Genomic DNA, 226,518 nt, shown 5'->3' on the forward strand with positions numbered 1-226,518 from the left:
CCGTTCTAGCTTAGTCAATGGTGGCTTCCTGCTGATTGGCCAGCCAGTTGACCAGCTGCTCAGTAAGTTCGTCGCTAGCAGCACCAAATGCATCAACCACATCAGGAATATCGGTGCTTATAGATTGCGCGCTGGTGGTAAAGCTCTGAGTAGCGATTGAAGCGCGGTTTTGAGTGCTGACGAGCTGAACATCGAGCTGAACCTTCACCGTGGGCGGACGGGTAGCGTAGTCGCTCTGAAAGTGACGTAGTTCACTCAGTAGCAATAGCTCGGAAGGCAGGCTATCGCTACCCACGCTGGCAAATAGGCGGCTCTGCTGTAACCCAGTGATCAAGCGCGATTGGAGTAAAGCAGGGGCATTCTCTTGCCAGCGGGCAGCTTCGTACACATTAACCACATTATCCTCTGGGTAAACCACAATGCGGTTGCTACTCAGTAAATGCCCCGCCTGTGGGGCCGCCACTGCCAGGCGTTGGCGGGTGGTCATAGAATCTGATGTGACGGGCTGTATATCGCTACTGGGCAGACGATACAGGGTCGCTGGCTCACTTTCGGGCAATATTGAGCAGCCACTGCTGAGTAGCAGCGCAGCGCTAACTAAAGCGATGGCGGTGGGGCGTAATGTCATGGGCGGAACTCCTCTACCTGATCACGGCCCAGGAAAAAGTCTGTTGGGCTCTCCTCTAGCTGGCGGGTGATACGATCCAGTGTATCGAGTGTTGAGCGTAGCGAAGAGAGCGCCGGGGCAATATCTTGCGCGCCCTGCAGGCTGCCTTCGATGGCACCAGCGTTAGTCTCCACTAATTGCTCAATGCGTTGAGCCGCCCGGGCCACATCGTGGCTCGCATCAGCGGCACTCTCCATTACCAGCCGGCCATCTTGACGCAGTAGCTGTGTCGCTTCCTGGCTAAGTTCGTCGATGCTGCTAAGCGTGTTAGTTGCCTGGCGAGTGGCTTCGCCGAAAAGCGCCATATTCTGGTCTAGGGCGTTCTGCTGGGCGGCAATCATTTCGGTGATCTGAGCAATGTTGGTTAAAATACTGCCTGCCTGGTCACGGTTATTATCGTCAAACAGTTCGTTGACGTTTTGCAGGATTGAATTGATGTTTTCGATCATATCTTCGCCCTCATCAAACAGCGTAGCGATGGGCGAAGGGTCTGCGTTTATAAACGGTGCTTCGATATCGGTTTGGTCAATTAGCAGTGGGGCTTTAGGGGTGCCGCCGTGAAGTTGCACGGACATGCTGCCGGTGATGCTGGCAAAGGCAAGTTTTGCCCGGGTGTCTGTCTTAATCGGTGCGTCATCGTAGACGCGGATATGGGCAATCACTTGCCGAGGGTCATCAGGATTAAGGTTAAGCTCGGTGACGTCCCCCACCTCAATACCGTTATATTGCACTCGGCTGCCGACTGATAAGCCGCTCACGCTGCGCTCAAATAGAATGCGGTAAGGCTGGTAGCTACGTTCGCCTGCTGCATAGCTCATCCATAGTGCAAACAGCAGCGCGCCAGCGGCAGTGGCCAGCGTGAAGAGACCGATTAAAACGTGATGCGCCCGTGTTTCCATGTGCAGTCACTCCTGGACGTTAGCGTTATTTGAAGAGCCGGTATGAGCACGCTGAGCGGCTCGACCTCGCGGGCCGTGAAAGTAGTCTTGAACCCATTCATCGTCGGTATCCGCCACTTTATCGATGGTATCCACCACCAGCACACGTTTCTGTGAAAGTACCGCGACCTGATCGCAGGCAGCGTAGAGCGTATCCAGGTCATGGGTGACCAGGAAAACGCTGAAACCCAGCGCATCGCGAAGGGTGACCAGCAACTGATCGAAGGCCGCCGCGCCAATAGGGTCAAGCCCCGCCGTGGGCTCATCAAGAAACAGAATGTCAGGATCAAGCGCTAAGGCACGGGCAAGGGCGGCGCGCTTGACCATGCCGCCAGACAGCGACTCAGGAAACTGCAGCGCGGCCTGTGGCGGCAGCCCGACCAACGCTAGCTTTACCCTGGCAAGATGCTCGGCGTCTTCACGGGGTAGCCTGGCGTGTTCAATTAGCGGTAGGGCAATATTTTCTTGCAGGTTCAACGAGCTGAACAGCGCACCGCGTTGAAACAGTACACCAAAGCGCCGCTCTATTTGACTGCGCTGTGCCTCGTTAAGCTCGTTAAGGGTTGTGCCTAGGACTTCAACCGTGCCGTCATTGGGGCGCTTCAAACCAACGATGCTGCGTAACAGCACTGATTTACCGGTACCAGAACCGCCTACAATGCCGAGGATTTCTCCACGTTCAAGGGTTAGGTCTAAGTTTTCGTGAACCACATGAGCGCCAAAGTGGTTCACCAAGCCTCGAACCTTAATGACCGGTAGGTCGTTTTGCTCTGTCGGTTTATCTGAATTGATCACCAGCCCATCTCCATAAAGAATAGCGCGGCGACGGCATCAATCAGAATCACCATAAAAATCGACTGAACGACGCTTGACGTAGTGTGTTCTCCCACCGACTGCGCACTGCCGCTGACCTTAAAGCCTTCAAGGCAGCCGATAACGGCGATCACAAAGGCAAACACCGGTGCTTTGCTAAGCCCTACCAAAAAGTGTGTCACCGATACGTCTTTTTGCAGCGTGGCCATGAACTGGGTAAGTGAAATATCCAGTGACAAAGAGGTGACCATGGCACCACCCGCTAAGCCGCTGAGCATGCCCACAAACGCTAGCATGGGCAGGCTAATTAACATCGCCATTACCCGTGGCAGCACCAAAAGTTCGATAGGATCTAGCCCTTGGGCCTGCAGGGCATCAATCTCTTCATTGGATTTCATGGCGCCGATCTGGGCAGTAAAGGCGCTGGCGGTTCGTCCCGCTAATAAAATTGCAGCAAGCAGAACGCCGAACTCTCGCAAGAATGAGAACGCAACAAGATCGATGGTATAAATCGTGGCGCCAAAATCCTGCAAAACGGTAGCGCCAAGGAAAGCCACAACGGCACCCACCATAAAGGTGAGTAGCGCGACGATGGGTACGGCATTAAGACCGCTCTGCTGAATATGGGCAACGGTGGCCGTTAGGCGCCAGTGGCGTGGCCGCAATGCCAGATGGAATAGGGTAGCCACGACGAGACCAATAAAGGCCAGCAGCTGGCGCTGCTGAGACCAAAGCCCCGCCATGTGTTGGCCCACGCTGGCAAGCGCTTGGCTAATACGCGAATAGGAGGGGGGATCAACGTCAAGCGGCGCTTCCATGGCTTCGGCAATACGCACCAGCAGCGCCTGCTGCTCTTTCGGCAGTTCTGCTGCCCAATCCGCTACCGCCTGTGCTTTCTCAACGCCAATCAGCTCTACAATGAGTATGGCACCGGCGGTATCAAGGCGAGTTATTGCGTCTAACGAAACCGTCGCACCCGTTGGCTTGCCAAGTTCGGTTCGAGTTTCACTGTGATTAAGCGCCGCTTTGATATAGCGGTAATTGGCAAGTGTCCACTCGCCTTTAAGGGTGACTGTTTGATCATGACGCGCTATCCACTCGCTTGGCATCCCCACTCCTCGGCGCTCTTGGTATCGCTGCGCTTGTTTAGAAGTCTATGATGCATTCAAACGGGCGTTAGTTAAAGTCTCCCTAGCTTGAATTTACCTTGCCGAGCGGTTTCTTGGCGCTAGTTCCTGCTTAATCTGATTAGCGACTTCTTTGAGACGTGGGCCTAAGTTATTAACCAAGCGGTCGTGATCCAAGCGCAGGCTGGAGCCGCCGCAGTTAATCGCCATGACCTCGGCGCCATCTTCTAAAATTAGCGGCATCGCCACCGCGCTAATATCGCGCTGCCAATCCTGCTCAGAGAGACAAAAACCGTACTGTGCATAGTCTTTGAAACTCTGTTGTATACCCGCTTCATAACGCGGCCAGTCGCTACCATACTCGCTGGCCAACTCTTGGAGCACCTGCTGGCGCCGTTCGTCAGACAAACCGCATAGCCAGGCACGACCAATGGCGGAAGTGGCAATGGGCAGGCGGGAGCCCGTGTCCAGGCGAATGATTAGCGGGCCATGGCCGTGGCAGGTTTCCAAATAAACCATGTCACTGCGGTCGGCCCCGCCCAGGCTAACGTTACAGTCGGTGGCATCAGCAAATTTCTGCAGATGCGGGCGAGCAATTTCGCGAATGCCCATATTGGCGAGAAAGCGATATCCCAAGGCTAAGACACCTGGCCCAAGGCGGTACTTTTCCAGGTGGGTATTGTGTTGGAGATAGCCCAACTGCGTCAGGGTATAGGTTAAACGTGACACCGTCGGGCGAGGGATACTTGTACGGTTGGAGAGCTCAGCATTGCCTAAATACTCTTCACCTGCGCCAAAGGCGCGCAGCAACTCTAGACCGCGCGCAAGCGCTGTCACAAAGTTACGATCTTTTCCTGGCAACTGCGAGTCGTCAGCATCAGTGTCGGTGGGGTGCATTCAATATCCCAACAATAGGTGGCTTATGGCGCCCAGTATCGCATATCTACTTAGACGCAGCGTTCATGCCTATCAACGAAATAGCGGCTGTTTGACGCTAAATCAGCCGTCCAGACGCTCGATAATCGTGGCAATGCCCTGACCGACGCCGATGCACATGGTGACCAACGCATAGCGCCCACCGGTCGCTTCAAGCTGTCGGAGAGCCGTAAGCGCCAAGCGTGCTCCTGATGCCCCCAGAGGATGACCAATGGCGATAGCGCCGCCGTTGGCGTTCAAGCGTGGATCATCAACGGAGAGACCCAACTGCTGCACGCAGCCAAGCACCTGAACGGCAAACGCTTCGTTGATTTCAATCACATCCATCTGCTCAAGGGTAAGCCCTGCACGCGCCAACGCCTTTTGTGAAGCGGGTACTGGCCCTAACCCCATAACCCGCGGAGCCACACCGGCAACGGCGCTGGCGACAATGCGCGCGCGCGGCGCTAGGCCCACACGTTCACCGGCGGCCTTGGTGCCGACAATCATGGCAGCGGCGCCGTCATTCAGGCCCGAGGCATTGCCGGCGGTGACCACGCCACCCTCGAATAGCGAGCCCAGTCGGGCCAGTTTGTCTTCGCTGCTTTGTGGGCGGGGGTGTTCGTCTTTTTCCACCAACAGTGGCGGCTGTTTACGCCCTTGGGGCACCTCTACGCCAAACATCTCGCCGTCGTAGAAACCTGAGGCCAGCGCTTGGGCGTAGCGGGCCTGAGAGCGGGCGGCAAAGGTGTCGCTTTCATCGCGGCTAATATTCAGGTCGTGGGCAATGTTATCAGCAGTTTCCGGCATGCTGTGGCTGCCGTACTCCTTAGCAATCCAGGGGTTGGGAAAGCGTGAGCCAATCACCGTGTCGTACAGCGGCTGGTTGCGGGCATAGGGGGAGTCCGCTTTACCCAACACATAAGGTGCACGGGACATGGACTCAACGCCGCCTGCTAAAAACAGCTCGCCTTCACCTAGCCGTGCCGCCCGGGCCGCATCCATCATCGCTGCCAAGCCACTGCCGCAAAGCCGGTTAACGGTTTGCCCTGCCACTTCGATGGGCAGACCTGCCAACAGTGCGCCGTGACGGGCTACGTTTCGGGAGTCTTCCCCCGCTTGGTTGGTGCAGCCTGCCAGCACCTCTTCATAGCTTGCTGGCGCGAATGGGTTGCGGGCTACCAGTGTTTTAAGCGTCAGCCCCAACAGCTCATCTGGGCGAATAGCCGCTAAGCTGCCACCGTGGCGACCAAAAGGGGTACGTAAACCGTCGTAAATATAGGCGTCTTGCATGGTGATGCTCCTTGTTATTGGTAGGGTTAAGCGGCGGTTAACGACATTTGCAGCGCGGCGCGGCGGCGCAGCCAGGGGCTAGGCCGATAGCGTGGGTCGCCGGTGGCCTCAAGCAGGTTGGTCAATATCGTCATGATGCGCGTGGCTCCGTAATGGTCGCCCATGCGTAGCGGGCCGAAAGGGTAGCCCAAACCCAGCTCAACCGCTCGGTCGATCGTCGTGGGTTCTGCCACGCCTTGCTGGGCAATGTCGGCACCGACGTTGACGATGCAGGCAATAATGCGCTGAAGAACGAAGCCGTTGCTGTCCTGCAGAGTGCTTACCGGCGTACCGTTATGATTGAGCAGGTTTTGCGCTGCTTGAATGAAAGTGGAGTGGGTAATAGGCGTAGCCATGAGGCTACGGCGTTTATCGAGTCCTGCGAGCATATCCACCGCCACACACTGCTTGGCATCTAACCCCTGGCGCAGCGAACAGCTGGTGGCATCTTCGCCGAAAGGGGTAAGCAGACAGAGCGCCTGTTCAGTGGGCTGCGTGCCGGTTTCTAACGGCCAGCCCGCCGCATTCACCAGCCCGGTGAGTGCTTTGGCGCTCTCGGGGTCATCCTGGCTAATCCATACCGGGCAAGGTGAGGTAGGCTTGATGACAGGCTCATCCGGCATCTGCTGCTTGCCTTCCTCGTAGCGGTAAAAACCTTCGCCAGTTTTACGCCCCAGCAAGCCCGCGGCCAAGCGCTGTCGGGTTAACGGTGAAGGGCGAAAACGTGCTTCTTCATAATACTGGTGATACACCGACTCCATCACGGCGTGGGAAACGTCCAGCCCGGTAAGGTCAAGCAGGGTAAAGGGCCCCATCCGGAATCCGCCCTGATCAACCATAATACGGTCAATGGTGGCCGGGTCAGCGACGCTTTCGCCTAGCAGTCGCAGCGCTTCAGTACCGAAGGCACGCCCGGCATGGTTAACCAGAAACCCAGGTGTATCGGTGGTTTGGGCCGTAAAGTGGCCCATGGCTTGTCCTAGAGCATTGACCTGCTGAGTCACCTCATCGGTGGTACGCAAGCCCGGGATGACCTCGGCAATCTTCATCAGCGGCACGGGATTAAAGAAGTGAAAGCCAATAACCCGCTCAGGGTGCTGGCAGGCGGCGGCAATGGCCGTGACGGAGAGTGAAGAGGTATTGGTCGCCAACACAGCCTGCTGGCTGAGGATTGCTTCTAAATCGCTAAACAGCCCCTGCTTGGCCTCCAGCTTCTCGACAATGGCTTCCACCACAATATCGCAGGGAGCGAGCGCGGCAAGCTCGCTGGCTTCAATCAACCGTTCACTATAGTGCTGCGCCTGTTCTGCGTTAATGCGCTGCTTTTCGACACTTCTCTGCCATAAGCCATTAATAAAGGCTTTCGCTTCTTGTGCGGCATCCTCTTTAACGTCAAAAAGTATGACGTCTAGACCGGCCTGGGCAGCCAACTGTGCGATGCCACGTCCCATGGCGCCGGTGCCGACGATGCCAAGCGTGGTAAAGGGGGGAGGTGTTGATTCGCTAGCCATACGCTAAGTCCTCTCTGCAAATGGGTACATATTTAGCATTGTGATTCTGCATTGCAAAATAGTGTTTCAATTATTGACTGCCATCCTAGGCTATGCAAAAGTGCCTGACAAGAATAGTGGACAATAGTTTTGCTATGCAAAATGCACGCACTGTCCACGCCCAGCGCTACTTCGAATGATAACTCTAACTATAAAACCCGTTGCCACCAGGAGCCGTCATGATTCGCGATCCCGAATTAATTAATCAGCTTGTCGATACCATTGCCCGTTTTGTCCGTGAGCGCTTAATTCCTAATGAGGCACGCCTAGCCGAAGAGGATGCAGTACCCCCGGAAATTCTTGCGGAAATGAAAGAGATGGGGCTTTTCGGGCTATCGATTCCAGAAGAGTACGGCGGCCTAGGCCTGACGATGGAGGAAGAAGCGCTGGTGGCGATGGAGATTGGTAAAACCTCGCCTGCCTTTCGCTCGGTGTTTGGCACTAATAATGGCATCGGCGCCCAGGGTATTTTGATTGATGGTACTGATGAGCAGAAAGCCAAGTATGTGCCACGCTTGGCCACGGGCGAGATTCTTAGCTCGTTTTGTCTCACCGAGCCCGATTCCGGCTCCGACGCCGCCAGCCTGCGCACGACGGCGGTGCGGGATGGCGATGACTATATCTTGAACGGCACCAAGCGCTATATCACCAACGGCCCAGAAGCCGATCTGTTTACCGTGATGGCGCGTACTGACCCAGAGAATAAAGGTGCGGGCGGGATCTCAGCCTTTATCGTCGAAGGTAACACGCCAGGGCTGGTACGCGGCCCTGCGGATAACAAGATGGGCCAGAAGGGCGCCCATACCTGCGATATTATTTTCGACAACTGCCGGGTGCCCGCTGAAAATATTATTGGCGGGAAAGAGGGACAAGGGTTTAAAACGGCGATGAAGGTGCTGGATCGTGGGCGGCTGCATATTTCGGCGGTCTGTGTAGGCGTGGCCGAGCGCTTAGTGGAAGAGTCGCTGCGCTACACCATGGAGCGTAAGCAGTTTGGCGCGGCGCTTGCCGAGCATCAGCTGATCCAAGCCATGTTGGCGGATAGCAAAACCGAAGCCTATGCAGGCAAAACCATGGTGATGGACGCTGCACGGCGTAAAGACAATGGCGAAAATGTTTCGACACTGGCCTCCTGCTGCAAACTGTTCTGCGCCGAAATGGTGGGCCGTGTCGCAGACCGCGCGGTGCAGGTTCACGGTGGGGCGGGTTACATGTCGGAATACGCGGTTGAGCGTTTCTACCGCGATGTGCGGCTATTCCGTATTTACGAAGGCACCACCCAGATTCAACAAATCGTCATTGCTCGCAACATGGTGCGGGAGGCGTCCTAATGGCTTTATCGGTTTCCTACCAAGCGCCGGACGAGGCTATTTTTGGGCGCCTTGCCAGCGAGCTGGTGGCCGAGCTTCCCGAGCGCCTCAGTACCCGCGTGCTTGAAAATGCCAAGCTGCTTGGCGAGCACCCGGCTATAGTGGATGGCACTGTGCGCTGGAGTTATGCGGAGCTTGGTCAAGAAATACACGCCGCTTATGGCTGGTTAAGCGCATTGGGCATTCGCCCTGGCGACCGGATTATGACGGTGAGTGAAAACTGTCGCGCTCTGGTCGTGCTGCTGCTGGCCGCCAGTGAATTGGATGTCTGGGTAGCGATTGTGAACTCGCGCCTGTCAGCACAGGAAGTTGACCTGATTCAGGGCAACTGCCTGCCCCGGCGAGTCTTCTATACCTGTGAAGCATCCCCAGAGGCGTGCCAGCACGCCGAGCGCCACGCGGCTGACCGCTACCAACACCCTCAGTTGGGTGGGCTGGCCATTTCGCCGCTGTATGACAGTGAGCCCGAGCCGGTCTGCGCGAGCGGGGCCGAGCAGGTGGCGGCGATGATCTACACCTCAGGCACCACTGGCACACCTAAAGGCGTCATGCTGACCCATCGTGGCATTCTGTATATTGCCTCAATCTCTGGGGGCATGCGTCATTTAAGCGAAGGGCAGCGGGTCTACGGCGTGCTGCCCATGTCTCATGTGTTTGGCCTCTCTTCGGTATGTATGGGGTCGCTCTATAACGGCGCCTGCCTGTATACCGTGCCGCGCTTCGATGCCGCCCATATGTTGGCGACGCTAAAGCAGGAGCACATTACCGTTCTCCAGGGAGTGCCGGCGATGTATGCCCGGGCGTTAGAGTTTTTAAAACGTGAACAGCGCCCGTTAGAAGCGCCTGATCTAATTTATATGTCAGCAGGAGGTTCACCGTTAGATAGCGACACCAAAGTGCGGGTAGAGGCAGCCTTTGGGCTGACGCTGCATAACGGCTACGGTTTAACCGAGGCCAGCCCTACCATCAGCCAGACCCGCATCGATGACCACCATGCAACTAGCACCGTTGGCCGGGTATTGCCTTTACTTGAGTACCGCCTGGAACCGCTTAGCGACAGCGGAACTGCCGAGCAGCCTGGAGATGAAGTGGGTGAACTATGGGTGCGCGGGCCTAATATTATGAAGGGTTACTTCCGCCAGCCGGAAGCTACCCGCGCCACCCTAACCGAAGATGGTTGGCTCAATACCGGTGATATCGCCAAACTCGATCACCATGACCAACTCTATATTGTAGGGCGTAGCAAAGAGCTGATTATCCGCTCTGGCTTCAATATCTACCCGCCGGATGTGGAAGCGGTGATTAACGAGCACCCTGCGGTAACGCTTACCGCCGTAGTGGGGCGTCAAATCGCCGGTAATGAAGAAGTCGTGGCGTTTGTGCAGTGTGAGCCAGGCGTTGACGTTGATGTGGCGGAGCTAAAGGCGTTTATCGCCGAACGGTTGGCGCCTTACAAACGACCTACTCAAATTGTATTGATGGATACGCTACCTTCCACTGCCAGCGGCAAAATTCTTAAAGGGCGGCTGCGGGATTTAGCCCAGCAGGAGAGCGCCTCATGAGTTCTTCGCAAATACACAGGCCAGATACGCCTCAACAAGCACTTATGGGCTATCACGAGTTGCTAGGTATGCAGGTGGTTGAGTGGCAGCAAGATCGTGCCGTGGTGGAGCTCACTATCGAGCCCAAACATCTAAACCGCAGCGGTAATGTTCACGGCGGCGTATTGGCTTCAATGCTGGATAGCGCTTTAAGCCTTGCCGGTCTGCACTGCGACGTACCGGGCAATATACGCCGGGGAATGACGCTCTCATTAACCACGACTTTTGTGGGCCCCGCCCGGCAAGGTGTGTTGAAGGCAATAGGCACGGTGCGCGGCGGCGGACAGAAAATCTATATGAGCAGCGGTGAGATCGTTGATGAGAAAGGCAATTTAGTGGCCATGGGTGAAGGTTCATTTCGGCGCCGCAGTGGCAGTGAATCGTCTGAAGGCTTCCCGGAAAAAACACCCAGGGAGAAGGCTGAGTGAAACCAGCCCGCCTGCGGGTTTCTCTGTTACTGCTGGTCACCTTGGCAACGCTGTTTCATCTGGTGGTCGGCAGCCTGTTTTGGCAAGCCGTCGGGATTGCCGCGCTGGCGCTCTATCTATTAACGCTTGCTGGCAAGCTAACGCGGATGGCCAAAGGGTTACTGCTAGTCGCGGGGATAGTGTCGCTGTTAGCGCTCTGGCGTTCACCAAACCCAAGCCAACTGCTGTTTGAAGCCAGTGGACGTTTTGCGTTTTTTGCTACCTTTGTGGTGGCGTTGAGCATGCTACGTTTGCCGGCCTACCGTTCACGCCTGGTGCGTCGCTGTGGGCAAAGTATGCTGCTTCAACCGCCTAGCCGCCGCTACCCGATTTTATCGCTCGGCTCTGCGCTGTTTGGGATTATTCTCAATATCGGCGTGCTTAACTTATTTGCCGCCATGATTGAGAAGAGTAACACCCTAGGCGCAGCCCAAGGGCGTGCCTGGGTGCGAGAAGCTCGCCAGCGGCGCATGATGTTGGCGTTGCTACGCGGGTTTTCCCTGGCGCCACTGATCTCCCCTATGGGTATTGGGGTGGCGGTGGTGCTGTCTAGCCTTCCTCAGGTTACCTGGCTGGCGCTTGCGCCGTATATTTTGGGTGCCGCAGTGCTAATTTTTCTGGCGGGTTGGGCCGTGGATTTTCTCACCGGGCCACATCCCCCTGCCAATAAAGCCTTGGTAGCTGCCCCTTCATTGCGCCCGTTGGCCCAGTTCAGTGTGTTGCTGCTAGGGATTGTGGCGCTGGTGTTTAGCCTTGCCTGGCTATTAGAACTGCGCTTACCCATTGCCGCGCTTTTAGGTGCGCCCACGGGGGCGCTGGTTTGGCTTGCCTGGCAGCGGCGTAGGCTTGGCTTCGGTGGGCTGCCTGCCGCGGTTAGCGCGGTGCATCGTCAGTTGCCGTGGCTGCTTTCGCCCAGTGCCAATGAGATCGTGGTGCTAGGGGCGGCGGGCTATTTGGGGCACTTATGCGTTGGACTGGTGGACACTCAACAGTTGGCGCCGCTACTAACCGTGTTGAACCAGTGGGGCGCCTTCAATGCCGTACTGGCAATGCTGATGGTGGTAGGGCTGGCCCAGGTAGGCGTTAATCCTATCGTGACGGTAACGCTGCTGGTGGGGCTGCTACCGCAGTTAGCTATTGAGGGACTAACACCCGCACTGATAGGTGCATCGCTGATGGTGGGTTGGGCGCTGGCGCTAATGTCGTCGCCGATGACGGCATCAATGCTGATTTTATCCCGATTTACCGGTGTGCCCGCCACGCGTATCGGCTACCGCTGGAACGGCAAATTTCTGGTCGCCTCGATTCCGCTATTGGCAGCGTGGTTTGTATGGGCACCCTTTTAAAGGGGGGTAAGAATGCGGAAGCGCTTGACCTTTGTGCGGTGTTTTTTTAATGTCCTTGTTATAAAGTGAAACAGAATTCTGCTATGCAAAATTGAAACATGATTAAAGCAAGATTAAATATTATTAATCGCCAGGAGCACCCCTTATGAAAGTACTCGTCGCGGTGAAACGCGTCATCGACTACAACGTCAAAATCCGCGTTAAGGCGGATCATTCGGACGTGGATCTTACCAACGTCAAAATGGCCATGAACCCCTTCTGCGAAATTGCCGTGGAAGAGGCGGTACGCTTGAAAGAAAAGGGCGTGGCGACAGAAGTCGTCGCCGTCACGGTAGGGCCCAAAGCCGCCCAAGAGCAGCTGCGTACGGCATTGGCGCTGGGGGCAGACCGCGCCCTGCATATCGAAACCGACGAGCGCGCCGAATCCCTGGCCGTGGCCAAGCTGCTGGCCAAAGTGGTCGAAGAGGAGCAGCCGGGGTTGGTGGTGCTGGGCAAGCAGGCCATCGACACCGACAACAACCAGACCGGCCAAATGCTCGCCGCGCTGACCGGCCTGCCGCAAGGCACCTTTGTCTCGGAAGTGGAAATTAGCGGGGACGGAAGTGATAAAAAGCTTAATGTGACGCGTGAAATCGACGGGGGGCTGCAAACCATCGCGCTGACGCTGCCGGCGATTGTCACCACCGACCTGCGTTTGAATGAGCCGCGCTACGCCAAGCTGCCTGACATCATGAAGGCCAAGAAAAAACCGCTGGATGTGAAAACCCCCGCCGACTACGGCATCGAGGTCGCCTCCAAGGTCAGTCTGCTCAAAGTAGAGTCGCCCGCCGAGCGCAAAGGCGGCGTCAAAGTCGCCTCGGTAGACGAGCTGATCGACAAACTGAAAAACGAAGCCAAAGTTCTTTGATACAAGTACTTTGCTACAAGCGCTTTGAAAGGAGTTGATGCCATGAGCATTCTGGTACTTGCGGATCTACACGAAGGCCAACTGGCCGGCGCCACCGCCCACGTCGTGGCGGCCGCCCAAGCCATCGGTGGCGATATTGACGTTCTGGTGGCCGGTGAAGGCGTTCAAGCCGCCGCCGAGGCCGCCGCCAAGCTCGACGGTGTAAGCAAAGTGCGCGTTGCGGATAACGCCGTTTACGCCCACCAGCTGGCCGAGCCCATGGGCGCGCTGCTGGTCGAACTGGCCGATGGCTACACCCACGTACTGGCCAGCGCCTCCACCACCGGCAAAAACGTGCTGCCGCGTTTAGCCGCGCTAAAAGACGTCAGCCAGCTGTCGGACGTTATCGCCGTGGACAGCGCCGATACCTTTAAGCGTCCGATCTACGCCGGTAACGCCATTGCGACGGTGAAAAGTGACGATGCCCTCAAGGTCATCACCGTGCGCTCCACCGGTTTTGATGCGGTTGGCACCAGCGGCAGCGCGACGGTGGAAGCCGTCGACGTAGTGGTGGACAACAGCCAGTCCAGCTTTGTCAAAGAGGAGCTGGCGCAGTCAGATCGCCCCGAATTGGGCGGAGCCAAGGTGGTGATCTCCGGCGGCCGCGGCATGGGCAACGGCGAAAACTTCAAGCTGCTCGACGGCATTGCCGACAAGCTGGGTGCCGCCATTGGTGCTTCCCGGGCCGCGGTAGACGCAGGCTTTGTGCCCAACGATATGCAGGTTGGCCAGACCGGCAAGATCGTTGCCCCAGATCTGTATATCGCCGTGGGTATTTCCGGTGCCATTCAGCACCTGGCGGGCATGAAAGACTCCAAGGTGATCGTCGCGATCAATAAAGACGACGAAGCACCGATTTTCCAGGTGGCGGATTACGGCCTGGTGGGGGATCTGTTTGAGATCCTGCCCGAGCTTGAGAGCAAGCTGTAAATGCTTCTGGCATCCACGTATTGGTCGGAACAACCCGTAGCGGGGGTCTTTCGCCATGGCCGGAAAAAGTTCCCGACGTTTCTGGCATTTCCGCCATCCATGGCGGTCAGATGGCGAAAGTAGCGCCCATGGATGGGTTCACAGCGCCCCCGCGTAGGGTTGTTCCGACCATGCCATTGTAGTGTGACATCTTCTTGAAAGGCTCAGTGGAGCCTTTTGCAGTATTGCCTCACAATAACAACCAGCGAGTTTCCCATGCTAACGCGTCTAACCGCTTCATTAAACCTGCCGGTGATCGGTTCACCCATGTTTATCGTCTCCGGGCCAGAACTGGTGATTGCCCAGTGCCAAGCGGGCATTCTGGGTGCTTTCCCCGCGCTCAACGCCCGACCTGCTGACGTATTACGTGAGTGGTTACAGCAGATCACTCAAACCCTGGCCGACTATGACGCGCAGCACCCCGAACAACCCTCAGCGCCCTTTGCGGTGAACCAAATTGTGCACCCCACCAATGATCGTCTAGAGCACGATGTCGCGTTATGCGCCGAGTTCAAGGTGCCGCTGGTCATCACTAGTCTGCACGCGCCTAATCAAGTGGTGGAAAAGGTGCATGCCTATGGCGGGCTGGTGTTTCACGATGTGACCACGTTGAGGCACGCCAAGAAAGCGATCGATGCGGGAGTTGATGGGCTGATACTGGTCTGCCACGGCGCGGGCGGCCATGCCGGGCGGTTAAACCCCTTTGCGTTTGTGGCGGAGGTGCGCCGCTTTTACGATGGCCCGTTAGTGCTGGCGGGGGCGATTAGCAAAGGTGAACAGATCGTTGCCGCCCAGGCGCTAGGCGTGGACTTGGTGTATATGGGCACGCGCTTTATCGCCACCCAAGAGGCAAACGCTCAAGCGGCCTATAAACGGATGGTGCTGGACGCAGCGGCAGGCGACATTGTCTATACCAACCTGTTTACCGGCGTGCACGGTAACTATCTGCGGCAAAGTATCGAGCAGGCGGGATTGGATCCTGATGCGCTGCCTGAAGGTGATAAAACCGCTATGCGTTATGGCTCAGGGGGGAGCAGTAAGGCAAAAGCGTGGCGGGATATCTGGGGCGCGGGGCAGGGCGTAGGCGCTATTGCCTCTATGCACAGCGTGGCCGAAGAAGTGGCCACGCTGCGCCAGGATTACCAGAAAGCGTTAGATCATTTACGGCGGCTTTGACGAAACGCCGCCACCCGGGTGTGAAAATCTTCCGACGCCTTGCACTGATCTTGAAGCTCGCCCTCTAATTGCATCGTGTTATTTAGCTGGCGCTGGGCAGCTTCCCGTAAGGCGCGTTTGGTAGCGCTTAACGCCTGGGACGATTGACTCACCAGTGCTTGCGCCAACGACCAAGCTTCGTCTAGCACTTGGTTATCTTCGACGACGCGGTTAGCCAATCCGAGTTCGACGCAGCGCTCACCCGAAATGGGGGTTGCCAAGGCGGCCATTTCAAACGCCTGAGCATGGCCAAGCTGGCGCACCAGATGCCAGCAGGCACCGCCGTCAGGGATGAGCCCAATATTGATAAAGGCAAGCTTCAGGTAGGCGGAGTGGCCCATCACCACCATATCGCTGGCGAGCACATAGGAAACACCGATGCCCGCAGCCGCACCGCTAACCGCTGCAATCACCGGCTTATTCATTGCCATTAGGCTACGCAGGGCAGGCAGAAAGAGCGTTTCCAGCCGTTCGCTCGCAGGCTGAGACGTTGCCTTCTCAAACTCTGCCAGGTCAGCGCCGGCGCAAAATGCACTACCTTCACCGCGTAGAATCACACAGCGAACTTGCTCATTGTCCGCCACCGCCGCCAGCGCTTCATTGAGTGCCAGAGCGGTGGCTTCATTCAGAGCGTTGCGTACTTCTGGACGTGCAATGGCGACTTCGACGATACCGTTTTCAATAGCGCTGACAGTCACTAACTTGCCGACGTAATCTGACATGTATCGCTCCCTAATTAACTTTTCTGGCAACGTTCTCAGGCAACCTTTAACAGCTCGCTGACCGTTTCGAGATGGTAGTCGCTGTCGCCCAGGTAGTGATCGAACATCACCAGATGCTTGGCGTAGCTAGCGACATAGCACTCTTCGGTCATACCCATCGCCCCATGCAGCTGGATCGCCTGTTCGGCAATAAAGCGAGCTGATTCACCACAGTAGGCTTTGGCCGCGGCAATTTTGTAATCCCGTTCGCTTGCAGGGAGCGCGAGGCTAGTGGCGGCTAAAATCGCCATGGAGCGGGACTGCTCCAGGTGCAAGTGCATATCCACCATGCGGTGCTGCAGGGCCTGAAAGGTCGAAAGCGGTACGCCAAACTGCTTGCGCTCTTTTAAATAAGCGAGCGTTTGGTCGCAGGCCTCCTCCATTGCGCCGATGGCTTGGGCGCAGAGCGCTGCGCGACCAACAGCCAGTACCTCCGCTAGCACATCGCTAACATCTTCACTCAGGCAGTTGGTTAACGGCAGCGTGACGCTGTCCAGGGTCAGATCGCCGGCGGGCTGGTCGTCGATAGTGCGATATAGGTGCGTAGATGTGCCCGGTGCATCCGCTGGCACAATAAATAACCCTAGCTTGCCGCTGGCTAATTGAGCGCTGACCAGCGTAGCCGCAGCGGCTTCAAGGTTAAGTACCACGTGTTTTTTACCATTTAACTGCCATTGGTCGCCTTGCTGGGTAGCTTGGGTAGCTACCGTAAAGGCGTCGTAGCGGGCGCCAATCTCCTGCCAAGCAAGCGCCAACTGATGCTCACCTTCAAGCAGTGGGGCTAGCCACCGGGTTTGCTGTTCGCTGTTGGCGGTAAGCGCCAGTAATTGTCCGGGCAGCACTAGGCCAGCCAGATAGGGTTCGGGCACTAAGCCTCGTCCCAGTGCCTGCATAATAATCATCAGGTCGGTGCCATCGCCCCCTAGCCCGCCAACGTCTTCGCTGAAGGGCATATGCAGCAGTCCCAGCTCGGCAAAGGTGCGCCATAGTGCAGAAGAGCCGTTTGGGGCAGCGGCCAGCATAGTGCGGCGCTGCTCGGGAGAAATCTGGTCGGCCACCAAGCGGGTGAGCGTCTCTTCAAGCATGCGCTGCTCGTCGGTTAAAGCAAAATCCATGGTGACCTCACATGTTTAAAATGGTTTTGGCGACGATACTTTTTTGTATTTCATTGGCGCCGCCATAAATCGACAGCTTGCGACGATTGAAATACTGGGCGCTGGCGGCCGCGCTTTGGGCGCGCTCGTCATCCAGGCTGCCTTCGCCATGCAGGAAGTCGGGGAAGAATGGCAGCGCAGCAGGGCCCAGGGCGCGCCGGGTAAGCTCACTTAGCTCCTGGCGAAGCTCGGAGCCGCGCACTTTTAGCAGCGAGCTCTCTGCGCCGGGCACACCGCCATCTTGGGCAGCGGCAATCACGCGCAGGTTGGTCACTTCCAGCGCCATTAGTTCGAGTTCCGCTTTCACCACCCGCTGACGGAAGCTGGGTAGCTCCAGCAGCGGTTTGTCGCGATGCTGAATCCGGCTCGCCAGCGACTTCAAGTGGCGCAGCGCCTGCTTGGCGTGACCAAGCCCCGCAATCCCCGTACGTTCGTGGGTGAGCAGGAACTTAGCGCAGGTCCAGCCCTGGCCCTCTTCACCGACGCGGTTGTCGACGGGTACGCGCACGTTATCTAAAAAGATTTCGTTAACTTCGTGGGCACCATCAAGGGTAATAATTGGCCGCACGGTGATACCCGGTGTCTGCATATCAATCAACAGAAAGCTGATGCCCGCCTGCTTCTTGGCGTCTGGGTCGGTGCGTACCAGGCAGAACAGCATGTTGGCGTGCTGGCCCAGGGTGGTCCAGGTCTTCTGACCATTGACGATATAGTGGTCGCCATCACGCACGGCGCGGGTATTTAGGCCCGCTAAATCAGAGCCAGCGCCGGGCTCTGAGTAGCCTTGGCACCACCAATCCTGATTGCTCAAAATGCGCGGCAGGTAGTGCTGTTGCTGCTCGACAGTGCCGAATTTCATGATGACGGGAGCCACCATGTTAACGCCGAAGGGTACGACTGTAGGTGCATGGGCAGCAGCACACTCTTCGTCGAAAATATGCCGCTGTACCGGCCCCCAGCCTGGGCCGCCGAACTCTTTTGGCCAGTTAGACGCCAACCAACCCTGTTCGCTAAGAATATTCTGCCAGCGCAGGTAGTCATCAGCGCGCAGATGGCGGCCCAAGCGCACGCGCTGGCTGATATCGCTGGGCAGTGCATCGGCTAGAAAACGGCGAACCTGTTCGCGAAATGCCTGCTCTTCGGGGCTAAAGGTGAGGTTCATAGGGGGGTGTCCTTAAGGGTTGATTGACGGTGAGGCCCACCTAAGTGACGCGGGTATCCCAGTACTTCCACCGCCAACAAATCGATATCGCTCTCGCGGTAGCAGAAGCCGTTCTTTGCGATGCCGACGCTCGCCTGTTCAAGGGCAGTTTGTTTGTCGCTCGCTGTAGCCTGCTGGCTAGCAAGTTGCAGCGTATTCAGAAGGCTTTGCTGTCGGCTGACCACAACGTTTAACCGCAATGCTTTAAGAGTGAGTGCCGCTCGCTGTTGGGTAAGTGGCTCTGCGCTTAAGTTGACCAGCTCTACCATGCTGCCGTTTTCAGCAACGATAAGGCTTAGCGCGCTATCGCTGCCGCGGCTGATGCCAATGTTTTCTAGTGCGATGGTAGGGAGCGCTGTGCCTGATTCCCTCGCTGCATTTGGCGCCAACAGGTAAAGCTCAGTAGCGTTGTCTGGTGCACTGGTTAGGGTAATACCCGCCTTTTGTGCGGCTTTTTGCAGGCGCTCAAACAGTGGATCTTCGCCGATTAGCGCAACGTGTTTAAACGCGTCGGCTTTCTCAACCTCAGGCACCACATGGGGGCTACGCGCAGCGAAAAAGAGATGAATAAGTCCGGCGCGTTGAGGGGAGTCCATACAGGCCAAAAACAGCTCCCGCTCACGGCGCAGGCCGTCTTGGAGTGATTCAGCCGTCACAGAGGCCTCCACAGCTTCCACAATGCGAAACGGTGAGAAGAGTTCGGCAGCGTCTTGATTCAGCCGTTCCAACATAGCGGAGATTGCCTGGGGATTAGCCGCTGGCGCTGGCAGTTGGCCCGTAACACGTGCCATTGGGTTGTCTGCAAGCACTGCTTGGGCCACAGCTAAACCCGCTTCAAGCGGTGTTTCAGCACTGCTAATGGCGTCGATAATGCCTGCCTCAAGTGCTTCTTCTGCTTCCACAAAACGCCCGCTGGTGATCATCTCTAAGGCGCGCTCAACGCCTACTAAACGCGGCAAACGCTGGGTGCCACCAGCGCCAGGCAGTAGACCCAGCTTAACCTCCGGAAGACCCACCCGGGTTCCCGCCAGTGCCACTCGATAGTGGCAGCCCAAAGCCACTTCCAATCCACCGCCCAGGGCTGTGCCGTGCAGGGCGGCAATCAGCGGTTTTGGGCAGGCTTCCAGTTGGTTAATCACATCGGGCAGCAGAGGGGCTTGAGGCGGCTTACCAAACTCACGAATATCTGCCCCGGCAATAAAGGTGCGGCCATCGGCGAGCACGACCAGCGCTTTAGCATCTGCGTCAGCAACACCCTCTTTAAGCGCATCGACTAAGCCACTGCGTACCGCGTGACTTAAGGCATTGACCGGCGGGTTGGCTATTTGAATAACGCCTATATCGCCGTGACGCTGATAATGAACGGACATAGTTAGGCTCTCGTATTTCGCATGATAGTGAATTGAAAAGAGTACGCTTGGCGCCCCATCTGTTACGCAGCAGAGGCGCTTTGCGAACGCCGATTGTGGCGCTGGCTTAAGCGTGCCATCAAAACACCGGGTACCAGCGCGGCTGCGGCCAGACCGATCAATTCCCACTGGCTAAGCGGCACCATCCCACCACCCGGTAGCGCCAGGAGCAGGCCAGCGATCAGTATCAGGGCACGAATCACGATCTCTTGCAGCGCGCCATAGCCCAGTCGACCAACCCCCATCAGGTAGCCTTGCATGGCGGAGGCAAACAGAATGATGCCGAGCACGGCCTGGATAAACACGGCCACGATCACCAGCGGTGCGCCCTGCATAATCAACGCCGGATTAAGCACAAAGAGGAAGGGGATAAAATAGATCACGCTACCCAGGCGCATGGCCTGCAGGCCCGTTTCCATGGGCCGGGCACCGGCCACGGTGGCGGCGGCAAAGGCACCGAGTGCGACCGGCGGAGTAATAAAACTCAGCATGCCCCAGTAAAGGATGAACATATGTACGGCCATGGGATCCAGCCCTCCGCCTTGAATCAGCGCGGGGGCTAGCGCAACGGCAAGGAAAATATAGGCGGCAGTCACGGTCATGCCAATGCCGAGTACGAAACTGGTCACGGCGCCCATAATCAGTAGCAGCGGCACGCTGCCACCGGCAATATTGATAAAGTCGTTAGCGATGGTGCCGGAAAGGCCGGTCATCGAAAGTGCACCCACCAGCATGCCCACGCCAGCCAAAATAGCGATTAACTCGGCAAACAGCTTGGCCGCAGACGACAGCGTATCGGCTACATCCTTCCAGCCCCAGCGGTTATGTTTGGAAAGCTGGTTCAGCACTAACAGCAGCGCGGTGGCGTAAAAAGGCGCTACGGCTTCGCGCTGCATAATCAGCAGCATCCAGACTAATAACGCAAAGACAAAAATAAAGTACCACCCCTCTTTGAGAGTTTGCCAAAGCGAAGGCAGCTCAACGGCGGGTAAGCCTTTAATGTCGTGGCGGGCAGCGTAGGCATCAATCTGAATAAACAGACCCAGGAAATACAGAATTGATGGAATCACGGCGGCCAGCGCCACAGCGGAGTAGGGGATGTCCAGAAACATCGCCATGACAAAGGCGGTGGCGCCCATAACAGGGGGCATCAATACGCCGCCGGTTGAGGCGCAGGCTTCTACACCGCCCGCAAAGGAGCGGCTCATACCGATACGACGCATGGCGGGAATCGACAGCACGCCGGTGGTGAGTACGTTACTGATCACGCTGCCGCTCATGGAGCCCATCAGGCCACTGGAGAAAATCGACACCTTAGCAGGGCCGCCGCGTACATGACCCAGCAGCGCAAAGGCCAGATTAATAAAAAACTTACCGCCGCCGCTTTTCTGCAGCACGACACCAAACACCAAAAAGCCAATCACCAGGCCCGCGAATGCCTGCAGCGGCACCCCCATGATGCTTTCGGTACTCATGGTGTGGTACATGGCGGTTTGTTCAAGGGTGGAAGGAAACGCCTGGATAGGGCCGGGGACGATATCGGCCACCAGCGGATAGAGCGAGAATACCCCGGCAATAATCGCAATGGGTAAACCACCCGCCCGGCGTGCTGCTTCGATAATCAGCAGCCAGTAGGCGTAGCTGGCATAAATGGCGATTTCGGGTGCAGAAAAGGCCCAGCCGCGCTCCAAAATGGGCACTGCGTTGTAAACAAAATAGCCGCCAACGATAAGCGTGATGGCGCTCAGCGTGTAGTCATACCAGGGAATGGGCTGCTCTTGTTGGCGACTGCGCATGGGCCAAAGCAAAAACACCAGCGGTAGCAGCAGCGCCACAACGGCGTAGTAGAACTGCGTCTCCAGACCCGTAACGAAAGTCAGTAAGCCAACGTTAAACAGATAATCCAGGGTCATCGCCATCAAAATGACGGTGACCGTGGCGGGAATCCAGCGTAGCGCAGGAGGAAGCTGACGAATTTGGCTGATCTTTTCTTTAACCTGCTGATTATTGGCAGGCGAGGTATCTGTGGTCATGGGGGACATCCGTCAATCAGCAGGGGGCGGCAAGTGCCGCCCCGTGGTGTATCACTCGAAGATCGGTTCGAAACCGGCATCGCTCAGCGCGGTGGCACGGGCTTCCATCCAGCCGGTAGTAAATGCCTCGTCCTCACTGGGTGCGTCCTGCATAAAGCTTTCCCAGGCGGTTAAAAGCACGTTCTGACGCTCAACGAGCTTGTCCTGATGAGCCTGCATTTCATCAGTCCATACATCGATTTCTTTGTAGTACTCCACGACCGCATCGTGGAACGGCACTACCCATTGAAGATCTTGTTGCTCTAGTGCATAGCCAAGTGCGCCTGGAGCGTTGTCTTTATAGTCATCAAAGTTTTCCTGCATGGCCTTGATCAGGCCATAAGCCACGTTGTCGTCCAGGTCTTGGTTGGCGACAACAATAGGGTAAGGGTAGCTAGCGCTAGGCACCGGGTTTTCGGCGCTGATGCCGCCTGCCCCGGAAGTGACTTCGTGAGGGCGGAAGTAGGGCGCCACCGCAGCCATACGCTCCCAGCCTTCGTCGTCGTTGGGGTCTAGCACCGGCCAGCTAATGCCGCGAGGGCTACTGGCCAACTGCTGGGCGGGCGGGGTGACCGTTGTGGTAAAGGAGGCATCCACATCGCCAGCGATAATGCCGTCGAACGAGCGGCCGTAGCCGGGGTAATCAACCCGCTCTACGTCATCCCAGGTTAAACCGCCAAAGGCGAGGTACGCCTCTGTGCCTTTATTGAGCGCATCGTCGCCACGGATATAGGCGATGCGTTTGCCCGCCAGGTCAGCGGGCGTTTCAACGTCCAGGTCGCCCGCGACCGCAAGAGAGAGGCCAAAAGAGGCGGTGGAAGTGGTAATCACGCGTAGCGGCTGAGGGCCCCAGTCACGGTCGGCAAACATCATTACACCTTCCGCGCCGTAGTAGCTGGCGATCCCGCAGGCACAAAGGTCAACGCGGCCCTGCTTGAGCGGCGTCATGCGTGATACATCGTTATCACCCGGCAGAATACGTACAGACGAATCGTATTTGTTCTGCAGCATATTGCCGATGGCGACGGCCTGAGCATAGCCACTTGAGTTGGTGCCATAGGCTGTCCAGGCCATGGTGCCGGGCAGTTCAATTTCACTAGCGTGGCTGACTGCTGCGCCGAGTAACGATAGAGGTAAGGCGGCAACAAGTAGGCGGTGAGCGAAGGGGCGCATTGGGATGCTCCTTTATTGTGGTTGTAGTGACGTTGATGGTTATGGCTGGTTGCTATTTAACTTAGAGTGTTTTGCTATGCGGTATTGTATTTTGCTAAATGGTCGAGTGATAGTAGAGAAGCCGCTGGGTGGCTGTCAATGCCGTTGTTAGCAGCGGCGTCCGTTAGTAAACAACCGGCATAAAAAAACCAGGCAATTGCCTGGTTTTCAGAGTAATGGTGAGTGCTATCCAGCTACGAGAATTCTCGCCAAGCGGCGTAGGTGCTTAGAAATACCCGTCCGGTAAGCGCCTCTAGGAAGTCACTTTTCTTCAACTGATCCATCACCGGGCCTTTTACCTCGGATAAATGCAGTTTTACATCGGAGTCTTTTAAGCGCGCATTGATAGCATCCAGGCTCTCTAGGGCCGAGGCATCGATCAGGTTGACCGCCGAACAGATCAGCACAACGTGCTCAAGCTCGGGTTGGCTCGCCACCAGGTTATAAACGGTGTCCTCCAAATAGCGTGCGTTGGCAAAGTAGAGGCTCTCATCGATGCGCAAGAGGGCAACGGTATTGACCGTTTCGACATCGTGGCGGGTAGTGTTTCTAAAATGTTCGGTACCGGGCACACGACCTACCAAGGCGCTATGGGGGCGGCTGGTGCGGTACAAAAATAGCGCAATAGAAAGTGTCACACCGCTAATGATGCCGGCTTCAACGCCTTCGCACAGCGTGAGTAGAATCGTCACCGCCATGGCGGCAAAGTCGCTGCGGGAGTAGCGCCAGGTTTGGCGCAGCATGGGGATGTCTACCAGTGTCAAAATCGAGACGGTGATTGTTGCGGCCAGGGTCGCGATGGGCAGATAGTAGAGCCAACCGGTAAACGACATGGTGACCAGCGCAATACCTAGCGCCGCAAAGGCACCGGCGGCAGGTGTTTGCGCACCCGCATCGTAGTTAATAACGGTGCGGGACAGACCACCGGTTACCGGCATACCACTGGAAAACCCGGCGGCTAAATTGCTGGCGCCCAGGCCCACTAGTTCCTGATTGGGAGAGATGCGCTGGCGCCGTTTAGCGGCCAACATCTGGCCCATGGAGACCGACTCCACAAAGCCGACCAGGCTAATCAGCAGCGCTGGGATTAGCAGTGCCCGCCATAGCGAGTAGTCCGCCCAAGGAAAGCTTAACGAGGGTAAACCACCGGGAATTTGCCCTACTACGGAGACGCCTTTATCGGCCAACTGCCAATGCCAGGTCACCAGGGTGGTAATCACGACCGCAAAGACTGGCCCCGCTTTGGCGATCAAGTCCGCCAGAGTGCGTGGCAGGCCCAGCGTGAGCAGGGCGGCTTTACCGTGGCGCCGCATGGCAATCAAAAACAGCAGGGTTCCACTGCCAATCAGTAGGGTGGGTAAGTTAAAGGTGGTTAAGTTTGGTACCAGGGTGATAAGACGTTCCACCAGGGTAAAGCCACTGCTCTCAACCCCCAGTAGGCTGCCAAGCTGGCTGGCCGCAATCAAAATACCCGACGCCGTTAAGAAGCCGGAGATAACCGGGTGGCTTAAAAAGTTGCTGAAAAAGCCCATTTTCAGCAGCCCCATCACGACCAGCATGCCACCGGAAAGCAGTGACAGGATCAGCGCTGCCTGTAAGTAGGTCTCCGTACCCGCGGCTGCTACTGAGGAGAGCGCGGCACCGGTCATCAGCGCGATGATTGCCACCGGCCCGACCGCGAGGGTCTTACTGGTGCCAAACAGGGTATAGATCAGTTGAGGCAGGATGCTGGCGTAGAGCCCCACTACCGCGGGTAGCCCGGCTAGCAGCGCATAGGCCAGCGATTGGGGAATGACCATCACGGTGACGATCAAGCCCGCCAAAAGGTCTGCCCCCAATAGGCGTTTATGGTAGTGGGGGAGCCATGTCAGGATCGGCAAGTAGCGCTTTAGCATGGGGTCCTGGTGTTGTAGAAGTGGCAGAACCAAGAGAGTAAGGGATATTCCATTTCATTGCAGTGCTTATATTCATTTTTACTGCGGTAACCCAATGATGACCAAGCGCTTATAGGATTTGTGTCTTCTCCAAAAGTGCTACTTCCTTCCCCCAAAGTGCTACTTCTTTCATAAGCGTTACACGCTAAGCTTAGTCGCAAAGGGGGTTGAACCCCTCAGAAGTAGTATTTTCGATACTCAATAACATCAATAAAAGAGTACAGCTCATGCGCTTACTGCGATTGTGTGTTCCGGTGCTGTTTGTAGTGCTGTCGATAGGGCTTGCCATACAAGGAGGGCTCTGGCGTTATCTGGCACTTCTATTCGCCGCGCTAGGCGGTGGCGCTATGCTACTCAGCGTACTGGAAGGCGTCTACCGAGCCGACCAACGTCGCCTGGAACAGCATCGGCTTGGCTTTAAGCCGCTGCGTGATTACCGTTCGCTTCGCGCCATGGCCTACAGGTTAATGAACCGCGCTAGCAGCACAGCGATTGCCTCGGCAGAAGTGTCGCACTATGCCGATCTGATGGATCAGCGCCTCTCAAAGCAAGAAACCATGGCTCGTGAAGCTTCATCGAGCATGACGGCCATTAATGCAGCCATTATGCAGGTGAGTGCCAGCGCCAGCCAAGTGGCAGCGCTGGCAGAGAGCGCCCGGGAGGCCAGTCATCACAACCATGCTGAACTGGACGATATTATTCAGGACATGAGCGATGTTGCCGACCGCTCAAACCAAGCGCTGGAAATGCTGACCGCGCTGAACGATAAAATTGAGCGTGTACGTAACGTTACTTCCATGATTGAGGATATCGCCGAACAAACCCATCTGCTGTCGCTCAATGCGTCAATTGAAGCGGCCCGAGCGGGTGAACACGGGCGAGGGTTTGCAGTCGTCGCCGGCGAAGTGCGCAACCTGGCACTCAAGACCTCTACCGCAACGCAAAGTGTCGATGAGCTGGTTAAGGATATGCATCAGAGCGGCCAGTCGGTCGTCGCCACTATGGGCCAGTTAATGACCCGTATCAGCAAGCGCTCCAAGGGGCTACAAGTGGTCGGCAACAGTCTGGGTACGATGACTCAAGAATTCGACCAAGTGCAGAGGGAAATTACCCGTGTTGCCGATGCCATGGAAAACACTCGCCAACATAGTCAAACCGTGGCGGACAGCCTGAGCCAGTTGGAAGATGATGTCGATGAAGGCAATCGTAATATGCATGATTTGGCCGAGCAGGCCCGGGCATTGATGGAGGCTGCCGAAGGGGTCGATGGTGAACTGGCTCAACAGCATTTGGAGGGTCGCCACCAGCAGGTATTCCACGCTGCACGATTAACCGCCGATAAGTTGGGTAAGCTGCTGGAAAAAGCGATTGCCCGCGGGGAGCTTTCAGACACCCACCTATTCCAGCCCCATTATGAACAGATTCCGGGTACGCAGCCGCCGCAATATAAAACCGGCTTTGATAGTTTCACTGATAGGTACCTGCCCGATTTGCAAGAGCCTTTGCTCACGCAGCTAAGCTTAAGCTATGCCATTGCCTGTGACCGTAAAGGCTATGTGCCGACCCATAACAAAGCGGTCAGTCTTGCACCAACCGGTGACTACGCGCACGATTTAAAGTTCTGCCGCAACAAACGCATTTTCGATGACCCGACGGGCAGCCGATGTGGGGCTCATGAAAAGCCGCTGCTACTGCAAACTTACAAGCGCGATACCGGCGAAATCATGCACGACCTCTCTGTGCCGGTGTATGTGCAGGGTAAGCACTGGGGCGGATTCCGGGTTGGCTACCAGCCTGAGCGTGATATAGCGACTCCCCCTGCGTTGCAGTCAGAGGCCGCCCCAGTACCACCGCTTGCACTAACCAGCCGTAGCGTAGCGCGGGCGTGATTGCCATGCCGACCAGGAGTAGAGCGCGAGCCCGATCCAAATAAGCACAAACGTTGCCAACTGAATAAGGCCCAGGGGCTCGCCGAACACGGTTAAGGCAATCAGAAACTGAATGCTGGGGTTGATGTACATCAAAAAGCCCAGGGTTGCCAAACGCAACCGGCGTGCCGCGCCGGCAAAGGCCATTAACGGCAGCGCGGTCAAAGCCCCACTGGCGATCAGCAGGCCAGTCGATGACGTATCTTGAAGAAAATGCGAGCTGCCGTTCCAGCTTAACCAGGTCAAGGCGATCAGGGCGAGGGGGAATAGCAACAGGGTTTCCACAAACAGTCCCGATAATCCGTCCAGTGGCACCTGCTTACGAAACAGGCCGTAACTGCCGAAGCTTAACGCCAGTAGTAGACTAAGCCAGGGCAGTTCACCCAGCATCACAAATTGCGTGGCAATGGCCACGCTGGCCAAGCCCAAGGCGACCAGCTGCAGCTTGGCCATCACTTCCCGAAGTACCAGCATGCCTAGCGCGACGTTCACTAATGGCGTTAAGAAGTAGCCCAGGCTCGCCTGCAATACCTGCTTCGACTCCACTGCATAAATATAGATACCCCAGTTAAACGCAATCAATAGCGCACAGGCCAACACCCGACCAAGCCGCTTGGGTTCCCCCAATGCGGTGACAACGGGCGGCCAGCGGCGCAGAAGGGTAATCAAGCCGACCAGAAATAGACACGCCCAAATGATACGGTGAATCAATATTTCAAAGGCGGGAATGCCGTCAAACAGGGCAAAAAATAGCGGAAAGCAGCCCCACATGGTGTAGGCGGTTAGCCCATACATAACGCCTTTGACGGCATCTGGGTCGCGTGTTGGAGTAGGAAGCATAGCAGCCTCATTATTTAAAGATGCTAATCTAGCATAAACGTTGTCTTGAGACTGACGAATTGGAGGTGTTAAGTGAGTCAACTTAGGAACACGCTAGTGCAGTGTGATCTGCGCTGGGAAGATCCCCAGGCCAACCACGCTCATCTTGAGAAGTTGCTGGGCGAGCTGGATAGCCGCGACACGGATCTTATTGTATTGCCTGAGATGTTTGCCACTGGCTTTACCATGAATTCCCGCGAAATGGCCCAGCCGATGGCGGAAAGTCAAAGCGTTGCCTGGCTACAGGCCCAGGCGAAGGCGCGCAACTGCGTGATGACCGGCAGCGTGGCGATCGAAGAGGACGGTGAGTTTTATAACCGCTTGATTTGGGCAACGCCGGAGGGGGTGTTAACCCACTACGATAAGCGTCACCTATTCCGTATGGCCGGTGAGCATGAGCGCTACGGTATGGGCAGTGAGCGTAAAGTGGTAGAGCTCAATGGCTTTAAGCTGCTGCTGAGCGTTTGCTACGACCTGCGTTTTCCGGTGTGGATGCGTCAGCAGCCAGCAGAAGGGAAGCATTTCGAGTATGATGCGCTGCTGTGTATCGCCAACTGGCCAGCACCGCGCCGTCATCCATGGCGTACGCTGCTACAAGCCCGTGCGGTAGAGAACTTAAGCTATGTGATTGGCGTTAATCGCGTTGGAGAAGATGCCAAAGGGCTTGCCTACAGCGGCGACTCCCTGTTGGTCGACTTCAAAGGTGAAGCGTTAATTGATAAACCTGCCCATACCCCGTTTATAGAGACGGGCACGCTGGATAAAACTGCCCTTGATGCTTTTCGTGAAAAATTTCCTGCCTGGCAAGATGCCGACCACTTTCAACTGCTGCCAGGAGTGGGTTAATGATGCGCCTTGATCGCTTTTTGAGTGAAACCACGCCATTAACCCGTAGCCTGGCTAAGCGGGCACTCAAAAATGGTGAGGTAACCCTCAACGGCGAGCCGATCAAGCAGTCGGCGACCCAGATCGATACCGATAACGATGTGGTGGTGCTCAACGGCGAGCGGTTGGCGCTGGTAGGGTTGCGCTACATTATGCTGCACAAGCCCGTTGACGTTGAGTGTAACGCCCGTCGCGGGCTCTATCAAAGAGCAATCGACCTGATTGATCTACCCAAAGCTGATCGATTACAGCCGGTAGGGCGGTTGGATGTGGATACCACGGGACTGCTGCTATTAACCGATGATGGCCAGTGGTCGCACCGTGTCACGTCACCGCGCCATCGCTGCGCCAAGGTGTATATCGCCGAGCTAGCGGAACCGATGGAAGGCGCGACGGCGGAGTGGGCGATTGGTCAAGTCACCGATGGCCTGATGCTGGATGGAGAGGAGACCCCGACGCAGCCCGCAACACTTAGGCTGCTTTCGCCCACCCAGGCAGAACTCACCATTACCGAAGGGCGCTATCACCAGGTGAAGCGTATGTTTGCCGCCTTGGGCAATCACGTGAATTCACTGCACCGCAGCTCTATCGGTGATTTGGCTTTGGATGCCAACCTGGCGCCCGGCGAGTGGCGAGAATTAACCGCCGACGAAATCGCGCTTTTCTGAGTCCTTGCTTAAGGTCTCTATTAGCCGCTTCCCAAAAGGGTAAGCGGCTTTATTTTATCTGGATATTTATACCGTTATCTTAGTTCTGCCACCAACAATAGCAAGTATCGTGACTCGATAAAGTTAGTAAGTCAGAACTAGTGAGTCAGATGCGCAGCGGCAATCAACGCTTGAGTATAAGCGTGCTGTGGCGCTGAAAGCACCTCTAGGCAGGGGCCTTGTTCGACCACTTCGCCATCCTTGAGCACCATAATACGGTGTGCCATGGCACGCACAACGGCTAAGTCATGGCTTATGAATAAATAACTTAGCTGACGGCGTGCCTGCAAATCGCGCAACAGGGCGACTAGCTGCTTCTGCACGGTACGGTCTAACGCCGAGGTTGGCTCATCCAGCACCAATAGTTCCGGTTCTAAGATAATCGCTCTTGCCACGGCAATGCGCTGGCGCTGACCGCCGGAGAACTCGTGGGGGTAGCGCGCGGCACAGCTCTCGGGCAAACCTACCTCGTGCAGCGTTTGATTAACCCGCTGGGTGACTTCTTCAGTGGTGAGATGGGGGTAGTGAAAGCGCAGCCCCTCGCTGACGATATCAAACACTGGCATACGCGGTGAAAGCGCGCCATAGGGGTCTTGAAACACCATTTGCAGGCGATGGCGGTGGCGGCGTAACGCATCGCCGGTTAGGGCGCTTAGTTTATCCTTGCCAAGGGTAACATCGCCTTGGCTAGTGACCAGCCGCATGACCGCTGACGCCAGCGTGGTTTTACCTGAGCCGGATTCACCGACAATGCCCAGGGTTTCCCCTGGCGCGATTTGGAAATCTATTGGATGCACCGCCACAAAAGCAGGGGGCTGGCGCTTAAATAAGCCGGTCTTAGGGCGCTTAAAGCTCACGCTTAATTGACGAGCGGTCAGTAGCGGCGCTGTATGCTCTATAGCTTGGGGCCTACCTTCCGGCTCAGCGGCCAGTAGCGCTTTAGTGTAATCGCTTTGAGGGTGCTGAAAGACCTGCTCCACCGGGCCGATTTCTTGAATACGTCCCTGGTACATCACGCAAATGCGATCGGCATGGCGGCGCACCAGGTTTAAGTCGTGGCTGATAAACAGCATGCCCATGCCATGATGATCGCGTAGTTCACGCAGCAGGGCGAGAATCTCCTGCTGTACCGTGACGTCCAGCGCGGTGGTGGGCTCATCGGCAATCAGCAGTGAGGGATTGTTGGCAATCGCCATGGCAATCATCACCCGCTGGCGCTGCCCACCCGAGAGCTGGTGGGGCCAGGCATCCAACAATTCGTCCGGGCGCGGTAGTTTCACTTGTTCCAACAGTTCTTTGCAGCGTTCCCGGGCCGCCTGGCCCCGCAGTCCTTGATGCAGTCGCAAGGCCTCACCAATCTGCTTGCCCACCCGATGCAGGGGGTTGAGCGAGGTCATCGGCTCCTGGAAGATAAAACCGACGCGATTGCCACGCACCGTGTTCCACTCAGTTTCCGTTAAAGTGGCCAGATTGGTATCACCTAGCCAGCGTTCGCCTTGAACGCTGGCATTACTGGGCAGCAAATTCACCATGCCCAGCGCCGATACCGATTTACCCGAGCCGGACTCACCGACAATGGCCAGGGTTTCACCCGCATGGAGGGTTAGCGAGAGTGCATGCACTACTGGGGTGTTATCAAAAGTGACATCAAGGTGTTCAATGCGCAGCAGGGGATTAGGCATGCTGGGACTCCTGGGCTGGGCCTGCTTGGCGCTGTTGTACGTGGCGGGGATCAAAGGCGTCGCGCAAGCCCTCGCCGATAAATACCAGCAGTGACAGCATGATGGCCAGTGTCATAAACGCCGTGATGCCCAGCCAAGGGGCGTGTAGATTATTTTTTCCTTGGGCAGCAAGCTCACCCAGCGAGGGAGCACCCGGCGGCAGGCCGAAGCCGAGAAAATCCAGAGCGGTCAAGGTGCCAATGGCGCCGGTAAACAGAAACGGAATAAACGTCAGCGTGGCGACCATGGCATTGGGTAGCACGTGACGCCACATGATCAAACGTGACGGCAAGCCCATGGCTTTGGCCGCGCGCACATACTCCAAATTGCGTGCACGCAGGAACTCGGCACGCACGATATCGACCAGGCCCAGCCACGAAAAGAGCAGCATAATCCCCAGCAGCCACCAAAATCCCGGCTGAACAAAGCTGGCTAAAATAATCAGCAGGAAGAGCACCGGTAAGCCGGACCAAATTTCAGTGACTCGCTGACCGATCAAATCAATTTTGCCGCCAAAGTAGCCCTGTACTCCGCCGACTACGACACCGACGACTAGCGATCCTGCGGTGAGTACCAGCGCAAAGGCTACCGAGAGTCGAAAGCCATAAATCACCCGTGCGGTCACATCCCGGCCCTGGTCATCGGTGCCTAGCCAGTGGCGGCTATCCGGCGGGGCCGGAGAAGGGCGGGTCATATTCATGTCCAGGGTCTGATATGAAAACGGAATAATGGGCCATAGCGCCCAGCCATGATCATCAATTTGTTGCTGAACAAAGGGATCCAGATAGTCCGTTCGGGTCGGTAGAAAGCCGTCAAACTCGGTTTCTGGGTAGTCCACCAGCATGGGAAAGTACCACTGGCCGTCGTACTGCATGATGATCGGTTTGTCGTTGGCAATTAGCTCGGCAAACAGGCTAAGAATAAACAGCGTGGCAAATAACCAAAGTGACACCCGGGCACGGCGATTGGCTTTAAAAGCGGACAGTCGACGGCGAGTGATAGGCGATAAACGTGATGATAAAGAGGCCATTATCACGACTCCCGAGTCGAAAAATCGATACGCGGGTCTACCCACACGTAGGTCAAATCGGAAATCAGCTTGAGGATTAAGCCGATCACGGTATACAGGAATAGGGTGCCGAAAATCACCGGGTAATCCCGCTGCATGACCGCTTCGAAACCGAGCAGGCCCAGCCCATCCAGGGAGAAGATCACTTCGATAAGCAGCGCCCCGGTGAAGAAAATACCGATCATGGCGGCGGGTAGACCCGCGATAATAATCAGCATGGCATTGCGAAACACATGGCCGTAAAGCACGCGCCGCTCGTCGGCCCCCTTGGCGCGGGCGGTAATGACATACTGCTTGTGAATCTCATCGAGAAAGCTGTTTTTGGTTAGCATCGTCAGCGTGGCAAAGCTGCCAATCGAGGCGGCGATAACCGGCAGTGTGATATGCCAGAAGTAGTCTTTGACCTTGCCCCAGGCTGAAAGCTGGTCGAAGTCGGGTGAGGTCAAACCGCGTAAAGGGAATAAGTCCCAGTAGGTGCCCCCGGCAAACAGGACAATGAGCAGGATGGCAAACAGGAAGCCCGGAATGGCATAGCCGACAATCACTAACCCCGACGACCAGACGTCAAACCGGGAGCCGTGGCGTAGCGCCTTTTTAATGCCTAACGGGATAGAGATTAAATAGACCAGCAGTGTCGTCCAGAGCCCCAGTGATATGGAAACCGGCAGCCGCTCAATCATCAGCTCTGTGACCGGGCGGTCACGGAAGAAACTGGTGCCAAAATCGAGGGTGAGGTAATCCGCCATCATGCCGATAAAGCGTTCGTGGGCGGGTTTGTCAAAACCAAACTGCTGCTCCAGCTGCTCGATAAAGCGCGGATCAATGCCCCGGGCACCTCGGGAGTCATCGCTGACCTGGACATCGGCGCCCCCCATATCCAAGCGAGTGCTGGCCATGGCGTCGGCGCCTTCAAAACGCGCCAGCATCTGATCAATTGGCCCACCCGGCGCCGCCTGAACAATAATAAAATTGAGTAGCATGATCCCGAAAAGGGTCGGAATCATTAGCAGCAGTCGGCGTAGGGTATAACGGGCCACAGAGCACTCCGAGGTTTATGACGATGAAACCGTTGAGGACAAGCCGTTGCACTTAAGAAGTTGTAATCGGGCCAAAGTTAACGGCCGCGCTGGCGGCGCTGCAGTTCTGCTTCACGGTCAGTGTCTACCCACCACGCATCCAGATCCATGGCGTATTTGGGGAAGGGTTCGGGGTAACCAAACTTATCCCAAATGGCGATGCGGGTCTCCCCAGAGTGGTAGTGGGGAATCACATAGAACCCCCAGCGCAGCACCCGATCCAACGCGCGCGTGGCGGTATCCAACTCTTCACGGCCCTCAGCACTAATGATCTCCTCCACCAGTGCATCGACCGCCGGATGTGCCAGCGCCATCCGGTTACGGCTTTGCGGTGCTTCGGCGGCGGCGCTGGTCCAGAAGTCGCGCTGTTCATTGCCCGGGTTGTTCGACTGAGGGAAATGACTGATCACTATGTCATAGTCATAATTACGCTGTCGGTTTAAATACTGATTAATATCAACGATACGCAGCGACGTCTGTACCCCTAAACGGGCCATGTTGCGGAGCATTGGCTGCACCACCCGTTCAAGCCCTGAGTCGTAGAGCAGCACTTCCAGGCTTAAAGGCCGCCCGGTTTGTTGGTTAACCAGTATGCCGTCTTCAACGCTATAACCTGCCTCGCGGAGGAGATCGAGCGCTTTACGAAGCCGCTCACGCAGCTCGATGGGCTGATCGATAGGCAGGGGCTGAGTGAACAAACGGTCAGAACCATGAGAGGCAATCAACTCCTCCCGAAAGGGCTCCAACAGCGCCAGTTCCTCCTCAGAGGGTAAGCCGGTGGCTTCCATCTCTGAATTTTGGAAAAAGCTCTCGGTGCGCTGATAGGTACCGTAAAAAATATTGGTGTTGAGCCACGGGAAGTCGAAGGTCAGGCTCAACGCTTCCCGCACCCTGGGGTCTTGGAACTTCTCTTTACGCAGGTTGAAAACAAACGCCTGCATCATCGAAGGGTTAACGTCCGGTACCGTTAGCCGCTTAACCAAGCCCTCTTCATAGGCTGGAAAATTATAGCCAATCGCCCAGGTGGCGGCGCGTGCATCGGTACGGAAGTCCGTCAGTCCCGCTTTAAAAGCTTCCCAGGCAATATCCCGATCACGGTAGTAGTCGTAAATGATGCGATCAATATTGTATCGGCCAACGTTGACCGGCAAATCTTTACCCCAATAATCTTCATCGCGCTGATAAACAATTCGCCTACCTGGGTCTACTTCGCTAATGCGATAGGGCCCGGAGCCTGGGTGTGCCGCAAGGGTGGGGGAGGTGAATTCGCGGGGCTCCCAGTAGTGGCGGGGGAGTATGGGTAACTGGGCGACTATTAACGGCAGCTCTCGGGATTGAGTGTCGTTGAAGGTGAACCGTACCTGATGCTCATTGAGGGCGATGGCTTCTTCCACTCCCGCGTAGTAACTGGCGTAAAACGGATTTCCCTCTTCGCGGAGCAGGTTAAGCGAGAACACCACATCGTAGGCCGTGACAGGTTCCCCATCTTGAAAACGCGCTTCAGGGCGCAGGTCGAACTCAATCCACTCCCTGTCAGGGTCAAGGCGCACGCCTTCGGCCAGCAAGCCGTAGAGGCTAAAGGGCTCATTGGGGTTGCTGACCATAAGGGTGTCATAAATTTGTGAAATGCCGGTAACTGGCGTGCCGCGAATAATAAACGGATTGGTCGAGTCAAAGCTGCTCCCCACGGCGGTATGGGTAATGGTGCCGCCTTTGGGGGCCTGTGGGTTTACGTGAGGGAAGTAGGGGAAGTCGGCTGGCAGCTCGGGGCTATCGTAAAGCGATAACCCATGAACTGTTTCAATAGGAACCACGTTGTTTGCGTCGGTGTTCAAATCACCCACCACATTAGTGTTGGTGGCGGTGATAGACGTCGACTCTGACGCTATTGTTTCGGCGTCTGAAGCCAGTATTGAAACGTTGGACAGCAGGCCACTGATGAGTAGAAGCGTTTTCGCAAAAAACAAACCACGCGGCATTTGAGACATCCCATGTGAACAAAGCCAACTAGTTAACCCGGTTTAACGCCCTGAAAGTGTCAGCAGTTGGCCTGGTTGCAGAGTGCTGGGGCGGTCAATCGCATTCCAGCGTATAAGGTCTTGCTGGTCAATATTATACCGGGCCGCAATCGCAGAGAGACTGTCGCCTCTTTCAACGCGGTGGGTATTGCCACGGCTGTTTTGCGCAAGCGCTTGGTTGCTGTCTTGTGTTTGACTGCCGCCTTGAGAAAGCTGCGCTAGCATCTGGGTATCCACTTCTTCAGGTACCAGCAGTGTCTGAGCACTACGGGGGTCAATGCTGCCATTGAGCAAGCCAGGGTTTAATTCGGCTAACGCGGTTTGGCTGACACCCAGCAGTTGAGAGGCTTCTGAAAGCGTCACTGCTTGGGCCAACTTAACTTTAGCGAAGGCCGGATCAACATGTATTTCCGGCAAGCTGACACCGTACTGCTCAGGGTCGTTAATGATGGTCACGATGGCTTTCAGTTTGGGCACATACTGCATGGTTTCATAGGGCAGCGAGAGATCCCAGTAATCACCGTTTAGGCCTTGGCTTTGGGCCTGGCGTCGAGCGCGGTTAACGGTGCCTGCGCCGGCGTTATAAGCCGCTAATGAAAGCATCAGATCGCCTTCATACCACTGATCGGCCTGCATTTCCAAGTAGTCCAGCGCCGCTTCGGTGGAGGTTAAAACGTCTAACCGGCCATCGTAGTTTCCGTTGCGTACCAAACCCAATGCATCACCAGTGCCGGGCATAAACTGCCATAGCCCAGCAGCGCCGCGATGACTTCGCGCGCCTGGGTCAAAGGAGCTCTCGACGAAGGGGATTAACGCGACTTCACCAGGCAGGCCACGCTCGCTAACTTGCTGGGTAATCCAGGCAAGCCAGGGAGAGGCGCGTTCGGTGATAGTAGCAATGTTTTCGGGGCTGGAACGGTAGTGCTCAATCCATTCGTCTACCCGTGCTTGGGCCTCGTCTGGCAGTGACTTCTCTTGCCACTGAAAGCTTTTACGCAGCGTTGTCCAAGCGTCCTGAGGTTCCAGCTCCAGCGCCTCCCAAAAATGGATTCGGAACGGCGTGGGGCGTGGTTTTGTAGCGTCTACTGATTTACTGGTTGATGCCGTAGATCCTTCATAGGCTGTCGCAGAGGCTTGTGAGCTTGCCGCAGCGGCTAACATTAGGCCCATTATTACGGTACTGCCAGCGCTCAGCATCAAGCGCTGGCGAATCGTTCGATAGGTCATAGTTGCATTCGTTTGGTTTCGATAGCGTTCTTAAAAACGGTTCTTCCACTCGCGTAGAGTGGTGAACGTAGCGAGATCATCATTATTAACACCCTGGGTGCCTGCCGCTTGGCGCACGCTATCAGTGCCCACACGGAGGTAGGGATTAATTTTCAGCTCGCGTCCTATCGTGCTGGGTAAGGTGGGGCGATCCAATGCCCGCGCCTTTTCACACTCCTGCAAGGCGTGTTTGACGTCTTCGTTTTCAGGATCCGCAGCACGGGCAAACGTTAGGTTTGCCTGAGTGTACTCATGGGCTGCAAAGACCAGTGTATCTTCAGGGAGTTCCGCAAATTTTTTCAGCGCGGTGTACATTTGCTCCGGGGTACCCTCGAATAAACGACCGCAACCCGCGCAAAAAAGGGTATCACCGCAGAACAGTAGTGCAGGGATACCCGCTGTGAAGTAGCTGATATGATCCAGCGTATGGCCGGGGGTCGCCATGACGTCAAACAAGCGACCCATAATGCGGACTTCGTCGCCATCACCCACGGTTTCATCGATGCCTTCAATCTTGGGATTGTCGGGGCCGATAACGTGCGGAGAGTAGCGTTTAATTAATTCTGCTAAACCACCGGTATGATCATGATGATGGTGAGTAATCAGAATGCAGCTTAGGGTGAGCGACTCACGCTCAAGAAACTCGATCACCGGGGCAGCTTCACCGGGATCCACCACACAAACGCTTTGACTGGTATCTTGTCTTAATAGCCAAATATAGTTGTCGCTAAGGGCGGGGATCGGTGTCACGCTCATCATCGGCGAGATCCTTTAAGTTACGAAAAAACACATCAAACATTGCGCTTATTAGCGCTAAATCGGTGCGTAAAAGGCGTTAAAAAGCCGTTACTGTGGAGGGAAGCGCTGTTCATGTCAAATTCGACGATGGCCACGACACTGGCTAAGCGCTTACAAAGTAGCCAGCCTTATTGGCAAACAGAGGCGGGGCGTTCGCTGTGGGAAACACAGCGTGCCTGCTTAGGGCCCGTGGTGGAATCGCGTGTGGGCGGCCACAGCTTGGAAATGAGCATGGGGCCGGCACTGATGACCATGTCGGCCATTGCGCACCCCATACGCTGGTTGCCTACGCGTCAGTTAGCCGAAAACGATAGCACCTTGGTATGCCCACCGGATCAGCTTGCGCTGCCGGATCGCTGTTTAGATGTGATGGTCATCCACCACTGGCTTGAGCACTTAACCGATGCCCACTTTACGCTTCAGGAGGCTGCGCGTGTCACTGCTGACAACGGCATTATGGTGCTGTTTGGTTTTAACCCTGTCGGTGTGAGTGGTCTTACCCGGCAGTTGCGAAAGCGCCAACAGACGTTTCCCTTGAGCGGTACCTGGCGCTCGGCTAGCCGCCTGCGGGACTGGTTGGCGTTTGTCGACTTTGAGGTGGAGCGGGTAGACTATTGCTGTTTCAGGGGGCGGATGAACGCCAAGTGCGGTGAGTATTGGGAGTCGTTAGGGCGGCGGCATAACCTGCCGCTGGGCGAAAGTTATATGATTCAAGCACGCCGACAGCAGCGCCAAGCGCCAGTGCAGCGTTTGAAATTTGGTTTGAAGGCGCCAGTGTCCCCGGCGTCGTTGGGTGTTACCCGCTCAGGCTCATCCGCCCACTATCAAACGCCTCCCGCTAGAACATCGCAAGCCAAAACACGGCAAACGGATAGGCACACAGCTGATTCAAATAAAGTTGATCCACAGAAGCCTGTTTTACATAAATCTGTTCTACATAGACCGGGGGATCAGGAGATTGACTAAAGAGGCGGCGGGAGATCTACCTCGGGTAACGGTGTATACCGATGGGGCTTGTAGGGGTAACCCAGGGCCCGGCGGATGGGGTGTTGTACTGGCGAGTGGCGAGCATGAGAAAACCTTGAAAGGCTATGAAGCAGATACCACTAATAATCGCATGGAGTTAATGGCTGCGATTATGGCGCTACGCACCCTCAATACCCCTTGTGAAGTGGCGCTTTGGACTGACTCCCAATATGTACGCCAGGGGATTACCCAGTGGATTCATAACTGGATCAAGCGCGGCTGGAAAACCGCTGCCAAGCAGCCGGTCAAAAATGCCGAACTGTGGAAGACCCTGCACGAAGAGACCCAGCGCCACCAAGTCGAGTGGCACTGGGTAAAAGGGCATAGCGGCCACCCTGGCAACGAGCGCGCCGATGCGCTGGCCAATGAAGCGATTGATGAGCACCAAAAGAGGAGAGCATGATGCGTCAGGTGATCTTGGATACTGAAACCACGGGTATTGACCCCAAAGATGGCCATCGCCTAGTCGAAATTGGTGCTATTGAGATGGTCAATCGACGCTTCACTGGTCGCACTTATCACCAATACATCAATCCTGAGCGGCATATCGATGCTGAAGTAGTCGCCGTTCACGGGATTGATGATGCCAGAGTCGCTAACGAGCCGGTATTCGCGGCAATTGCCGATGAGTTTTGGGCATTTATCGAAGGCGCGGAGCTGGTGATTCATAACGCCCCCTTCGATGTGGGCTTTATTGACCACGAGCTGGGCATGTTGAATCGGCAGCGTAAATCCCCTGTGTTGGGGCCGGTAAGCGATCATTGCGGCGTATTAGATACGCTGACCATGGCGCGGAAGATGCACCCCGGTCAGCGCAACAGTCTTGATGCATTGTGCAAACGCTACGATATCGACAATGGCCACCGGGTACTGCACGGCGCACTGTTAGACTCTGAAATCCTCGCCGAAGTCTACCTGGCGATGACCGGTGGGCAGACCGCGCTGACCTTAGACGCGGCCTCCGCAGCGGAACAGGAACAGGCGGATACCTCCAATGAGGGGATGTCGATTCAGCGGCTTTCTTTAACGCCGGGCCAGTTGCGCGTGGTGCGGCCAACCGATGAAGAGCGAGCGGCCCATCAGGCCAAGTGCGAGGCGCATCAATTGAACTGGTTTGAGGGTGCGGCCAGCGATGCTTAGGCGAGAAATCCCCCATCACGAACAAGCTGGTCGGGTTATTCGGCTGTCGCGTAGCCTATTGGCGCCCGCACCGTTAAACGGTAGTGAAGAGTTGACCCCGCTGCAGCCCTATCAACCCTGGACAGAGCAGATGCAGCCGCTGTGTTACTGGGATGATGAGCCGGTGGCGCTGCTTGTGGAATCCCAAGCTGGAAACGATTGGATTGATGGTCGTCAATGGATGAGCGAGCTTTCAACCGTTTGGTTTAGCCTGCTTTCCACGGCGCTGCAGGTAGGTGCTTGGTTAGAGAATCACCGTTTCTGCGGTCGCTGTGGTGCACCGGCCACCAAGCTAACTGCGGAATTTGCTATGCACTGCCACGCCTGTGGGCACCGCAACTATCCGCGTATCTCACCGTGTATTATCACGCTGGTGACCAGCGGGGAGGCGATGCTGCTTGCCCGCAGTCCGCGCTTTCCACCCGGGCGCTACTCCACCTTGGCGGGTTTTATCGAGCCTGGGGAGTCAGCGGAAGAGGCGGTGCATCGTGAAGTGTTTGAGGAAGTGGGCGTGCATATCGATCAACTGCGTTATCACCAAAGTCAGGCGTGGCCATTCCCGCACTCGTTGATGTTTGGTTACTTCGCCGAAGCCACCACCCGGCGCATTCGCATCGATGGGGTGGAAATTAGCGATGCGGCGTGGTTTTCACCTCGTCAGTTGCCCTCTCTGCCGCCGCCTTACTCGATATCCCGCGAACTAATCGAAACCCATTTGGCACGCTGGCGCGAAGAGTAAGCGGCGCCGCGTGCCGATATGACGATTACTCGCTAGGGAATAAGCTAGTCAGCTTAGTGGCCAGCATGACATTACCAGTCGCTTTTAGCTTACCGGTCATAAAGGCCGTCATACCATTGATCTCACCGCTCATAATGCCTTTTAGCGTGTCAGTGGTTAGGCTTAAGCTGACAGAAGGATCGTCGTGCTCACCTTCTTGTACGTCCAGCGTGCCATCCTGGATATTTAAGTAGTAGCTGCCCGCATCGGTAAAGTGAAACTGGAAAACTTCATCCATGCCCTTTGCCGCTTCCGGATTAAAACGCGCTTTTAACTTCTCAAGGGTGTTGTTTGACATAACATATCTCTCGGTTAAGTAGATCAGGCTAAGGCTAGCGACCAGAGCCAAAAGAAACAATCGTAAAGGCAAGCGAGGTTATTTCATACGGGCGTTCCAATCAAGCGCGCTAGTCACTATCAGCATACGCATATACAACGTACGAGCTATAAAGGAATTAATCCTCTAATGGAGAACGTCAATGAGTGAATGGGTAGCAGAGATAGGCACCTTTGTTGTGCAAACCACCATCGTGATGGCGCTGATAGGCTTTGGCCTGCTGCTGATTGCACGAACCAAGCAGGACAAAGAGAGCGAGCTGAAACTCACGATCGAGCCACTTAACGATCAACGACGCCGCCGTGTCCGGCGTTTGCGGCTGGCTGCCACGCTCCCTGGTGCGCGCAAAAAACTGCTGAAACTATTTCGCAGTGAAGATAAAAAGCGTCACAAGGAGCACAAAACGGAGCAAGACGGCGCCTCAGCGCCAAGGGTTTGGGTGCTCGACTTCCATGGCGATCTGAAAGCCTCGCAAACCGAGCATTTTGCTCAAGAGGTATCGGCCATCATCGGTGTCGCCGCTAAGGAAGACGAGGTAGTGGTGCGTCTTGAGTCCGCGGGTGGCCTGGTGCATGCCTATGGGTTGGCAGCGGCGCAGTTAGACCGGCTGCGTACGGCGGGGTTAAACACAACCGTCTGTATCGACAAGGTGGCGGCAAGCGGTGGTTACCTGATGGCCTGTACTGCACAGCACATCAAGGCCGCGCCTTTCGCAGTGATTGGTTCCATCGGCGTGGTGGCACAAGTTCCCAATATTCATCGCCTGCTTAAGCGCCATGATGTTGACGTCGAACTGCTTACCGCCGGTAAATACAAACGTACCTTAACCGTGCTGGGTGAAAATACCGAAGAGGGTAAAGCGAAGTTCTTGGAGGATTTAGAGAATACGCACCGCTTGTTTAAAGGCTACGTGGCAGAACGGCGTCCCAGCATGGATATTGACACCCTCGCCACAGGCGAGATTTGGTACGGTAGCGAGGCGCTATCTTTACAGCTTGTCGACAGCGTAGGGACTAGCGAAGCCTATCTGGTAGAACGTATGACCGAGGCGCAAGTATTCACAGTGAAGCTAGAAGCCCCTAAAACCGTCAGTCGTAAACTGGGGTTGGCCATTTCAGAAGGTGTTGAAAAAGCAGCGCTGAAAGCGCTTGGTCTAATCGACGCCGCTGGGTGGCAGCGGCGCTGAGATTAAACCCTGAAGCGTTATGCAGCGTAATGGTGTGCCAAGGTGTCAATCACGGCCTTGGCGCTTTCGCTGCTTAACGAATAATAGATGGTTTGTGACTCCCGTCGGGTATCGACGAGCTCATCACGCCGCAAAATAGCCAGATGTTGCGAAAGTGCCGACTGACTTAACGCAAGCTGTTGATTAATTTGCGTCACTGACAGCTCTTTCTCGGCAAGAAGGCAGAGGATTTGCAGCCGTTTTTCATTGGCCAACGCTTTTAGCAGGTTGGTTCCCGCCTCAATAGCGCGACAGTTATGTTCAAGCAGGCGTGTAGCGGCGCTTGTAGAAGCAGACATAATGATCTCCTTGCCTACACTGTTACATCAGCGTTTTATAAGCATTGTTTTAAAGGCGTCGTTTTAAAGGCATTGCTGTACGTTGTCGAGGCATCGTCGCGTCGCGAGGACCATGTTCTTTAATGATCAGTAATTTAGCGAGTTTTGTCCAAACTTCTGTTTAACGGTTAATCAATGGTAGTCATTCGACACCTTGTCGACAATGCTGGTGCCTGTCTACCGCTTTGGTCGCTATTTAGCCCATAGTATGAGGGCGAAATATCGGTTTCCTTTATAAAGTGTCAACAATCCTTTTTGATCGCTACTACAAAAAAGATAGGGACACCATGAGCCGCTACCAACACACCTTCCAACGCTCCATCGAACACCCTGAATCGTTCTGGGCCGAGCAGGCCAAACGTATTCCCTGGTATACGCCGCCTAAAACCATTCTCAGCTACGATAAGCAGAGCCCTGGGAAAGAGCATGCTCGTTGGTTCAGCGACGGTGAAATGAATCTTAGCTACGCTGCACTGGATTATCATGTCGAAAATGGGCGCGGTGATCAGGCGGCGATTTTCTGGGATTCACCTGCCGCACAAGCCAAACTCACCCTTAGCTACCGAGAAATGCGCGATAAAGTGGCGTATTTTGCGGGGGCGCTAACGCAACTAGGCGTCACTAAGGGGGATCGTGTGGTGATTTATATGCCAATGATCCCCGAAGCGCTGGTGGCCATGTACGCCTGCGCGCGGCTTGGCGCTATTCACTCGGTGGTATTTGGTGGCTTCGCCCCCCATGAGCTGGCGGCGCGGATTGAAGACGCCGAGCCTAAAGTGGTGGTTGCCGCTTCCTGCGGTATCGAGCTGGGCAAGGTGTTGCCCTATAAGCCAATGGTAGACCAAGCCGTTGAATTAAGCGCCCATAAGCCGGATGCCTGCGTCGTTTATCAGCGTGAAGCGCACCGGGCTGAACTGGAGGAGGGCGATTACGACTGGGAAGAGTTGGTTGCGAAGGCGCCGTTTGCTGAATGCGTGCCGGTGAAGGGAACCGACCCGCTGTATATCCTGTATACCTCAGGCACCACCGGAAAACCCAAAGGTGTTATGCGCGATACGGGTGGCTACGCGGTAGCGCTGGCCTATTCGATGCAGGCGATCTACGCCATGGAGCCCGGTGAAGTGTTCTTTACCGCCTCGGATGTGGGCTGGGTCGTTGGGCATTCCTACATTGTTTACGCCCCCTTGCTACTTGGTTGCACCACGGTGGTATACGAAGGGAAGCCGGTAAAAACCCCCGATGCGGGCAGCTTCTGGCGCTTGATCGAGGAGTACCGGGTGAAGAGTTTCTTCACTGCGCCCACGGCCTTCCGTGCGATTAAGAAAGAGGATCCTGATGCTAAACTGTTACTGAACTACGATATCAGCAGCCTAAAGCACCTCTATGTGGCCGGAGAACGCCTCGATCCACCCACGTTTCACTGGCTGGATGACCTTTTGGACGTGCCGGTGATTGATCACTGGTGGCAAACTGAAACCGGCTGGCCCATCGCCGCCAACTTGCCCGGCATAGAGGCCGTGCCCACCAAAGCGGGATCCGCAACGTTCCCCGTTCCTGGCTTCAATGTGCAGGTGCTCAACCGTGATGGTGAACAGGCCAAACCCATGGAGCAGGGCAGTGTAGTGATCAAACAGCCCATGCCGCCAGGTTGTTTGACCGGCGTTTGGCGCGACGAGAAGCGTTTTCATAGCGCTTATATGGCGGCGTTCCCCGGTTATTATTTGACCGGCGATGGCGGTTATTTTGATGAGCAGGGTTATCTGTTCATTATGGGCCGTACCGATGACGTTATTAACGTGGCAGGGCACAGACTCTCGACCGGTGAAATGGAAGAGGTGGTTGGCGCCCATCCCGCGGTGGCCGAGTGCGCGGTGATTGGGATTCATGACGATCTTAAAGGGCAATTGCCGATTGGCTTGGTGATTCCTAAAGATGGTTTTAATGGCGATGAAGCGACACTGGAGGCCGAGCTCATTGCGCGGGTTCGCGAGCATATTGGCCCAATTGCCTGCTTCAAGCAGGTGTTAGTGGTCGACCGCTTACCCAAAACCCGTTCGGGTAAAATTCTGCGCAAGCTACTGCGCACGATTGCCGATGGCAAAGAGTTTGGTATTCCCTCCACCATTGATGACCCCACCAGCCTGACCGATGTTCACGCCGCCATGCGTGAACGCTCGGTAGGTGCCGCTGATAAAGCCACACCGCTGGATTGATGCGGCTACTTTTTATTAGCCAAGTGCGAGGGCATGCAGATTGCCAAGGGGTGGCGGCTTCCATCCCTTGGCTTTTAATATCATGTATAAGCCGTATAATGCGCTCCCCAGAACAGCGCCAGTTTTATCAACGTTGATTTGGCGATGCGCATACTACCCCGAGGGTTCCCTAACCCCTCTTATCTATTAAAAAAAGGTCTACCCGCATGTTTGCATTGAGTGAGACTCAACACCGCCGTTGCCTAATGGTGATGGTGGCTTTCCATATCGGCATTATTGCCGCCAGTAACTATCTCGTTCAGTTGCCGTTTACGCTGTTTGGCTTTCATACCACCTGGGGCGCGTTTAGCTTCCCGTTTATTTTTCTAGCCACCGACCTAACGGTACGTCTGTTTGGCAAAGGGCCGGCGCGATCGATTATTCTGCGCGTTATGCTTCCCGCACTGCTGGTCTCCTATGTGGTATCCGTGGTATTTCCCCGCGGCAGCTTTGCCGGGATTGAGGCACTTTCGGAGTGGAACCTGTTTGTCGCCCGTATCGCCCTCGCCAGCTTCCTGGCCTATGTGATTGGCCAGTTGCTGGATGTACAAGTGTTTGACCGCTTGCGCCAGTGGGCATGGTGGGTAGCACCCGTTTGCTCAACGGTGTTGGGTAACCTGGCTGACACCTTTGCATTCTTCTCGGCGGCGTTCTATAACAGCCCAGACCCCTTTATGGCCGCCAATTGGATAGAAATCGCCGCCGTTGACTATGCCATTAAGCTCGCTATCAGCCTGCTGTTTTTCCTTCCGCTGTATGGCTTGCTGCTTGCCTGGCTAACGCGCCGCTTGGTGGTTTGGACAGGCCAGGTGGATGCCGAGCCCCGTACGGCGTAATCGCGTAAACACACAGAGTCCGCAAGGCTGAGGAGCTAGCATGACTGACGTTGCCACCGTTGATCTCCACTTTATCGATATGCCCGCCGACGAAGCCGCCGCAGATACACCTCCGCTGGTGGTGATTCATGGTTTGCTGGGGAGTGCCGATAATTGGCGTTCGCACTTAAAAGTGTGGCAGGGCAGCCGCCGGGTGATTGCGCTGGATCTGCGTAACCATGGCCGCTCACCCCATGCAGAGGGAATGCGTTACGCCACCATGGCGGATGACGTGATAGCGCTATTGGACAAGCTCTCGATCGAGCGCGCTCATGTGCTGGGCCACTCCATGGGTGGCAAAGTGGCGATCAGTTTGGCGCGCTTGGCGCCTGAGCGGGTGGCGTCGTTGATTGTGGCGGATATTGCCCCGGTGGCTTATGAGCATGGCCACGATGATGTGTTTGCCGCGCTCGATAATGTGCGGGAAGGTCAACCCAAAAGTCGTCGTGAAGCCGATGATCTGCTGGGCGAGCATGTTGAGTCGCGACCCACACGGCTGTTCTTGGCCACTAATCTGGTGCGCAATGACGATAACGTGATGGCGATACGGGTGGGCTTAGATCAGATCAAGCGCGGTTATAGCGACATTATCGGCGTGCCCGATGGCGAGCAGCCTTTTGAAGGCCCGGCGTTGGTGCTACGCGGCGGCGATTCTCACTATGTGGCTGACGATATGATCCCCGCGCTGCGTGAAGTGTTACCCCGCGCTCGTGTGGTAACGCTCAAAAATGCCGGCCACTGGCTACACGCCGACCAGCCGGAAGCCTTCCAGCAGGCAGTGACGGCGTTTCTAGACGCGCAGTAGATGCGTGTTCAAATACTTAAGAAGCGCTGTTTTATCAGAGTGGCGTGACCGTTAAGCCGTGCTGCTCTGGGTAATGCAGGGAACGATTCAAAATTCGGTAGCTATCCACATCAAAGCTTGCGGGCGCTGCTGTAGCGCCCGCTGACTGCCCCTCAATAGCAATGCTGCCCGGCCACGGCCAAACATTGACCTGAAGCTGGGTGAGCGCTTCCTGCGCCCCCTGGGTATGCGCTGCTATCGACTCCTGACCATTGCACGCGCCACGGCACTTGCCCACCTGATTGGCAAAACAACGCCCCTTACCTTTTGCAAAAATTAAAGCTGTTTCGCTCATGGGCCGCCATGGTAGTGGATGGAGAGCTATTAATACTTGGTTATAAAGTGTGTGGATCTACTGCTAAACGCGATACGGGCAGCGTCTCGTCAGTAAGGCCCATTTTGTGTAGAAAGGTTTCAAAGTCAGCGTAACGGCGGCTATCTAACGCCGCGGGGCTCAGCGCCATGCGGCGCAGGATGTCCTCCCAGGCGTTGGCGTTAATGTCATTATCGAGCACAGGGTGCGCGCTAATCAGCAGCTCCCAGGCGGCGTCAGGGTTGTCGATAATCCAGTGGCTCGCTTGCTCAACGGCAAGCACAAACCGAGACCAGGTATCAGCGCGGCGCGCAAGCGTATCGCTATTGGCCAATACCACCAGGCCGTCATTACGGGGGATATCTAACTCATCGAAGCGAATGACGTGGGTGTTAATGCCTTCAGTCGCCAACTGCTGAGGAAGGTAGTGGTAAAAGCCATCGGCGACCGCGTCAATCTGACCCTCCCGCATTGCTCGAATGGGGTCGAAGTGCAGGTTGATGGGCGAGGTGAAATCATCGGTTTGCTGTACCGAGCGGGGGAGTAAACGCGGGATGCTCAGGTCGCGACCTTCTCCGGTGGTATAACCATAGTGTAACCCTGCCAAGGTATTTTCGGTTTCCGCCTGCTCCTCGCCCGCCACAATGACCGCCGTCAGCGAGGTTTCGATCAGTGTCGCGATGCGGACGATTGGCGCGCCGTTATGAGCCTGCATATGAAGCAGCGGCTGGCGGGTCAGCGCCAAATCGACTTCACCTGCGGTTAGCAGCTTGATAGCGATGGAGGGGTCGGCCGGTGACTGAATCTCCACTTCAAGTCCTTGGGCAGCGTACAGCCCTCGCTCTTTAGCAATCACCAAGGCTGCGTGCTGCGGGCTCAAGTACCAATCCAGCATTAGCGTGATGTGTTTAACCGGCGGTGGTTCGAGCGGCGGTGCCGGGGTTTGCGCCGTGGTGGGCACTTCCTCGACGCTTTCGCTGTCAATGTTTCGCCAAAATGCTTCCGGCACCTCAACATCTGTATCTAGCGTCAGCGGGGCCGTTTCTGAAGGGCTTTCTTCGCGCTCTTCATTTGCGTAAATAACTGAATTAGAAAACAATAAGGTGACGATAAGACTCAACAGGATAGGGTGCCAACAGCGTAAGAGGCAACGCAACATAGTCAGTAACTCCAGGGGTTGTAACGGCGAAGTGTAGCCGCCTGGGAAAGCTTCTGACCAGCCCCTTGAGCATAAGGGGGCGCTGAGAAGAGACAGTAAATTCAACGGTTACATGCAATAATAGCGCTGTATTGATGTAGAGACGGAGAGTCATGGACACAATTTATACGTTCTTTTTGGTAGGCGGTTCTCTTATGGCCCTCAGCATTTTGGCCAGCCGCTTATCGTCGATGATGGGTGTGCCGCTGCTGCTGATCTTCCTTGGGCTAGGCATGCTAGCAGGTGAAGAGGGCGTACTGGGCGTAGTGTTTGACGATTACTCCATGGCCTTTGCCATCGGCCACCTCGCGCTGGCCATGATTTTGTTAGACGGTGGCTTACGTACTCGCCTCAAAACCTTCCGAGTGGGTTTTAAACCCGCGCTTTCCCTCGCGACCTTTGGCGTCTTTATCACCAGCGCCATTGTTGGCGTTATCGCGATGTGGATTTTTGACCTAACGATAGTACAGGGCCTGCTGGTTGGCGCCATCGTAGGTTCAACCGATGCCGCTGCGGTTTTCTCCATGCTTAGCGGTCGCGGCGTTAATCTCAACGAACGGGTAGGGGCGACGCTGGAGATCGAGTCGGGTACCAACGACCCGATGGCAATTTTCCTGACCCTGATGCTGGTTGAGCTGCTTGTTGGTGATATTGGCGGCCCCGTTGAAACCCTGCTGTTTTTCCTTTCCCAGTTTGGTATTGGTTTGATTGTCGGCCTAGGGGGCGGTTGGCTGAGTGCCAAGCTGCTTCGCTGGCTCGATTTAGCCCCAGGCCTTTATGCCATGCTGGCGCTGGCGCTGGGGTTCAGCGTATTCGGTTTAACCAGTGTGCTGGGCGGTAGCGGATTTTTGGCCATCTACCTTGCTGGTTTGATGATTGGTAACCAGCCTGGGCGCCACCTTAACTTTATTCTGCCGGTGCACGACGGCTTGGCGTGGCTAAGCCAAATCGGCCTGTTCCTGGTACTTGGCCTGCTGGTTACACCCAGTGAGTTATGGGACGTGGCACTGCCCGCGGGTTTGGTGGCACTGGCGCTCATCTTTATTGCCCGCCCGTTGGCGGTGCTGATCACCATCAAACCGTTCTTTAAATTCCGCTGGCGGGAAACCTTCTTCATTGCCTGGGTGGGCTTGAGAGGGGCGGTGCCTATCGTGCTGGCTATTTTCCCGGTTATCGGTGGGGTAGAAAACGCCTCGCTCTACTTTAATGTGGCCTTCGCCGTGGTATTGATGTCGCTACTGATTCAGGGCGGCTCACTGACGCTGATGGCCAAGTGGTTGAAGGTGGAAGTGCCGGTAGGCACCGTGCCTAACCGGCGCGGCCCGCTGGGCATCCTGCCGGAAAACGACTTTGAGCTGTTTGTGTACGGAGTCGAGAACCAGGATTTAGAGGACGTGCCTATTCGGCTGCTGCGTTTTCCATCAGGTGCTTTGATTTCTGCACTGTTCCGCGACCACGCCATGTTGCACCCCAAGGGCAGCACACGCTTGAAGCTGGGTGATGTGATTTGTGTGATCGGCCGCTCAGAGGACTTGTACGCGCTTAACCGACTATTCAATGGCGATGCCAAGCTCAAGCAGGAGCGCGCCTTCTTCGGTACCTTTACCCTGGATGGCAGCGCGCAAATGCATGATATCGCCCAAGCCTATGGCCTAACGCTCAGCCCCGGTGAGCAGGACATGACACTGGCGGAATTTATCGCCCTGCGCGTGGGTGGCCACCCGGTTATCGGGGACGACGTCGATTGGCACGGCATTCATTGGGTGGTCAGCGATATGGAAGGCGGAAAGATTACCCGCGTCGGGTTACGTTTGTACTAAAAGGCGTTGACTTCCAAGGAAAAGCTGTTAGTATACGCACCCATAAGCCGGAGGGATGGCAGAGCGGTTGAATGCACCGGTCTTGAAAACCGGCATAGGTTAATAGCCTATCCAGGGTTCGAATCCCTGTCCCTCCGCCAAGCATTACGAATAAGCCGCTGATTTCAGCGGCTTTTTTGTGTCCGTAATTTAGTCAGCCCATACCCCAGCCCATACTTTGGTTTTGGTTCTCCCTAGGCAGAGCTGAACATAGTTGGACGATTCCTCCCTCTCTAATAGTTTTTTTCCTTTATTTATACCTAGCCTGACTCAGACTATACCCATGTTTCTTCTTTGTGCTTGCCCACTCGCTAAGGAGTAGAGGTTTCGCTCGAATCTAAGAGTAATGAGTGCTTACAACTGGCTGACATCATCCTTAATATCTACTTGGTTCGGAAGGCTCTTAAGCAACTCTATTCAATGAACTAGAGACTATGAACGAAAATAGGTATCACTACGATGCCACTTAGCCGCGCTTTTGTATGAAGAATGGATTGGAGATAATTTAGCATGCAGGCTGAGGCTTTTTGTCAAGCTTGTTCTCTGGAAACGTCGCTTGGCCAAAATTTAGGCAATAAGCACATGACTTGGAGCAGCAGCCACCAATAATTTTTAAAATGCGCTTCTTTGAGAATTTTTGGTCAAATGACCTATTTACATGATTGTTAGAGCTGGGGCCTCTTTTATGTGAGTTTATGGTTATTTTGTAAAATTTCTACCACAAAGCGCCAACATTTCTTACTAATACATGATAAAAATGAATTAAATACGTGAGCAAAGGCGCATCTAATGGATCAATCTGACAGCCCGAAAGTTATCGATCTGGCGAATATGAATGCGAATGTTTTCGATAATGCAGATACAGATCATTTTCTACAATCGAACGGGCTTGAGCGCCTGAAATATCTGGTCCGGCAACAGCTCGACAATATTCCCGAAGATCCTGTCAAAGAGGATAAAGGTGCGATCTACTACCCAAGGTCGCACAGAGCGATTCTCGTCGAAGGAGGACGTGGAAGCGGCAAGACAACCTTTGTGCTTAATACGCTAGAAGAGCTTAGGCAGCGAGATCAGGCTCTTTCGAGGAAACTTCTTGTTATGCGTATGATTGACCCCACTCTGGTTGAAACAAAAGAAAATATTGTTATCCTCATCCTTCAGCTAATAGAAGAGGCTATAGAAGACGCTAACTTACGCATGACGCTAGACGAGCGTAAGTTCGAAGAGCTTGATTTAGCATTAGAAGCCCTTGCCGAAGGACTTCGCTTGTTGGACGGAATTGGCCCGGCTTCGGCCTATGGGGCTGAATGGGAAGACGCTCAATGGGTCATGAGCCGCGGACTACAAAAGGCTCGTAAGGGCTTTAATTTTGAACTTAAGTTGAATCGCTATATAGCGCTTGCGCTCGAAATCTTGGGCAAAGAAGCATTTGTGCTCGCTTTTGATGATGTGGACACAAATTTCCAGCATGGTCACACGATTCTTGAAACAATTCGGAAGTACTTGACCTCACCGCAATTAGTATTGATCCTTTCTGGGGACCTAGAACTTTACGGTCGTTTACAGCGCAAACACATCTACGCGACCTTTGGTAATGACGTCATTAAGCATGACCTCGAAATAATGGGCAGCGATAAGAAGGGCTTGTCGAATGCAGTACTGGAACTTGAGGAACAATACCTCCTGAAGATTCTACCGCCGCAAAATAGGATACCGATGCTTCCACTCGGTGTGCTAGCTGGCAGTATAAACGTCCGGCCAAGCTATGGTGGTGCTACTGAAGAGCTATACAGTTGGGCAGGCAAGCGTGTCCGAAAATATCTTCGTGAAGGCCAAGGAGATGATCACCCCTTTTTAAAAGTGATGAGCAAAGAGCATCTTCGCCTTGTGTTAGGTTACCTTCAAGCACTGGATCACCCGACCAATCCCAATGAAAGCGATGTTAGCTATGGGCGCAGAGCTGTCCTTCGAGTATTTGAGACCCGTTTGCGCACTTTGCACATACCGACAGATCTGCTCGACACTAACTCATTTGACTATGAACTTCGAGTCGCTTTCGAATGGATTATCGGGCAGGAGGAGCCTGCTTCACTTATCCGTTTCGGTAATCTTGGAGAAAAGGAAAGGGCAATCGCTCTCCATTGCATTGCTCTTGCCGTTGCGAATGGCATGAAAGATAGTGGCACAGTACTTAAGGCTCTGCTGGTATTTGCATTGCCAATCACAATGACCCAGTTACCTCAGCTTGACAGCCCAGAGAAGCGCCTGAAGGTATTTGAGTTTCTATGGCGTCTGGATGCTCCGCACATGCCAGATATCGCTGCGCGGCTTAATGCAATCCGTCGTGGAAGAGATATGAACGATCGGCAACGCCCAATTGCCTTCGGCTCGGTAGCATTGGCAGAGGATGAAAACAAAGTACTTGAACGTGTTTACGGTCTGGCATCAAGTGATAGCAAAGACTTTAATGTGTTGAATAAAAACGCTAAGAACAATGCTGCGCGTCAATGGATCAATTTGCTCAAAAATAAAGGCAGTAGCGACCATACTTTGCTTCTAGCGCGTCAAAACGTGGCATGGTTTGCTATGGAGGCATTCCTTGAGGATGATCGAGCTGGTGTGTTCAACCCAATTCTGAACATGATTTATTCGCGGCGCTTCAACGAATCCGGTGAAACCCAGCGTTCGATTTCTGCTCTATCGCTGTTTGCAGCGATAAGTGAAATTCTTCAGTCGAAAAATCTCGAAATAAGCGGCCTTGTCGCGCTTGCTGTTGAACATACCATTCCATTTTTTGGAAGTGGGCAAGCAGGGGCAGAAAGCAGCGTTGAAGAACTGCTCTATGGAGTAGACAGCATCAGTAATGACGAAGAACCACCAGAAAAATCTAAAAAAGTTACCGATGAAATAGGCGTATTTCAGACATTTTTTGATCATCTGAAAGACTGGCATAAATTTGCCCGCAAGCTCGGAACGAGTGCCTCAATATCTCCTGCGCTTCTAGGAACACTTGCTTCAAGGCTTTTTGACGACTTGCACAGCCTTGATCAGTTTAGAGATCCGGGCTTGCCAACAAACAGCGGTGAAATATTCCATCGTCAAGTCACCATCGTCCTCAATGCTGCAGTGGCTATGACAGCTGGCGAAACCGTACGAAAACGGGAAAGTCCAAAGACATCGGACGCTCCTCTTGGGCGTGTTCTGGCCCGGGCCAGGTCCGACAGTGAGCAAGCTAGCCTTCATCCATTGGCTGCGGTTTTATTGTCCTGTCCTCTAGTCTGGGCTTTTCTTAATCCCAAGGCCGAATATAGGAGTGGTTCCAATACAGAGAATTTGCGTAACGTTGTTCGTGAAACTCTCAAATATTGGAACGATACCAATGACTTTGAAAAAGTTAACGAATCGAATTTTGATGATTGGACGACTGCCCCAGAGGTAACCATTAAGATAGGTAACATTCAGAAAACGGATGGTGGCAGCCAGCGAACTATTACGGTTGAAGGATTCTATGACCTGCTGAATGTCATGCCGAGATACGCCGAGACAAAGCGCAAATAATCGAGGACTAGCTAATGCTGAGCCATACTGGGGCAGATGCAGCTTTCGACGCGAGCGAGCTAGTTGCGTATGCGAAGGCCCTTCTAACAAACGTCGAATTCCTGCGTGCGCTGGAGGCTAGGCCTAGGGTAAAGGTTGGCGTTATGTTGAGAGGAGTCACCCTGCCTCGCTCACGAGACATGATGGAAGAAGTTCGAAAGGCTTACGAACTTGGGCGCTTCGCACGACTAAGGTACTTGAGACCCCAGCTTTCGGATGAGGCAATCGAAAACCGCTTGCATCGAATGAACAGGCAGCTAGAGCGTTCAAGTAATGACGGTTCGGAAGGGCATAGTTGGCGAGCAACCAACACCCGTATTAGCGGCTCATTCGTTAACCTCTTGCCTAACCTGCTTTCTATGCTGGCCGAAACATTTCTTCGTGAGGGGCATGATGGTTCGTTACGCGTCCGTAGCGAATTGCTCAAACAATGGCAGGATCTCGTACTCGTTGTCCCTCCAATGCTTATAACCTCGGCCTGGATGACGCCGCGGTTATTTTCTTCCGAGTCGAAAAATCATGAGACACGAAGTCGGCGCAGTGCTGTCGAACGCATGGCGCTTTGGCTATGCGACTCTACTCTTCCTGTTGATGATGAACCGGCTCTCGATTATTTGTGTCGAACGCAGGGCCTTGATGAGATTCACATGCATCTAAACGGCACAACTGAGGCCGAGAAGGTTTGGTGCGATGCGCTCAAGCGCCCGGATCACGTGGTTGGCGCTCTATTGAAGCGTAAAGCGAGAGACTCGGGGATTCGCATCAATATTGGTAACGGGGTAGAACATCTACTCAGACAGGAAGATGATGCTCTAACCGGCGAATTATTAAGGCGTCGCGTAAACGATGCTATTGCGCTCAAAACCGCGCTGCTTAATAAAAACTATGAGGAGAACCAGGGAACAGACCCGACTACTTGCTATCGCAAGGCAATTCATAATGCGCTTCCTTCGAAAAAGCACACTAGGCTCCCTAAAGTGGTGCATGAGGCTTGGCTCCTTTGTACCATATTCGCAGACTTTACCTCCCCGAACGACCCAAGTATCAAAAGAGGGCTTATGTTGTGGCACTATGCGCTGCTGCGTGCTCAATTTTGCCGGCTGCTCGTGCAGCAGGTTGCTCAAGTTGGCTTCGATCAGTTTCAGTACATAACACTTAACGAGTTAAGAGAAGATACAGAAAAAGATTTTGCCGAGCGTTTCCGGCAAATCGAACGAGTTCAGCAGAAAGGTGTAGATTATCTTGAGGGCAGGTTCGCACCGAAAATAACACCGGATCGGACTGCTGCCCTGCTCGGACAGGTTCTGCGCGGCTATCTTCGCTTTCTGGGTGAAGAAGAACTCGGTGAAGCCGGTACGGCCTCAGTGTCGCTGGAATATGGTTCTCTTGGTGATTTGCTCGAACGAGTACGCGAACTTGAACTTGGTAAAAAAATTGGCCGTTGTGATCATGAGGCATTGAAAGCTTCGGCTGTGAGGAAGAATATTTCACTATCTCCGAGACGTCTTCGGCTAGGGTTGGTAGCGCATTTCATCAAGATGACTGATGTTGAGGAACGTCAAGCTTTTTATAGGGGCGGCAAAGCTCGGTCCAGATGCCGTGATTCTATAGCTCGGCAACAAACAGACCAGTCAGCACGAGCCCTGATTTCCGTCATTAAGCGCACGCCTGGGCTCGATACCTTGATTCGAGGTGTTGATGCTGCAAGCAACGAACGCCACGCTGGCCCTGAAGTCTTTGCCCCGGCCTTTCGCCGGATGCGGGACGCAGGCATGCAACGTTTCACTTACCATGCAGGTGAAGATTTTGCTCACATTGTTTCGGGGCTTAGAGCAATCTGCGAAGCCGTCCACTTTCTTGACCTTGATGCAGGTTGTCGGATAGGACACGCAACTGCATCGGGACTGAATGCCGAAACATGGTGGCGTGCGGTAGATGGTCACGTCATTCTTCCTCTGGAAGATCGCCTCGATGACTTGGTCTTTGCACGCGCTACTCTTCTTAGTAATCGCGCTTGTACTAGCTGGCTGCCTGTGATCGACGCGGAAATTCAGAGCCTATCGATGCGACTCTGGGAAGACCCAAGTGTTTCTGTTGAACATCTTGTCGATGCTTGGCAATTGCGTAGACTTGATCCACTCGCGAGGAAAGCCAGTCTGCGTGATGTTGAACCAAGGCTACGTGCCGAAGCGCTTCTGCATGAGGTGTCCAAACAGTCTAAGAAGACTGCTTACGAGCTTTTCTTGCGAAGACACGGTATCAAAACCAAGTCTGATGAGCTTTGCCGTATGCAAGAGGACGTCGTCGTATTTCGTGAGACTGATGTTCTGTCATTAAATATTATTAAGACTTTACAGCACTGTGTGCTGAAGCTATTGCATGAGCGACGCATTGCTATCGAGACGCTACCGAGCAGCAATGTTCGGATCAGTATTCACGAATGCTATGAAGACCACCACGCTCAGAACTGGCTCGGCCAAGAAACCAACAATGCCCTGGTGCCTGTCACAGTTTCAGTCGGATCGGACGATCCAGGAATTTTCGCGACCTCTCTGCGGATAGAGTACGCACATCTAATGCGTAATTTTCGTAATGCGACGTCAACCTGTAACGGCCCAGATCGCTCGGAGGAGATGATTACAAAGCTTTGTAACGATAGCAAAAAATACCGTTTTTGAATAAGTGTAGGACTCGGTATAGTAGCGTTAATCATCTGAATTCTTACGGCCTTATACATAGCCTATGGTCGTTCTGCAGCCTCAAGCCACTCATTCATGCCATTGACACCCAGTGCTAACAGCTCGTCTTGTATGGCTACTACTCGCTTGAGCATGGCTCCGTCGTCTGCCTCTTCCAATTCTTCGGCCTGAGCGAATAAGCGAGTTAGTAATTGAGTTAGATTGTCTTCGTGATCATATACTTGGATTGCTGAGCGTCGAATATAACCAAAGTAAACTTCAGTAACTTCTAATGCATACATTGGTTCTCGAAGCGAAGTAGCATTTAACCAAGCATCGAAGCCAAATAAGTCTCTTCGCGAAGAATCAGCTTCGGTTTCAAGTAAAGAGAGGCAACGCTGTATCAATTCAAGAGGGACAACGATCAGCGGCGTTATTTCCCGAAACAGACTGCGGAGTTTGCGTGCGACTGCAAGTGCATATGGGGCTTCTTCATTCAAGCCAGCCTCTAAGCCAGCGAGGCACTCTTTTCTATGTTTATGCATATTGCCCACATGGCTCCATACGCTCGCTGCACCAAGCCATGCTTCTACGGATTTCACTCTTTTGATATCTTCGAGAAAGATAGCAAAGTCTAGTTGTTTTGTGAAAGCTGCCAACGCAGAAATTCGGCCCCATACCTTTAGATCCTTACCGCGGCCTTCACAATAAATGAATTCTAGCCACGAGGTGACGATCTCAAATTTTTTACGGTAGGCATAATACAAACATGGCTCAGCAACTGCCCATAGTCCAGTGCCTCCTTCTCGCATGGCTATATCAAACATCTCCCAGCCTAGTTCAGGATGATTGCTCTGCAAGTAGGGCATTCGCATTAGAATCAGAGCGCGAATTGCAGAATTCTCATCTCTTACAAATAGGTGTAGCGTATTCGCGAGTAGCTCTGGCCATGGTAGGGCCTCCGTATCAAGCTGGTTAGCCACGATAATTAGGGCTTCAGCTACTTTACCTCGGGCCATATTGAGGCCGATTGTAAGCAAATCATCTGAATCTCCAGATACAGAGCTCTCCTCCTGTAATGTTGAGAAACCAACAGCTAAAGATACAAGCCTCTCAACATCCCGAGCCTGTTTAACTACATATGAGCAGCTTTTTATCGCTTCAGAAGCGGCGCGGTTGTGATGCCAATGATTCGGGTGACTTATCAACTCATCAAGCACTTGCTGTGCCAGTGTTGGGGCATCAGGCTCTTCTTTGGGTGACCAATTATTATTTGTATTTAAGTTGCCATGGCGGTACGCCAAATAAGTGGCAACTCCTTCCATGAGGTTATCGCGAAAATGTTCCTCGACCCTTTCCCAATTCGCTGACAGAAGATTAATGAACCGAGAAGGTTGGCGCGAAGCTGCTTCGCGCAGTTGCTCACCTACTTCTCGTTCACCGCCCGTCAGGACGTCATCATAAGAGTCTTTTTTATGTCCACTGTAGTGATCCAGGAGACATATTACTCCATCATCACTTGTCTCAAGAAAAACTTCGAAAGAAAAGGGGGCATGAACTATACCGCTATAGTGACCAATATGCGGTTGGCGGACTATCGGCCCTAGCTCCTTTTCGCACTCATCCAAAACGGCTTGCGCATTAGGAGAACGATAGTGGCATGGAATGGTTAAAATCAGTTGCGCTTGCTTACTCAGTATCCAAACACGATGACTTGGCTCATCAGTAGTTTGCTCATGAAGTGTTAAAATTGTAGATAGTATTAAGTTTTGTGTTGTTGCCTCCAGCTGCAAAAAAGTTTTTTGTATCAATGTGCCAACTTCATAAGACAGGTCAGACTCAAGCAATGTTTTTTCACACAATATGCTGCTAATAATGTCTATGTTTGCGGTTGGTGTTGTTATACACGCGAGAATTGCGAAATAGCGCAGCGAACCTTCTTCACTGAAGCACAGGCGTTTTCTATTGTTTTGCCACCAGGTTGATTGAGTGGCTGCGTGATGCACAATGGCAGTTTCAACTGCGTCCAGCAAAACCCTTTTGCTATCTATGTGATGAATCTCGTTCTGTGAATGCACGTCGGCATATGAGGTATCTTGAAGAAAAAAACTCCTATAGGATAACGGGGCATAACCATAACGTGACCTTTTAATTTCACTCCATTTTTCAATAGTTGTAAGAGCTAAATCGAGTAATCTCGTCGATTCCTTCATTCGTGTTGCGAGAAACTTGTCATTACGACTGCCAAATTCATGCGGCTGACAATGTAGTTTGTTTTCTAAATTGTAGGAAAGCACATCCTCATCGCTAATTTCATCTACGATATACTGCCATAAGATAGCATCGTCCAAGCCACCTTTTTTTACGCCATAAGCTAAGGCATGTCCGAGAAAACTGTACTGCGGTCTAGGTAACTTAATAAGTTCAACAAGCAGTGGCACATACAAACCCAAATGGTATTCATCAACTTGCGCGATGCCACGTGCCATAGAACTAATCAACTGGCTTTTATCGACACTTTCTAGTGACAGTACCTCAGCCCAGTAGGCGGAAACTCCAGCGGGGTCATCATTCTTCCATTGTGACACTCTGTGCGCATGTATCATTAGTCCATCAGCATCGCAATCATCTCTTAATATAGGCACTAGATGCTTCATCCAGAAGAAATGCCATTCCGTATGCTTCCCCTGAGTATAAATCACCTGAAATATTTCATGGTTTTGAGTGCGTAGATCTCGTATTAACGGCCAGTCGTCATCGCATGGAGGGAGTTCAGCAAAGGTTTCTACCACCAAGCGGCGAAGATGGAAGGCATGCTTGCCAGTCAAAACAGTACGCAGTTGCTTGCGGTATTCGCGACGATCGCCGGATACCAACTGCATGACATAGCTTCGAATGCTTGGACGCACAAAAGGGACTGGCGATAAACGTTGAATGAACTCACTCAAAGTCTCAGCTTGGCGAACTGCACCGCTCGTTACTAAGACATCCAGTAGGGTTTGATGTCCGAAAGTAAGTTGTCCATTTTCAGCCTGATGTAAAACCTTATTACTGAGGAGCGTGCGTCTGATATCTTGAGATGCAGTAAACCGTTGGGATGGCACCGTAAGGCTGCGTAATTTAAGCATTTCAGCAGCAATGTTTTCAATGGCTCGCATAGCTTCATCGCCTAATGCGCTATTACCCTGGACTATAATCGCAAGATAACGCTGCGCCAACTCTTGGCTAGTCACTATGTTGAAGGAACCTCTTTGCTGTGCCAATTCCGCGAACAGCGCCAATTCTCTCGGGTTACAAATTAAATCGCGTGTGGTTGCATCAGTTGTTGATACGTCAATTCCAAGTTTGCCAAGCAGCGGAGCTATCTCAGTGCACCAATCTAATGGCTGGCAAGTGACTTCTTTGTCCCAATCGCGCTGGGCAATTCGCCGATCGTAATGCCTATCAAAATCGCGACAAGCAGTAACTACAGTGATATTGGGAAGTAGCAGAAGACGATCAATCTGCGCCAAAAAGTATGTAATTGCACTGTGCTCACGGGCGATGGAGAGTACATCAAGAGAGTCGATCATCACTACTACATGTGCATCTTCCGACATGCGTGCCGCTTTTTCTACCCAATGCTCTGGTAAGCCATGTGCTTGGCGGTCCTGCTCAGTAGCTGTGTCAGCAAATTCACGCGCTTGAATGAACAGTGGCAGCAAGTCAGAGCGAGTTTGTGCAATTTGCTCTAGTGCATCCTGCACAGCTAGCATCACGCAGGTCTTACCTGATCCAGGCGAACCGGTCAGCAGTATAGAACAATATTTGTCTTCTATTGCCTTGATGAGTTCGTTGACCGATGGGCTAGACACATACTCATTGCCAATGTCTCTGCGCCATGAACGACCAATGGCAGAAGTACTTTGGAATAAAGCACGTATTTCAACTACATCCATAGGGGAGCTCAATATAGAGCCTGTATTTGTTAATAGTACCTTCAGATCTTCTTTTGTTAGTTGATGTAGTGGAGCGCCACTTTGGTCGTAGTTATTCTCGCGCATGCCGAGGTTATCAAGACTTACCCATAATGAATCGTAGGCCACTGAATGGTTGCTTACCAATTGGCGTAAGCGTTCGATCAGTAATAACTTCATTTGGTCCAGCTCTGGACTAACCTCGAATTTCGTACGTTGAAGGAATTGATAGGTTGACAAGCTTGACAACTGCTCGGAAAGCAGCTGATCAAGCTGTGAATCTATCTTTCTATGCGCCTCTCCTAGGTTTGTGTGATAGGTTGGTTCATCGGCAAAGTTGGTGCTTTGTTCGCGTAATGCCGCGAGCTCACCAAAATTACTACGCGAATAGAAACGTACGAAAGCTTTCGAGTTATTGGACAGCAAGTCAATTGCCTTACGCAACTCGCTGGTGAGATCAGCGAAGGACCAGGCTCTATGTAACGTTTGGTTTTTTTTACACTGACAACAAATTATGGTGCCATCGGCTTTGCCAACTACAATGTCGTCCACAGACCACGAAACTGAATCGACTTCAAGCCATTGATAATCAGGATCTTTTAAAACGAACAAAGCCCAATTGAAAGCAACTAAAGTTTGGTAACCATCACCTCGATTGGACTGTATCCCTGCTTTACTCAATTATTTACACCTTCTGTAATGTTACTTACCCACGTGCTGAAGGGTAGCTAGCGACATGCTTGTCTTATCGTTCGGATTGTATACTAAAGTGGTAATATATTGTTCTAGTGAAATTCAAACGACACAAGTGCCCTTGTTACACTGTAATAAGATGATCATCAAGACCTACTTCTAATTGGTCGGTAACTGTTTTTACCATAAAAATGCCCCTTCCATTAAAGTTGACAACGACGGAAGCTCCTACTCGTTAGTTACATATGTATAAATATCCCATCTCTGCACATGACTTATATCCATTGCTCCCAACCACCACCTGATCTACCTCTCGAATAACCATTAGATCCAGGGTTCAATGGCCGCTGAGTGACAGGGTTATCTGAATCACTTGGCTCGGGATCACCGCTTGAATGGTTATGCACCAAGATGACGGCAGCAGCGTCGTAGATGAGAGCTGATTTGAAGACTCCAGGGTTGAACGCTGGCTTTGGCAATGGTCCCATTGAAGAAACCTTCGAAATGAATGACGCGGTACTGGCTGTGGAGAAAAGTAAGCTAAACAATTTATACTCATAATTTTGTAGCAATAACTGCAATTGCTTCAGCGTCTGGAAGTGCTATGTGATCTTTCGGACCTTAACGAGCATACGTTGTGCGAATGGCTTGACTATGGTGATGATATTGGTTTCTGTAAATGAAAGAGTGACTTGATAAGTATTAGCTTCTTCCACACCTTTCGATTGCTATATGTGAACGTTGCCAAAAAATAAAGGTGCCGGAGTGGGGACCCCGGCATCTATGTTGTTAGATAGCTTTTTTGAATTTTGAGGTATGAGTTGCGTTACGCTGCCATCACTTGATTCATACGCTGATCCATTTCTTCATGAAAGGCCTCGACCCGCTCAGCAATGCTGCGAATCATAATCTCGTCGCGGTAGGCACGTTTGATAAACAGCGGCATGCCCGGCCAGTAGCTCACAAAGTCGATCCATTCCCGTTCGCTGACCCACAGCCCGCCTTGGCACTGCGGTATGTGCTCTTCGGGTATCTGACCACTGAGCAGCACTTCTATCTGATATTTGGGCAACTTGGTTTTGATTTCTAGCAAGCCATTAGCGCCTACTAGGCTGTCGGGTGAGTACCCCACGCTGTGGTTAAGGATGATACCCACTTCGTGTGGCTTGGGTTCACCAGTGGTATCGCAGTAGAGCGCACGGGCAATGCCTTCCAGCGTATGCCCACGACGGGTATGGGCATTGCCTAGAAATGGCTCGGCCAGCTCGCCGGTTATCCGCTCACCGATCAACTGGTGCATATAGGTAATGGCTCCGATACCCAACCCACCGGGGCCTTTGCCGTTTACCAGCAATGTCTTGAGTTCTGACATGGTGATGCGCCCAAGACGCGCCGCCAGCCACTCCGGAGAGCCTTGTGGCATGGAGAGTATCTGCATACACGCCTCTTTTAGACGATGAGTAGTCAGATTGAGCCGTTATTTCACGGCTCGCTTGGTGAGTGAGGCACGTAGCTTGTCGAAATCGGCCTGGGGCACTTTTACGGCTGCCCCGTATTTGCCGCTGAACCACTCCTGGGTTGTCGCTGGGCATTGACTGATTAGCCGCTGGATCTGTCCCGCCTGAAAGGGCGTGACTAGCTTGATGCTCGCTTTGGTACTGGTCTTGCCGTTATCGTCCTGGCCCCGTGTAGTGATATTGAGTAGGGCGCAGAGCACGTAGCGTTTCCCATAGCTGGTAGAAGAGCCAAACGCCTGTACGGCGTTTTTATTACCGCTTATATCAGCGGGGAGCAGCATGCTAGTCTCTTCGCGATGGCCATCCTTGTGCATCAGAACACCGGTGATCTGAATACCGCGTTCCTGGGTCTGAATACGAAAGCTCACCGCAAAGCCGTGTTTCTGCATAATGGGGCGAACGGTATCGACGATATCCTCCAAGGTGGCGTAACAGCCGTTGTTAGCCTGCCCGCGCTCCTCAATGCTAGGGAGTTCGGTCTGCATCGCTGCCATGGCCGCGCTATAAGCCATCATGGACTGGCGATCCATCACCCGTTCCTGCATCTGTAGCAAGCGCTCCATTTTGTCGATATCGACGTCCGGGTTGAGTGCCGCGCGCTCAATCACTTGGATAATGGCCGTGCTCTCAGCGAGATGCGGGGTGGGTGCTGCAGGAACTGCTTGTAAAGAGGATGCAGACGTCTCGTGATTTACCACATTAGTTTTGGTGGCCATGACAAGGCTCCTTCAATAGGGGTTAAAGGTCGGCGGGAAGCTCGCTGGGAGGGACGAGGCATAGGTGCAGCTCGGTGCGATATAGCTGGCCCTTTGCCATCACGTAGGTCTCGGCATAGGTTTGATCCTGGGTAAGCAGTCGTTCCGTCAGTTGGGTTAATGCGATATCTAAATCGGGGCTAAGAGAGGCCATGGTGTTCTCCACGTAAAAAGCGATAAGCCCAGCCTGGTAGGGGCTGGGCTTATCGCGCTATCCAATGAGGGGTAAGACAAAAACTAAGAAAATTAGCAGTAAAATGATGAGAAACAGCATGTCAGCTCACCATCGCAAGGGCCGTTTTTAGCGCCTCTTGCTTCAGCTGCGCCCCTTGACCAAACCACGCGGAATCCAGGCGGGTATCGTTGCTACGCGCACGCTTGTCGTGATCCACGTACTCGGTAACGGCATTGAGCAAGCCCCACGCAGTGTCTTTGGCCGTGTCGAGGTGGGAACCGCGGCCTTCGCCGTGGTAGAGCTTCTGCACCTTATTGAGGGCCCGGTAATTGGGCAGCTTGGAGGGGTCGTCTATCGGCTTATCGATACCGCAGAGCACCGACTGAAAATACTGTTGCGCCTCGCGGTGATCGATCTTACGTTCCGCTAACGCCTTCATGCGGTACATGAAGTCATTCCACTGGGAAACAGAAATACCCAGCTGGCTTTTTACCGCACGGGGGTCGAACTCTGACCGATGGGGTACCTTCACCGCCTGCGACGTTCCATCGACGGCGATCTGCAGCGTATTGTTGCACACCACTCGCACCGTGGTGGGTGTCGCCATGGTGGCTAGCGTGCCATCACAGGACGTTGCCAATAGCAGGTAGTCGTTGACCTCATCCTGGCCTTTCAGTGAGGTGCTTAAGCCGCTGCGCGCCAAGGCCCAGAACTTACGACCGCCTTTCAGGACGCCAGCGGTTTCCAGTTCATACCCGGCGTATTCCGTCAGATCGCGGTAAAACTCCAGAATTTCTTCGGGCTGCACCACCTTATAACGCTGGGATACGACCGATAGTGGCGCTTTGGTATCCGAGCGGTAGAGCACTTTTTGCTCGGGAAACGAGTGAATACTGCCCAAGTGGCTGGCACCCTCCGCAATAAAACGCACCGGGGCTTCTTCAATGTGCCAGTTCATACCGGCCTGTTGCTGCCAGACCTCTAGCGGTTGTTGACGGGATAGCTGTTGCCCCAGGCCGTGCCAGGGGGTAGCGCCAACGTAGGCCATTTGTTCAACGAGATGGGCCATGATGAAAACTCCTAGCAATAAAAAAAGCGCTGACGTTAATCGCCAGCGCTTCATGGTTGGAAAGTAAGGGGTATGTCGCTTTGTGGATACGCATTAGTGCGATGTGCTGAAGGGAGGGGTTAATTGCCGGAAGCTATGACCGCACGATACGCACAGCCAGGGCGTTCCTTCACCGAGCGGTAGCTTCTGCGTGAAAAACAATTCTGCGGCACGCGAGCCTGCTTGACTGCCGGAAAAAGCCCCCATCACGGCAGCGGTCAGTTTGGCTAACGGAAAGCGGGAGGAGGCATCCGATAAAGGGGACGTTGGGGTATAGGATGCCCGCCACGCACCAATGGCTCCGCCCACTAGGCGGCTGCACACCGTGCCGATGCGTTGGGCGGTTTCAAGGTTAAGCGTGCAAGCGGCTGCACAGTAGAGGCAAGGCGGGGACATAAACAACACTCCTATAGGCGTCAAAGTGATCCCGTGTGCAGGATTCATAGGGGTGATATAGATCTGTAATTTTTTGGCTTTGACCTTTGAGTGGTTGCTTCGATAAGACTCTTTACTGATACTGTTCATAAGTACAGTAAAAGAGGGAGTCTATTATGTCATTGAACGTTTCACTGTTGGGCCGGGCAGATGCCGCGGCCTCATCATTACCGTTACCGCTTTACTCCAGTGCCGTACGCGCTGGGTTTCCGTCACCGGCGGATGACCACCTGGATGCCGACCTGGATTTGCACCAGTACGTGGTGAAACGACCGGCAGCAACCTACTTTGTCAGGTCGGAGGGCGATTCCATGCTGGGCGACGGTATTCACCATGGCGACCTACTGGTGGTTGATCGCAGTCTGGAAGCGCTGCCAGGTCGCATCATCGTTATCTGCGTGGACGGTGAGCTTACGGTAAAACGCTTGGAGCGAGTGGGCCAGCGCACCTACCTTCGGGCCAGTAACCCCGCGTATCCCCCCATTCCTATTGATGGTCGCGAATCCCACGTTTGGGGTGTCGTGACCCATGTGCTTCACAGCTTCCCCGGGGCAACGCTGCAATGATGGCGCTGATTGACTGCAATAACTTCTACGTCTCCTGTGAGCGGGTATTTAACCCGTCACTGGAAGGCCGTCCTGTAGGAGTGCTATCCAATAACGATGGTTGTGTCGTCGCACGCTCTAATGAGTTAAAGGCGCTGGGCGTGGAGATGGGGGCTGCTATGCACCTGTTAACGCCAGACGTACGTCGCCAAGCCGTGCTGTTATCCAGCAATTATGCGCTTTATGGCGATATGTCCCAGCGGGTGACCGAGGTGCTGGGCGAATTTTCACCCCATGTGGAGGTGTACTCGATTGATGAGAGCTTTGTAGGGTTTCAGGGCTTTGATGAAGATACGCTGGAACAACGGGGCCAAGCACTGCGAGATACAGTGAAGAAGTGGACGGGCATTCCGGTGTCGGTGGGATTTGCGCCAACGCGAGTGCTCGCCAAGGTCGCGAACCGTGCCGCTAAAAAGCACCCCGCTTATAAAGATCAAGGCGTGTGCAAGTTACTGGCTGAGAGCCCGTCTACCAAGGCGTTGTTGAAGCAGTTGCCGGTGACTGACCTATGGGGCGTTGCACGCCGCACCGGCAAGCGGTTACGCGTCATGGGTATTGAGACTGCCTGGGATCTACGTGAAGCTGACCCGAAACATATCCGGCGGCATTTTAGCGTGGTGCAAGAGCGCATTGTGTGGGAGTTGCGGGGCCAATCCTCCATTCAGCTAGACGACATGAGCCAGCCCAAACAGCAGATTATGGTCTCCCGTTCGTTTGGACGACTCACCAACGACCCCCATCAGCTACGGGAAGCGTTACGACACCATGCCGCCAGGGCGGGTGAAAAGCTGCGCAAGCAGCACAGCGTGACCAGTGCCGTCATGGTATTTATCCGCACCAACCCGTTTCGAACCGATTTACCGCAATACCATCAACGCGTGATGATAACCCTGGAACGGCCTACCGATGACAGCAGGGAGATTATCGCCGCTGGAGTAAAGGGGCTCCGGCGACTCTGGCGCAAGGGATATGCCTATCATAAAGCCGGTCTAATACTGCTTGACCTATCCCCTAAGGCCAACCGGCAGCTCACTCTCACCGAAACCCCGCAAACTGATGAAGAAGCTAAGCGCAGCGAACGCCTGATGGCGACGATGGATAAGCTTAATCGGGAACTCGGAAAAGGGGCGATACAGATGGGCTTACCACGGAAAGATAACGCCTGGGTTTTACGCAGCGAGCGGCGCACACCTCGTTACACCACACAATGGAACGAGCTTCTGGTCGTTAAGTAGTTCTGACACGTTTTAATGGAGCTGGTAATGCTAAGGAAAGTGTCATTTAAGGAAGAAAATACTGACAGGTATGATTATCTGAGCAGATGCCGAGCCTAATAGGCTTTAAGTTTTCTTATTGAAAAAAATGGAATTATTTTTATTTAAGAGAGAGCTTATGAAGAAATCATGGCCTGTCAGCAGCCCGCTTACCACGCGGGTTTGGTCATTTGATACTCATGGCATCTATCCGATTTAAATGACGGTAATAGTATTATGCTCCTTTGAAGGGTTAAAAATAGTACCCATGGAGGAGACCTACAAGCCGACGACCTTTCTTCAAGACAATAGCCGTAAAGTCACGATAAGCCATACTCATATCCTCATGGCAAAGAATCCAAGTGACATTTACCGCTAAGCAAGTCGTGCTTGTAACACACTTAACGGTTAGCCATGTAGAACCCAGCTCTACAACGCTAAAGCGATAAGGTGACGATCGCATGATGCTCACAGGTGCCTGCTAGAGCATTTCCTATTACGCCGAGATAACCGCGTTTGCTAACGGGTTATCACTTCAGCGTTTTTATCAATCCAATGTTTACACTTTTGCTACGGGTAATGACACGGTATCAAAGCCGTGGGTATTTCTGTGCGTGAGTGTTAGGAGTTTGAAGATGAACACTACTTTACCGAACGTAGGCCAACGTAATCGTAAACGCCATCCTGATAATCCAGCTCTAAAGCTATTTTGGGAATGTCGTTACCAAGATATGCGTGTGCTTACTCATGAAGGTCCTTTGATCGAAAACTATCTAGAAATATTGCTTCGAGTAATGAATCAAGCACGACAGGACTGCCCTCGTATATTTGCAGTCCGCATCGATTTACTTTTTCCTGCGGAAGGGTATATGGGCTATTCAGGCTGCGACAATGCATGTGCTACTTCATTTATTAGTCATTTGCTTTGGGAGCTAGATGTTGCAAACACTAAGTATCCCCACAAAATGCGCTACACGTGGTGTCGCGAGCAGGTAAGCAGTATTCATCATCATTACCACGTTTTGCTGCTTTTAAATGGAGAGGCCTATAAAGGTCTTGGCTACTTTGGCAAAAGTCATGGTGGAGGTTTTGATCGTGACAACCTCTACCACCGAATCGTACGAGCTTGGTCAAGCGCGATAGCTTGGCCATTAGAAGACATGGGAGGCCTAGTTAATGTAGCCACCGATAGTGTTACCGAAAAGAAGTACCTGTGGAATTTCTATCAAAATGACCAAGCTGCTTTTGCAGAAGTCTTTTATGGAGCTAGCTACATGTGTAAAGCTTACTCGAAGCCTATCAAGCAAGGGTTTCGTTGTTTTGATGGAAGCCGGCATTAATAAAGCAGGTGAGGTTAGGTAAATAAGGTTCAACTAATAAAAGTTGATGGAGACCGAACGACTTTGAGCTAGGTCGTTCGGTCTCCCCCAATGGGGTGATCGATTTAACGATGTGATGTAGGCTTAACTACTTCATATGCATAGGGCATTATGGGTATGGAAGGAATCTCCTTCAGCTTATATTCTGGACGAAAGTCATAACCGGTTTTTAACTCTTGATCCCGATATAAAGTAAGTTCTTCAATGTAGTAATCAAGACCATTTTTTAACTCAGGTTCATGAGGGTGGATGATTGTTTCCTTGAATAAAATTTTAGAGTCATAAGAGTAGATTAAATGCCCCATTTTCTCTAAAAAATCCAATGCTGCACTCCTTTTAGACTTGCTGCGCAAAGTGTTGTGGCCACGCTGAGCAATAAGAGAGTTTGTAAATGTGTAAGTGTCTCCTTGTAAGTCACTAAGTCTTCGGATGTCTCTGGCAAGCTGATTGGCGAGAATAACTATTTCTGGTGTGCCAGCAATAAATTGCAAGTAGTGGTTAGAGAATTGTTCACAAAGCCGGAAAGCATAGTCAAGGGTGCTAGTTTTGATATCTCCCTCAAGGCCTTCAAATGTATGCAAAATGGCAGCAATACGTGAGACATTATCCATGAGTTTATTAGCGTGATCCAGCGCATTACAGTATTTTCGGTGCTTAAGCATTTCATGCTCGACCTTTAAATTTAACTGCTTCCAGTGGGACTTGGCAGAAGGGCTAAATTTCACGATGTATTTTTTATTGCCTTCCTCAAGCGCATCAAAGGACGATTCTAGTAGTTCTTTGCATCTTTGAGAATAACGAGCTACAGTGGCCCCATCCGGTGGAGTAGTGTCCCTCGTTCTATTTCCAACCGTAGATTCTGCTTGCATAAAGATTAGTCGGGCAAGAAATCCGTTGCTCTTTGCCTCCTTACCACGGTTATTCAAGAAATTTTGCATTCTTTCAGGTTGTAGCATTAAAGATAATGAGCATCGAGGGTGTTCGACATAAACATCCTCTGACGTCTTTCGGTCTACAATAATCGGAGATCCACTCCAAATGCTGTTAAGGTTAGTAATGTCTTGCATAACTTTACCATTAAATACGCCGTCAGCCTCACTTGAGGCCAAGCAGCCAAATGGAACATTCTTATATAAGTTATAAGACAACGCAGAAGGTGTGATGTCTTCATATATAAATCTAGGCTGATTAGGAGGTTTTGGTTTATTTTTGACTAGCTCCAATTGATGCAACTCGATGTCAATCGTTGGTTTTCCTTCTTTAATAGCGAGTCGATAAATTTTTTCTAGTTCCTTATAGGCGATGTCGTAGTTCGATTTTTTAAGATTATAGACCTTAATCGCCTCATAATGCTCTTTCATTTTTAGGGACTGAAACTGTTCTATCGGTTCAAATGCTGCTTTAAGTAGGGGTGTTTTACCACAGCCAGACTCTCCTGTAACGACTACAAAAATGGAGGTGGGCATTAGGTGCTTATTGGGCTTTTCTATATCAACTATATTCTGTACAACTGTTGCCATAGAAGAGAGGAAAATTGCTCGCGCCATTCCATCGTCAATTTCTAAAGAACTAGAAACTTCGTTGACGATAGACTCATAAATTGAGTGCTCTTTAAATTTAGGCCACTCGCCGGTGGTAGTAGCGTTGGTGATATTGTGGTGTGCCTGATGCTCATCAGTATACATGTCGATATTCCTTAATCGTTGCTAAACCTGCGAAGGTTTGCAGTATTAGCAACGATGTAGGCTTTATCAAGACGTTTTTTTAACGACTTTTGCGATTAAACAACATTGGACTTTATTGGACATATTTTTATAGAAAAATATTTATCAACGGTAGTTATTACCTTGAAAAAAATTAGCTATTGGTAACCAAAGCATACTGCCGTCCATCAGTAACTGAGCTTACCCAGCAAAAGAGAACAATAATTTAAGCGATCATTCGTGCTTAAAAAAAACCACTGGGCTAATCTGTTCAATCTCACTGTGCCGACGTTGCTTTTTGTCTTCCAGTTCAACGTATTCAAATATCTGTCTTCGCATCTCATTCGTATCAAAACGTTCAGCATGAATTACTTCAGCCTTGAGGCTATGAAATAAACTTTTGGAACAGGCACTATTATTAAAGTTTTATATGGAGCTCATGCTCAGCTTAAACTTATACTTGGTCTGAAGAAATTGATAATACGTGGAGAAGTACTGACTAAAAATACGAATGCATTATCACATTTTTAAGCATTTTACGGCGCAAAAGGCCATCTTAAGTGCATCGCCCCCTAAACCTGTCCTAATGGATTCGCTTATTACCCGAGGTGATAAAACGGCCCAAGGGGCTGTGTAAACCGAACCTTTCATAGCAGGGGTGTAGCCAAAAGTTTACTTCGCTAGATAGCGACTTATGTGATTTACCACCCCATATGACAAGCGGGATCCTAATTTTGAAGCAATGGAATGCCCCAGATTGAAGGCATATTAACAGTCATTTTTTTTTAAAAAATTTCACAGCTAAAGCCTCAGTATTTTTTTACATAGCTGATTTTATTGTGTTATTTTGCATAAAAGCCAATTATTTCCATAGCGAGACTGGTGGTGGTGGGCGGATCTACACTGTCGATATCAACTCACAAGGAGCAAGATCATGAGTAATATCGAAACACCAATCACTGTTCTACGTATGAAGCAGTTAGCGCCAAAACTTGGTATTAGCCGTTCTGGTATTTACGAAAAAATAAACCCGGATTCACCTTACTACGATCCTACATTCCCAAGGCCTTTCAAACTGGGAAAATCGGCAGTGGGATGGTACGAAAGTGAAGTTAACCAATGGCTTATGCAGCGTCGTGTGTAAGTGGTTATATCTTTGTTGAAGGCTTTTTCTGGCGGTGAGCAAAATATAGCTCTCTACATTGCTTATCATTTTTTAACCAGGTGGTTAGCCAAGTTTCAACATCAGCTTCTGTTGTATCAGGATCAACGTCGGATCCACTGCTTATGTGCCGCTTAAATATGAGCGGCGCTAGTTTGCTGGCGGCATTCTTCATGGCTTGCCAGCCATTCTTAGGCACCTGAGATACTAATAGCTCCTTAAAATAAGGCTTTAGATATTGACGGTCATGATAACTACGCTTTCCGGCAGTACGGTTACTGTTGGACTTAGAAAGCTTTTCCTCCTCATCAAGGTCTAGCTCGATTTTAAGCTCAAATTTTTTGTATTCGATGAGCGCAGCCCATGCATTTTCCTTATATCCACTCTGGAAAAGCAGGTCAGAGCATAGAATCCAGGTCATTGCTTCGGAAAAAGTTTTCTGTAGTTTGCTGCTTTGGAAGTTGGCACCAAGTTGCCTATTTATAAGCTCTTCGCAGGATTCTGCATTTAGACCGCCTTTTAATGCCTGGTAAAATGTTTGGTACTCTTCTAAAAAGGCTGATATCTGTTTCTCTTCAGGCTTGTCTTTATCGTAATAATTGCCGGAGGAGTAGGAAATATGTAGAAAAGTCTTGGCCTCTTCAATGTGATGGTACAATGACATTTTCGACTTCACATAATAAAAGTCATCAACATCCATCATGAAGCCAGGATGTTTTGATTCGGGGATGGAGTTAAAAGTACTCAGTGGGTATTTCATGGGAGATTAGATACTCAGTTGTACAGAATCTTTATATATGGCCATGCAAAAGCCTGAAGATCAATGTGACATTCAGCAATTAGGTGATTACCAACAGCAAAACGCTGCAACCATGATGACGAGGCGATGTAGAACGTGAGTATTGCCAGTGCTGGAGCCGGAGCAAAGCCTTCAATTGTGCCTAGCGTAAAAAGAGGGGCTATTTGAAGTCGCTAGTTTAAAGCTGAGTAGCCTCACATCTGAAAATTCCCACAGCGACTACCCTGCAATACAACCAAGCAGGGTGCCATCATCGTACTGCCAGGTGCGAGTAAACCGAATTGCCGCTCCTGAGTAACTAACCTACGGAGATGATGACCATGTCAAAAAGTAAGACACCCATGACTTCGGCTGCTGCCTCACGAATCCAGAGCCACACAGCGAAATCAAACGGGGGCACTGTACCGAAGGATTCCTTCAGCGCAAGAGCTAGCAGCGCAAGTACACGCAGCGCCCCACGGAATCAGGGGAAGAAGTAAATAGTTCTATGGCTCAGGTTGGTCAGTGGTCAGCTGGGCCATATGCTCCCAGTATTTTGGGTACTCTGAAAATTTATTCACTAACCATTCCATGTCTATTAGCTCAGCGAGGGACGGAGCCTGCTGCATGAGACCTTGCAGTTTGGCACATTCGTACTCAATCCATTTCGTCCATGCGGTTGCTACGCGGGTCATAACAAATGGTAGAAATGCGTCATAAGCCTCACTGCTTAGGGATTCAAGAAAAATTGTAAGGTGCTCAGATTTTGGAATAGCACCTCTCCGCCACTGCTTCCAAAGAGACAGGCGTGAGTCATTGGCTGCGTCTGTAATTTTTTGAAGTGTATCTGCAGAACTCTCAGTGGACGGGGACTGTTTAACACGTGTTTTCGGTATGGCTGGTAAAGGCATGTGAAGGGCCATTGCACTGTTCGTCACTGGCTTTTATCCAGCATCCAAAAAAGCCCTTCGCCAGTAAGCGTACAGCCTTTCAGTAGGAGTGATCAGCTTGCCTTGCCTCATCAGTGGCAACATTCGGCCCATAGCGCCGTGGTTGACCAAGGCATCATCCAGGCTGGCTGACAGTCTCAGTGATTTTCTAAGTGGCAACATATCAGCCATGAAGTTAGTCAGCAGTTGGTGGTAGAAATCCACCCGAAGATTAAAGGAGCATTTGAGTGCTTCTGCTACTTGCTTGAGCGTTCTGGAATGCCCTGTCAGATTGGCGTCAATGATGACAATGCCATAAGCCTGGATTTGTTGTGGGGAGAGGAGGGTGTAGTGTTGGCAGGCTTCGCAGAAGGCTATGTGTAAGAGAGCTAGCCGCTTTTCATTGGGCGCATCATTCTGGAGTGCCAGCATCATTTGGCTCTCTGCTTGGGCTCGCTTCTCCAAAAATGCGAAGGTTCGGGGGAGTTTTAGCTTCTCTGTCTGGTGACGGTTGATACCATTGAGGAAGCCACTAGCTTGAGCACTCCATTTAGCCCCATTGGTGCCATTGACGAGAGGTTCAACTGGAGTGATCCCCTCGATGAGCTCATTAAACCCCATGCCCTCTGCAGCTTCATAAATGTTTGCCTTGATCGTTGCCGCAGAGCGCGGTGTCACACCAACCTGACAGGCCTTTCTAAGGGTTTTTAAGTCTGGTTTGTGCTGCTGATTTTCTTTCTGCATCCAGTAAAGCTGTGTATGTAATTCCTTGGGGCCGCCCAACCACCCTATAAGTTCGGAAACTGGTGGAATGAAGGGAAATAGGGAGCCAAGAATATCGATTTTGACTTTGTCTTTTGTCATGATTTAAACCAAAGTATACCCAGATCCAAAAGACGCGAGCCTTTGCATCGAATCTCTTTGTAACTGTGACTGAGAAAGATAAATCCGAAAAGCCCTTAAAAGGGGGCCATCGCCAACTTTTTGCTCCTTGAAAATTAGCACTAATAAAGATGCCCCATCTATCTGCAACAAAGCTGACAATGAATTGCAACGTTAGATTTTGATGTCGTAGTCGACATATTTATTCATTAGCTTGTCGTAGGTGCCGTCTTCCTTGATTTCACTTAGTGCTTCATTGAACTGTTCGGCTAACGCTTCATTGCGTGGGTGGAAAGCTGCTGCGACACCATGGCCGAAATAGCTTTTGGGGTCACGAATCAAAGCTGAACTGGTAACAACGCCACTGCCTTCCTGGTCAACTTGCAGAGACGACAGTGCTAACGGGTAATACATAAACGCCGCGTCGAGGCGCCCCGACTGAATGTCTACCGCTAGATCTTCGCCAGTCGCATAGCGGCGCACGTCCACCAGGTCACCGTAGGTGTCGGTGATATAAGCATCACGAATAGTGCCGCGCTGTACGCCCACTGATAGCCCTGCAAGAGTGGTACGGTCTTCAGTATCGATTTCCTTGCCTACCTGGGTCACCCACACACTCGGGTTGCTGTAGTAAGGTTCAGAGAAGAGCACCTGTTCACGGCGTGCATCGGTAATCGCCATTGAGGAGACGATAGCGTCATATTTGCGTGCTAGCAGGCCTGGGATAATGCCATCCCAACTTTGCTCGACCCATTCACACTCACGTTCTATACGCCGACATACCTCTTCCCCTAGCTCAACCTCAAACCCCGTTAGAGAACCGTCGGGAAGGCGGTACTGAAAGGGCTCGAAAGGAACATCAACAGCTAGCCGTAAGGCGGAGTCGGAATAGGCGGGAAGCGCGAACATTAATGATGTTAGTGCCGTAGCAACCCCTAGTTTCAATTGAGACATGATGCTTTCCTCTTCTTTTTATATAAGTTTTTTTTAAAGCTACCACGCTGCCTGTGAAGGGTCTACTTAGCATGCAAGTACTCGGTTGGAGGCACAGATGTGTATGATAGTGGCCATTTATTGTCATCAAATATGGGGAAGCATCCGTGAAAACGGAAAATCACTCACAGCTTGCTGCTTTTATCTGGTCGGTCGCTGACCTTCTACGCGGTGATTTCAAGCAGTCCCAGTATGGCCGCATCATTCTGCCGTTCACGCTGCTGCGCCGCCTGGAATGCGTGCTGGGCCTACCAAAGCCGAGGTACTAAAAGCCGCTGAGGACCACCAGAATAAGCCCGAGGCGGTGCGTGAGAAGCTGTTGCTGCGCGCAGCCAATCAGCCATTTTTCAATGCTTCACCCTTTAGCCTGATAAATCGCCCCAGGTTTCGTAGACACCTCCAGGCCTTATACTGGACTACCAAGGATGATTATTTTATGGAGTTGGCGTTGAGGGTACTTATTAGGTGCGCTACCCTAATAAATATAAAATTATTAAGGTTCCAACTCCTGCAATTCCCAATGCGTCTAGCGTATCTGTCAAATCATTTTCAACCATTTTCAATACACTGACAGAAAAATAGCGTTCAAATAACTGTGATATTCCATTTGACGTTACACTTAATACGCCGATGATGATCTCGATGTTTTCAATACCGGTTAGCCACAGCAGAGTCGCTAGTAAAGTAATTAAAACAACGCTGGCTCTAAAGGAAAGCCATTTAGCAAAAAGAATAGAGGTATCGACACCGCCTACCAAGCTTCCTGCTGTTGCCTTTTTTTTGGGTAGCAGCCGTCTCCAAAAACCTTGGTTGGAGTCCAATAGTAGCGATAAAACCATGTGCATACACCAGAATAATTGAGCAGAATGGAGAACAGCTTGACATGCAATACTTAACGATCACTTAAGCATTCATTAATTGGCGAGGCTCCGGCACGTTTGGCTAATATCTTCTGCCTGCTGATATACGTCCGTTGCTACGCCAAGCAATCCCAGCACGCTGTGAAATAAGTTATCGTGGGAAGCGGCTTGATCAGAGACTAGGCGTAAGCACTCCGTATCGAGTCTTCGCTGCTTTGAAAATGAGTTGGAAAGCCACCAAACCATAGGCACATGAGTCTGTTCGTCGGGGGCAATGGCGTAGGGAATGCCGTGCAAATAAAGCCCCTTTTCGCCCAGTGATTCACCATGATCAGAGAGATAGATCATCGCAGTTGCGTAGTCTTCCTGACGCTTTAACATCTCAATCACCTGATCCAACACAGTGTCGGTATACAGAATGGCATTGTCGTAGCTGTTGGTAATGTCGTCTCTTGAGCACTTGGCTAAATCAGCGGTGGTGCAAGCGGGAACAAAACGTTCGTAGTCATCAGGGTAGCGTTGGTAATAGCTGGGGCCGTGGTTGCCTAGCTGATGCAGCACAACAACCTGATCAACTGAGGTACCGCTAATTTGCGTGGTCAAGGCTTGAACCAGTGCTTCATCCAAGCATCGCCCATCTTGACACAAAGAAGCATACTTCTCTGGCGAGAGCGCTTCTGTCGTCACTCCGTCGCAGACACCTTTACAGCCTGACTGGTTATCAAGCCAGGTGACCTCTAACCCGGCGTGGGCTAATACGTCCAGCAAGGATTCATATTGCTGAGCATACGATTTAGCGTAATCGGCACGCCCTGGTAATGAAAACATGCAGGGTAATGAGACCGCTGTGCTTGTACCGCATGAGGAAACATCAGAAAAATTGATAACGTCAGGCTGCTGGGCAAGTTTGGGTGTGGTTTGGCGTTCATAACCATTTAACCCCCAATTCGCCGCCCGTACCGTTTCGCCCACCACGATGACGAGCAGTTTGGGTTTGTCACCCGCTTGTGAACTGATACTGGCGTCCTCACCCACCGGGGAACGCACCGTATTCGCGGAAGCGTGTTGGCTCGAAAGGGCCTGCGCCATCGAAACAATATAATTACCTGGGGTCACCAAGTAGCGTAGCTCTTTATTGTTGCGCATGAGTGACGACACTTCTTGGTAAGATAAGAAAATTGCTAACAGCAATATAGCAGTGCTGGCAAGGCAATAAGCTAAGCGACGCAACACTGCCTTCTTCCAGGTTGACGGTGTGATTTTAACGCGCCAAATCATGACGGTAGGCAAGCCAAAAAAGATTGCCAAATGAATCAGTAAACCAGCGGTGAGAAGTTCCTGTGCTTCGTTAGTGTCCGTTTGAAGCACATTGTCTAGCATGGAGGTGTCAAAATAGGTGCCGTAGTAACTGGTAAAGTAACTGACAAAGGCGGCAATCAGAAACAGCAAGGTTAATAAAGGTTTTACCAGCGTTCGAAAAGCAAGGCTCACGAAGATCAAATAGTTAAGGCAGGTCATCACCAAAAACATATTGGCAAAGGTTAGCCACGTCTGGACGGCAAGAGGGTCATAGCCAGCAAAGGCTTGTTGCCAAAAAGAGACATTGTAAAAAACACTGAATATGACAACACCCCATAAGACAAGCTGCTCCGTACTTAATGTGGGGCGATAATGCCAAGCGGTGCCTACAATTTTTGAAGGCAATGACAGCAAAGGGGGCATTGAAAGGCTCTCTATATGAAAAGATTAATGAACGCTGGGGGGTAATAAGAATCTTGAAAGGACAAAGCTTACGGTCCAACAAATCATGACGGTCCAGAGGTCATGGGAGAGAAAGTGCGCCCCGCGGAACTGTTGAGTGATCCCAAACGTAAGGCCAAGCCCTAAGCCCAGTGCAAGCCCTGCCCATCGCCAGTGGGGCCGTATGGCGGCAAAAAAGAAGTAGAGGGCTATCCAGGTATACCCTGCGCTGGCATGCCCGGCGGGAAAGCAGGCGGACGCTGGCATTGAGGAAGGCCGTATGCTGAGCAAGCCAATAAAGTCGCGTGCCCCACCATAGCGAACTAAATCCCAAGGGCATTCCATGCTCACTAGGTGTTTAATCGTTGCTACAAGTAGCGCTGAAAGAAGCGTTGCGGAAAAAAGATATAAAAGCGGCGTGCGATACGCTTTAAGACGAGTAACCACGGTGCTTAGTATTAATAGGAGGAGTGTGGCTAAACCCATCGCCAAGCTTAGCCATTTACCGCCTTTGTGAAGAATATCTTGGGTAATTAAGGTGTTTTTCCATGCCCAAGCATTACCCTGAAGGCGATATATAAAGTCCGTTATCGTAAAATCTATGTTTAGAGTGCTGAAGGCTGACATGGCGATTATAAATAAAAGCCAGGCGGATGCTACGGGTTTGAAAGAATTTAGTAGAGCAGCACGCATAGCCACACACCCATCATCATAAAAATGGTCATCATGACGGCGGCAGCCCCCATGTCTTTAGCACGCCCGCTAAGTTCGTTATGTTCTAGTCCAATACGGTCAATGGTGCTTTCGATGGCGGAGTTAATGAGCTCCACTATCACTACAAGGGTGAGTGAAGAAAACAGCAATGCTTTTTCCACTGAAGTGGCATTAACAAAAAATAAAAAAGGGTAGAGGACGAGGCATAGCATCACCTCTTGTCTAAAGGCAGACTCATTTATCCAGCAAGCTTTTAAACCCGATACTGCATTCATAGAAGCGCGGAAGATGCGTTTGAAACCCGTGCCATTGGGTTTTGACGTCGTTGAAATAGGCAAGACAGTACTCTCGATAACGTAACAGTAGGGTCACTATAAAGTGCAAAACTTAACGAACAGTTATGCGCTTTAATTCAGTGGCTAGAATGCAAAGGGGCAGCGCTGGGTGGTGGTGTTACCCACTGTGTTGGTTGATTTGTTGCCGAGGCCGATTGAACGGGATCCGTTGCGTTTTGTCCGTTAAGATTAGTGCGTATGGCTTCTATTACCGTGCTGATTTCTGGGTGCCACAGAATAGTGTCATAGGCTTCTCGTGGTACGAAAGCGAGTGATTTTTTTTGGCGTACCAGGGAAATGGTGGCGACATCGAGTGCTGCCGCTAAGTGCATAGGCCCAGAGTCTGGCGTCACGAGTAACCGCGCACGTTCCAAAACCGCGGCAAAGTGGCGGATAGGAAGCGGTGAGCATAAGCTGCCATAAAGTGATGACTTCAAACGCTTCTCAATAGGTGCTAGAAGCCTAAACTCCTCCGGTCCAAGAAATACAATATAGCGTATTTTACGGGCTTCCATGGCATCGATAAGCATTAACCAAAATTCCAACGGCCAACGCTTGTTTTGATGCCCGCCTACGAAGATCGCAATAAAATTTGTATCTGGTGGTTGTTCGCTATGAAGGCTGGCTAGCTGTTGTATTTTCGTTATTGCCTGATAGCGTTCCTGCTCTGTTATCTGGAGCAATGGCCGGTTACGGCAAGCAACACCGAGCGGACGTGTTAAGTTAACGATGGCATCGTAGGCATGTGATGACGTACCTTCCGCCTCAATGCTGTACCAGCGCTGGTGACCTTTACCTGAACCCATGGTGTACCGTGCCCCTATTAACCGGGTCACTATAAAACCGCTCGTTGATCCTCCACTCACTTGTACCGCCAGGTCATAGCGTTGTGCTCGTAGACGTCGTAATAATGTCACACACTGCCAAGGTCGAAGAATGGCGCTTCTCGACAGTAAAAAGAAATAATCAACAGGTCGTTGTTGCAACAGTGGCCATGTTTTATCAGTCGCTAAATAGTCTATGCGCGCGGAAGGAAAACGTTCACGAAAAGCATCGATGACAGGGGTACTAATTAGCGCGTTGCCTAGACGAAAATTGGGGCGAATAATGAGAATTTTTTCTACGCCCACAAGGCTGTCAATGGTTTCTGGTGTAGGTGCTTTGAGGATATACCGTATGCCTCCCAGTAAATATTGCTTCATTCTTTTTTCTAAAAAACGGGCCATTATTTTTAAATAATAGTTTGTTCTAATAAGTGTTAGTAATTGCATGTTATGGCGCTCTCTCAATTAATAAAAAATAGCCTGCCCACGGTTGCGACAGGGCATAATCAAAATAACTGTCACTGAAGGCACTGCTTGGGCTTTGCCCATGGCGAAAGAGGCAGCATGAGCCTAAATAACTTAAAGAAGAGTTAAACTGCGTAAGAAGTTCGAAAAGATAGGGTGGTTGGCTTACTGGTTGCATTCAGATGAGGTTGCTTTTTGAGAAGTAAGTTACCCTATTTAAGAAAAGCTTAAGTTTTGGTAGCCAAGATAGCGGCTTGTCGATTGAGGGAATCAGCATGCGTGCACTACTAATAGAAGATGATCCCTTGCTTGGGGATGGCATCAAGACGGCGCTGGAGCGCGAGGGCTACGCGGTTGATTGGTTTATGCTTGGCCGCGAGGCAATCAGCGCTATCGGCAGCGAGACCTTTAGTGTGATTATTTTGGATCTTGGGCTGCCCGATATGGACGGTATGCAAGTACTGCATTTACTCCGACAGCAATCTACTCTGCCTATTCTTATTTTGACGGCCCGTGATGCGATGGAAGACCGTATTGGGGGTTTAGATGCGGGGGCGGATGATTATGTGCTCAAGCCTTTCAATTTGCAGGAGCTCCTCGCCCGTTTGCGTGTCGTAATGCGGCGCGCTGAGGGGCGGGCCTCGCAAATATTGACGCTGGGTGCACTGAGTATTGATGAGGCTCTCCATGCGGTGAGTTGGCGGGGCAAAGACGTAAAGTTGGGCCGACGCGAGTATGCCTTATTGCTAGAGCTAGCTAGGCACCCTGACAGGGTGCTATCTCGCCCTCGTTTAGAAAATTTGCTTTACGGCTGGGGCGAAGAGGTAGAGTCCAACACGGTGGAAGTTCACATTCATCATCTGCGAAAAAAGCTTGAAAAACATCTAATTATTAACGTGCGGGGGATTGGCTACCGACTGGATAGCCAGGCGCAATGAGATCGATACGGCGTTATCTGCTTCGCACGCTAGCCATTACCATGGTGGTCGCTGGGGGCGTTGCGGTTACCGCGGCTTACTTAATTACGGATCACGAGCTAGAAGAAATTCTCGATACACAACTCAGTCTGCATAGCCGGATTGTGGCTGGCCAACTCGATCCAAACGCTACCATCGACGACTATGCTCGCCTTGCTGCGCGCATGGGCCTTCCCGCGCATCCAACCCAGCTATATCGTGACGGTATCGCCGTGCCCGTGAGCAGCTCTGAATCAGGTCCCAAGCTTTACCACGAGGAAGAGCTTAAATTAGTACTGGGTTTTTGGAATGCCGATGGCTCACCCAGGCTGTTAGGGGGCAAATGGAATGATGCAGGGCCTTTCCCCGCGCCTTTAGAGGAGGGTTTTCGCTGGGAAAGCTACGATGGTCACCGCTGGCGGGTTTTCAGCATGTTCGATGTTGCCAGCGATACCTGGATCAGCATGGGACTACGGGGTTCGTTTCATGATGAAGTGGTGGAGCGCATCACCTGGAACAATTTATTGCCGATGCTCTTGTTGCTGCCACTCCTTCTTTGGCTGATGAGTAGAGTTATCCGGCGGGGTGTTGCACCCATCCAAGCACTTTCCAGCCAGGTACAAGGTCGCTCCGCCCACGACCTGCGTCAAATCAATAATCCGGTTCCTCAAGAGCTTAATGGATTACGCCAATCACTAAACGACTTTATCGCCCGGTTGAAAGCCACGTTAGAGCGCGAGCGGCGCTTCACTGCAGATGCGGCCCATGAATTACGCACGCCCTTGGCAGCGCTGAGAATCCACTTAGATAATGCGCAGGCAGGGGGAGAGCAATCATTACAAAAGGCTTATGTCGGGGTTGAGCGGCTTCAACGGGTGGTAGAACAGCTGCTCATTTTGGCTCGTTTGGATCAAGTTGCCACAACCTCACCGGCCACTATTGACCTCTATCCGATTATTGCTGAATTGATAGCCGAGCTGTGGCCACTCGCTGATGAGCGAGATCAGCACTTGAGGCTAACAGGCTTAACCCGGTTGGAGGTTCGCGCCGACGAAGTCGAGGTGGGAATGCTCTTTCGTAACCTACTGGATAATGCCTTGCGCTATACGCCGGAAGGCGGTCAAGTGGAGGTAGAGTTAGCGCTTTGGGAGGGGTTGCCTCAACTCACGGTGAGTGACACTGGCCCCGGCCTCCCCGAGGCACTGTTGGATAAAGTCACTGAGCGCTTTCGGCGCGCGTCTGGCCAGGGTACCACCGGCAGCGGGTTGGGTTTATCGATTGTCTCGGAGTTGGCTCAGCGCCAGAACGCACGCCTTACGCTTAGTAATCGTACGCCCAATGGCCTGGCGGTCAGTGTGGTGTGGGAGCAAAACCAACATCAGGATCGCTGATTAGCTTACAGTGCTTTTCTTTGGAACAAGTGATTGAATCTAAATGCATTTCAACCGTTATATGCACCAGAGAATCGCACTGTTGCTACAAGCGCTGGCTAAAAATATGCCCTGAAGGCTGTTGCCACACAGCTATCTGCCACTCTCCCTCTGAAAAGAAAGGGGAAATCAATCACGAGGTGAGGCCATGCAACATACAGAGCACCATCGATCTAACCGTTCAGGTTGGCTGCGCGCAGCCGTCATGGGCGCGAATGATGGCCTTGTCTCGACTAGCAGCCTGATACTCGGCGTGGCAGCAGCGAGCACCGCGCATAGCGACATTATGTTGGCCGGTATTGCGGGGCTAGTGGCCGGGGCTATGTCGATGGCCGCCGGTGAATACGTCTCCGTTAGCTCACAGTCTGACACCGAACATGCGGATCTTGCGCTTGAGCGCCAAGCGTTGATAGAACATTTTGATGCTGAACTGGAAGAGCTGGCAGCGATTTATGAAGCGCGTGGGTTAACACCGGCGCTAGCCACGCAAGTCGCTGAACAGCTGATGGCAAGCGATGCGCTAGGCGCTCACGCCAGAGATGAGATTGGCATCACCGAGACAAGCCAAGCGCGCCCACTCCAGGCGGCCTTTTCATCGGCTGTGACCTTCACGGCTGGCGCCATGTGGCCGTTGCTAATCGCCTGGTGGGCGCCGCCGCCATTGCTTATTCTTCTGGTGGCGCTCTTCTCGATACTGTTTTTAGCCTTTCTAGGGGCGGCGGCTGCCCGTGTGGGTGGCGCGCCGATACTCAAAGCCTCGGTGCGCGTAATGTTCTGGGGCGCATTGGCGATGACCTTGACCTTCGGCATAGGCCGCTTGTTCGGTGTCGTGGCATAAATAAGGGATAGTGCAGCCATTGCTCTGTGTCAAACAGGTCTGAAAAGGCCACTCGTGCAAAATTAAGGAGTGGCCATTATCATTGCATTGTCTTAACAACATCTTAATTAAGACTGAACATCATGAGCCTTAGTGTTGGGGGTAGAGGTAGGGCGGCGGCGATAGCCATGCAACATGCTAGCGATCAAATTATCGCCTTGCTTGAGGCTTTCTACCACAGCACCCAATACATGCAGTGGTACTAGAAAAAGAATCGCGTTGGCCATGAGTTCGTGGGTTTCTTCAACCCAGCCAACCCCCCAGAAACGATCCGTTTCTTCCATCATGTAGCCAGTAAGTCCCAGACCGAGGATTAGCCCAAGCAGCACCAGCATCATGATAGCGCCCAGCGGTGTATGGGTAATGCCGGTTTGCTCTATCTTGCTGTCGCGACCGCGCAGCACACATTGAAGTCGGCTCACGGTAGGCCAAAAGCTCCGCCAGCGTGCACTCCAGGGACCGATAAATCCCCAAAGGATGCGTACGACGATTAATGCCACCAAGGCATAACCGACCCATTGGTGTATATCGCCCCCTTCTTCGGTTAGCCATAAGTTGACGGCTACGCCAGCAACCAAAGCCCAATGTACCAACCTGACCAACGGGTCCCAAACACGGATACGGGTATTATCGGCCATGGTAACCTCCTGATCAGTCTTCGACTTCCTGCTTCACGATGCTGGCATCTACTGGGTTGAAATAGATCTCTACCCGGCGCTCCTGCTCGTCCCAGCCGTATATCTCGTAGCAGTTTCCCTCGGTGACCTTAAATTCTTTGATTTTGTAACCCATCTCGCTGATACGTTCTTCCATATCAGCTTGGCTGATCCATTCGTCACTGGGGGCATCAGTACAATGAGTCTCGGCCAGCGCAGCCGTGCTAGCCGTCAGTAACAACGCCGATGTTATAATCTTAGTGATGTGAGTTCGCATAAGTAATACCTCTTTTCGATGATGGGTGGCTGTGCAAGACATATTTGTCGATTGGCACAAGGATCATCCTAAATGAGGTAACTTATGGCAGGCTTAAAAAAAGGTAAGCAGCAAAAAAACTGATTATTGAGCACGTTTTTCTGGCGCCTGTAGTGGTCAAGTAAAACTGGCCACCGGTTTATAGTTAACCCATTTTTTTCCTCTGCCTGATTCAGGCTAACACCCACATTATGCTGATGAGGCCTAAGCTGGCTTTAATACCTGATTAAATAGTTCACGATATGATGCTGGCTCTCCAAGAATGAGCGATAGCCATACGTCGGCACCCATTAAACCTATAAGCTCCAAAAGAACCGCTCCATTGGCGCATTATCACAGTAATTCCCACGCCGACTCAGGCTTTGTTTTATCAGGCATTTTCAGAGCGTCTGACGGAAACTACAGCTCGTAAAATAGCTGCCCTGGTCAGCTGTGGAACATAACGGCTTTGGGTCGCCCTCGGCTTTTATAGACCATTTTTAATACACAACTGGTGAGTTCGCTATCCGGCGATAACGACTTCGCCCAGCCAACCGGTTTTCTAGCTAATATGTCAATGACAACCGTTAGATAGGCCCAGCGATCTCCAGTTTAGATATACGTGACATCGCTATCCCAAACGAGGTTGGGCCCTTAAAAATACCGATAACGGGTGAACCGACCGCTTGCCTAAGACGTAAAAGCCAGTACGGCACTAACACAAAGCCCATCGCGAAGCCGAACAACGAAAGCCGAATAAAACGCGACCACTGTAACCGAGTGATTGGTGGCGGTGGGGGAAGCATTGCCAGGTGTTAAACGAGAATCCAAGGGAATGAAGTACCATGCAGCCTTCACGCCAGCAGCCGTTAGCACAGCAAATACCATACAAGTGAGACGCCATGCATCGTATAGGAACACGGCGGAGGGCACGGCAATGCTAATACCGATGCTGGTACCAGCATTCATGATGGATATTACACGACCGTGCATCGTGCGACTCACCAATGCCGTCATCGCATCGGTAAGTTTTGGCATCATCAAACCGGCGCAGATACCGCAGATAAACCCACCAATACCCATTGATAGTGCGCATACGACTGACTGAGCAGCGCGAGACCTGCAACGCCTAAGCACCCTGATAATGCCGATCAAGTAGGACGTTAGCCAGCTCGGTAATAATTGACAGGACAAATAGGCCAAAAGTGAAGCATCCAAACCCGTAGCTAATCGCGACCAGTGCTGCACCAAGAAGGGAAAATTCGATGTTCGACAAAACCTTCATAAAGCTATTCGTCTTTCGTGTTTTATCTTGAAGGACTTGCAAATATCGCAATTGACACAATGGAATCCGTGTTGAGCAATAAGATATGTTAATCCCCACTTAGCCTACCCAGATCCAAGTCGCGACAGAGCGGGTATACCCATTGGCTAGCTAACCAGCTTTGTAATTTAACGATAGAATTTTTTTAAAAAAATTATTCTGGAATCATATTCGAAATAAATCTAAGCTTATGAGTTATTTTGATATATACTATTTTCATAATCAAAAAATTAAATTACCTATCTTGGTGATCGCGATGCAATGCCCAATCGTTACGCACTTTTTTGATGAGCCCACCAATACCTTTAGCTATGTGGTTCAAGACTCAGACAGCCGTGCCTGTGCGGTCATCGATTCAGTGCTCGACTTTGATTATGCCGCTGGGCAGACGGACGTGCGATCCGCTGACAACATCATCGCCTTTATTCGCGAACACGATCTCGAGGTGGTCTGGATTTTGGAGACCCATGTGCATGCCGACCACCTCTCGGCTGCGCCATACCTGCATGATCAGTTAGGCGGTAAAACCGGCATTGGCGCCAACATAGTGAAGGTGCAGGAGATATTCGGTAAGGCGTTCAATGCGGGCAGCGAGTTTGCCCGGGATGGCAGCCAATTTGATGCGCTGTTCGAAGAAGGGGATACGTTTACCATTGGCCAATTACAGGGCAATGTTCTGCACACTCCTGGGCATACGCCCGCCTGTTTAACCTACGTAGTGGGCGATGCCGCCTTTGTAGGCGATACGCTTTTTATGCCGGATTATGGCACCGCGCGGTGTGACTTTCCCGGCGGCGATGCGCGCACCCTTTATCACTCTATTCAAAAAGTGTTGGCGCTTCCCGAGCAGACGCGGCTGTTCTTATGCCACGACTATAAAGCCCCCGGCCGTGATAACTTTGAGCATGAAAGCAGCGTTGCGGAACAGCGCAGTGAGAATGTCCATGTTCATGAAGGTATCAGCGAAGACGAGTTCGTGAAGATGCGCACTGAGCGCGACGCCACCTTAGGCATGCCGAAGCTCATTATTCCCTCTGTGCAAGTCAATATGCGTGCAGGGGAGCTGCCTCCGGCGGAAGAGAACGGCACCGTCTATCTCAAAGTGCCGATTAATTTTTTCTAACGGTTTGAGTGCGATCTAAGGAGTCACCAGTGGATTGGACAGCAGGCTTACAAGGGCTGGTTGGGGGTGTGTTGATCGGGCTTTCCGCTACCTGGCTGATGGCAACGCTAGGGCGTATTGCGGGTATCAGTGGCATCGTGGGCAATTTGATAACACAACGCCCCAAGGGCGATAGCGCTTGGCGAGTGGCTTTTCTGTTAGGGCTGATTAGCGGCCCGCTTTTGCTTATGGCTTTTGGTGGTGGTTTGGGCAACGTTGCCGGTAGCCCTGGCGAGGTGATCGGCGCATCAGTAGGAGGTGTAGGGTTAATGCTAGTGGCTGGGCTGTTAGTGGGCGTAGGCACGGGGCTGGGCAGTGGCTGTACCAGCGGCCATGGCGTATGCGGACTGGCGCGCTTGGCGCCACGCTCCATGGCGGCCACCGGTATGTTTTTAGTGACGGGGCTAGTGACCGTTTATATCTCGCGCCACTTGCTAGGTTTAGGTGGCGTTCAATGAATAGTTCAATGAGTCAGTCAAACAAGAGCAGTTGGATAAAAACGGCGGCAGGCTATGCGGCGGGGCTACTTTTCGGTATTGGTTTGGCTGTTTCAGGCATGACGGACCCCGCGCGAGTAGTGGGATTTCTAGACGTAGCGGGTGCCTGGGATCCAACGCTGATGTTCGTATTGGGCGGGGCCGTCGTTACCACCTTTATCGGCTATCGGCTGGTATTCAAGCGTACTGCTCCACTGCTGGGTGGCGTCTTTCAGTTACCGACCAAACGAGAGTTAGATGCGAAGTTGTTAGGGGGCGCGGCCCTGTTTGGCATTGGCTGGGGACTTTCCGGCTACTGCCCAGGGCCAGCGATTGCCTCCATCGGCGGTCTTTCCTTACCGCTATTGGCCATGCTGGTGACCATGGTGTTGGGGTGGTTTGCCGCTAAGCGTCTCGCCTAGCCATTCGTCCTTATTCGGCGATTGCCATGCCCACGCCCTTGCCTTCACCGCAAGGGTGTTTTTATTTGTCTAAACACTGGGTTAACGCCCGTCAGGCGGTGCGAGCGGTGACCAGTGATTTGGTCATTCTTGATCGCGGATTACCCGATGCACTCGCCCCGGTCGCTACGTATGGCCTCCCTAAAGAGACTCGTCCGCTAATTGAAACCTCAAATACGCTTCTTGAGTGTGTACAGCAAGCCATTATCCGCGAGCAGCGCTTTACAAACCATGCCTCCGCTGACTGTAATCAAAACCCACCTGCAAATGGCTCGCAGGGTCGAAAGTCAGGCTGCAATAACATCGCTCAACTATGCTCAAGAGTGCGTTGTGCGGTTGAGCTAAACCCTTGACCAGTTACTCACTCTGGCTCGTCTAGAGGTGCGTGTGCGTTTTGATTATGGCCAAGCTAGTCGCGTCGCAGATGTGGCCTAACATGCCCCGGCAAATAGCTTGTACGACAAACAAGTCCGCTTTATAGAGCCATCCCACTGGCCTGATGTTGCTCTTGCGATGCCCACGTTAACGTTGATGCGCAGTGGGAGTCAGGGGAGCGTCGTCTCACTTTTAGCGTTAGCGACCAAGGCTCAGGTGTTGATAGCGCAAATTAACGCATCGATTCTGGCGCGCCAGTAAACAGCAGCGCAGTGGACTGGGGCTAGCCATTGTGGCCGCTAACGCAGCTTGCGGTGTTGGGATCGCTATGTTCATTATATTTTCTAGCCTTATTGGGGGCCGTTGCCGCGCGGGCAGGTGGGACGCCAACGCTCAAGGCTGCTTTGCGAGTCATGTTTTGGGGTGCACTTGCTATGGCCATCACATCCGGCATAGGGCGGGTATTTGGTGTGGTGGCTTAACTACGTGAATTGTTGGGATTGATATCAATAATGGGAGAAAGCACTACGCCCATTCACCAGCAACCATAAGGTGTCATCAATTCAGATGTCGGTTACCGGTTGATAAACGGTATTTATCGTGTCGTTGCAACACTACGAACGCGTAGTGTTCAAAAGTAGTTTAACGATAGGCGTCTCGCTTGCGGACGTGCAATGAGGTATTCGACTACCTTTCAGTCACCAAATGCTTATTACACGGGATAATTGGCGGATCAATGATAAGGCCTAGCTGTTATACCAAAAAAGTGTAATCGGCCCAGTGCTGCATCATAGCTCGGCGCTTTTCAAAAAGGTCTCCTCGACGATAGGCGGCCTCAACTTTATTCTCAATTGCATGAGCCAGTGCCATTTCAGCTACATCCCTTGGATAGCTCGTTACCTCGCCTGTCCAATCCCTAAAGCTTGAGCGGAATCCGTGGGGCACATAATTGCCTTTTTCACCACTAGGCCCGTAACCTAGCCCACGCATAAATTGCAGAAGCGACATATTGGATAGTGGTCGACCCGCTTTCATTCCCGGGAAAATAAAGCTATTGCCTTTCACGCGAGAGAGACTCAGTAAAAGATCAATTGCCTGCTTAGATAGTGGCACTCTGTGTTCTCGATTAGCTTTCATGCGCTCTGCTGGTATTTGCCAAGTAGCTTTTCCAATGTCGATCTCTTTCCACTCAGCGTTGAGCACCTCTGAGGTACGTGTGGCTGTCAGTATCAAAAATAGTAGTGCTTTTGATGACATGCTTTTATAGAGCTGAACGGAACCTATAAATGTCGCTACCTGATCATAAGGCATAGCAGGATGGTGATTCACCTTTTGAACCCTTGACGGCTTAGCTAAGAGTTTATCGAGATGGCCACGCCAGCGGGCAGGGTTGACCTGGTCGCGATACTCATGAGCTGCGGCGAAGTCTAATATGTTTTCAATTCGACCTTGAACACGCTTAGCTGTTTCATTCTTGACTGTCCAGATAGGCGTGAGGATCTTCAATATATCCTGAGTGGTGACCTCTTCTACGGGTAGGTTTCCTATTACCGGGCGCACGTATGTTTTAAGAGTGCTTACCCACTGACGTGCATGCTTGGCATTTCGCCAGCTGCGACGGTGGGATTGAATATATCGTGCTGCGCAGTGGGTAACCGTTACAGTCACGGACTTTTTTTCATTTTTCTGCTCACGAACAGCCAGTGGGTCGATGCCTTGTTTGACGAGCTTTCGATTTTCTGCGGCTGATTCGCGTGCGTTTGATAGTGTTTTGTCAGCATAACTACCAAGACCCATGTCACGTAACCTGCCATTCCATCGAAAACGGTAAATCCAGCTTGCGCCGCCACCTTTGCCAATTTTGAGGTACAAACCATCCCCATCATTGGTCATGCCATGGTTTGACTCCTTGACCAGCTTTTGAACGCCTTTTGTCGTGAGTTTGCCCATAGCCGCTATCCCCGAAGTATGTTTTTAACGTACCACATTTTAGCCCATACATCAGCCCATACTTTAAATCTGTTTTACGTTGTATGTGAGTGGGTGTGGCTGGACTGTATCGACTATTAATTTATTATAAATCAGTGGCTTGTTGTATAATTTTGGATGCTGTTGTACATATAGTATGCGGACTGTCCCTCCGCCACTATTAAAAAAGCCCCGTAAATCAATAGATTGCGGGGTTTTTTGTTTGCCAATTTCACTACTCAATTTCACCACTTTTTTCACTACTCTTCATGTCTATGGGCTAAGCACAGATAGGTGCTTTGACCCAGTGGAATATCTGGCGGGTGAGCATCGGTGCTAAGCCCACCACCATATACCACCCCACCTAGCAGCCTAGTTGCCTAAAATATCGAGCATAGCCCTAGAAGCTCCTGTGAGCGTGTAGGGGCTACGATAAGGGTGTTAGGTAGGCTACCCTACTGGGTAGGGGCTAGAGCGGCTTGTACGGCCTTTCAGCAGGGTGTATAAGCTTCATTACAGCGTGGGGGCACTGTTGCGCCCTTGTTTGGAAAATAGAAGCAGGAAATCCTGCTATTAAAATGGACAAATCTGTCCATTTAAAAGGGACTAATCAGTCCCTTTAACTCTGCGAACCTGTAGAGCTAATAGCGCGGTCTTCGCAGTTTACAGTCTATTATTGCTTATATCTGGGTAATAGCGGGATTTCCCGCCTTTCCCCCATTACTGGAATACCAGTATCGGAGGGTTGGTAGGGGCTGGTGTCAAACCGGTAATAGCCGGTTAGGCTGCTTTGCTCCAAAGGCGCTTCACAGTGGATAGACTGACACCAAGGCTCTGAGCCACCTGACTCTGACTCTGGCCTTCAGCTTTGAGGGCTTGTACCTCTTTAGCTGAGGTGGCAACAGGACGCCCTAGGGCCTTGCCTTGACTCTGTGCACGCTGCAAGCCTGCCTGAGTGCGCTCTATCAGTAAGTCACGCTCAAACTCTGCCACTGAGGATAGAACAGACATAACCATCTTTCCGGCTGGAGAGGTAAGGTCAGCTCCACCAAGAGCTAGGCAGTGAACTCTAATCCCCTTGGTTTCAAGCATCTTTACTGTTGATTGAACATCAATACTATTACGACCCAGCCTATCCAGCTTAGTGACAACCAGAACATCCCCTTGCTCCATGCGCTCTAATAGCTTCTGGAACCCCTTGCGCTCTGAGGCACATGTAGAGCCGCTAACTGTCTCTTCCATCACCCGATACTCTGGAATGTCAAAACCAGCAGCTTGAACTTCTTGAATCTGGTTTGTGGTGGTTTGGTCGTTGGTGCTGACCCTGCTGTATAAAAAAGTGCGTGCCATGTCGTGCCCCTTTCTGGTTGTTACCAAGATGGTTTCAAAAACGTGGTGTCATAATAGCAGTATAGGTTCATAAGTCAAACCCTATTTTATGACACCATTTTGAGACTGGTTTTCAGAGGGGTCACAAACGGTGATTTTTGCATGGCAGACTCCTTCAACGCGTGCTGATATATTTCTTTTGGGAATATACTTATTCAATTATGTGCTTTTTGCGTAAGAAAGCCATAAACATTTTGTCTTACTTAACAGAAATGCCCTTTATAAACAGTCAGAAGTAGATTTTGAAAATGTATCAATGAGCTTCATCACTCATTCGGTAGGAAGCTCTGCAGCAATTCCCACCGAATGATCCATCAGCTCTGAAAAACGATTATCAGCTAAACTCGACTAACCCTTACCGGCAAACCCTGGCGCACGCTGGCCCCGCTGATGGGCTCAAGCCAAGTGCCATCCACATTCCTCGTGGGGTCTTTAAAGCCTAGATCGTTGATATTGATACCCGCGCGCATCCAAGGCATATCCGGTTGAGATTCACCGTCGATAATATGTGGCGTTGCGCCTAAATCCCGGTGGCCATAGCCGTGCTCAATGCCCAAGGCACCAGGTATTACGCTTTCACTGACTAGCGCCAACCCGACCACGCTTCCGCCAGGGCTTTCTATGCGAATGGTATCGCCGTGCTGGATACCAAAGCGCTCTGCGTCTTGGCGGTGCATCTGTATCGGGTTGTAAGGCTTGATCATACGCAGCCGCTCACTGCCGATAGCGTAAGAGTTCATCAGGTTGGATTTGAACGAGAACGCCAACAGCGGCCACTCTTGCTCCGAAAACACCTCGCGCATGGGTTGCATGTTCGCCATCTGAGGTAGCTTATGGCAGGGGACGCCGCTATTGGGCAGGCCATTAGTGGTATCAATGCTGGTGCCGACTGATTCGTTGTAAACACATAGCGTTTGCTTCCACTGGTATTTCAATTTTTCACCTATGAAGTGCTCGCTGGCATCTTCAAAGCGTCCACCCCGGGCATACAGATAGGCTACTCGAGCGCGTTCATCAGTTTTTAGCGTTCGTGCGATTTTAGGCACCAGTGGGGCAATGCCTCCATGGGCAACATCAGCATCGTCGGCTTCTGGCAAGGGTTCTTCTTGAAAAGCGATATTGGCCGCGGCCCGCAGATAATAATCCTCTGCGCGATTGAGCGGGTGCAGATTGCCCTGGGCATCGGGAATTGCGTTGTCGCCAAAGCCGGGCAGGCCAAGCCGTTTGGCCACAGCGATAAAAAAGCTGTCCATAGACACCGGTTCGCCCTCAGCGGTTTTTTGCTGGCGCGGCTCCACCACGGGCCAGCAGGCGGTGGTCAGCTTGCCCAGGGTGCCTTTCCACGCGCCCGTAAAGCCCCACACCTCATACATCACAGAATCAGGGACGATGTAGTCGGCGTAGCGGTTGGTTTCATTGATAAAGCCATCCACGGCAACAAAGAGTCCCAGCCGTTTGGGGTCTTTCAGCTTATCGACAATGACGCCTTTTAGGCCAGCCTGACCATAAATCGGGTTAGCCATACAGCCAATCACCGCTTTGATGGGGTAAGGATAGCCATCTAGTGCCGAGGGTAGGTGCTCTGTGAGCGTCGGCGGCGCCAACGAGCGCCACGGCGCTCTAGCCGGGTAAGGGTTTTCGCCTGCGGCGACTTTGCGCTGATACTCGGAAGACTTTTCGTAGGGGAAGCGCGAGCGGGATAGAAATACCCCCTGCGGCGCGCGCTTACCAGGAAAGTTGGCTAAATCGTAGCGTGGGCCCTCGCCGGTACCGCTGTAAGTGCCGCCGCCCACGGCGCTGCCACCCTTCATGTTGTAGTTGCCCGCCAGTAGGTTCAGCATTTGCACGCTAAACGCGGCGTAGAAACCGTTACCCGACATCATGCCGCCGTGACAGTTAACAGCGGCTTTTCTGCCATGGCTGGCATAGCGGCTGGCCAATTCAATAATCGTCGCCTTTGGAATGCCACAATGTTCTGCGTAGGTATCTAGGTCGTACTCGTGGGCAGATTCGCTTAGCAACGTCAGACTGCTTTTGACGGTCACGGTGGTGCCATCGGCAAGCTCAACCGGACGTTCGGCTAAGAGCTCGGCGGTCATCACCTCTTCGCTTAGCGCGAGTTCGCCATTGGCCACTACCACCGGCGAGTCAGCATCGCTACCCGCTTCCGCTAGGCCCAGGTCGCTGGCGCGAAGAAAATAACCTCTGCGCGGGTGTTCATAAGTGTCAATTACCAAATGAGTGGCGTTGGAGTGGGTGGTTTCGCCCGCTGCATCGGCGGCGGCTTTGCCGGGCAGGGCTAGGAAGTCGCTAGCATAGCCCTGGTTGTCAAGTAGCCACTGAATGATTGCCATGGCAAAAGCGCTGTCTGTCCCAGGACGAATAGGCACCCAGCGGTTGTTGTCAGCTGCGTGGGAGGTGGCAGCATTGAGCGCTGGGTCGACCACCACGTAATCCAATGTACCGGCTGCACGGGCTTGGGCAATCAAGCGGCCTTGGCGCTTAAACGGGTTGCCCGCTTGGCTGGGCGCACAGCCGATATACATGATGAAACGTGCGTTTTGGATATCTGGCTTAACGTGGGCGTTGGTGACGATATTGTTCATCACCGCGCCAGATCCCATGCGGAAAGCCAACCCGCAGTAAGCGCCATGGTGACCATAATTGCGGGTAGCAAAGGCATTGAGGGTAAAGCGCTTGAGTAGATCTGAGCGCCCGTAGTCAGTGGCTTCCATCACCATTAATTGGTTGGCCTTGGGGCCATATTCAGGATTGTCAGGGTCGATCAGTGTGTCGTGATCGCGAATATCGCGCAGTCCATCAACGTGGCCTTCGCTAAACAGGTCGCCGCCTTCGCAGATTTCTTCAATGAGTTTCTCAAAGGAGATTTTCTGCCATTGACGGCTGCCACGTTTGCCTACTCGTTTTAAACAGTGGTCGACACGGAAAGGGTTGGTAATTTGGCTCATCATGGCATTGCCACGGGCGCAGGCGGTGGAGCGGTTTATCTGGCCCTGTTCGCCATAGGCGCTAACACTGCGCAGTGCATCCGCCACCGGTGTACGCATGGGTAAATGGTCGTCGGCGGACAGCGGGTGGTAGGGATTGCCTGATACCCGCAGTACTTCGCCAAGGGTGTCATCGATCCTTACTCTCACGCCGCATCGGGTCGTACAACCGTAGCAAATAGTGAAGGCGACCCGCTGGTCGGGGGTCAAAGTGAGTTCGCCAGTGTCTAAATCGACTCGGTATTCTGGGGTCAGCGAGTTGCCATGAATATTGTGCCTGGGTTTTTCACCCGCGCTACCAGTAATGCCCTTAGCCATTTTTGCCAATGGGTCGGCATAGCCCACGGCAAAGGTGGCTGCACCACCAGCGGCGGCAGCGCCTTTTAGAAAACGGCGGCGTGACGGATCTTGAGTAGACTTAGACATGACTAGACGCTCCTTTTTTCGCGGTGAGAGAATGAGTAGAAGCATCTTGGGTAGCGTGAGTGGGCGTTGCTATAAGGCCGCCCTGTTGGGCCTGCCGCCAGGGAATAAACAGTTCAATCAGTAGAATAGCGGCGAGCCAGAGGCCGAAGGTGCCAACAATGCCTAAAATACCGGAAGAGCCCGCGGGAATGCCGTAGTGATGAAAGCCTGCGCTGTTGCGGGCCACATGCTGAACATCCATCAGCACCACCCAGCGGAACATCCAGCCCATGTGTATGGCTACGAGGCCTAGCAACCATGCCCAGGCAAACAGTGCTGGCTGGCTAGAGGTTAGGACAACGCGCGCGTGCTTCTGGCGCAGGGTAGGGCGAGTCAGTAAAAACAACACGGCGGCAAATAGCGCTAAGCCAGTAATCCCTCCCCATAGGGCGGTATTGCGCCACGAGTCGCTATGGCTCACGGATTCCAATGCGGCGGCAACTGAGCCTACGTGTGCATTCACGCCATCCAAAAACCAGCTAATCGCAATCAAGCCTGCTAGCGCACAGGTCACTAGCAGCACATACAGCATCTGTCGTATAGCGGTTTGCGAGCAAAGCCTACTAACCCGGTTCAGCACTTTTCATATGGGTATTCGTGGGTTTAGCGTTAAATTGCATCAAACGAGCGCGCCACTATCAATAAGTTTCACAACTAGGTCTTATTGTTGTTAGCTAATGGTAAGGTGCCATACTCTTTCACGGGCTGGATAGCAAAGTTACTGCGAATATCACTCACCCCAGGTAGGCGAAGCAGTGTCCCCGTTAGAAACGCCTCATAAGCCGCCAAACTAGGTACCACCACCTGCAGTAAAAAATCAGACTCCCCAGAGACTAAGTGCGCAGTGACGACTTCTGGCAGATTGACTACTGCCTCACGGAAGGCATTAGCCTGCTCTTCATGGTGACGTTCAACCTTGATACCCACAAACACCGTTAGCTCAAGCCCGACCCCTCGCCGATCAAGCTCAGCATGGTAACCACGGATAATACCGCTAGCTTCTAAGCGTCGCACTCGGCGTAAACAGGGAGATGGCGACAAGTTTACTTTCTCCGCGAGCTCCACATTCGTTAAACGGGCATCACCTTGGAGCAATGCAAGAATGCGGCGGTCGATAGCGTCTAACTGACCAATTGGCATGAGTGATTATTTTCCTGTTAAAAATTGACACAAAATACCAATAAATATCATTTTTAAAGTCAAAATGGCAAGAAAACGCTCATCTCTTTAAAGGTACCATAGCGCTTGCGAAGACACTATTTGTGACCTTAAGGAAGCAGCGATGGAAATTGGTCTTTTTATTAGTGCATTAGCCATTGTTTACCTAATTCCTGGTCCCGATATGTTGCTTGTGTTGCATACCAGTAGCTCTCAGGGGCGTGGTCATGGACTAGCCACAGCGCTAGGGCTAGGCATAGCCCGAGGGCTGCATGTGGCATTAGCAGGGTTGGGTCTAGCGGCGCTATTTACCGCCGCCCCGTGGCTATTTGATGTGGTTCGTTACTTGGGCGCAGCTTACCTGGTTTGGGTAGGTGTGCAACTTATCCGTAGTCGGCATAGCTCTGATAGTAATCATCACCAAGCATCACTCAAAGGCAGCTATTATCTAGCTTGGCGTCGAGGGCTTCTAACTAATTTGCTGAACCCGAAATCGCTGCTTTTTTGTTCGGTGTTACTGCCCCAATTTATACATACCCAGCAAGGTGCCGTCGCACTTCAGTTCACTTTACTGGGGGCGGTGCTAGTGGGGGTGGGGCTACTCTATGATGTGCTATATGCTTGCCTGGGAGCGCAGATGCAACGCTGGTTTGCCAGCCAGCAGAAACGGCAAATATTTCAGCGATGGGTGTTTGGAACGCTGCTTATTGGCTTTGCGCTGCGGTTAGCCGCTTAAAATTGCTATCCTAGTGTAATAAAGCCCCGCAAGCAGATGCAGGACTTGGCCGCCAAGATGAATGAGGCTGATTAGGGAGGGAGGTTAGTTATTTTAGTCATTTCCTTAATCGCCTGGGCCACACTCCATACAGTGCTCAGTAATGGCAGGCCCTTGTTGGAGATTTGCCTGTAAATCGCGCAACCCTGACCTTAAACCCTCTTCAAGTACCGGATGGTAAAAGGGCATAGCGAGCATCTGGCTGACGGTTAGCTTTTGCTCCAGTGCCCAGGCAAGCAAATGGGCTATGTGCTCAACCTGGGGCCCGAATAGCTCCGCGCCTAAAAACTGTCCGCTGCCGTGCTCCGCATATAGCTCGAAATAACCTTTATGTTCCCCCATGACCAGTGCACGGCCTTGATCAGCAAAGGAAACTCCGCCTTCAGCTATGCAGCCGCAGCCGCCATAACGAGTGTCTAACGTAGCGCGACTCTCACCCACAATTGCCATCTGGGGTTCGGTAAATACAATCGCCAGGGGGACGTTACGCTGACCCACTTGCACATCATCCAAATGAGCGGCATTTCGTCCTGCGATTTTGCCTTCTGTGATGGCTTCGTGCAGTAGCGGTACCGACTGATTTGCATCACCTGCGATAAAAATATGGCTTGGTGTGTTTTGTGTACTTAGGCATTGCAAAGTAAAGCGATTAAATTCAGGTACGCCGTGTTTATTCAGCTTGAGTCCGGCCTGCTCGATGGCTAGCTGATCCACGTTGGGCCGACGCCCTGTTGCGGCCAGGACATACTCGAATGTTTCGGTGAGTTTTTGCCCCCGGTCACGTTCGAAAAACGTAATGGCAACGGCGTTATCGGTATGTTTAATCTTGTCGAGATTGGCATCAGGATCCAGATACAGCTCGCGATTGAATGTCTCGTCCGCCAGTTGCCGGAGTTTTTCAGATTGAAAAGGCCCAATCGCACCCCCCACGCCAAACGTACGAGTTCTCACACCTAATCGGCTAAGCGCTTGACCAAGCTCCATGCCAATAACGCCAGGACCGATCACAGCGACTGATGCAGGCAACGTTTCCCAGTTGAACACGTCATCATTAATGATTAACCGATCGCCAGCGCCTTCCAGCAGCTTTGGCCATGTGGGCCGCGAACCCGTGGCAATGATGATGGCCTCGGCGGTAAGCCGGGTATGCTCATCTATGACCAATGTATGTGGATCAATAAAACGCGCGTGGCCACTCAGCAGGTTGGATTCAGGAATCGTTTTCATCGATTTCAGTACATTACTGACGAAGCGATCGCGCTCATGTTTGACTCTTGCCATAACAGCTTCGCCATCGATCACTACCTGATTGGCAGTGACACCAAACATCTCCGCTTTGCGCGCATTGTGTGCTGCATTGGCAGCGGCGATGAGTAGCTTAGAGGGCATGCAACCCACTCGGGCGCAGGTCGTGCCATAGGTTCCTGCTTCTATTAGTACTACCTCGTCGGTATGCTTGCGTGCAGCGTGCCACGCGCTAAGGCCAGCGCTACCTGCACCAATAATGGCTATCTTGGCGTGTCGCTGTTGCATGACGTTGTCTCCTCTCGTTGTGTTGGCAAGAGTGGTGAGTTGGCTTCGGCGGGATGGGCCAGTGCCTGCCAAGCATCAAAAGTCGTAAAAAACACCTGCCCGGTTAGCTCGCGACAGAAGTCAGTGTGTTGTAACCGATCCATCACTGGCCCTTTTACTTCCGCTAGGTGCAGCTTGGCACCTGAATCGTTTAGTCGCGCGTTGATCGCCTCTAGGCTTTCGAGCGCAGACGCATCAATCACGTTAACTGCTTGGCAAGTCAGCACAATATGCTTAAGCGAGGGTGAGCGGGCGGCCAAGGCCATGACGGTGTCTTCCAAATAACGGGCATTGGCGAAGTATAGGCTTTCATCGATGCGCAGCATCGCAACGTTCTCATCGGTTTCGACCTGATGGCGCTTGACGTTACGAAAGTGCTCGGTGCCCGGCACGCGGCCAATCACCGCGCTGTGGGGCTGGCTGGTACGGTATAGATGCAGCCCAAGCGAGAGCACTACGCCGCTTATAATGCCTAGCTCCACGCTGTGCAGCAGAGTGAGCAGTAGGGTGGCCACCATGGCCAAGCCATCGCTACGGGAGTATTGCCAAGTACGTTTCACCGCCGGTAGGTCAATCAGCGTGCCGACCGCCACAATAATGGTAGCTGCCAGGGTCGCTGTGGGTAAGAATGCCAGTAGGTCGGTTAGCAGTAGTGTGGAAAGCATAATGCCCAGCGCCGTGAATGCTCCGGCCAGCGGTGTTGCCGCGCCTGCTTCAAAGTTGACTACCGAGCGGGAAAAACCGCCAGACACCGGCGAGCCGCCGCTGATACCAGCGCCCAGATTAGCCATGCCTAGTGCCATTAACTCTTGATTAGGATCTATACGCTGGCGGCGCTTGGCAGCCAGTGTTTGCGCCACCGATACCGATTCCACAAAGCCCACCAGGCTAATCAGCAGTGCTGCGGGTAATAGGCTAAGCCACAGCGATTGATCCAGGTTGGGCAGTGCAAGGGCAGGTAGACCGCTGGGTACCGCACCAACTAGTGCTACTCCACGCTGCTCTAGGTTTAGCCCCCAGGCCAGAAATGTGGTGACAATCACCGCCGAGATCGGAGCGGCTTTCACGATGAGCCCGGCAATGCTGGCAGAAACGCCGATAGCCGTCAGCCACGTATTTAACCGCTTGCGGCACATTAGCAGAAAGCTCCACACTCCTAGTCCGATCAGCAGTGTCGTTATATTGACCTGCTGCCACTGGCTCAGTAGCGCCCCTATAAGGTCAATGACGTTATGGCCAGATGCTTCTACGCCGAGTATATGTCTAAGCTGGCTAATCGCAATCAGTATGCCCGAAGCCGTTATAAATCCCGAAATTACCGGATGGCTCAAGAAATTAACTAAAAAACCCAGCCGCAGCACACCCATGGCGATCAATATCAGACCTGAAAGCGCCGCCAACACCAACGCTGCCCCAATGTATTCCGGGCTGCCAGGGGAAGCAAAATTACTCAGCGCCGAAGCGGTCATTAGTGCCGCTACGGCGACAGGCCCCACCGCTAAGCTAGCGCTGGTACCAAAAATGGCATACAGAACCAGTGGCAGCATGCTGGCATAGAGGCCCATTTCCGGCGGTAGCCCCGCCAAAAGAGCGTAGGCCAGCGCCTGCGGCACCAGCATTAGCGTAACAATTATCGCAGCCAGAGCATCCCGAGAGAGTAGCTTCCGGTTATAGCTGCGTAGCCAGCCGAACAGTGGCACCCAACGCTCAATGCTCATGTGACGTACTCGCCTGCTGATATGGCGTAATCACGACTAATGTCGTCGCACTGTTAGGTTTGTTGATCTTCGAGCCCTTGTCGGTGCTCTTCCAAATCGAAGCCTGCTGCTTTTGCAGCGTCAAATAGTTCAGCCAGGTCGCACTGCTCCGTTTGACGCTTAGCGTAGGCCCATAGATGGGTAGCCCGCTTACCGGTGCGGCAGAAAGCCAAAATAGGCCGGGGAAGTTGCTGTAACGCCTCAGCAAAGGCGGAAATATCCGCTTGGCTATAGTCACCGGGTGTGACAGGAATGTGCACCCACTGAAGGCCAATGTCTGCTGCTTTTCGACGGTAGGCGTCTTCACCCGTAAACTCAGCGCTTTCTCCAGGCTTGCAGTTACAAATAACCGTCTTGAAGCCTTTTGCTTTTACTTGCTCAAGCTCTTCTACCGTGAGCGCCGAGGTAATCTCGACATCGGTCTCTAAAGGCTGCGTTTGCATGGTCATGCTCCTTCTATCGTAGAGGTTCTGAAAATTAGTGGCTTATTAATCCCAAGCGGCGCCTTCAAGGGCATCCAGAGGAATTTTTAGGTAGCGCTTACCATTAGCTTCAGGCTCCGGCAGTCTTCCACCACGCGTGTTGACCTGTAGGGCGTGCAAAATCAGTTTGGGCATGGGCAATTCACTATCGCGCTTGTGGCGTAGAGAGAGGTAACCCGTTTCACTCATGTTGACTAAGTGTGGGTTATGTTTACGCTGCTCAGCGACCGTGCTTTCCCACTGGGGCTCGCGGTCATCGGGCATATAGTCGTGCCCGGTAAACAGCCGGGTGTTAGCGGGCAGCGATAGAATCTGTTGAATGGAGTGCCACAGTTCTTTGGCATCTCCACCGGGGAAATCCGCCCGAGCGGTACCAAAGTCTGGCTGGAATAGAGTGTCGTGCACGAAGGCCGTATCGCCAATCACATAGGTAATCGAGGCCAGCGTATGGCCGGGCGAGTAAAGTACGCGAGCATTAAGTTCACCGATGTTAAAGGTGGCGCCTTCACTAAACAGTGTGTCCCACTGGCTGCCATCGGTAGGCATTTCTGGCCAGTGATAGATCTCCTTCCAAAGTGTCTGCACTTTGGTGACATGCTGCCCAATAGCCGTCGGAGCACCTGTTTTTTCTTTCAAATAGTGTGCTGCAGAGAAGTGGTCGGCGTGTGGGTGGGTATCGAGAATCCACACCACCGACAGCCCCTCTTTTTCGATATAGGTCAGCAGTTCATCGGCGCAGTGGGTCGCGGTTGCGCCGGACTTTTCGTCAAAATCCAATACGGGGTCGATAATCGCACACTGCTTGGTAGCGGGGTCGCTCACCACGTACTGGATGCTAAAGGTACGTGGGTCAAAAAAACCGGCGACATCGGGCTTGCCTGTTCCAGTGTGCTTTGAAAGCTTAAAGGTATTCATGCGTAGTCCTCCTAAGAATTGAGGGATATCAGGGTGAGGAGCTTTCAGCATTCAAGTGTCTTTTTACAGAAGTACCAGTCGGTGTATTCATAGCCTTCTGATTGACGGGCTTCCGCATCTTGCGAGGTGTGGGGCGGTGGAACGATGACTGGCTGGCCGGGCAACCAAGCTTCTGGTGTCGCCACCCCATGCTCATCGCTTGTTTGTAAGGACTTAACCAGGCGAAGCACTTCTTCCACCGAGCGGCCGTTGGTCATCGGGTAGTACAACATGGCACGCAGTACACCCTCTGGGTCAATCACAAAAGTAGCGCGAACCGCAGCGGTGTCGCTGGCACCTGGCTGAATCATTCCGTAGGCATTTGCCACTTTCATGTTGAGATCAGCAATAATCGGGAAGGTAATTTCAACCCCGAAGTTATCTTTAATGCTGCGTGTCCAGGCGATGTGTGAGTGGATGCTATCGATGGAAAGGCCCAGCAACTCCGTGTTGACCTCTTTGAACTGTTCTTCGTAATTCGCAAATGCCGAATATTCCGTGGTGCATACAGGGGTAAAGTCCGACGGGTGGGCGAATAAAACCAGCCATTTACCTAAATAGTCAGTGAGCGACTTTTCACCATGAGTGGTTTTCGCGGTAAAAGCCGGTGCAGGACGGTTAATTTGTGGCATTACTGGTTGGGAAGTTTCGTTGTACATGTCGAGCTCCTGAGAAGTGAGTTTTTATTTCAGGAATAAGAATAGATTATTTTGTTATTAATAGGTAATAGTACAGCATTATGGCGGTGATAGGGTGAGTGGTACTCATATTTACGTTAATCGCCGCTGAGAAAGTGAGTCGCGCCGATTGTCGAAGTCAGTTTGGGGGTACTTGCACGGCTGAACCGCATTTACCGCTGAACCATTCCTGGGCCGTGGTGGGTCGTTGACTTAATGATCCGCCTGATAAGGGCGCTACTAGCTTGATAAACGCTTTGGTATGGATTTTACGATTATCTTCCTACCCCTAGGTGGCGAAATTTAGTATTGCGCGGAGTCTCTCGCGAGGGATATCTAAAGGCAGCCTGAGGCAAAACGCTGACTCAACGAGGACCTAGCCGAACAGGAAGCGGATAGGCGTCGGCATAGCGGGGATAAATCATCAGACGTTAACAGAGGCCATATCTGCCAGTGACTTAGCAACAAGTAGGGCGAGCCTCATTGGGCGTTAGGGTGATTTTTTGGTTTTTTTAACAGCAGCTAAATTTCAACTGTTTATATAGATGAACCAGGCTTAGGTGTAAGGCTTTCCTGCTTCATTAAGGGAGGTCAGTCAGCGCTTCAGGATGTTTTTCAGCTACTTGTAGCAGTGTACGTACATTTCCAGTAGGCACACAGTGGTTCTCAGCCGCGAAGCCTACTGGGGCTTACGTCCAGCGCTTAGCAAATTCTCCTTGAGAGAGCCCCATGCGATGGCGAATTTCTGCGGCCTTGAGTACTTCTACTTGTGTCTCTCGAGCTGGTTTGCCTTGCTTCATTTGGCCGTATGGATGCCAGCAGCGTATTGCCAAGCTCTTCACCGGTCATAAAGTCATCACTCTGCACCTTCAATCTCCTCCTCATTAATCTGTTTTAGGTCGGCAGGGGTGAGAATAGATATTTTGGGAGGCGATTGAGCGCTCCTGAACAGTTGAGCGCGTCACCTCTGCTGACGTGAGTAACAGCACGTTATGTGCCTTTTATGCCATTGAGTCACGTTGCACCAAACGAATAAACATTAAATTATCAGTTGGTTAGATTAAGTAGCAGCATAGCCTCGGTGTGTTGAAAACCGGCATAGGTTAATAGCCTATCCAGGGTTCGGATCCCTGCCGGTAGGTTACATCCATAAATCATCCCCATTTTCGTGAGCAGACCTTGCGTAGTATCCTTACGACGCTGGTGCTACTTCGTTGGGTACAGCGAGGGGTCATATCAAAACGATAAAATTCACAACAGAGTAAAGTATGGTAAGTCGCCACAAGGTTACTATCACCGACATCGCCGAACATGTGGGCATGACCAATATGACGGTGTCGCGTGCCTTGAACAATCCTGACAAGGTGAAAGTAGCGACTCGGGAGAAGATCCTCGCCGCTGCGAAGGAACTGGGGTATGTCCCTAATGCTTTTGCGAGCCATCTTCGGAGTCGTAAGAACCGGCTGATTGGCCTAGTCACAGCAAGCGTGGATAATCCCTTTTATAGCGAGGTGATCAAGGCAGTTTCTCGTGCGGCCGAGGAGCGTGACTACACCATCATTCTGATTGATACAGATGGCTCGCCACAGCGCGAGGAAGTGGCGATCGAAACCCTGCTCAGCTATCAGGTAGCCGGCATCATCCTTTCGCCCGTCTCCGACGCTGCCGCCTATCGCCCCGCTTACCTTGATCGCTTGCGTGCTACCCGCTTACCAGTGGTTATGCTGGATCGTACCTTGAACGTATCCGACTTCAGCCGTGTGGTACTGGACAACCGTCTTGCCGGGAGTCTGCTTGGTGAACTGCTTGTGAAGAAGGACATCCGCCGGGTGCTTACGTTGACGGGGCCGCGTGACTCGCGGATCACCCAAGACCGGCTGATCGGCCTGAAGACAGCCTTTGACGTGGCGGGCGTCTCCTTAGTGTTGGAGCAGCGCCCCGGGGACTACACCTTGCAACCGGCCTATCGCGATATGGCCGATTACCTACGCCAGGGCAAACTCCCCGAAGCCGTGTTTGGGTTCAATCAGCTGATTACTTTGGGCGCCATGCGTGCCCTGCATGATGCACGTGTGTCTCGGGACGATGTGATGGTATTGGGGGTCGACCGTTTGCCTTATGCTGATATCTTCGAGGTGTCAGTGCCTTGTGCTGCGCATGACACCTACCGGTTAGGGCACGAGGCATTTCGCATACTCTTTGAACAGATTGAGGATCCCATGGCCGCCGGCCGTGAGGTCGTGATCTCCGCCACACTTATATCCTCCGGCGGTAACTGATAGTCATCAGCTTTCGTCGTGCATCATACCCTCGGAGAGCACGAAGCGGTGGCGGTTGGCCCATAGCGGGTTGGCCGGACTTGGCGTAAGGATTCCCAATCGGCGGCTAGTTGCAGTTCAGGTTACGAGCTCAGAGAGTCGCCAAACGGTCGGCGATCAGTTCCTCCAGGCGTTCCTGATCATCGGCGAAGCGCCGTATCCCCTCGGCCAGTTTGTCATTGGCCATGGCATCCTTGTTGTGATCCCAACGGAAGGCGGACTCTGAGAGTGGGGTAGGACGAGGGCCACCGTTGCGTGTCATTAACACCTTGGGTTCCACCGCGCCCGTTGCGGTAGCGAGTTCCTCAAGCAGCGTAGGTGAGATGGTTAGTCGGGGACAGCCGGCGAGCGCCAGCACCTGGTCGACAGTGCGAAAGCTCGCGCCCATCACCACGGTGTCGAAGCCGCCCTGGCTGACCCGTTCGCAGACGCCGCGTACGAATTGCACTCCAGGGTCGTTCTCGGGGGGGAAATCCTGGCCAGTCTCCTTTTTGTACCAGTCAGTGACACGGCCGACGAACGGTGAGACGAGGAAAACGCCAGCATCGAAACAAGCTTTGGCCTGGGCGTCGCTGAACAGCAGCGTCAGGTTGCAGTTGATGCCCTCTTTCTCCAGCACCTCGGCGGCGCAGATGCCTTCCCAGGTTGATGCCAGCTTGATCAGCACTCGATCTTTGGACACGCCGCGTTGCTCGTAGAGCTCAATCAGCTCGTGGGCCTTGCGTATGCTGGCCTGGGTGTCGAAGGACAACTTGGCGGCTACCTCGGTGGAAACACGGCCGGGCACCAGCTTGGCGATCTCGCTGCCCATGGCCACAGCAAGGCGATCTACGGCATGCGCTTCTCGCCGGCCGTTGTCCGTGGACTTGACCGCCGCGAGTTCCTGATCGATCAGTGCCTGGTAGCCCGGCAGATCGAAAGCCTTGAGGATTAGCGAAGGATTGGTGGTGGCATCATGGGGTTGATAGCGTTTGATGGCGTCAAGGTCGCCGGTGTCTGCGACCACCATGGAGTGCTGACGAAGGGCGTCGAGTCGTTGGGTCATGAAGTATCTTCCTCGAATAAGTGGTCGGTTATGTAAGGCATAGGGATTGGTGTTCAGCCGTAATGACTGGCCAAGGCCTGACAGTAACGGGCATAGGTCTGGTCATAGGCAGCGATGCGGTCGGGTTCGGAGTTGGTTCGGGATCTCTCGTCAAGAGGCTCTGAGCACCACAGTCCACACCGATATACATGTCAGGTTCCTTTTAACACAAGGGGCTAGTGAGACGTGAAGCCACCATCGACCGGCAGGCAGGCTCCGCTGATCATCGACGCGGCTGGGCTGAGAAGGAAGGCAACCGGAAGGGCGACTTCCCTGGGAGTGGCAAAGCGCCCTAGGGGAATGGCGGCCAGCATCGGGTTGCGCTTGGCGGGATCGGCCCAGGCACGTTCGGCCATGGGGGTCAGGGTCACCGTCGGGTTGACACTGTTGACGCGGATACCTTTGGAACCCAGCTCGAGGCACAGCACGCGAGTCATGGCATCCATGGCTGCTTTAGACGCGCAATAGCCTAAGTGGCCGGGCAGAGCGGCCATGGATGCTTGGCTTGAGACGTTGACGATGCTGCCCTGACGGCCGTGCGCGATCATGTGGCGAGCCGCTTCCCGTGCCACCACGGCACTGGCAGTGACGTTCGTGTTCATAATGTTCTCGATATCTTTCGCCTTGAAATCCAAGACATCGTCGAGGATCGAGATACCGGCACAATTGACCAGGCCATCGAGGACGGGCATCTCGGCGAAGGCCACGACAACCGCGGCCTCATCGGTGATGTCTACGGCCAGGGTGCGTGCCCCCAGCTCTTTCTCGAGTTTGGCTAGCTGATCCCGGTTGCGACCAAACAGCACCAGTTCGGCACCGAGTTCAGCCAGAGACCGCGCGATATCGAGGCCGATGCCGCTGGTCGCTCCCGTAACGAGGATGCGTTGGTTGTGGAGTTCGAAGTTCATGATGTAGCGTCACTCGCTCGATTTGTGGTTGGCATTTAGCCGATGCATGATCGGCATGAGCAGGGTCTCAGGGAGTCCGCTTGCGGCTAATGTAGATCGCCAACAAGATAATCAGGCCCTTGATAACGTTTTGGAGGTAGGGCGATACCCCCATCAGGTTAAGGCCGTTGTTGAGCACGCCAAGCAGCATGGCGCCTACCAGTGTGCCTAGAATCATTCCTCGCCCACCGGTGATAGCGGCACCGCCCAGTACTACGGCGGCGATGGCGTCGAGCTCGAAGCCGATCCCGGCGTTGGGTTGGCCGCTCATCAACCGAGAGGTCAAGATCAACCCGGCAATGGCCGCAGTCGTGCCACTCAGGGTGTAGACCAGCAACTTGTAGCGGGACACTCGGATACCGGATAGCCGAGTCGCTTCCTCATTGCCGCCAATGGCATACAGGTAGCGTCCGGTCGCAGTATGGTGGAGCAGCAAAAAGCCGAGTGCGTAGACGCTGATCATGATCAGTATCGGGGTTTCGATGCCGGCCAAGCTGCCGCGGCCAAAGAAGGCAAATTCCGGGGGGAGGCCAGAAATTGGGTAGCCTCCGGTGTATATCAAGCCAAGCCCGCGGGCAATCCCCATAGTGGCCAAAGTGACGATGATGGGTGGCATGCCGGCAAAAGCAACAAAAAAGCCATTGAAAGCTCCGAAACCTGCACCTACCAATACGCCTAGCAGGATGGCTAGCGACGGAGGAACCCCCGCCACCATCAGCCCAGCCATTACCGTTCCCGACAAGGCCATTACCGGGCCCACAGAAAGGTCGATGCCGCCGGTGAGAATAGCTAGGCTCATCCCCACAGCTATGATGGCGATGATCGAGGTCTGACGCACCAGATTGGCTTGGTTGCTTATGGTTAGAAAGTTGTCGTTGATGGTCGACATGGCAATGAAAACGACGATGAAACCGATCAGCGGGTAGAAGATTGGAGTACGGCGCCAACTGGCCAGCCGCATCTTGAGGGACTGGTGGGTGTTGCTGGGTATTGAGTCGAGCTGGCTCATGAGCTGAGTCCCCCCGTGGCGTGATGCATGATGGATTGTGAATTGAGATCGTTGCCTTGCAGTTCGGCGGCGATCTGTCCCTGGTAGAAGACCGCTGCGCGATCGCATAGACCAAGAATTTCCGGGAGTTCGGACGAAATCATGATGATCGACACGCCTCGGGCAGTGAGCTCTTTCATTAAGGCGTAGATCTCTGACTTGGCGCCGACGTCAATGCCGCGGGTGGGCTCATCGAAGATCAGCACCTTACACTGGTGGCCCAGCCAGCGGGCGATAACAACCTTCTGCTGGTTGCCGCCGCTGAGATTGCCCACTGGGGTTTCGGGGCTGGGAGCCTTGACGCGGACTGCCTTCATCAGATCGGCGGCAGTACTGGACTCTTGGCGGCGCTTGATCAGTGGCAAAGCACTCTGGAATTGTGTCAGATTGTTCAGGGTGATGTTTTCGCGACACGAGAACGGCAGGATTAATCCCTGGATCTTTCGGCTTTCCGGTAGGAGGCCGATCCCCTGCTTCAGGGCGGTGGCGGGGTGTAGGAGTTTAGTTGGCTTGCCCTCTATAAGGATTTTGGCATGCACGGGGCGCGTCGCACCGATCAGCCCCATAGCCAGTTCTGTGCGGCCCGACCCCACTAAGCCAGCAAAGCCCAGGATCTCGCCGCGGTAGAGCTTCAATGAGTGTTCGGGGCCATTGACATCAAGGCGCAGGGATTCAATGTCTAATACCACATCGTTATAATCGGCATCGCTACGCTGTTCGGGATAAAGATTCTCAACACGGCGGCCGACCATTTTCTCGATTAGGTCGTCGGGGGTAGTCGAGACGACGTCGCAGTCGTCGACCTTCTCACCGTCACGCATCACGGTGACACGATCACAGATGGTGAATATCTCTTCCATGTGGTGTGATATGAATACCATGCCGACCTGTTGCTCGCGCAGTTTTCGCATGATGGTGAACAGGTGATCTGCTTCGCTAGGCGTGAGGGTTGCTGTCGGCTCGTCGAGGATCAGGATGCGCGCTTTCAGTGACAGGGCCTTGGCGATCTCGATGAACTGCTGGTCGGCGACACTCAAGTCGGCGATGGGGCGGTCTAAGGGGATCGAGACCTTTAGGCGGTCTAGCAGGTGCTGCGCCTCGGCGATCATGCTGCGCCGGTCTCGCAGCCCGAATCTGTTACGCAATTCACGCCCAAGGAAGATATTATCCACGGCGTCCAGGTCGGGGATCAGGCTGAATTCCTGGAAGATGATACCGATGCCTGCGTTGAGGGCGTCTTGGTAGCCATGGAAATTGCATACCTCGCCATTGATGTTGATCTCACCTTCATCTTGTCGGTAGATGCCGCAGAGAATTTTCATCAGAGTCGACTTGCCGGCCCCGTTTTCGCCAAGCAGAGCATGCACCTCGCCAGCATGGACATCGAGCGATACATCCGTGAGGGCCCTCACCCCGGGAAATGACTTCGAGATGTGTCTCAGGGAAAGTAATGGAGTCATAGGGATACCCTCGTGCGCCGCCCGTAGGGGGCAGCACACGTCATCATCGTCGGTGGGAGGGGTTACCAGCTAAAGTCAGCGGCCTTGTCGCGGTCGATCAGTTGTACGTCGATGGGAATTTCCGCGGGCGCAGTTTCTGCACCCCAGTGCTTAGCCAGCGCCAGGCCGAGCCCTACACGCACCATGTCTGCGGGATATTGCGCTGAGGTGGCGATGAACGGGGAATCAGCCTTCTGGATCTCTGCGACTGCCTCGGGATGACCGTCGACGCTGACCAGTTTGATGTCCTGACCACTGGCCTCAATGGCTATCAGAGCGCCCAGCGCGCCGATGTCGTTGACGCTGAAGAGACCATTTAGATCCGGGTTTGCCTGGATGATGTTCTCGGTGACTGTCATCGCATGGGTACGCTCCTGACGGCCATTCTGTTTGGTTACGATCTCGATGCCATCGTACTCATTAAGCGCGTCGGTGCAGCCTTCAATACGTTGCAGGATCGGCACAACCGGAATGCCATCCAGTAGGGCTACCTGACCTTCACCATCGAGTTGTTGGGCGAGGTATTCGCAGGCTAAGTAGCCTGCGTCATAGTTCTTGGAACCCACGAAGCCATCCACTGGGCCCTCTGCCTGGGCATCGATCGCGACCGTGGTGACGCCTGCTTCTCGGGCAGACAACACCGCCGTTTCAACCCCGACGGAGTCGGCAGGGTTGAGCAGCAGGATATCGATGCCACGTTGGATCATGTCCTCTACGTCGCTGACCTGCTTGGAGACATCGTGGCGTGCATCGGTGACAATCACCTCAGCCCCCAGGCTCTCTGCGGCGGTCTCGAGTGCCTCCTGCATGGTCACAAAATACTCGTTGTTGAGCTCCTGAAAGGACATGCCGATTGTCAGAGTATGCTCATCGGCTGCTGCGGTTCCTGCTACAAAGGCGGCTGCGCAGGCGGCGACAAGAGCCGTTTTGCGAAAATTTGCGGTGATCTTATTAATTTTCATTGTTAACTCCGTGATTGTTATTGTTTCTCTTAAAGGTTTTTCAATGTTGACAAAACTCTTAATGTTAACGTCAACAATTTGAAGACTATGTGCCCTTTAGAGGTTGGTCAACGGTCATACGACCAATGTCTATTCCTCTAGGATTTTACAAATGATCAAAGCGTTCATGCGAAGTGTTTATTCAAAACTGTAAGAGGTTGTAAGGCTGGTTGATCTGATTAAGCTAAAGAAACACCTTAATAGTTGCTGGATTGAATGCTTCTTACATATCAAAGTTGCTAGGCAAAACAACCATATCTCGGATGGTTACATTTCGGGGGCGAGTAAGCATGAACATAATCGCATCAGATACATCCGTTGGTTCGATAATGCTGCCGGATTCTTTTGCCTTGCGCAGATTTTCTTCTGGCCAATCGGCGAGCAACGCACTATTTACAGGTCCAGGAGAGACTGACGCCATGCGAATACCGTGCTTGTTGATCTGACGACGAGTAGTCTGAACGAAACTGTTGATGGCCCACTTGGAGGAAGCATAGACTGGCTCCCAGGGAACCGGGAAGTGCCCCGCAACGGAGCTTGTCACCATAATATCGCCCGTGCGACGTTCGATCATGTAGGGTAAGACGTTATGGACATTTTTAATCACCACATTAACATTGAGGTTCAACATTCTGTCGATGGCGGCAGGGGAGGTGTCGATCAAGTCGCCGCCAATATAACTACCGGCATTAGCATGAAAGATATCTAACTGTCCTGCCTTCTCTAAGATTTGTGAGAGGAGAGTGTCGCAGTCCTGTGGGTCAAGTAGGTCAATAACTAGGGGAAATGCAGCTTCGCCAAGTTCTTCACAGATGGTTTTCAGCGCAGCCTCATCTCTATCAATCATGACCACTTTGGCACCAGCGTCAATCATGGCCTTGGTAGTGGCAAGCCCGATACCTGATGCTGCGCCAGTAACGGCAGCAACTTTTCCAGTGAGTTCATTGGTCATCTTATAATCTCCTATATTCAGGTTCCTCGATTGACGAGGCCGTTTGGTTTCTGGAGTGGCTTGTGAATGATCCCGAGGTGTCTCTGATGAGCAGGATCAACTTTTGTGCTTACTCGTCCCTGATTCATCTCCAAGGCACATGCCTAGTGGACTGAAACTCTTTATGTTGACGTCAACATTTCTAAAGCTATTCTCTATTTGAAAACGAATCAATGGGATTAAGACCAATGTCTAGGCTTTGGTATTTTGAAGAGGTGGAGCTAATCAATGACCCGAGAGTTGCCGTTGATCAGCATATGTCGATGTTTTTCTATGGGTGGGTGGTGCTGCAATTACCACTGTAACGGGCACTGGCGTGGCTTTCTATTCCCGAGCAAGCGTCCGAGGGGCTGATGCAGATCAGCTGTCATTCATGCGGTTGAATGAGTGCTTGGTAATCTGCCTTGGGCAGTGCCTGCAGGTTCATATACGACACGTGAACGGCCATTTCTGTCAGTGTGAACGTCGCCAACTCATCAATGAGAGAAAGGGCAAGGTCGTAGCTGGAGAGGCTGGTGGCAATCCCCGGTGTCCAGTGGTGAGCTTTGATGGCGCGGGCTATCAGTACATCTCGATCAGCGTCGAGGGGGAACGCAGCGCCCTGGTAGGCGTCACGCCAGTGGTCGCAATAACAAGCAACGACAAACTCTCGGAAAGTGTTAACCAGCATTTTGTGCAGTGCTTCGAGGTTTTCGACGCCCGACTCTGGCAGGTTGCTGTATTCCCGCTGCATCTGCTCGAGCTGATCCCAGCGCTTGTGGTAGGCGGCCTTGTCCAACGCTTTCCCCTTATCCCTAGTTTAGAAGCCACCAATATAGCGATATTGGGTGACTTTGCTCAATTCTTCTTTGGCCTGAGGCTGGGCTTTCTATTTCTGGGAATTGCTATGATAAAGGCTCCGCCTATTCACCAATATCACATGGGAAGTAATGCAATGCTCCCCAAGCGATGGAGGGTAATGTTCGTTTTAAATCAAGCTCTAAGTGATCAGCTTCAAGAAGCGTTCCCACTTGTTGAGAACAACCACTCCTTTTGTGCGCCCGAGCTGCACACAGGTATCGTTAAAAGCAGGCCTACGAAGGCCTTCTATATCGGGGAAGTCGATCAAAGCGATCCTGCACGTTTCACATTCGTATTCTTCAAAGCTGTAAGCAGCTTTCTTCATGTACAGCCTCTGAAAGCGTCGCCTTGCCTTGCGACATTGAGCTGCGTGCTTTTTGGGATCTATTACAAAATCCAGCATGGTACTTACTGCAACAATGACACCACTGGTAGCGGTCAAAACCGTGTGCTCAGTGATGACTCCTGCAAAAGCAGCACTACCGCCAAAAAGACTGGTGAACGTGAACACGTTGGCCATCCTGCTAAAAAGTCTTTGCTGCAGTTGCATGTACCTAACCATGTAACAGGTGCCATCAATAGCCTCCTCGAACGACATTGGGTCGTGCCTTTCAGGAATACTGGGAAGGCTTACATCTTTCATGTCATTAAATCCCTACTAGGAGCGTATGCAGACTTCGTCTTCAGGAAAGTCTGGATCATCAGGAAAACGAGGTTCTGGTCTGGGAATCCTGATCGGTGGAACACATGGGATTTGGCCCGGTGGATCCCATTCTCCTGCTGGGCATCTTTTTTGAAATTTCATCGTGTCTCTCCGTTACAGAATGTTAAGGAGGGAGTGATCATTTCTAGTTTAGGACTGGTTTTAAAAAACCGCCTAATGTTTGTGGCCGGAGGTGCTCTATGACCGAGAAAGGTGGGCAGCAAGCGCGCCGTGCCGCGTTATTGTGCCAAAACGTGCGATTCGGTTTGTACCTTGATTGCCGTCGCCGCCAGGCAAAGGCGCTTGAATATCGGCAGCTGCCCGATGGTACCCACAGCCCGGAGGATTGCGCCGATTTCATCCGTCATTCGTGTGGCATCCAAAGCCGCGCCGAGTTGGATCATAACGACACGGCGAGGGCCATGCTGGAGCGGATCGTGGCCGATTACCAACGTTGGGAGCGCCAGCAACGAATGCTCGACCAGATCGCTGGGGGGATGGCGTGACGTTACGAATCCAGAAACCCCGCCGCCCTCGAGCACTGACCAAAAGCGGCGCGCCCCGGGCAAAGCCTGTTGATTGGGAAGGGCAGGAGCAAGCGGTTCTGATCCGTTGGCTGTATGGCGAGAAGATGCGCGGCCACCCGGTAGGCGAATTATTCGATGCCACCTTCCATGTGCCCAACGGCGGTCACCGCAATAAGAAAACCGCGAGCGACTTAAAACGCCAGGGCGTAAAGGCGGGCGTGTCCGATCTCCCCGTTCGTCAGGCCCGCGGCGGTTGGTTTGGCTTATACCTGGAGTTCAAGGCCACCCCGCCCAAGGATGCGCCGTTAGCCGATAGCCAATTCAAGTGGCTGGAAGACAGCGAGTACGAAGGTTATTGCGCGGTGCTGGCGCTAGGGCTTGAGGAGACCAAGGAAGTGCTCAGGGAATACGCCAGTTGGCCCCGAACGCAAATAGCGGGTGAGCGGCTGGCGCTGGAGAGTGGTACCGAGTGGAGGAAGGGGTAATGACACAGCAGAAGGGGAGCAGCATGCAGTTTGATGATTGGAAGCGGGTAGCAAACCCCTGGCGTGTCGTGGAGGCGGCGAAGAGTGATGAACGAGCGCGTGATGCTGCCGTGTCCCGCATCATTGACACCATGCTGGAGCTGCAGCTTGATTGCCGTCACGACAACCCTGGTTACCAGCCGTTCAGTGTGACGGCTCTAGCAGGTGAGGTACCTGGAGGCGGTGGTCGTAGTGACCAGGCCATGCTGGCCGCACTTCGCTACCACCCTCAAAGCGAGTGGCATAAAGCCTGCGGCGTGCTGCTAGATCAACTGCCCAAACGCCAGGCAGCGGCGATGCTGATGCAGGCCGCCCGAATCCGTCCGGAGAAGATGGGTCATAGTATTTGGATGGTGACTGCCAGACAGATGGTGGAGCGGCAGGATGTGCTACTCAGGGCGCTGGGATTGAATGAGGGTGTTAAGCCTTTTGAGAGTGTGGAGGCGTTGCAGGTGGCGGGAAAGCGGGCACGTAAGCGGTTGTGGCAGGTGTTGGCGGTGGGTGAGGTCAAGCAGGCATAGGTTGGATTGCGTTGACCAAGAAGAATGGCCAACGCAATTAATATCTCAATTCCATAGCGAAGTGGGTATTAGGTTCTGCTTTCGGCCACTAGCTCGAAAGATTGATGATGCCATTTAGCTACCGCCGCTGGATGGACAGCATATGATCCTTGAACTGCTTCCAATCGAGCCAGCCCAGAAAGTTGATAATGTCGAACGCGAAGTTGTACCGACTTCTTGGATCCCAAGACACTCCATCGTTGCGAGCACCATCTATTCTTCCAAATAGCTCTACAACTGCATCAGAAATTTCCTTTGGGTTCTCGTAGTGGATACTTTGATTTCTCCCCTCCCAAATTATGTCTTTCACCAGCAACCCAGATATCTCTGCCCCCTTGGGAGTATTTGGAGGCTTACCGTAAACGACAGATAACCCCTGCTTGGCAACCTGAAGCAAAGCACCAGATAGCGCTGCGATAGAAGCGGACTTAGCGTCAATTGAAGCCGATATGGATTTCACCCCTGCATCGACATCCGCCTTGGCTTGATGCGCTCGAGCCATCTGAGCATGGTAATGATTAGCAGCGGTATGAAACTCGTTGGCACTAAAAACCTGATACTGGACATCATATAGCGACATCGCGCCCCGAAGCGCGTCGTTTGCATCCGACAAAGCTTTATGATCAGCAGCGATGAGATCAACCAACGCGCGAGTAGCGTGTTCTGTTTGTACGATATAGTTTTTCATGACCATCTTGGATTATTGGTGATACGAAACGCTTTGTTTTGCGGCGCACCGGAGCGCCATTGAAGGTGCTACCGATAACAGCTATTTGTTAGCCAAAGTCGCTGAAACACTCATTTTCATCCCCAAAAAGTACCTTTCTTTGTGCTTTTTCTTTGGCGAGTCGTTCCCGGAGCTGTCCAAGGAAAATATCTCTAAGGTCTTTCCCATATTTTGACATTTTTGTACCTAACTCTGGCTGGTCTTCTCCAGCATTCGGGGAATCGATGCCAAATTCGAGTATCCCGCATGCTACAGCGATGCCCACGCTGCTAAATATAACCCTTTTATTCGGTGGCACACACAATGCATTTAGATCTGAAAGGGGCGTTCTTTCAATAATATAGGACAGGTCTACAAAGTATTGGAAATCAATATCACGCGTTAAGTAATGGTCAAAACATTTGGCCAGCAGTGAAGTTTTTTCAAATGCATCAATCTTATTAAGAATTACAAGCAAGTGCTCTCCGACTTTACGCCTATAGCCCGTATCACTCTCAACTTTAGCGAGGAACGCTTTGCGCTCACTTTTACTGACTTCTTCAAGCTCTATTAGAAACCTAAGAACTTTATGGTGAAAAATTCTGTCTGAAATTGAACGAGTTACAGAAAAACCTTTAGCTAGCCAACCAACTATAGGAATATCTTTGAGAATGCCTTCATCTACAACTTGATCAATTGTGAACTCTAGAATTTCCGCTGGAAGTTCAACTCCACCAGATCTCGCTACCGTTAACGCAAGATCATTCGACAAGCTTTGGCTTTTTTTACTTTTGTCCATACTCACTCATTCCAATGATGGGCTAAAGCCTGCATATGCGGCTGGTTTGGAACGCAGCGGAAATAAGTCTGACTACATTCGCTTGTTAATTTTATTTATATGGAAATCCATCATCAATATAAAGATCGATATCAGAGCCAACATCAAATTCAACGCTGCTTATATCTGTAAACTCTCCTTGTTCTTCATCAAAAAACAACTCAATAGAAATATCATACACATCATCAAACGACATGTTAGCATTAAAATACTCTAAGAAAATATATTCTTTATCTTCGCTATCCCACATTGCTGTGTCGTAATCTGGCCCACTAATATCTGCTGTGCAAGTGATTTCACACCTAACCCCAATGATAACTCGACCTTCTTCAATTTCAATCACGTCGATTTCATGAGTAGTGATACCAGTAACAATGACATTGTCAACTTCTGCCTCATAATTTGCAGAGAATGTAAAGCCACTATTTAAAAACGCTTCCTTTATATTTTCAGAGATCCAGTCAATTTCGTTATCAACATACTCATGAACAATATTTGTTAGCCTCTCTTCAGCTCTATTGTATAGATCTAGAAATTCAGAGAGTTGGCTTAAATTGATAAAATTGGCTTCTTTTTCACAAAACCCTTTTAAGTCTCCATCATTACTAATTACGTATACGAGATCATCCGGTTGAGACATTTTCGCCTTGAGGCTTAGAGTCGATATAGCATCTGGAAATTCATTTTTTTTCTTTCCATCACTAAAAGGGTATTTTCCATCAAAATACAGCGAAAGAAGTTCAATATTGCAAATATCATTTGGATCAAGAATGATGGCTTTGGAATCTTCAATGAATTTATTCCATTTAGACAGAGCAAGTTCTTGTAAGTCATGTTTTTCAACTAAATTAATAAAGTCGATTACCTCTTTTGGAGTTTCGCTTTCCAGTATCGAAAGCTCTTTAATAAAGTCACTACTTTTTTTCTTAGCTTCTTTTATTTTTTCTGATATCTTGCTACTGACTTCCCTTTTAACTACTTCTGATAGATATATTTCGATAAGATTTGAGCGACCTAGCTTTTTTATTCTATTGAGTACGCTTCCCTCAAACTTGAATCCTTGCTGCATAAAGGCTTGGGTGTCAATGAATATCTTTCTTGTTTTCATATTCAACTCGGAGCTTAAATTCTCTCAAATTTAACGTTAGCCATAAGAGGTGCCCTGACAAGGGCGCCCGGGGGAGGGCCATCGTCTCGGAACAAACTTAATACCTTGTTATGATTGATTTTATTTACCATACATCTTCGAAAGAAGGCGACCGAAAATGTATGAGACATCGGTTTGTCCAGCTGGGCCTAGATACCGCCATAGAGATCCGCAGGCTTCTTCAGCCGCCTCATTGTTGCCCAGTGCCAATAAAGTGATTCCTAAGGCATAGTGGTAGGAGGGTAATTTCGATATCTCAGAGGCACTCTGTTTGAGGTGATACTTTCCCTCCCGCTCTTCGATATGCTCTAGAATACTATCGTAGCCTTCATCTTCAAGCACTTCCCGAACTTCATCGACACTAAGCGTTCGTACCGTATAACTCATACTCAATCCCCTGAAATATATCACTATAGCACAGCGGCGGCCTTAGAGTGGCGACAAAGGAGCCATGTAAAGGGCGTCCGGTGGTCATCGGCCGCAGACTGCTGCCCTTGTTAGATGCCAAGCTCATTTGAGACTAGCCATTTCTGACTTGGCTCGTGACCTGCTTCAACTGCCACGTTATAGTAGTGCGTAATAGCGGTAACCGCTTGGCGAAGGGCATATGCTTCATAATCCCCCCCTAGTCGGCTAGGACGATATACTCCTATTTGCGATGGGGTGTTGATGTAGTGGCTGAGGTGAAAATTAAACCCGCCACTAGCCGGATTTACTGAAAGTGCTACCCGAACTTCCACCGGGATTTCCTTTAGCCAGAACGAATAACCTGCTTCGGTTTTCTCGGTACGTTCAATGGCCACATCTTCAAGTGCAGATTCGATAGTCAACGGCATGTCATTCTCCTATTTTTTGGCATTTAACTCTGCGTTCACCGGCAAATTGCGCCAGCAGCGAACAATTTATCCGTGTGCAACGCCTTGTTAGTAGTTGATGAGATTATGTTCCATGGTTGCTTCCTATTCAATTTTCTCTATTGCAGTTTTGACTTCTTTTACTTTATAAAATTTGACTTTGCAATCACTATCTATTGACACATGATATTCTTTGGCGTTTTCAGCTTCAGAATAATCACCAAACAGAACATAATTTAAACCTCCTGCCCTCTGTGATGATTTGAATATAATTCCATCGAACATGCCATCATTATAATTGCGAATGGTTTCAGAAAAAATTTGAAGATTTATATAAGTAGTATCCGAAGGCCTGACTGCTTTCGAAACAAGTCCATGCAGTTCATTTAACAAGTATCTATCTTTAAAGGACTTGCTTTTTTTAGGGTTTTCCAAAATATTGGCTTTTTTTGCCGCACGTTGTCTAAAAGTGTGAAGTCAAAAAAATTGAGATCTTTAGTCGATATAAATTCTCCAATTGCAATGATATCACTGACATAGGGACGAAGTTCTGCGATTGCAGTTTCATGATCTCCGGATGTATACATAAAAGATATCCCCGAAGGGCTCATGCGGTTACTCGTTGCCAAACTCTCTGGAGGGGCGCCTAACTCTTTTTTTAAATTTGATTTTATAGTGTTTTTATGAGTTTCACCTTTTACAATTCGTCCTCTAAATAAACTCGTTCCTTTATCTATTTTTGTTAATGCTGCGTTAAAATCAGCACTATTTTTTTCTACATGAAAATTACAAGCGTCAATTAGGCTTTCATAAAATCTAGTCGCTTTGGTATTGGTGAAGCGGCGAGTATGCTTTACCTCCTTCGATAATTTATGCCACTCATCTATAGCTTCTTCTTTGTAGGTTTTAATGAGTACATCATCAAGGGTTTCTTTATATCTTCCTTTCTCTTGAAAAAAATCAGGGGCTGTTTTGCATAACAAGAAGATAAGCTTCTCTATGACTCTATCGTTATTGTATGTAAAGCGCTTTAATATTTCGCTAAGTGATATTGAATTCGAGAGATCGTTTTCAATGCAATCATAGTGGTTTGGAATACGTTCAGATAATGTAGGAACAATATCCTCCAGAATGATTCCTCTCACATGTTTTCTGAGCATATTAGGCAAGTTTTTTCAATATACAAGTCAGTGTTTATTTCTTTAAAATAATATGCACTCACATAACATCTATCACAAATGCTGCCGACAGAATTTTTAGCATTCTCTTCTTGTGTTTTTTTTAAATAGATCTTCAAAATTGAATTCATAGCTTTCTCATATAAAATGCAAAAAAATACTTTCACATGTAGATAAAAATGATTTTCTAGACAACTAACATATAATAGACTGCCAATTCTATGATTGGATAAACGTCTTAGCACTTTTCCAGCAAATGCAGCCTGCCTGATTCTCCCAAGCCAACGATCCTTCGGGCTATTATTTTCTATTAGTTCAATTCCCGCACCTGCTGTATTCCCGGCACGTTCGTTTTGGGTCGGTAACAGGCTCTTAATTCACTTAATATAGGCCCCATTCGGCTCATTGGAAAGCTCAAATTCGCCACTGCTTTCATCGAAAAAACTGTGTAAAAAACTATTTTCCTAAGTGTCGTGATTGAGGCAGTATTTTATCTAGGCTGCGCAAGCTGCGCGATTAGCCATCACTTTTTGAAGCCCTGTCGGTTACCCGGCGGGGCTTTTGCATTTCTGAATATCTAGTTTCGAGGTTTGATCATGTCTGCTCATTCACCTACTCATTGGCTTGAGGAGGCTGAGCTGCTGCACTTCGAGCCTACTGCGCCGGTCGATACTCGCAATAGTGACGTTGCAGCTTTCCTAGATATGCTTGCTTACGCAGAGGGTACGCCACCCTTTGGCGATCAGGACGGTTTCAATGTGATTGTTGGCGGCAAGACATTCAATAGCTACGACGATCACCCGCGACAGCTTGTTTGGCTGCCTGCTTATGAGATCCACTCTAGCGCAGCAGGGCGCTACCAGTTCCTGATACGTACATGGGATGACCTGGTCGAGCGGTTCCATCTTCCCGATTTTACGCCTGCTAGCCAAGATCTAGGTGCCATTCACCTTATCCGCCAGTGCAAAGCACTTTCCCTGATCCATGACGGCCGTATCCGTGATGCCATCCATGCTTGCCGCAAAATCTGGGCAAGCCTGCCAGGTGCTGGCTATGGCCAGCGGGAGCTGGCTACTGATGAGTTGCTGAGTGTTTATAAAGCGGCTGGCGGCATTTCCATCGACTAACTGACGAGGCCCGCCCGAGAGGTGCGCCATGAATCCAAGACGAAAAGAGAAACGCCCTATGAATGGCAGAGACCCCAACTTCTGGCAAGGGCTGCTGGATTTCTTGCCCATCACTTTGGTGGCCATCCTGACGTTCACCATGGGCTTTATTCGTGGTGTTCACGAGGGCGGCAGCTTAAAGAAGTCGCTGCTAGGCGCGGTGATGTGCACGCTTTTGGCAACACCGCTGTTCCCCGTATTCCTATGGATAGCTGAGTCTCAAGGCTGGCCAACTATTATTGCCTTCCCGCCGTGCGTGTTCCTGGCGTTCCTGGGTACCGATTGGATTCGCAGTAAAGCAGACGACCTCTATGAGGTTTTCATTGGGCGGTGGCGCAAATGATCGGGCAGCTCAAGCGCAAGCTGATCGGCGTGGGTATTGGCGGAATAAGTATTGCTGCTGTTTATTTCTACTGGCAGCACGTCACCGGCGAGCGTGATGCATACCAGGCAGAGGCTGAGCACCAGCGTGAACGTGCCGAGATATTGATCGAGCACCAGCAGTTTCAGCGCCAGCGCATCGAGACACTGAGCAACGCACTGGCTGCGCGTGAGCGTACGTTAGAAACCATTGATGACGATATAGGCGCCAGCACCGGGGCCCTCGAACCATTGGGAGAACAAGATGCGAAAGCAGGTGACTGGCTTGATAGCGATCTGCCTGATGGGGTTGTTGACTGGGTGCGCGAGCTTCAGCGATCAGGCGCTGCCAATGCAGTGCAGCAGCCTAGAGGTGCCGGAGTATCTAACGAATGAGCTGCCAGCGCCTACTCGACTCCTGCAGAGCAATAAAGGGCTACTTTTATTGCTCGCTGAATATGAGGGGCTACGCCGCCGGTTCAATGCTGACCGAGCGGCGGTGGTGGCGATTTTGGATAGCGGAGCTGACGAATAAGCTCCAAAAATTAATTTAAGCCGTTAAGTCTATCGGCTTCTGCAATAGCCTCTGCTTCTGATTTGAAACGCCCTTGCACAATCTTTCCATCGCGGTCTTCATCATTACGTAGATCTACAACCCACCATTCTGGGGGAGTCCCAGCAGGCTCGGTAATTATTACAGATTTCGTGACGTGATAGATAAGAGCCATATTTTAATACCTTTGCATTGTATTAGGTGATCAACCGTATCAGAAACGGCGCTTTTTTATCGGAAGAATTCTGAGCCCCCGGGGCAGTCCATGAATTCTTCTAAAGTTCGACCGCAAATTCATGGTCGACATCACCGCTGGACTTGAATCCGTGTGATTGCCCGGTCCGATAAAACGGATTACCCACAGTTCACCACTTCTCATTGAAAAACCACTGGTTCCTCCTGAGCGGGTGCCTCTACTGTATGGGAACGCAGAGCCTCGTTTCGCGCTATTTATGAGAATTTTCTAAGGCGAGGTTGTTGTTTAGACGTCGAGCTATAGACAGAAATCACCAGAGCCGTATTGGCCTGCAGCAGAAGAACGAACTGGCCGCTCGTAAGGTGGTGCCCAGCGAGTTTGCCATCTTCACCTTATTCAAAATCGCGGCAGAGATCGCCGCCATTCTCGACACGCTGCCGCTAACGATGAAGCGTAAGCACCCTGATTTAGAGACGCGTCACCTAGATACTCTGATGCGGGAGCTAGCGCGCGCCCGTAATCAAGCCAGTGGGCTCGATAGTCTTTTGCCGGAGCTGCTGGATGACTACTTCGACATTATCGATTCAGCAGCTTAGGGAGTGGCGGCACTCTGTCCATCAAGGTTTGTTGGCGCTGTTTCGGCCAGTGCCGCTGCCTGACTGCCATGCACAACCTTCGTCAATAAATCTGTGGGATTACTTTCATAGCGTTGTTAATTCTGACGCCCTTTTTTTAGTATTTTCCAGGCCTGGGTGGATAACACCATCAACAGTAGTGCGATGATTCCCTGCGAAATAGGGCGAGTAAATAGAGATCCCCAGTTATCCTGGGAAATCAGCATTGCCAAACGTAAGTTTTGTTCCGCCATTGGACCTAACAGTACTCCCAGCACTACTGGTGCAAGCGGGAAGGCTAGTCGATGGAGTAAATAACCGAGCAACCCAAAGGCTAGCATTACATAGAGGTCTGTCATGTTCCCTTTGACGGTATAAACACCCACGGCCATGAGCACCAACGTCGTTGGTACCAAGAGTGCGGTGGGCATGCGCAAGACCTGAGCGAATAGGCGGGTGGCCACCATGCCTCCTAGTAACAGGAGTAGCATCGCAGTAAACAGCATTTGCCACATGAAACCGAAGACCACATCAGGCGACTTCGTAAACAGTTGTGGGCCGGGCTGAAGTCCATGAATCATCAGCGCGCCGAGCACTAAGGCAGCAACCAAATTGCCAGGAATCCCTAACGTTAGGGATGGAATCATTGCAGAAGCATTGTCGGCACTGTTACCTGATTCAGCTGCTGCAACCCCCACAGGATTGCCCGTGCCGAAAGATTCGGGGTTCGTGGACTTGCGCTTTGCTTCGTTATAACTCAGCAATGCTGCCAAATTGCCACCGGCACCTGGCAAGATACCTACACTAACGCCGATCAGCGACGAGCGAGTCCAAGTGCGCCAGTGCTGACGTATCAGACCGAATGCGTTGCCGCTAGCATCAACCTTGAAGCTTCCTGCATCATAGTAAGTCGCGTTGCTTTTCTCCGCCATCTCCAGTACTGGCGGTATCGCGTAGAGGCCGATGAGTACAATGATCAGGTCGACCCCCCCACTTAAATAAAGCGAATCGAACGTATAGCGTTCCGCTCCACTGATTGTGTCAACGCCTACAAGGCCGATGATAACGCCCAACAGGGCGCTGAGCATGCCTTTGCTGATATCACTGCCCACCAATACGGCGATGCTTACAAGTCCGAAAACGGCCACCCAGAAATACTCAGTCGGCCCAAAGGCAAGCGTGACCTGTGCCAAAAGGGGGGCTAGCGTCATCAACGCTATGGCGCTAATAATTCCGCCGATGGCGGACGACCAGCACGCGGTCTTGAGAGCCAGCCCGCCCTGGCCGTTACGTGTCATAGGGTAACCGTCGAATGTTGTCGCGATTGCAGCTGGCGTTCCTGGGATTTTTAGTAAGATGGCGGGAATAGCTCCACCGTACATTGAGCCGTTGTAGATACCTGCTACCAACCCTAGAGCAATTACTGGATCAAACCCATACGTCAGCGGGAGCATGAGAGCGATTGCCATGACCGGGTTGAGCCCGGGTAGGGCTCCGATCAAGATACCCACCAAGGTGCCGACGAAGAGGCTGACTACGGAGCCAAGTTGCAAGGCCACAGGTAGTGCGTTGAACAGGGAATCAAACATATCGTGTAACCCTATTTAGGAAACCAGGAAAAATTCGACGGGCAAGGGTCGTTTTAGCACCATCGCAAAAAGCCCGTATAAGAGGATGATGAAGCCCACCGTAATACCTAAAACCACGATGGGGCGCCTTTCACCTAGTACCAGAGCCAGCAGAATGATGAAAAGGGTGCTAGTGGAGTAGAACCCCACGGTTGGCATAGCTAGGTAATAGATCAGGCAACAGGCGACTGTCGCCATAAACCTTCCCGGATGATCGATTAAGGCGGCGGCGCTGCTCAAACCGTCATTTTGCTGCGTTTGCACCACGCCCTTAACGATCAGAGGAAGTGAGAAAAGACACATCAGAATGCCAACTCCCATGGGCACGTAAGCGGCGCCGGCATCAAAGCCACTCCCCACCCAGACCACCGTGCAGCCAAAGATGAGGAAGGCGATGCCAGAGATAATATCTCTGAAGTTCATGAGCAAGTTACCGTCCATTCAGTCATGAATTAGTTTTTCTTAAGCCCAAGCTTTTCGAGTGTCTCTCCAATCGCTACGGTTTCCTGATGCAGACGCTCACGGAGCTCTTCACCACGTACGAGATTCAGCGTCTCGCCTTGAGATGTCAGGAACGCTTGGAACTCAGGATGCTCGACGGCGCTAGCTACGGCATCGGCGATGACGTTAACGCGCTGCTCATCCATACCCTCTGGTGCCAGCATCATGCGCCATAGCACTGTTTCCAGCTCGGGATGTCCGAGTGCTGCTAGGCCTGATGCCTGGGGTAGTGCTTCGTTATCGTCGGCTGAGGTCACGAGTAGGCACTTCGCCTTGCCATCCTCTACATAGGGAAGTGCGGGTGTGATGGAGCCACCGTAGATATCCACGTGTCCACCCAGGAAGTTTTGGAGGGTCTCACCAGCGCCGCCAAAAGGAATAGGGCGGGCCTCAATGTCATAGGCTTCAAAGATACGCTCGGCTGCCAAGCGCATGGTTCCACCGACCCCGTCATTGCCGTAGGTGTACTGACCAGGGTTATTCTGTAGCTCGGCAAGGAATTCCTCACCTGTTTCAGCTGGAAAGTCGGGGGCTACACACATGGTGTAGGCACTCTGCGAAGTGCTGGTGATCGGGGTCAATGTCTCGTAAGAGTACTGAACACGCTGCATGTGCGGTACGGTAGTGATAGGACTATTCCAGGTAGAAAGCAGTGTGTAGCCATCGGGCTTGGCACGGGCAATCTGGTTGACCCCAATAGCACCACCTCCACCAGCGACATTAAGCACAGCAAGTGACTCTCCTAGTTCTTCCTGCAGGTACTGATTGAGCATGCGCGCAACGTTGTCAGTGCCGCCGCCGGCTGGTGCCGGTACGATTATTTCGATGGGACGATTCGGATAGTCGTCAGCCATGACAGGCATAGCGGTAAACGCTGATAGCGCAACTAAAGACGTAAGCTGTAATGTTTTCATTGTTAGTTACCTTTTTTTGAAATGCAGGGTGATGAGGTGTGCATTTAATGCGATCTCAAGCAGGTTGATCACCGAGCGTGACACGGTAGCGGAACCGCTCAGGCCTTCCGTGTACTCGTCGAAACTCGATGACCCTGCCTGCAGGATTGCGGGCAATGCGCTGGATGGCGGCGACCGGTGCCCCAGTAGCTAGTTCTAGATGCTTTGCACTGGCCTTGGTGGCGGTGCCGAACGACAGCTCGTCGGTTGCCGACGAGATCAAAATCCCGAATTCCTCCAGAAATACGGGATACAACAAAGGGCCCATCGCTTTTGGATTCAGCGACATGAGCCCGTTGAAATCGGGCAGACGTAGATAAATTTCTTCAAACAGCAACGGGTCGCCTGACCAAAGGCGAACACGTTCCAACTTTATACAGTGGCTGACTGATTCTTCGCCAAAGGCCTGCTTTACGTCGGCGGGAAGGGCGACTTCCTGATGACTGAGAATTCGACTTTCCGGAATAACGGGTACATCGGGATCTTCCACATCATGTACATGGAAAAAACGAAACAGGTCGGCCCGAAAGGCAGGTTGCTTAACGAAAGTGCCGGTACCTCGCCGGCGATCCAATAGCCCCTCATCAACTAGCTGCTTCATAGCCATCCGCATGGTTGCTAAAGCAACACCATACTCTTCGGCTAAACGGTTCTCCGAGGGAAGCATGTCGCCTGGTTTCCACTCACCATTGGCTATCCTTGACCCTAATTGATCGCGGAGTTTGGCATACAGGGGGAGTCTTCCATCCGTATTAGCAGTGAATCTGGCTCGCATAGGGTCACCCAGTGGTTATCTTGATTTCTTGAGGTCATTGAAGACCCGTGTATACTTCCAGTCAACCAGTTCTCTAGAGAACTAGACTTATGTATAACAACTTAGGGATACGAAATCCCCAGTCAGAACGTAATGAGGTGCCAAAAGTGAAATTAGGTTTTGATTGTCATGCTCATGTCTACAGGGCTGTTAAGGAAGCCAATGGGTCTAACTACAGTCCATCCCGTCCTGCACCACTTTTGAATTGGCAAGAAAACCTAGAAAGCTGCAAATTAAGAGGCGGGGTACTGGTGCAGCCGAGCTTTTTGGGAAACGACAACCGGCAGCTGCTCGAAATTCTCTCCAGGCTTAATCATGCGTATCGCGGGGTCGTTCAGCTAGCCAAGGAGACGACGCTAGAGGAGATAGCCGTCCTTGATGCTGCAGGTATTGTAGGGGTGCGATGGAATCTCATTGAGGGGCGCAGCGCATTGCCAAACCTCAAGGATCCTCAATGGATAGACTTTCTAGATAATCTTAAAGCTATGGACTGGCATCTTGAGCTGCATCTGGAAGGGAACCGGTTACCTGAAATTTTTCCAGCATTACATGAGCATGGCGTGAAGTTAGTCATTGATCATATTGGGCTGCCAGTCGACGACGTTCCTATGCAAGACCCAGGCTGTCGTCTTCTGCTTGAGTCAGGACAGGCAGAACGAACCTGGGTGAAGCTCTCAGCCCCCTATCGTTCGCCTGTGTTTGACCTCAGACCGCATGTCCAGGCATTGTTGCATCATCTTGGACGTGATCGGTTAGTGTGGGGCAGTGACTGGCCATGGACGCGCCATGAGAATAAACACACTTACCACGATACTTACGGATGGCTCAATGACTGGGTTAGAGATGCTGATGATCGCCAGCACATTCTTGATGCGAGTCCTAGAGCCCTGTTTCGCCTGAGTGATTCATAGCGAGGGTATACCAACTGCTAAGAGGGCTGACATATGACTCGGATTGGAAACAGGGGGATATCCACTTCGAACTGGAGCCCGTTACTGAAGGGGAGATATCACAATGAGACAGCGTGACGAATTCGTTGAAGAAATGAAAGCCAGGCTCGACGAGTGGAATGCTGATATCGATAAGCTCACCGCCAAAGCTCGTCAGGCGAGCGACGAAGCGAGGGTCAAGTACCAAGAGGACATCGAGCGACTCAAGAAGCGCCAGGCGGAGACTCAGCAAAGGCTCGATGAGCTTCAGCATGCCAGCGAAGCGGCCTGGGAGACTGTCCGCCAAGGTATGGAAGACTCGTGGGAGTTGATGCGTAAAGCCTTCCGGGATGCCTCTTCTCGTTTCAAATAGCTTATTCAACTAACCTTGTTCAAATCATGCGTTTCACTTAAAAAAGCCTGAACAGTTAGCTGGGGTCGCGGCCCTCTTGTGGTTGCGATTCGCTGCCTTCTTGAAGACGCTCGATGGACGCATTTCCCTGCTTTGCCAGGGTCGCCAGGCGGTCGATTTGCTCATCCAGGCGGGGTAGGGCTTCTTGCCGATAGCTTGATAGATCGTCGATGGCGCCCATCACCTCGCTGAAAGCCTCCTCAAGCACTTGCATGTCGAGCATTGCGGAGGAGGCACGCTTCTGGATGTCCACGCCTTGCTGTCGCAGAGCCTTGGCAGTGCCGCCAATCATCTGCGATGTGGTCGTATTGAGGGCTTCGATACGATCCAGCACCAGGCGCTGATTAGCCATTGCCATGGCCACCGTGACCGCAACGGTGAGCGCCGACACGGTGACGTTAATGGCTCTGTCCACGCCGCGCATTAATTCCCGGTTGTTGCGGATAATCACCTCTAGCGCCAGTACGCCTTGCTGACTTACTGCCAGTTGCTGCTGTAGATCCACAATACGCTGACGCAGGGGGAAGAGCAGTTCTTCCTCAAGAAATTGACGTCGCGGATCATCGCCATCGCGAGCGGCTATTTCATCTTGCAGGCGGTGGTCGATCATGCGGCCCAACGCAATTTGGCGGTTCAGCTCGCCAAGGATTTTAGTTAACGCCTGCTGGTCATCGTTCAGGGTGAGGTTGTCACGATGCAGCATGTCTCGTCCGCTTTCCAGATCCTCGATGATCGCATCCAAGGCCTGCTGGGTATTCTCGAACTTACGAAAGTAGCGCTGCAAGCGGCTATCCAAGCCGGGAATGACCGCCAGAACGCGATCCAATGTAGTCGGCGCCAGGCGATGGCGTGCAGGGTCGAGCCCTTCCATGCGCCCACGCAGATCGGTCAGTGCCTTGGCAACCGGCCCACCTTCGTCGCCTTGGTGGGCCAACTTACGCAGCGGTGTTTGCAGCATGGCGCTGCGATGGGCAGCCTGCTGCTGCAGTTCAAGGCCCATCTCATCCACGGCACGGCGCTGGCGAACTACTGACTCCTCATCACCTTCGGCGAGGATATCCTCGACAAAGCGGTCGGCCATCGCCTCAAGCTCAGGGTCGATATCACGCTCATCGGGGGTTACCGATTCAGCCTGACTTGCACCCAATCGACTAGCTCCCAACTGGTCAGCGATCTCGTCCACCGGCGGCAGGGAGAGGCGACGTTTGTCATCGGATTGCTGAGCCATAGAGATCTCCTGGGCTATTAAAGCTATTAAAAATGCGATGAAATAAAACGGTTTAAATACAACAGAGTGAAAACTGCACGTTAGCACTACCGGCTAGCTTAATCCTTGCGGGCATAACGATCGGCCCCGTCGACGAAGCGGCGCAGATCTTCCAGCGCTTTTTCGGTGGTGACCGACGCCTGGGGGCGAGCCGTCTCGATGCGCGCCATGGAAACAGCGGTATCGTCGAGCACGGTCAAGGCGGATTCGATGCGGGCAGAGAGCTTATTCAGCCGGTGCTCGGTTTCCACTAGCAAATCGAGGCGACGCACCAGGGCAGCACGCTCTTCATCGCTTAATCGTTTGCCTTCCCGCTCCAGTCGACCTCGTACGTAATTACCGTCCACGCTAACCACACCACGTGCTTGGGAGGCCATGGCCGTCAACGTATCCACCGCGCCGAAACAGACTTGAGTGACCAAGCCTTGCGAGCGCTCGAAAGCCAGCTCGCCAGTATGGAATCGGTCGCCTAGTACGTCCATCACATGGCGGTAGCGGCTGTATAGGCGGTCTGTCAGGATTGCCAAGTCGGGACGGTGCACATCGAGCAAGTTCTGCTTGGCCCGGCACATGGCCAAGACTAGATCGTCGGCCCCCACGGGTGGCCTTGCGGGGTCGAGCACCGACACACCCGTTTCATAGGCGTTGCGCTCCTCTTGAGCACGGCGCTGCTGTGCTGCGGCCTCTCGTTGAGCCTCATGGCGACGCACGCGGCGGCGGGCCAGCCAGCCGCGTAGCGTTCGCTCGATAGGAAGTGCTACAGGAATGGCGACGATGCCTGTCAACCAGCCAAACAGGCTGGGGCTGAAACCACCCCATAGGGAGGTCAGCCATAGCAGCATGCTGATGAAGGGAACCACTAGGCAATAGCGGGCGATTACCTGGAGACGACTGGTAGTCGACACTGGAAGCGCCAGGCCAGGATTGAAGAGGCCGACCAGTAGCCAGGGCAGGCAGGTCATAAACAGGCCATAGGAAAATCCCTGCAGGAATCCCAACATAGATATGGCTATCCTTCAGTCATGGAACGCAAACACTGCGTGTAGAATAACTGAGATAGGTCGCTAAGTACCAACCAAGATGTACTCGACTCAGTTCAGTTGTACAAAAAGGCCGCCCCTTTGAGTAGGTGGCGGCCATTCTGTTCTTGCATTGTCTGCTATGCGTTAGGTTGTAGCAGGAACCATTTGACGGTCGCGTTTAGAGCTCCACACCAACGTGGCAACAAACAGTGCCAAGCCCAGGAAGTCCAGCAGCAAGGTTCCATGGGGCCATAGCATCAAGGCACCGATGGGGAACATAGCGAGACGAAGCCACCAGGGCAACGCGCTTTCTAAGTGGCCTTCCAGTCCCGCAATAATGGCGTAGATACCGAACAGCGCGAAGGCGAACACCACCAGCATCTCCATCGGTGTACCGGTGATCATTGGCGACCACACGAACAGTAGCGGAATAATGTAGAGGCCCTTGGCAATTTTCCAGGCGGTAAAGCCTGTGCGCATAGGCGGGGTTTTGGCGATAGCCGCCGCGGCGAAGGCGGTAAGGCATACCGGCGGCGTCACGTTAGAGTCCTGAGAGAGCCAGAAGATCACCATATGCGCCGCGACCAGCAGCATCGACAACGTATGCGATGAAAGCGCTTGCTCGTAAAGCTGCGAACGGAAGTTGTCCGGGACGACCGCCAAGAGTTCCTGGGCACTGGCGGCATCCATCGGTGCGTTCAACGCCTCTAGTGCTTCCGGAGCGGCAAGCATAAAGATCGCCCGTGCCTGCTCAGGCAGGTCACCGGCCATGATCAGCTCCAGCAGATGGCTTTCCGCCATCAAACCATAAAGCGCTGGTGCTGATAGCGTGCCCAATACGATATAAGCGGCCGTCACTGGCAGACCCATGCCTAGTACCAGGGAGGCCAATGCAATCAACACGATGGTGATTAACAGGCTACCGCCCGCCCAGTCGGCGATCATCAACGAAAAAATATTACCGATACCGGTCGTGGAGACCACGTTTACGATTAATCCGACCGTCAGCAGCAGAATCGCGGTGGAAATCATGTTCCGGGTACCCAGCACCAAGGCATCGATTATCGCCTGAAGTTTCATGGGGGTGCGTGACAGCCAGGAAGCACCCACCACGGATAAGATGGCGATACCTGCAGCGTAAGTAGGGGTGAAACCATTAACAAGCGCCGCGACCAGAATCACCAACGGTAGCAGGTAGTGCCAGCCACCCTTTAGCACGTCAATTAGTTTAGGTGCCTGTTCGGTTTCTACCTGCTGGGTACCGCTCCGTTTGGCTTCGATGCGCACGAACATGGCCACCGAGAGAAAGTACAGCAGCGCGGGAAGGGCGGCGACGCCGATGATGGTGAGATAGGACACCTGGGTATAGGAGGCCATAATAAAGGCACCCGCACCCATCACTGGAGGCATGAGCTGACCACCGGTAGAAGCCGCCGCCTCAACACCGGCAGCGAAGCGTGGTGGAAAACCAGCCTTGCGCATCAGCGGAATGGTAATCACACCGGTAGAGACCGTATTTGCCACACTGGAACCCGAGACTGACCCCATCAGCCCGGATGCAAACACCGCGACGAAGCCTGGGCCGCCAACAAAACGACCAGCGGCACAGCGCGCCAACTCGATGATGAACTCTCCAGCACCGGAACGTACCAGAAAGGCGCCAAAGAGAATAAACATGAAGACATAGGACCAGGAAATATTGGCTATCGAGCCTAGAATGCCATCGCCGCCGAGAAAGCTGCGAAAGAGTACGGTTTCCCAATTCAGTCCGGGGAAATTGAATACCCCACCTATATAACGCCCCCACCAGGCAACGTAGGTCAACGCAATGATACAGAGCAGCGGGATGAACCAACCTGTAGTACGGCGGGCAAATTCAAGTACCAGCGCTAAAGCGGTGATCGAAACAACCCAGTCAGCCAAGGAAAAGCGCACCCCGCGGGCGTAGAGCGCATCTTCAAAACCAATCAAATAAAACGCACAGCCCAGGGCGGCCAGGCCGAGACACACATCGACCGCAAGTAATAGTCGTTGGCCGTTAGCAGAGCGTGCTTTAAACATAGGCACGGAAAGGGCGCACAACAGACCGAACATGCCGAAGTGAAGGGCGCTGACCCAGACCTCTGAGATTGTGCCCAGGGTATTGAAATAGATATGCGACAGGGCAACGACGATGGCGAGTAGGCTCAGAATCCGGCCAAGCCAAGGGTGTTCGGGGCGCTCCGCCGCATCGCTTGCGAATTCGTCGCGCACCGTATCAGGTGTCGAATGGCTCATGGTGTACCTCATGGAACACGGTAAGGCATAGAAAGGACATCCACCCGAACTGTGCCGGGCGGATACTAGGCTGGGGAGGCATTAGCCTTCGAGAAGATGCTCGGGTATTTCCATGCCCTGCTCCTGGAAATAGCGTGCAGCACCGGGATGCAGGGGCATCGGCAGGCCATCCAGGGCTTTTTCGAGTGTCATATCGCGCGTCGCTGGGTGAATGTTATTCAGGAACGGCAGGTTCTCAAACATTGCCTTGGTGATCTGATACACGTGCTCTTCCGGAACATCGGCGTTGACCACCAGAATGTTGGGCTGAGAAATAGTGTTGATCGGCGCTTCCTGGCCAGGATAGGTGTCGGCGGGAATGTCGAAAGCGCTCCACACCGGATATTGGCCGTTGATTCGCTCAAGCTGCTCTGCGGTCACATTCAGCGTGGTAATGTCACCACCCATGTTGGCGTAAGCACTGGTCACCGCGGAAGCCGGCACGCCCGCCGGTATGTTCATGCCGTCTATATTGCCGTTCTGCATAGAATCAGCGCTGGCGCTGTAACCCAGGTAGGCGATATTCATCTGCTCCGGATCAATTTCCAGACCGGCAAGAATTTGCCGACCGGAGCCTTCGGTGCCGGAATTGCGTGCGCCGATGGAGAAGCCGCGCCCATATAGCTGGACCAGATCGTCAATAGTACCGGTTTCGACAAGCTCGTCGCGCATCACGAAGTGTTCGACGTTCTGCCATAGCATGGAGATTGAGCGTACGTTGTCGTAGGCCTTAGGTACCGGGCCTTCACCTGACCAAGCCCAGGCGCCGTAAAGCGCTTGTAGAATGCCGAATTGGGCTTGGCTGTCGTCCATCAGGCGCAGGTTTTCGGCCGAACCAGCCGAGCTGATGGCGGAAACAGAGATGCCATGGGTGGGCTCTAGCTTGACGCGTACCAGGGTGGAGAGCGCTACGCCTACCGGGTAGAAAGTCCCGCCGGTGGTCGCGGTGCCCATGATGTACTGGCCGCCTTGATCACTCTCCTGAGCGATAGCAGCGGAGGTGCTGACCCCGATTGCTGCGGCGGTAGCAAGGCACAATGTGGTTTTGAGAATAGGTGTGGTTTTGAGAAATTGACGTTTCAGCATGGAGTTGCTCCTGGCTTATTGGAATTATGGGAGTAATCGCTACTCCGTTTCCCCATAGAGCGAGAAGCTAGCCAACTTTAAATAACCAGATATTAATCAAATGTTTGCATGTTTTCGTATTCGACGAAAGGCGAAGCTGGCGGCGCGGCTATCGGCCATTTGTTGCCGATGGTTTTCGCCATCATCGGCAACAAATGGCCGATGAATAAAGCCTTCCTAAATGATGTCTAGGGAACGAGAAAATCTTCACGGCGCAACTGATGGCGCTGCATCTTCTGGTTGAGCGTGCGGCGGGGCAGGTCAAGCTCTTCCAGTACCGCTTGAATATTACCGGCATGGCGCTTTAGCGACTCTTTCAGAACCGTGGCTTCGAATGCTTCCATGCGCGCCGAAAGGGCACTGGCTTGGTATAGCGGCACACTCGACGTTTGCCAGGGCAGATCCAGTCCCAAAATAAAGCGTGTCGCAATATTGCGCAGTTCGCGCAAGTTTCCCGGCCAACGGTGATTACCCAGGGCGGCAAGTAGCTCCGTTGTAGGCTCGAGGAGAGGCCTTTCATGAACCTCGGCGGCTTGGTGACAGAAGTGGCGAAACAGTAAGGGAATATCTTCGCGCCGCTCACGCAAGGGTGGAATCGCCAGCTCGGCAATCGCCAAGCGATAATAGAGATCCTCTCGAAAACTGCCCTCAGCGACCATCTCTAATAAGTTTTCTTTACTTGCCGCCACGACGCGAAGCTGCAGGTGAATCACCTGATTGCTACCCAGACGAGTGATTTCGCCTTCCTGTAGCGCACGCAACAGCTTGACCTGTGCAGATAGCGGCAGTGACTCAATTTCATCCAGGAACAGGGTGCCGTGGCTAGCGGCTTCCAGACGCCCGATGCGCTGCTCTCCGGCCCCGGTAAAGGCGCCTTTCTCATGCCCGAAAAGCTCCGACTCGATCAACTCGCTGTTCATTGCACCGCAGTTCAAAGCCACGAAAGCGCCTTGATTGCCGGTACCGAAATCGTGGAGAGCTCGGGCCACGACCTCTTTGCCGCTACCAGTTTCGCCATTGATAACTATGTTGGCGCGGCTGGCGGCCAGGTTTTCCACTTGGCGTCGTAGCTCCTGCATCAGCGCAGAGTCGCCGAGCAGCCGAGTGTTCAAATAGTTATGCCGCAGTGCCTGCTGCAACTGCAAATTTTCCAGCGCCAGGGCGCGATGCTCCAACGCTCGACGCGCGCACTCTTCCAAGCGCTCAGGATCGAAGGGCTTTTGTACAAAATCCCAAGCCCCCTGCTGAATTGCGGCCACCGCCATGGGCACGTCACCGTGGCCCGTAATCAGAATCACAGGCGGCGGCGTGTCGAGTTCTTGCACGGCGGCAAACAGGGCCAGGCCATCCATCTCCGGCATCTTGATGTCACTGATCAATACGCCGCACTGCTGATCATCTTGAAGTGCCTTAAGCGCTTCGCGGGCACGGGAAAACGCTCGCACCGCTAGTCCTGATACTTCCAGCCATTGACTAAGCGAATCGCGTACATCTGCTTCGTCTTCCACCAACCAAACCGATAGCGTGGCGGCTAGTATGCGAGAGAAGGCGTTAGAAGATGGTTGTGTCATGACGGAGTCTCCTCTCCATGCGGTAACGCCAATCGAAACCAAGCCCCTCCAGTAGGTTGATTGCCAGCGCTAAGCTTGCCGCCAAGATCCTGAACAATACCGTAGCTGATAAACAGTCCCAGCCCTAAACCTTCCCCAACTGGCTTGGTGGTGAAGAAAGGGTCAAACATGTGCTCGATAACCTCTGGGGGCAAACCCGGGCCGTTATCATGAATGGTCAAAATTACTTGCGTCGGGATTATTTCGGCGTGAAGGTAAATCACGCCGTCAGGCGTTTCGTTTAAGGCATCTAAAGCATTCCCAAGCAGATTGGTAAGTAGCTGCTCAAGGCGGACTTCATCTCCGCGTACCAGCAGTGGCTGCTGCCAGGCGCCGTTACGCTCAAGGCGTACTTTTTGTTGCTGAAAGCGTTCCTCGAGTAGCTCAAGCACGAAGTTTAGGCTGGCTTGAAGATCGACACTCTCCAGGCTGCCTCCTTTGCGGGCGAAGAGTTTGAGTTGTTCGATCAGCCGAGCCAGGCGCTTGCTCAATACCTGAATGCGTTGAAAGTTATCACTAGCCATTTCCTGACGACCCATCGCCAGCAGCCGTTCGCCGTTGGCAGCATAGGTACGTATGCCGGACAGTGGCTGGTTCAGCTCATGGGCGATACCTGCCGCCATGGTGCCCAAGGCGGCCAATTTACCTGCCTGAACCAGCTCGGTCTGGGCATCTTCCAATGCCCGGGTACGCTCCTGGACGCGCTCTTCCAGGCGTATATTGGTTTGCTGGATAATCTGCGCCTGAGCATCGCGCATGCGGTGGCGTTTTTGTCGTTCTCGTAGCCACAGGCCGAGTAACAGTAAAGCGGAAAGTGTTATCAGACCGGCCAAAAGCATGTTGCGGGCACTGGTATAAAGCGGCTGCACTGGGCTCAGGTAATGCATCGACCAGCCAAGCGTGGAAAGCGATGAGGAGGTGATCAGAAAACGTTCGTCTTCTCCTTGAGCCTCCATTACCAGGGTGTCGTCAGGAAGGCGGCGTCCCAATAGGGGGAGCGGTTCATCAAGAAATTGGCGTTGGGCATTAATCTGCTCTAAGGCGGCGTCAGAAAGTTGATCGATGTGCCCAAAACGCCACTGCTCGCGGCTGGAAAGGATAACTACGCCGTTGGCATCTGACAATATGACGTTTTCATTTGCTCGGCGCCAATCTTCCTGGAGCGCCTCCAGAGAGACCTTGACCGCAAGCACTCCTGCGGTGGCAGTGTCTGAAAAAGTGACGGCGTAAGAGTTGAAGTAACCTGGCTGTCCAGTAGTGCTGCCAACCGCAAAAAATTCACCGCTACCATCCTCCATAGCATCGAAAAAATAGGGTCGGAAGTGATAATCGTGGCCGATGAAGCTTTGCTCGAGTTCGTAGTTGCTGCTGGCCAGCGTGACCCCTTGGTCATTCATGAGAAAGATCGTTTCGGCGCCGGAGCGTTCGGCCACCAAGGCCAGATGCTGGTTAGCCTGCGTCAGAAATATATCATTGGGTTCGCGAAGCGCTGCATGAATTAAAGGGTGTTGGGCGAGTAGCCCGGGCAGGTAGGTAAAACGCTCTAGCGCCCCTTGCAGGCTGCTCGTGTAGAGCGCCAAGCGATTTTCAGCGTGACGATGTGAATCGGCTTGGACTTGGCTGTATTGCCAATACCATAACCACCACAGACCCAAAAACACCAGCGCTGTCAGCGTTGGCAGAACCAGGGCACGTAGCAAGGTTTTCCTCGTCACTATGCTTACCTCAAAGGTCGAATCTATGCAGGCTGGTGAGCTTATCACCTGGGCGTGATCAGTCCCATTTTCGGTATGCGTTTTTCCGGGCTCTATCGATGTGATGATCGCTTTGCCACTATGGCGGGATACGGTTTGCAGAGGGCATGCAGCTATCCAGAGAGGGGTATGCTTAAATCGTCACAATATCCGCGGCAATCTAGGCCGGTATAACCGGGATTCTCCCGGTTACCGTTGTCGCGTTTGAGAGGTTTCATGTTGTTAAAACTCCTTCTCTGGGTTATCCGGTTGTTGGTGCTCTTAATGGTAGTGGTGGCCTTGCTGCCATTAATACCCAGCGGTCAGTGGTGGATCAGGCTGTGGGATTTTCCACGACTGCAGCTAACGGGCGCGTTGGTCTTACCACTACTGCTGCTAGGCGTGCACGCTTGGCTAAAGCGCCCAACAAAAGAGCACGCCGTGTGGGGAGTGGTCATCCTTGCAGTGGGAGGGTGGCACTTAACGCACATCCTGCCATTTACATCCGTTTGGTCGACCGAGGTGCCCACCGCTGAGGTTCAACCCGGCGAAAACCAGACGACGTTAAAAGTGCTAACGGCAAATGTTGACTACAAAAATGATCAGTACGCTGAGGTAGTGGCAATGGTTCAGCGCGAGGATCCCGATTTACTACTGCTAATCGAAATTAATAGCGCTTGGGCTGATGGGCTAGCGCCACTTGATGAGGAGTACGCCCATAGGGTAGGGGAGGTGCGCGATGAGGGCCTTGGGATAGTGCTATGGTCACGGATTCCGCTGCTGGAGCAGGAGATTGAATATTTGGTCTCTGAGCGTCGGCCTTCCATTTTCGCAACGATTGATGTGCCAAACATCGGGCCAGTGCGCTTCGTTGGCGCCCATCCGGTTCCGCCAGGTCTGCAGGAACGAACCGTCAGCAACGAGGACGAACGACGGGACAGCCGAGAACGCGATGCAGAGCTCATGCTTATTGCTCGTCATGTGGAAAAAGACCCAGACAACCGCTGGATCGTCACCGGTGACTTTAATGACGTTGCGTGGTCTGACACCACCAAGCTTTTCGCTGACTTGAGTGATCTCAAAGATCCCCGCCGTGGCCGGCGATTGCTCAGCACCTACCATGCGGAATACCCATGGTGGCGATACCCAATTGACCATCTTTTCGTTTCTGACGGTTTTCATCTTATTGATATCGACATAGTGAAGGTGCAAGGCTCTGACCACTTTGGCCTCTCTACCACGCTTACCGTTGGTCGCAAAGATCAAGGAAGGCCTGAAGCTTCCGCAGAAGAGGAGCAGGAGGCCGAAGAGATGGTCGAGGAGGGAGCTGAAGACGCTGCAGAACATGATGGTGGTTAATCGATGACGCGGTAATAAAGGCTCGACCTTCTGAATTTTTTCAATGCATAGGGTTGCTGTTGATCAACTGCGTTTTAAAAATTATCCCCATCTATCGGTGAGATAACTTCTACAGTTATTCAACAGAAGCTCTACAGTTTAATTGCCATTTGTAACCGTATCGACTAGCTTAGTTACGACGGGTGCGCTAAAAAAACCCTGATGCTGGCTTACTCAATCGTTTCTGAACACCACTGACTGCGGCTTGGCTCACTTGGTGCGCTCCAGTTTCAGCCCAGTCAATTTGGGTTAACCAGCAAGGAGGACATCAAATGTCGATAACATCAGAAAAGCAATTACCCGAAGCAGTAGCGGCCTGGCGTGACCCGGAAATGGACTCGGTGAAAGGTACCGAGACACCCAAAGATCCGAACAAAGGTTACATTGCCTTACTTGGATGGAGTATTAACGCGATTAAGGCGGCGCAAAAGTTTGACCGTCGCTATATCGTCGTTGCTCCCGAATGGGCTGAGGATTTCTGTGCTGCGAACAATATACCGTTCATTTCCTGGGATTTTATTCGCTTGAATGATCGTTCCATGGAGATTGCCGAAAAGTTGAAAGCTGAAGGCGTAGACGTCGCCATCCCACTGTTTGAAGAAACCGTTGAGTGGTCAGGTGCCATCAACTCCGTACTTCTCGACAGCCCACGCATGTTTGGTCAGTCTATTCTATTCCGTGATAAGGCCTTGATGAAGCGCCGTGCCCAGCTTGGCGGTATCCGCGTTGGGATATTTGAAGAGGCGCACGAAAAAGAAGACATCGTCCGCTTTATGAAGCGTGTCAATCAAACGCTGCTCAAGCTTGATGGTGATCCGGATGACCCGATACACGTCAAAGCATTCGATAAAGCCGGTTGTCTTGGCCACCGGATGATCCGAACGTTAGAAGAAATTGATAACATTCCGGATGAGGAGTATCCGCTGCTGATGGAGAGTCACTTGAGCGGCTGGGAGTTTGCCGTTGAAGCCTGGATACACGATGGCAAAATTCAGTTCCTGAATATTTCGGAATACGTGACGTTAGGCTACTCGGTGTTCGTGCCTGCTACCCAGGAGCTTGAGAGCTGGCGCAATGCGATCACCAAACAGATCGAGCTGTTGATCAAAACCTTCGACATCCAGTTCGGCTTGATTCACCCCGAGTACTTCGTGACAGCTGACGGTGAGATGTACTTTGGCGAAGTTGCCTACCGCCCACCCGGCTTCAAAGCTTTCGAACTGATCGAAAAAGCCTACGGTTTTAACGCCTATCAAGCGTCAATGTTGGTGTTCGACCCGAAAAGTACGAAAGAAGAAGTAGCGGCGTTCTTCCCCCGCGAAGTAGTCGATGCGAAGGGTTACGCAGGTTGTTTTGGTGTATACCCACGACGTCGTGTTGTCAGCAAGCTGGAAATGCCTGAAGAGACGATTAATCACCCGTACTTCGAGTCACACGAACTGGTCGCACCGGCAGAAGAGACAGTGCCTGACCGGTCTGCTTTCGGGACTCATTGGGGGCTCATCTTCTTCTTTGGCGACGATCCCATCAAGATGCGCGATCTGCTAAAAGCCCAAGAGGATCTGGACTTTTACGTCTAACGTTCGATAGCGCAATACGCTGAGCTATGGGCGCGTATATCAGTGTCAGGAGTACTCCATAATCCCGATATTGATATAGGCGCCCTTTATTTTGCCAACGCTGCGGGAGTGGCCCCACCAAAAGGCAAGGTAATTCGATTTAATAGGCAGCAGACAGCAAAATGATGACGCCTACACCAGCGAGTAGGAACCCACTGATTTGGCTAATCCGTTCTGCTTGGGGGAGTAGCTTCTCTGCTAGAAAATAAAGGGCTAGTCCTGCCATCCAAACTAGGCTCATAATGCCGCCGACAAACATCAGCAGCATCAAGGCCCAGCAGCAGCCGGTGCAGTAGGCGCCATGGCGGAGCCCCATGATCAGCGCTCCGCCGTTGCCTTCGCGCCATTCGGTCATCAGAAAGCTTAAGGGCGAACGACACTTGTTCAGGCAGGCCTGTTTAAGATCACTGAACTGGAAAGCACCTGCGGTTACCAGCAGGGCGCCTCCAAACAGTGGGGTGACGTGGCCCATGGATGAGCTTAACAGCGCACTCTGCTGCAATGCCCATTGCATGACGGCGGCTGCCACCGCAAACGCCAGCCACACGGCAAGGTAACCTGCTATGAAAACCCAGGTGGCTGCGCTGGCACCTGCCTCGCGTTCGCGCTGCTGGTGGATGCGCAGAAAAGTAAGCAGCATGGGGCTAGCGCTGGGTAGCATCATGGCCACCATCATCACGCTCCACATCACAGTGGCCGTGACCAGCACGCTCATGCCGTCGTCGCCTGTGCTGGCCATCTCCCCATTCATCGGCATTTGCGCGTGCATGCCGTGCATAATCAGGTAACCCCACGCCAATATTGCCACGGTTATCAGTGCTAACCAGGTCAGTAAGCGTTCCCGGGCATGGAGAGTGCTCATCGTCAGTTCCATCGCCAATGCCCCCTCAAGACCCGCTGTAAGCGAAGGGTGAATAAAACGCACTGCGTTCGCTAAGATCAATGTTGATGCCGTAAGCACGGTGCAGCAATGATTGCGACTTGGCCACTACCAGAGACTCGCCCGGCGCTACCGCCAACGGGTGATGATGAATGGTCACCTCAGCGCCGTTCTGGCCCTCCAGGGCGGTAATTTCCGTGTTGGCGGATTGGCCAAGTTTCAGATGTCGATGCCCCTTTTCCACTTCAAACTGGATGGGAAGGTGTTCTACCGCGAGCACCTCGCCGATAAAGGTGGCCAACAGCGCCGGGTGGCCACCAGCCTGGCCGCCGAAGATGCGGCTTAGCGCTTCCTGTTGGGCCTCATCTGCCCGCTGGTCGATATACAGCACGACTTTCCAGTTTCCCTCGGCCATGGGGCCGGGGGAGTGCAGGGCGATAGCCACATTCCTGTCGCCGAGATCCACTGCCTCGAACTGGCCTTGAGTAATGTGCCAGCCCACCAGGGCGGTACATTCACCCTCGGTAGGGCTGCCGAGGTAGATACACGGGCAGGCACCTTTGCAATTGCAGCTTTCGAGGTAGTCGCCTTTCAGGCTCCATTGGGGATTCATGTCGTCTCCTCCTAACGTCGTTGGATGGCTTTTGTGATATTTCTTTTTGGGTATCTCTTGTTATAGCGCTGAATCGCTCGCGGGATGTGAGGAACTGATGAGAATTACGTGAGAATTGCATCTGAGTGTCATCGTTCGGCGCGCAACTACTGTGTCGGGTGGTATTTGTAGCTATGCTGAACTCAGGTATCAGCTAAGCCTGACACGTAGAGAAACCAGCCATGTGGCAATGTACGTCGGATTTGACGACCAACCGGGCCTATCAGGGTTTCGTTGGTCGCACTAATGAGCTTGATACTCTTCGCGGTGTGCTTGCGACGGCAGGGCCTCGGGTGGTGCATGTCTACGGTATTACCGGCATTGGTAAGACGGCACTGCTGGACATATTGGCGGCCGAGGCGGATGACGCAAGTGCTAGCGTCATCCGACTGGACTGTCGCCACATAGAGCCCACCGAACCTGGATTTTTACATGCGCTAGGTGTCGCCATTGGGGATGGCGGATCGGGGGTGGATACGCTGGTGGAGCGATTGGGCCTGCTGAGCCCCACAGTTCTTCTCGCGCTGGACACCTACGAAGTGTTCAGGCTGCTCGATACCTGGCTGCGTCAGGTATTTGTCCCGTTGTTGCCGGATAACGTACGCATCGTCTTTTTCAGTCGCCAACGCCCTCTGGATGTCTGGTTTTCAGCGCCGGGCTGGGGGCGCTTGGTTCAGAGTGTGCCGGTACAGCCGTTGAGCCCGACGGAGGCTCAAGTGCTCCTTAACTTGCATGGCATACAAGAGGAAGACGCGGTCTCCCTGATCCGGGCCGCCCATGGTCATCCGCTGGCGCTGAAACTGGCGGCCACCGCCAGCCGGGAAAACCACGCCCGTTCGTGGCCGCAAGAGACGGTGCTACAGCACGCGGTTGATGAACTGAGTCGGATGTTTCTTGCCGATGTGGAAGATTCGGCGAGCCGACATGTGCTGGAGGGCGCCGTGGTGCTACGCCGGGTGACGGTCTCTCTGTTACAGGCATTGTTTCCGGAACTCGATCCCCAGGATGCCTACGAGCGGCTGCGCAGGTTGCCCTTTGTGGATGGCATGCATGATGGGCTGATTATTCATGAGGCCGTGCGTGATCCGCTTGCCCGCTCCCTGCATGCCAGCGACCCTAGCCGCTACCTGGACTATCGTCGGTCGGCCTGGCGACAGCTGGTCAGCGAGTCGCTATCCGCGGCCAGTGACGATCTCTGGCGCTATACGGCGGACATGCTCTACCTGATTGAAAACCCCGTGGTGCGTGAGGCGTTTTTCCCCACCGTGACGGCGCTTCACAGCGTGGAAGCGGCACAGCCTCAAGACGATGAAGCCCTTACCGGGATTGTCCGCGCCCATGATGGCCGTCAGGCCAGCGAGTTGCTGCTGCAATGGTGGCGGCGCTTGCCTCAAGCGTTTTCCATCGTGCGGGGCGTGACCGGGGAGGTCGAAGGGTTGTATTGCAAACTGCGCTCCGATCAGGTTGAGCCTAGTTGGTTACTCAACGACCCGGTGACCGCCCAGTGGTATTCCCATCTTGAACAGTCGCCTATGCGGTCGGGCGAGGTGGCGTTATTTTGTCGCCGCTGGCTAAGTCTCAATGAAGGCGATTCACCCAGTGAAATACAGGCGGCTATCTGGCTGGATCTTAAGCGAAGCTATATGGAGCTGCGCCCTGGGCTGCGGCGGGTCTATCTAACAGCGACCGATCTTGGCGCCTACCAACAAGTGGCGCAGCGGTTGGGGTTTGAAGTCCTTGGCGGATGGGAGGTGGAGCTGGATGGTCTTTGCTATCCGAGTGCGGTGCTCGATTTCGGGCCGGCGTCTGTGGATGGCTGGCTAGCGGAGCTTGCCGCGGCAGAGCTGGGCATAAAGCGTGATCCTGCCTTGTTAGATGTCGAAGCCCGGCAACTGATGTTAGCGGAAGGCTCCGTTGCGCTGACGCCCCTGGAGTTCGGTGTCATGCGCTATTTGGTCGAACACCAGGGTAAGGCAGTGTCCCGTCGTGAGCTGTTGCAGCATGTCTGGGGTACCCGATATCAAGGAGGCAGCAATGTGGTTGATGCCATTGTACGCACCTTGCGCCGCAAACTTGGCAGCCAGTCTGCGCGGATAGAGACGTTGACTGGAGTGGGTTATCGGCTGAGATAATCGATTGTCGTCTATCAGGCAGTGGTTATCATACGTAGTTTCTCCTGGGAAAATATCATGGCTTGCTGGCCCCTTGGCGTTATCGGTCAATGACTCCTATGTTGGTGGAAAGACACGGGAGGAATAATAATGGATGCACTAGCGAGAAAACTGGGCCTCAAGACGGATCCCATCATTTTTTTCACGTCCGCAGGGATCATGATCCTTTTTCTTGTGGTGCTACTGATTGCGCCGGGCCCCATCGGGGCAGCCTTTGGTGCCGGGCGGGAATGGATTGTTACCAATCTTGGCTGGTTTTTTATTTTAGGGGTGACAAGTTGGGTAGCGTTTCTGCTGTGGGTGGCGCTTAGCCGGTTCGGGGCGATCCGCTTGGGGGGCAATGATGCAAAACCTGCCTACAATAATATCTCCTGGTTCACCATGCTGTTCGCAGGCGGCATCGGAACGGTGCTGATGTTCTGGGGCGTGGCCGAACCCATTTCCCACTTTTCTAATCCACCCAGGCCGGATGTTGTGCCTTTCTCTGTGGAAGCCGCCGACGATGCCATGAGTTTTTCGATCTACCATCTGGGGCTACATACCTGGGCGATTTTCGCTATGCCCGGACTGGCTTTTGCTTACTTTATTTATCGCTATAATCTGCCGATGCGTTTTAGTTCAGTATTCTATCCGCTGTTAGGCGAGCGCATTTATGGCCCTCTCGGCAAATCTCTGGATGTCTTCGCCATACTTGGCACCCTGTTTGGCGTAGCGGTCTCTATCGGCCTGGGCACCCAACAGATCAATGCGGGGCTAACGGAGTTGTTTGGTATTCCAGATGCCGTTATCACCAAGGTGTTCATCATTGCCATGCTGACGGCTGTCGCTGTGGGATCGATTGTGGCGGGGCTGGATTCAGGCGTGAAACGGCTTTCTAATATCAATATCGCCATGGCCGTCGGCCTGTTGTTGTTTGTACTCTTTACCGGGTCGACCGTTTTCCTTTTGCGCGCTGTGGTCGAAACCTTTGGTCTCTACATAACGAACCTGCTGCCCATGGCTTTCTGGAATGACACGCTGGCAAGCTATTCCAGGGATGGCGGCGCCTGGGGGTGGCAGGGTAGCTGGACGGTATTCTATTGGGCCTGGACAGTGACGTGGTCGCCTTTCATCGGGATCTTTGTGGCGCGAATTTCACGCGGGCGCACAATCCGCGAATTCGTCCTTGGTGTGCTTTTTGCCCCCTCTATCTTCACACTGGTTTGGTTTGCAATTTTTGGTTGGTCGGCAATGGAGATCGACGGGATTGGGCCCGATGCTCGAGAAGCACTGGGAGAGCAGGCAGGTATCTTGTCTGCCGCCGTAGGTGAAAGTATCCCCCTCGCTATGTTCGCATTCTTCGAGAGCTTCCCGGCCGCTACGTTAATCCAGGGCTTGGCTGTTGTGATCGTTGCGATCTTCTTTGCCACGTCATCAGACTCTGCGTCCCTGGTTGTCGATATGCTGTGTACCGGCAGTGCGGATCCCGGACCATGGCATCAGCGTGTTTTCTGGGGTGTTTCGGAGGGTATGCTGGCAGCGATGCTGATTGTGCTTGCTGGCGAAGCCGGGCTTACTGCTTTGCAGGAGGTGATTACCGTTGTTGGCCTACCGATGTTCATTTTGGTGTTTGCAATGATGTTTGCGTTATACCGCGGCCTGTCCCAAGAAGATCTTAGCGAAGTGCAGGTGGGGCGCCCGCCCAGACGTGAGGAGTTAGCGCCGGATGAGTAGATGAACGCTTTCTAGTCTGCATACCTGAAAATCCTCACTGCTATGTTCGTTAGCGCACGGTAAATGTGCGCTTTAAGGCTCATCATTAAAGCAAGCGAGGCAAAGGATATGCCTAAACAAGGATGTTGCGCGATGCGCTGCAAGGGAGGCAGCGTCCCTCCCTGAAATAAATTGTTCGGTTATAACTCATTCTTCGCCCCGCTCTTTGTCCTTTGGCAGCAGGGGTAGCTCTAATGCTGTCTTTTTGCGAGTGGATTGCTACCCCCAGCTTAGAACTAACCTGTACAAGGAGGTTATATGCCGACATCTTCAAATAGCCATGATCGTCTGACCAACTTGCAACAATTTGGGGCTGACCCCGGGTCGCTGCATGCGGACACCTATATACCGAAGAACTTCCCCAAGAATGGGCCGCTCGTCGTCGTGCTTCACGGCAGCACCCAGTCGGCGGAGGGTTATGACCGCGGGTCAGGTTGGTCGACTCTTGCCGATGAGAGCGGCATAGCACTGCTGTATCCAAAGCAAAGAAAAACCAATAACCCTATTAGCAGCTTCAACTGGTTCAAGTCTGGCGATAGCCGTCGAGGCGGCGGTGAACCACTCTCTATTCGTCATATGATCAAGCAGGTTGTTGATGATCACGCCATCGATTCCACGCGGGTGTTTGTCACCGGCATGTCTTCAGGTGGTGCCATGACATCGGTGATGCTGGCGACTTATCCAGAGGTGTTTGCAGGAGGTGCGATCATCGCTGGTCTTCCCTATCGTAGCGCGGACAACCTGATAGAGGCGATGGTTCGCATGAAGGGGTATGGAGGCCCATCGGACCACCGGCTTGACGCGCTTGTGCGTGGCGCTTCAACTTTCGACGGCCCTTGGCCAACAATTTCGGTCTGGCATGGGGGCAGCGATTCGACCGTTGATAACGCCAACGCCGATTCTATTGTTCGGCAGTGGCAGCAGATCCACAAAGTTGAAGGGCCACCGACACGGGTAGAGCAAGTGGCCGGTTTTCCCCGCCAGGTCTGGTGCAATGCGGATAGGCAGGAAGTGATCGAGGAGTACATCATCGAGGGGATGGGCCACGGAACGCCAATCATGGCCGGAGGCGACGAAGGCCTCGGAGAAGCAGATAAGTATATGCTGGAAGTCGGCATTTCGTCGACTCGGCATATAGCGCATTTTTGGGGGCTTACGGAGTAGGAGAGCGTTAGCCGGGTGTGCCTCGCCGCTACCGCTTTTTACCGCCGCCTCTAAACCCAAGCGCTATATCAGAACTATCACAAGAACAAACCTACCTCGTTAACTTTCCACGCTGAGAAGCTCGCTCAGTTGCTGCTGAGAAAGGCGTCTATCAGCCATGTAGTAGAGTATGTCACCATCTTTGAGTGGGCGGTCGTTGGCGGGATTGAGCATATTACCTTCGCCGTCGCCACTGCTATTGGCGAGCCCCAGTACGGTGGCGTTATAAACCTTTTTTGCTTGCATAAATAGATCGCCAAAGGTGGCGCAGGCAGGCGGTTGGCTTAACCTGGTTTGGTACTGGGTAGCGCCACGATCAACCGCGAGTAGTTCGTTAACGACCCGCGAAATTCCCGCATCAGAGGCTGAGCGTACCAGCATTTCCAACGCTAAGGCCTGGGTGCATTCGATGCCGGGCAAAGTGCGCCGTAACATCGCTGCGGTGTCGGGATTGGCGCAGTGGGCGACGATATGGGCGTTTTTTGCTTTAAGGCTGTAGGCACTCAGCGCGACAGTGGCCACTCGATCATCGCTGGTGTCGTAAATGATGATGCGGCTGGCGCTTTCGACACCCGCTCGCTTGAGAAGCTCGGCATTGGAGAAACTTTCCCCTTTAATAAACTTTAAATCCGCAGGGCGTGGGTTGCTCATCTCTTTGGTAACGCAGAGCACGACTTCATCCGGCAGGCCTTTATCGGCTTTAAGAATGTCCAAAATGCGCTCGGTAGTTTCGCCGTGCCAGCCAATGACAAGGGTGTGACCGGACAAGTGGCTGAAATCGCCTTTACCTTGCATCTGTAATCTCCAAAAATTTGAAAGTGTGACGGTGGCTTTACCGATCAAGGCAGCGAACAGTGAAATGCCGCCTGGAATGAGATAGATCGTAGCGATCCACTTCCCGGCCACGGTTGTTGGGCTGAAATCGCCGAAACCTACGGTGCTAGAAACAACGACATAAAAATAAACCCAGTTGGTAGCGGAGTCGGCCACCGATTCGCCGACCAGTGAGAAAAGCATCCAGGTGGTGCCCATATGGGCGAGCACAATAAGAAGCAAAAATGTCCACGAAATTTGTAGCGTAGAGGCTTTAAGAACGCGGAGCAGTCGCTGAATAACAGGCATGGTGGTCTCTTACGGTGATGGTGTGTCAGCCCAGTTTTCGGCATGGGAATTGAGTGATGATAAAAGAGTGACCCGGTTCCTTCGCTGTCGCTGGCCCTATCATCACCTTTAAAATAAAAATGAGCTGTTGAAGCGAAACAATACGCGCCTGCTAGCGTACTCGTAATAAACAAAAGGGCCGCTATTCGCGACCCTTTCATATTTGCTAACTGGATTTATTAAGCAAAGTGTTTGGCAATCCAGGAAAATGCGCTATCGGTTAGCGATTTTTTACCGTGGTGTTCTCGGTGCTGGCTCCATACCATGCCACCTGACACGACCACTAGGCTCATCAACATGCCAGCAAGGATAAGTTCATTCATGGCTTATCATCCTCATCTGAGGTTTTATCACGCTCAACGTAACCATAGCCGAAAGACCCTACAAAGATCAAGATTATACCTAGCCCCACACCGAGCCAAACGTTATCGGTATTCAGGCTGGGGTTAGTGACGACCCAGCCAGCAGTGAAGCAAGTAGCGACCACAATGACCCCAACGTTGCGAGTCGCCTCTAAAAACTGTTGACGAGTCGCTCGGGCGCCGATTCTACGGCGATGGGCCGAGGCCCTGCGTTCTTGTAAGCTTTTCGTTAGCCTGGCACGCAGGGCCTCTTGTGGGTCTTTACCGCCATGAGGTTCTTTCAAGCCATCACCTGCCATTAATCCAGCAAAATCAACGTGAAAATAATGTGGTATTAAGATCCTGCCTTATTCACTTGGGTGCCGCGTATGCAGTCACCGTAGACCATGGTGTCGCCAGCCTTCTCTGCCAGTTGGCGACAGTCTGCGGTTCTTGATGAAGTGGGGCCTGAACTGCAGCCTGCAAGTATAAAGGTAACCTGGCAAAGGGCGATGAGTGCTTTCATTGATGACTCCTTGTCAGCAAATAATCCATTCGACATTTAACCTTATAGGCGTTGCATGTGTCGATGTAATGCGAGGGAACATCGTGCTTAACCTGAATGTCATAGCTGAAGTTTTATTTTTTAGGATAAGCATATGGATCGTGTATTTGCATGGGATCACCACCACAGTCAGATCGTTTACCGCATTCCCGGTCATCAGTATGAAGATGGCCGGGAAGATAGCGCTCTCTCTCCCGTATGGCTGCCCGCGGAGGAATCAGATTTACCCGAGGGGGTAATGGTTGAGGATCTGCGCAAAGTATCCGTTAAGGAGTAGCCGCGGCGTGTTCTGAACAGCTGCTTTGCGCGCTATTCAACGCTTTCAAACAGAGGATTTTCAGGCGTACAAAATAGATTGTGTTTGGCTAGTGATCGGCTAATATGCGGATGTTAGTCCCACCATCTCTGGATATGCCGCCATGTTAAAAGGTTTGATCGTCTGTTTTGCGGTATTGTTTGCGCAATTGGCGGTACTGCACGTGATTGATGCTCGTATCTATAATTCTCCTCAAGATGCGCGTCAAACGGCGGTAACCTCCGTTACACCACATAAAGATGAAAAAGAAGACGAAGAAGAGGTGCAAAGCTAAGCAGTGGTTATCCTCGATCCGGTTTTTGAAGCCGGTGAAGTATAACCTAGCCTTGCTAGCAACCCTTTGGCGGCGCTGGGCGTCGCCAAAGGGGCGGTTTGAACGATCAATAAGTAGAATTTTTTTCATCTTTTGGTGTCCAAACGAAGTGCTTAACAAGCATAGACAATGCTTACAAAGCGGTTTTAACGTTGAATAACCATTGGTGAAGGGGAGTTCTCGATACAGACAAAGGCTTGCGTCTGGAACTCGGTAACGGCATGCTTGTCAGTTGTTGGAAATACCATTAGGGAGCATGAACACATGGCTTACAACGATTTACGTACGGCACGTCCTCAGTCGAGTGGCGTTGCCAATAGTGTTAGCACTAACAAGGTATTGCGTAACACCTACGCGCTACTGGCAATGACGCTGCTGTTCTCAGCAGTCACCGCGGGTGCTGCTGTAGCCCTCGGCATCCAACAAATGAACATCTTCGTGTTCTTGGTTGGTGCCTACGGCTTAATGTTCCTGGTACATAAAACCGCAAATTCTGCGGCCGGCTTATTAGCAACGTTCGCCTTTACCGGCTTTATGGGGTTCACGCTTGGGCCGATTCTTTCTGCCTACCTGACCCTGCCTAATGGCGGTGCGTTGATTATGAACGCGTTGGCCATGACCGGTCTGACGTTTGTTGGTCTTTCCGCGGTAGCGCTTACCACCAAGAAAGACTTTAGCTTTTTGAGCAACTTCTTGATGGCGGGCGCCATCGTGTTGATTCTGGCCATGGTGGCTGGGTTCTTCTTTAACATCCCGGCGCTTTCATTGATGGTGTCAGCTGGCTTTGTACTGTTTGCTTCAGCAGCCATTCTGTATCAAACCAGCGAGATCATTCATCGCGCAGGTGAAACGAACTACATTCTCGCTACGGTGACGCTCTACGTATCCATCTACAACCTGTTTGTTAGCCTGTTGTCGATTTTGGGTATTATGAGCAGCGATTGATCTAAGCAAGCGATAGACGATATGACAGGCCCTATTGCTAGGGCCTGTCTTTTTTTAGGGTAACTGTTACCAGGTATTATCATGATGCAGTACGGCTTATTGGTGATGGGGGCGCCGTATAGCAGTCCAGCACCGCACTCTGCATTGCGTTTTGCCCATGCCGTTCTAGCGCGAGGGCATCAGATTGCCGGTGTTTTTTTCTATCACGACGGCGTTCATAATGCATCATCGCTGATGGCTCCTCCCCAGGATGAACTCAACCTCAGAGAAGCCTGGATTGAACTGCATCAGCAGCATGCGATTCAGTTAGATGTCTGTATTGCCGCTGCGTTGCGACGAGGTTTGATGAGCGAATCGGAAGCACAGCGACATGGCAAGCAGGTCGTTAATGTAGCACCTCCTTTCGAGTTGACAGGGCTAGGGCAACTGCTTGAGCTACAGCAACGCGCTGATCGCCTGATTACCTTTGCTTAGAGGAGAGCCAATGGCGACACCTGATGCACTATTAGTGATAATTCGCCACGCGCCCCACAGCTCAAACTGGTTACGTGAAGGGTTAGATGCCGCACTGGTGGCGGCGGCCTTTGGACAACCCGTGCATTTGCTGTTTATGGGGCAGGGTATAATGGCACTGCTGAAAGAACAGGGCAGTGGTGCGCCGGGGCAAAAAGCCACGCTGCCCACCATTGATATGTTGGAAATGTATGATATTGACAAGCTTTGGGTGACCGAAGAAGCGCTGCAAGGGATGCATCTATCCGCCGATTCACTGGTAGAGGGCATCACCCTGATAGCGGATCAGGAAATACCAGGGCTGTTACAGCAGCACACCCAGATACTTAACTTTTAGGCCTAGTGAGAGAATTATGATCTTACACATCCTCACCAAAGCGCCTGATAGTATTGTCGCTACTCAAATGCAGCAAGCGATAGGGGGGCAGGATGCCGTGCTGCTGATCGAAGAAGCGGTAACAGCTGCCCTTGATCCCTCCTGGCAGGCATGGCAGCAGTGTCAGTCGCGCATATTCCTTCTATCGGAAGACCTTATAAGCCGCGGGCTTGCCAGCATTGCCACGGATAATGAGCTGCCCACGCTAGAGATGGATGGCTTTGTGGCGCTCACCGAGCAGTATGAAAAGACAGTTACCTGGTACTAAGATGTCTGACACGAAAATATACCGTTATCTTGATTCGCAAAAAAAATATCCGCTAGACCCAGAAGGATATCTCGTTAACCAGTCAGAGTGGGACGAATCTGTCGCTCATTTAATGGCTGAAGAAGAGGGGTTAACACTTACCGCTGAACACTGGGAAGTCATCGAAGTCGTGCGGGCATTTTATCAGCGTTACGAAATGGCTCCGGCGATGCGACCGCTTGTGAAAGCAACCAAAAACGCACTGGGTGAAGAGAAAGGGCGTTCCATTTACCTGATGCAGCTTTTCCCCGGCAGCCCGGCAAAGCGAATTGCCCGCTTGGCCGGTTTGCCGAAGCCTACCAACTGCCTATAACCCGTGTAAATGGCTCGCTGGTTCTCGAATAGCTTAGGCCACATCACCGCGCGTACAGACCGACAAAACAACGGCATCGTCTGGACTAGTGGATACCAGTGCATGGCCCATATCACTATCAAAATAGATGCTGTCGCCCTCAGCTAGCACTAATGGGGCGTAAAATTCGGTGTAGAGCATAATATCGCCATGCAGCACCATCAAAAACTCTTCGCCATCATGGCGTACCCACTGGTGATACTCGTCAAAGCTGCGTGCACGTACGATGGTTTTGAAGGGAATCATACGTTTTTGGGCGAGTTGATGGCCCAATAATTCGTGCTCGTACGTGGGCGTGGGGTGCAGTTGCCCTTTGCCTTTACGAGTTAGATCGCGCCGCCCCATGGTATAACGTTCCCGCTTGGGGGGCGTGAGCAATTGAGGCAAGTCGATGTTGAGCCCGGTAGTGAGTTTTTGCACCACGCTAAAGGTGGGGGAGACTTGATCGTTCTCAATTTTAGACAGCGTTGAGCGGGCCAGCCCAGTGCGCTGGCTAACCTCTTCCAACGTCCACTGATTAGCGAGACGAATTTGTTTGAGCCGCTCGCCTAAACGCAACGGCTCAACAAAGGGTTTGCTTCCCGATGCAATACGCAGCGCGGCATGCTCTTCAGTCGTAGCGGTCATAGGTCGTCACATTGGCTGCGTTGTCTAACGGTGCGTGTCTATAGGCGCGCGTAAACGAACATCATATCACAGCAAAGAAGCGGCTAAGAACGGCTGGCAGAAGCAAGAGCGCTGACGCTTGCTTAGGGCACTTCAGCAAACGGCAGCCCCAACAGCGCTTTTAGATGTGCCTCAACGCCACTTGCCAGTGACTTCGGGTTATAGCCGCCTTCAAGCACCGATACAATGCGATTATCGGCATACAGGGTGGCGATCTCCATGGCTAGATGGGTAATCCAGTAGAAGTCTTCATCCTCTAAACAGATATCCCCCATGGGGTCATCACGGTGAGCGTCGAAACCCGCGGAGAGCATCACCAAGTCAGGTTTAAAGGCGTGCAGGGCAGGTAGCCAGTGGTTTTCGATGATGCGCCGGAACTCTGGGCCATCGGTGCCCACTTCAAGCGGGGTATTCACAACGTTTTGCCACTCGCTGCGCAAATAACGCCAGGGGTAAAACGGATACTGGAAGCTGGTGCAGATCAGTATCTCAGGATCATTTTTAAAGATATCGATGGTGCCATTGCACTGGTGAACATCAAAATCCAGTATAGCGATACGCTTGGCACCATATTTGGCTCGCGCATGGGCCGCCCCCACGGCGATATTATTGTAAAAACAGAATCCCATCGCATCGCTGGCTTCCGCATGGTGGCCTGGTGGTCTAACCGCACAAAAAACGTTATCCGCCTGACGCTTAAATACCTGATCTACCCCACGAATAACCGCTCCCGCTGCAACCCGTGCGGCTTGTAAGCTGTCAGGATTCATCATGGTATCGCTATCTAGCGTAACGATGCCTTCGGTGGGCAAGCACTTCTCTAGGGAGCGCAAATGGCGCAAGGGGTGTACTCTGGCAAGAGACTCCTCGCAGGCTGCCTTGGCATCGGCCTGCATGGTTTGCTGTAATAACCCAACAAGCGATAGGCGAGCGCGAATAGCCTCCAGACGCTGAGGGCTTTCAGGATGCTCCGGCCCCATGTGGTGCAATGAGCAGTCTGGGTGGGTAAGGTAGGCGGTAATCATTCCAACGCTCCATTATCATTGATGCCACCTTAATCGCCTTCAGGGCCTGGGCGACAGTGTCAATAAGTCGTACAGCCGCGATTCATGTCAGGGGAGACGCATTTTGAGTACGCGCTTTTTACACCATTTTTTCGAACCTCGCACACTAGCGGTGTTTGGCGCCTCTGAAAAACCCGCGTCGTTGGGCGGTCTAGTGCTGAGAAATATTCAGGAGGGTGGCTTTAAAGGGCCGCTCTGGGCAGTCAATCTAAAAGGCTACTCCCAAGTCTTCGGTGTGCCGTGCGTCAGCCGCGTAAGCGAGCTACCCGAAGTGCCCGACTTAGCCGTGGTCTGCTCGCCGATTGAAGGTGTGCCTAGCCTGATTAAAAAGCTTGGGCAATACGGTGTCAAAGCGGCCCTGGTGCTCTCGGGCGGGGCTTACCTGGATCGAGATAAAGGCAATCAGGGTTCCATTCGCGAACGAATGTTGAGTGCGGCACGCGTCTCGGGTATTCGTGTACTCGGCCCCGAGTGCATGGGGCTAATTGTACCGGGCAAAAAGCTTAACGCCTCTTACGCCAGTCAGCCGGTGAAAGCGGGCCGCGTCGCTTACCTGGGCCAGTCCGGCATGCTGGCCAATGCGATGATTGATTGGGCCGCCGGGCGTGATGTGGGCTTTTCGCACTTGATAACCGTTGGCGACAGTGTCGATGTGCTATTGCCAGACCTGATCGATTACGTTAATCAATTCTCGCCCGCTCAGGCCATTATGCTGCACCTTGAGCGAATCAGCGACGCCCAGCACTTTATGACCGCCGTGCGTGATGCATCACGTAATCGTCTGGTACTGGCAATAAAAAGCGGCCGCACCCCAGAATCGGATATATCCGGCATGTCACCCACGCCTGGGATTGCTAACCGTGACGTGGTGTTTGATGCCGCTTTTGCTCGGGCAGGGGTGGTGCGGGTAAATGATTCCGATGAGCTGCTTGATGCGCTGGAAACCCTGTCGCGCATGAAACCCCTGAAGGGCGATCGTCTGGCCATTGTCTCTAACGGTTTAGGGCCCGCCATGCTGGCGATCGATAAGCTGATTAGCGCGGGCGGTAAATTGGCTGAATTTAGCGACGAAACCCAGGCAGCGCTGCACCGTAGCGAGGTCGATATGAGCAAGCCGGGCGAGAACCCGGTGGATCTGGGCGGCAATGCCTCGCCCGAGCGGTTTGTCCAAGCGCTGGAGATTGTCGCTGCTGACGCCAACGTGGATGCAGTACTCGTGGTACACGCGCCTACCCGGATGGCGCCATCGCTGGTCACTGCCCAGGCGCTGATCGATAACCGCAAGAAGTTCCGCCGCAACCTGCTCACCAGCTGGATGGGCTTAAAAGAAGCGCTCAATGCTCGCCATATCTGCAATTTAGCCGGGATTCCAACCTATATTTCACCTGAAAAAGCCGTTAAGGCGTTTATGCATATGGTGATTTATCAGCGCGTTCAAGCGCTGCTGCAGGAGATCCCGCCCAGCCTGCCGTTTTCCACTAGCCCGGAAATACGCGCCCAGTGCCGTACGCTGATTAAGCAGGCAAAAGAGCAGGGCAGGCAAACCTTGACCCACTCAGAAACGGCCCAAGTGCTTGAAGCCTATGGCATTCCCACGGCGCCCAGCGTCTATTTGGCCACCCCCGATGAAGCGCTTGCCCGCGCTGCGGAGATCCCTGGCACCAAAGCGCTGAAAGTGGTTCATGAAGGCAACTGTCGCCCTTATCGCTACCGCAAGCATCCGCATAAAATTTCAGCGGGCTTGCTACAGGATTTGGACACGCCCGAACAGGTGGCGGATGGGGTTCGCCAGCTAGGCGAGAAGGTCGCTGAGAAATTTCCCGAGTACGCGATCCGCGAGTACTGTTTGCAGCCCATGCAGCGTGGCAAGCACTCAATGCAGATTTGTGCCGGTATTACCCGTGACCCTGTCTTCGGCCCACTTATCGTCTTTGGCATCGGCGGCTATAAGGTCAACGTGCTGGCTGACCGCCAGGTGGCGTTGCCGCCGCTCAACATGAGCCTGGCCGCCGATGTGGTAGGAAGAACCCACGCCGCCTCATTAATTCGTGAACACTCCGCCGACCCAGAGCGTGACATTCAGCATTTATGCCAAATGCTGGTCAAACTATCGCAAATGGCCTCCGATCTAAGCGATCTACGGGGTCTGGAAGTAAATCCTCTGCTGCTGAATCGTGACGGTATGGTCGCCGTCGATTTCGCCCTGGATCTTGGTTCGCCATCGCGCTTTGCGATCATGCCGTACCCTGAAGAGCTGCGTGAATGGGTGACGCTGAAAAACGGCTGGCAGGTCGAGGTAAGGCCTATTCGTGCCGAAGATGCCCATTTGATTACCACCTTCCATCGCCAGCTCTCGGAAGAGAGTATTCGTTTCCGCTACTTCCACAATAAGTCCAATTTAACTCAGCGCGACCTGTCGATCCTGTCGCATATCAATTACGACCGTCAGATGGCGTTTATCGCGGAATATTTAGGCGATGAGGGCAGCAAAGAGATGCTTGGGGTGGTGCGGGTATGGAATGACCCGGACAATATTCGTACCGAGTTCTCGGTCATTATTCGTGATGACCTTCAAGGGCTGGGCATTGGCAGCCTGCTAATGAAGAAGATGATCGATTACTGCACGAACATCGGCACTCTGGAAATGATCGGCAAAATTATGGTCGATAACCATCCAATGCGGGCGCTAATGAAACACTTAGGCTTTAAATGCCGCTACAACATGGAGGAGCAAGTGATTGATGCCGTGCTGCGTCTCAACGAGCCCGAAAGTGAATGGCAGCGGCACCGCCTTGAGAGCCTACCGGATTAGGCATTTGAAAAGCTTTAAAAACGATAAGGCCTGCGTATAAAACACAGGCCTAAATTGTGAACTTGTTGCTGACGTTATGGCGCCATGCGGAAACGGCCCCATTCACCGCCGTCACGACGCTCAAAGCGTAGGCGGTCATGTAGGCGACTAGGCTGACCCTGCCAAAACTCGATCATTTCCGGCGTGACACGATAGCCCCCCCAGTGGATCGGGCGGGGAATATCCTGGCCATCATAGGCTTGCTCAAAGCGCTTTTGGCGCTCTTCGATCCAGTTACGGTCGGGAATCACTACACTTTGAGTCGCAATCCATGCGCCCAATTGGCTACCCCGAGGTCGGCTGGCAAAGTACTCATCAGACTCATCGGCTGAAACCTGCTCAACTGGGCCTTCTATGCGTACCTGCCGTGAAAGCGAAGGCCACCAGAAGGTCATGGCCGCGAAGGGCACATTGCTCAGCTCGCTCCCCTTATGGCTATGGTAATTGGTGTAAAAAACCATGCCGCGCTCATCAAATCCCTTTAACAGCACCACCCGCGCGTGAGGGCGGCCTTGGCTATCTACGGTGGCTAGTGTCATGGCGTTGCCATCTTTGCCCTCTTTTTCCAGGGCAAGGCTAAACCACTCATCGAATAGCACGAATGGATCGTCGGGTGTCTGGGACTCATCAAGCCTGCCGCCTTCATAATCACGCCTGATATCGGCTATGTTACGTGTCATCGAATACTTCTCCCTGGAGTTTCATCCATGTTCGCCGGTCTGTCTTTAAAGCTCAAGTGACCGACATCAATGGATGTTTAATGCGTTGACTCACTGCTTATATTTTCGGCGGTGTTGCGACTAATCGTTACGACTGACGATTGCGGCTAACTGTCTCGCATTCTATGAGAAAGGCTCAATTAATGCGAAGCTATCTCACCACTGGGGGCTCATCACTGCTGAGAGAGGACATGTTATGCGCGACAAGGTAGCGATTGAGGTATGGGATGGCTGGCTTCGCCTGTTTCACTGGGGGTTAGTGGCGGCGGTGTTGATTTCATTTTATACCACCAAGACTAGCGGAGCGCCTTTCCTATTTCCAATTGAAGTGCATGCCCAGGCGGGCTACCTGATAATCGGTCTACTCGTTTTCCGATGGCTGTGGGGTGCCTTGGGCAGCGTGTATGCGAGATTTAAAACGTTTTTATATCCACCCGCGAAAACAGTCGCCTACGCCAAGTCATTTTTTAAGCGCCAACCCAGCGCTTATGCCAGCCATAACCCACTAGGCGGCTGGATGGTGCTGTTAATGCTTCTTTCGCTTAGTTTTCAAGCCGTGAGCGGGCTGTTTTTAAGTGACGATATCTTTTTTCAGGCGCCGCTCTATGGCGTATTTGGCGAAGCAGTAGGCAACCAGTTGAGAACACTGCATCAGCTCAACAGTGATTTGCTCATCATTCTAATTGGGCTGCACCTGGCTGGCTTGATCGCACATCGGCTGCTAGGTGAACCGCTAGTAGCAGCAATGCTGGTAGGTACCAAGCGCTTTCGCCAGCAGCCTGTCGATGCGCGTAAGGAGCGACTGCAGGCTGCCACGCTGCGCTTACGTGCGCTGAGTGCGCTATTGATTGCAGCGGGCACCGTACTATGGCTCTGGTTTTAAAGCGGTGTTTATTGATTCAGCTGTCGACTGCGAAAGCGCGCATAGCCCATACAGCCGGTAAATAGCACCAGTGCGACAACCGCCTCGACCACTCCACGCAAGCCCTGCCCAGGCAAAGTGACCAACATCACACCTTGCGTGAAGTAGAGCAGGCTAACAAAGGCGAGCCAGGCGTGGCCTCGAGCACGTTTACCAATGATGGAGGGTAAAAACAGTACCAGGGGCAGCACAAACGCAACCACCGGCCGCCAGTTAAAATCGTCGTCTTGGAGTAAAAAGCCACGGTAAATAACCAGTACCAGCAGAAGAGCAAAGCTGGCTAATACCACCTGTCGGCTTCGAAGGGTCAGTTTATCAAGCCCATGGCGTGCTTCTACATCCTCCAGCCACTGCCTCATAATGCCTCCTGACGCATGGCGTGCAGCGCTAGAGCGAGTCGTGCCAGTCGTTTGCCCTGGGCAACACACAGCGCGCGTTCGTGCTCATCAACAGAGCGGTTACTGCGCGTTCCTGCTAAGTGGCTTGCACCATAGGGCGTGCCACCAGTACGCGTTTCCAGCAAGGTGGTTTCACTATAAGGAACCCCTGCGTAGACCATGCCATGATGCAGTAGCGGCACCAGCATAGTGAGCAGGGTGCTCTCTTGCCCACCGTGGAGGCTGGAGGTCGAAGTGAAGGCACTGGCGGGTTTGTCGATCAAGGCACCGTTCATCCACAGGCTGCTGGTGGAGTCGATAAAATACTTAAGCGGAGCGGCCATGTTGCCAAACCGGGTGGGGCTACCCAGTGCTAACCCGCTGCAGTTGCGCAGGTCGTCTAGCTCAACATAAACAGCGCCCTCTGCAGGAATTTCTGGCTCAATGGCTTCACAGGTCGTTGAAACCGGCGCCACTGTGCGTAAACGCGCTTGAATACCCGGCACGCTTTCTACACCAGCCGCAACCTGCTGCGCCATGGTGGCGGTCGCGCCAGAGCGCGAGTAGTACAGAACCAAAACGTACGGTGTCATTTCACTCATCACTATTCCTGAATGGGTTCATAAAAGCTGTCCTGGCAATAGGGCTTTGCATGAGGGTTTTGCAAAATAGGGCACAGCATGGTGTCTATGGTATCAGAGCGAACGGGAAGTCCGCGTGCTGTACAAACGTATTTTGTTGCTCAGGTAAACGCAGGTAGACCCAGGCCCGGGTACCATCGTCGAGGGTTATTGTCCTGCGCTCGTAACGAATCCCCAGTCGTTCGTAGCGATCAAGACGAGACAGCTCGTCGGCATCCACTCGTAACAGTAGGCCCTTAACGTTGCTCCCCGGCTGGGGTGAAAGGTCGAGACCGTTGCGTTGGTACCCCGCTAGCACCGCATCTTTAGGGGCACCGAAACTTCCCATGACCACTAAGCGAACGGGGGCATAGCGTAGCGTGCCATACACAAAGACCTGATGGGTTCGCTGTTCGATAGTAGGAAGATCGTCAGGTCGGTCATAAAACCACGGGCTCAGCATGGTTAACCAGAGCCACCCGGCTAAGCTAAGGAGCCCCACACCGCTTAAAATCAAAAGGCGTTTTAGCCAAACCATTTTAATCACACCAGGGCGCCTCGCAATGTAGGATGAGAATATGAATGGGGCGATAAAAAAAACGGACGTTTAGCTTGTCGCTACAGGCAGAGGATGACAAGTTCTATGTTATCGACTGTATGAATCTGCTTAAGCAAACTACCCAGGTTTGCTAGGCTATGTTGGTAAAGCCTGCATGTAAAATAGGTGCTCATTAGAACCTGCCGTAGGAGCCTGCAATGAATCAGCCGCTTCGTGATGATCTGGATTTTCGTGCTCTCGTAGGTGATGTGAAACCTTTGCCACCGAGAAATCGTGCTGACCCAGGCGCTAATCGCAAAAGCCCCTCAGAATCCCAGTTGGCTCGGCGGGAGTGGGCAGAGGAAGAGATGGGGGCACGCAACTTTCTGTCCGACGACTTTGTCGATCTGCTGCCCCCCTTTGATCCCATGGAGTATCGCCGCGAGGGCATTCAGCAGGGTGTAGTCGATAAATTAAAGCACGGGGGCTATAGCGTTCAGTCGCAGCTCCACTTGCTTCGGCGCCCATTAACAGAGTGTCGCCGTATGCTGTTTCCCTTTATTCAAGAAGCCTACGCCCACGATTTACGCTCCGTTATGATCGTGCATGGCCGCGGGCGAGAGATTGATAGCCCCGCCAACGTACTGCGTTCATACTTGGCCAAGTGGCTATGCCAGTTTGAGGAAGTGCAGGCGTACGTCTCCGCACAGCCTTCGGAAGGTGGGTTGGGCGCGACCTGGGTAATGCTACGTAAAAGCGATCGCGCCAAAGCCAATAACCGTGAGCGCCAGCAGAAGCGGCGGGGGTGACGGTTTAATAATAGAGCCAGTCACAAATAAAAAGGGCAGCCGAATGAACTGACCCCATAAACTTGGACAGTGAAAAACTAAGCAGCCAAGGCCTGATTTCGGTACTGCACCGGACTCAGGCCTTTTAATTTGGTCTTAATCCGCTCGTGATTGTAGTAATGGATATAGTGCCGAATGCCCGCCTGTAATTGCTCAATGGTGTCAAAGCGGTTCAGGTAAAAATATTCTGACTTCAGCGTACCAAAGAAGCTCTCCATTGCGGCATTATCCAGGCAATTGCCTTTACGTGACATGCTCTGAATCACGCCATGCTCGCTGAGCTTACGCCGGTAAGCTGACATCTGATATTGCCAGCCTTGATCAGAATGCAGTAAAGGCGCGTCTTGGTCGGCCAACTTAGCCAAGGCTTTCTTGAGCATCCCCCCTACCAGCGAGTACTGCGGCTGTTTCTGCATTGAGTAGGACACGATTTCCCCGTTGTAGAGATCCATCACAGGCGACAAGTACAGCTTTTCGCCTCGGATATTAAACTCCGTGACGTCGGTTACCCACTTTTGGTTGGGTCGTTCAGCATGAAACTGGCGGGCAAGAAGATTGGGAACACTGGCCTGTTGTCCACGATAGGAGCGGTATTTCTTCGGGCGTACCAGCGACTTCAAGCCTAGATGCTGCATTAGGCGCTGGACTGTCTTATGGTTGACCTGCTCGCCCGACTGACGCAACGCTGCTGTGATTCGGCGATAACCGTAGCGGCCTTTGTGATGCTCGTAGAGGACGTGAATGCGTCGCTTCAGACCAGCATGCCGATCTTCCAACTGCTGAGCCCTTGCCTGATAATAGAACGTACTACGCGACAATTCTGCTACTTTTAGCAGCACCGCCAAAGGGTGGCCTTGCTTCAGCTCAAGGACTATCTGCGCTTTTTCTGCGCGGCTTGTTCTTTTGCCTGACGCAAGGCCCTCAACTTTTTTAGGTAGGCCACCTCAGCACGCAAGTACTCATTCTCTTGGAGCAGCTGCTCCAGCGAGCTCTTATCCGTCAGTGGAAGTGGGGGCTTTGGGGGCTCTGTTGTAGGCATCTTCGTCGGACGTCCTCGGGCTTTAGGCTCCAACGCTTGGAAGCCTCCTTCATGATACTGGCTTTCCCACTGCCGTACGACGCTCGTACCACCTCGAATATCGAACAGAGTCGTCGCTTGTAAGGCTGATAGCTCCTCTTGCCTCATCTGTTGCAACACCGCTAATTTGAACTCAGCGCTGTAGTGGGTGAACTTTTTCTGCAAGCCACTTAGACCATGCTGTTCAAAGTGTTTAACCCAACGCCTGACGGTTGTAGGGCCAAGACCGTACTGTCTGGCCAGACTCTTGTAACCCTGCTGTCCTTCTGCGTAGCGTTGCACTACTAGTAACTTGAACGCTTCATTATGTTTCGTCATGAAAAACACCCCAATCGTTGGATGAGCGTCCAACTTTTGGGGTGCAGTTCAGAAGCTGCCCTTTTGGGTTTATAACATTCACGCCCTGCGTCTACTTAGTATCGGCTAAACGGCGCTCAAACAGCGCCTGTCGCTCTTCAACATCGGGTTGGTAGCGAACGCTGATAAAACTTAGCGCGCGCAGGGCATCCTCGGGATGCTGGTCATCGCGCAGCGCCATGGCAGTAAAACCACAACGGCGCATATACTCCAGCTGATCGACCAGGACATCACCCACCGCGCGCACTTCGCCGCTATAGCCGTAGCGCTCGCGCAGCAGGCGGGCGATGCTGTAGCCACGGCCATCGGTGAAGGCAGGGAAGTCAATAGCGATGGCTACGGCATTACCAAGCTGTTTGCCTAATTCGGCCGTCAGCTCGGTATCGCTGGTGAGTAGTGGTGCCAGCTCAGCGTCTTCCTGATTGGCCTGCCACAACGCCAGCGGCACAAACGCTGGGCGCTGTTCGGGCAGGGTGTCTGCATCGTAGGAAACACACCAAGCGTTTTCCGCCGCAAGCTCGCCATTGAAAATCAAGTGATCGACATGAACCGGTGTCTGTTCAACCGCTTCAGCTTGCGTCTCAGCTGTTTTATTAGGCATAGACACGCTCCTTAAAGGGTTTTAGGCCAATACGGCGGTAAGTATCCAAGAAGCGTTCGTCCTCATGGCGCTGCGACACATAGACTTCCAATACTTTTTCAACCACATCCGGCACGTCTGAGCGGAAAAAGGATGGGCCTAAAATCTTACCAAGCGAGGCATCGTCGGTGGAGTTGCCGCCAATCGATATCTGATAGAACTCTTCGCCTTTTTTATCCACGCCCAGGATGCCGATATGACCCACATGGTGGTGGCCACAAGCATTCATGCAGCCGGAGATATTCAGATCCAGCGGGCCAAGGTCATACAAGAAGTCGAGGTCTTCAAAACGTTCCTGCAGCGCCTGGGCAATGGGAATGGAGACCGCATTAGCCAAGCTGCAGTAGTCGCCTCCAGGGCAGCAGATAATGTCGTTGAGCGTGCCCACGGTGGGGTTCGCCATACCCAACGCTTCAAGCTCTTCCCACAGCGCTTCCAGTTCATCGACCGGTACGTCAGAAAGCACCAGGTTCTGTTCGTGGGTAACACGCACTTCACCAAAGCTGTAGCGATCGGCTAAATCTGCGACGGCTTCCATTTGGTCAGCGGTGACATCCCCAGGCGCGTGCTCGCGGCGTTTCAGTGACAGCGTTACGGCCTTATAGCCGGGCACTTTGTGGTCGGTCACGTTGTTGGTGACAAAGCGTGCGAAGCTGCGGTTTTCAGCGCGCAAGCGGTCAAAATCCTCGTTAGCGCTCTCTGCAACCGGGCGACGATCAGGCTCAGGGAAGTGAACTTTGGCTGCGTCGACGGCTGCTTGGTTAAGCGTTTGCGGGCCGTCTTTCAAATGCGCCCACTCTTCTTCCACCCGGCGACGGAACTCCTCAATACCCAGGGCTTTTACCAGGATTTTAATCCGCGCCTTGAACTTGTTATCCCGGCGACCAAACTGGTTGTAAACCCGTACACAGGCTTCCAGGTAGGTGAGCAGATGCTGCCAGGGCAGATCTTCACGTACCACGTCTGCAATCATAGGAGTACGGCCAAGGCCGCCGCCGGCTAGCACTTTCACACGCAGCTCGCCGTCGTCGTTGTGCCATAGACGTAGGCCAATGTCGTGCACTTGAATCGCCGCACGGTCTTGGGCCGCACCGCTGACCGCGATTTTAAACTTACGCGGCAGATAGGCGAATTCCGGGTGCAGAGTCGACCACTGGCGGATTAATTCGCACCAGGGACGTGGATCTTCCACTTCATCGTTGGCGATGCCGGCAAACTGGTCGCTGGTGGTGTTACGAATGCAGTTACCACTGGTTTGAATCGCGTGCATTTGTACTTTGGCGAGATCTGCCAAAATATCCGGCACGTCTTCAAGGGCAGGCCAGTTGAGCTGCAAATTTTGCCGGGTGGTAAAGTGGCCGTAGCCGCGGTCATAGCGGCGGGTGATCTCAGCCAGGGCACGCAGTTGGCTACCCGCCAGCATGCCGTAAGGAATCGCAATACGCAGCATAGGCGCATGGCGCTGAATATAGAGGCCGTTCTGCAACCGTAAAGGGCGAAACTCCTCTTCTCCCAAACGCCCGGCGCGGTAGCGTTCCATTTGGTCGCGGAACTGAGCGACACGCTCGTCAACCAGGGTTTGGTCGTGAATATCATAACGGTACATGTGGCACGATCCTGCTAAAAAGCGAAATGGTCACGTTGAGACGGACGTTAATGTAGCGTCACCTTAACGCGGGCGTCATATTCTTCAAAAGAATATATAATTATCTTTTTATCTCTAAAAGCTATTTAGAACACCAATTACGGGTCAGGCAGACTGTTAGAAAGCAGGGGCCAGCCAGCGGCGTCGTTGCCATACCCATAAAAAGCCGGCTGAGTTTATCAACCGATAGAGCAGTTGCATAAGCCAGATACCTAATAAGCCCTGGTCTAAACCAATCCCGACCCACCAGGCCAGGGGTAAAAAAAGTAGCCACTGCATCCCCAGGGTCAACATCATCACCGTGCGTTGAGCGCCCGCGCCCATTAAGGCCTGGGCGAGCACTAAAGCGGCGGCATCCAGCACAATCATCACGCCGGTTATCTGCAACGGGAGTTTACCCAGCGCCACTAGCTCGCTACTGCTGAAAAATATCCCAAGTACCTGTTCAGGTATCACTAACATCGGCAGCGCCAGCACAAGTAAAAGTAGCCATGCGACTCGCAGCGCATCCAGACCCCAGCGGTGGGCTTCGTGCTGAGCATCTCGGCCTAATGCCTCACCCACCAAGCTCATCGCCGCAACGCCAATCCCCACCCCCGGCAAAATTAGCAGCAGTGAAAGATTAATCAATACATGGCCAACCGCGACACTGGCCGTGCCTAGCTGGCTAAGTAACCAAATGAGTACCGCATAACCCGCTGCAAATAAAAACTGCTGCAAAGAGTGAGGAACGGCAAGTACCAAGGTCGTGCGCAGGGTGGCTAAGCAAGGTATGCGTGTCAAAAAATGCTGGATAGATGGGCTTTTTATGCTCACCCAACACCAAACAATCAAGCCAATAAACAGCGATAGTGTTGTACCAGCACCCGCACCGCTCGCGCCCATTTTGGGTAGCCCGGCGAATCCATAGATAAACCCCGCACTGGCCGCCACATTAATCAAGTGAACCGCCACGATGATACGCAAGTAGAGATGCGTTTGCTGGCGACCGTTCCAGTAGCCACGAAAGCAGAGCGTTAGCGCAATGGCCATTAGTGACACCACCCGCCAACGAAGATAGTCAACGGCGACGCTTTGAACATCATCGGCTTGGCTAATCAAACCAATCAGCAGCGGTGCTTGCCACCAAGCCCAGACGGACAGCGGCAGGCCAACCACAAGCCCAATCACCAGCCCCGAGTTAAGCGGATAGGCAATATCCGCGTGGGCAGCCCCCTCGCGCTGGGCGGTTTGTGACTGCACGCTGGAGGAGAGGCCAAACACAAGAGCACTGAGCATAAACATGGCGTAACCGCCCACGCCAACACCCGCAAGCGCTACCTCGCCTAAATGCCCCACCAGGACGGCATCGATCAAGTTAAGCATGCTCTGGGAGAGCATGCCCAGCATGATAGGCAAGGCAAGTCGAATAACCTTGCCGTGACGGCGAGCGACAAACAGCATTACTTAGCTCGGGTCGTAGGAAAGTACCGGTGAGAGCCAGCGCTCCATTTCTTCAAGGGGCATCTGCTTACGCGCGGCGATAGCCTCGACCTGATCGCGGGTGATCTTACCGGTAGAGAAGTACTTCGACTGCGGATGAGCAAAGTACCAGCCGGAAACCGCTGCCGCAGGCCACATAGCGAAGTTTTCGGTCAACGCCAAACCGGTATTTTCGGTGGCATCGAGCAACCGGAATAGCGTGGCTTTTTCGGTATGATCCGGGCAGGCAGGGTAACCGGGGGCAGGGCGGATGCCCTGATACTTCTCAGCGATCAGGGCATCGTTGTCCAGCGTTTCTTCCGGTACATAGCCCCAAAACTCTTTACGCACCCGTTCATGCATGCGCTCGGCAAAGGCCTCCGCAAGGCGATCCGTCAACGCCTGCACCATAATCGCATTGTAGTCATCGCCTGCCGCCTCATAAGCTTTGGATAGCTCATGGACACCGTGGCCCGTAGTGACCGCAAAGCCGCCAATCCAGTCGGCTTTGCCGCTCTCTTTGGGGGCAATAAAATCGGCCAGGCTGTAGCAGATACCGTCGCGGCCTTTGGTGGTCTGTTGACGGATATGGAAGAGACGTTCGACGACTTCGCTGCGTGACTCATCGGCGTACACCTCGATGACATCATCATCCACGCTATTGGCGGGCCACAGGCCGATAACACCACGGGCCTGAACGCGCTTTTCATCGACCAGCTTGCGTAGCATCACTTTGGCGTCTTCAAACAGGTTGCGGGCCGCCTCGCCGACGACTTTGTCGTCGAGAATTTTGGGGTACTTGCCCGCTAGCTGCCAGCTCATAAAGAACGGCGTCCAGTCGATGCGTTCGATCAGTTCTTCCAGATCGTAATCATCGAAGGTTTTTAACCCCAACATATTGGGCTCGGCGGGGGTGTGGTTGTTCCAGTCGGTGCGGAAACGCCGCTTGCGCGCCTGGGTGTAGTCCAGATCCGCCGCTTTGGGGCGGCGCTTGGCGTTACGCTCACGAACTTTTTCGTACTCTTCACGGATTTCGGCGACGTAAGGTGTTTTTAAAGCAGGCGTCAATAATTTGCCCGCTACACCAACGGCCCGGGAGGCGTCGGTCACGTAAATCACCGGGTGCTCATACTGGGGCTCGATTTTGACGGCAGTGTGCGCTTTTGACGTGGTGGCACCGCCAATTAGCAGCGGTAGATCCATGCCGCGGCGCTGCATCTCTTTGGCGACGTGCACCATTTCATCCAGCGACGGGGTAATCAGGCCCGAAAGACCGATAATATCGGCGTTGTGATCTTTGGCCGCCTGTAAGATTTTGTCGGCGGCGACCATAACACCAAGGTCAATCACTTCGTAGTTATTACACTGCAAGACCACGCCGACGATATTTTTGCCGATATCGTGAACATCGCCTTTGACCGTGGCCATGACGATTTTACCTTTGGCTTTGGTCTCTTCGCTCTTCTCGGCTTCGATATACGGGATCAGGTAGGCCACGGCCTGTTTCATCACCCGCGCAGACTTAACTACCTGGGGCAGGAACATTTTGCCGTCGCCAAACAAATCGCCGACCACGTTCATACCGTCCATCAGCGGGCCTTCGATCACCTCAATAGGGCGTTCGGCCTCGGCGCGGGCCTGTTCGGTGTCATCCTCAATATACACCGTAATACCTTTAACCAGCGCGTGTTCGATACGCTTGTTAACCGGCCAGCTGCGCCACTCAAGATCCTCTTTTTTAGCGGCACCGCTGCCGTCGCCTTTATACTTATCGGCAATATCCAGCAAGCGCTCGGTGCCATCGCTACGCCGGTTAAGCACCACGTCTTCAACCGCATCGCGCAACTCGGCGGGGAGGTCGTCGTAAACAGCGAGCTGGCCTGCGTTGACGATGCCCATGGTGAGGCCCGCGCGGATCGCATGATAAAGGAACGCCGAGTGAATCGCTTCGCGTACTGGGTTGTTGCCACGGAACGAGAACGAGACGTTAGACACACCACCCGAGATCATTGCGTGGGGCAGGTTTTCGCGAATCCACTGAGTCGCTTCGATAAAGTCGACCGCGTAGTTATTGTGCTCCTCAATACCCGTGGCAATAGCAAAGATATTAGGGTCGAAGATGATGTCTTCGGCGGGGAAGCCGATCTCATCGACCAACAGGCGATAGGCGCGCTGACAAATTTCGGTTTTGCGGGCGAAGGTGTCTGCCTGGCCCTCTTCATCAAAGGCCATGACGACAATCGCAGCGCCAAAGCGGCGGCACTTGGTCGCCTGTTCGCGGAAGGCGGCTTCGCCCTCTTTAAGCGAGATGGAGTTCACCACCGCCTTACCCTGGACGCACTTGAGGCCCGCTTCGATAATCTCCCACTTGGAGGAGTCGATCATAATCGGCACACGGGCGATATCTGGCTCGCCGGCGATCAAGTTAAGGAAGCGCTCCATGGCTTCCTTGGACTCGAGCATGCCCTCGTCCATATTGATATCGATGACCTGGGCGCCGTTTTCGACCTGCTCCAGGGCGACTTCCAAGGCGGTGGTGAAGTCCTCTTCCACAATCAAGCGCTTAAAGCGCGCAGAGCCGGTGACGTTGGTGCGCTCGCCGACATTGACGAACAGCGAGTCAGCCTCAATGTTGAACGGCTCTAGGCCTGATAGACGGCAGGCGCGGCTGCGCTCAGGAATTACCCGCGGCGTCATATCGCGAACCGAATCAGCAATGGCGCGAATGTGCTCGGGCGTGGAGCCACAGCAGCCACCGATAATATTCACCAACCCGCTGGCAGCAAACTCGCTGACGATCTCCGACATCTCTTCCGGCGTTTGGTCGTACTCACCAAACTCGTTGGGCAGGCCCGCATTGGGGTGGGCGGAGACAAAGGTATCGGCTTTGGTAGAGAGTTCTTCCAGATAGGGGCGCAGCTCCTCGGCACCCAAGGCACAGTTCAAGCCTACCGACAGCGGCTGAGCATGGCGTACCGAGTTCCAGAAGGCTTCGGTGGTTTGACCTGAAAGCGTACGCCCCGAGGCATCGGTAATGGTGCCGGAGATCATTACCGGCAAGCGCTCGCCGCGGTCATCGAACAGCTCTTCCAGGGCATAGATCGCGGCCTTGGCGTTAAGCGTATCGAAGATGGTTTCGATCATGATCAGATCGGCACCGCCTGCAATCAGCGCTTCAGCGGCTTCATAGTAGTTCTCACGCAGCTCATCGAAGGTGACGTTACGCTTGGCGGGATCATTCACATCCGGCGATAGCGACGCGGTGCGCGAGGTGGGGCCTAACACCCCCGCAACGTAGCGGGGTACGCCGGTTTCGGCGGCCACTGCATCACACACCTCTCGGGCTAGGCGCGCTGACTCGCGGTTGAGTTCAACCACCAGCGATTCCATACCGTAATCAGACTGTGACAGCTGAGTGCTATTAAAGGTGTTGGTCTCAATAATGTCGGCACCGGCTTCCAGGTAGTCACGGTGAATCCGCGTGACCACTTCGGGGCAGGTTAGCGCGAGCAGATCATTATTGCCTTTGAGATCAGAGGGCCAGTCGCTAAACCGTTCGCCGCGAAAATCTTCCTCGCTCAACTGGGCATTCTGCAGCATGGTTCCCATGCCGCCATCCAGAATCAGGATACGTTGGGCAAGGCGTTGGGTGAGGGTTGCGATCAAAGCACTATCAGCCATGGCAGGGGGAGTTCTCCAGCGTCACAGTCGTCAAAGGGGATGTTGTTATCGTCGGAAAAGCAGCATCTGTCGTTATAAGGCGCATAATGATAACAAAAGGGATGGCAAAAGGCGCCCCTACGGAGGCTATACGCGAGATAAGGAAAGATAATTAATAGTCGCTCGTAAAAAGAGCCGTTTAAAATAGCCGACTAAAACAGTCGGGATTGTGTCAGCGCGCTGTTTTGCTTACCATAGACACAAATGACATGTGAAGTGGCGGCGCCACTACCACGGGAGGAAGACAGCCCTCATGACCACGACTAGCGAAAAAGAAACCAGTGTCGATACCCAAGGTATTGATATTACAAACAGTGCGCAAGAATACTTGGCAGAACTGCTGGAAAAGCAGAACGTTGAGGGTATTGCCGTACGCATTTTCATTACCCAGCCGGGCACACCCTACGCGGAAACCTGCCTGGCTTACTGTCGTCCCGGCGAAGAAGAACCCACCGACGTTCTGCTTGAGCTCGAGAAAATCAACGTCTTTCTCGATAAAAACAGCTTAGCGTTTTTGGAAGAGGCGGTAGTGGATTTCAACGCCGACCGCATGGGTGGCCAGCTAACCATCAAAGCGCCCAACGCCAAAATGCCCAAGGTAAATGCGGATAGCCCGCTGGAAGACCGTATCAATTATGTGCTTTACAGCGAGATTAATCCTGGGCTGGCGGCCCACGGTGGCGAAATCAAGCTGGTGGAACTCACCGAACAGCAGTACGCGGTGTTGGCCTTTGGCGGCGGCTGCCAGGGTTGTGCAGCGGTTGATTTAACCCTGAAAGATGGCGTTGAGAAAACCCTGATGGAGCGCATTCCAGAGCTTGCCGGTATTCGCGACGTTACCGATCACAGCGATACCACCAACGCTTACTACCGCTGAATAAGCGATAGTAAGGCTCAAAAAGCCCAGCTTGAATCGCTGGGCTTTTTTACTACGTCTCCAGGTTGATTACTGGCCTGGCTCACTGCCCTGTTTTGAAAGCGCATCGGGTAGCGCCGTTAGCTGTGTTTGCAGCGCTTCCATACGGCTCCAAAGCTTCTCTTGCCACGCTTGCAGTAGTGCAGCTTCGCGCTCGGCATGCTGTTGAGATTGGCTGTTTAGCGCGGCTTTGGCCTCATCTAGCTGCTGGATCAGCGCTTTCTCTTGCTTCTCCAATGCCGTCATTTGCTGTTTCTGCTCACTTAGCTGTTGCTCGCGCTCACTGGCTTCCAGCTGTAGTTGATGCAGGGCCTGCTGCTTTGTCTTTAGCTCCTGACTCAATGTCTCAATGCGCTGCTCAGACTGCTGCAGACGTTTTTGGAAAGTCTTCTCTTCCTGGGCGCGCGTCTGCTGAGCGCTATCCAGCATCGCCATCAGTCTTCCTTCAGCCGCCTCATGGCGCTGCTCCTCTTGTGCTAAACGCTGCTCCCACGCTACCTGCTGCTCGCTGAGGGCATTGCTATGCGCATCGCGCTGTGCATCTGCTTGGCTCTCTAGCTGTTTTTGTACCTGCTTCAGTTGAGTTACTTCTTCTTGGGATGCTTCGGCTTGTTGATGCCAGTGATGTTCGCTGGTTTGACTGGCGGCTAATTCCCGATTTAACGCTTCCAGGCGCTGCTCCATATGACGCAAGTGCTCGGCGAGGGCGCTTTCGCGCTGTTCGGCGTTAGCGGCCTGCTGTTTAGCGTCCTCCGCGAGCTGCTGGGCCTCTGCCACTTGGCGATTGGCATCTTCGCGATAATGGAGCAGCGCTTGATTCGCTACCTCCTGGGCCTCGCGCCATAGCTCGCTGGCCATGGTCACCACGACTTCCGGCACACCCTTGGGCGGCGGCACGTCGCGATTCTGTTCCCGCTCACTGCGCCACAAGCGGAAGTGATCACTAATCGTCGTGAAGCTGCCGGTGCCCAGCACATCGCGAATACGCTGCACGCTGGGCGTATCGCCCCGGGCCAACAGGGCATCAATGGCTTGTTGAACATCGCTGTACTGAATGCCGTTGCGGGCCATGAAATGATCCTTCCTTGAGAGCTTCTGTAACCACCATTGTCGGGACTTGTCGTATAAAAGGCAACAATTACGTATTATGTAATACGTAATTTTATTTATGATAATGCACATAAATTCAAGATTACCCGTATTATCTTGAATTTATAGGGCTACAGGAGCACACTTAAGGCCAGATAATATAAACATCGGCTAAAAAGAAGAGAGTGGCGACGGGCATGGCGAACGAGGTTATTACACCCACTGGTCAACTACAGATATTGAAAGATTCGCCAAATGGCGGACGTATTAGCGCCCAAAACGATGCCCAGGCAGTGACCGCATGGCTTGAAGAGTACGTGGATAGCCCACAAACCTGGAAAGCGTACCGTCGCGAAGCGGAGCGGCTGCTGCTCTGGCTCGCCAGCCAAGGGCACACGCTGGCCGATATCAACCGCGAAAACCTGCGCCGCTTTGAAGCCTTTCTCGCCGACCCACAGCCAAGCGAGCAATGGGTAGGGCCCTCCAAACCCCGCGCGCACCCGTCGTGGCGGCCATTTCGTGGCGGTTTATCACCCGCCAGCCAACGCCAAAGCCTGGTGATACTGCAAGGGATGTTTGCCTGGTTGGTGGAAGCAGGCTGGGTTCACCACAATCCGTTTCGCTTGATGCGCGATAAATCGCGGCGCCTGAATAATCAAACGCCGCGTGTTGAGCGCTATTTGGAAAGTGATTTGTGGGCGTGGCTGTGGGAGTGGCTGAATAGCCCGTTAGAGGCTGGGGAGGGCAGTCGTGCCCGTTTTGAACATTCACGACGGCGCTTTATCTTTGGCTTTGCCTATTTGCTGGCACCGCGCATCAGCGAGATGGCCGATGCACGTATGGGGGATTTCCAGCGCAGCGAAGGGCGCTGGTGGTGGCATGTGGTGGGCAAGGGAAACAAGATGGCGCGCATTCCGTTGCCTGACGATATGCTTGATTGTTTGCGCCAGTGGCGCCATACGCTGGGATTGCCTGAATACCCTGAGCAGTTTGAAGCTGAAGCACCGGTGCTTCGCGCTCTGGATGGACAGCGTGGCCTTGGCCATAACCAGCTTTATCGGCTTATTCGCGCAACGTTTCAGCAGGCGGCACAAGCACTTGAAGATATTAACGGAGCATCGGAACATGTGACCGCGCTTAACCTGGCAACGCCGCACTGGTTACGGCACACATCGATCACCCATCAGGCTCAATCGGGTATTAGCCTGCGTCATCTGGCCGAAAGCGCCCGACACGCACGCCTCGACACCACCTCACGCTATCTCCATAGCGAAGACAACGAGTGGCATCTTGAACAGCAGCGACATCGATTGACTGTTTCCGACACAACCTCCCTCAAGACACCTTCGAGCCGTTATAATGGCCACAATGAGTAACCCTATGACGCAAAATGTCAGTCGCCAATATTCAGCCAATTCCAATAGAGAAGGAAATAGCATGAGCACTTCCGGCGCCGAACAGGCCCAGCAAGAGCTAATCGAAGATTTCGAAATATTTGATAACTGGATGGATCGTTATCAGTACATTATCGATATGGGCAAGCAACTGCCTGACTTTCCCGAAGAGTGGAAACTCGAAGAGTTTAAGATACAGGGCTGCCAGTCAAACGTGTGGATGCGCCATGAGGAGGAGGGCGATAAGCTGGTGTTCAAAGCGACCTCCGATGCCGCCATCGTATCCGGCCTGATTGCCGTATTGCTGCGCATTTACAGCGAACGCACCGCCGCTGAGATTCGCGCTACCGAGCCACACTTTTTGGCGGATCTGGGATTGGATAAGCACCTTTCACCTACGCGCAGCAACGGCCTGCATGCCATGCTGGAGAAGATCTACGCGGTAGCGCAGCAGAAGTAGGAAAACAAGCTAGCGAGGGTGATGGTCACAGCAAGAGGGCGGCGATCCCTTTTCGTCATCCTCGCGGCAAAGCTGTTCGCTGCGGCCACCGGGCACCGGATCCATACCGCCAGGATTGCCCGGGTGGCACTTAACGATCCGCTTAACGGCCATCCAGCCGCCCTTGATGGGCCCATGCACCTGAATCGCTTCAATCGTGTAGGACGAACAGCTCGGCCAGAAGCGGCAGCGCGGGCCTAAAAGGGGGCTGAGCGTATATTGATAGACTCTAACGCAGCCAATCATCACCTTCATCAATACCCAACGCGGGCCTGAGCGCAGGGCTGATATTAACCGAGTCATAGCTTGCATAGGCAGAACTAGGTTTTTTTGCCGTACAGGTCGTCAGGATCAATCAGCGGATTGCTGGTAATTGAGGCCTGCTCTCCATCCACGGCAATATAGAAACAGCTGCGCCGCCCGGTGTGGCAAGCAGGCCCTGTTTGTTCAACTTGCAACAACAGCGTATCACCATCGCAATCCAACGCAGCAGAAACAAGCTGCTGCTGCTGGCCCGATGACTCACCCTTGCGCCACAGTTTTCCCCGCGAGCGCGAATAGTAGCAAACACGCTGGGTGGTTAACGTCTCTTCCAGCGCCTCACGGTTCATCCAGGCCATCATCAACACTTCGTTAGTATCGTGCTGCTGAGCAATGGCAGGGATCAAACCATCAGCATTAAAACGCACCGCGGCTAGCAAAGTGGCCACAGCGGGAAGACTATCTTCTGGGGCAGCGCACTCGAGTTGCTTAAACAGAGCATCCGGCGCGACGTGATCAAAACGGGACATAAATTTACTCGCTAACTGTTCGGCAGTCCTGACAAAGCCCTTGAAGCTCAATGGTTTGGCGCTCAACGTTAAAGCCCTGGCGTTTTGCCAGCGCCGCCAGTTGATCGCTTATCTCGTCCAAGTGCAGCTCTTCGACATAGCCGCAGTGACGGCAAATCAGTAGTTGAAAACCATGCGCATGCTCTGGGCAAGCGCAGGCCACGTAGGAGTTCTGTGACTCAATGCGATGCACCAAGCCTTGATCAATCAAGAACTCAAGCGCCCGATAAACCGTCGGGGGGCGGGCAGCCGCATGCTCAGTAGAGAGCTTATCGAGCAGGTCATAGGCTTTTAGCCCACCGCCATTTTCGGCGATCATCTCCAGCACGCGTCGGCGAATAGGGGTGAAGCGGACGCCGCGGATATGGCACTGAGACTCCGCCTGCTGTAGTAGTGTACTCGCTTGGGTCATGGGCAACTCGTTGACGTTGTTAGCCTAGGCTCTCGTTAGTAGTCTACGCGCCGGTGGAAGCGGTGTCAGAGCTTTCTACCGATTCGCTGTCTACCAGCTCACTTTGTCGCGCAAAATGGTGCTGGGCAAAAGCTACCCGTTGTTTAGCGGGCACGCCATCGGGTTGACGTTCAATCAGATCGAGGCGACGGCGCAAACCTTCACCATTGGTCATTTGAATAGCCAAGCCAGGCCTGGCGTTGAGCTCAAGCAGCATCGGCCCGTATTTACGATCCAGCACCATATCAGTACCCAGGTAACCTAGACCGGTCATTTCATAACAACCCGCCGCTAAGTTAAGCAGCGTTTCCCACTGGGGAACGACCAAACTTGCCAGATCGTGCCCCGTGTCCGGATGACTAAAGCAAGGGCGGTCAAACTGAACGGCGCGCAGGGCAGCCCCGGTAGCGATGTTCAAGCCAACGCCTACCGCCCCTTGGTGCAGGTTTGCTTTGCCGTCGGATGCTGCGGTGGAAAGGCGCATCATGGCCATCACCGGGTAACCCTTGAAGACGATAACCCGGATATCAGGAACACCTTCATAGGTGTAATCCATCAGGCTTTCATCGAAATTAATCAGTGTTTCAATCACCGCCACATCAGGCGAGCCGCCCAATGAGTAGAGCCCTGACAGAATATTCGACACATGTCGCTCAACGTCGGTAAGAGAGAGCGTGGTACCACTAGGCTTGATAAAGGCGTTATCTTCGACCTTTTCAATCACCAGGATGCCCTTACCGCCGCTTCCCTTAGCAGGCTTGATGACGAAGCCCGCGTGCCCCGTGAGCATGGCGCCAATATGCTTAACGCCAAATTGGGTTGTTACGGTGCCAATCAGCTCGGGCGTGGTAATCCCATACTGCTGAGCCAGTAGTTTGGTTTTAAGCTTGTCATCGACAAGGGGATAGAGACGGCGGCTATTATATCGGCCAATGTAGCGAATATTACGCCGATTCATGCCGATAATACCTTTATCCCGCAAGCGCGTGGGCCACGTCCAATTCTTCAGCCAACTCATGAGGGCTTCTCATCGTCAGTGATTGGTTTGAAGCGGCGCAGCTCCAATAAACGGTAGCCGGTGTAATTGCCCAGCAGCAAGATCAACGCCATCAATATCAACTGAACACCCAGGAAGTTGAAGGTGATATGACGTACCCAGGGGTTATTCATCGCCAGGTAGGCAAGGATAGCCGTGATCAAACTGCCGCCGCCTTGGATTAGCACCTGCTTAGGGCCTTCCTCTTCCCAAAGTATCGACATCCGCTCGATGGTCCAGGCCAGGATGATCATCGGGAAGAAGGTGATCGTTAAGCCAGCACTGAGCCCCATGCGGTAGGCCAATACGGTGAAGATCGAGATAATCGCAATCACCGTTATGATCACCGCCGAGACCCTGGCCACCAGTAATAAATTCAAGTAGGAGAGATAGTTACGAATAATCAGACCGACGGCAACGATAAGCAGGAAGCCAATCAAACCCGTAGGAAGGGTGGTTTGAATGAAGGCGAGGGCGATCAGCACCGGCATAAAGGTACCGGACGTTTTGATGCCCACCAGCACACGCAAAAACACCACCATTAACGCACCAATGGGAATCAGCAAGATAGTTTGGAATAGCGCTTGCTCCTCCAGTGGCAGGCTGTGAATGGAGAAATTCAGTAGCGTATCTTCAGAGTAGTGGTTGCGCACCGCCGCCGAAGCAGGCTGGTCATGGGTCATCATTGAGAAAGAAACCCGTGAGTTGGTGCCGCCCTGAACTTCTAATACCGCTCGACCACCGGTTTCCCATAGCAGCAGGTTGTCGGGCTTACCTTGCTCACCCGTCAGTGGATGGAAAATTGACCATTCTTCACCTGACTCGTTAAACACCTGAATCCAACTGCTAAGCGTTTGGCGACGACGACCATCTTCCAGAAGCAGGCCGCTCACTTCACGCGCTAATACGCCTGCCTGGTTTAGCAACCGCACCACCAAGGCCGCCGGATTCTCTTGCGTCAGCAGCAGACGGGCATTTTCAGATTGACGCTCGCCGTTAATATCACGTATTAACTCACGGGCGAAGGTGGCGTTATTGGCACTGCGCGCCCAGGCTTGTTCGATAAGCTGATTAGCCGCAGTGTCATAGGGGCTTTCCCAAGGCGTTGTGACGGGGATTTCAGGGGGTGTCTGCACCGGCGAGCGAGCATCTTGAGATACCAGCATCTGAACCGAGTAGTATAATGTTTGGCTACCCACTGCTTCACGAATAGTCCAGCGGGCGGTGCGGCCTAAATCATCCGCCTGATAAGCAAGCCCATACCCTGATGATGCGGTGTTTTCAGTCAGTACACGGTAGCCTGCCTGATGGGAAGGCAACGCCAAGTCGACCTGGACGGGACCGTCCTGAGCATTAAAGGTAATGCCAGCCTCAATCTCCCACACTTGGCGCTGTTCACCAGGCAACCATGGAATTTCAAACTGCACATGGCGGTGCACGCTGGTCGCTACGCCCGCGACTAGCAACAGGCCGACAATAATATAGAACATTAACCGTGACATGGAGATTCCTTTCCTCGTGAAGCGTCAGAGCGGTTACTCTTCGCTATCGTCTTCGTCAACTGCTTCATCTTCAGCAGCTTGGTCCGCTGGTTCGCCACCAGGAAATTCGGGGCGCTCATGCAAGTAAGTATCGGCTACATCAATTACCGCAATATCCATCAAAAAGCGCCGTCCTAGCAGCACTGGATAATCGAGATGAGAGCGGTCATTGAGGGTAAATTCGACATTTTCACGAATCGGCCCTAGAGTCATTAACAGAGAAATGACGGGACGTGACTCTTCGCCAGAGGCTTGAACAATGCGCACTCGGCGCACGATAGGCGCTTCAACCCACTCATCGCGCTGCGACTCAACCGCCACGTCATCGTCGTTCAGCGCCAACTTGAAGCGCACCCAATCTTCACCGTCACGCTCGAAGCGAGTGATCTCGGCAGCAGAAAGGGACGAGGTGTTGGCTCCTGAATCGACTCGCGCTTTGAGGTAGGTGCCAAGGCTTGGTAAGCCAACCCATTCGCTGCGGCCCAGTAACGTTTTAGTGGTCAAGCTCTCATCAATCTCACACTCTTCACGTATGATGACCGGCTCTTCACCGCGAGCTTCCAATTGCTGTACGTCTTGGCGGAGGTAACGCAATAAACTGCCCACTTCACGCATATCAGCGGTCAATGCCTGCTGGTGATCAAGCTGGCGTTGCTGCAAATTAATGCGGGTGTCACATTGTTGCGTTAGCTGGCTCTCTAACTCCAGGATACGAGAATTGAATGAGGCTTCGCTTAAAGGGGGCGGTTGATTCGTTTCCGGCTGGGTTGCTGCACAGCCTGCGATCGAAAGCGACAAGCCAGCGATAAGCCACAAAACACCTGGGCGCATAACGAGAGATATCCTTGGACAATAGGTTGGGGAATGATAAGGAGATGGGGGTCTAGTGTCCAACGCCATCATCGCTTTTGGAGCACCTATTTTATCTAATTTAACATAATATATATTAAGCGAACCAGTGAGGCCGCTATGGGTAAAATTGCGCTCGTCCATTCAGATCAAAAAAGGCAGCCCGCATATTTAGCAGGCTGCCTTCTTATCTATCTCACGCTAGCACGATTTACTCTGGGGCTGCGTATGAGCCATCTTCCTGGTGAACTTCGTTGCCCGTAATCGGCGGTGTAAATACACATGCTAGGTGCATGGTTTTATGCGCACGCAGCAGATGTTCATCGTGCTGGTCGAGGATGTAGATATCACCCGGCTTGATAGGCCAAATCTTGCCATCAGCGAGTGTTTCTACCTCGCCCTCGCCTTCGATGCAGTACACAGACTCATAGTGATGTTTGTAATGAATATGAGTCTCAGTGCCTTCGAAAATTCGTGTGATATGGAAAGAAAAGTTTCCACCGTCGTTGGCCAACACCAGGCGCGTGCTGTCCCAGTTACCATTTTCGGCGGTCACTAGGCGCTCTGTTTTACGCGCTTCTTCAATATTACGAACGATCATAGGAGTACTCCTTAGCAAAGCAGCTGGTGACTACCAGCCGCTATATCCCTAACTAAAAACTGTGAGCTACTGCTTCAGCGTAACGCTTAATCCTACCGCCAGGTTATTCGCTAGCAACAGCTTTAACGCACATTTCGAGAATATCCAAACCTTTCAGCAGATCTTCATCGCTAATGGTTAGCGGGCATAGGCACTTAACCACTTCACCATCCTGACCACTGGTTTCGATTACCAGACCATGCTCAAAGGCTTTACTGGTAATTTTATCGGCAATATCACCCGACACGACGTCAATACCGCGCATCAAGCCACGACCACGTTCAGTGGCAGGCATGCCGTGCTCCGTTAACAGCGCTGCTAACTTCTGGAAGCGCTCTTCTACAATACGCCCTTTGCGCTGAACATCACGCTCAAAGGTGTCATTAGTCCAGTATTTTTTCAACGCAGCGGTGGCAGTCACCATCGCCAGGCTGAAACCACGGAAAGTGCCGTTATATTGACCCGGTTTCCATTTATCCAGCTCTGGGCGCATCAACACATGGGCAAATGGCAGGCCAAAACCGGAGAGCGATTTCGAGTTGGTAATAATGTCAGGTGTAATACCCGCGTGTTCGAAGCTAAAGAACTTACCCGTACGGCCACAGCCTGCCTGAATATCATCAATAATCAGCAGAATGTCGTGTGCACGGCAGATCCCTTCGAGACGCTTTAACCACTCCAAGCCTGCAACGTTAATACCGCCCTCACCTTGCACGGTTTCAATGATGACACCCGCTGGAATATCCAGACCACCAGATTTGTCGCTGAGCAGCTTTTCAAAATAATCCAGGGTATCGGTATGCTCACCCATGTAGCCATCGTAAGGCAGGAAGCTAGCGCCCTGGGTGGGTATGCCACCCGTGGCTTCACGGAATTTACGATTACCCGTGGTCGCCAAAGCCCCCATGGTGACGCCGTGGAAACCATTGGTGAAGGTGACAATGTTGTGACGGCCTTTAGCCACACGAGCCAAGCGGATAGCGGCCTCTACGGCATTGGTACCGGTTGGGCCAGGCAGATGCACTTTATAATCCAGCCCGCGAGGCTTGAAAATAACTTCTTCCAGCGTTTCAAGATAATCACGCTTGGCATTGGTCCACATATCCAAACCGTGAACAACACCGTCAGTCGACAGGTAATCAATCATCGCCTGTTTCATGTGCGGATTATTGTGGCCGTAGTTCAGCGTGCCCGCGCCGGCGAGGAAATCAATGTACTCACGGCCATTCTCATCGGTTAGGCGCGCATTTTGCGCTTTGGTAAATACCACCGGAAACGAACGAGAATAAGTACGTACATTGGATTCCATGCGTTCAAGCGTCTGGGTCTGCATTAGCGACCTCCTTGGTTGATCATTTTAACTTTAGGCATTACTTGCCCGAAGCAACATGAGCGGGAAAAACGGTAAGTCCGATACGTGTATCTAGCAAAACGACGTATTAGATGCGATCTGTTTGGAACGGGCCGATACGAACCAGGTTTTCCGGGTCATGCTCTCCTCCGAGCTGTTCGGTAGAGAAGTATTCGCGGCTATTGAGCGGCGCATGCCAGCGTGCCGCCAAGCGACGGAATAAGCCCCAAGAGGCTAGATTGTCAGGGGTGATGGTGGTTTCAAGGTGATGCACATCATCAAGCTCAGGGCGGGACATAATAGCCTCGACCAAGCGTCGCGCTAGCCCTGTACCACGTGCTTTTTCACCGACAGCCACTTGCCATAAAAAGTAGGTGTCTGGAGCATTATCCTTAACATAGCCAGAAACAAAACCAACGATTTCGCCCTCTTCATTGGTAGCCACTGCGCAGGTATCACGAAACTGAGTCGCCAGTAGCAAGTAAGCGTAGGCTGAATTCACATCCAGCGGAGGGCAAGCTTTGACCAGCTCGTAAACTCCCCAGCCATCATCCGCATTGGGTTTGCGAATAAACAGCGGCATCTCCGCATGACCCACAACAGCATCAGCCACCGTTGGCCTAGCAAGGTCAGCAGAGGGGGTAAAAGGTTGTGTCGGCGTACTCATAGTTATGCTTCGCTGTAGCGAATTTGATGTTCATTATAACAGCTGATTATGAGCAATTCAAAAATCATATTATTCTACACCTCGCTTTCCATAATTTTTTGTTATGATCGAGTAGCATAACCACCGCTCACCGCTATCTCTTTTAGAATAGTGCAAGTAGCCTACAAAAAAAGGCGCGCCCATGGGCACGCCTTCACTTTTAATATGCTTATCTGCGTGTCAGCGTACGCAGCGTGACGAACTCCTCGGCCCCCGTTGGGTGGATGCCTACGGTGCGGTCAAAGTCCTGCTTGGTAAGGCCAGCTCTTACCGCGATAGCAATTCCCTGAATAATTTCACCCGCGTCATCTCCGACCATATGGGCCCCTACGACTACATCGGTAGCATCGTCCACGACCAGCTTCATTAAGGTGCGCTCTTGGCTACCTGATAGGGTGTGCTTCATGGCGCGAAAATCGGTGCTATACACGCGAATATGGGTGAATTTTTCCCGCGCGGCCTCCTCGGAAAGACCCACGGTACCGATGTTGGGATGGCAAAAAACGGCGGTAGGGATCGTAGTGTAGTCCAACGGCTTGGGAACCGTATCGGCAAAGTGGGCGTCGACAAGCTGCATCGCCTCAGCCAGTGCTACCGGTGTTAATTCCGGCCCAGCCGTCAGGTCGCCCAAGGCTAAAATTGAAGGCAGCGCTGTTTCAAACCGCTCGTTTACGGGGATTTTGCCCGCCTCATCCAGGCATAGGCCCAACGCTTCAAGCCCTAGCTCACGGATATTCGCCTTGCGCCCTGTGGCTGCGAGCACCACATCGACTTCAAGCACGTTGCCGTTGGTAAGGTGAACATTGTAGCCGTCTTGGCTGCGCTCAATACGCTCGATGTTAGTGTTGAAATGGAGGTTGACTCCCTTTCTTTCCATTTCCGCGCAGGTGAACTCGCGAACCTGTTGATCAAAGCCTTTTAAAAACAGCTCGCCACGGTAGATGAGGTGCGTCTCGCTGCCCAGACCATTAAAGATACTCGAAAATTCCACCGCAATATAGCCACCGCCAAGCACTAAAAAGCGCTTAGGAAAAGTATCTAGATCAAAAATCTGATTGGAATCCAGTGCGTGTTCACTGCCAGGAAAATCGGGTACCCAGGGCCATCCACCAGTAGCCAGAACGATTTTTTGTGCAGTCACCGATATATCGCCATGCTCGCCGCTTAAGGTCACCGTGTGTGCATCGGCCAAGCGTGCTCGTGCATTGAAGAGCGTTACTCCAGCGCCTTCCAGCATGCGCTGATAAATGCCATTCAGACGTTTGATTTCACTGATTTTGTTGTCGCGCAGTGTGGCCCAATCGAAGCTGGCGGGGCCAGGCAGCTGCCAGCCAAAACCTGCCGCATCATCAAAACTGTCATGGAAATGGGCAGCGTAGGAGTAAAGCTTCTTGGGCACACAGCCAACGTTGACACAGGTTCCGCCCAGGTAGCGATCTTCGGCAATGGCCACTTTGGCGCCGGTAGCCGCGGCCATACGCGCGGTGCGTACACCACCAGAGCCTGCGCCAATAACCAGAAGGTCATATTCGTATTCAGAAACGTCTGCCATGATTTGCTCCTGGGGAGTTAGAATTCGTATGAATCAATATCGGGTTGCCCATTGGTCAAGTGCAGTGGTTGACCTGACTACCCGGGAAGGTTAAAACCTTCTGCTGCTATTTTGTACTGGCCTAGGTTATACAAGGCCTAATTCCACCCTGAGTAGGGCTTTGATAACCCGCTTATCTACCAGCGACTTAACGCCCTTTAACTTTTCTGGAGACGCTATGTCTGACCCTATTGCGACGCTACTCGACAATAATCGCGCCTGGGCTGAGCGTATGTGCGAAGAAGACCCCGACTACTTTAAGCGCCTTTCGAACCAGCAGAACCCCGATTATTTATGGATTGGCTGCTCCGACAGCCGAGTACCGGCGAATCAAATTATTGCACTCCCGCCTGGGGAAGTTTTCGTACACCGCAACGTCGCCAACTTGCTACACCACACCGATATGAACGCCCTCTCGGTGGTTCAGTTCGCGGTAGATGTTCTTAAAGTCAGCCATATCATGATTGTCGGTCACTATGGCTGCGGGGGCATTAAGGCCGCCATGATGGGAGGCGAATGTGGCGTGGTGGATTACTGGCTGCACTCAGTGCGCGAACAGTACAACCATCACAGGAATTCGCTTGACCACCTCCCACTGGAAGATCAAATCGATCGCATGTGCGAGCTCAACGTGAAAGCCCAGGTAAATAGTTTGTGCCGCACCAAAATTTTGCAGCGCGCTTGGCAGCGAGGTCAGCAGATTTCGGTGCATGGCTGGGTCTACGGATTAAGCGATGGCCGCGTTAAAGATCTTAACTGCACCGTAAGTGGTTTAGAACAAGTGGAAACACTTTACCGTATTGACCGCATCCAGCAAGGCGATTAAGCACTCCCCCAATGCCTACCGCTACGCTTAGTCGTAGCGGTAGGCACGATGGCAGCTCTTACAGCTCGCGCCCACTTCTGAAAGCGCTCGGGCAGTGTTTCGAGTATCCTCTTGCTCGGCTACATCAATTAAATTAGCGATTTTATCCTCCAGATCGCTAAAACCGGCTGCGAACTCACCCCACTCTTCCCATATGGATGCCCGCGCTTCAGAACCACTGCCGTGGGTGCCCTCAATAAACGCAGGTAGCAAACGATCAGCGCTGGCACGCTCTTGCAGCTCAAGTAACCGCGGCATTGCAGCCTCAAGATCTTGATTATTGATTAGATCAAAGCGCAGCTGACGCACCAGACTTTCAATATCTTTAAGCTCTTCTCGGCGCCAAACCACGGCTTCGCGCTCACTTGCGAATGGCGTGTCGCTGACGGCTTGGGGCGGCATGGCCAGGGCGCTCGTTTCCTCGCCTGCCCAAGCCAGCGGCGTGCAGAGCATTAATGCTAAAGCGCTGGCTGCCGTGCCGCGGGGGGAAGCCCACTTCAGGTAATGGCGTTGCTGCATAATGGCTTCCTGTCGATGATTCGGTAGTCAAAGGTTTAGTGCGCACGTTTTAACCTATCGGGCAGGTGACACCCGTACCTTTTAAGCCGCAGTAGCCATGAGGGTTTTTATCCAGGTACTGCTGATGGTAAGCCTCTGCGTAATAAAATGTTTCTAGCGGCTTAATCTCAGTAGTGATTGCCCCTCTGCCCGCTTTGTCGAGCGCCTGTTGGTACGCTGCCGCACTCTGCTCGGCTACCGTTTGCTGCGCTTGGCTGGTGGTAAAAATGGCGGAGCGATACTGCGAGCCAATATCGTTCCCCTGGCGATTGCCCTGGGTCGGGTCGTGCCCTTCCCAGAAAACCTGCAACAACGTTTCCAGCTCGACTTGCTGTGGGTCATAAACCACCCGTACCACTTCGGTGTGGCCAGTACGCCCCGTGCATGTCTCGTCGTAGGTGGGGTTAGGTGTCTCACCACCGGCATACCCCACCGCAGTGACATAGACTCCTGGCAACTGCCAAAACAGGCGTTCAACGCCCCAGAAACACCCCATGCCTAGCACGATCTCCTCGTGGCCTTCGGGAAACGGAGGATGTATCGAGTGCCCATTAATGGTATGCACCTGACTGGTTTCTATGGGCGTATCACGTCCAGGCAGTACACGGCCTGAACCTGAGCTAGCGTTTGAAAATAGTGACATATCACCCTCACTTATTGCTGCTGAATGATTTCAGGATTACCGGAACGGGTAAAGGTGTAGATTAAGTCCACCGCTTGGTTGGTACCCGAGACGGCCTGTACATAAAGGTTATGCCACAGCGTGTAGCGTAGTGTTAGTTCGGCAATTGGCGAGAAAATTCCCACACCGTAACTAATTCTAAGATCATCGGTGAGTTGGCCACTGACAGCGACTTGGCTATCATCGCCAGCCCCAGTGGTGTCCAGAGTTAAGTCATCAATGCCGAAGGCTTCACCAATGGAACCAACCGCCCCACCGGTGCGCCCTAACGACATGCCTATCAGCGCGGTAGTCAGTGCGCTATCCACACCGCCCCCAGAAGCATCAGGTGCGCGACCCCGTAACAGGTAAGAGAGCGCACGGGATTCATCCATCGCCGGTTCAGAAAAGATCAGTACGTTCGGAGATTCGGCACTACCTGTTACCCGCAAGCCCGCAATAACGTCATCTTCGGTAATGTCAGGGTTGCGAATGGCCTCGAAGTCGAGCGTAGGTAGACCGGGTGGCCCACTAAACAGCAGTTCACCGCGGCGGATAACCAGGTCTTGGCCGAAAGCCTGGAAACGACCATCGACCAAATTAACGTCGCCGAATAACTGTAACGCGCCGCTGCTTTGGCGAATTTCCAGCGCGCCTCCCAAGCCAGATTCCAAGCCGTAGGCTGAAATTTGCATATCGCTACCCAACGTTAAGGTCACCAGTACGTCAATGGCCATACCGGTGGCGGCAAGCTCGTCCGCGGCACTTGGATCATCCTCATTGGCAGCCGCTCGCTGAGCCTCAATTTCGGCCTGGCGATCGTCGCGCTCGGTAATAATCACTTCATCGCCACTTGGGGTGACTGCTGATGAGGGCATATCGCCAATTTCAAGCCGTGCCCAGGGTAAATTCACATCCCCCCTCACTTGCAGCCTTTCCGGCGTGACCCGGATACGGATATCAGGCGCTACTTCAAGACGTCCAAACTGGGGCAAAACGACCAGGATAGGCTCCTGCACAGCATTCAGATCGACGCCAATCCGCCAATCATCACTGCTTGGCCAATATGCATCACCGGTGATTTCCAAACGCCCGCGCTCAGCGGCCAAGTAGCCGTCAATATCCCCCTGTTCACCGTCGAAAGAGACCACCAGTTCGCCACCCTGAATATCGACAGGAATATCCGGGCCACTTACTCCTATACCGCGCAGTCCAAGCTGGCCTTGTAAGTCAGGCGCGGCGGTGGTGCCAGTAATTTGGACGTTGCCCGTTAATTCGCCCTCCAGTCGCTCCATTCCTACCAACATGGATCGATAGGGCTGCAGCGAAACATCTTCTGCACGCAGCTCGCCAGTTAACGCGCCGGCCCCCAAGGGATCATTAACCGCTAGGTCCAAGTTGATATCGCCCGCTTCGGCAAGCGAAAGCGACACATTGGTATTCGCCTGAGCTTGGTTGGCCTCGATCTGAGCGTCGAAACTGACTTCTGGCAGTTGCACAGGCTGGCCATAATCATTAACGGCGGTAATGGCGAGTTCGCTAAGAATTTGTAGATCTGCCTGCCACTGGGCACCCCCTTGACGCCAGTTGGCAACAAGATCCGCGGTTGTATCCCCCTCTAACTGCCACTCTTCAGGCAAAAAGGGCTCCAGCATTTCCATTGGCACTTCACGTACCGAAAGCACGGCGTTGCCCTGTTGCACAGAGGCAGTGATCTCCTCTTCAGAACAGACTAGCCCACCTTGCTCTCGGCGCAGGCAGAACGGCGATAGGCGCGCCTGACCATTGGCTAGGTCATAGCGCAGGTCTAGAGGCGCTTCAAGACGAATATCCCCCGCCTCAGAATCAACTTCCAGTGGCGTTACGCGGGCTTGGTAAAGCTGGTCTTGCTGGTCAAAGCGGCCTTCCAGGGCAATCAGCGCACGGCTTAAAACGCTGTTGTCTGTGCCCTGGGCGGTCAGTTCAAGCTGATGCTCAGAGAGGCGCCCGGCCAAATTGGCCTCTATGTTTGCAAGGGCCTGCCCCCCAGCATTGACGTTTTGTAGTGCGAGCTGTACGTCGAGGGAAGGATCATCAATGCCCTGTACATCAGCATCTAGGACAAGCCGTTCAATACGATTCTGACCAAAACGCACGCCATCACCCTGTAAATTGGCGAGTAATTGCGGTTGATTAAAACTACCGCTGGCTTCTAGCGTACCGACGATAGTGCCCGCCAAGTCTGGCGATAGTGTTTGCAACTGGCGTAGTGCAATGTCCGCGTTTAACGACATGGCCTGTTCGCTCATTTGCCCCTCTGCTGTTAAGCGATTCTCCCCCTGGGTAAACAGCAACTCGTCAATCTCCAGCTCCAGGTTGCTGTTAGCATCAAAGGCCGCTTGCAGGGTTAGCGGGTAGTCGCGCAGTTCACCGTCAATCGCTAAGTTGGGTACGCTAACTGCCCACTGATCCTCTTGCTGCCTCAGCGTAAGCTCGATGTCGCCGTTTAAATTACCCTCAAGCTGATCCACGAAGTGGGCAGGGTTAAACTGATCCAGACGAATAGTGGTGTTGACCTGTAGCGGTGCAACCCAACTGATGTTCCCTTCGCTGCGCAGGGAGCTTTCGTCGACTGCGAGGGTGAGCGGTTGCCAGCTAAACTGCTCGAGATCGCCCTCTCCGGTAACGTTAATTTGAGTGCGCGGCAGGCTCGGGCCCTCAACCGCCAGAGCCAATTGAGCACTATAATCGCTCAGGCTGCCGGTGACCTGTAGATCCAGGTCATCGACTATATAGGCTTGGGCTGTCTCTTCTTCAGTGCTGTCATCGACGCTTTCATTGCTACTCTCATCTGCGCTGACAGGCAGCGGCCACTGAACTTGGTCACTTTGTAGCTGCAGTTGAAACGGCAGCGTCGGGGCGAGTGCATCGACTTGCCCCCTCAAGGACGCATTGACCGCGCCAGAGGCATCCAACTGCGCTTCAAGCGCATCCAGTGGACCAGACAGCGTTAAGGTTAAAGCTTCGCCACTTAGCTCAGGGTATATCTCAGGTAAAAATAGTTCGACGCCCAAGCGAGCTTCGAGTGGGTAGTTGCCGGTTAGAGTGGCGTTCGCGGTTAATTCCGCCTCAGCATCCGGGGTAACAACGGAAAGCTCAGTTACTTCGACGTTATCACCTTCGGTTAACAGCCCAAGCCGCAGTCGCTCGACGCGGTACTCGGTAGCCCCTTCCAATCGAAAATCGTTGAGCGTGAATTCAGGTATCTGGATATCAACCGGTAGCGTGATCTCTGGTAGTTCCAGGCGTTCGCGTTCTTCAAGCTGCTGCTCTGGAGATTCCACCGACGCCACGGCTTCTTGGGGTGGTTGGTTGAGCAAGATAGCGGCATCGATGGCTTCAGCATAAAGCGGCGTTTCAATGCCCTGGGTTAGCAGAACACCTGGGGAAGGTGGCAAATAGACACGAGGCTGCTCCAAATGGGTTGGCGAGAGGCGTACTGTGTTTCCTTCAGCGGTGGCTGCCGAGCTTAACGAGCGCCACGCTACTTCGGTACCATCGGCAAGCCTGAGGTTAACATCGTCCAGCAACAAAGAACGTAGTTCGATGGGGAAAGGAAAACGAATAGTCAGCGGGCTCTCTTCCTCTTCGGGAGGTGGCGCTTGCTCACTGGATGGGCCTAGCTGGATGTCGGCGCCCACCACACGCAGTGTGTCGATGCATAGGCGCCCTGACAGAACACAGTCATCTGCCCACTGGAGTTCGAACTCATCCACGGTTATACGGGTTTCGCCTAGCTGTAGCTGGAAATCTTCGAGCTGGAAATGGTCGAGCAAGCCGCCTTCATGATGCGTGTAGGAGAAAAAATCACGCTGCTCCCCCTGCGAGAGCAGCACCCCAGTGCCCCAGGGTGATAACGCCACCCCGACAATCAGCGCCACAATACCGAACAGCCAAATAGGCAACACGATTACAAGACGCACCAGGCTCCAGAACAGTAGCCAGGCACGATACTTTGGAGACAACATACGGCGTTTATCAGACGCAGCTGGTTCAACCTGAGACAAGTCTCTCTCCTAGAATTCCGGTCCGATAGAAAAGTGCAAACGCCAATCGTCTTCGTGGTCAAAAGGGTGGGCGATGTCAAAACGAATTGGCCCCACCGGCGAGACCCAACGTACCCCGACCCCGGCGCCCGTTTTCAAATCATTAGGCCCCCAGTTATCAAACGCATCGCCGTTATCTATAAACGTGGCCCCCCACCAATCCCCCGTCACGCGACGCTGATACTCCAGGGTCGAGGTGAGCATTTGCTGCCCACCTCGCAGTCGGCTCTCGTCGTTGCGGGGAGATAAGCTCTCATAGGAGTAACCACGCACACTGCGGTCGCCACCCGCGAAAAAGCGCAGCGATGGCGGTATTTTGGCAAAATCATCGGTTTCAATGGCGCCTAAGCTAATACGTGCCAAGAAGCGGTTATCGTTGCCAATCATGCGGATCCACTCCGTATCCCCCGTGATACGAGCGAATGTCGCATCCGAACCCCAAACGGTATCCGAATACTCTAACGAGAGCTGCTGGCGATCACCCCATAACGGAAAGCGCTGAGGGCGTGTCCGCGTACGCGACCACTGAATACCTGGATAAAACAGCCATACTTGATCCGCTTCGCCGCCCTGTTCAAAGTCTTCATAAGTAGTGCGGAAATAGATCGTTTGCACCCAATCGTTATCAAACTCCCAACGCCGGGCTAGCTCGACAGTGCCTTCTAACGACTTGGTGTCGCTGTCATCGACATTACGAACCCCGTACTGAAGCCGATAGCTGTCGCGAAGCGGGTCTTCCAGTGGCACATTATATACCCCGGTAAAACGCTGCTCTGGGGCAGATAAATAGAGGTCGTGATCAAGGCTATGACCAAAGCGGTTAATCCATGGTTGATCCCAACCAAAGCGCAGCCGTGGCCCTACATCGGTGGCGTAACCAATACCCACTTCAAACTGATGGCGATCAGCAGGTTCAACACTGACATCGATAGGCAATTGGGTATCACTGGGCTTATTAAGACTTAGCGCGCTGGCCAAAGCAGCACTGGTGACTCTCGGGCGCTCCGGCTGAGAGGCGGTGGCTTCACTCCACCAGGGGGCACCACCGCCAGGAGGAGAAATAACCAACTCTTGGGCGGTCTCAAGGCGCGGACGCACCGAGACCGAGCTAAACCAGCCGGTTTCCGCAAGCGACCGATTATAGTCTGCCAGGGTCTGCGCCAAATAGGGGTCGCCCGGTTCGAAGGGCTGCATGCGACGCAATCGATCAAGCTCAATATGGCTTCCGGTAATGGAGGATTCACCAAATTGGTAGCGTGGGCCACTGTCAAAATCCATATACAGGCGCGCACTTTGCAGATACGGACGCACTTCCATGCGTCGATCGGTAAACCCCCAGTCAAAGTAACCGCGCTCAATAGCCAGCCCCGAAAACTGGCTGCTTAATCGATCCCAGGGGGCGTGCCGCAACACATCCCCTTCTTCCAAGGGAAAGTCCTCTACGGCCTGTTGGAAAGGTGGGTCTTCACTCGCCTCGCCTTCCACATTGATTGACAGAATTTCAATTTCAACCTGAGGGCCGGGCTCGATTTCCAGCCACGCACGTTTATCAGTGGCGCGCTCAAGGGTTATCTCGGGTTCGTAATAGCCGTAAACACGCATTGCTTCCTCGGTGCGTCGGCGGATCTCACCCTCTAAACGCACCTCGGTATATTGTGCCGCATCGATATTCTGTAAGTAGGCTTGGATGTTGCCTTCGACCTCATCGGAAACACCCGTGACAGTCGCTTCTAATGCCCATGCGCTAGGTGATACGCATAACAGCGGTAGCACAACAGTAACGGTGCGCTTTGTGGCTGATGTCCATCGCCGTTGTCTTCCCATACATTTTTATCCCAACCTAAATCAGCGGCTTCATCGCCTAAGCATTTCAACGCATTAGCATGTTAAAGATTAAGCAATCACACTCATACTTCCGTCGCGCCTTATTAACGCAACATCTCTAGCTGGGCACTGAAAGCAAGCTGCGCCTGGCGTACTTGGCGCACATCGCTTTCCAGCGAATTCAGCCGTTGAGACCACTCCTGCTCCAATGCTTCCAGGGCTGCTTGATCTGCGGGCGCTTCTATCTCTGCAACGGATGTTTCCAGCTCATTAAAGCGTGCCTCGAACGCTGCTCTTTGTGCTGATAGCTGCTCTTCCCAAGCGCTACTGACACTGTTGAGCTGACTATCCAGGCCATTGATGCGCCGTTCGGTCAATTGCTCCAGATGGGAGACTTCCTCAACAAGATTTTGACGACCCGAGGAACCCGTTTGTTCCAAGGCGTCAAGAGATTCCCTCACCGCCATTAATTGACTGTCGCGCAGTTCGGCTTGCTCTCTAAGTTGAGACAACTGCTGCAACAGTGTATTGATGGAATCACTAGAGACAGTATCCTCGCTAGAAGTGAGAAAACCGTACAACTCTTCCCGAGTAGCGGCCAACGACACTGACAGCTGCTCCTGCTCTTGGAAAAGCGTCGACATCTGAGCTTGTACAAAGGTTATCGTATCTTGTACATTCGTGTCATCCGAATCCAACCGAGCGTGCACATTGGAGACTTCCCCACTTACCCGGTGCAGCTCACCCAGCAGTCGTTCACGTTCATACCAAAGTCCAGCCGCCGCCGCGCCCATAAGCGCAATGATCAGTAGCAAACATAGCCATAGTGGCCATAGCGTGGGCCCCTTTCGGTGACGCAAGTGTTGCGCAGTCAAGCTTTGATCCACATCGGGCACAATACGAGAGGATGCGGTAGCGTCTGGCATGACATTTCCTCAAAGAGTCTTCGGGTCGGCACGGCGGCCAATACCTCGGTACATTAATCCACAGCTGGCAACGAACTCAGGGTCGTAAATATTGCGTCCGTCTAGTACGAGCTTAGCGTTTAAAAGCGAGCCGAGTCGGTGCCAGTCCGGGTTCCAATACGTTTTCCATTCAGTCACCAGCATCAGTACATCGGCCCCCTCACAGGCTTGGTAAGGGTCATGCGTATAGGTGCGCAGGTCGTCACGTTCGCCCACCAAGGCATGAAGAGCTGGCACTGCTGCTGGGTCGTGGAGCTGAACTTTAATTCCTTGCGCCCAAAGAGCCTCAAGCAGCGTTAATACCGGGGCGTGGTCAATACGCGCTGTGCCGGGCTTAAACGCCGCACCCCATATCGCCACGGTTTTACCCGCCAGCTCACCTGCAAAGTGAGCCCACAGTTTGCGAAACAGGGTCTCTTTCTTCTGCTCGTTAATATCCATTACCTGCTCAAGCAGTGCTGAATAGCGACCACTTTGCAGTTGCACATCGGCCAAGCGCATCAAATCCCGGGAGAAATTCGGCCCGCCAAACCCACATCCGGGGTAGAGATACTCAAACCCGATCCGTGAGTCAGCGCCCATTCCCTGGCGGACATGTTCAACATCCACCCCCAGGGTATCAGCCAAGCCAGCAATTTCATTCATATAACTGATACGGGTAGCCAGCATGCCGTTAATTGCCAGCTTGGTGAGCTCTGCAGCGCGGCGCGGCATACACTGAAATACTTCGCTGCGGCGATTAAAGGCGCGTAATAGTTCCCTGGTCACCTGCTCACCAGTGGCATCATCGCAACCTAGCAGCCGCCTAGTGGGGCGGGTAAACGACTCCCACGCCCGCCCCTCTTCCAACGTATCTGGGAGTGCCACGCTGGTGTGCTGCATGCCCATCAGTGCATGCAGGCGCTCGGTCTCGCCGACCGGAAACGTTGAATTATTGATAAGCACTATGCCCTGCTGATCGACCAATAGCGGGTCTTCAACCAACGCACTGGCTGAACTACGCTGCGCAGGAGATAACGCCAGCCAGATCACTTCAGGCGTGCGCGCCTCTTTAAGCTGCTCAATGACCTCCAGTGTCCCATCCGCCAAACCCTGCTCCAGATGAGCCATCAGCTGAGGTTCGCTGCGCAGCCAGTCCACTCGGGAAAGTGCTGACCAGGGGGCGTCAGCGTGCGGCAGCCACTGCACCTGATGCCCGACCCAGGCCAACGCAGCGGCGGCCGTCGCTGCGCTCAATTCGCTACCGTAAAGCAACACCCGCATGGGTTACTCTCCTTGTTGGTAACGTGATAACAGGGCTTGGAAACCCTCACCAAACTCGGGGTGACGCCGCGCGTAGGCAAGTGTGGCTTCAAGATAACCCAGCGGCTGGCCACAATCGTATGTCGTGCCCTGCATACGGTATGCCTGCACCCCCGACTGTTCGCGCAGGGTCTCCAGCGCATCAGTGAGCTGAATTTCGCCACCGGCACCGGGCTTGGTGGCTTCTAAAATGGAGAAAATATGGCCTGGCAGCGCGTAGCGACCAATCACGGCTAGGTTTGAAGGCGCTGCATCGCGCTTTGGCTTTTCCACCATTCCCACAAGATCTGCCGATTGGTTAGGTGCAGGCACATCGCCAGCGGGTGCCACGATGCCATACTTCTCAACTTGCTCCCAAGCCACCTCTTCCACCATTAGCTGCGCCGTTTGCTGTTGGTCATAAGCTGCCAACATGCCGGCCAAGTCGGTAGTTTGGTTGGCGCTGTTGTCGACCAGCACATCGGGAAGCAGCACTGCAAAAGGTTCGTCGTCGCCGATGATCGGGCGAGCGCATAGCACCGCATGGCCTAACCCCAGCGGTACACCCTGACGAATACTGATAATGCTGACATCATCAGGCACCAAATTGCGCAACATCGCCAAAAGCTCGTGTTTACCTTTCGCTTCCAGGCTGGCTTCTAGCTCGGCGTGGGTGTCAAAGTGGTTTTCAATAGCGCTTTTATTACTACTGGTGACCAGCACAATCTCACGAATACCCGCGGCAATGGCTTCTTCGACCACATATTGAATAACCGGCCTATCGACAATCGTAATCATCTCCTTGGGAATAGCCTTCGAAGCCGGTAAGCAGCGGGTGCCAAACCCAGCAACAGGAAGTACGGCCTTGCGAATCATAAAGAGGTCCTTTTCATGCGTTCCGACACAGGAGTGGTTAGAATGTCCATAATACTGAAGGCGTGGATGGATGCCACCTCGCCAATGGACGATAACCAGTGCAAATGGATAATAACCAGTAACTAAGCGTCAACTCTTCGCTTAATGCGTAACGACAATGGGAGTCACAACATGCAAGCGACACCACAGGATAGCACTGCTGGTCACTATCAAGGCAATGTCGATGCAGCAGAAGTCGCCAAATTTGAAGCGCTTGCTAGCCGCTGGTGGGATCCGCAGGGTGAATTTAAACCACTCCACGAGATTAACCCTTTGCGGCTCGATTTTATTGATGCGCGTGCGGGCTTGGCAGGAAAAAAAGTGCTGGATGTGGGCTGTGGCGGCGGCATTTTGAGCGAATCAATGGCCAACCGCGGGGCTAAAGTAACCGGTATTGATCTCGGTGAAGCACCTTTAGCGGTGGCTAGGCTGCACGCGGAAGATCGCGGTGTCGAGATCGATTATCAGCACATCAGTGTGGAAGCCATGGCGGCTCAAAAGCCCGGTTTTTACGATGCAGTGACCTGCATGGAGATGCTTGAGCACGTACCCGACCCCGCCTCCGTCATTCGTGCCTGCAGCGCCCTGGTTCGCCCTGGCGGCTATGTGTTTTTCTCTACGCTGAATCGCACCGCCAAGTCCTATGCGTTTGCCATTCTAGGCGCCGAGTACGTGCTTAGACTGCTCCCCCGGGGTACGCATAACTACGCGAAATTTATTCGCCCTTCAGAAATGGCCGCCTGGTCTCGCGACTGTGGCTTAGAAGTGCGTGAGCAGACGGGGCTTACCTACAATCCGCTAACCCGGCACTATCGTTTGGTAAGCCATGATGTTTCGGTCAACTACATGATGTACTGCCGTAAGGTGAGCGATTAAATGCCGATGCAAGCGCCCCAAGCGATTCTCTTCGATCTAGACGGCACCCTGGTCGATACCGCTCCAGATTTAGCCCACGCAACCAATGCGCTACGTATTCACCACGACTTAGAGCCACTTCCCTTTGAAGTGATCCGCCGCCAGGTCTCTAACGGCGGTAGTGCGCTGGTGACGCTGGCGCTAGGGTTAGAAGCGACAGCGGATGGACATACTCAAGCACGCCAGTTCTTGCTGGATGCCTACGAGCAGGCGGTCGCGGTGCACAGCCAGGTCTTCTCGCCGCTCGATGTATGGCTGAAAGAGTGGCATGGCAACCAACGACCCTGGGGGATTGTGACCAATAAACCGCGTCGCTATACGCTACCGTTATTGGACGCATTGGCGCTTCAGCCGGGCGCCCTACTATGTGCAGATGACCTGAGTGTAAAAAAGCCAGCCCCTGAGCCGCTCTGGGAAGCTGCCCGGCGGCTAGGCGTTGAGCCGGGTCAGTGCTGGTACATCGGCGACCATGCACGGGATATCGAGGCCGCCGTCGCTGCGGGGATGACGGCCGTGGCCGTTGGCTACGGCTATATCAGCGCAGAGGATGACTATCAACAGTGGCCTGCTGACTTATGGTTTGGAGAGTGTCACGCGCTGGTCGATGCCCTTAACGGTTTCAGACGCTAGCGACAATTTCAAGCGTAAGTACCGGCGGGCATCGACGTGCTGATAAGGGGTTTAAAAGTAAGCGCTATACCCGTGGCGGCTGGGCATCAAGCTTTTGACCGTTGGTGCCTGCACTGTCTGGCCCCATAAGCCATAAGTAGGTAGGCATGATGTCTTCCGGGGTGCGTAGTGTGAAGGGATCCTCACCGGGGAACGCGGTACGCCGCATTTGAGTCCGTGTGGCACCCGGATTGAGTGAATTAACGCGTACCGTGGACTGGTTATCCAATTCGTCGGCCAACACCTCGACAAACCCTTCGGTGGCAAACTTAGAGACCGAGTACGCTCCCCAATAGGCGCGGCCTTTACGGCCAACGCTGGAGGAGGTGAATATCACCGATGCATCGTCAGACGCCTGCAGTAGCGGCAATAGTGCCTGGGTCATCCAGATGGGCCCATTGATATTCACCTGCATCACCTGCTGCCAGAGCTCAGGGTTATACTGCTCGAAAGGCGTGATGCGACCCAACAACCCAGCGTTATGCAACACCCCGTCCAAACGGCCAAACTCTTTATCCAGCGTTTCCGCCATATCATGAAAATCTTTTAGCGTAGCGCCTTCAAAGTTGAGCGGAAAAATCGCTGGCTGGGGGCCACCGGCCGCTTCGATTTCATCGTAAACGCGCTCTAACTTGGCAATAGTGCGCCCCAATAGAATCACGGTGGCTCCGTGTTGGGCATAGCTCAAAGCTGCCGCACGGCCAATCCCGTCCCCTGCGCCGGTTACCAACACGATGCGATTTTCCAATAGGTTGGGCGCTGGTTGATAGTCGATCTTGCAGCTCATGCTGATTCCTTGAAGCAAAAGATATTAACTTGCTGATTGGCGTAAAAAGTCATTGGCAAGGCCCGCGGCACTGCTTTGCGGGTAGTCATCGCGCACTTGCTCGAGTAGCTCACGGCTGCGCTCTGCTTCGCCTTTACGTGCTTTCACTAAGCCTAGCTTATAGATCGCATCCGGCACTTTACTGCTGCCGCTGTACTCCTCGATCACACGGCTAAATGCCTGGTCGGCGGCATCCAGCTCGCCTTCTGCAGCATATAGCTCGCCCAGCCAGTAGTGACCATTAGCCGTTAGACTAGTATCAGGATGGTCGCTAACAAAAGCCTCAAAGGCCGCAATCGCCTCATCAAAACGGCGCGCTTGAACATGCGCAAAAGCCGCTTGGTAATCGGCCTGGGCGTCCTCACTGACATTGCGGCTCGAAGGCGCGTTGACAACTTCTTCAGCGGCCTCAGGCTCGACTGCTGGTGTTGACTGCTCAATCTGAGTTGGGCCGCTGCTCATCAGGCGGTCTTCAATATCGAGATACTGCTGCTGGGATTGACGACGCAGCTGTTCCAACTGGTGGCGTAACTCTTCAATTTGACCACGCAGCTGCTGGATCTCCTGCTGGTGCTCCTGCACCTGGTTAAACAATACCAGGTTACCGCTGGACGCTTCCTGGCGCTGCGTTTGCTGGTAAAAGCTGCTGTTGGAAGAGTTGGAAAGATCTTGAACGAGCGGCTGTTGAGCGGTGGCCGTTAGGGGCAATACGGACAGCGGGAGCACTATGGCTCCCGCACCGCACAGCCTCTCAACGTAACGCTTGAGACTGTGATTCATGATGACTCCGTAGACGTAAACGGCGTGCGATAAGCCGCACGCCGAATTCATCAGTGGTTAAGCATTCAATCGTTAAATGCTCAGTAGTTAAATACAACACGGCGGTTCTGAGCGTAAGCACTCTCGTCTTGGCCATTGACAGCCGGACGCTCTTCACCATAGCTAACCACGCTCATTTGTGAAGGAGAGACGCCCTGAATATTCAAGAAGCGTTCTACCGCATTCGCACGACGCTCCCCTAGCGCCATGTTGTATTCACGGGTACCGCGTTCATCAGTATGCCCGTGGAGTACCACTTGAGCGTTCGGGTTAGCACGCAGATAGCGCGCATGAGCCATTACCACGGATTCGTACTCGCTCTTAATTGTATCGCGGTCGTAATCGAAATAGATGGTGCGTACTTCTGGGATGCGCGAATCAGCCTGCTGACCAGCGCCTGAACCAGAGGTGGAACCATACTGACTACCCGTGCCTGTACCCGAGGTGCTAGACCCAGTCGTGCTGCCATCCTGGCTACCGTACGAGTCACCGTCTTGGGTTCCGCCGGTGCTGGAACAGCCAGCGATTACCACGATAGATAGCGCTGCTGCTAATGAGCGAGCCAACGGTTTAAGTTGCATAATCAGACTCCTTGCCTGAAAACTGAAATTTTGATGTTAATCAATTTAAGAAGGGTGACCAAGCTGGATCACGAACATCGCCTTGTGCTGACGGCAGCCTGAATGAAGAGCGACCATCGGCAGAAACAGCACTTAGTACCCCACTGTTACCCTGCTGGGTAGCGAAGATTACCATGGTCCCGTTCGGCGCAACACTAGGAGATTCATCTCTTGTTGATTCACTCAATACCACTAAGCGGTCACCGCTTAGGTCTTGCCTTGCTACTTGATAACCACGGCTAGAGCGATGGATCAAGAATATTTGCTCGCCATCCGGCGAGAAGCGGCCACGCGCATTATAATTACCGGTAAATGTCAGGCGCTGGGCCTCTCCGCCACCCAGTGTATATTGATAGAGCTGGGGGCCGCCGCTACGATCAGAGGTAAACAACAGGCTGCGTCCATCCGGCGCCCAAGCGGGCTCCGTATCAATACTGTTGTTATTGGTAATGCGTTCTACTGAACGGTTGGCAACATCCATAATGTAAATTTCAGGCTGGCCATCTTTAGACAGTGACATGGCGATACGCCGCCCATCCGGTGACCATGCTGGCGCGCCGTTAATGCCATCGAAGGAGGTCGCCTGCACGCGCTGGCCCGTCGCCACATCCTGGATATAGATCGCCGGACGCTCAGTCTCAAAGGAGACATAGGCGAGCTTGGTGCCGTCGGGCGACCACGCCGGTGACATGATCGGTTCATCAGAGGTCAATACCTGCTCACTACGGCGGCCATCGGCGTCTGCAACGTACAGACCAAACTGCATATCGTCACCGATACCTTGGGCCGTGACATAAGCAATTTTGGTGGAGAACGCGCCGCGGATATCAGTAATCTCTTCAAAAATTTGATCGCTGATATAGTGTGCTGCACCGCGCAGGTCATTACCCCTCACTGTCACGGTTTCACCGATCATTCGACGCTGACCACTGATATCCATCAGTTCAAACTGTAGTTCAAAGCCACCGTCAGTTTGTTCTGCCTGGCCGACGACCAGATAGCGCACGTCCAGCGAACGCCAGGTACCGAACTGCACATCGTCAGATTGGCTAGGCTGCTCAAACATAGCGCTGCGCGCCAAGGGGGCAAAATAGCCACTGCGTTCAAGGTCATCTTGAACAATCTGTGCTACATCTTCGGGCAGGCCGTCTGAACCGGCAAACGGCACGACACCAATCGGCAGCGCTTGATCGCTGCCCCGCGTGATCTCAATGGTTAAGTTAGCACTTGCCACACTGCTAAAAGTGAACAGCAAGCACAATAACCAAAATTTCTTTAACACTTGAGTTTGCATCAACGGACTCCCCCTGGGGAAAAGTTCAAAGTGATATTGCGTCGGATTTCACGCTGTTGATCTTCTGATAATTGTAGTAGCTCAGAAAACGGTGCCGCTTGCTCAACCGCCTGAATAATGGATTGATCAAAGGCACTATCGCCACTCGATGATGTTACGTTTACTAATAATACCTCCCCCGAAGGCCCCAGACGCACATTGACAGAAGCCCGCATACTATCACTTGATCCACCAGGAATTATCCAGGCTTGTTCAATAGCTCGTTTCATTATGTTGCTGAAATTATTTGCAGCCTGCTCAGCCTGCTGGGCATTGGCAGCTGCTTCGGCCTCACCGTCCAGTTGGCGCTGCATAGCCGCCTCGGCAGCTTCTGCGGCTTGGCGTTGGCGCTCAGCTTCTGCTTCACGACGCTGCTGCTCTTCAGCTTCACGCTGACGCTGTGCTTCGGCCTCTCGCTCTCGCTGAGCCTTCTCTTGCTCACGCAATCGCTGTTCTTCAGCTTCGCGTTGGCGTTCAGCCTCCTCCGCTTCACGGCGCTGCTGCTCTTCAGCTTCGCGCTGACGCTCGGCTTCTTCCGCTTCACGGCGCTGCTGCTCGGCGGCTTCCTGCTGGCGTTGTGCCTCTTCCACTTCACGCTGGCGCTTTGCGGCAGCTTCCGCTTCGGCTTCACGTTCAGCCGCTTCAGCAGCCTGCTGTTCGGCCTGCTCAGCCGCTTCTTCAGCTCTGCGCTGAGCCTCAGCTTCAGCGGCCGCACGCGCCTCTTCTAACGCTTGTGCTTCCGCTTCCGCCGCCTGCTGGGCGGCCTCTTCGGCGGCTTGCTGCTCGGCTGCGGCCTGCTGTTCACTAGCTGAAGGCTCTTCCGGCGCATCAGGCTCGGTGGGGGCTTCAGCAGGCGCATTCATCGCCGCCTGCTCTTCCGTTGCTTGCTGCGCCTGGTCGGTAAAGGTTTCGGTGCTTACCAGCGTTGCCTGTACGATCGAGGAGCTGTCAGGTTCTGCGTCTCGATTAGGCAGGCTGATCAAGCTAAACGCTACAATCGCTACGTGCACACCTATCGCCAGAACAGTCGACCACTTATAGCCGACGTCTTGAGGATCGCGCGGGGATTTCAGTGCCATGTGCTGCGCCTTGCCCTTACCCATCTTTTGACGGCTCAGATAGCAGCCCCACATTAGCCACGCCAGCGCCTTGCAGAGTGCTCATCAAGACGACAATCTGACCGTAGGCCACATTACGGTCGCCGCGTACCATTACCGGTGTGCCTGGGCGACGCTCTATAATCGTTGTCACTCGTGAGGACATCTCATCCAGCGACACCGACGTGGAGTCTTCCCCAAGCGTGATGAAGTACCCACCGTCGCTATCAACCGAGATAATGATCGGATCATTATCCTCCTGGATATCAATGGGCTGAGAGGTGACTTGCGGCAACTCAACTTGTACGCCCTGGGTCAACATGGGCGCGGTGATCATAAAGACCACCAGCAGTACCAGCATGATGTCAATGAAAGGGACGACGTTAATCTCCGCCATTGGCTTGCTTTTGCCGCTACGATTGAATGGTCCTTGCATGGCTCTCTCCCTTAGCTGGCGCTCGGTTTGCCGTCACGACCTTGCAAATTGCGGTGCAGGATAGCGTGAAACTCTTCGGCAAAGTCTTCATATTTGCCCAGCAGGCGAGAAGACGAGTTGGATAGGCGGTTATAGAAAATCACCGCTGGAATCGCCGCAAATAGACCCATGGCTGTGGCAATGAGCGCTTCAGCAATCCAGGGAGCCACCGTAGCAAGGGTCGCTTGCTGGGTCAGTGATAGTGCCTGAAACGACCCCATGATGCCCCATACAGTGCCGAACAAGCCGATATAGGGGCTAGCTGAGGCTACCGTGGCAAGAAACACTAAATGCTGGGTTAAGCGATCCTCTTCCCGAGACCACGCTACGCGCATGCTACGCTGAACGCCTTCCAGCACGGTATCCGGGTCACGGGTTTTAGGCATCAAACGGTTAAATTCACGAAAACCAGCTTGAAAAATATGCTCGGCGCCGTGGCGCGGGTCATCGGCAGGAATCTCACGATAGAGTTCGTTTAAGTCGACACCTGACCAAAAAGACTCCTCAAATTGGTTGTACTCTTTCTTGGCGCGGCCCAGCGCAATACTGCGCTGAAAAATCACTACCCAAGAGAGGATCGACCCCACCAGTAGCAGCAGCATTACCAGTTGCACTACAGTACTGGCATTCATTATCAAATGGGGAATGGACATGGTGTTATCGTTCACAGGTGCCCTCATCAATCTATTAGGGTCGGGATTGCCGACGCAGTGAGTGACCTCTTGGTTAAGAGGCCTGGGTCAAAACTTTAAGCGATGCTGGCCATGCTTTTGGCCGTAAACGTTCGGTGCTCAAGCAGGCTATCTCGACTGTGGCAGAGCATAGGAGTTCCTCATTACGCCAAACCTGCTGTTCAAATGTCATCCGACAGCGCCCAACGTTGGTAACGTGAGCACTAATTTCCAACGCGTCATCCAAGTAAGCCGGTTTCGCGTAGTGACAGGCCAAGCGGTATACCACTAGCTGTGTACCTTCGTCTAGCAGCGTTTGCTGATTCAGGCCCAACTGGCGGAGCCATTCACTACGCGCACGCTCCATAAACTTCAAGTAGTTAACGTAGTAGACAATGCCGCCTGCGTCAGTATCTTCCATATAAACGCGCAGCGGCAGTCGATAACCTTCTCTTGTGCAGCTACTCACGGACGGCGCTCTCCTTCCATATCGGTTGCCTGTGCGTGGGGCACGCGCTCAAAGTGCAGCCACGCCTGACGGGTGGCCACCCGGCCGCGGGGAGTGCGCATCATCAAGCCCTGCTGAATAAGATAGGGCTCAATAACGTCTTCGATCGTGTCACGTTCTTCACTGATCGCCGCGGCGAGTGAGTCAATACCCACCGGCCCACCGTCAAATTTATCGATCATGGCCAGCAGTAGCCGCCGATCCATATGATCCAAGCCGTGGTGATCCACATTAAGCATATTGAGAGCCGCATCAGCCATGGCGACATCGACGACGCCGTTACCTTTCATTTCGGCGTAATCCCGCACCCGGCGTAGCAGTCGGTTGGCAATTCGCGGCGTGCCCCTTGAACGCCTGGCCACTTCAATGGCGCCATCATGGCTGGTTTCAACGCCTAACAAGCGCGCTGAACGCGAGACAATTTCTGTTAGCTCTTCCAGGTTATAAAACTCAAGCCGCTGCACGATACCAAATCGGTCACGCAGCGGGGAGGTCAATAATCCTGCCCGGGTCGTGGCGCCCACCAGGGTGAAGCGGGGAAGATCCAGTTTAATCGAACGTGCCGCAGGCCCTTCGCCAATCATAATATCGAGCTGAAAATCTTCCATGGCCGGGTAGAGCACTTCTTCGACCACCGGTGACAGGCGATGAATTTCATCGATAAAAAGTACATCGCCAGGCTCTAAATTAGTCAGCATGGCGGCTAGATCGCCTGCCCGCTCGAGTACCGGCCCGGAAGTCGACTTCATACCGACGCCCATCTCGGTGGCAATAATATGCGCAAGGGTCGTTTTACCTAACCCTGGGGGGCCAAATACCAGAGTGTGATCCAGGCTCTCTTCACGCAGCCGCGCGGCGCCGATAAAGATTTCCAGTTGTTCACGCACACGCGGCTGGCCAATATAGTCATCCAGCCGCTTGGGGCGAATCGCGTAATCAATGCGCCCCTCCCCCTGTTCAGGCTCAGCGGCGATCAGCCGATCGTGTTCTAACATAGGCGCTCTTCTTTATGGCGATTCAAAAGGTCTATTCACAAAGGTCTATCCACTACCCACAATTTCGTACTCACACCGCTGCCTGCTTAGCCACCCATGCGCTGGGTGAGCGCAGCTTTAATCAGCGCTTCGGTAGACTGATTGGGGTCGATATCGGCGAGCATTTTCGACGCCTCAGTCAGTTTATACCCCAAGCTAACTAACGCGGCTTCCGCATCGGCAAGACTATCGCGGGTAGAAGCACGGCCATTGGTGGCTTCAAGGGGCAGTAGCGCGTCGCTGCCATCTTCCCACTCAGGAAAACGGTCGCGCATTTCAATAATCAGCCGCTCTGCGGTTTTCTTACCCACTCCTGGCAGGGTTGTCAGCGCTTTGCTGTCGTCATCACGGACGCAGCGCATAAAGGCGTCTTCGTCCATACCCGACAGGATGGCGAGTGCAAGCTTGGGCCCTACGCCATTGACCTTGATCAAGGCGCGGAACAGAGCACGTTCATGCTCACGGCCGAAGCCATAGAGTAAGTGGGCATCATCACGAATGGTTAAATGGGTGAATAATGAGACGCTCTCGTTAATCGCAGGAAGTGCGACCAGCGTATTCATTGAGGTTTCCAGTTCGTAACCTACGCCATGAACGTCGATCACAATCCAGGGAGGTTGCTTTGCCACTAGCTGACCACTCAGACGTCCAATCATAAATACGCTCGCACCGGAATGAAAAAAATAGAGTGAAAAACAGGTGATTACTATAAAGCGACTCTGTACAGGTGACCAGTAGTTCAGCCAGCGGTACAGCGGGAATTAAAGCCGCCAGCGTCCAGTTGAGCGACGGCGGCCCCGAGATGGCGCAGCGGGCAAGCCATGGCTGCTAAACACAGAGCCGTTATAAGCATGGGTTAACGCAATGGCTAACGCGTCGGCGGCATCGGCCTGGGGAGTAGCGGAGAGCTGCAGAATGGCGGTCACCATATGCTGCACCTGCTCTTTGTCCGCGCCGCCCTGGCCGGTCACCGCCTGCTTGATCTGCCGCGCGGCGTACTCGGCAAGGCTCAAGCCATGATTGGCCATACACACCATTGCCGCCCCCCGAGCCTGGCCAAGCTTCAGCGCTGAATCGGGATTTTTGGCCATAAATACCCGCTCAATGGCCACCTGGGAGGGTCGATGCAGGCCGACGACTTCGCTAAGACCGGCGTAAATTTGCGCCAAGCGCTGCTCCAAGGCCCCTTCTGCCGTGCGGATACAGCCACTCGCTACGTAGCAGGGTTTAACGCCAATAATGTCGATCACCCCGTAACCGGTTATCCGGGAGCCAGGGTCTATGCCCAAAATGCGAATGGGTACGACGGGCTTTTGCTCTTCCATGGCGTCGATACTCGTGTGACTAGAACAATCGAGTAGGAAGGGGAGTCGCCTCCCCTGTCCTCTCACACCACCGGGCATACGGTTCCGTACCACGGCGGTTCATGCAGAACGTTTAAGCCATCTTACCGTATCCAGTACCGAGATCAGTCCCTGGTCATAAAACCATTTCCTCGGCAGGGCCTGATTCATGTGCGAAGCCCCGGCATTCCACCAGGGGCCTCGACCGTTCCCCGCCGATTTCCAGGCGCGGTGCCCGTCTAGGCCTAGCCCTCGCAGCTTCCGACGCCGAGTCGATGGGCGTTTCCATTGTCGCCAGATCAGGCCGCGTAAGCGCCGCCGTATCCATTGATCCAGTGCTTCCAAGGGGCGTTTCACATCAACAAGATTGAAGTAGTTAGCCCATCCTCGTAGGACTGGCCTCAACCCTTCGATTACCCGTTGGATGTTACGCCCCCTGCCACGTTTCAGGATCTCACGGACACGCTGCATCATGCGTGTCAGGCTTGTCTTGGCGAGCGTCAGTTTCGACTGCTTGTGCCGAGTGAGGCTGTAGCCCAGATATCCGCGTAGCCATGGCCGATCCACCGCACTTTTACGGCGATTGACCGTCAGCCGAAGTGAGCTCTCGAGATACTCACTCAAGCTGCCCATGACCCGCTCGCCTGCTCGTCGGCTCCGTACATAGATTTGTACATCGTCGGCGTAGCGGCAGAAGCGGTGGCCTCGGCGTTCCAACGCCTTGTCCATGTCGTCCAGCAGGATGTTCGCCAGTAGCGGGCTGAGGGGCCCGCCTTGGGGTGTCCCCCGCCGCCTCGGCGTGGGCAAGCCATGCTGGAACATACCCGCCTCCAGATAGCGACGGATCAGACGCAGTACACGCTTGTCGTCAACGCGCCGCGCGACCCGTGCCATCAGCAGGTCGTGATTCACTCGGTCGAAGAAGGCTTCCAGGTCAAGATCGACCACCCAGCGGTGACCGGCGGTGACGTGGGCCTTCATGGCCGAGACGGCCTGCTTGGCGCTCCGCTTGGGGCGGTAGCCGTAACTCGACTCGGAGAAGCCCGGGTCGAAGATCGGCATCAGTACCTGGGACAGCGCTTGCTGGATTAGGCGGTCGGTAACCGTGGGAATACCGAGCTGCCGCGTCCCACCCTTGGGCTTAGGGATCGTGGTTGCTCGGATCGGGCTGGGGTGGTACTGATCGGCCAACAGCCGCTCGCGCAGCGTTGGCCAGTACTGCTTCAGGTGGTCAGCCAGTTGATGCACCGTCATGCCATCGACACCCGGTGCGCCTTTGTTGGCCACCACCCGACGGTAAGCTCGCTCCATGTTTTCCGGGTCAACGACCCGTTCCATGAGCGAGGTTGGCTCCGCTTTCGTCCACGATAACGACGCCGGGCTGGTCTCGACGCTCACCGGCTGGGACTCGGGGTACTGCCCCTGCCCCTCTGGGTGAGTGACGGTATTAGCGTCATGGTCTGTCTTCATGATCGATCCTCGAGACGTTATCGCCTACTCGCGGTTCTTCATGTTCGGCCCTTGGTGCCGTGGTGAACCGGCACTTACTATGGCCTCGGCTGACGTCTGGTGATCCCTCCCGTCGCCTCTCGACGACGGTAGCACCGTGGCAGACCACCAGACCTCCCAGGGTAAGACGCGCGACCTTCCCGCTTATGCCTGTCGGATTTACATCATGGCGTTCCGTGCAAGTATCGGGCTTTGGTGAGTGTAGCCACCTTACCCCGCCATGACGCCTCGTATCCGCTTCCTGTTCGTCAGGCCAGCGTTTTGCCTCGGGCTGCCTTCAGATTCCCCCTCGCGAGGGACACCCTTGCCGTCGGCTAGCACTTCCCCTTGCAGGGCGTGCAGGGGACTTTCACCCCCAAGTCATCCTGAAGCACCACCCCCAGGAACAGCGCCGGTCAAGGCGCTGCGCGCCATGCCTGGCGCACTACAAAAACACCGACGCCGTGGCGTCGGTGTTGAGCAGCCATCCAAACCGATTTATTCGGCGGCGGGTTCCGCTTTGACTTTCTGACGTAGGCGGATGTTCAAATCTTTCAACTGCTCGGGGCTGACTTCGCCCGGTGCATTGGTCATCAAACAGGCAGCGCTTTGGGTTTTCGGGAAGGCGATGACTTCACGAATAGTTTTGGCACCGACCATCAGCATGACCAAGCGATCCAAGCCAAAGGCTAAGCCACCATGAGGTGGTGCACCATACTGAAGTGCATCCAGCAGGAAGCCAAATTTCTCTTGGGCTTCTTCTTCACCGATGCCTAGAATCTCAAACACCGTGCTCTGCATGGTCTGATCGTGGATACGAATAGAGCCGCCGCCCAATTCGGTACCGTTGAGCACCATATCGTAAGCGCGTGAAAGCGCATTGGCGGGGTCTGCCTTGAGCTCTTCCGGTGTGCAGGAAGGCGCGGTAAAGGGGTGGTGCAGCGGGCTCAGGCGACCACTGTCGTCGGCTTCAAACATTGGGAAGTCGACTACCCACAGTGGCGCCCACTCTTGAGTATAGAGTTCCAGATCAGCACCGAGCTTGACGCGCAGCGCGCCAATGGCTTCGTTAACGATACGGGCTTTATCGGCACCGAAGAAGATGATGTCACCATCTTCTGCGCCCACGCGGTCGAGCAGCTCTTCAACGATGTTTTCCATAAACTTGACGATCGGAGACTGCAGACCTTCAAGCCCTTTGGCGCGCTCGTTGACCTTGATCCACGCCAAGCCTTTGGCGCCGTAGATGCCGACAAACTTGGTATATTCGTCGATCTCTTTGCGCGATAGCTTGGCGCCGCCGGGTACTTTCAGCGCCGCTACGCGACCATCATCCGCGCTGGCGGGGCCAGAGAAGACTTTGAAATCGACTTGCTGCATCAGGTCGTCGACATCGGTCAGTTCCAGCGGGATACGCAGATCCGGCTTATCGGAACCGAAGCGGTCCATCGCTTCCTGCCAGGTCATGCGCGGGAACTCAGGGAGTTCGGCTTTTAGCACGTCCTGGAAAAGCTGACGAATCATGGCTTCGGTAATGCCCATGATGTCGTTCTCTTCCACAAACGACGCCTCGATATCAATCTGAGTGAACTCAGGCTGACGGTCGGCGCGCAAATCTTCATCGCGGAAGCACTTGGCAATTTGGTAGTAGCGGTCAAAGCCCGCCACCATCAACAGCTGCTTAAACAGTTGCGGCGACTGAGGCAGTGCAAAGAAACTACCCGCGTGGGTACGGCTAGGCACCAGGTAATCACGAGCACCCTCTGGCGTAGCGCGGGTGAGTACCGGCGTTTCGATATCCAGGAAGCCTTGGTTTTCGAGGTACGCGCGCACGTTATGAGAAATACGCGAGCGCAGACGCAGCTTCTCGATCATATCCGGGCGACGCAGATCGATATAGCGATGCTTTAAGCGCACTTCTTCGCCGACCTTGCCATGCTCATCCAGCTGGAATGGCGGGGTAACGGCGGTATTGAGCACTTCAACGTCTTTTGCCAACACTTCAATCATACCCGTCGGCATGTTGGCGTTTTGGGTGCCTTCTGGGCGCAGCCGAACGCGACCAGTGATACGCAGGACAAATTCACTGCGGGCACGGTCGGCATTAGCGAATGCCTCGGCGGTATCAGGGTCGACCACGAACTGTGCGATGCCGTCGCGATCGCGCATATCGAGGAAAATTACCCCACCGTGGTCACGGCGGCGATGAACCCATCCGCATACCGTAACCGTTTGATCCACCAAAGTTTCGTTTAGCTGGCCGCAATAATGGCTGCGCATGTCAAATCCTGTTCTGTTACGTGGCAATGAGTGTGTCGCGGGCGTCCCGACCCTGACTGCCGCGGCTATGCCGCGGCGCCCTTGTCTTTGGGAGTGTCGCTCTTAGCGGTAGCGCTGGAATCGCTTGATTTACCGGCATCTGCAGAGGCAGTTTTGCCATCAGCGGCCAGGTTCTTTTTGCTACCCGTTTTGAAATCAGTTTCGTACCAACCGCCGCCGGCCAAACGGAATCCCGCTGCCGAGACAAGCCGTTCCAAGCCATCACTTTGGCATGCAGGGCAATCCTTGAGAGGATCGGCGCTAATCTTCTGCAATTTTTCCATGCGATGGCCGCAGGCCTTGCACTCATATTCATAGATGGGCATCTTAATGACTCCTAATAAGCTCAACCCTGACAAGCTTAGTTCTGACAGAACTGATTCTAAAGACCCAGCTCTAAAGGCTCAGTTCTAAAGACCCAGCTCTGACAAATCCAGTTCTATCTAAAAGACTCGTTCTGAAAAGAAAGAACAATGGCGAACACAAACGCTGCCAGGCTGCAATATGTGGCCAGTCGGGGTAAATTCCAAGGCTGCGGTTGATAAAGCGCCGCCATTATACCCTTTTGTGCCCCCTGACGAGCAAGGTTATACAGCCCCCTGCGGTTAATGGAGAGAAGAAAATGCCCCATGCGGTGATATTGGATGCGCAAAGTCTCGGCCCCGAGATCAATTTGGCCGCCATTAAGGAGGCGGTTTCAAACCTTGAGGTGTTTGAGCAGAGTACCACGCAACAAGCGCGGGAACGCCTTGCTAACGCCGATATAGCGATCGTGAACAAGGTTGTGCTGGACGCCGAAACGCTGCAGCAACTGCCAAAACTGCGGCTGATATGCGTATTGGCGACAGGCCTCAATAATATCGATCTTGAAAGTGCAAAAGAACACGACATTGACGTTAAAAACGTGGCGGCTTACGGCACCGCTAGCGTTTCCCAACACACTTTGATGCTCATGCTCGCGTTAGCCAATCGTCTTCCCCAATATCAGCGCGATGTCGCCGCAGGCGAGTGGCAGCGTAGCGCTTTCTTCTGCTTGCAGGATTACCCAACGCTCCAACTGGCAGGTAAACAGCTCGTCATGGTCGGGCAAGGCGAGTTAGGTACCGAAGTAGCACGCTTGGCGGAAGCCTTTGGCATGCAAGTCACCTTCGCCGCCCGCCCCGGCAACGAAGCTAATGATAAGCGCCCTGCCCTGGACGACCTGCTTCCCGATGCCGATGTTATCAGCCTGCACTGCCCGTTGAGCGAGGCCACCAAGCACTTGATCAATCGGGAGCGCTTAACGCGCGCCAAGAACTCACTGCTACTGGTCAACTGCGCCCGCGGCGGGGTTATCGATGAAGTGGCAGCGTTAGAGGCGCTGCGTAGCGGCAAACTGGGTGGATTAGGCGTTGATGTACTGCCCGCTGAACCACCCAGAGATGGGCACCCACTGCTGGATGCACTCAGCGAGCCGCTAAACTTAATTGTCACGCCTCACAACGCCTGGATTACACCAGAAGCGCGCCAGAATATTGTTAGCCTGACAGCTAACAATATCCTTGAATGGAAAGGTGCCCAATAGAGACCTGCCGTCTCATTAGAGGCTCCCAATAGGCTTTACTGGGTGGCAAAGTGGCTCGGGGCGCGGCAGTTATCCAGCACCTCGAGCTCTACATGGGTAACTTGTGCACCTTCTGAGCCCTGCCATAGCCATTCGCTTAGCAGCTTGACTGCGTCGGAGTGACCACACATCAACACTTCAACCCGGCCATCGGGCAAGTTTTTGGCATAGCCGGTGATACTGTGCTGAAGAGCTTTCTCTTGGGTGGCACGGCGATACCAGACACCCTGCACCTTACCGGTCACAAGGGCACGTACACAGCAATCACTCATACTTATCTCCTTACCTTGGCGCTTCTTAACGGAGTGTTAAACAAACTCGCGTTTGACAATCACTGCGCTGTTGCGCGGAATCAGCGGGCGGCCACGGCGTAACAGCAGTGAGCGGGTGAACGCCGCCCCAAACAGCAATATTAGTGAACTGTAGTAGACCCAGAGCAAAATCATGACCACCGACCCGGCGGCACCATAGGTAGATGCTGTAGCCGTATACGCCAGGTAAATCGCGATTACACTGCGCCCAATAGTAAACAGCACGGCAGTGACGACAGCACCAATCAACACATCTTGCCAGCGCAACACAACGTCGGGAAGTACTTTAAAAATGGTGGCAAATAGTAAGGTAACAACAGCCAGCGAGACCAGCGACTCAACTGACGTTGTCAGCAAGCTGGCATAAGGCACCAAATTATCGGCGGCCTGGAGCATACCGCGCAAAACGACACCTAATACCAGCGATACCATCAGTATGAATCCGATGGAGAGCACCACTGTTAACGATAGCAATCGACTTTTAAGAAAGCGTAAAGCGCTATTAGAAGTGGGCTTTGCCGTTACGCCCCAAATGGTATTGAGCGAAAATTGCATCTGGGCGAAAACGGTTGTTGCACCAATCACCAGGGCTCCTACGCCCAATAGCGTTGGCAGGATACCCGACTCCTCAATCCTGGATTGAGCGACGGCGTCTTGAATAGCGACAGCTGCGTCAACCCCTAAGGTACCTTGCAGTTGCGCTACAATTTGTCCCTGAGCCGCCTCTTCTCCCATCACGACACCGATAACTGTGACAGCGATAATAATGGTAGGCGCCAATGAGAAAAGTGTATAGAACGCTAGCGAACCTGCGTAGCTAAAGGCATTACGCTCCAACCATAGTGACGTGGCGTCTTGGACTACTTTCCACCAAAAGATAGCGGCGCGTTTAATCATATTCACTCCCTGTGCTCTGGGTAACGGGGCTTTTTATAAGCGTTATCAACATCCTATTTTTCTAGCATACCTAACCACAGCGTTTAGCGCAGTTTTCTGGTAGGTTGCATCTCTGAGTTCACCAAACGAAAAAGGAAGCTTGGATGGCCACTGATACTTCGCGCTCTGCGACTGCCTGCGATTTCGACTGTTTGGTGTTTATTGGCCGTTTTCAGCCGCCACATCTGGGGCATCTCGCGGTCATTCGTGAAGCGCTCAAACGCGCACGGCAGGTCATTGTGTTGGTAGGCTCTTCTTGGCAGGCTCGCTCACTGCGTAACCCCTGGCGATTCGACGAACGACAAGCCATGCTTCGCGCGGGATTTGACGACGCCGATAATCAACGCTTGGAGATCACCCCGCTACTCGACGCCCTCTATAACGACGATGTTTGGGTGCGCGATGTGCAGCGCAAAGTGCGCGATTTAGCTGCACCTGCCAATGCTCGCCTACCACGTATTGGCTTGATCGGAGCCAGCCGCGGCCAGTCAAGCTACTACCTTTCACTGTTTCCTCAGTGGGAGTCTGTCAGCGTGCCGTCGGTGGAGGGGATTTCAGCCAGCCAAATACGTGAGCGACTGTTTCGCTCGCCGAGCTCAACGAATGACTACCTGAGTACCGGCGCTTACCACGATTTACCGCCAGGGGTGGTGGAGAGCGTCAAACACTTTTGCAATGAGGGCGCCTATCAGCGCCTGATCGAAGAGCAGCAGTTGTTGGATCAGTACCGTCAGGCCTGGGCTCACGCGCCCTACCCGCCTATTTTTGTCACGGTCAACGCAGTGGTCGTGCAGTCAGGCCATGTGCTGCTGGTACGACGCACGGCGGCACCGGGCAAAGGCCTTTATGCCCTGCCGGGAGGGTTTATTAACCCCCATGAACGGCTGCTGGATGCTTGCTTGCGTGAACTTCGCGAACGCATTCGCTTAAAGGTTCCTGAGCCTGTACTCAAAGGCTCGCTGCGTGGGCAACGCCTGTTTGATGAACCCCACCGCAGCTGGCGCGGGCGCACCTTGGCGGAAGCTTTCTATTTTGCGCTACGCCCCGATCAGCAGCTGCCACGCCTAAAGCCCGTTAAAGGCGGTGATCATGCGCGCTGGGTAGCACTTGCAGATCTCGAGCCCGACAGCCTGTTTGAAGATCACTTCTTCATCATTCAGAACTTTTTAGGGCTACCCGCAGATTTTGGCAGTAGCTAAACGTCAACAGGCCCTAGGCTTGTAGGAAATCCCGCGGCAGCTTCATCATCTGCCGCCATAAACGCTCTACGCCGGGCTTATGCACCATCGAGCAGCGATATAAGCGGATTTCCAGGGGGATATCCCAGCTAGGGTCACCTGCCCTCACCAAACGGCCACTTTTCAGCTCTTCACGAATACAAAAGTCGGGGATCCATGCGACGCCAACGCCTTGTAATACCATTCCCTTCAGGCCTTCAGCCATGGCCGTTTCATATACCGTACGCAGCTTCATACGCAGCGGGTCATTTTTCAGCAGCATGCGTACACTACGCCCTAAAAAGGCCCCCTGGGTGTACGAAAGATAGGGAATGGAGGTGTCGTGCTGGAGTGAAAATTTTGCTTTCCCATGCTCGTCGGGTAACGAAACGGGCAGCATATTGACCTTACCAATTGAGAAAGAGGGGAATACTTCAGCGTCCAGTTGCATCGTCGCAAAAGGGTCGTAGTAGGCGAGCATCAGATCGCAGTTGCCCTCTCGCAGCACATGTATTGCCTCGCCCACATTCATGGCCACCAAGCGGGTCGGCAACTCGCCCAAACCCTGCTGCAGGCGGGAGATCCAAGGCGGATAAAAACTCAACGCCAGGGAGTGCGCCGCGACAATATCCAGCGCCTCATTGGCGATAGAGAGACCGCGCAAATGGCTAAGCGATTCGTTTAACTGTTCGACCAGATTGCGCGCAGTAACCAAAAACAGCTGCCCTTCGGGCGTTAACCCGACGGGGGTAGTTGAACGATCTACCAAGGTGACATCAACGGCCTGCTCCAACGCGCGAATACGGCGACTAAAGGCCGGCTGGGTCACGTGTCGCTGGCGTGCTGACGCAGAGAAGCTGCGCGTATTGGCTAGCGCTACAAAATCTTCCAGCCATTTTGTTTCAAGATTCACCCCATGACTCCTTGTCTCACCCTGCGTTTGAGCATCTCGATTTTCCTTTTAGGCTGACGTATCTATTGAACCGGGGCCATTAAATAGGCCGCCCGCGAAACGACTTTCATCCATACCGGGCGCTGGTTAATTTCATCGATGGTGACACGCCGACAGTGAGCAAAGTCTTTTTCCAGCATCGCCTCGACGCTGGTAGCAAAATCGCGGCTAGGAATAAACGCGGTAATCTCAAAATTTAACCGAAACGAGCGATTATCCAAATTGACTGTCCCTACCGTGGCTGCTTCGTCGTCTACCAGCATGACTTTTTGATGTAAAAAACCAGGAAGATAACGGTATATTTTAACACCCGCCCTTAACATATCGGGTAGAAATGAGAACGCAGAGAGGAAAACCAACAAGTGGTCGGGGCGCTCTGGAATCATCACCCGAACGTCGACGCCGCGCATCGCTGCCAGCCGCAGCGCATCCTGAACTCCCTGGTCAGGGACGAAATAGGGGCTAGTCACCCACAGCCGCTGCTTGGCGCTATGAATGACCTGCTGGACGAGAAGGCTGGCGGTGTCCTGACGGTCAGCGGGCCCAGAAGGCACGATCACCACATGGTGGTCGGTCACTGAGGAACACGTATCGGCCATCCAGTTCAGGCTAATCACTTCATCCGTCGCCCAGTGCCAATCCTCCCAAAATGCCTCCTGCAAGCCCAGTACGCTGGGTCCTGCAAGCTTGAGATGGGTATCACGCCAAGGCCCGTGCCGTGGGTTCTCGCCGAGATATTCGACCCCAATATTAAAGCCCCCTATCCAGCCCTCCTTGCCGTCTATTACCGTTATTTTGCGATGGTTGCGAAAGTTAAGCTGAAAACGGTGCTTAAAGCCTCGCGATGAGCGAAAGGCACTCACGGCCACCCCATCGCTGATTAAATCATTGAGGTAGCTATCGGCTAACTTGCGGCTACCCACTTCATCATAAAGAAAATAGACCCGCACGCCGCGCCGGGCAGCACACTGTAAATGGTGCTTCAAACGTTGCCCGAGAGCGTCGTCGCGAACAATGAAGAACTGCACCAAAACATATTTTTCCGCCCGGTCAATACCATCGAACAGGCTTTCAAACGTTGCTGGCCCGTCAATGAGCAGTGTCGCTTGATTGCCATGGGTTAACGGCATCATGGCAAGCTGCTCGACCGCCTGAATATCGGCGTTGGTAGAGGGCGCAACGTAGGGTTGAACGTTAGCCCGGTAGTGCACTAGAACCCGGCGTAGCACGGTGTCCCGCTGGCCGCGGGCAGACACATAGCCATAAAACCTTGGACGCCCGAAAAACCAGTACGCTGGAAGCGCGACATAAGGGAACGTCAGCAGCGAGATGATCCATGCCACGGCCCCCTGAGAGGTGCGACTAGACATCAGCGCCATAATGGCTGAAACGATGCCAAGCAGGTGTATCAGTAAGATGCTGGTCCCTAGCAACCAGGAGGTCATAGTCACGTCCTTATAAAGCCCTCACATAGAACAAGGCCTCGCCGTCAGCGAGGCCCTTATGCGTCTAAAGCCTAATCAACCTTACCACTCCATTACGCCGATTGGGCAATAATCTCTTTCCACTTCGCAGGCCCGGTTTGATGTACCGATGTGCCCAGGCTATCAACGGCGACGGTCACCGGCATATCTTCAACCTCAAACTCATAGATTGCTTCCATACCTAAGTCTTCGAAGCCCACTACCCGCGATTTTTTAATCGCTTGAGCGACCAGATAAGCCGACCCACCGACCGCCATTAAGTACACCGCTTCATTGTCACGGATAGCATCAATAGCGGCTTGGCCACGCTCTGCTTTGCCGACCATGCCTAACAGGCCAGTCTCTTCCAGCATAGTGCGGGTAAATTTATCCATCCGCGTGGCGGTAGTTGGGCCAGCGGGGCCAACGACTTCGTCACCAATGGGATCAACCGGGCCCACGTAGTAGATAAAGCGACCTTTCATATCCACGGGCAGCGGCTCGCCTTTGGCCAGCATATCGACCATGCGCTTATGAGCAGCATCGCGCCCCGTGAGCAGCTTACCGTTCAACAGCAGCGTATCACCAGGCTGCCAGGTTTTAACCTCCTCAGGCGTCACCGTATCAAGATTGACACGTTTGACGTTTTCACCCGCCTCGCGAGTGATTTCCGGCCAATCCTCAAGCTTCGGCGGCTCAAGTACCGCGGGGCCAGAGCCGTCAAGCGTGAAATGGGCATGACGGGTCGCCGCACAGTTGGGAATAATCGCGACGGGCTTGTTGGCTGCATGGGTTGGATAGTCTTTGACTTTAATATCCAGCACAGTGGTTAAGCCGCCTAACCCCTGGGCACCGATACCGCTCTTGTTGACCTTGTCAAACAGTTCTAAACGCAGCTCTTCGGCACGGTTGCTGGGGCCACGGGCCTGTAGATCCTGAATATTGATAGGATCGAGTAGCGCTTCTTTGGCAATCAGCATGGCCTTTTCGGCGGTGCCGCCGATGCCAATCCCCAGCATCCCGGGTGGACACCAGCCAGCGCCCATCTTCGGAAGCTGCTCCATCACCCAATCAACCACACTGTCGGAGGGATTCAGCATGGCGAACTTGGATTTTGCTTCGCTACCACCGCCCTTCGCCGCTACGTGAATATCGACCGTATCGCCGGGCACAATCGAGTGGTGAATAATCGCCGGGGTGTTGTCTTTGGTATTGGCACGCTTGCCGTCGGGATCCGCCAACACCGAGGCGCGCAGGATATTATCGGGGAGCAAATAAGCGCGACGAACACCTTCGTTAATCATGTCGTCCAGGCTCATGTCCGCTTCCCAGGTAACGTTCATGCCCACGTGAACGAATACGGTGACGATGCCAGTGTCCTGACAGATTGGACGGTGCCCGGTGGCGCACATGCGTGAGTTAATCAAAATCTGTGCGATGGCGTCTTTGGCGGCAGGGTTCTCTTCGCGCTCATAGGCGGCGGCCATGGCGTCGATGAAATCTTTAGGATGGTAGTAAGAGATGTACTGCAGAGCATCGGCAACGCTTTGAATAACGTCGTCCTGGCGAATCACGGTCATGGACTAATAGCTCCTAGGTTATCGTCTAGTCAGCGGCTTCCCCTCCGCGCCCGCGGAGGTGCCGTCTTAGCGTGCTACCAGTATACCGTATTGGCACTTACGCAGCAGCAATCCCTGGCACCTATCTGACTACTATGGTTAGGGCTTTAGTCGATGGTATCTCTTAAGCAAGATAACGGTATAACCCTACTCACGCCGACTGACAATATGGGCATAAATAGAGCCTTCGCGACCCAACCATTGTACGCTCAATCACCGTTCCACAGCGGTGGCATTCAAGCCCTGCCCGCTCGAAAACCGCAAAACGCCACTGCCTGCGCGGCTCACCCGCTGCTTTGGCCTGAACAATCCAGGCCTCACGATTAGTAACGCCTGCGGCTTGGTATGCTTGCCGGGTAACATCAATGATGCAGTCAGCCAGAGTTTGCTGCTGTTCTGGGGTTAAATCCACCGGTCGAGCGCTTGGCGGAAGCTGGGAGAAAAAAAGGATTTCAGAGCGCAAATAGTTGCCCAGCCCGGCGACCAACCCCTGATCGAGCAGCAGTGCCCCCAGGCTGCGTTTATGAAACTGCTTTAAATTCAGCCGCTGCTGCACATCGGAGGGAGCCACGTCTTGACTCAACAAATCAGGGCCCAGGCGGGCTAAGAAAGGATGCTCGGTGAGATTTTCTGCGTGCCAGAGGGAAATATCGGAGGCGCTATAGAGACTGGCGCAGCGCCCTTCTGCGCTCAATCGAACCCGCAGCGCGCGCTTGGTATTAGGCGGCTTATCATCGCCATGCAGCTTCCAAACACCATAAAGTTGGTTGTGGGAATAAAGCACGCGCTGATCGGCAAACCGGATCAGCATTGCTTTACCCCAGGTATCTACTCGGGCAACCCGAACACCCATAAATGATGCTGCCTGCTCGGCAAGTTCTGGAAAGGCGAACCAGGCATCGTCGATCACCCGTCCGCCTATCTGCTGCTCAATACGATCCGCCGCGCGGCGAATTTCCGGGCCTTCCGGCATACCGTTAGCCCAGCGCCAGCTGTTTGTCTTTCATTTGATGGAGCTGGTCGCGAAGCCGAGCCGCCTCTTCGAACTCCAGATTTTGTGCTGCCTCAAACATGGCGTCTTCGAGCTTACTGATAGCGCCCAGCAGATCTTGCTTGCTCATCGTGGTGACATCATACTCGGCGGCGCTTTCCGCCACCTTGCGCTCATTGCCACGGCGACGGCTGCTCTTCTTGCTGCCTGGCGCCTGGGCGGCTTCAAGTATATCGGCCACCGACCGCGTCACGGTGGTCGGTGTAATGCCATGCTCAAGGTTGTGTTCGGTTTGCTTCGCCCGCCGCCGCTCGGTCTCATCGATCGCTTTGCGCATCGAGTCAGTAATCCGGTCACCATAGAGAATCGCCTTGCCGTGGGCGTTACGGGCCGCTCGGCCAATGGTCTGTATCAGCGAGCGCTCGGCGCGCAGAAAGCCCTCTTTATCCGCATCCAGAATCGCCACCAGCGATACTTCAGGAATATCCAGGCCTTCGCGCAGCAGGTTGATGCCTACCAATACATCAAACTTGCCGAGGCGCAGATCGCGAATAATTTCAACCCGCTCGACGGTGTCGATATCCGAATGCAAGTAGCGCACCCGAATGCCGTGCTCGTCAAAATACTCGGTCAGGTCTTCCGCCATGCGTTTGGTTAGCGTGGTTACCAGCACTCGTTCGCCTACCGCAGTGCGCAGGCCAATCTCCGAGAGCAGATCGTCTACCTGAGTGCTGGCCGGGCGCACCTCAATTTCAGGGTCCAGCAGCCCGGTGGGACGCACCACCTGCTCTACCGTTTGGCTGGCGTGCTCGCCCTCATAGCGGCCTGGAGTGGCGGAAACAAAGATGGTTTGTGGTGAAATGGCCTCCCACTCTTCAAACTTCATGGGCCGGTTATCCAACGCCGAAGGCAACCGGAAACCATACTCGACTAGGGTCTCTTTACGCGAACGGTCGCCTTTGTACATACCACCTACCTGGGGCACGCTGACGTGGGACTCGTCGATAAATAGCAGTGCGTCATCGGGCAGGTAATCAAAGAAAGTAGGCGGTGGCTCGCCGGGGGCACGCCCAGAGAGGTAGCGGGAGTAGTTTTCGATACCGTTGCAGTAACCCAGCTCCAGCATCATCTCAATATCGTAAAGTGTGCGCTGTTCAAGACGCTGTGCTTCTACCAGCCGTTCATGCTTACGCATCCACTCCAGTCGCTCTTTGAGCTCCTCTTTAATGGCATCAATGGCGCCCAGAATCGTTTCCCGGGGGGTGACGTAGTGCGATTTTGGATAGATAGTCATCCTTGGCACCTCCCCGCGGACAGCGCCAGTGAGCGGATCAAACAGTCGGATAGTGTCGATTTCGCTGTCAAACAGCTCTACCCGCACCGCCTCCTCGTCAGAGTCGGCAGGAAAGATATCGATCACATCGCCGCGCACCCGGTAAGTACCGCGGCGGAAATCCATATCATTACGAGTGTACTGAAGCTCGGCCAAGCGCCGCAGGAAAGCGCGCTGGTCAATCAACTCGCCGCGAGTGAAGTGCAGACGCATTTTTAAGTATTGGTCGGGGTCACCCAAGCCGTAAATCGCTGACACTGATACCACAATCAGCGCATCGCGCCTTTCTAGCAGTGCCTTGGTGGCCGAAAGCCGCATCTGCTCGATATGGTCGTTTATCGAGGCATCTTTCTCGATAAAGGTATCCGAGGAAGGCACATAGGCTTCCGGCTGGTAGTAGTCGTAGTAGGAGACGAAATACTCTACGGCGTTATCCGGGAAAAACGTCTTGAATTCGCCATACAACTGGGCAGCCAGGGTCTTGTTCGGCGCCATCACGATGGTCGGGCGCTGCTGTTGTTCCACCACATTGGCCATGGTGAAGGTTTTGCCCGACCCGGTCACGCCAAGCAGCGTTTGGTGAGCAAGCCCAGATTCCAGGCCACTAATCAGCCCTTTAATAGCAGCAGGCTGGTCGCCAGCGGGCTGAAATTTTGACTGCAATCGAAAGGCTTTGCTCATCGGTGCTCCTATAAAAGATATAATTTAAACTAACCGGGTGGCGATCTCGACCGTAGACTGGGTCATCAGGCGTTGAATCGGGCAGCGGTGGCTAATATCTTCCAGCCGGGCGCGCTGTTCGGGGTCTTCAATACCGTGCAGTGTTAATGCCACGTCTAGCTTGTAGATGCCCTTTTTTTCCTGACTATCGTCCCGCTGCACGGTGACGGTAATGCCCTCAAGGGGCCACTCTTTACGCTTGGCGTACATCTGCACGGTAACCGCCTTGCAGGTACCCAGAGCAATATCGAAATAGTCGTGGGGATCAGGGGCACTGCCCTCGCCACCTACTATCGGTGGCACATCGGCATATAGATCTTCCAAGCCATTGACTTCAACTCGCTGCCTAAAGACATGGTTGCGTTCACTGATCACGGTAATGGGAGGGTGCATTAGGATACCTTTACGCCTAGCTTGAGTTTTTCAATGGCATTAATCAGCGTCTCGCGTTTTGCCCGGCCGTCCACATCGGCACCATGGCGCCCCACTTCGGCACTATCAACGCCATCAAGCATCATGAGCGCAGTGGTGATTTTGTTCACCTGATCGACCGATTTAACACCCTGGAATGTCAACGACTGCTGTGCCATAGCGTTTCCCTACCTGTTGCCCTGTGCAAAACTGATACAAGAGAAAGAGTCTAGCACGCTAATGGTGCCTTGCAATCAGTGACGACTGCCCACACCTAATAGCATTCAAGGCACTTTTACTTTTACGTACTGAATGCATCACTATCGAACGCTTTCCCACTTTTGCAGGAGTTTTTATGGCGACCGTTACCGCTAGCACCCCCGCCCTTGGCAGCGTCCGCCTTAACCACTTAGCCGCGCTGGATGTGAAGGGGGCGGATGCAGAAAAGTTCCTACAGGGCCAGACCAGCGCCCAAGTCAGCTTGGCCGACGGGCACTTTGCGCCGCTCACCTGTTTCTGCACGCCTAAGGGCCGCATGCTGGCCAACGCCCAGCTAATGCGCTTGGGCGAAGAGCATTATCGGCTACTGCTCAGTAATACCCTATTGGATAGCCTAGAGAGTCATCTTAAAAAATTCGCCGCTTTTTACCGTGCTGAACTAACCAGCCAACGCGACCTAGTATTCATTGGTGCCAGCGATGAGGCCCAATCGCTTGCGAATCAGCTGGGCCTGACGCTAGCTGATCAAGTAGGCACCCATACTAGCAACGATCAGGCCTGCGCAATCCGCTACCCTGGTGAGACACCGCGCTGGCTATTGTGTTTCGCAAACGACAGCAAGGTCGATTTAGCGTCGGCTCAGGATGACCAAGCGGGCCGTAACGCTTGGCAGCTTGAGGATATTCGTAGCGGTTTGGCGTGGCTAACCGATACCCAACAGGATCACTTCCTGCCCCAAATGCTGAACTGGGAAGCGCTGGGCGGCATTAGCTTTAAAAAAGGCTGTTACACCGGCCAGGAAGTCGTCGCCCGAGCACACTTCCGGGGTCAGGTGAAAAAGCGCTTGATGCGTATTAGCTTAGAAGCCGACTCACTGCCCGCAGCAGGTGCTAGCGTGGTTAATAGTGACGATAAAGCGGTAGGTGAAGTGGTGGTCAGTGCGTTTAATCATCAAGGCGGCGTCGAATTACTGGCAGTCATGAGCACCAAAGTCGCCGAAGAAACTATGCAACTTTATTTAGATGGGGTGCCAGCGACACTTCTCACGTTACCCTATACGATTGAACGCGTTGACCCTGAACAGCTGGCAGTTAGCCTCAACGGCTAGGCTTACTCTAGGTTGAAGGCAAGCCAAACAGCGTCGCGGCGGTATTACTGCTCTGAGCTGCGACCTGCTCCTCTGTTTGCCCGCGCAGTGCGGCAACAACGCTGCATACCTCAGCCACTCGACATGACTCATTACGCATGCCCTGGTAGCCGCTAAGCGGCATATCGGGGCTGTCGGTTTCCAGCACAAAGGCATCGTCAGGCAGTCCCTCAACGGCTCGCCGTAACCGCCTGGCGCGTTCATAGGTGACTGCGCCGCCCAACCCCAGCTTGAAGCCCAGATCGAGAAACTTGGTTGCTTGCTCAATGGAGCCTGAGAAGGCGTGAATCAGCCCTGCCTCTGGAAGCGCAAGCTGGCGTAGGCGCTTGGCGACCTTATCGTTGGCATGGACACAGTGCACCACTACCGGCAGCGAATGCTGTTTCGCTAGCTTCAGCTGGACATCAAAGTAGTGCCACTGCGCTTCAAGCGTGTCGGTAAAGCGACCATCAATACCGCACTCGCCCACTGCTACTATCTCAGGGTGCTCAGCGAGCAAATGATCAAGCGCGTTGATATCCGACGCTTGATGCTCATCGACAAAGTAAGGGTGCAAGCCCAAGCATACCGACGTATCCGGCCGCTCGCCGAGCGCCAGCACCTGCTGCCAGCGCGAACGGGTCGTCCCCGGTACCACAAAGTGCACGACACCCACTGCCTTAGCGGACTCGAACACCTCAGCCCGATCATCATCGAACTGGGTAAAATCGAGATGGCAATGAGCATCTATCAGCATGGGAACGCCTGACATATAGGGATTAGTGCTCGCGGGTAGGTTGGAAGCGAATATCCGGCCAACGCTCCTGAGTCATCTGCAGGTTCACCCGAGTAGGCGCAATGTAGGTGAGATAACCACCACCATCGATCGCCAGGTTGGCACTGGCCTTGCGCTTGAACTCTTCCAGCTTTTTGGCATCTTCACAGTAGACCCAGCGAGCTGTCTGGACATTGACGCCTTCATAGAGGCAGTCGACCTTGTACTCCTCCTTGAGGCGGTGGGCGACCACATCGAACTGCAGGGTACCTACGGCGCCGAGAATCAGGTCGTTGTTATCCATCGGCATGAAGACCTGGGTAGCCCCCTCTTCGGAAAGCTGCTGCAAGCCTTTTTGTAGCGCCTTCATCTTAAGTGGATCTTTAAGCCGTACGCGCTTAAAGAGCTCGGGGGCAAAGTGGGGTATGCCGGTAAAGCGCATATCCTCACCCACGGTAAAGGTATCGCCGATCTGAATCGTACCGTGATTATGGAGACCGATAATATCGCCTGGCCAAGCCTCCTCCACTTGGGAGCGGTCTGAGGCCATAAAGGTCAACGCATCGGCAATCTTAACGTCCTTGCCAATACGCACATGGCGCATCTTCATGTTCTTTTCGTACTTACCCGAGCAGACGCGCAAAAAAGCGATGCGGTCGCGGTGATTGGGATCCATATTGGCCTGGATTTTAAACACGAAGCCGGTGAAACGCTCATCATCGGAAGTAACTACCCGAGTATCGGTTTCGTGGGCCTTGGGCGGCGGCGCGTACTCGACAAAGCCATCCAGCATCTCGCGCACCCCAAAGTTACCCATGGCGGTACCGAAATAGACCGGCGAAAGCTCACCCCGGCGATAAGCCTCCAGATCAAATTCATGGGAGGCGCCACGCACAAGTTCTACTTCCATACGCAGCTCTTCGGCCTGATCTTCCCCAAGCACAGCATCCACTTCGGGATTATCCAAACCCTCAATGCGCTTATCCTCGGGAATACGGCTACCCTGCCCCTGGGTATAAAGATGAATCACGTCGTTATAGAGGTGATAAACGCCCTTAAAGTGGCGACCCATGCCAATCGGCCAGGTCATCGGCGCACACTGGATATTCAGTACCGTTTCAACTTCATCCATCACCTCAATGGGATCACGGATATCGCGATCCATTTTGTTGATGAAAGTGAGGATCGGCGTGGTGCGCAGACGACACACTTCCATCAATTTAATGGTGCGATCCTCAACACCTTTGGCGCCGTCGATCACCATCAAGGCAGAGTCAACCGCCGTAAGCGTACGGTAGGTATCTTCAGAGAAGTCTTCGTGACCGGGCGTATCCAGCAGATTGACGATGCGTCCGCCATAGGGGAACTGCATCACCGAGGTCGTTACTGAGATACCCCGCTCCTGCTCCATCTTCATCCAGTCTGACGTTGCATGGCGATCGTTACGCTTGCTCTTCACCGAGCCGGCTAACTGGATGGCATTGCCAAATAGCAGCATTTTTTCGGTAATGGTGGTTTTACCGGCGTCGGGGTGCGAAATAATAGCGAATGTCCTGCGAAGCTCGGCTTCACGGGCTAATTGAGTCTCTTTCATTGTGCCTCTTCAAATATAGGGTCTCATTCGCAGCACTCACTCAGCAGCTTTCGCTAACTGGCCACCGCGCGTTGAGCCATGTCCATTGCGACAATTGTAACGCTTGGAGGCGGCTGTTGTCGCGGGTGGCGTCAAATGTGACGCTCTTGAAAAAGGCCAAAAAAAACGCTGAACAAGTCAGCGTTTTAATCTTACAAAGTGGCACAAGGCCGATGTTAACCACCACCAAAGCCGGGGGCTAGGCGAAGGTATTTACCTGCGTACCTAGGGTGCCCTCTTTAGCTAGATCTGGCTGCGCGCCAGTATCGGCAGAGGCCATTATTTCAGTTACTTGATCAGCTTGCGTATCCAAAGCTTCTTTGAAAACCTGCATTTGAGCCTGTTCGGCGGTTTGCGCCTGATTCATATACAGCGATGCACTGACTGAACTGCTGATGCCTACATCCATATATCCACCTCATGGTGTGCAAATGTACTTATAAACTAGCAAAGCATTAGATCACGCGCAAAGATACCGTCTCTATTACTGGTGCTAGCGTCTATTACTATCGGCCTAACTCGCCTGATCATTAATAAATAAAGCGCTAGTTAGAACCTATCAGCACGAAATGGTGCCATATCGATGGCCGTGGGCTGCCCCTCCATCATATCCGCCATTAGATGACCGGTGGCGGGCCCCAGAGTGAACCCCTGATGGCCATGGCCAAAGGCAAGCCACAACCCTGGATGCCTTGGCGCAGGCCCAATCACTGGCTTCATATCGGGCAAACAGGGGCGCGCGCCTTTCCAAGGGGCGTCATCGCGTCGCTCGCCCAAGGGGAACACGCTGCGTGCCACTTTCTCGGCGGCGCCCAGTTGATTGACATCAGCAGGCGCATCCAAGCGATCCAGCTCAGCGCCGGTAGTCAAGCGAACCCCTGCGTTCATCGGCGCCAGCAGGTAGCCCACCTCGGCATCCATAACCCAGAAATTTAGCTTGGCTGGCGCTTGAGGCGCGTAGTGCATGTGGTAGCCACGTTTTACAAAGGTAGGAAAGTGGTAGCCCAATTCTTTTAGCCAGCTTCCCGCCCAGGGCCCTAGCGCCACGACGACGTCATCTACTTCTAACGCTTCAGCAGCGGTATTGACCTGCCAGCGATCACCCATTTGCTGAACCGACTTGATATCCGACTGCAAAATACGCCCGCCATCATTACTAAACGCTTGGGCGTAAGCCGCGACCAACTCACCTGGATCAGCAACCGTCCAGGGATCAAGCCAGTGAATTGCGCCGATAATGGTGTCACTCAAAGAGGGCTCTTTCTGCGCAAGAGCCGCCTTATCCAGTTGCTCAAACTGCACGCCATAAAGGCGCCGTGCTTCTTCGGCCTCGGTTATCCGCGCAGCAAGTTTTTCAGGCGTGCGATATAGCTCAAGCCACCCCTGCCTGCGCACCAAGTGCTCAGCGCCTGCGGCTTCAATCATCGGGCCGTGGGTTTTTAGCGAAAGCTGAATCAGTGAGGCGTATTCCGGCACGATTTTCTGGTAAGTCTTCGGCGCTGAGTTCATCCAGTAGCGCAATAGCGGGGAGGCGGCGTTGACCATACCCGCGGGGCGGTAACGAATATCTACCCGACGGTTAGGTAAAACGCTGAGGAGCGTTTTAACGTCGCGGGGAAAAGGGTAAGGCCTTACCGCTTCCCGCTGAATGATACCCGCATTGCCAAACGAGGTTTCGCGGCCAGGCTGAAGGCGATCTACCAGGGTCACCTCATGCCCACGCTGGCGCAGATGCCAGGCAATGCTGACACCGACCATGCCTGCTCCCAAAACTACCGTTTGACGCGCCATCTTGATGCACTCCCTTTTCAGCGTTTATGAACCACAATTGAAGATCTATAACTAATTGAAAAATATCACCAATCAATGCGCATTAACACAGTAGAAAACGCTATTTTATTTCTAAAAATCAGTAATTAATGCTGTCATTAGCGTTAAAAAGGATGACTTCACTATTAGCGGCATAACAATTGCTTAGTTTCTATTAGGAAACCTGAATAGCAGTCAGTTAGCACCGGTGCAACGGTTCCCCCTCCTTCCGCTTAAAACAAACAAAGCACCAAAAAGAAGCGCACTTGCACCAAAAGATACTAAGGAAAACACCATGCCTGCCACGCTAAATTTGGACAGCTCGTTGCTCGATATGCTCTGGGTGCTCTGGGCCGCTGCTCTGGTATTTGTGATGCAAGCTGGCTTTCTCTGCCTGGAAGCGGGCACTACGCGCACCAAGAATGCTATCAACGTCGCTATGAAAAACGTAGCGGACTTTGCCATTGCCGTCAGTATTTTTTGGTTAGTCGGTTTTGGTCTCATGTTTGGCGACTCTCACCACGGCTTAATCGGCACAACGCTGTTTGGTTGGCAATTAGAAGCCTCCAGCCACTGGGTGATTACCGTTTTTATTTTCCAAGCAATGTTCTGCGCCACCGCCGCTACCATTGTGTCGGGCGCAGTGGCAGAACGTATGCCCTTTTTAGCCTATACCTGGACGGCCCTCTGGATAGCCTTGGTTATCTATCCGGTTTTTGGGCATTGGGCATGGGGCGGGCTTTTGGATGGCGCGGAAGGCTGGTTAGGGGCGCTAGGGTTTGTCGACTTTGCGGGCTCCACGGTCGTACATAGCGTAGGCGGTTGGGTCGCCCTGGCAGCGGTACTGTGTATTGGGCCACGCAGCGGACGCTTCAGCCACGGTAAACCACCTACTGCCTTCCCTTCAGGCAACTTACCCCTCGCCATGTTAGGCGCACTGTTTATGATCTTAGGCTGGTTTGGCTTTAACGGCGGTAGCACCCTGGCCGTTACCGAGCAAATACCCAGCATAATAGCCAATACTGTTTTGGGCGCCGTCGGCGGCATCCTTTCGGGCATGCTGATGGGGCTACGCACTCGGCGCTACGCCGACGTTATGTATGCGATTAATGGCGCCATTGCGGGCTTGGTCGCCGTCACCGCCAGCGCTCATGTGATCTCCTTATCGGCGGCATTTGGGCTGGGTGCGGTTAGTGGCGTACTGATGGTACTGACCAGCGAATGGCTGATAAGCAAACATATTGATGATGCAGTCAGCGCCATACCCTCGCACCTCGTCGCGGGCGTATGGGGTACGCTAGCACTGCCCTGGGTCGCTGACTTAACACTGATGGATAGTGGCTTGTCGCGATCCGCTCAGTTTGGCGTTCAGTTGATCGGTGTTGTGGTGTGCGGCGTTTGGAGCTTTGGCAGCGCCTGGCTACTGTTCCGCATTACCCGGCGCTTCCTGCCCATACGCGTCTCACCTGAAGCAGAAAAGATGGGCCTCAATCTCGCCGAGCATGGCGCCAAAAATGAGTTGAACCAACTGCTTGAGCATATGCGCCAGCATGAACAGCAGGGTGATATGCGCCAGCGAATTGACGCCGACCCGTTTACCGAAGTGGGCGAAATAGCGGCGAGCTATAATCGCGTAACCGCTGCCCTTGAAAGCGCCGTTGGACATACCCGCGTGATGCTTCGCAATCTCCGCGATGGCGTGATTACCTGGCAGGCAGACGGCACCCTGACCAGCCTTAACCCTGGAGCGGAGCAACTCTTCGAGGTCGACGCCAAACAGATTATTGGCCAACCTGTCTCGCAGCTATTGCCAACCCGCTCCCTCAGCCCCGGAGCACGCCATGAAATTAAACGCCGCTGCGCAGATATGCAGGTGCGCCACCTGGAAATACAAGTCAGCGAAGGAGCCAGCGGTTCCGCGTCAGAGCGCTCAGGGATGGTGCGCGATATTACCGAGCGCAAACAGCTGCAGGAGCAGTTAAACCGCGAACGCGACCTTGCCCGTACTACCCTGGCATCGATCGGTGATGGCGTTATTACCTGCGACGCTAGTGGCAACGTAACGTTTATCAATGCGGAAGCTAAGCGCTTGACCGGATGGACACTCGAAGAGGCCATGGATAAACCCATTTACGTGGTGTATCAACTACTCGATGAAGCCAGTGGCCAACCGCTAAACAACCCGGCCCGGCAAGTGCTCACTCAACTAACTCCGGTGCACTCCACCGAGCACTGCCTACTGGTCAGTCGTGATCACTCGCATACCCCCATCCAACACAGCGCTTCACCAATACGTTCGCGCAGCGGCATTACCTTAGGTGCAGTGGTCGTTTTTCAGGATGTTAGCCTCACTCGCCAGTTGACCGAACAGCTGAGCTATCAGGTCAGCCATGACAACCTGACCGACCTGCTCAACCGCCGCGCCTTCGAATCAGCACTGACTGCGCTACTTAATCGCGACGATGGCCACCATGTGCTGTGTTACCTGGATCTCGATCAGTTCAAAATCGTCAATGACACCTGCGGCCATCTCGCTGGAGATGAGCTGCTGCGCCAATTGGCGTTAAAATTTAAAGACCATGTGCGCAGCAGCGATATCGCCGCCCGCCTGGGTGGCGATGAATTCGCTTTGTTGCTACCCGATTGCGGTATAGAGCGAGCATTGACGATTGCGGAAGCGTTACGCTGCGATATTGAGCAGTATCGTTTTTCTTGGCAGGGCCATACCTTTGGTATCGGCGTAAGCATTGGTTTGGTTGAACTCAACGCCGCTCAGCCCATGCAGTTGAGCCAGGCTCTCCACGCCTCTGACGCTGCGTGCTACGCCGCGAAAGAGGCAGGCCGCAATCGCATCCACTGCTATCAGCCTGACGATCATGCATTACTGGAGAAACACGGCGAACTGCAGTGGGTACAACGCTTGCAAAATGGCTTGGATAACGACACCTTCCGTCTTTTCGCCCAACCCATTGCAGCCATTTGCGCCACTGGCCCTGGCTACCGGGAAATTCTGCTGCGACTTGAAGAGCATGGAGAGATCATCGCGCCAGGTAGCTTTCTACCCGCTGCCGAGCGTTATCACTTTATGGAGCGCATTGACCGCTGGGTGATTCGTAACACCCTAGCCTGGCTAGGGGATCAAAACCGCCATGCGACGCTGCCACCTCACAGCTTATGGGGGATCAATCTTTCAGGTGCGTCGCTTTCCGATGCGGATTTTTGTCACGACCTTATTACTCAGGTCGCCATGGCAGGCCTGCCCCACGGCACGCTCTGCTTTGAAATTACCGAAAGCACCGCCATTGCCCAACTCTCAAGCGTGAGTGAAATAATTGTCACCCTTAAAGAGTACGGCTGTCGCTTTGCACTGGATGACTTTGGTACCGGCCTCTCCTCTTTTAGCTATTTGAAGCAGTTGCCCGTCGATTATTTGAAAATTGACGGTAATTTTATCCGCAATGTGCATCAGGATCCGATTGATCGGGCGATGGTTGAGGCGATTCATGCCGTCGGCAAGGCGTTAGGAATTGAAACCATTGCTGAATTTGTGGAAACCCAGGCAACGCTGGATATTTTGCA

General features: G+C 53.3%; 212 protein-coding genes, 1 tRNA gene and 2 pseudogenes (1 of these 215 only partly in view). 71 read left to right on the forward strand and 144 right to left on the reverse strand.

Going from position 1 to position 226,518, the window contains the following annotated elements; all coding sequences use genetic code 11:
• Positions 1-10 precede the first annotated feature (10 nt).
• The 7 genes from AC4EYZ_RS23995 to AC4EYZ_RS24025 form a co-directional block, all read right to left on the reverse strand.
• Positions 11-628, reverse strand: a complete 618-nt coding sequence (locus tag AC4EYZ_RS23995) for an ABC-type transport auxiliary lipoprotein family protein (protein ID WP_490204060.1) — start codon at positions 626-628, stop codon at positions 11-13.
• Positions 625-1,566 carry an MlaD family protein gene (locus AC4EYZ_RS24000; protein ID WP_022523321.1) on the reverse strand — a complete coding sequence of 314 codons (942 nt, stop codon included), beginning with the start codon at positions 1,564-1,566 and terminating at the stop codon, positions 625-627. Before AC4EYZ_RS24000 ends, AC4EYZ_RS23995 begins: the two co-directional genes overlap by 4 nt.
• Positions 1,567-1,572: 6 nt before the next feature.
• Positions 1,573-2,397, reverse strand: a complete 825-nt coding sequence (locus tag AC4EYZ_RS24005; protein WP_053857240.1) for an ABC transporter ATP-binding protein — start codon at positions 2,395-2,397, stop codon at positions 1,573-1,575.
• Positions 2,397-3,527, reverse strand: coding sequence for an MlaE family ABC transporter permease (locus AC4EYZ_RS24010; RefSeq protein ID WP_022523323.1), 1,131 nt, complete (start codon positions 3,525-3,527; stop codon positions 2,397-2,399). The genes AC4EYZ_RS24005 and AC4EYZ_RS24010 overlap by 1 nt, the downstream gene beginning before the upstream one ends.
• A gap of 93 nt (positions 3,528-3,620) precedes the next feature.
• Complete coding sequence (locus tag AC4EYZ_RS24015; RefSeq protein ID WP_022523324.1) at positions 3,621-4,442, reverse strand: IclR family transcriptional regulator; 822 nt, start codon at positions 4,440-4,442, stop codon at positions 3,621-3,623.
• A gap of 102 nt (positions 4,443-4,544) precedes the next feature.
• The gene (locus AC4EYZ_RS24020) at positions 4,545-5,753 is read right to left on the reverse strand and encodes a 3-oxoadipyl-CoA thiolase (protein WP_022523325.1); all 1,209 of its coding nucleotides are present in this window, start codon (positions 5,751-5,753) and stop codon (positions 4,545-4,547) included.
• Between the two features lie 26 nt (positions 5,754-5,779).
• Positions 5,780-7,303: a 3-hydroxyacyl-CoA dehydrogenase gene (locus AC4EYZ_RS24025; RefSeq protein WP_022523326.1), complete on the reverse strand. Its 1,524-nt coding sequence runs from the start codon at positions 7,301-7,303 to the stop codon at positions 5,780-5,782.
• A gap of 218 nt (positions 7,304-7,521) precedes the next feature.
• Here AC4EYZ_RS24025 and AC4EYZ_RS24030 point away from each other — a divergent pair, with 218 nt between their 5' ends.
• The 7 genes from AC4EYZ_RS24030 (at position 7,522) to AC4EYZ_RS24060 (ending at position 15,217) form a co-directional block, all read left to right on the forward strand.
• Positions 7,522-8,673 (forward strand): acyl-CoA dehydrogenase family protein, encoded by a 1,152-nt coding sequence (locus AC4EYZ_RS24030; protein ID WP_022523327.1) that lies wholly within the window; start codon positions 7,522-7,524, stop codon positions 8,671-8,673.
• Positions 8,673-10,274, forward strand: coding sequence for a class I adenylate-forming enzyme family protein (locus tag AC4EYZ_RS24035; RefSeq protein WP_009287813.1), 1,602 nt, complete (start codon positions 8,673-8,675; stop codon positions 10,272-10,274). Before AC4EYZ_RS24030 ends, AC4EYZ_RS24035 begins: the two co-directional genes overlap by 1 nt.
• A complete protein-coding gene (locus tag AC4EYZ_RS24040; RefSeq protein WP_022523328.1) occupies positions 10,271-10,741 on the forward strand; it encodes a PaaI family thioesterase in 471 nt (156 codons plus the stop codon). The genes AC4EYZ_RS24035 and AC4EYZ_RS24040 overlap by 4 nt, the downstream gene beginning before the upstream one ends.
• Positions 10,738-12,126: a hypothetical protein gene (locus tag AC4EYZ_RS24045; protein ID WP_022523329.1), complete on the forward strand. Its 1,389-nt coding sequence runs from the start codon at positions 10,738-10,740 to the stop codon at positions 12,124-12,126. Before AC4EYZ_RS24040 ends, AC4EYZ_RS24045 begins: the two co-directional genes overlap by 4 nt.
• A gap of 145 nt (positions 12,127-12,271) precedes the next feature.
• The gene (locus AC4EYZ_RS24050; protein WP_089690926.1) at positions 12,272-13,033 is read left to right on the forward strand and encodes an electron transfer flavoprotein subunit beta/FixA family protein; all 762 of its coding nucleotides are present in this window, start codon (positions 12,272-12,274) and stop codon (positions 13,031-13,033) included.
• A 42-nt stretch (positions 13,034-13,075) separates the two neighbouring features.
• Positions 13,076-14,002: an electron transfer flavoprotein subunit alpha/FixB family protein gene (locus AC4EYZ_RS24055; protein WP_089690924.1), complete on the forward strand. Its 927-nt coding sequence runs from the start codon at positions 13,076-13,078 to the stop codon at positions 14,000-14,002.
• A 255-nt stretch (positions 14,003-14,257) separates the two neighbouring features.
• Positions 14,258-15,217: an NAD(P)H-dependent flavin oxidoreductase gene (locus AC4EYZ_RS24060; protein ID WP_022523331.1), complete on the forward strand. Its 960-nt coding sequence runs from the start codon at positions 14,258-14,260 to the stop codon at positions 15,215-15,217.
• On the opposite strand, the gene AC4EYZ_RS24065 is transcribed toward AC4EYZ_RS24060, so the two are convergent.
• The 7 genes from AC4EYZ_RS24065 to AC4EYZ_RS24095 all read right to left on the reverse strand — a co-directional run bounded on the left by AC4EYZ_RS24065 (position 15,199) and on the right by AC4EYZ_RS24095 (position 24,960).
• On the reverse strand, positions 15,199-15,978 hold the full coding sequence (locus tag AC4EYZ_RS24065; RefSeq protein ID WP_022523332.1) for an enoyl-CoA hydratase/isomerase family protein: 780 nt from the start codon (positions 15,976-15,978) through the stop codon (positions 15,199-15,201). The genes AC4EYZ_RS24060 and AC4EYZ_RS24065 overlap by 19 nt on opposite strands.
• A gap of 35 nt (positions 15,979-16,013) precedes the next feature.
• Positions 16,014-17,132, reverse strand: coding sequence for an acyl-CoA dehydrogenase family protein (locus AC4EYZ_RS24070; RefSeq protein ID WP_022523333.1), 1,119 nt, complete (start codon positions 17,130-17,132; stop codon positions 16,014-16,016).
• A 7-nt stretch (positions 17,133-17,139) separates the two neighbouring features.
• On the reverse strand, positions 17,140-18,333 hold the full coding sequence (locus tag AC4EYZ_RS24075) for an acyl-CoA dehydrogenase family protein (RefSeq protein WP_022523334.1): 1,194 nt from the start codon (positions 18,331-18,333) through the stop codon (positions 17,140-17,142).
• Complete coding sequence (locus AC4EYZ_RS24080) at positions 18,330-19,742, reverse strand: enoyl-CoA hydratase/isomerase family protein (RefSeq protein WP_022523335.1); 1,413 nt, start codon at positions 19,740-19,742, stop codon at positions 18,330-18,332. The genes AC4EYZ_RS24075 and AC4EYZ_RS24080 overlap by 4 nt, the downstream gene beginning before the upstream one ends.
• A gap of 62 nt (positions 19,743-19,804) precedes the next feature.
• Positions 19,805-21,814, reverse strand: a complete 2,010-nt coding sequence (locus AC4EYZ_RS24085; RefSeq protein ID WP_022523336.1) for a TRAP transporter permease — start codon at positions 21,812-21,814, stop codon at positions 19,805-19,807.
• 51 nt (positions 21,815-21,865) lie between these two features.
• On the reverse strand, positions 21,866-23,026 hold the full coding sequence (locus AC4EYZ_RS24090) for a TAXI family TRAP transporter solute-binding subunit (protein ID WP_022523337.1): 1,161 nt from the start codon (positions 23,024-23,026) through the stop codon (positions 21,866-21,868).
• Between the two features lie 233 nt (positions 23,027-23,259).
• Positions 23,260-24,960, reverse strand: a complete 1,701-nt coding sequence (locus AC4EYZ_RS24095) for a SulP family inorganic anion transporter (RefSeq protein ID WP_022523338.1) — start codon at positions 24,958-24,960, stop codon at positions 23,260-23,262.
• Positions 24,961-25,226: 266 nt separating this feature from the next.
• Here AC4EYZ_RS24095 and AC4EYZ_RS24100 point away from each other — a divergent pair, with 266 nt between their 5' ends.
• On the forward strand, positions 25,227-26,888 hold the full coding sequence (locus tag AC4EYZ_RS24100; protein WP_022523339.1) for a methyl-accepting chemotaxis protein: 1,662 nt from the start codon (positions 25,227-25,229) through the stop codon (positions 26,886-26,888).
• On the opposite strand, the gene rarD is transcribed toward AC4EYZ_RS24100, so the two are convergent.
• A complete protein-coding gene (gene rarD, locus AC4EYZ_RS24105) occupies positions 26,859-27,767 on the reverse strand; it encodes an EamA family transporter RarD (protein WP_022523340.1) in 909 nt (302 codons plus the stop codon). The genes AC4EYZ_RS24100 and rarD overlap by 30 nt on opposite strands.
• A gap of 72 nt (positions 27,768-27,839) precedes the next feature.
• On the opposite strand from rarD, the gene AC4EYZ_RS24110 reads away from it, so the two are divergent.
• Together AC4EYZ_RS24110 and AC4EYZ_RS24115 are read left to right on the forward strand one after the other, a co-directional pair.
• Positions 27,840-28,652: an amidohydrolase gene (locus AC4EYZ_RS24110; RefSeq protein ID WP_041159503.1), complete on the forward strand. Its 813-nt coding sequence runs from the start codon at positions 27,840-27,842 to the stop codon at positions 28,650-28,652.
• Positions 28,653-28,654: 2 nt separating this feature from the next.
• Positions 28,655-29,359 carry a pseudouridine synthase gene (locus AC4EYZ_RS24115; protein ID WP_041159510.1) on the forward strand — a complete coding sequence of 235 codons (705 nt, stop codon included), beginning with the start codon at positions 28,655-28,657 and terminating at the stop codon, positions 29,357-29,359.
• Between the two features lie 137 nt (positions 29,360-29,496).
• Here AC4EYZ_RS24115 and AC4EYZ_RS24120 read toward each other — a convergent pair whose 3' ends face one another.
• The 6 genes from AC4EYZ_RS24120 to gloB all read right to left on the reverse strand — a co-directional run bounded on the left by AC4EYZ_RS24120 (position 29,497) and on the right by gloB (position 37,307).
• Positions 29,497-31,080 (reverse strand): ABC transporter ATP-binding protein, encoded by a 1,584-nt coding sequence (locus AC4EYZ_RS24120; protein WP_022523343.1) that lies wholly within the window; start codon positions 31,078-31,080, stop codon positions 29,497-29,499.
• Complete coding sequence (locus tag AC4EYZ_RS24125) at positions 31,073-32,149, reverse strand: ABC transporter permease (protein WP_022523344.1); 1,077 nt, start codon at positions 32,147-32,149, stop codon at positions 31,073-31,075. Before AC4EYZ_RS24125 ends, AC4EYZ_RS24120 begins: the two co-directional genes overlap by 8 nt.
• Before the next feature lie 2 nt (positions 32,150-32,151).
• Positions 32,152-33,225, reverse strand: coding sequence for a microcin C ABC transporter permease YejB (locus AC4EYZ_RS24130; RefSeq protein ID WP_007114307.1), 1,074 nt, complete (start codon positions 33,223-33,225; stop codon positions 32,152-32,154).
• 77 nt (positions 33,226-33,302) lie between these two features.
• A complete protein-coding gene (locus tag AC4EYZ_RS24135) occupies positions 33,303-35,243 on the reverse strand; it encodes an extracellular solute-binding protein (protein WP_022523345.1) in 1,941 nt (646 codons plus the stop codon).
• A 42-nt stretch (positions 35,244-35,285) separates the two neighbouring features.
• Positions 35,286-36,509: a transglycosylase SLT domain-containing protein gene (locus tag AC4EYZ_RS24140; RefSeq protein WP_022523346.1), complete on the reverse strand. Its 1,224-nt coding sequence runs from the start codon at positions 36,507-36,509 to the stop codon at positions 35,286-35,288.
• 30 nt (positions 36,510-36,539) lie between these two features.
• Positions 36,540-37,307 (reverse strand): hydroxyacylglutathione hydrolase, encoded by a 768-nt coding sequence (gene gloB, locus AC4EYZ_RS24145; RefSeq protein ID WP_009287828.1) that lies wholly within the window; start codon positions 37,305-37,307, stop codon positions 36,540-36,542.
• A 111-nt stretch (positions 37,308-37,418) separates the two neighbouring features.
• On the opposite strand from gloB, the gene AC4EYZ_RS24150 reads away from it, so the two are divergent.
• From AC4EYZ_RS24150 to nudC, 4 genes are read left to right on the forward strand one after another with little or no spacing between them, the layout of a single operon-like run.
• Positions 37,419-38,312: a class I SAM-dependent methyltransferase gene (locus AC4EYZ_RS24150; RefSeq protein ID WP_022523347.1), complete on the forward strand. Its 894-nt coding sequence runs from the start codon at positions 37,419-37,421 to the stop codon at positions 38,310-38,312.
• Positions 38,305-38,775, forward strand: coding sequence for a ribonuclease HI (rnhA, locus tag AC4EYZ_RS24155; protein ID WP_022523349.1), 471 nt, complete (start codon positions 38,305-38,307; stop codon positions 38,773-38,775). Before AC4EYZ_RS24150 ends, rnhA begins: the two co-directional genes overlap by 8 nt.
• Positions 38,775-39,512 (forward strand): DNA polymerase III subunit epsilon, encoded by a 738-nt coding sequence (gene dnaQ / locus AC4EYZ_RS24160; protein ID WP_041159509.1) that lies wholly within the window; start codon positions 38,775-38,777, stop codon positions 39,510-39,512. Before rnhA ends, dnaQ begins: the two co-directional genes overlap by 1 nt.
• Positions 39,505-40,290 carry an NAD(+) diphosphatase gene (nudC, locus tag AC4EYZ_RS24165; protein WP_022523351.1) on the forward strand — a complete coding sequence of 262 codons (786 nt, stop codon included), beginning with the start codon at positions 39,505-39,507 and terminating at the stop codon, positions 40,288-40,290. Before dnaQ ends, nudC begins: the two co-directional genes overlap by 8 nt.
• 25 nt (positions 40,291-40,315) lie before the next feature.
• Here nudC and AC4EYZ_RS24170 read toward each other — a convergent pair whose 3' ends face one another.
• Entirely contained in the window at positions 40,316-40,627 is a 312-nt protein-coding gene (locus AC4EYZ_RS24170; RefSeq protein ID WP_022523352.1) for an SCP2 sterol-binding domain-containing protein, read from the reverse strand.
• Between the two features lie 181 nt (positions 40,628-40,808).
• Here AC4EYZ_RS24170 and sohB point away from each other — a divergent pair, with 181 nt between their 5' ends.
• A complete protein-coding gene (sohB, locus tag AC4EYZ_RS24175) occupies positions 40,809-41,852 on the forward strand; it encodes a protease SohB (protein ID WP_022523353.1) in 1,044 nt (347 codons plus the stop codon).
• Positions 41,853-41,869: 17 nt separating this feature from the next.
• Here the strand turns inward: sohB and AC4EYZ_RS24180 are convergent, their stop codons facing one another.
• Entirely contained in the window at positions 41,870-42,190 is a 321-nt protein-coding gene (locus AC4EYZ_RS24180; RefSeq protein WP_022523354.1) for an ArsR/SmtB family transcription factor, read from the reverse strand.
• Between the two features lie 278 nt (positions 42,191-42,468).
• Here AC4EYZ_RS24180 and AC4EYZ_RS24185 point away from each other — a divergent pair, with 278 nt between their 5' ends.
• The 3 genes from AC4EYZ_RS24185 to AC4EYZ_RS24195 all read left to right on the forward strand — a co-directional run bounded on the left by AC4EYZ_RS24185 (position 42,469) and on the right by AC4EYZ_RS24195 (position 46,161).
• Complete coding sequence (locus AC4EYZ_RS24185) at positions 42,469-44,442, forward strand: propionyl-CoA synthetase (protein WP_258955954.1); 1,974 nt, start codon at positions 42,469-42,471, stop codon at positions 44,440-44,442.
• A gap of 206 nt (positions 44,443-44,648) precedes the next feature.
• A complete protein-coding gene (locus AC4EYZ_RS24190; RefSeq protein WP_009287831.1) occupies positions 44,649-45,317 on the forward strand; it encodes a 7-cyano-7-deazaguanine/7-aminomethyl-7-deazaguanine transporter in 669 nt (222 codons plus the stop codon).
• A gap of 40 nt (positions 45,318-45,357) precedes the next feature.
• Positions 45,358-46,161 carry an alpha/beta fold hydrolase gene (locus tag AC4EYZ_RS24195; RefSeq protein ID WP_022523356.1) on the forward strand — a complete coding sequence of 268 codons (804 nt, stop codon included), beginning with the start codon at positions 45,358-45,360 and terminating at the stop codon, positions 46,159-46,161.
• A 34-nt stretch (positions 46,162-46,195) separates the two neighbouring features.
• On the opposite strand, the gene AC4EYZ_RS24200 is transcribed toward AC4EYZ_RS24195, so the two are convergent.
• Entirely contained in the window at positions 46,196-46,495 is a 300-nt protein-coding gene (locus AC4EYZ_RS24200) for a hypothetical protein (RefSeq protein WP_022523357.1), read from the reverse strand.
• A 40-nt stretch (positions 46,496-46,535) separates the two neighbouring features.
• A complete protein-coding gene (locus AC4EYZ_RS24205) occupies positions 46,536-47,672 on the reverse strand; it encodes an ABC transporter substrate-binding protein (protein WP_022523358.1) in 1,137 nt (378 codons plus the stop codon).
• A 152-nt stretch (positions 47,673-47,824) separates the two neighbouring features.
• Between AC4EYZ_RS24205 and AC4EYZ_RS24210 the strand changes: the two genes are divergently transcribed.
• The 4 genes from AC4EYZ_RS24210 (at position 47,825) to AC4EYZ_RS24225 (ending at position 55,845) form a co-directional block, all read left to right on the forward strand.
• Positions 47,825-49,531 carry a potassium/proton antiporter gene (locus AC4EYZ_RS24210; RefSeq protein WP_022523359.1) on the forward strand — a complete coding sequence of 569 codons (1,707 nt, stop codon included), beginning with the start codon at positions 47,825-47,827 and terminating at the stop codon, positions 49,529-49,531.
• Positions 49,532-49,580: 49 nt separating this feature from the next.
• Positions 49,581-49,671, forward strand: a tRNA-Ser gene (locus AC4EYZ_RS24215).
• A 688-nt stretch (positions 49,672-50,359) separates the two neighbouring features.
• Positions 50,360-53,128 (forward strand): hypothetical protein, encoded by a 2,769-nt coding sequence (locus tag AC4EYZ_RS24220; protein ID WP_022523360.1) that lies wholly within the window; start codon positions 50,360-50,362, stop codon positions 53,126-53,128.
• Between the two features lie 182 nt (positions 53,129-53,310).
• Positions 53,311-55,845 (forward strand): amidohydrolase family protein, encoded by a 2,535-nt coding sequence (locus AC4EYZ_RS24225; RefSeq protein WP_199105103.1) that lies wholly within the window; start codon positions 53,311-53,313, stop codon positions 55,843-55,845.
• Between the two features lie 62 nt (positions 55,846-55,907).
• Here AC4EYZ_RS24225 and AC4EYZ_RS24230 read toward each other — a convergent pair whose 3' ends face one another.
• From AC4EYZ_RS24230 to AC4EYZ_RS24260, 7 genes are all read right to left on the reverse strand, one after another.
• Positions 55,908-60,482, reverse strand: coding sequence for an AAA family ATPase (locus tag AC4EYZ_RS24230; protein WP_022523362.1), 4,575 nt, complete (start codon positions 60,480-60,482; stop codon positions 55,908-55,910).
• A gap of 287 nt (positions 60,483-60,769) precedes the next feature.
• Complete coding sequence (locus AC4EYZ_RS24235) at positions 60,770-60,982, reverse strand: JAB domain-containing protein (protein ID WP_238326124.1); 213 nt, start codon at positions 60,980-60,982, stop codon at positions 60,770-60,772.
• 338 nt (positions 60,983-61,320) lie between these two features.
• Positions 61,321-61,932, reverse strand: a complete 612-nt coding sequence (locus AC4EYZ_RS24240; protein ID WP_022523363.1) for a lambda exonuclease family protein — start codon at positions 61,930-61,932, stop codon at positions 61,321-61,323.
• A gap of 39 nt (positions 61,933-61,971) precedes the next feature.
• The gene (locus AC4EYZ_RS24245) at positions 61,972-62,727 is read right to left on the reverse strand and encodes an ERF family protein (RefSeq protein ID WP_089690922.1); all 756 of its coding nucleotides are present in this window, start codon (positions 62,725-62,727) and stop codon (positions 61,972-61,974) included.
• 22 nt (positions 62,728-62,749) lie between these two features.
• Positions 62,750-62,920: a hypothetical protein gene (locus AC4EYZ_RS24250; protein ID WP_022523366.1), complete on the reverse strand. Its 171-nt coding sequence runs from the start codon at positions 62,918-62,920 to the stop codon at positions 62,750-62,752.
• A 121-nt stretch (positions 62,921-63,041) separates the two neighbouring features.
• Complete coding sequence (locus AC4EYZ_RS24255; protein WP_022523367.1) at positions 63,042-64,010, reverse strand: DUF932 domain-containing protein; 969 nt, start codon at positions 64,008-64,010, stop codon at positions 63,042-63,044.
• Between the two features lie 93 nt (positions 64,011-64,103).
• The gene (locus tag AC4EYZ_RS24260) at positions 64,104-64,445 is read right to left on the reverse strand and encodes a hypothetical protein (protein ID WP_022523368.1); all 342 of its coding nucleotides are present in this window, start codon (positions 64,443-64,445) and stop codon (positions 64,104-64,106) included.
• Between the two features lie 155 nt (positions 64,446-64,600).
• Between AC4EYZ_RS24260 and AC4EYZ_RS24265 the strand changes: the two genes are divergently transcribed.
• The 3 genes from AC4EYZ_RS24265 to AC4EYZ_RS24275 all read left to right on the forward strand — a co-directional run bounded on the left by AC4EYZ_RS24265 (position 64,601) and on the right by AC4EYZ_RS24275 (position 67,682).
• Complete coding sequence (locus AC4EYZ_RS24265) at positions 64,601-65,050, forward strand: LexA family protein (RefSeq protein WP_022523369.1); 450 nt, start codon at positions 64,601-64,603, stop codon at positions 65,048-65,050.
• The gene (locus tag AC4EYZ_RS24270; protein ID WP_053857051.1) at positions 65,047-66,324 is read left to right on the forward strand and encodes a Y-family DNA polymerase; all 1,278 of its coding nucleotides are present in this window, start codon (positions 65,047-65,049) and stop codon (positions 66,322-66,324) included. Before AC4EYZ_RS24265 ends, AC4EYZ_RS24270 begins: the two co-directional genes overlap by 4 nt.
• Before the next feature lie 653 nt (positions 66,325-66,977).
• Complete coding sequence (locus tag AC4EYZ_RS24275) at positions 66,978-67,682, forward strand: YagK/YfjJ domain-containing protein (RefSeq protein WP_022523371.1); 705 nt, start codon at positions 66,978-66,980, stop codon at positions 67,680-67,682.
• A 104-nt stretch (positions 67,683-67,786) separates the two neighbouring features.
• On the opposite strand, the gene AC4EYZ_RS24280 is transcribed toward AC4EYZ_RS24275, so the two are convergent.
• Positions 67,787-69,406, reverse strand: coding sequence for a YfjI family protein (locus tag AC4EYZ_RS24280; RefSeq protein ID WP_022523372.1), 1,620 nt, complete (start codon positions 69,404-69,406; stop codon positions 67,787-67,789).
• Positions 69,407-69,658: 252 nt separating this feature from the next.
• Positions 69,659-69,811 (reverse strand): annotated as a pseudogene (locus AC4EYZ_RS24285) (IS3 family transposase); the annotation flags it as partial.
• Positions 69,812-70,358: 547 nt separating this feature from the next.
• Between AC4EYZ_RS24285 and AC4EYZ_RS24290 the strand changes: the two are divergent.
• Positions 70,359-70,568: a helix-turn-helix transcriptional regulator gene (locus tag AC4EYZ_RS24290; RefSeq protein ID WP_022523373.1), complete on the forward strand. Its 210-nt coding sequence runs from the start codon at positions 70,359-70,361 to the stop codon at positions 70,566-70,568.
• A 4-nt stretch (positions 70,569-70,572) separates the two neighbouring features.
• Here the strand turns inward: AC4EYZ_RS24290 and AC4EYZ_RS24295 are convergent, their stop codons facing one another.
• The 3 genes from AC4EYZ_RS24295 to AC4EYZ_RS24305 all read right to left on the reverse strand — a co-directional run bounded on the left by AC4EYZ_RS24295 (position 70,573) and on the right by AC4EYZ_RS24305 (position 74,129).
• Positions 70,573-71,346 (reverse strand): hypothetical protein, encoded by a 774-nt coding sequence (locus AC4EYZ_RS24295; RefSeq protein ID WP_022523374.1) that lies wholly within the window; start codon positions 71,344-71,346, stop codon positions 70,573-70,575.
• Positions 71,347-72,308: 962 nt separating this feature from the next.
• The gene (locus tag AC4EYZ_RS24300; protein WP_022523377.1) at positions 72,309-73,157 is read right to left on the reverse strand and encodes a hypothetical protein; all 849 of its coding nucleotides are present in this window, start codon (positions 73,155-73,157) and stop codon (positions 72,309-72,311) included.
• A 192-nt stretch (positions 73,158-73,349) separates the two neighbouring features.
• Complete coding sequence (locus AC4EYZ_RS24305) at positions 73,350-74,129, reverse strand: transporter substrate-binding domain-containing protein (protein WP_022523378.1); 780 nt, start codon at positions 74,127-74,129, stop codon at positions 73,350-73,352.
• A 146-nt stretch (positions 74,130-74,275) separates the two neighbouring features.
• Here AC4EYZ_RS24305 and AC4EYZ_RS24310 point away from each other — a divergent pair, with 146 nt between their 5' ends.
• Complete coding sequence (locus AC4EYZ_RS24310; RefSeq protein ID WP_022523379.1) at positions 74,276-74,437, forward strand: type I restriction-modification system subunit M N-terminal domain-containing protein; 162 nt, start codon at positions 74,276-74,278, stop codon at positions 74,435-74,437.
• A 201-nt stretch (positions 74,438-74,638) separates the two neighbouring features.
• Here AC4EYZ_RS24310 and AC4EYZ_RS24315 read toward each other — a convergent pair whose 3' ends face one another.
• From AC4EYZ_RS24315 to AC4EYZ_RS24335, 5 genes are all read right to left on the reverse strand, one after another.
• The gene (locus AC4EYZ_RS24315) at positions 74,639-75,007 is read right to left on the reverse strand and encodes a hypothetical protein (protein WP_027959652.1); all 369 of its coding nucleotides are present in this window, start codon (positions 75,005-75,007) and stop codon (positions 74,639-74,641) included.
• Between the two features lie 75 nt (positions 75,008-75,082).
• Positions 75,083-76,750 (reverse strand): phosphoethanolamine transferase, encoded by a 1,668-nt coding sequence (locus AC4EYZ_RS24320; protein WP_022523381.1) that lies wholly within the window; start codon positions 76,748-76,750, stop codon positions 75,083-75,085.
• Positions 76,751-76,774: 24 nt separating this feature from the next.
• Complete coding sequence (locus AC4EYZ_RS24325) at positions 76,775-77,461, reverse strand: phosphatase PAP2 family protein (protein ID WP_022523382.1); 687 nt, start codon at positions 77,459-77,461, stop codon at positions 76,775-76,777.
• The gene (locus AC4EYZ_RS24330; protein ID WP_022523383.1) at positions 77,443-77,820 is read right to left on the reverse strand and encodes a diacylglycerol kinase; all 378 of its coding nucleotides are present in this window, start codon (positions 77,818-77,820) and stop codon (positions 77,443-77,445) included. Before AC4EYZ_RS24330 ends, AC4EYZ_RS24325 begins: the two co-directional genes overlap by 19 nt.
• A gap of 74 nt (positions 77,821-77,894) precedes the next feature.
• Positions 77,895-79,088 carry a glycosyltransferase family 9 protein gene (locus tag AC4EYZ_RS24335; protein ID WP_022523384.1) on the reverse strand — a complete coding sequence of 398 codons (1,194 nt, stop codon included), beginning with the start codon at positions 79,086-79,088 and terminating at the stop codon, positions 77,895-77,897.
• 293 nt (positions 79,089-79,381) lie between these two features.
• Here AC4EYZ_RS24335 and AC4EYZ_RS24340 point away from each other — a divergent pair, with 293 nt between their 5' ends.
• From AC4EYZ_RS24340 to AC4EYZ_RS24350, 3 genes are all read left to right on the forward strand, one after another.
• On the forward strand, positions 79,382-80,044 hold the full coding sequence (locus tag AC4EYZ_RS24340; protein ID WP_022523385.1) for a response regulator: 663 nt from the start codon (positions 79,382-79,384) through the stop codon (positions 80,042-80,044).
• Complete coding sequence (locus tag AC4EYZ_RS24345) at positions 80,041-81,453, forward strand: ATP-binding protein (protein WP_022523386.1); 1,413 nt, start codon at positions 80,041-80,043, stop codon at positions 81,451-81,453. The genes AC4EYZ_RS24340 and AC4EYZ_RS24345 overlap by 4 nt, the downstream gene beginning before the upstream one ends.
• A 187-nt stretch (positions 81,454-81,640) precedes the next feature.
• Positions 81,641-82,330: a VIT1/CCC1 transporter family protein gene (locus AC4EYZ_RS24350; protein ID WP_022523387.1), complete on the forward strand. Its 690-nt coding sequence runs from the start codon at positions 81,641-81,643 to the stop codon at positions 82,328-82,330.
• A 107-nt stretch (positions 82,331-82,437) separates the two neighbouring features.
• Here AC4EYZ_RS24350 and AC4EYZ_RS24355 read toward each other — a convergent pair whose 3' ends face one another.
• From AC4EYZ_RS24355 to AC4EYZ_RS24370, 4 genes and pseudogenes are all read right to left on the reverse strand, one after another.
• Complete coding sequence (locus AC4EYZ_RS24355; RefSeq protein WP_009288075.1) at positions 82,438-83,007, reverse strand: cytochrome b/b6 domain-containing protein; 570 nt, start codon at positions 83,005-83,007, stop codon at positions 82,438-82,440.
• A gap of 13 nt (positions 83,008-83,020) precedes the next feature.
• Positions 83,021-83,302, reverse strand: a complete 282-nt coding sequence (locus tag AC4EYZ_RS24360; RefSeq protein WP_022523388.1) for a PepSY domain-containing protein — start codon at positions 83,300-83,302, stop codon at positions 83,021-83,023.
• 156 nt (positions 83,303-83,458) lie between these two features.
• Positions 83,459-83,971 (reverse strand): annotated as a pseudogene (locus AC4EYZ_RS24365) (DDE-type integrase/transposase/recombinase); the annotation flags it as partial.
• Positions 83,972-84,010: 39 nt separating this feature from the next.
• Positions 84,011-84,358 (reverse strand): hypothetical protein, encoded by a 348-nt coding sequence (locus AC4EYZ_RS24370; protein ID WP_235976184.1) that lies wholly within the window; start codon positions 84,356-84,358, stop codon positions 84,011-84,013.
• 542 nt (positions 84,359-84,900) lie between these two features.
• On the opposite strand from AC4EYZ_RS24370, the gene AC4EYZ_RS24375 reads away from it, so the two are divergent.
• The 5 genes from AC4EYZ_RS24375 (at position 84,901) to AC4EYZ_RS24395 (ending at position 87,600) form a co-directional block, all read left to right on the forward strand.
• On the forward strand, positions 84,901-85,767 hold the full coding sequence (locus tag AC4EYZ_RS24375; protein WP_027959644.1) for an MBL fold metallo-hydrolase: 867 nt from the start codon (positions 84,901-84,903) through the stop codon (positions 85,765-85,767).
• A gap of 29 nt (positions 85,768-85,796) precedes the next feature.
• On the forward strand, positions 85,797-86,264 hold the full coding sequence (locus AC4EYZ_RS24380; RefSeq protein ID WP_022523392.1) for a YeeE/YedE family protein: 468 nt from the start codon (positions 85,797-85,799) through the stop codon (positions 86,262-86,264).
• 8 nt (positions 86,265-86,272) lie between these two features.
• Positions 86,273-86,704, forward strand: a complete 432-nt coding sequence (locus AC4EYZ_RS24385; protein ID WP_035538505.1) for a DUF6691 family protein — start codon at positions 86,273-86,275, stop codon at positions 86,702-86,704.
• A gap of 65 nt (positions 86,705-86,769) precedes the next feature.
• Positions 86,770-87,096, forward strand: a complete 327-nt coding sequence (locus AC4EYZ_RS24390) for a hypothetical protein (protein WP_231500696.1) — start codon at positions 86,770-86,772, stop codon at positions 87,094-87,096.
• 336 nt (positions 87,097-87,432) lie between these two features.
• A complete protein-coding gene (locus tag AC4EYZ_RS24395; protein ID WP_370657681.1) occupies positions 87,433-87,600 on the forward strand; it encodes a VIT1/CCC1 transporter family protein in 168 nt (55 codons plus the stop codon).
• Positions 87,601-87,871: 271 nt separating this feature from the next.
• Here the strand turns inward: AC4EYZ_RS24395 and AC4EYZ_RS24400 are convergent, their stop codons facing one another.
• From AC4EYZ_RS24400 to AC4EYZ_RS24420, 5 genes are all read right to left on the reverse strand, one after another.
• Positions 87,872-89,068 carry a tyrosine-type recombinase/integrase gene (locus AC4EYZ_RS24400; RefSeq protein ID WP_022523395.1) on the reverse strand — a complete coding sequence of 399 codons (1,197 nt, stop codon included), beginning with the start codon at positions 89,066-89,068 and terminating at the stop codon, positions 87,872-87,874.
• A 798-nt stretch (positions 89,069-89,866) separates the two neighbouring features.
• Positions 89,867-90,436 (reverse strand): recombinase family protein, encoded by a 570-nt coding sequence (locus AC4EYZ_RS24405; RefSeq protein ID WP_022523397.1) that lies wholly within the window; start codon positions 90,434-90,436, stop codon positions 89,867-89,869.
• Positions 90,437-90,813: 377 nt separating this feature from the next.
• Positions 90,814-93,909: a molybdopterin dinucleotide binding domain-containing protein gene (locus AC4EYZ_RS24410; RefSeq protein WP_053857052.1), complete on the reverse strand. Its 3,096-nt coding sequence runs from the start codon at positions 93,907-93,909 to the stop codon at positions 90,814-90,816.
• Positions 93,902-94,462 (reverse strand): polysulfide reductase NrfD family protein, encoded by a 561-nt coding sequence (locus AC4EYZ_RS24415; RefSeq protein WP_238326098.1) that lies wholly within the window; start codon positions 94,460-94,462, stop codon positions 93,902-93,904. The genes AC4EYZ_RS24410 and AC4EYZ_RS24415 overlap by 8 nt, the downstream gene beginning before the upstream one ends.
• Before the next feature lie 140 nt (positions 94,463-94,602).
• Entirely contained in the window at positions 94,603-95,088 is a 486-nt protein-coding gene (locus tag AC4EYZ_RS24420) for an Lrp/AsnC family transcriptional regulator (protein ID WP_022523400.1), read from the reverse strand.
• A gap of 142 nt (positions 95,089-95,230) precedes the next feature.
• Here AC4EYZ_RS24420 and AC4EYZ_RS24425 point away from each other — a divergent pair, with 142 nt between their 5' ends.
• Positions 95,231-95,842 carry a LysE family translocator gene (locus AC4EYZ_RS24425; RefSeq protein ID WP_022523401.1) on the forward strand — a complete coding sequence of 204 codons (612 nt, stop codon included), beginning with the start codon at positions 95,231-95,233 and terminating at the stop codon, positions 95,840-95,842.
• Between the two features lie 105 nt (positions 95,843-95,947).
• Here the strand turns inward: AC4EYZ_RS24425 and AC4EYZ_RS24430 are convergent, their stop codons facing one another.
• Genes AC4EYZ_RS24430 through AC4EYZ_RS24450 form a run of 5 tightly spaced genes read right to left on the reverse strand, consistent with a single transcriptional unit; the run spans position 95,948 to position 101,305 of the window.
• Positions 95,948-97,414, reverse strand: a complete 1,467-nt coding sequence (locus AC4EYZ_RS24430; RefSeq protein WP_022523402.1) for a dihydrolipoyl dehydrogenase — start codon at positions 97,412-97,414, stop codon at positions 95,948-95,950.
• Positions 97,390-99,171 (reverse strand): SulP family inorganic anion transporter, encoded by a 1,782-nt coding sequence (locus tag AC4EYZ_RS24435; protein ID WP_022523403.1) that lies wholly within the window; start codon positions 99,169-99,171, stop codon positions 97,390-97,392. Before AC4EYZ_RS24435 ends, AC4EYZ_RS24430 begins: the two co-directional genes overlap by 25 nt.
• Positions 99,172-99,224: 53 nt before the next feature.
• Positions 99,225-99,653, reverse strand: a complete 429-nt coding sequence (locus AC4EYZ_RS24440) for a protein tyrosine phosphatase family protein (protein ID WP_022523404.1) — start codon at positions 99,651-99,653, stop codon at positions 99,225-99,227.
• A 45-nt stretch (positions 99,654-99,698) separates the two neighbouring features.
• Complete coding sequence (locus AC4EYZ_RS24445) at positions 99,699-100,607, reverse strand: MBL fold metallo-hydrolase (RefSeq protein ID WP_022523405.1); 909 nt, start codon at positions 100,605-100,607, stop codon at positions 99,699-99,701.
• A gap of 44 nt (positions 100,608-100,651) precedes the next feature.
• On the reverse strand, positions 100,652-101,305 hold the full coding sequence (locus AC4EYZ_RS24450) for a peroxiredoxin (RefSeq protein ID WP_022523406.1): 654 nt from the start codon (positions 101,303-101,305) through the stop codon (positions 100,652-100,654).
• A gap of 1,286 nt (positions 101,306-102,591) precedes the next feature.
• Here AC4EYZ_RS24450 and AC4EYZ_RS24455 point away from each other — a divergent pair.
• Positions 102,592-103,602: a LacI family DNA-binding transcriptional regulator gene (locus tag AC4EYZ_RS24455; RefSeq protein WP_022523409.1), complete on the forward strand. Its 1,011-nt coding sequence runs from the start codon at positions 102,592-102,594 to the stop codon at positions 103,600-103,602.
• A gap of 130 nt (positions 103,603-103,732) precedes the next feature.
• On the opposite strand, the gene tal is transcribed toward AC4EYZ_RS24455, so the two are convergent.
• The 8 genes from tal to AC4EYZ_RS24495 all read right to left on the reverse strand — a co-directional run bounded on the left by tal (position 103,733) and on the right by AC4EYZ_RS24495 (position 111,694).
• A complete protein-coding gene (gene tal, locus AC4EYZ_RS24460) occupies positions 103,733-104,686 on the reverse strand; it encodes a transaldolase (RefSeq protein WP_022523410.1) in 954 nt (317 codons plus the stop codon).
• 215 nt (positions 104,687-104,901) lie between these two features.
• A complete protein-coding gene (locus AC4EYZ_RS24465) occupies positions 104,902-105,633 on the reverse strand; it encodes an SDR family oxidoreductase (RefSeq protein WP_022523411.1) in 732 nt (243 codons plus the stop codon).
• A gap of 67 nt (positions 105,634-105,700) precedes the next feature.
• Positions 105,701-106,681: an ABC transporter permease gene (locus AC4EYZ_RS24470; protein WP_022523412.1), complete on the reverse strand. Its 981-nt coding sequence runs from the start codon at positions 106,679-106,681 to the stop codon at positions 105,701-105,703.
• Complete coding sequence (locus AC4EYZ_RS24475; protein WP_022523413.1) at positions 106,678-108,180, reverse strand: sugar ABC transporter ATP-binding protein; 1,503 nt, start codon at positions 108,178-108,180, stop codon at positions 106,678-106,680. The genes AC4EYZ_RS24470 and AC4EYZ_RS24475 overlap by 4 nt, the downstream gene beginning before the upstream one ends.
• 62 nt (positions 108,181-108,242) lie before the next feature.
• On the reverse strand, positions 108,243-109,181 hold the full coding sequence (locus tag AC4EYZ_RS24480) for an ABC transporter substrate-binding protein (protein ID WP_022523414.1): 939 nt from the start codon (positions 109,179-109,181) through the stop codon (positions 108,243-108,245).
• A gap of 262 nt (positions 109,182-109,443) precedes the next feature.
• Positions 109,444-110,172, reverse strand: coding sequence for an SDR family oxidoreductase (locus AC4EYZ_RS24485; protein ID WP_022523415.1), 729 nt, complete (start codon positions 110,170-110,172; stop codon positions 109,444-109,446).
• A 406-nt stretch (positions 110,173-110,578) separates the two neighbouring features.
• Positions 110,579-110,989, reverse strand: a complete 411-nt coding sequence (locus AC4EYZ_RS24490) for a hypothetical protein (RefSeq protein WP_022523416.1) — start codon at positions 110,987-110,989, stop codon at positions 110,579-110,581.
• Positions 110,990-111,190: 201 nt separating this feature from the next.
• Entirely contained in the window at positions 111,191-111,694 is a 504-nt protein-coding gene (locus tag AC4EYZ_RS24495) for a hypothetical protein (protein ID WP_022523417.1), read from the reverse strand.
• Positions 111,695-111,954: 260 nt separating this feature from the next.
• Here AC4EYZ_RS24495 and AC4EYZ_RS24500 point away from each other — a divergent pair, with 260 nt between their 5' ends.
• The 3 genes from AC4EYZ_RS24500 to AC4EYZ_RS24510 are packed head-to-tail and all read left to right on the forward strand — an operon-like array spanning position 111,955 to position 113,326.
• On the forward strand, positions 111,955-112,260 hold the full coding sequence (locus AC4EYZ_RS24500) for a hypothetical protein (RefSeq protein WP_053857053.1): 306 nt from the start codon (positions 111,955-111,957) through the stop codon (positions 112,258-112,260).
• Complete coding sequence (locus AC4EYZ_RS24505) at positions 112,257-112,766, forward strand: VRR-NUC domain-containing protein (protein ID WP_022523418.1); 510 nt, start codon at positions 112,257-112,259, stop codon at positions 112,764-112,766. Before AC4EYZ_RS24500 ends, AC4EYZ_RS24505 begins: the two co-directional genes overlap by 4 nt.
• Complete coding sequence (locus AC4EYZ_RS24510; protein ID WP_022523419.1) at positions 112,766-113,326, forward strand: hypothetical protein; 561 nt, start codon at positions 112,766-112,768, stop codon at positions 113,324-113,326. The genes AC4EYZ_RS24505 and AC4EYZ_RS24510 overlap by 1 nt, the downstream gene beginning before the upstream one ends.
• Positions 113,327-113,444: 118 nt before the next feature.
• Here AC4EYZ_RS24510 and AC4EYZ_RS24515 read toward each other — a convergent pair whose 3' ends face one another.
• The 7 genes from AC4EYZ_RS24515 to AC4EYZ_RS24545 all read right to left on the reverse strand — a co-directional run bounded on the left by AC4EYZ_RS24515 (position 113,445) and on the right by AC4EYZ_RS24545 (position 118,070).
• Entirely contained in the window at positions 113,445-114,053 is a 609-nt protein-coding gene (locus AC4EYZ_RS24515; protein WP_022523420.1) for a hypothetical protein, read from the reverse strand.
• Positions 114,054-114,141: 88 nt separating this feature from the next.
• Positions 114,142-114,870 (reverse strand): hypothetical protein, encoded by a 729-nt coding sequence (locus AC4EYZ_RS24520; RefSeq protein ID WP_022523421.1) that lies wholly within the window; start codon positions 114,868-114,870, stop codon positions 114,142-114,144.
• Between the two features lie 91 nt (positions 114,871-114,961).
• Positions 114,962-116,017 (reverse strand): PIN domain-containing protein, encoded by a 1,056-nt coding sequence (locus tag AC4EYZ_RS24525; RefSeq protein WP_022523422.1) that lies wholly within the window; start codon positions 116,015-116,017, stop codon positions 114,962-114,964.
• Positions 116,018-116,137: 120 nt separating this feature from the next.
• The gene (locus tag AC4EYZ_RS24530; RefSeq protein WP_022523423.1) at positions 116,138-116,443 is read right to left on the reverse strand and encodes a hypothetical protein; all 306 of its coding nucleotides are present in this window, start codon (positions 116,441-116,443) and stop codon (positions 116,138-116,140) included.
• Between the two features lie 110 nt (positions 116,444-116,553).
• Positions 116,554-116,892 (reverse strand): hypothetical protein, encoded by a 339-nt coding sequence (locus AC4EYZ_RS24535; RefSeq protein WP_022523424.1) that lies wholly within the window; start codon positions 116,890-116,892, stop codon positions 116,554-116,556.
• Positions 116,893-117,015: 123 nt separating this feature from the next.
• On the reverse strand, positions 117,016-117,303 hold the full coding sequence (locus tag AC4EYZ_RS24540; protein WP_053857054.1) for an RES family NAD+ phosphorylase: 288 nt from the start codon (positions 117,301-117,303) through the stop codon (positions 117,016-117,018).
• Positions 117,297-118,070: an RES family NAD+ phosphorylase gene (locus AC4EYZ_RS24545; RefSeq protein WP_022523426.1), complete on the reverse strand. Its 774-nt coding sequence runs from the start codon at positions 118,068-118,070 to the stop codon at positions 117,297-117,299. Before AC4EYZ_RS24545 ends, AC4EYZ_RS24540 begins: the two co-directional genes overlap by 7 nt.
• Positions 118,071-118,684: 614 nt before the next feature.
• Here AC4EYZ_RS24545 and AC4EYZ_RS24550 point away from each other — a divergent pair.
• The 3 genes from AC4EYZ_RS24550 to AC4EYZ_RS24560 are packed head-to-tail and all read left to right on the forward strand — an operon-like array spanning position 118,685 to position 120,010.
• The gene (locus AC4EYZ_RS24550; protein WP_022523427.1) at positions 118,685-119,215 is read left to right on the forward strand and encodes a glycoside hydrolase family 24 protein; all 531 of its coding nucleotides are present in this window, start codon (positions 118,685-118,687) and stop codon (positions 119,213-119,215) included.
• 28 nt (positions 119,216-119,243) lie between these two features.
• Positions 119,244-119,597: a phage holin family protein gene (locus tag AC4EYZ_RS24555; RefSeq protein ID WP_022523428.1), complete on the forward strand. Its 354-nt coding sequence runs from the start codon at positions 119,244-119,246 to the stop codon at positions 119,595-119,597.
• Positions 119,594-120,010, forward strand: a complete 417-nt coding sequence (locus AC4EYZ_RS24560; RefSeq protein ID WP_022523429.1) for a hypothetical protein — start codon at positions 119,594-119,596, stop codon at positions 120,008-120,010. The genes AC4EYZ_RS24555 and AC4EYZ_RS24560 overlap by 4 nt, the downstream gene beginning before the upstream one ends.
• Positions 120,011-120,159: 149 nt before the next feature.
• Here the strand turns inward: AC4EYZ_RS24560 and AC4EYZ_RS24565 are convergent, their stop codons facing one another.
• Entirely contained in the window at positions 120,160-120,342 is a 183-nt protein-coding gene (locus AC4EYZ_RS24565; RefSeq protein ID WP_022523430.1) for a hypothetical protein, read from the reverse strand.
• 302 nt (positions 120,343-120,644) lie between these two features.
• Here AC4EYZ_RS24565 and AC4EYZ_RS24570 point away from each other — a divergent pair, with 302 nt between their 5' ends.
• Complete coding sequence (locus AC4EYZ_RS24570) at positions 120,645-120,959, forward strand: terminase small subunit (RefSeq protein ID WP_022523431.1); 315 nt, start codon at positions 120,645-120,647, stop codon at positions 120,957-120,959.
• Positions 120,960-121,075: 116 nt separating this feature from the next.
• Here AC4EYZ_RS24570 and AC4EYZ_RS24575 read toward each other — a convergent pair whose 3' ends face one another.
• Genes AC4EYZ_RS24575 through AC4EYZ_RS24590 form a run of 4 tightly spaced genes read right to left on the reverse strand, consistent with a single transcriptional unit; the run spans position 121,076 to position 124,834 of the window.
• A complete protein-coding gene (locus AC4EYZ_RS24575) occupies positions 121,076-122,566 on the reverse strand; it encodes a tripartite tricarboxylate transporter permease (protein ID WP_022523432.1) in 1,491 nt (496 codons plus the stop codon).
• A 15-nt stretch (positions 122,567-122,581) separates the two neighbouring features.
• Complete coding sequence (locus AC4EYZ_RS24580; protein ID WP_236557293.1) at positions 122,582-123,028, reverse strand: tripartite tricarboxylate transporter TctB family protein; 447 nt, start codon at positions 123,026-123,028, stop codon at positions 122,582-122,584.
• Between the two features lie 29 nt (positions 123,029-123,057).
• Positions 123,058-124,020: a Bug family tripartite tricarboxylate transporter substrate binding protein gene (locus tag AC4EYZ_RS24585; protein ID WP_009287855.1), complete on the reverse strand. Its 963-nt coding sequence runs from the start codon at positions 124,018-124,020 to the stop codon at positions 123,058-123,060.
• A gap of 55 nt (positions 124,021-124,075) precedes the next feature.
• Positions 124,076-124,834, reverse strand: a complete 759-nt coding sequence (locus AC4EYZ_RS24590) for a GntR family transcriptional regulator (protein ID WP_414126790.1) — start codon at positions 124,832-124,834, stop codon at positions 124,076-124,078.
• An 89-nt stretch (positions 124,835-124,923) separates the two neighbouring features.
• Between AC4EYZ_RS24590 and AC4EYZ_RS24595 the strand changes: the two genes are divergently transcribed.
• Positions 124,924-125,784, forward strand: a complete 861-nt coding sequence (locus AC4EYZ_RS24595; protein WP_474191599.1) for an amidohydrolase family protein — start codon at positions 124,924-124,926, stop codon at positions 125,782-125,784.
• Positions 125,785-125,887: 103 nt separating this feature from the next.
• Entirely contained in the window at positions 125,888-126,175 is a 288-nt protein-coding gene (locus AC4EYZ_RS24600) for a sll1863 family stress response protein (RefSeq protein ID WP_027959459.1), read from the forward strand.
• Positions 126,176-126,230: 55 nt separating this feature from the next.
• Here AC4EYZ_RS24600 and AC4EYZ_RS24605 read toward each other — a convergent pair whose 3' ends face one another.
• The 6 genes from AC4EYZ_RS24605 to AC4EYZ_RS24630 form a co-directional block, all read right to left on the reverse strand.
• Complete coding sequence (locus AC4EYZ_RS24605; protein WP_233973974.1) at positions 126,231-127,442, reverse strand: toxic anion resistance protein; 1,212 nt, start codon at positions 127,440-127,442, stop codon at positions 126,231-126,233.
• A 98-nt stretch (positions 127,443-127,540) separates the two neighbouring features.
• Complete coding sequence (locus tag AC4EYZ_RS24610) at positions 127,541-128,482, reverse strand: cobyrinic acid a,c-diamide synthase (protein ID WP_233973975.1); 942 nt, start codon at positions 128,480-128,482, stop codon at positions 127,541-127,543.
• Positions 128,483-128,647: 165 nt separating this feature from the next.
• Complete coding sequence (locus tag AC4EYZ_RS24615; protein WP_233973976.1) at positions 128,648-130,780, reverse strand: TRAP transporter permease; 2,133 nt, start codon at positions 130,778-130,780, stop codon at positions 128,648-128,650.
• An 81-nt stretch (positions 130,781-130,861) separates the two neighbouring features.
• Entirely contained in the window at positions 130,862-131,905 is a 1,044-nt protein-coding gene (locus AC4EYZ_RS24620; protein ID WP_161463403.1) for a TAXI family TRAP transporter solute-binding subunit, read from the reverse strand.
• Between the two features lie 227 nt (positions 131,906-132,132).
• Positions 132,133-133,515, reverse strand: coding sequence for a sigma-54-dependent transcriptional regulator (locus tag AC4EYZ_RS24625; RefSeq protein ID WP_474192106.1), 1,383 nt, complete (start codon positions 133,513-133,515; stop codon positions 132,133-132,135).
• Positions 133,512-135,269 carry a sensor histidine kinase gene (locus AC4EYZ_RS24630; protein ID WP_490204061.1) on the reverse strand — a complete coding sequence of 586 codons (1,758 nt, stop codon included), beginning with the start codon at positions 135,267-135,269 and terminating at the stop codon, positions 133,512-133,514. Before AC4EYZ_RS24630 ends, AC4EYZ_RS24625 begins: the two co-directional genes overlap by 4 nt.
• 255 nt (positions 135,270-135,524) lie before the next feature.
• On the opposite strand from AC4EYZ_RS24630, the gene AC4EYZ_RS24635 reads away from it, so the two are divergent.
• Complete coding sequence (locus AC4EYZ_RS24635) at positions 135,525-136,646, forward strand: endonuclease/exonuclease/phosphatase family protein (protein WP_233973978.1); 1,122 nt, start codon at positions 135,525-135,527, stop codon at positions 136,644-136,646.
• A 311-nt stretch (positions 136,647-136,957) separates the two neighbouring features.
• Positions 136,958-138,265, forward strand: a complete 1,308-nt coding sequence (locus tag AC4EYZ_RS24640; RefSeq protein WP_009287860.1) for an ATP-grasp domain-containing protein — start codon at positions 136,958-136,960, stop codon at positions 138,263-138,265.
• Positions 138,266-138,404: 139 nt separating this feature from the next.
• Here the strand turns inward: AC4EYZ_RS24640 and AC4EYZ_RS24645 are convergent, their stop codons facing one another.
• On the reverse strand, positions 138,405-139,166 hold the full coding sequence (locus tag AC4EYZ_RS24645) for a DUF2182 domain-containing protein (RefSeq protein WP_233973979.1): 762 nt from the start codon (positions 139,164-139,166) through the stop codon (positions 138,405-138,407).
• A gap of 25 nt (positions 139,167-139,191) precedes the next feature.
• A complete protein-coding gene (locus AC4EYZ_RS24650; protein WP_039859884.1) occupies positions 139,192-139,797 on the reverse strand; it encodes a DUF1326 domain-containing protein in 606 nt (201 codons plus the stop codon).
• A gap of 221 nt (positions 139,798-140,018) precedes the next feature.
• Here AC4EYZ_RS24650 and AC4EYZ_RS24655 point away from each other — a divergent pair, with 221 nt between their 5' ends.
• The 3 genes from AC4EYZ_RS24655 to AC4EYZ_RS24665 all read left to right on the forward strand — a co-directional run bounded on the left by AC4EYZ_RS24655 (position 140,019) and on the right by AC4EYZ_RS24665 (position 144,923).
• Positions 140,019-141,968, forward strand: coding sequence for a winged helix-turn-helix domain-containing protein (locus AC4EYZ_RS24655; protein WP_414126792.1), 1,950 nt, complete (start codon positions 140,019-140,021; stop codon positions 141,966-141,968).
• Between the two features lie 129 nt (positions 141,969-142,097).
• Positions 142,098-143,720: a BCCT family transporter gene (locus AC4EYZ_RS24660; RefSeq protein WP_041159481.1), complete on the forward strand. Its 1,623-nt coding sequence runs from the start codon at positions 142,098-142,100 to the stop codon at positions 143,718-143,720.
• Positions 143,721-144,017: 297 nt separating this feature from the next.
• Entirely contained in the window at positions 144,018-144,923 is a 906-nt protein-coding gene (locus AC4EYZ_RS24665; RefSeq protein ID WP_041159480.1) for an extracellular catalytic domain type 1 short-chain-length polyhydroxyalkanoate depolymerase, read from the forward strand.
• 99 nt (positions 144,924-145,022) lie between these two features.
• On the opposite strand, the gene AC4EYZ_RS24670 is transcribed toward AC4EYZ_RS24665, so the two are convergent.
• The 4 genes from AC4EYZ_RS24670 to AC4EYZ_RS24685 all read right to left on the reverse strand — a co-directional run bounded on the left by AC4EYZ_RS24670 (position 145,023) and on the right by AC4EYZ_RS24685 (position 146,990).
• Positions 145,023-146,084, reverse strand: a complete 1,062-nt coding sequence (locus tag AC4EYZ_RS24670) for an ion channel (protein WP_233973982.1) — start codon at positions 146,082-146,084, stop codon at positions 145,023-145,025.
• 218 nt (positions 146,085-146,302) lie between these two features.
• Positions 146,303-146,446 (reverse strand): hypothetical protein, encoded by a 144-nt coding sequence (locus AC4EYZ_RS24675; RefSeq protein ID WP_155705851.1) that lies wholly within the window; start codon positions 146,444-146,446, stop codon positions 146,303-146,305.
• The gene (locus AC4EYZ_RS24680) at positions 146,443-146,769 is read right to left on the reverse strand and encodes a hypothetical protein (protein WP_141224391.1); all 327 of its coding nucleotides are present in this window, start codon (positions 146,767-146,769) and stop codon (positions 146,443-146,445) included. The genes AC4EYZ_RS24675 and AC4EYZ_RS24680 overlap by 4 nt, the downstream gene beginning before the upstream one ends.
• 50 nt (positions 146,770-146,819) lie before the next feature.
• The gene (locus AC4EYZ_RS24685) at positions 146,820-146,990 is read right to left on the reverse strand and encodes a hypothetical protein (RefSeq protein ID WP_161793664.1); all 171 of its coding nucleotides are present in this window, start codon (positions 146,988-146,990) and stop codon (positions 146,820-146,822) included.
• 133 nt (positions 146,991-147,123) lie between these two features.
• Between AC4EYZ_RS24685 and AC4EYZ_RS24690 the strand changes: the two genes are divergently transcribed.
• The 7 genes from AC4EYZ_RS24690 (at position 147,124) to AC4EYZ_RS24720 (ending at position 150,112) form a co-directional block, all read left to right on the forward strand.
• Positions 147,124-147,306: a hypothetical protein gene (locus AC4EYZ_RS24690; RefSeq protein WP_027959445.1), complete on the forward strand. Its 183-nt coding sequence runs from the start codon at positions 147,124-147,126 to the stop codon at positions 147,304-147,306.
• A 142-nt stretch (positions 147,307-147,448) separates the two neighbouring features.
• A complete protein-coding gene (locus AC4EYZ_RS24695) occupies positions 147,449-147,619 on the forward strand; it encodes a hypothetical protein (protein ID WP_022523446.1) in 171 nt (56 codons plus the stop codon).
• Between the two features lie 303 nt (positions 147,620-147,922).
• Positions 147,923-148,603: a Bax inhibitor-1/YccA family protein gene (locus AC4EYZ_RS24700; protein ID WP_022523447.1), complete on the forward strand. Its 681-nt coding sequence runs from the start codon at positions 147,923-147,925 to the stop codon at positions 148,601-148,603.
• Positions 148,604-148,687: 84 nt separating this feature from the next.
• Positions 148,688-149,077: a sulfurtransferase complex subunit TusD gene (tusD, locus tag AC4EYZ_RS24705; RefSeq protein WP_474192019.1), complete on the forward strand. Its 390-nt coding sequence runs from the start codon at positions 148,688-148,690 to the stop codon at positions 149,075-149,077.
• A 10-nt stretch (positions 149,078-149,087) separates the two neighbouring features.
• Positions 149,088-149,453 carry a sulfurtransferase complex subunit TusC gene (gene tusC, locus AC4EYZ_RS24710; RefSeq protein WP_041159477.1) on the forward strand — a complete coding sequence of 122 codons (366 nt, stop codon included), beginning with the start codon at positions 149,088-149,090 and terminating at the stop codon, positions 149,451-149,453.
• 16 nt (positions 149,454-149,469) lie between these two features.
• A complete protein-coding gene (gene tusB, locus AC4EYZ_RS24715; protein ID WP_041159476.1) occupies positions 149,470-149,760 on the forward strand; it encodes a sulfurtransferase complex subunit TusB in 291 nt (96 codons plus the stop codon).
• A gap of 1 nt (position 149,761) precedes the next feature.
• Positions 149,762-150,112 carry a TusE/DsrC/DsvC family sulfur relay protein gene (locus AC4EYZ_RS24720; RefSeq protein ID WP_233973984.1) on the forward strand — a complete coding sequence of 117 codons (351 nt, stop codon included), beginning with the start codon at positions 149,762-149,764 and terminating at the stop codon, positions 150,110-150,112.
• A 33-nt stretch (positions 150,113-150,145) separates the two neighbouring features.
• On the opposite strand, the gene AC4EYZ_RS24725 is transcribed toward AC4EYZ_RS24720, so the two are convergent.
• Both AC4EYZ_RS24725 and AC4EYZ_RS24730 read right to left on the reverse strand, forming a co-directional pair.
• Positions 150,146-150,778 carry a helix-turn-helix domain-containing protein gene (locus AC4EYZ_RS24725; protein WP_009287864.1) on the reverse strand — a complete coding sequence of 211 codons (633 nt, stop codon included), beginning with the start codon at positions 150,776-150,778 and terminating at the stop codon, positions 150,146-150,148.
• 122 nt (positions 150,779-150,900) lie between these two features.
• Positions 150,901-151,842, reverse strand: a complete 942-nt coding sequence (locus AC4EYZ_RS24730) for a histone deacetylase family protein (protein ID WP_009287865.1) — start codon at positions 151,840-151,842, stop codon at positions 150,901-150,903.
• A 103-nt stretch (positions 151,843-151,945) separates the two neighbouring features.
• Here AC4EYZ_RS24730 and AC4EYZ_RS24735 point away from each other — a divergent pair, with 103 nt between their 5' ends.
• Entirely contained in the window at positions 151,946-154,693 is a 2,748-nt protein-coding gene (locus AC4EYZ_RS24735) for a bifunctional acetate--CoA ligase family protein/GNAT family N-acetyltransferase (RefSeq protein ID WP_414126793.1), read from the forward strand.
• Between the two features lie 74 nt (positions 154,694-154,767).
• Here AC4EYZ_RS24735 and pdxH read toward each other — a convergent pair whose 3' ends face one another.
• Positions 154,768-155,412, reverse strand: a complete 645-nt coding sequence (pdxH, locus tag AC4EYZ_RS24740; RefSeq protein WP_009287866.1) for a pyridoxamine 5'-phosphate oxidase — start codon at positions 155,410-155,412, stop codon at positions 154,768-154,770.
• Between the two features lie 235 nt (positions 155,413-155,647).
• Between pdxH and AC4EYZ_RS24745 the strand changes: the two genes are divergently transcribed.
• Positions 155,648-156,334 (forward strand): cytochrome b/b6 domain-containing protein, encoded by a 687-nt coding sequence (locus AC4EYZ_RS24745; RefSeq protein WP_041159474.1) that lies wholly within the window; start codon positions 155,648-155,650, stop codon positions 156,332-156,334.
• An 8-nt stretch (positions 156,335-156,342) separates the two neighbouring features.
• Here the strand turns inward: AC4EYZ_RS24745 and AC4EYZ_RS24750 are convergent, their stop codons facing one another.
• The 3 genes from AC4EYZ_RS24750 to AC4EYZ_RS24760 form a co-directional block, all read right to left on the reverse strand.
• Positions 156,343-156,732, reverse strand: a complete 390-nt coding sequence (locus tag AC4EYZ_RS24750) for a DUF2069 domain-containing protein (protein ID WP_041159473.1) — start codon at positions 156,730-156,732, stop codon at positions 156,343-156,345.
• Entirely contained in the window at positions 156,729-157,352 is a 624-nt protein-coding gene (wrbA, locus tag AC4EYZ_RS24755) for an NAD(P)H:quinone oxidoreductase (protein WP_041159472.1), read from the reverse strand. Before wrbA ends, AC4EYZ_RS24750 begins: the two co-directional genes overlap by 4 nt.
• Before the next feature lie 85 nt (positions 157,353-157,437).
• On the reverse strand, positions 157,438-157,908 hold the full coding sequence (locus tag AC4EYZ_RS24760; RefSeq protein ID WP_041159505.1) for a gamma-glutamylcyclotransferase family protein: 471 nt from the start codon (positions 157,906-157,908) through the stop codon (positions 157,438-157,440).
• Between the two features lie 218 nt (positions 157,909-158,126).
• Here AC4EYZ_RS24760 and smrA point away from each other — a divergent pair, with 218 nt between their 5' ends.
• Complete coding sequence (gene smrA / locus AC4EYZ_RS24765; RefSeq protein WP_027959436.1) at positions 158,127-158,717, forward strand: DNA endonuclease SmrA; 591 nt, start codon at positions 158,127-158,129, stop codon at positions 158,715-158,717.
• Between the two features lie 77 nt (positions 158,718-158,794).
• Here the strand turns inward: smrA and AC4EYZ_RS24770 are convergent.
• From AC4EYZ_RS24770 to metH, 5 genes are all read right to left on the reverse strand, one after another.
• A protein-coding gene (locus tag AC4EYZ_RS24770; RefSeq protein WP_223827930.1) for an IS3 family transposase occupies positions 158,795-160,152 on the reverse strand; the annotation gives its coding sequence in 2 pieces (ribosomal slippage) (positions 158,795-159,670 and positions 159,673-160,152; 1,356 coding nt in all).
• Between the two features lie 91 nt (positions 160,153-160,243).
• Positions 160,244-160,792, reverse strand: coding sequence for a DUF934 domain-containing protein (locus AC4EYZ_RS24775; RefSeq protein WP_041158467.1), 549 nt, complete (start codon positions 160,790-160,792; stop codon positions 160,244-160,246).
• Positions 160,785-162,437, reverse strand: a complete 1,653-nt coding sequence (locus AC4EYZ_RS24780) for a nitrite/sulfite reductase (RefSeq protein ID WP_027959435.1) — start codon at positions 162,435-162,437, stop codon at positions 160,785-160,787. The genes AC4EYZ_RS24775 and AC4EYZ_RS24780 overlap by 8 nt, the downstream gene beginning before the upstream one ends.
• A 156-nt stretch (positions 162,438-162,593) precedes the next feature.
• Positions 162,594-163,919 (reverse strand): MATE family efflux transporter, encoded by a 1,326-nt coding sequence (locus AC4EYZ_RS24785; protein WP_233973987.1) that lies wholly within the window; start codon positions 163,917-163,919, stop codon positions 162,594-162,596.
• A 3-nt stretch (positions 163,920-163,922) separates the two neighbouring features.
• A complete protein-coding gene (gene metH / locus AC4EYZ_RS24790; RefSeq protein ID WP_233973988.1) occupies positions 163,923-167,618 on the reverse strand; it encodes a methionine synthase in 3,696 nt (1,231 codons plus the stop codon).
• Between the two features lie 292 nt (positions 167,619-167,910).
• Here metH and nfuA point away from each other — a divergent pair, with 292 nt between their 5' ends.
• A complete protein-coding gene (gene nfuA, locus AC4EYZ_RS24795; protein WP_027959432.1) occupies positions 167,911-168,534 on the forward strand; it encodes a Fe-S biogenesis protein NfuA in 624 nt (207 codons plus the stop codon).
• Positions 168,535-168,603: 69 nt separating this feature from the next.
• Here nfuA and AC4EYZ_RS24800 read toward each other — a convergent pair whose 3' ends face one another.
• A complete protein-coding gene (locus AC4EYZ_RS24800) occupies positions 168,604-169,644 on the reverse strand; it encodes a DNA-binding protein (protein ID WP_233973989.1) in 1,041 nt (346 codons plus the stop codon).
• A gap of 215 nt (positions 169,645-169,859) precedes the next feature.
• Here AC4EYZ_RS24800 and AC4EYZ_RS24805 point away from each other — a divergent pair, with 215 nt between their 5' ends.
• On the forward strand, positions 169,860-171,038 hold the full coding sequence (locus AC4EYZ_RS24805) for a tyrosine-type recombinase/integrase (protein WP_041158462.1): 1,179 nt from the start codon (positions 169,860-169,862) through the stop codon (positions 171,036-171,038).
• 61 nt (positions 171,039-171,099) lie between these two features.
• Complete coding sequence (locus AC4EYZ_RS24810) at positions 171,100-171,516, forward strand: SufE family protein (RefSeq protein WP_039858498.1); 417 nt, start codon at positions 171,100-171,102, stop codon at positions 171,514-171,516.
• A 9-nt stretch (positions 171,517-171,525) separates the two neighbouring features.
• On the opposite strand, the gene yidD is transcribed toward AC4EYZ_RS24810, so the two are convergent.
• The 10 genes from yidD to gorA all read right to left on the reverse strand — a co-directional run bounded on the left by yidD (position 171,526) and on the right by gorA (position 180,511).
• Positions 171,526-171,858, reverse strand: a complete 333-nt coding sequence (yidD, locus tag AC4EYZ_RS24815; RefSeq protein ID WP_027965443.1) for a membrane protein insertion efficiency factor YidD — start codon at positions 171,856-171,858, stop codon at positions 171,526-171,528.
• Between the two features lie 17 nt (positions 171,859-171,875).
• Positions 171,876-172,346: a phosphoribosyl-AMP cyclohydrolase gene (hisI, locus tag AC4EYZ_RS24820; RefSeq protein WP_474192062.1), complete on the reverse strand. Its 471-nt coding sequence runs from the start codon at positions 172,344-172,346 to the stop codon at positions 171,876-171,878.
• A 4-nt stretch (positions 172,347-172,350) separates the two neighbouring features.
• The gene (locus AC4EYZ_RS24825) at positions 172,351-172,797 is read right to left on the reverse strand and encodes a transcriptional repressor (RefSeq protein ID WP_027959426.1); all 447 of its coding nucleotides are present in this window, start codon (positions 172,795-172,797) and stop codon (positions 172,351-172,353) included.
• A 43-nt stretch (positions 172,798-172,840) separates the two neighbouring features.
• A complete protein-coding gene (locus AC4EYZ_RS24830; protein ID WP_009286711.1) occupies positions 172,841-173,854 on the reverse strand; it encodes an alpha-L-glutamate ligase-like protein in 1,014 nt (337 codons plus the stop codon).
• Complete coding sequence (locus AC4EYZ_RS24835) at positions 173,851-175,374, reverse strand: inactive transglutaminase family protein (RefSeq protein ID WP_009286710.1); 1,524 nt, start codon at positions 175,372-175,374, stop codon at positions 173,851-173,853. The genes AC4EYZ_RS24830 and AC4EYZ_RS24835 overlap by 4 nt, the downstream gene beginning before the upstream one ends.
• Before the next feature lie 33 nt (positions 175,375-175,407).
• On the reverse strand, positions 175,408-176,244 hold the full coding sequence (locus AC4EYZ_RS24840) for an ATP-dependent zinc protease family protein (protein WP_022523469.1): 837 nt from the start codon (positions 176,242-176,244) through the stop codon (positions 175,408-175,410).
• A gap of 229 nt (positions 176,245-176,473) precedes the next feature.
• Positions 176,474-176,863, reverse strand: a complete 390-nt coding sequence (locus AC4EYZ_RS24845; protein ID WP_027959425.1) for an ectoine synthase — start codon at positions 176,861-176,863, stop codon at positions 176,474-176,476.
• A gap of 103 nt (positions 176,864-176,966) precedes the next feature.
• On the reverse strand, positions 176,967-178,235 hold the full coding sequence (gene ectB / locus AC4EYZ_RS24850) for a diaminobutyrate--2-oxoglutarate transaminase (protein ID WP_009286707.1): 1,269 nt from the start codon (positions 178,233-178,235) through the stop codon (positions 176,967-176,969).
• A 106-nt stretch (positions 178,236-178,341) separates the two neighbouring features.
• The gene (gene ectA, locus AC4EYZ_RS24855; RefSeq protein ID WP_009286706.1) at positions 178,342-178,920 is read right to left on the reverse strand and encodes a diaminobutyrate acetyltransferase; all 579 of its coding nucleotides are present in this window, start codon (positions 178,918-178,920) and stop codon (positions 178,342-178,344) included.
• Between the two features lie 208 nt (positions 178,921-179,128).
• A complete protein-coding gene (gorA, locus tag AC4EYZ_RS24860; protein WP_009286705.1) occupies positions 179,129-180,511 on the reverse strand; it encodes a glutathione-disulfide reductase in 1,383 nt (460 codons plus the stop codon).
• Between the two features lie 217 nt (positions 180,512-180,728).
• Between gorA and can the strand changes: the two genes are divergently transcribed.
• Positions 180,729-181,376, forward strand: a complete 648-nt coding sequence (gene can, locus AC4EYZ_RS24865; protein ID WP_022523472.1) for a carbonate dehydratase — start codon at positions 180,729-180,731, stop codon at positions 181,374-181,376.
• Between the two features lie 27 nt (positions 181,377-181,403).
• On the opposite strand, the gene AC4EYZ_RS24870 is transcribed toward can, so the two are convergent.
• From AC4EYZ_RS24870 to galU, 7 genes are all read right to left on the reverse strand, one after another.
• On the reverse strand, positions 181,404-181,934 hold the full coding sequence (locus AC4EYZ_RS24870) for a cytochrome c (protein WP_474192063.1): 531 nt from the start codon (positions 181,932-181,934) through the stop codon (positions 181,404-181,406).
• A 49-nt stretch (positions 181,935-181,983) separates the two neighbouring features.
• The gene (msrA, locus tag AC4EYZ_RS24875) at positions 181,984-182,616 is read right to left on the reverse strand and encodes a peptide-methionine (S)-S-oxide reductase MsrA (RefSeq protein WP_009286702.1); all 633 of its coding nucleotides are present in this window, start codon (positions 182,614-182,616) and stop codon (positions 181,984-181,986) included.
• Between the two features lie 11 nt (positions 182,617-182,627).
• Positions 182,628-186,680, reverse strand: coding sequence for an autotransporter assembly complex protein TamB (tamB, locus tag AC4EYZ_RS24880; RefSeq protein ID WP_490204062.1), 4,053 nt, complete (start codon positions 186,678-186,680; stop codon positions 182,628-182,630).
• A 9-nt stretch (positions 186,681-186,689) separates the two neighbouring features.
• A complete protein-coding gene (tamA, locus tag AC4EYZ_RS24885; protein ID WP_490204063.1) occupies positions 186,690-188,543 on the reverse strand; it encodes an autotransporter assembly complex protein TamA in 1,854 nt (617 codons plus the stop codon).
• Between the two features lie 104 nt (positions 188,544-188,647).
• Complete coding sequence (locus AC4EYZ_RS24890) at positions 188,648-189,469, reverse strand: hypothetical protein (protein WP_474191915.1); 822 nt, start codon at positions 189,467-189,469, stop codon at positions 188,648-188,650.
• 9 nt (positions 189,470-189,478) lie between these two features.
• Entirely contained in the window at positions 189,479-190,771 is a 1,293-nt protein-coding gene (locus tag AC4EYZ_RS24895; RefSeq protein ID WP_022523479.1) for a nucleotide sugar dehydrogenase, read from the reverse strand.
• Between the two features lie 3 nt (positions 190,772-190,774).
• A complete protein-coding gene (gene galU, locus AC4EYZ_RS24900; RefSeq protein WP_022523480.1) occupies positions 190,775-191,665 on the reverse strand; it encodes a UTP--glucose-1-phosphate uridylyltransferase GalU in 891 nt (296 codons plus the stop codon).
• Positions 191,666-191,836: 171 nt separating this feature from the next.
• Here galU and ubiG point away from each other — a divergent pair, with 171 nt between their 5' ends.
• The gene (gene ubiG, locus AC4EYZ_RS24905; protein ID WP_022523481.1) at positions 191,837-192,580 is read left to right on the forward strand and encodes a bifunctional 2-polyprenyl-6-hydroxyphenol methylase/3-demethylubiquinol 3-O-methyltransferase UbiG; all 744 of its coding nucleotides are present in this window, start codon (positions 191,837-191,839) and stop codon (positions 192,578-192,580) included.
• Entirely contained in the window at positions 192,581-193,249 is a 669-nt protein-coding gene (locus tag AC4EYZ_RS24910; protein ID WP_022523482.1) for an HAD-IA family hydrolase, read from the forward strand. It abuts the gene before it with no gap.
• A gap of 64 nt (positions 193,250-193,313) precedes the next feature.
• Here the strand turns inward: AC4EYZ_RS24910 and AC4EYZ_RS24915 are convergent, their stop codons facing one another.
• The 14 genes from AC4EYZ_RS24915 to AC4EYZ_RS24980 all read right to left on the reverse strand — a co-directional run bounded on the left by AC4EYZ_RS24915 (position 193,314) and on the right by AC4EYZ_RS24980 (position 206,147).
• The gene (locus AC4EYZ_RS24915) at positions 193,314-194,075 is read right to left on the reverse strand and encodes a YciK family oxidoreductase (protein ID WP_022523483.1); all 762 of its coding nucleotides are present in this window, start codon (positions 194,073-194,075) and stop codon (positions 193,314-193,316) included.
• 24 nt (positions 194,076-194,099) lie between these two features.
• Positions 194,100-194,894 carry a tol-pal system protein YbgF gene (gene ybgF, locus AC4EYZ_RS24920; RefSeq protein WP_022523484.1) on the reverse strand — a complete coding sequence of 265 codons (795 nt, stop codon included), beginning with the start codon at positions 194,892-194,894 and terminating at the stop codon, positions 194,100-194,102.
• 80 nt (positions 194,895-194,974) lie between these two features.
• Positions 194,975-195,514, reverse strand: a complete 540-nt coding sequence (gene pal, locus AC4EYZ_RS24925) for a peptidoglycan-associated lipoprotein Pal (protein WP_009286695.1) — start codon at positions 195,512-195,514, stop codon at positions 194,975-194,977.
• Positions 195,515-195,554: 40 nt separating this feature from the next.
• Positions 195,555-196,847, reverse strand: a complete 1,293-nt coding sequence (tolB, locus tag AC4EYZ_RS24930) for a Tol-Pal system beta propeller repeat protein TolB (protein WP_035537371.1) — start codon at positions 196,845-196,847, stop codon at positions 195,555-195,557.
• The gene (gene tolA, locus AC4EYZ_RS24935) at positions 196,847-197,965 is read right to left on the reverse strand and encodes a cell envelope integrity protein TolA (protein ID WP_490204064.1); all 1,119 of its coding nucleotides are present in this window, start codon (positions 197,963-197,965) and stop codon (positions 196,847-196,849) included. The genes tolB and tolA overlap by 1 nt, the downstream gene beginning before the upstream one ends.
• A 16-nt stretch (positions 197,966-197,981) precedes the next feature.
• Positions 197,982-198,419: a protein TolR gene (tolR, locus tag AC4EYZ_RS24940; RefSeq protein ID WP_022523488.1), complete on the reverse strand. Its 438-nt coding sequence runs from the start codon at positions 198,417-198,419 to the stop codon at positions 197,982-197,984.
• 11 nt (positions 198,420-198,430) lie between these two features.
• On the reverse strand, positions 198,431-199,126 hold the full coding sequence (tolQ, locus tag AC4EYZ_RS24945) for a protein TolQ (protein ID WP_007114222.1): 696 nt from the start codon (positions 199,124-199,126) through the stop codon (positions 198,431-198,433).
• A gap of 58 nt (positions 199,127-199,184) precedes the next feature.
• Entirely contained in the window at positions 199,185-199,598 is a 414-nt protein-coding gene (gene ybgC / locus AC4EYZ_RS24950; RefSeq protein WP_009286692.1) for a tol-pal system-associated acyl-CoA thioesterase, read from the reverse strand.
• Positions 199,595-200,632 carry a Holliday junction branch migration DNA helicase RuvB gene (gene ruvB / locus AC4EYZ_RS24955; RefSeq protein ID WP_009286691.1) on the reverse strand — a complete coding sequence of 346 codons (1,038 nt, stop codon included), beginning with the start codon at positions 200,630-200,632 and terminating at the stop codon, positions 199,595-199,597. Before ruvB ends, ybgC begins: the two co-directional genes overlap by 4 nt.
• A gap of 86 nt (positions 200,633-200,718) precedes the next feature.
• Positions 200,719-201,327 carry a Holliday junction branch migration protein RuvA gene (ruvA, locus tag AC4EYZ_RS24960; protein WP_009286690.1) on the reverse strand — a complete coding sequence of 203 codons (609 nt, stop codon included), beginning with the start codon at positions 201,325-201,327 and terminating at the stop codon, positions 200,719-200,721.
• Positions 201,328-201,432: 105 nt separating this feature from the next.
• Positions 201,433-201,996, reverse strand: coding sequence for a crossover junction endodeoxyribonuclease RuvC (ruvC, locus tag AC4EYZ_RS24965; RefSeq protein WP_474192960.1), 564 nt, complete (start codon positions 201,994-201,996; stop codon positions 201,433-201,435).
• A 99-nt stretch (positions 201,997-202,095) separates the two neighbouring features.
• Positions 202,096-203,484 carry a group II intron reverse transcriptase/maturase gene (gene ltrA / locus AC4EYZ_RS24970; protein ID WP_022521957.1) on the reverse strand — a complete coding sequence of 463 codons (1,389 nt, stop codon included), beginning with the start codon at positions 203,482-203,484 and terminating at the stop codon, positions 202,096-202,098.
• Positions 203,485-204,000: 516 nt separating this feature from the next.
• Complete coding sequence (aspS, locus tag AC4EYZ_RS24975) at positions 204,001-205,782, reverse strand: aspartate--tRNA ligase (protein WP_022523491.1); 1,782 nt, start codon at positions 205,780-205,782, stop codon at positions 204,001-204,003.
• Between the two features lie 65 nt (positions 205,783-205,847).
• Complete coding sequence (locus AC4EYZ_RS24980; RefSeq protein WP_133732523.1) at positions 205,848-206,147, reverse strand: FmdB family zinc ribbon protein; 300 nt, start codon at positions 206,145-206,147, stop codon at positions 205,848-205,850.
• Positions 206,148-206,443: 296 nt separating this feature from the next.
• Here AC4EYZ_RS24980 and AC4EYZ_RS24985 point away from each other — a divergent pair, with 296 nt between their 5' ends.
• Positions 206,444-207,385, forward strand: coding sequence for a D-2-hydroxyacid dehydrogenase (locus AC4EYZ_RS24985; protein ID WP_474192799.1), 942 nt, complete (start codon positions 206,444-206,446; stop codon positions 207,383-207,385).
• A 35-nt stretch (positions 207,386-207,420) separates the two neighbouring features.
• On the opposite strand, the gene AC4EYZ_RS24990 is transcribed toward AC4EYZ_RS24985, so the two are convergent.
• Together AC4EYZ_RS24990 and AC4EYZ_RS24995 are read right to left on the reverse strand one after the other, a co-directional pair.
• Positions 207,421-207,696, reverse strand: a complete 276-nt coding sequence (locus AC4EYZ_RS24990; RefSeq protein WP_027959414.1) for an acylphosphatase — start codon at positions 207,694-207,696, stop codon at positions 207,421-207,423.
• Between the two features lie 36 nt (positions 207,697-207,732).
• Positions 207,733-208,632 carry a YihY/virulence factor BrkB family protein gene (locus AC4EYZ_RS24995; protein WP_027959413.1) on the reverse strand — a complete coding sequence of 300 codons (900 nt, stop codon included), beginning with the start codon at positions 208,630-208,632 and terminating at the stop codon, positions 207,733-207,735.
• Positions 208,633-208,775: 143 nt separating this feature from the next.
• Between AC4EYZ_RS24995 and AC4EYZ_RS25000 the strand changes: the two genes are divergently transcribed.
• On the forward strand, positions 208,776-209,870 hold the full coding sequence (locus AC4EYZ_RS25000; RefSeq protein ID WP_022523496.1) for a bifunctional nicotinamide-nucleotide adenylyltransferase/Nudix hydroxylase: 1,095 nt from the start codon (positions 208,776-208,778) through the stop codon (positions 209,868-209,870).
• A gap of 13 nt (positions 209,871-209,883) precedes the next feature.
• Here AC4EYZ_RS25000 and AC4EYZ_RS25005 read toward each other — a convergent pair whose 3' ends face one another.
• The 7 genes from AC4EYZ_RS25005 to AC4EYZ_RS25035 form a co-directional block, all read right to left on the reverse strand.
• On the reverse strand, positions 209,884-210,801 hold the full coding sequence (locus AC4EYZ_RS25005; RefSeq protein WP_009286686.1) for a LysR substrate-binding domain-containing protein: 918 nt from the start codon (positions 210,799-210,801) through the stop codon (positions 209,884-209,886).
• Between the two features lie 62 nt (positions 210,802-210,863).
• A complete protein-coding gene (cls, locus tag AC4EYZ_RS25010; RefSeq protein ID WP_022523497.1) occupies positions 210,864-212,285 on the reverse strand; it encodes a cardiolipin synthase in 1,422 nt (473 codons plus the stop codon).
• A 92-nt stretch (positions 212,286-212,377) separates the two neighbouring features.
• The gene (locus tag AC4EYZ_RS25015; RefSeq protein WP_022523498.1) at positions 212,378-213,883 is read right to left on the reverse strand and encodes a fumarate hydratase; all 1,506 of its coding nucleotides are present in this window, start codon (positions 213,881-213,883) and stop codon (positions 212,378-212,380) included.
• 190 nt (positions 213,884-214,073) lie between these two features.
• Positions 214,074-214,895 (reverse strand): endonuclease VIII, encoded by an 822-nt coding sequence (gene nei / locus AC4EYZ_RS25020; protein ID WP_490204065.1) that lies wholly within the window; start codon positions 214,893-214,895, stop codon positions 214,074-214,076.
• Positions 214,896-214,899: 4 nt separating this feature from the next.
• Complete coding sequence (gene uvrB, locus AC4EYZ_RS25025; RefSeq protein ID WP_474192434.1) at positions 214,900-216,927, reverse strand: excinuclease ABC subunit UvrB; 2,028 nt, start codon at positions 216,925-216,927, stop codon at positions 214,900-214,902.
• Positions 216,928-216,951: 24 nt separating this feature from the next.
• On the reverse strand, positions 216,952-217,359 hold the full coding sequence (locus AC4EYZ_RS25030) for an OsmC family protein (RefSeq protein ID WP_022523500.1): 408 nt from the start codon (positions 217,357-217,359) through the stop codon (positions 216,952-216,954).
• A complete protein-coding gene (locus tag AC4EYZ_RS25035; protein ID WP_007114205.1) occupies positions 217,359-217,556 on the reverse strand; it encodes a hypothetical protein in 198 nt (65 codons plus the stop codon). The genes AC4EYZ_RS25030 and AC4EYZ_RS25035 overlap by 1 nt, the downstream gene beginning before the upstream one ends.
• A 176-nt stretch (positions 217,557-217,732) precedes the next feature.
• Between AC4EYZ_RS25035 and ygfZ the strand changes: the two genes are divergently transcribed.
• A complete protein-coding gene (gene ygfZ, locus AC4EYZ_RS25040; protein WP_009286681.1) occupies positions 217,733-218,704 on the forward strand; it encodes a CAF17-like 4Fe-4S cluster assembly/insertion protein YgfZ in 972 nt (323 codons plus the stop codon).
• A gap of 7 nt (positions 218,705-218,711) precedes the next feature.
• Here the strand turns inward: ygfZ and AC4EYZ_RS25045 are convergent, their stop codons facing one another.
• From AC4EYZ_RS25045 to AC4EYZ_RS25060, 4 genes are all read right to left on the reverse strand, one after another.
• A complete protein-coding gene (locus AC4EYZ_RS25045; RefSeq protein ID WP_474192433.1) occupies positions 218,712-219,479 on the reverse strand; it encodes a TatD family hydrolase in 768 nt (255 codons plus the stop codon).
• A gap of 22 nt (positions 219,480-219,501) precedes the next feature.
• Positions 219,502-221,091, reverse strand: a complete 1,590-nt coding sequence (locus tag AC4EYZ_RS25050) for a peptide chain release factor 3 (RefSeq protein ID WP_474192432.1) — start codon at positions 221,089-221,091, stop codon at positions 219,502-219,504.
• A 238-nt stretch (positions 221,092-221,329) separates the two neighbouring features.
• The gene (locus AC4EYZ_RS25055) at positions 221,330-221,539 is read right to left on the reverse strand and encodes a putative motility protein (protein WP_022523503.1); all 210 of its coding nucleotides are present in this window, start codon (positions 221,537-221,539) and stop codon (positions 221,330-221,332) included.
• 140 nt (positions 221,540-221,679) lie between these two features.
• A complete protein-coding gene (locus AC4EYZ_RS25060) occupies positions 221,680-222,921 on the reverse strand; it encodes an NAD(P)/FAD-dependent oxidoreductase (protein ID WP_474192431.1) in 1,242 nt (413 codons plus the stop codon).
• A gap of 313 nt (positions 222,922-223,234) precedes the next feature.
• Here AC4EYZ_RS25060 and amt point away from each other — a divergent pair, with 313 nt between their 5' ends.
• Positions 223,235-226,518, forward strand: partial view of an ammonium transporter gene (gene amt / locus AC4EYZ_RS25065; protein WP_474191932.1) — the 5' portion only. 97 nt of this gene lie beyond the right edge of the window; 3,284 of the gene's 3,381 nt are visible here — the first part of the coding sequence; it begins with the start codon at positions 223,235-223,237; the stop codon falls past the right edge of the window.

The sequence above is a fragment of the Vreelandella sp. 162(4c) genome, from assembly GCF_058152265.1.

Excerpts from the sequence above, each read along its gene's own strand:
- AC4EYZ_RS23995 (WP_490204060.1), bottom strand. The coding sequence starts at position 628 with ATGACATTACGCCCCACCGCCATCGCTTTAGTTAGCGCTGCGCTGCTA.
- AC4EYZ_RS24000 (WP_022523321.1), bottom strand. The coding sequence starts at position 1,566 with ATGGAAACACGGGCGCATCACGTTTTAATCGGTCTCTTCACGCTGGCC.
- AC4EYZ_RS24010 (WP_022523323.1), bottom strand. The coding sequence starts at position 3,527 with ATGCCAAGCGAGTGGATAGCGCGTCATGATCAAACAGTCACCCTTAAA.
- AC4EYZ_RS24015 (WP_022523324.1), bottom strand. The coding sequence starts at position 4,442 with ATGCACCCCACCGACACTGATGCTGACGACTCGCAGTTGCCAGGAAAA.
- AC4EYZ_RS24020 (WP_022523325.1), bottom strand. The coding sequence starts at position 5,753 with ATGCAAGACGCCTATATTTACGACGGTTTACGTACCCCTTTTGGTCGC.
- AC4EYZ_RS24025 (WP_022523326.1), bottom strand. The coding sequence starts at position 7,303 with ATGGCTAGCGAATCAACACCTCCCCCCTTTACCACGCTTGGCATCGTC.
- AC4EYZ_RS24030 (WP_022523327.1), top strand. The coding sequence starts at position 7,522 with ATGATTCGCGATCCCGAATTAATTAATCAGCTTGTCGATACCATTGCC.
- AC4EYZ_RS24035 (WP_009287813.1), top strand. The coding sequence starts at position 8,673 with ATGGCTTTATCGGTTTCCTACCAAGCGCCGGACGAGGCTATTTTTGGG.
- AC4EYZ_RS24040 (WP_022523328.1), top strand. The coding sequence starts at position 10,271 with ATGAGTTCTTCGCAAATACACAGGCCAGATACGCCTCAACAAGCACTT.
- AC4EYZ_RS24050 (WP_089690926.1), top strand. The coding sequence starts at position 12,272 with ATGAAAGTACTCGTCGCGGTGAAACGCGTCATCGACTACAACGTCAAA.
- AC4EYZ_RS24055 (WP_089690924.1), top strand. The coding sequence starts at position 13,076 with ATGAGCATTCTGGTACTTGCGGATCTACACGAAGGCCAACTGGCCGGC.
- AC4EYZ_RS24060 (WP_022523331.1), top strand. The coding sequence starts at position 14,258 with ATGCTAACGCGTCTAACCGCTTCATTAAACCTGCCGGTGATCGGTTCA.
- AC4EYZ_RS24065 (WP_022523332.1), bottom strand. The coding sequence starts at position 15,978 with ATGTCAGATTACGTCGGCAAGTTAGTGACTGTCAGCGCTATTGAAAAC.
- AC4EYZ_RS24070 (WP_022523333.1), bottom strand. The coding sequence starts at position 17,132 with ATGGATTTTGCTTTAACCGACGAGCAGCGCATGCTTGAAGAGACGCTC.
- AC4EYZ_RS24075 (WP_022523334.1), bottom strand. The coding sequence starts at position 18,333 with ATGAACCTCACCTTTAGCCCCGAAGAGCAGGCATTTCGCGAACAGGTT.
- AC4EYZ_RS24080 (WP_022523335.1), bottom strand. The coding sequence starts at position 19,742 with ATGTCCGTTCATTATCAGCGTCACGGCGATATAGGCGTTATTCAAATA.
- AC4EYZ_RS24085 (WP_022523336.1), bottom strand. The coding sequence starts at position 21,814 with ATGACCACAGATACCTCGCCTGCCAATAATCAGCAGGTTAAAGAAAAG.
- AC4EYZ_RS24090 (WP_022523337.1), bottom strand. The coding sequence starts at position 23,026 with ATGCGCCCCTTCGCTCACCGCCTACTTGTTGCCGCCTTACCTCTATCG.
- AC4EYZ_RS24095 (WP_022523338.1), bottom strand. The coding sequence starts at position 24,960 with ATGCTAAAGCGCTACTTGCCGATCCTGACATGGCTCCCCCACTACCAT.
- AC4EYZ_RS24100 (WP_022523339.1), top strand. The coding sequence starts at position 25,227 with ATGCGCTTACTGCGATTGTGTGTTCCGGTGCTGTTTGTAGTGCTGTCG.
- rarD (WP_022523340.1), bottom strand. The coding sequence starts at position 27,767 with ATGCTTCCTACTCCAACACGCGACCCAGATGCCGTCAAAGGCGTTATG.
- AC4EYZ_RS24115 (WP_041159510.1), top strand. The coding sequence starts at position 28,655 with ATGCGCCTTGATCGCTTTTTGAGTGAAACCACGCCATTAACCCGTAGC.
- AC4EYZ_RS24120 (WP_022523343.1), bottom strand. The coding sequence starts at position 31,080 with ATGCCTAATCCCCTGCTGCGCATTGAACACCTTGATGTCACTTTTGAT.
- AC4EYZ_RS24125 (WP_022523344.1), bottom strand. The coding sequence starts at position 32,149 with ATGGCCTCTTTATCATCACGTTTATCGCCTATCACTCGCCGTCGACTG.
- AC4EYZ_RS24135 (WP_022523345.1), bottom strand. The coding sequence starts at position 35,243 with ATGCCGCGTGGTTTGTTTTTTGCGAAAACGCTTCTACTCATCAGTGGC.
- AC4EYZ_RS24140 (WP_022523346.1), bottom strand. The coding sequence starts at position 36,509 with ATGACCTATCGAACGATTCGCCAGCGCTTGATGCTGAGCGCTGGCAGT.
- gloB (WP_009287828.1), bottom strand. The coding sequence starts at position 37,307 with ATGATGAGCGTGACACCGATCCCCGCCCTTAGCGACAACTATATTTGG.
- AC4EYZ_RS24150 (WP_022523347.1), top strand. The coding sequence starts at position 37,419 with ATGTCAAATTCGACGATGGCCACGACACTGGCTAAGCGCTTACAAAGT.
- dnaQ (WP_041159509.1), top strand. The coding sequence starts at position 38,775 with ATGCGTCAGGTGATCTTGGATACTGAAACCACGGGTATTGACCCCAAA.
- nudC (WP_022523351.1), top strand. The coding sequence starts at position 39,505 with ATGCTTAGGCGAGAAATCCCCCATCACGAACAAGCTGGTCGGGTTATT.
- AC4EYZ_RS24170 (WP_022523352.1), bottom strand. The coding sequence starts at position 40,627 with ATGTCAAACAACACCCTTGAGAAGTTAAAAGCGCGTTTTAATCCGGAA.
- sohB (WP_022523353.1), top strand. The coding sequence starts at position 40,809 with ATGAGTGAATGGGTAGCAGAGATAGGCACCTTTGTTGTGCAAACCACC.
- AC4EYZ_RS24180 (WP_022523354.1), bottom strand. The coding sequence starts at position 42,190 with ATGTCTGCTTCTACAAGCGCCGCTACACGCCTGCTTGAACATAACTGT.
- AC4EYZ_RS24190 (WP_009287831.1), top strand. The coding sequence starts at position 44,649 with ATGTTTGCATTGAGTGAGACTCAACACCGCCGTTGCCTAATGGTGATG.
- AC4EYZ_RS24195 (WP_022523356.1), top strand. The coding sequence starts at position 45,358 with ATGACTGACGTTGCCACCGTTGATCTCCACTTTATCGATATGCCCGCC.
- AC4EYZ_RS24200 (WP_022523357.1), bottom strand. The coding sequence starts at position 46,495 with ATGAGCGAAACAGCTTTAATTTTTGCAAAAGGTAAGGGGCGTTGTTTT.
- AC4EYZ_RS24205 (WP_022523358.1), bottom strand. The coding sequence starts at position 47,672 with ATGTTGCGTTGCCTCTTACGCTGTTGGCACCCTATCCTGTTGAGTCTT.
- AC4EYZ_RS24210 (WP_022523359.1), top strand. The coding sequence starts at position 47,825 with ATGGACACAATTTATACGTTCTTTTTGGTAGGCGGTTCTCTTATGGCC.
- AC4EYZ_RS24220 (WP_022523360.1), top strand. The coding sequence starts at position 50,360 with ATGGATCAATCTGACAGCCCGAAAGTTATCGATCTGGCGAATATGAAT.
- AC4EYZ_RS24225 (WP_199105103.1), top strand. The coding sequence starts at position 53,311 with ATGGAAGAAGTTCGAAAGGCTTACGAACTTGGGCGCTTCGCACGACTA.
- AC4EYZ_RS24235 (WP_238326124.1), bottom strand. The coding sequence starts at position 60,982 with ATGGGACCATTGCCAAAGCCAGCGTTCAACCCTGGAGTCTTCAAATCA.
- AC4EYZ_RS24240 (WP_022523363.1), bottom strand. The coding sequence starts at position 61,932 with ATGCAGATACTCTCCATGCCACAAGGCTCTCCGGAGTGGCTGGCGGCG.
- AC4EYZ_RS24245 (WP_089690922.1), bottom strand. The coding sequence starts at position 62,727 with ATGGCCACCAAAACTAATGTGGTAAATCACGAGACGTCTGCATCCTCT.
- AC4EYZ_RS24250 (WP_022523366.1), bottom strand. The coding sequence starts at position 62,920 with ATGGCCTCTCTTAGCCCCGATTTAGATATCGCATTAACCCAACTGACG.
- AC4EYZ_RS24255 (WP_022523367.1), bottom strand. The coding sequence starts at position 64,010 with ATGGCCCATCTCGTTGAACAAATGGCCTACGTTGGCGCTACCCCCTGG.
- AC4EYZ_RS24260 (WP_022523368.1), bottom strand. The coding sequence starts at position 64,445 with ATGTCCCCGCCTTGCCTCTACTGTGCAGCCGCTTGCACGCTTAACCTT.
- AC4EYZ_RS24265 (WP_022523369.1), top strand. The coding sequence starts at position 64,601 with ATGTCATTGAACGTTTCACTGTTGGGCCGGGCAGATGCCGCGGCCTCA.
- AC4EYZ_RS24270 (WP_053857051.1), top strand. The coding sequence starts at position 65,047 with ATGATGGCGCTGATTGACTGCAATAACTTCTACGTCTCCTGTGAGCGG.
- AC4EYZ_RS24275 (WP_022523371.1), top strand. The coding sequence starts at position 66,978 with ATGAACACTACTTTACCGAACGTAGGCCAACGTAATCGTAAACGCCAT.
- AC4EYZ_RS24280 (WP_022523372.1), bottom strand. The coding sequence starts at position 69,406 with ATGTATACTGATGAGCATCAGGCACACCACAATATCACCAACGCTACT.
- AC4EYZ_RS24290 (WP_022523373.1), top strand. The coding sequence starts at position 70,359 with ATGAGTAATATCGAAACACCAATCACTGTTCTACGTATGAAGCAGTTA.
- AC4EYZ_RS24295 (WP_022523374.1), bottom strand. The coding sequence starts at position 71,346 with ATGAAATACCCACTGAGTACTTTTAACTCCATCCCCGAATCAAAACAT.
- AC4EYZ_RS24300 (WP_022523377.1), bottom strand. The coding sequence starts at position 73,157 with ATGACAAAAGACAAAGTCAAAATCGATATTCTTGGCTCCCTATTTCCC.
- AC4EYZ_RS24305 (WP_022523378.1), bottom strand. The coding sequence starts at position 74,129 with ATGTCTCAATTGAAACTAGGGGTTGCTACGGCACTAACATCATTAATG.
- AC4EYZ_RS24315 (WP_027959652.1), bottom strand. The coding sequence starts at position 75,007 with ATGGTTTTATCGCTACTATTGGACTCCAACCAAGGTTTTTGGAGACGG.
- AC4EYZ_RS24320 (WP_022523381.1), bottom strand. The coding sequence starts at position 76,750 with ATGCCCCCTTTGCTGTCATTGCCTTCAAAAATTGTAGGCACCGCTTGG.
- AC4EYZ_RS24325 (WP_022523382.1), bottom strand. The coding sequence starts at position 77,461 with ATGCGTGCTGCTCTACTAAATTCTTTCAAACCCGTAGCATCCGCCTGG.
- AC4EYZ_RS24335 (WP_022523384.1), bottom strand. The coding sequence starts at position 79,088 with ATGCAATTACTAACACTTATTAGAACAAACTATTATTTAAAAATAATG.
- AC4EYZ_RS24340 (WP_022523385.1), top strand. The coding sequence starts at position 79,382 with ATGCGTGCACTACTAATAGAAGATGATCCCTTGCTTGGGGATGGCATC.
- AC4EYZ_RS24345 (WP_022523386.1), top strand. The coding sequence starts at position 80,041 with ATGAGATCGATACGGCGTTATCTGCTTCGCACGCTAGCCATTACCATG.
- AC4EYZ_RS24350 (WP_022523387.1), top strand. The coding sequence starts at position 81,641 with ATGCAACATACAGAGCACCATCGATCTAACCGTTCAGGTTGGCTGCGC.
- AC4EYZ_RS24355 (WP_009288075.1), bottom strand. The coding sequence starts at position 83,007 with ATGGCCGATAATACCCGTATCCGTGTTTGGGACCCGTTGGTCAGGTTG.
- AC4EYZ_RS24360 (WP_022523388.1), bottom strand. The coding sequence starts at position 83,302 with ATGCGAACTCACATCACTAAGATTATAACATCGGCGTTGTTACTGACG.
- AC4EYZ_RS24370 (WP_235976184.1), bottom strand. The coding sequence starts at position 84,358 with ATGCCAAAACTTACCGATGCGATGACGGCATTGGTGAGTCGCACGATG.
- AC4EYZ_RS24375 (WP_027959644.1), top strand. The coding sequence starts at position 84,901 with ATGCAATGCCCAATCGTTACGCACTTTTTTGATGAGCCCACCAATACC.
- AC4EYZ_RS24385 (WP_035538505.1), top strand. The coding sequence starts at position 86,273 with ATGAGTCAGTCAAACAAGAGCAGTTGGATAAAAACGGCGGCAGGCTAT.
- AC4EYZ_RS24400 (WP_022523395.1), bottom strand. The coding sequence starts at position 89,068 with ATGGGCAAACTCACGACAAAAGGCGTTCAAAAGCTGGTCAAGGAGTCA.
- AC4EYZ_RS24405 (WP_022523397.1), bottom strand. The coding sequence starts at position 90,436 with ATGGCACGCACTTTTTTATACAGCAGGGTCAGCACCAACGACCAAACC.
- AC4EYZ_RS24410 (WP_053857052.1), bottom strand. The coding sequence starts at position 93,909 with ATGTCTAAGTCTACTCAAGATCCGTCACGCCGCCGTTTTCTAAAAGGC.
- AC4EYZ_RS24420 (WP_022523400.1), bottom strand. The coding sequence starts at position 95,088 with ATGCCAATTGGTCAGTTAGACGCTATCGACCGCCGCATTCTTGCATTG.
- AC4EYZ_RS24425 (WP_022523401.1), top strand. The coding sequence starts at position 95,231 with ATGGAAATTGGTCTTTTTATTAGTGCATTAGCCATTGTTTACCTAATT.
- AC4EYZ_RS24430 (WP_022523402.1), bottom strand. The coding sequence starts at position 97,414 with ATGCAACAGCGACACGCCAAGATAGCCATTATTGGTGCAGGTAGCGCT.
- AC4EYZ_RS24435 (WP_022523403.1), bottom strand. The coding sequence starts at position 99,171 with ATGAGCATTGAGCGTTGGGTGCCACTGTTCGGCTGGCTACGCAGCTAT.
- AC4EYZ_RS24440 (WP_022523404.1), bottom strand. The coding sequence starts at position 99,653 with ATGCAAACGCAGCCTTTAGAGACCGATGTCGAGATTACCTCGGCGCTC.
- AC4EYZ_RS24445 (WP_022523405.1), bottom strand. The coding sequence starts at position 100,607 with ATGAATACCTTTAAGCTTTCAAAGCACACTGGAACAGGCAAGCCCGAT.
- AC4EYZ_RS24450 (WP_022523406.1), bottom strand. The coding sequence starts at position 101,305 with ATGTACAACGAAACTTCCCAACCAGTAATGCCACAAATTAACCGTCCT.
- AC4EYZ_RS24455 (WP_022523409.1), top strand. The coding sequence starts at position 102,592 with ATGGTAAGTCGCCACAAGGTTACTATCACCGACATCGCCGAACATGTG.
- tal (WP_022523410.1), bottom strand. The coding sequence starts at position 104,686 with ATGACCCAACGACTCGACGCCCTTCGTCAGCACTCCATGGTGGTCGCA.
- AC4EYZ_RS24465 (WP_022523411.1), bottom strand. The coding sequence starts at position 105,633 with ATGAACTTCGAACTCCACAACCAACGCATCCTCGTTACGGGAGCGACC.
- AC4EYZ_RS24470 (WP_022523412.1), bottom strand. The coding sequence starts at position 106,681 with ATGAGCCAGCTCGACTCAATACCCAGCAACACCCACCAGTCCCTCAAG.
- AC4EYZ_RS24475 (WP_022523413.1), bottom strand. The coding sequence starts at position 108,180 with ATGACTCCATTACTTTCCCTGAGACACATCTCGAAGTCATTTCCCGGG.
- AC4EYZ_RS24480 (WP_022523414.1), bottom strand. The coding sequence starts at position 109,181 with ATGAAAATTAATAAGATCACCGCAAATTTTCGCAAAACGGCTCTTGTC.
- AC4EYZ_RS24485 (WP_022523415.1), bottom strand. The coding sequence starts at position 110,172 with ATGACCAATGAACTCACTGGAAAAGTTGCTGCCGTTACTGGCGCAGCA.
- AC4EYZ_RS24495 (WP_022523417.1), bottom strand. The coding sequence starts at position 111,694 with ATGAAAGATGTAAGCCTTCCCAGTATTCCTGAAAGGCACGACCCAATG.
- AC4EYZ_RS24500 (WP_053857053.1), top strand. The coding sequence starts at position 111,955 with ATGACCGAGAAAGGTGGGCAGCAAGCGCGCCGTGCCGCGTTATTGTGC.
- AC4EYZ_RS24510 (WP_022523419.1), top strand. The coding sequence starts at position 112,766 with ATGACACAGCAGAAGGGGAGCAGCATGCAGTTTGATGATTGGAAGCGG.
- AC4EYZ_RS24515 (WP_022523420.1), bottom strand. The coding sequence starts at position 114,053 with ATGAAAAACTATATCGTACAAACAGAACACGCTACTCGCGCGTTGGTT.
- AC4EYZ_RS24520 (WP_022523421.1), bottom strand. The coding sequence starts at position 114,870 with ATGGACAAAAGTAAAAAAAGCCAAAGCTTGTCGAATGATCTTGCGTTA.
- AC4EYZ_RS24525 (WP_022523422.1), bottom strand. The coding sequence starts at position 116,017 with ATGAAAACAAGAAAGATATTCATTGACACCCAAGCCTTTATGCAGCAA.
- AC4EYZ_RS24530 (WP_022523423.1), bottom strand. The coding sequence starts at position 116,443 with ATGAGTTATACGGTACGAACGCTTAGTGTCGATGAAGTTCGGGAAGTG.
- AC4EYZ_RS24535 (WP_022523424.1), bottom strand. The coding sequence starts at position 116,892 with ATGCCGTTGACTATCGAATCTGCACTTGAAGATGTGGCCATTGAACGT.
- AC4EYZ_RS24545 (WP_022523426.1), bottom strand. The coding sequence starts at position 118,070 with ATGCTCAGAAAACATGTGAGAGGAATCATTCTGGAGGATATTGTTCCT.
- AC4EYZ_RS24550 (WP_022523427.1), top strand. The coding sequence starts at position 118,685 with ATGTCTGCTCATTCACCTACTCATTGGCTTGAGGAGGCTGAGCTGCTG.
- AC4EYZ_RS24555 (WP_022523428.1), top strand. The coding sequence starts at position 119,244 with ATGAATCCAAGACGAAAAGAGAAACGCCCTATGAATGGCAGAGACCCC.
- AC4EYZ_RS24560 (WP_022523429.1), top strand. The coding sequence starts at position 119,594 with ATGATCGGGCAGCTCAAGCGCAAGCTGATCGGCGTGGGTATTGGCGGA.
- AC4EYZ_RS24565 (WP_022523430.1), bottom strand. The coding sequence starts at position 120,342 with ATGGCTCTTATCTATCACGTCACGAAATCTGTAATAATTACCGAGCCT.
- AC4EYZ_RS24575 (WP_022523432.1), bottom strand. The coding sequence starts at position 122,566 with ATGTTTGATTCCCTGTTCAACGCACTACCTGTGGCCTTGCAACTTGGC.
- AC4EYZ_RS24580 (WP_236557293.1), bottom strand. The coding sequence starts at position 123,028 with ATGAACTTCAGAGATATTATCTCTGGCATCGCCTTCCTCATCTTTGGC.
- AC4EYZ_RS24585 (WP_009287855.1), bottom strand. The coding sequence starts at position 124,020 with ATGAAAACATTACAGCTTACGTCTTTAGTTGCGCTATCAGCGTTTACC.
- AC4EYZ_RS24590 (WP_414126790.1), bottom strand. The coding sequence starts at position 124,834 with ATGCGAGCCAGATTCACTGCTAATACGGATGGAAGACTCCCCCTGTAT.
- AC4EYZ_RS24595 (WP_474191599.1), top strand. The coding sequence starts at position 124,924 with ATGTATAACAACTTAGGGATACGAAATCCCCAGTCAGAACGTAATGAG.
- AC4EYZ_RS24600 (WP_027959459.1), top strand. The coding sequence starts at position 125,888 with ATGAGACAGCGTGACGAATTCGTTGAAGAAATGAAAGCCAGGCTCGAC.
- AC4EYZ_RS24605 (WP_233973974.1), bottom strand. The coding sequence starts at position 127,442 with ATGGCTCAGCAATCCGATGACAAACGTCGCCTCTCCCTGCCGCCGGTG.
- AC4EYZ_RS24610 (WP_233973975.1), bottom strand. The coding sequence starts at position 128,482 with ATGTTGGGATTCCTGCAGGGATTTTCCTATGGCCTGTTTATGACCTGC.
- AC4EYZ_RS24615 (WP_233973976.1), bottom strand. The coding sequence starts at position 130,780 with ATGAGCCATTCGACACCTGATACGGTGCGCGACGAATTCGCAAGCGAT.
- AC4EYZ_RS24620 (WP_161463403.1), bottom strand. The coding sequence starts at position 131,905 with ATGCTGAAACGTCAATTTCTCAAAACCACACCTATTCTCAAAACCACA.
- AC4EYZ_RS24625 (WP_474192106.1), bottom strand. The coding sequence starts at position 133,515 with ATGACACAACCATCTTCTAACGCCTTCTCTCGCATACTAGCCGCCACG.
- AC4EYZ_RS24635 (WP_233973978.1), top strand. The coding sequence starts at position 135,525 with ATGTTGTTAAAACTCCTTCTCTGGGTTATCCGGTTGTTGGTGCTCTTA.
- AC4EYZ_RS24640 (WP_009287860.1), top strand. The coding sequence starts at position 136,958 with ATGTCGATAACATCAGAAAAGCAATTACCCGAAGCAGTAGCGGCCTGG.
- AC4EYZ_RS24645 (WP_233973979.1), bottom strand. The coding sequence starts at position 139,166 with ATGAGCACTCTCCATGCCCGGGAACGCTTACTGACCTGGTTAGCACTG.
- AC4EYZ_RS24650 (WP_039859884.1), bottom strand. The coding sequence starts at position 139,797 with ATGAATCCCCAATGGAGCCTGAAAGGCGACTACCTCGAAAGCTGCAAT.
- AC4EYZ_RS24655 (WP_414126792.1), top strand. The coding sequence starts at position 140,019 with ATGTGGCAATGTACGTCGGATTTGACGACCAACCGGGCCTATCAGGGT.
- AC4EYZ_RS24660 (WP_041159481.1), top strand. The coding sequence starts at position 142,098 with ATGGATGCACTAGCGAGAAAACTGGGCCTCAAGACGGATCCCATCATT.
- AC4EYZ_RS24665 (WP_041159480.1), top strand. The coding sequence starts at position 144,018 with ATGCCGACATCTTCAAATAGCCATGATCGTCTGACCAACTTGCAACAA.
- AC4EYZ_RS24670 (WP_233973982.1), bottom strand. The coding sequence starts at position 146,084 with ATGCCTGTTATTCAGCGACTGCTCCGCGTTCTTAAAGCCTCTACGCTA.
- AC4EYZ_RS24675 (WP_155705851.1), bottom strand. The coding sequence starts at position 146,446 with ATGAATGAACTTATCCTTGCTGGCATGTTGATGAGCCTAGTGGTCGTG.
- AC4EYZ_RS24685 (WP_161793664.1), bottom strand. The coding sequence starts at position 146,990 with ATGAAAGCACTCATCGCCCTTTGCCAGGTTACCTTTATACTTGCAGGC.
- AC4EYZ_RS24690 (WP_027959445.1), top strand. The coding sequence starts at position 147,124 with ATGGATCGTGTATTTGCATGGGATCACCACCACAGTCAGATCGTTTAC.
- AC4EYZ_RS24695 (WP_022523446.1), top strand. The coding sequence starts at position 147,449 with ATGTTAAAAGGTTTGATCGTCTGTTTTGCGGTATTGTTTGCGCAATTG.
- AC4EYZ_RS24700 (WP_022523447.1), top strand. The coding sequence starts at position 147,923 with ATGGCTTACAACGATTTACGTACGGCACGTCCTCAGTCGAGTGGCGTT.
- tusD (WP_474192019.1), top strand. The coding sequence starts at position 148,688 with ATGCAGTACGGCTTATTGGTGATGGGGGCGCCGTATAGCAGTCCAGCA.
- tusC (WP_041159477.1), top strand. The coding sequence starts at position 149,088 with ATGGCGACACCTGATGCACTATTAGTGATAATTCGCCACGCGCCCCAC.
- tusB (WP_041159476.1), top strand. The coding sequence starts at position 149,470 with ATGATCTTACACATCCTCACCAAAGCGCCTGATAGTATTGTCGCTACT.
- AC4EYZ_RS24720 (WP_233973984.1), top strand. The coding sequence starts at position 149,762 with ATGTCTGACACGAAAATATACCGTTATCTTGATTCGCAAAAAAAATAT.
- AC4EYZ_RS24725 (WP_009287864.1), bottom strand. The coding sequence starts at position 150,778 with ATGACCGCTACGACTGAAGAGCATGCCGCGCTGCGTATTGCATCGGGA.
- AC4EYZ_RS24730 (WP_009287865.1), bottom strand. The coding sequence starts at position 151,842 with ATGATTACCGCCTACCTTACCCACCCAGACTGCTCATTGCACCACATG.
- pdxH (WP_009287866.1), bottom strand. The coding sequence starts at position 155,412 with ATGACACGTAACATAGCCGATATCAGGCGTGATTATGAAGGCGGCAGG.
- AC4EYZ_RS24745 (WP_041159474.1), top strand. The coding sequence starts at position 155,648 with ATGCGCGACAAGGTAGCGATTGAGGTATGGGATGGCTGGCTTCGCCTG.
- AC4EYZ_RS24750 (WP_041159473.1), bottom strand. The coding sequence starts at position 156,732 with ATGAGGCAGTGGCTGGAGGATGTAGAAGCACGCCATGGGCTTGATAAA.
- wrbA (WP_041159472.1), bottom strand. The coding sequence starts at position 157,352 with ATGAGTGAAATGACACCGTACGTTTTGGTTCTGTACTACTCGCGCTCT.
- AC4EYZ_RS24760 (WP_041159505.1), bottom strand. The coding sequence starts at position 157,908 with ATGGTTTGGCTAAAACGCCTTTTGATTTTAAGCGGTGTGGGGCTCCTT.
- smrA (WP_027959436.1), top strand. The coding sequence starts at position 158,127 with ATGAATCAGCCGCTTCGTGATGATCTGGATTTTCGTGCTCTCGTAGGT.
- AC4EYZ_RS24775 (WP_041158467.1), bottom strand. The coding sequence starts at position 160,792 with ATGCCTAATAAAACAGCTGAGACGCAAGCTGAAGCGGTTGAACAGACA.
- AC4EYZ_RS24780 (WP_027959435.1), bottom strand. The coding sequence starts at position 162,437 with ATGTACCGTTATGATATTCACGACCAAACCCTGGTTGACGAGCGTGTC.
- AC4EYZ_RS24785 (WP_233973987.1), bottom strand. The coding sequence starts at position 163,919 with ATGCTGTTTGTCGCTCGCCGTCACGGCAAGGTTATTCGACTTGCCTTG.
- metH (WP_233973988.1), bottom strand. The coding sequence starts at position 167,618 with ATGGCTGATAGTGCTTTGATCGCAACCCTCACCCAACGCCTTGCCCAA.
- nfuA (WP_027959432.1), top strand. The coding sequence starts at position 167,911 with ATGACCACGACTAGCGAAAAAGAAACCAGTGTCGATACCCAAGGTATT.
- AC4EYZ_RS24800 (WP_233973989.1), bottom strand. The coding sequence starts at position 169,644 with ATGGCCCGCAACGGCATTCAGTACAGCGATGTTCAACAAGCCATTGAT.
- AC4EYZ_RS24805 (WP_041158462.1), top strand. The coding sequence starts at position 169,860 with ATGGCGAACGAGGTTATTACACCCACTGGTCAACTACAGATATTGAAA.
- AC4EYZ_RS24810 (WP_039858498.1), top strand. The coding sequence starts at position 171,100 with ATGAGCACTTCCGGCGCCGAACAGGCCCAGCAAGAGCTAATCGAAGAT.
- yidD (WP_027965443.1), bottom strand. The coding sequence starts at position 171,858 with ATGACTCGGTTAATATCAGCCCTGCGCTCAGGCCCGCGTTGGGTATTG.
- hisI (WP_474192062.1), bottom strand. The coding sequence starts at position 172,346 with ATGTCCCGTTTTGATCACGTCGCGCCGGATGCTCTGTTTAAGCAACTC.
- AC4EYZ_RS24825 (WP_027959426.1), bottom strand. The coding sequence starts at position 172,797 with ATGACCCAAGCGAGTACACTACTACAGCAGGCGGAGTCTCAGTGCCAT.
- AC4EYZ_RS24830 (WP_009286711.1), bottom strand. The coding sequence starts at position 173,854 with ATGAGTTGGCTGAAGAATTGGACGTGGCCCACGCGCTTGCGGGATAAA.
- AC4EYZ_RS24835 (WP_009286710.1), bottom strand. The coding sequence starts at position 175,374 with ATGTCACGGTTAATGTTCTATATTATTGTCGGCCTGTTGCTAGTCGCG.
- AC4EYZ_RS24840 (WP_022523469.1), bottom strand. The coding sequence starts at position 176,244 with ATGCGCCCAGGTGTTTTGTGGCTTATCGCTGGCTTGTCGCTTTCGATC.
- AC4EYZ_RS24845 (WP_027959425.1), bottom strand. The coding sequence starts at position 176,863 with ATGATCGTTCGTAATATTGAAGAAGCGCGTAAAACAGAGCGCCTAGTG.
- ectB (WP_009286707.1), bottom strand. The coding sequence starts at position 178,235 with ATGCAGACCCAGACGCTTGAACGCATGGAATCCAATGTACGTACTTAT.
- ectA (WP_009286706.1), bottom strand. The coding sequence starts at position 178,920 with ATGAGTACGCCGACACAACCTTTTACCCCCTCTGCTGACCTTGCTAGG.
- gorA (WP_009286705.1), bottom strand. The coding sequence starts at position 180,511 with ATGGCAGACGTTTCTGAATACGAATATGACCTTCTGGTTATTGGCGCA.
- can (WP_022523472.1), top strand. The coding sequence starts at position 180,729 with ATGTCTGACCCTATTGCGACGCTACTCGACAATAATCGCGCCTGGGCT.
- AC4EYZ_RS24870 (WP_474192063.1), bottom strand. The coding sequence starts at position 181,934 with ATGCAGCAACGCCATTACCTGAAGTGGGCTTCCCCCCGCGGCACGGCA.
- msrA (WP_009286702.1), bottom strand. The coding sequence starts at position 182,616 with ATGTCACTATTTTCAAACGCTAGCTCAGGTTCAGGCCGTGTACTGCCT.
- tamA (WP_490204063.1), bottom strand. The coding sequence starts at position 188,543 with ATGGGAAGACAACGGCGATGGACATCAGCCACAAAGCGCACCGTTACT.
- AC4EYZ_RS24890 (WP_474191915.1), bottom strand. The coding sequence starts at position 189,469 with ATGCCAGACGCTACCGCATCCTCTCGTATTGTGCCCGATGTGGATCAA.
- AC4EYZ_RS24895 (WP_022523479.1), bottom strand. The coding sequence starts at position 190,771 with ATGCGGGTGTTGCTTTACGGTAGCGAATTGAGCGCAGCGACGGCCGCC.
- galU (WP_022523480.1), bottom strand. The coding sequence starts at position 191,665 with ATGATTCGCAAGGCCGTACTTCCTGTTGCTGGGTTTGGCACCCGCTGC.
- ubiG (WP_022523481.1), top strand. The coding sequence starts at position 191,837 with ATGCAAGCGACACCACAGGATAGCACTGCTGGTCACTATCAAGGCAAT.
- AC4EYZ_RS24910 (WP_022523482.1), top strand. The coding sequence starts at position 192,581 with ATGCCGATGCAAGCGCCCCAAGCGATTCTCTTCGATCTAGACGGCACC.
- AC4EYZ_RS24915 (WP_022523483.1), bottom strand. The coding sequence starts at position 194,075 with ATGAGCTGCAAGATCGACTATCAACCAGCGCCCAACCTATTGGAAAAT.
- ybgF (WP_022523484.1), bottom strand. The coding sequence starts at position 194,894 with ATGAATCACAGTCTCAAGCGTTACGTTGAGAGGCTGTGCGGTGCGGGA.
- pal (WP_009286695.1), bottom strand. The coding sequence starts at position 195,514 with ATGCAACTTAAACCGTTGGCTCGCTCATTAGCAGCAGCGCTATCTATC.
- tolB (WP_035537371.1), bottom strand. The coding sequence starts at position 196,847 with ATGCAAACTCAAGTGTTAAAGAAATTTTGGTTATTGTGCTTGCTGTTC.
- tolA (WP_490204064.1), bottom strand. The coding sequence starts at position 197,965 with ATGGCACTGAAATCCCCGCGCGATCCTCAAGACGTCGGCTATAAGTGG.
- tolR (WP_022523488.1), bottom strand. The coding sequence starts at position 198,419 with ATGCAAGGACCATTCAATCGTAGCGGCAAAAGCAAGCCAATGGCGGAG.
- ruvB (WP_009286691.1), bottom strand. The coding sequence starts at position 200,632 with ATGTTAGAACACGATCGGCTGATCGCCGCTGAGCCTGAACAGGGGGAG.
- ruvA (WP_009286690.1), bottom strand. The coding sequence starts at position 201,327 with ATGATTGGACGTCTGAGTGGTCAGCTAGTGGCAAAGCAACCTCCCTGG.
- ruvC (WP_474192960.1), bottom strand. The coding sequence starts at position 201,996 with ATGGAAGAGCAAAAGCCCGTCGTACCCATTCGCATTTTGGGCATAGAC.
- ltrA (WP_022521957.1), bottom strand. The coding sequence starts at position 203,484 with ATGAAGACAGACCATGACGCTAATACCGTCACTCACCCAGAGGGGCAG.
- aspS (WP_022523491.1), bottom strand. The coding sequence starts at position 205,782 with ATGCGCAGCCATTATTGCGGCCAGCTAAACGAAACTTTGGTGGATCAA.
- AC4EYZ_RS24980 (WP_133732523.1), bottom strand. The coding sequence starts at position 206,147 with ATGCCCATCTATGAATATGAGTGCAAGGCCTGCGGCCATCGCATGGAA.
- AC4EYZ_RS24985 (WP_474192799.1), top strand. The coding sequence starts at position 206,444 with ATGCCCCATGCGGTGATATTGGATGCGCAAAGTCTCGGCCCCGAGATC.
- AC4EYZ_RS24990 (WP_027959414.1), bottom strand. The coding sequence starts at position 207,696 with ATGAGTGATTGCTGTGTACGTGCCCTTGTGACCGGTAAGGTGCAGGGT.
- AC4EYZ_RS24995 (WP_027959413.1), bottom strand. The coding sequence starts at position 208,632 with ATGATTAAACGCGCCGCTATCTTTTGGTGGAAAGTAGTCCAAGACGCC.
- AC4EYZ_RS25000 (WP_022523496.1), top strand. The coding sequence starts at position 208,776 with ATGGCCACTGATACTTCGCGCTCTGCGACTGCCTGCGATTTCGACTGT.
- cls (WP_022523497.1), bottom strand. The coding sequence starts at position 212,285 with ATGACCTCCTGGTTGCTAGGGACCAGCATCTTACTGATACACCTGCTT.
- AC4EYZ_RS25015 (WP_022523498.1), bottom strand. The coding sequence starts at position 213,883 with ATGACCGTGATTCGCCAGGACGACGTTATTCAAAGCGTTGCCGATGCT.
- nei (WP_490204065.1), bottom strand. The coding sequence starts at position 214,895 with ATGCCGGAAGGCCCGGAAATTCGCCGCGCGGCGGATCGTATTGAGCAG.
- uvrB (WP_474192434.1), bottom strand. The coding sequence starts at position 216,927 with ATGAGCAAAGCCTTTCGATTGCAGTCAAAATTTCAGCCCGCTGGCGAC.
- AC4EYZ_RS25030 (WP_022523500.1), bottom strand. The coding sequence starts at position 217,359 with ATGCACCCTCCCATTACCGTGATCAGTGAACGCAACCATGTCTTTAGG.
- AC4EYZ_RS25035 (WP_007114205.1), bottom strand. The coding sequence starts at position 217,556 with ATGGCACAGCAGTCGTTGACATTCCAGGGTGTTAAATCGGTCGATCAG.
- ygfZ (WP_009286681.1), top strand. The coding sequence starts at position 217,733 with ATGGCGACCGTTACCGCTAGCACCCCCGCCCTTGGCAGCGTCCGCCTT.
- AC4EYZ_RS25045 (WP_474192433.1), bottom strand. The coding sequence starts at position 219,479 with ATGCTGATAGATGCTCATTGCCATCTCGATTTTACCCAGTTCGATGAT.
- AC4EYZ_RS25050 (WP_474192432.1), bottom strand. The coding sequence starts at position 221,091 with ATGAAAGAGACTCAATTAGCCCGTGAAGCCGAGCTTCGCAGGACATTC.
- AC4EYZ_RS25055 (WP_022523503.1), bottom strand. The coding sequence starts at position 221,539 with ATGGATGTAGGCATCAGCAGTTCAGTCAGTGCATCGCTGTATATGAAT.
- AC4EYZ_RS25060 (WP_474192431.1), bottom strand. The coding sequence starts at position 222,921 with ATGGCGCGTCAAACGGTAGTTTTGGGAGCAGGCATGGTCGGTGTCAGC.